The organism is Candidatus Nitrosopumilus sp. bin_32a (genome assembly GCF_054095935.1).
In genome coordinates, this window is record NZ_JBSWSN010000002.1 from 1 (window position 1) to 224024 (window position 224024).

Below are 224024 nucleotides of genomic sequence, written 5' to 3' on the forward strand. Positions count from 1 at the left end.
ACAATAGATTCACAATACACATTCCCAGATACTGACGGTGACGGTATTGAAGATAGATGGGATTCATGTATTGATGAGCCAGAAAATTATAATAATTATTTAGACCATGACGGCTGCCCTGATGTTCCTGGAACATCAGCCGGTGATATGCTTGATGCTGATTTTGATGGTATTGCAGATTATTTAGATCAATGTCCAACTTTAGCTGAAAGATACAATAAATTCCAAGATGAAGATGGCTGTCCAGATAGTATTGATTATAAAAGAATTGGTGATTCTGATGGCGATGGAATTTATGATGATTTAGATCAATGTCCTCTTGCAAAAGAGACTTACAATAAATTCCTAGACCATGACGGCTGTCCTGATTATATTGCAGACAACAAATTCACATCTGATTCTGACGGTGACGGCATTCCGGATATTTTAGATTCATGTCCAAACCAACCGGAAACATATAATGGATTCCAAGATGCTGACGGCTGCCCTGATAGTAATGATTCACAATTGGATTCTGATTATGATGGAATTGTTGATACATTAGATGCATGCCCACTAGAACCTGAAACTTACAACAGATATCTTGATTTAGATGGATGTCCTGACAGTGCTACTACAATAGATTCACAATACACATTCCCAGATACTGACGGTGACGGTATTGAAGATAGATGGGATTCATGTATTGATGAGCCAGAAAATTATAATAATTATTTAGACCATGACGGCTGCCCTGATGTTCTAGGTGCAGACTCCACTACACCTACATATGCTGATTCTGACGGTGATGGATATCCAGATGTTTTAGACTCATGCCCAACAAGCCCTGAAACATGGAACAAATATCTAGATTGGGACGGTTGTCCTGATACTGCCCCAGAGCAACAAAGGTTTGTCCACGATGATGACTTAGATGGTATAATCAACGATGAAGATCTTTGCCCTCTTGATCCTGAGGATTATGACGGTGATAGAGATCTAGACGGTTGTCCTGATCCATAATCTTCCTATTTCACTTTCTAAGAAGAACAACTCCAACGTGAGACTTAATAATTGCTTGATAATAGTCCAGTAATATAGAATGAAAAAACAATATCTTTTAGGATTTTTACTTTTACTAACATCAACAATTGGCATGATGCCAAACAGTGTATTTGCTAATGAGGCAATAGATTCTGACGGTGACGGGGTTCCAAATAACCTTGATTTTTGCCCTCATCTTTTAGAAGACTATGATCCACAATATGGTGACAATATTGACGGTTGTCCAGCTGATTTTGTTCCATGGTATGATGCCGATTATGATGGTATTCAAGATCATATTGATAATTGCCCTACCGTAAAAGAGACTTACAATAAATTCCAAGATACTGATGGCTGTCCAGATTTATCTCCTGTAACTCCTCAAGGTATTTCTGATTCTGACGGAGACGGTTTTCCTGATTTTATGGATTCATGTCCTACCCGACCAGAAACATTCAATGGTATTGATGATACTGATGGCTGTCCTGATGATGCTTTTAGTTTGAGAGATTCTGATAGAGATGGAATTTCTGATAATTTAGATGCATGTATCCTAGAATCTGAGACTTACAATTTTTACTTGGATGAAGACGGCTGTCCTGATAGCGTTGATGCATTAGATTCAAAATATACATTCCCAGATTCTGATGGTGATGGTATTGATGATAGATGGGATCAGTGTTTGAACGAACCTGAAAATTATAATGGATATCTAGATTGGGACGGTTGTACTGATATATTTGGTTCAGCTTCTAATGGGTTAATTGATTCAGATTATGATAGTATTCTTGATTCAGTTGATGCATGTCCCTTAGAGCGTGAAAATTTTAACAAATTCCAAGACGAAGACGGTTGTCCAGATGAAATTGAATTTACAATTTCGGGTGATTCTGACGGTGATGGAATTTTGAATCAATTTGATGCATGTCCATATTATAAAGAAACTTACAATCAATACCTTGACAGTGATGGTTGTCCAGATTTTATTGCAGACAACAAATACACATCTGATTCTGACGGTGACGGCATTCCAGATATTTTGGATTCATGTCCAAACCAACCGGAAACATATAATGGATTCCAAGATGCTGACGGCTGCCCTGATAGTAATGATTCAACATTGGATTCTGATATGGATGGAATTCTAAACATCAATGATGCATGTCCATTAGAACCTGAAACTTACAACTTTTTTAAAGACGGTGACGGTTGCCCAGATTCAAATGACTCCATTATACCTTCATATCTTTTTCCAGACATTGACGGTGATGGAATAGATGATAGATGGGATGCATGTGTTGATGAACCTGAAAATTATAACGGGTATCTAGATTCAGACGGTTGCCCAGATATTCCTGGATTCTCAAAATCTGCATTATCTGATCTTGATTATGATGATATACCTGACATTTATGATGAATGTCCAACAATTGCTGAAAGATACAACGGCTTCCAAGATGAAGACGGTTGTCCCGATACAATAGCATATGATTCATTTGGGGATTCTGACTTTGATGGAATTACTGATAATGTAGATCAATGTCCTAATTCTAGAGAAACTTACAATAGATATCTTGATTCAGACGGCTGTCCAGATCAAATTCCTGATAATCGACGTACTGCTGATTCTGACGGTGATGGAATTCCCGATTACTTAGATTCATGTCCTGCTCAACCTGAAACGTTTAATCAATTCCAAGATTCAGACGGCTGTCCTGACAAATTTACATTTACACTTGATTCTGACCAAGATGGTATTGTAGATGTATCTGATGCATGTCCACTAGAACCTGAAACTTATAATTTCTATCAAGATGAAGACGGCTGCCCTGATTCAGCTGGTTCTGTAGTTCCATCATATAGTTTTGCTGATTCTGACGGTGATGGCATTGATGACAGATGGGATTCATGTCTTGATCAACAAGAGAACTTTAATGGTTATCTTGACTGGGATGGCTGTCCAGATATTCTAGCTGCAGAGTCTACAACACCAACTAGACCAGATTCTGACGGTGATGGATATTATGATGCAATTGATTCCTGTCCAACAAGCCCAGAAACTTGGAACAAGTATAATGATCATGACGGTTGTCCTGATACTGCCCCAGAGCAACAAAGGTTTGTCCACGATGATGACTTAGATGGTATAATCAACGATGAAGATCTTTGCCCTCTTGATCCTGAGGATTATGACGGCGATAGGGATCTAGACGGTTGCCCAGATAATTAAAAGAATTCATCTGCGTAAATATTTGAATGATAAATATATTCAGTTTGTAAAGTTTGAATATGCTTCCAAAATTTTCAAGTAGGGCCTTTTTAGCACCCATGGCCGGAGTGAGTGATCCTGCACTTCGTTTACAATGTAAAAAAATGGGTGCTGGATTAGTAGTTACAGAATTTACAAATATTCATAGTATTATTGCAAAAGAAAGTCAACTTAAAGAAAAAATGAAAACCATTCAGGAATTCATTGAATATTCTGATGAAGAGCGCCCTCTCTCAATTCAATTATTCGGATCTGATCTTTCTGCTTTAGAAAAAGCTGCAAAAATTGTAGAACCTTATTTTGATATGATTGATTATAACATGGGTTGCCCTGCACCCCATATTACACAACAAATGGCAGGAGGTGCATTGCTACAAGAAGTTAATCTTACTCAGCAAATTTTTAGCACACTTGTAAACGCTGTAAAAAAACCGGTCACATTAAAAATTCGCTCAGGAGTTACTAATGCTAGTAAATTTCTTTTTCGAGATATTGCAGAAATTGCCGAAGATGAAGGTATTCAAATGATTACACTTCATCCAAGAACTGTTAGTCAAGGATATTCTGGAACTGCTGATTGGGATTTAATTAAAGAACTAAAAGAAATTTCTAGTATTCCAATTGTTGGGAATGGTGATATTACTACTCCTGAGGATGCTAAAACTATGATGGATAATACTGATTGCGATTATGTGATGATTGGTAGAGGTGCAATGGGCAATCCATTCTTGTTTGAACAAATTAACGATTATTTAAAAACAAATTCTTACAAGGAATACTCATTCAAAGATAGGTTAGATTCTTTTTTTGAATATCTCCATCTCACAAATAAATATAAAATAAAATTTGCAAATATCAAGGGCCAAGCCATGAGATTTACTAAGGGCATGAAAGGTGGATCTAAATTGCGTTCTAAAATTACTATTTCAAAAAATATTGAAGAACTTGAAAAAATTATGAATGATGCATATTTTTAACTTGGAAGTCTTTTAAATTATCTAGAAATTCCTTAACATTTGTTTACAATATTGCCCAATTTAATATTAAATTTTAATACAAATTGGATTATTCTTATATAATTCAATAATACATTTTATGTATGAAAATAGGAGTTGAATCATAATTGGCAACAGCTTATGTTCTCATAAACTGTGAGCTAGGTTCTGAAGAATCTGTTATTTCAGAACTAAAATCTATTGAAGGTGTTGTTGAAGTACATGGCACCTTTGGTGCATATGATATTTTGGCTAAAGTGGAATCAAGTCAAGTGGAGGCCTTGAGAGAGACAATCACCTGGAAAATTAGGAAAATTCCAAAAATTAGATCAACACTAACTTTAATGGGAATTGAAGGTCAACAATAAGATTCAAATTTTTTTGCTTTTATACTCAAACTGCAATACTAAACCATCCCTTCAAAAACATGTCCCCCAAAGGGATGCCGCCCTGAGAGGAGTTGTTATCCTCTCAGCAGTTTAATTATTACTAATTCATGTATTGTATAACTTTGATAAAAGAAAATGATTAGAGGGCTTCAGAACCACTCTTTTTAGATGCAATATTTAGAACACTTTCAACATTAGTTGTGGTAATAATTCCATCTCCACCTTTTCCTGTAAAAGCTGCATCTGCAATTGCTGAAGATACTTTTTCCACGTCAGAATCATTTACAACTGTACTAACAGTTGCAACTTGATTGAATTCTGCAGTAATTGTACCTGTTCCTCTTCCAGATCTCATTTCTTGTCTGGCTCCAGAACCCCTACCTTTACCTTCAAGAATGGTGTATCCTCCAACAATATCATTTATTGCTTCAGTCACTGCCCCGATTTTAGTTGCTTGAACTGTTGCCTCAATTCGTTTCATTTGAATTCTTTTTTTTGTATTGTTTAAAAAAGATCATATGTTTTTATTCAAATTTTATGATACTATGGACTCTAGTGGGTTATGTCATAATCCTCTGACCTTTTTAGTATCTGAAAAAAATAAAATTATGAAAAGTGATGAAAAAAGGTCTCATAGACTCAATTATCTTTTGAAGTGCTATTTGCTAAATCCTAAAGAAGTTGATCTTTATCAAAGAGCAAAGCAAATGGGGGTTACTGATTCGACTGCTAAGGATTACATTAGAACAGTCATAATACAAGCCCAAAAAGTCTATGCAAAATAGCTATCTGACATATATTCATAAATAATCAATTTGAGAGAAAATACACATGACAGATCTACTGTTAGATGATGTAAAAGCTCTTTTGGATAAGGATTTTGGGGATGATAGAATTCTAAAGCAAATTTGCAGAGCATGTGAAAATAACGAAGTTATCAGTAATTATGAAAGAAATTATGTTAGGCAATTAGCTGAAAAACATTTAGGAAAAAAACCTCAGTTTACTCAACCAACTGTAGAAAAACCATCAATTCCTGACGTACATATTCCTGAAATTCAACCTTATCAACAAACTCAATCATTACAAACCCAGGTACCACGAATATCATATTCAAAATCTAAAAATAAAAAAATTATGTTTGGTATTGGTGGATTATCTCTAGTCATAATTATTGCAATGGCTGTTTCTTTTAGTGGTTTTACAACTGGAACTACTAAAATTGATACATCTAACAATGTTGCAATTTCATTATCTATTCAAACTGATTTAGAATCATATAGCAAAAAGGATTTAATTTCAATCAGTGGTATGTCTACTTCTGTAGGAACTGTTAATCTTTCAATAGAGAATCAAAATAATGAACTAGTATGGGCAGAACAAATATCGTTGAAAAGTGATGGAAGATTTTCAACTTTAGCTATTGCAGGAGGTCCAGGATGGGAAAAATCTGGTATCTATACAATTATAGTAGATGATGGTAAAGAAACAAAATCTAATACATTTTCATTTACTGCATAATTTATTCAAATTCTTTCCAATGCGAATCTACTAAATTTCTTAATTTTTCTACACTAATCTCATTCATGTATTCACGATAAACAATGAATTTATTTTGTTTACCTGTATCGTCACCATAAATGTCTGTGGTATTTTTTGGTATTGCACCTGATTTCCATTGTTTCATTTCAAAAATCCATATCGTTGAATCTGGATTAGAAAAATCAATATCATCACATCCAACAACATACAGATAACATTTTGTTGCCATGTTTAATTTTTCATGTAATTTTTCATATGCTATCATCTGACCTTTTGCTATGTTGATTTTATCATTATGAAATCCCTTGAATTCTAAAATAATGAATCCTCCTTTGTGTTCAATTAACCAGTCAATATCAGTACCACCCGAGGCTATCATGCCATGTACAATAAGATCACCTAATACTTCTCTTCCACGTGTAAACTCTGTTTCATCAAAAATCTGATATTTTGCCTTTGGACTTTTACGAATAATTTGTTTAGATATTTGTTGAGATTGTACTGGGTTTTCTTTTTCATATAATGTGTCGATTAAATCACTTGTTTCATCAGGCATCATTTTTTGACTTTTAAACCAAATGATAAGATATGGTGTAAAATTTAGTAAAGTTCTATGATTTTTCTAATCTATCTGCAAAAATATTCATTTCCTGTTCCTTTGTAAAGTATAAAATATTCGTCTTGATTCTTTCGATCCTTTTTTGCATTTAGAGCATCTTGATACATTTCAAAATGCTCTACTAGATACAATTGATTTTCAGGTTCTGCAAAATAATCTATGCCAACTAAATCAAAACCATTTTCAGGAGTTAATTTGTTCTTTTGCTCTTCAAAAATATCTTTAGTCAATTTAATATAATTAAATATTATTCATCATAAATCATTAGAGATTTTTCTTCTAACAATGCGTGTACATTATGAACAGAACGATATACATCTGATTCTTTCTTTGCTCCAGTACATACTAATTTTCCTGATGCAAATAACAATAACACCGTTTTTGGATCTAGCATTCTATGAATAAGTCCTGGAAATTGTTCTGGTTCATACATACTTCTAGGTAGTGTTCTGGCAGCTTTTTCTAAATGGATTTTCCCGCCCAGATTAATTGCTGCTACTATATTTTGGACTGTAATCACTGCATCTTTTTTTATTTTTATTTTACTTTTTCTTAGTTTTTGAACAACAGTATTAACAGCTTTAATTGCCATCTCTTCAGATTTTGCTCCAGTACATACCATCTTCCCAGTTCTAAAAACTAATGTTGCAGTTCTAGGATTTGTTAATCTAAATACAAGTCCTGGAAATTGTTCTGGATGATATTCAGTATCTGGAAATTTTTTAGTAATTTCAACAAGATCTATTTTTTGATCAACTGATGCTGATGCAACAACATTTTCAACACTAACAATAGGCTTTGTTTGAGGCATGACGTGGGACTTTGTATATGCCCTGTATATATACTAGTCAAATTTTTTTTAAGTTTTCAATTTTCTAATGATGTCCAATCCATTGATAGCGATACTCTTCATCTATGATGTCCGAAACAATTTCTTTGTTTTTGATTTTAGTTTTTGGAAAATTTACATCAAAGATTCCTAATTGGCCTTTCCATGGAATTGGAATTCGTAACGGTTTTGCATTTTTCAATAAAAATCCAAAAGTTTTAGTTTGAAATTTTTTTGTTGAGAAATGAAATTTTTGATCTAATTTAATTTCTTTATTTGAATTATATTTTTTGACATCATATAATTGGACTTTACCAATAATTGCACCTGTTACGAATTTTTTATTAATTTTTAATCTTTTAGCATCATCTATTCTTATTTTTACTGGAGCATGAACTAAAAATTCTCCTCGAAAATTGGTATCCCAGTTTCTTAATTCTATACTTTTTTTTCCTGAAATAATTAAATCAGCAAATGGTTGAGAAACTGAAAGACATTTCAAGACTTATTCTGTAGCTGCTTTGATAAATTCGCCTGGATTTTTACCTAACCCTTCAGGCAAATTCGTTATACCTCCATTCAAGCTTTCAGTTACTATGCCTTTACTTGCAAGTACTTGAGCAGTCATTAATGACGTGTTTCCAGCCATGCAAATTAACAGTGATTTACCTTTAGATCCATCTAGATTTTTGCTAAACTCTTCAGGAATTTGCTGTGTTGATAATAATTGATTGATACTACTTGCTTTTGATATTATGATTTTTTCTTTATCTATACCTAAAGATTTGGCAATAATTTCAATTCCTTCCTCTTTTGGAGTATATTGAGGATGTACCCATATTATTTTATCATACTCTTGAACACTAGATACTGCTTCTTCCAAAGAAACTTGAATGCGCTTATTGGCTGACATTGCTTCTAGATTTTTTCTATATTTTTCTATACCATCGGCAACTACAACCACAAATTTCCCCTTATCACCATCACTTATCATTTCTAAAACTGCATACAATGCAAGTGCTGTACTTTCACCAATATTGTGACCTTTATCGACAAAAAATTTTAGCAAATGTTTTGCCTGACCAAAATCAACTTCGTGTTGAGCCGCATATGCATCTGGATTGTATAGCTTTAGACCATCTGCTTTTGCTTTAGTTCTAATTCCTGCGACATCTTGACCTGGCACAGGAAATACTACGTGCACTGCCTTTTTCTTATATTTTTGATTCATGTATCTACTTAATCCACCAGATGTGCCACCTGTTCCAAAAGAGCAGATTATTCTATAGTTTTCTAATGAATCATTATTTTCATGTAATTGCTGATCTATTTCTACAGCTGTAATTGTTTTATGAGCGTCAATGTTTAGTTCATTATCATATTGTTCTGGACAAAAACAACCATATATCTTTGAAAGTAGTTTTGCCAAATTGATTATATCTTGTGCCGCTAATAGTGTTTCAACTTCAGAAATTGATTTATCATAAATTGTAGGATCAAAACCTAATTCTGCTAATTGAGAACGAATGTTTGCTGCAGTAGCTTTTGCAACTAATGCATCAGCATCACTATCTTTCATCCCAGGAGCAGGACAAATATCCATATCTAAATCCATTATGCGAATATTTTCATTTCTTAATTCTTTAAAGACTCCTTCTTGTAATTTTCTTGAAACCAATGAAACAACAGTCAATCCTAATTTTGACATTTGCCCAAGTGCTATTCCAAAATTTCCTGATGTTGCTTCAATTATTGTTTGATTACCTTTCAGTTTCCCAGTTTTAATTGCATCATGCATAATGTGAATTGCAGGTCTAATCTTTATTGAGCCTGACACTAAATTGGAATCAAATTTTCCATATATTTTCAAGTCTAAATCTGAAATATCTAGTTTGTAGAGGTTTTTTGCACATTCCTTGAAATCCCTTGTAAGATCAATTAACGGTGTTGCATTAACTACTTTATCTTCTTCTAGATGAGGAATTTTACCCCAAATTTCTTGTTCAAATTTCTCAAGTAGATGTTTATCAAAATCGTTTTCTGACATAATTTCCTCTAGATGCAGTAAATTTTTTACTCATATAAAATATCTGATAAAATGTGAAATTATTTCATTTTTGATTTACCAGTCTAAAATACTGATGACCTTATTTGGAATATCCTTCAGCCTGCTAACTGCCATGGTTTTTTCATATGCTAAATGTTTAAGATTATTTGCTATGGTGATGGCTCTTACAGTATTTGACCCTAATCCTAAAGCAACCATGCTAATTCCTAAATTTTTGAAAGATTTTACCATGTTTCTCACTGCATCCGGATCTGATGGTTCTCCATCAGTTAATGTCAAAAAAATGTCTGGTCTCTTTGCCTGTAAAATTGGAAACATTTTGTCATAAACTTCAGCTAATGGTGTTGAACCGTTAGCAACAATTTGTGCTAATCTTTTTGCAGTTATATTATTCCATTTTACATTTTCTGGTTTAATTGACCAGCAAACCATTGATCTATTTTCAGTACTAAATGCGTAGACTGCGAATTTTACTTTGAGAAAAGCCAATACTTCACACAATGCTAAAGTTGCTTTTTTGTATTCGATTGCATCTGATGCAATACTAGATGAATGATCTAGTAGGATTACAATTTTTGTTTTAATTGATTTTTTAATATCTGTGAAAAATGGCTCGTTACCTTCTATGTAGCTCTCTTCATCAAACTCATCTCCTGAACTAAGATGTTGTTCTTTCCACCCTGTTTTCCATTCTTTAAATTTTGTTTTTAATCCGTTAATCAGACTCATGTCATAGATTACTGTTTCATCTATGTTTCTTGTTGATGGAATTTGAATTCCTATTGTTTCAGTTGACAATCCTTTGTTTTCAATTTTTTTATTTTCATCTAGCAATACTTTGTATTCGTCATAAACCTCATCACCTCTAATTACAGAGGCAGGATCAATGGTGCCTATGTCGCCTTCTTTATTTTTAGAAATTACTTTAAGCACTTTTAGTAATTCCTCTTCTGATAATGCCATTCCTGCTTTCATAAATGGCAAAGATATTGGAATTGTTAGAAGAGAATCAATGTCTAATATTTTTATAATTTCAGTAACCTTTTTTTCAACCCAATCGGTATCTTGTTTTTCTTCTATCGCTTGGTTAACAATTGATTTTGCAAATATTGATGCTTTTTTTATTTTTTCAAAGTTACTTGATTGAATCTCACCTTTCAGTGCACCAAACATAAAATATTGGTAAAATGCCTCTACAATCCTTGCTTTCCCATAAACTGTGTGTAGTTGTGGTCTTGCCACAAGCATGTAGGTATAATTAAAAATAATTTCTTCATCCATACCTTTCCAAATTTTTCTTCCCAACCTCTCAATTCTTTGAGTTTCCATTGTGTTGAGAATAAATCCAAATGCATGATCATTACTAAGAATTTTTTTGCAATATTTTATTCTCATAGCCTCATACCATAATGATGTTCTAAATTGACGATATTTTTGGAAATCATTTCCAATTCTTTTTTCTAATGGAGTTAAGATCACCTTGTTTTCTTTTAGACGTGTTTTTGTTTCAGCTCTATCTGAAATTTCTACTATTATGTTGTCTTTTTCAGACCATCTTCTAATGAGAAAAGTTGCTATTTCTACTAAAGAATCGTTTTGAAGTTGAATTGCTTGCATTTAATTTCCAAACATTGAAGTTATGATGTCACTTACTTTTTGGTACTCTATATCTCCCCATTGTGTATAGACATTTCCAAAAACAATTGTAGCTACTTCCTTTGGTGACATTCCTTTATCTAATAATTTAGCAAAAGCAATTGTTTCCCTTAAGCTAGGCGAATAAAATAATTCTTCAACTGCTGCAGCCTGTCTTAATGTATTTGCTAGTTTGATGGCTTGAATTATTTCTGATTCATAATTTCCTGAAACATATTTTTTGACAATTTCTAACTCTATATTCTCTGGAGGATATTCCAATCTAATTCGTACTGGAAATCTGCTTAGTAATTGCGGTGGCAATTCTTTTGTTCCACTATGTGTTAATGGATTAATTGTAGCGACTACAAACCATTCTTCTTTTGCTTTGATAACTTCACCCGTTGATTCTTTCAATACAATTTGGCGTCTGTCATCTAATGCTTCATCTAATCTAAGTAAAACATCTGCTTCTGCAGAATTTATTTCATCCAAGTAGAGCATGTCTCCACTTTTCATTGATTTGATTAACAGACCTTCATCAAAACTGACTGTTCCATCTGTTAGCGTTTTAGTTCCAATCAAATGACTTTCTCTGGTTCTTAAACTGAAATTAATGGATTTTAGATTGACATTTTTATTTTTGGCAAAATCTCTAACTAGGGATGTTTTTCCAGTTCCTTTTGGACCTATTATGAGCACAAAAAGACCTGCTTCATATGCCTTGTTTAGAATTTCAGTTGAATTATTCCAATCCAGATATTTTGCTTCTTCCAAAGTATGTTTTCAATGATTTAAACAATATTTATTATTAGTTCTTAGAATCAAATGCTTCTATTTTTGTAAATGCCTCTTCAAGTCTCTGATGCAATGTTTTATTCCAATTTTCAAATCCTGAAGGATCTTTTGGATAGTTATTGTAATGGTCAACTAACCATTGATTTTCTTTAGTTGTGTATCTTAGTCCATCTGCAACTGTTTTATTCATTGCACCTCTGATAATCATTCCAATCTTTCCTAATCCTGAAAAGTCAGGATGCTCGCCTTTACTGATTGATTCGACATCCATATTTCCCAAAAAGTGTTTCATTCCATAACTGATTTGCTCATTAGACATTTGTTGTATTAATCGTCTAAAGAGTTCAAGACCTGCAGTTTTGTATCCATATTCTTTGATATAATCTAAATTGTATTGCCATAGACCTGCCTCAGAAACATCATTTGCTTCTAATGCTTGTGCAACATTGTTTCCAAGAATCGTACCTGCAATCAAAGCTGGACCAATTCCACCGGCATCAATTGGTTTTGGCATCCATGCAGAATCTCCGACCATCATGTATCCTCCTGATACCATACAATCGTTTTGTCTTCTAACTGAAACTTGGAATATTCCTGAATTATTATTGATGTCTTGAGGTTCTTCTGATAACTTTGCATTTTTGATTGCAGTATTTCTGTAAAGGTATTCTTTCATTAATGATTCAACATTATCTTTTTTGCCTAATCTTTTGTTTCTTTTATCTAAAAGAGTTTTTTCAACTCCTAAACCGATATTTACTTTGGTGTCTCCTTTTGGAAATACCCATCCATATCCACCAGGTGCAATATCTTGATCTAAATGAATTATACAATAATCTGGATCAAATTCTGTAAGATCCTTTTGTCCTTTTTCAAAATGCATGATGTATCTTCCAGTTGATTCTAAATCTCTTCTATCGATTCTTTTTTCAACTTTGGTAGAGTTTTGAAGTCCATTTCTAAGCATGGATGTAACCCCTGTTGCATCAATTACAATTTTTGATGTTTTTTTGAATGGTTGTTTTGTTTTGTTATCTATACCTTGAATTCCAACTACCTGTTGTCCTTCATAAATTAAACCTGTAAGATTAATTTCAAATTTAAACTCAATTCCCATTTTTCTACATCTTTCATTTTGAATTTCTGGTAATCTTTGACGATTTAACATAAATCCTGCACCATCAAATGGAATTGCAGTTTCTTTATCTGGTGAAAATGCCATCACACCTTTCACATCATGCTCAATTTCAGGTCTAGTCCATTCAACTTTAATTCTCTCGGTCATAAAATCAACTGCTTCTTTGGAGCATGCATCTCCACATACCCATCCGGCAAGTGATTTTCGACCTGGTAGAAATTCGGTATTTCTATCAACAACTAAAATTTTTAAATTTTGATTTGAGTAAAATGATATTGCTTGTGCGGTAATAGTTCCAGCCAGACCTCCTCCTGCAATTATAACATCATAATCTGACACGATATTGGGGTTTGTCTATCCGTATTTAAAATAATACCATGAATTAGTCTACAAAATCACCCGTTCAAAACTATTGATCGATAAAAGGGGTCGGTTCGTCGCGGCGTCTTCAAAGCTTTCGCTCAGACTGGAGCGGCTAATATTTCCTCATTCCCAAATTGTATAGTTCTTTTATTCCTATTTAATCTAGTTGGCAATTTGAAAAATCTCTGTAAATGTTTTGACTGTGTCTTTTTTGTTGTAAATCGGTGAGTGAATTTTTAATTTTATGGTTTCTTTTTCTTTAATTGCAAGATTTCCTCTGATTAATTCCTGTTTGTCTAATCTCATATGAAATCTTGAATCTACTGTCCTTTCCTCAATTTCCTCAATTAATTTTTTGATTTGTTCAACTGGTAAAAGTTCAAGTATTTTACTCATTAAATTTTGAGCCTGTTTTTTCACTATTTTTGCTTTTAACATAATTATAGGATTTTCATAATGCCCTTCGACTTCTTCAATGACGAAATCGTCTTCTTTAAGATTTAAAACATCTTCAAAAGATTGAAAAATTTTTAAAATATCTTCTGTTGCATGAACAATTACATCAATTGTAATTTCAATCTTAGGTGCCATAATTATAAAGAATGACTCGTTGATTATGCAACTAACAATTTTGTTTCTTTGTCTGCAGTTCTGATGAGTTTTACTTTCTCTAGACCTACATGTCTTACTCTGATTACTTTCTTGAATGCTGCCATAACATCTGAATTAATTTTACTGTAACATGTTGCTTGAACAAATTGATCAATTGTCATTTCTGGAATTGTTTTTCTAATCACGTCTTGAGCAATTAATCTAAGTGCATGCTGTCTTGATGTGTTTAGTTGTCTATGTGTTAGAGCAAGTAATTTAATTCTAAAGATGTAGCCATCTTTTGTTTTAATATCTATGCTGAAATTAATTTTTGATGAACCTCTTCTTACTAAACTACGTAAAAATTCTTTTGAATATTCATATCTCTTGAAAATTGTCATTGCCTTGTCTCCTTCAATTTTATTAATTTGGAAATAAATTTTGTATTGGTGCTGTGATGGATCCCCTTTTAGAATATCGTATAGTGTGACTTCTAAAACTCTACCTACGGCATTTTCATCATCTGTAATTGGTACATATGCAATTGGGACGTTATTGAATGAATCTGGTGCATATACTGTAACCCAGCGTTTTTCTCGCCACTTGTCCTTTACTCGACCTTTTCTACGTGCCAATTATTAACGAACTTTGAACCCAAAATATAAGGGTATATCACTAGATCTCTTTTTGATTTCCCATATAGCTCTGTAAAACACTAGGAATTCTTATGTGGCCATCCTTGGTTTGGAAATTCTCCATAATTGATACGAGAACTCTAGTTGTGGCTACCAGTGTACTGTTTAGTGTATGTACATACTGTGTATCTTCATTTGTCTTATCTCTAAATCTGATTTTTAATCGTCTTGCCTGATATTCTAAACAATTTGAGCATGAAACAATTTCTCTGTATGCGTTTTGTCCTGCCATCCAGGCTTCAATATCATATGTCTTTGCAGAAACCTTTCCCATGTCTCCAGATGATAGTAACATCACTCTGTGAGGAATTTCCAACTCTTGATAAAATTCCTCAGCTATTGCTAACATTTTTTCATGCTCTTTCCACGAGTCTTCAGGTCTTGAAAATACAAATTGTTCAATTTTATCAAACTGATGAACTCTGAAAATTCCTTTCTGATCTCTTCCATGTGCCCCAGCTTCTTTTCTAAAACATGGACTAACACCTGCATATCTTAAAGGCAAATCTTTTCCTTCTAGGATTTCTTTTGCTCTCATTGCTGCCATGGCGTGCTCTGATGTTCCAATCATGTAAAGATCTTCATCTTCTATTTTATAGATCACCTCTTCAAAATCATCTGCAATCACGGCTCCTTCCATTGATTCTCGATTAATCATGTATGGCGGTTGAATTAACGAATATTCTTTTTTTGCAAGAAAATCCAAACCAAAGTGGATTAATGAATGATTTAACCTTACAAGATCATTTTTTAAATAATAAAATCTAGCTCCTGCTACTTTTGCAGCTCTTTCTAGATCTACCAAATCTAGGTTCTCTGAGATATCGATATGATCGTTTATCTTGAATTCAAAATTTGGAATTTTCCCCCATTTTTTGATTTCCATATTTGCATTTTCATCTGCACCAACAGGAACAGATTCATGAACAAGGTTTGGAATGGTTAGTGCTAATTTAGAATATGTGTTTTCAACTATTTCTTGTTCTGATTCTAATTTTGTAAGTTGTGCTGAAATATCTTTCATTTCTGATAAAATTGATGAGGCATCTTCCCCTGCTTTCTTTTTTTGAGAAATCTCTAATGCTACTTGATTTTTCTTTTTTCGTAATTCATCTGTTTTAATTATTAATTCACGTCTTTTTTGATCAGATTCAATTAATGTGTCCAAATCAAAATCAACAGATCTATCTTTGAGCATATTGCGAATTATCTGTGGCTTTTCTTTGATTAATTTTGGATCTAGCATTATTCTATCACCTTTAACGCAACTTGGATATGTTCCATCACTTCATCAACTGTACTAGTTAGCTGTTTGATATTCTTTTTACTTTTAAAATTAAAAACTAGTTTGTTGTCCATATTTTCAACATTAAGACTCAATCCCTCTGGGAAATCTACATTGTCTGGTTCTAAGGCTTTTTTTACGGTTTCAGCTTTTTCTTTTGATATGTTATTGAGAATTACCTGAACTTGACACGTTAATGACATTTACTTCTAAATAGTTAAGAAACTCATCTAATTTGTCTTTAGTTATTTTTGCTCCTGCAGCTGCATTATGACCTCCACCAATACCGTTGAATTTCTCAGCACCTGTTCTCATTATTTCACTAAGATTGATATCTGACGTACAACCAAAAGACTTTCTTGATGAGAACTTGATTGTGTTCTCATCACCCTTTGTTCTCAAAATTACAATTTTTCCAGAATTTTTTGGTGATCCTGCAATTAATGATGAAATGGTACCTGTCATTGTTTCTGGAACTATGTCTTCACCGTTTACCATGATGCATGTCTTACTTTCAGAAATTCTCCATCTTTCATTTGATAAAATATTCATATATTCTCGGATCATTTTTCTATAATCTGTTAGAATGGTTTCTGCTTCTCTTAGAATTTTGTTTCTATCTCCCATACATACTGCCATTCCTACTCCCGAACGATTGATTCTTCCACATGAGTTTAACATAGTTGAAAATTCTCTTCCGTCTCTCAAGAAACTTCTGTTGTCTTCTCTTGGGAATGTATAGGTATATCCAATCAGTTCTGACATTATTTCTGTGGCGTTTTGCCCTGAAGCGAATTTGGTAATTGATTCAATGACTTGTCTTTTTTCTTCTTCATTTAGTTCAGCTGGAACTCTCCACCTTCCTTCTTCTTTGAGATTAATTCCCGATGAATTTAGTAGTGAAAAACATGTGTCTCTATTCCAAGTTAATCCCTCAATAAATGGCTGTGATGTAAAGGCCAAGGCATCTGCAAGCGGTCTTGTTTCTCTTCCAACTAACAATAAATCCAAATCAATATCCACCAAACCCAGTTCTTTGGCAGTGTTTGCAATCTCAAAGTTTTTACCTGTAAATGATTTTCGTTCTCCCTGATCTTGTCTATCTCCTAAAGCTGAAACAACTGCAATTGCAGATAAATCTGAATTTCTTTCATCAAGGGCTACTGATGCAAGATATGCCATTCCTCCAGCACATATGTCGACGCCTCCATCAATTCCATATCTCCATGAATTTATGACATTTTGATTATCCATCTCTTCATTTGGAATTTGGTGATGATCTAAAACAATCCAGTTATCTCCCAATGTTTTATCTAATTCATTTGCAAAACCTCCTCCTAGATCAGTTACTATGTGAAAATCTCTAGAATCTGTTTTGAATGATTCTAGAACATTTTTACTAAATTCTTTTGATGTTCTAACTGTACAATTGGCACCTGCTCTGATTAGGGCTTTAGTAATAATGCTGCCTGATGTTAATCCATCACAATCAATATGAGTTGTAACTGAAATTGATTTTTTTGATTTTATACAATCTAAAATTTTGTCCTTGAAAAATGAAAGTGATTCGTCAAGCGATTTTGTCATTACTCTAGTTGAGCAACCACGGATTTATACTTCCATGTTTTATCAATTCTTCCAATTCTTTTGTAGTAGACTGATAGTCTGTGAACTTTGGCTTCAATTAATTCCAAAGATCTAACATTTCTATTGTCTCCTTTGTTTGATTTAAGATGTTTTTGAAGATTCACTGCTTTTCTAACAATGTTTTCTAGGTCTTCAGGCATTTCAGCTTTCAAATCATGTTCTTCTAAAATTTGACCCATTTTTTTATTGGTTATTGCTTTCACTAGGGGAATGGAATGTTGATCTCTTAATTTAATTCCTGTTTGACTAGGGGTTAATCCATCTTTGGCATATTTTATAATTAATTCTTCAATTTCTGCAGGGCTCTGTGTAATCCAAGAAGGTGCACGAAGTGTAGCTGGTCTAATTGAATGTGATTTTCCATGTCTATGTGTGTGCATTCGTCCCATGATTTGGCTCATTATAGAGCAGAATTAAACGTTACTTATACTGATCTCGTACATTATATCAAAATTTGGTGTTCAGAATAAAAGTTAAATAACTCTCGTCCACCAAAACGAGCAGGTAAACAGTATGAATACAAAAATACTATTAGCAGCATCTCTAATCGCTGTATTCACTATAGGACTCTATGCAGAAAGTGCAGTAGCATTTGCACAATACATGGGTAATGTCGGTAGTGAAGGACAAACCGGATCTTATACATTAGAAGAAGCACTTGAGATTCAAACAAGAAGAATCGCAGCAGCACAAGCTAATCCATCATCTGGTTCAGGAACTCCATATCTTGATGCAAGTGGTGTAGTTGGTGCAGCAGTAATTGCTGGTGCAGTATTCGGTGGTATTGCAGGGGCTTTCTTCATTAGAGGAAGATCTGGCAAATACGCAGCAATGGGTAGAGGATAATCAAACCTCACATTTCTCTTATTTTATTATCTCTTCTTAGTGTAAACTGATTTTATTCATTTTCTTTTCTTGAAGAATCCTGATCTCGTACTTTCTGATAATAAAAGAAATGTATATATCGCAGAAATAGAGCCAAATTATTATGATTCCTATCGTAGGTACTTTCCTCAGCATCCTGTCTTCAATAACAGGACAACTGGGACCAAACTACGACCCATTATTCTACGATGTAATGATTTACATCTTCGGAACCATCATGTTCACAATATTCCTTCTTGGAGTAATCTCATTTTGGTTACGTGTACACGGCTGGGCTTACAAAGACAACCGTGAGAGATGGGTTGATGAATTAGACAGACACTTTGAAAGAGAAGGTATCGGTCTTATTCCAGACAACGGTAAATACTGGTAAATCACTTTCTTCTTTTCATTATTTTTAAAATCTCTTAGTGAAAACTATGGTCTTTTTTCAAAGTTCTAGTAATCACAATTTTTTACAAAGTCAACAATGCTAGTTTTCAGGTAATTACGAATCTGCTATATCCTTAATTTTCTAGTTCTGGAAGGAAGTCTTTGTCTTTAGATGAATCATAATCTTTTGAAGTAAACACTGCTTTGTAGTGATATTTGTCCTGTATTGGAGTTTTCAGACCTTGATCTGACAATCTATCATTTACATAAATTTCCGTTTTTGACTCTTCAACATCTCTAATTTGAAACTTGGAAATGTATAAGAAATGACCTATCTCGAAATTCGGATTTTCTGTCCATTCGGCATGTACTGTACCATCATTAGATAGTGTGTATATAGCTCTTTGACAATCTTCTGTGATTCCAATATTTGGCTGAACTTCAGCTTTCTGACCATCCATAATCATTTCAAATGTAAATGATATTTTCCAATCTGTATCAATGTCGTCAATACAAGCATTATGTGGTTGCTGACCTATCATGGGGTTTACTATCAAACTAGTAAGCAATACTGCGATGCCACCTATGATTGCACTTAGTACAAGAAATTTTATTGTCTTGCTTCTTTTGTACGGATCCCCCATTCCAGGATATTTCATCGTGATGACTTTGACCAGATTCCTTAAAGTCCTTTCTCTTATTCATACATAATTTCAATTGTGTCACATTGGTCTTGATGGTCTGCCAAAAAGTAGGTTATTTCATCAGAATCAATTTCTAACCATTCTGATTCTCCTTTGTAGGGAAGATAATCTTCCATGAATACATTCCCTTCTCCTGATATTCTAACTATAATTTTTTCATTTTTTGGTTTTATTGGAAAAGGTAATTTTAGAACTTTTCCTCTTCTTTGATTTTGAATGTTTACTTTGTATTTGTCAGAACGGAATTCTGTTTCTCCAAAAAAATAACTCTGAAAAATATCTAATTTTGTTATTTTAAAACTTAGCATATTTTCATTAATATTTTCTAGAAGATAAACTTGGTTTGTTTTCTTACGGAAACCGTAAAGAAGAATCTAATAAATGAAAAGGAAAAATTGGGTTGTTTAGATTACTTGCCAGGGTCGTGTTGCAAACGTAATAACATAACCAACACCGATAATGATTGATTGATATGCGATGTTTGTATATGGAATTGGTTTGATAATTGGATCTCCTTCAACTACTACTGTTTGACCTGGACCTAGTCCTGGACCAACTTGTGCTACGTTGAGTTGGGTGTGTACGTGGTATACACCTGCTTCAAGTGCTTTGGCAGATAGTGAGTAATCGACGACAGCATTACCTGGAATGTCAAAGACGTTTCCTGGTGGGTCTCTTGCCAACATCTCCCATCTGTTACCTGCGTTGGTTGACTCTGTGAAAATGGATAGCCATCCTCTTAGGTCTCTTTCTACTAAACTAACTAAAGTTCCTTGAAGTGTCAAGGTTTCGCCAGTTTGTAGGGATTGTCTGTTGAAGGTTTCATCCTCAATTCTGATGAAACGACTCTGGAGTTGTGCTTGGACACCGTGTGCATCTGCAGTTGGAAGTACGGATTCAACCCAGTTGAAACCTAAAGTTCCTAGTGCAAGTACTACAGCAAGTCCAAATACGAAAATTCTTTTTTCGACCATAGTTATCCCTAAAGTACGGAAATAAAACACAACGTTATATGTTTTACCTTCATAACGAGGATCGACACTTTATTCATTGTTAAGCATTGATGTATAACATCAAAATTGATAAAAAAATGGACTAAATTATAATGTTTTAAATGCAAAAATATATAATATTTATATTTATTTTTTAATTAATTATAATATATTAGAATAAATCAGCATTGTTTGAAACTCTTACTTTATATTCCGAATTAACATGATGGTATGCATGGCACAGATGCCCGCATTAATCCCAAAAGAAGTTGAGATCCAGAGACTAAAGAAAGTCTGGCTCATCGTTATTGCTATGGGTTCTACTGCAGCATCAGTCGAAGTAGACAACTTCGTTGATGGATCTTTACATCAAACCTCTATCAGAGATAGTGCTTTCACACCAGCACACTGGTGGCTATACTCCCACTTCATCACATTACCACTTGGATGGGGAGCAGCAGCAATCTATGATAGAAAAATTCCAGTTCTTAGAGGCCCAAATAATTCAATGAACACTGGATTGAAGATGACCATTCTTGGTTACCTTGCAACCATGTTTACAATTGGTGTCAATGAGATGTGGCATTTCTGGTTTGTAGAAGAAATCTTTGCAGTTCCAAACCATTGGATGTTTAACATGGGAGTCGTAGTGGCTTTCATGGGTGCACTAGCATACGTAGTTAGAGTATATGCTCGACTCGTAGAACTTGGTGCAGAAACTCCTGGAGAGAACCCATACGTTGCTGAGATGTACAAGATGGCCTTAGAAGGCAAATTGTACAGCAGAGCAATTCCTTAGAAAAAGTGCATTAGCACATTTTTTATTTTTCTTATTTTTCAAAACGACGTAGATCGTACCTGTATGCCCTTTTAAGAAAGACTTAAAAGAATATGGATTAGAATAATTCCATAATGACTCTTCCAAAAGGATTCGGTTCTGGCGGCGCTGGTGGATCATCAAGTGCTGATGTAGAACGAATGATTGGTAGACGCGTTGAAAATATGACTGGTATGATCACAGTATCATTCTGGGCAGCAATATTGGCAACTTTTGGTGGTACTGCAGCTGGATACTTCTATTATCCATGGGCATATCCAACAGCAAGTGGCCACTTCGCTTTCATCGTACTTACAATCATTATCACAATAGGTTACATCTTCTGTGTTAAAGTCATGGAAGAAGGTTCCAACAAAAACAGTAACGGTATCGTTGCTGCTAGTGTTGCTGGTGCAACAGTATTTTGCTTGTTTGTATCACTATACGTTGGTTGGTAACTAGAAGGAAACCCCTTCAGCAATTTTCTTTTTCATTTTAATTTAGAACTACTTGTGATGAATATTTCTCCATTTTATCTCAAGTCGGAAATGACGATCTTCATCTCACTCTAAAATTTTATATACTGACCGTTTCTTTGACTTCTTATGGTCTGGTTAAGACGATGTACACACTACTTATTCATAGTAGTAGTTGCAGTTAACTCAACACTGTTAACAATTAATGCAGGAGACTACATCTTCTACACTGACTGGGCTTGGACTTCGTACACGGTATTTTCAATATCGCAAACGTTGATGCTTATTGTAGGTGCTACATACTATCTTACATTTACAGGCGTTCCAGGCACAGCAACGTACTACGCTCTAATTATGACAGTATACACATGGGTCGCAAAAGCCGCATGGTTTTCGTTAGGATACCCATATGACTTCATTGTCACTCCAATTTGGCTACCATCAGCAATGCTGTTGGACTTAGTTTATTGGGCAACAAAGAAGAACAAGCACAGCTTGATACTGTTTGGCGGAGTACTAGTAGGAATGTCATTACCATTGTTCAATATGGTAAACCTGATAACGGTAGCAGACCCACTAGAAACGGCATTCAAATATCCAAGACCAACATTGCCACCATACATGACACCGATAGAACCGCAAGTAGGTAAATTCTATAACAGCCCAGTTGCGCTCGGTGCAGGTGCAGGTGCAGTATTGGCATGTACGTTTGCAGCATTAGGTTGTAAACTTAACACTTGGACATACAGATGGATGGCCGCTTGGTCAAAGTGGGACTAAAAACTCCAACCTTTTCCTTTTCATTTTATTATCTATCCCTTAGAGGATTCTCTACACTTCCAAAAATTTGATTAAAAAATACCACACAGCTTGTGATCTTTTATTGTCTATTTTGACAATATGTAATCTTGTGATTATGATATGTGAAGCAGCAATACGGTCAGATTCTAACTATTCCAAAACCCTTTGTAAAATGGGCTGGCGGAAAACGTCAACTAATTCCTATACTAAATGAAAATTTACCTAAATCCTTTGGAACTTATTTTGAACCTTTCTTGGGAGGTGGTGCATTACTTTTCCATATGTTGACAGAACGTAATGGTCAGAAATGTAGTATTTCTGATCTTAATTCTGATCTTGTTTTATCCTATACTACAATTCGAGATAGAACAGACGCATTAATTGCTTCACTAAAAAATCATGAAAAAAACTATCAAAAAGATTCTAAATCATACTATTACTCTATTAGGGAAAGTACTCCTAGAAGCCAAATTGAAAAAACTTCTCGATTAATTTTCTTGAATAGAACTTGTTTCAATGGATTATACAGAGTTAACAGTAAGGGAAAATTCAATGTCCCGTTGGGTAAATACACAAATCCAAATATTGTAAATGAAGACAATCTTCGTTCTGTGAGTAATATCTTACAATCAAGCAAAGTCCATATACAATGTAGGGATTTTGAGGCAGTCCTCAGAGATGCTAAAAAAGGTGATCTAGTATACTTTGATCCTCCATATCAACCAGTTAGTGATACAGCTAATTTTACCAGTTACACAAACAAGGATTTCACTTTTGACGATCTTAGCAGGTTGGCAGAACTCTGTATGGATTTAGATTCTAAAGGATGCAATGTACTTTTGTCAAATTCCAATTCTAAAGAAGTTGAAGATATGTTTTCGACAAAACCTTGGAAAGTATCTAAAATCAGGGCAAATCGCTCAATTAATTCCAACTCTAAAAAGAGAACTGGTCACTTTGAATTATTGATTAAAAATTATTAGGAGCTTCGAACGGGATCTGAACCCGTGACCTTTACATTACCAATGTAACGCTCTACCAGACTGAGCTACCGAAGCACAAATTCACCCTGTAGAAAATCCTTATAATTCTTGATTCTGGGTAAATTCACTCTAAACTGTTAAATTTCACTCAGATTTTTATCCTTTTGGAGGAGTAATCAAGCCTGGCCAAAGTAAGCACTATGTGCTTTTGGACATGCAGGACTTAAGATCAAATATGGGTGATCCTGTCTCTCAGGAGTTCGTGGGTTCAAATCCCACCTCCTCCACTTATCTTGGATTTTTAATTCCTCTAGCGTTTAGAACTTCATACACATCTGGCAATGAGAATACAAATCCAACATGGACACAAGTTTTTTCATCACAGAGCTGACAAAATAATTCTCCTTTTTGAATTGCAACTTCTGCAATTCTATTTTTAATATTGTCTTTAAGAATAACACGATCATCATCAACTGAAATTTTTTCTATCTTTGGAGCATACCTTGCAAATGTTTTGTCCTTTTGCATCATCTCCTCTAACATGTAAGTTACATAACCGGCAAAACTGTTTACCCCTTTCATTGTTAGATCGTCTTTACTCTTTTGATAAACTTCGTGGAATTTATCATAAACAGTTTCTGAAACAGTGATTGATTTGAATCCGGCTTTTGGCAATTTACTTTTCCTTACCGTACAATAAAGTACCCAAGTATATAATGTTTTATTTTAAAGGTACTGTTAATCCTGTGGGACATATTCTTCTTGTAAACTAGCGGGACATGGATTGAATGTTGTTCTAAATGATTATATAATTATGGTTAAGGGCAGACTCAATGCGAAAATCCCTCAAATTATTCTTAATAGGTTTGACATTATCTTTTGTTATTTCAATATCAGAGGTTTTCGAATTAGAACAATTACCAGATGACCCCCTAGAATTTCTTCAATATACAATATCTTTCTCAGGTGGATACGTTCGATTATTGTATTATTCTCTTTTAGTAGTCGTCATACCATTTATAGCAATTCCGCAATTAGATGCAAAGGTTAGCAAGAAAGTGCATTACATCTACATATTCTTATCGGGAATCACTTTTGGGTTTTCGATTATCGGAGTATACACAGTACTGACCCAAAGAATACTGATCTAATTTTTACTAGCATTTTGAATTAGGGTTTTTTACTTATCTTTTCCTTTTATTTTTATTCCACAAACCTCAGCAGGTGTCTTACCATCAAGACCCATGTGTGGTCTAACATAATTATGATAAATCTGAGAACCATCAAAATGCTAGTAAAAATTAGTCTTTATAGAATACTATAGTCCAAGAGCATTATGGGAAAAGGCTATTCTACTGAAGAGATAAGAGAAAATTTAATTTTAATTTTAGATGATGCTGTTTCTGGAATGTCTGGAGTTGAGATTTCTGAAAAAATGGGCGTCAATAGAATTACCATGTCAAAATATCTCAAGGTTTTTGCAGCAGAAGGCTTGCTCCGACAAAAAAATATTGGAAATGTTACTTTGTGGTTTTTAGAACCTGGACAAGAATCATTCAACTTTCCTGATGATTATTTCAAAGTGACTCCGCAATATCTTGATTATTTGATTAAGGGTACGGAGGATCAAGTGTACTCACTAATTCGTAATTGTTTACATTCTGGAGGGACAGTGAATCGTTTGGTATTGGAAGTGGTTTTTCCATCTATTGATCATGTTAAGAAATTATATGATGATGGAAAAATTGGAACTTCAGAACAAAACCTCTTGATGAATATTATTTCCAAATCACTTCAAATTTTTAATCAAATTCAAGTTGTCTCTGATCCCAAAAAAAATGTAGTTGTTATGGCAGATGATGCCCATAGCCGATTATATTCTGAAGCTGCCTCGGCAATTTATCATTCTGATGGATGGAATGTTTCTGACTTGGGTGATATGTCATCTGCAATCAATGTGTTATTTGATCTTGATTTTCAAAAATTAATAGGAAAAATCTGGAAACAAAAACCTGGCATTCTGATAATAGTGGTGTTTTCTAAAACTGATGAGGGACTAAACTTTTTTGCTGATTCTATTAATCCCATAAAACAAAAATCTGGAAAACAGATGAAATTGGCACTTTGTGGAAAAGTATCTAAAAAAACTAAAATCACTTCTGATTTAACATCTGATAAAATTGGAGATATTTTACAATGGTCTCAAACGGTATCTCAGAATTTGAAATAATGAAAAATGGGCCCGATGTGATTCGAACACATGACCTTTCGATTATCAGTCGAACGCTCCAGCCAAGCTGAGCTACGAGCCCACGAAGAAATCTCTAGGCTAGACTCATTTAAGTTTAATTTGCCTTCGAGTTTGGGACCAAAATCATTTCATGTTTGAGATATTTCAGGTATGATTTTGTACCCAAAATGAGAGGATAAGTTTAATTTTCTTTCCATTTGATTGAACAGCCAATCGAGGGGTCAAAATCTTTTTCAATTTTATCCCCTGATATCAATTTCTCTATATTGAGAATCATTGTTTTCTCAGTTACCTCGTCATCTGGTTTCATAGCATTATCTATTTTTCCATGAAAAACTAACTGTTTTTGTGCATTAAACAAGAAAGGATCTGGGGTACACATGGCACCATATTTTTTAGCAATCTCTTGTGATTCATCTACCAAATAATCAAATTCAAATCCTTTCTCTTTTGCTGTCTGTTTCATAGCATCAAAACTATCTTCAGGATAATCCGTAGAATCATTACTGTTAATTCCAATCATTGCTATGTCTTTTCCACATTTTTTGTATAATTCATTGAGGGCATCTACTTTTGCTTTAACGTATGGACAATGATTACACATGAAAATTATCAAAATTCCTTTGTAACTGCTATAGTCTTTTAATGAATGCATTTTGTCATCAATGCCCATTAATTCAAAATCTGGTGCAATATCTCCTGTTTTTAGTTTGATTTGTGATTCTAAAAGCACCATATTGGAACAATCGTGTTTTCAAATAAAATTCTTGCCAAGAAGACAACAATTAAAATCCACACTTTACTCATTCATCTTGTGGGCCGGTAGTATAGCCTGGTAGTATACCCGCCTTGCACGCGGGGGGTCACGGATTCAAATTCCGTCCGGTCCACTTTCTAACCTCTCCGATCTACGCTGAAATTCAGATTCCAAGATGGATTTAAATAGGATTAGTTTCCGTTTTTCATTATGACAAGTGCAACAGACGCATGGCCGGTATTCATACCACTTATTGTTGGTTTAGCTCCAGGTTTAATTTACTGGTTAGCAATTACCGCAAAGAGAAAATAAATTTTATACCTATTTTTAATTTCTTTTTATTCTTCTAACTCAGTGTAAACTGGGTTTAACGTTGTTACCTTTCTTGTTCACTATTTGATATGTTACACGAAATTAATCTCTAATCTTAAGGAAAATTATGATAAAGGTTGTTCTATGCACTTTTTTGATATTACTTTTAATTCCGTTTAATCAGGGTTTTTCTCAAGTAACAGATAATGCTCCTACACTTAATGTGTCTCTAAGCAATCAATCTCCGTTTGTATATCAAGATTCAGAAGGCCATACTGTAGTAGTTGGATTAGTTGAAAATAACAATTCTTTGACTCCTATATCTAATGTCAAAATTCAAGTGACTTTCTATGATGATACTGATCCTACTCCTTTAGAAGTTGTACAAGGTTCAACTACTCTTGAAGTAATCGCCCCTAATGGCAAGTCAACTTATTCTATACGTTCTCAATCTCCAAATCCAACAATATCTGAGGCTTCTGTTTCTCTATTGGGATTTGATTCCTCTGTAGAAAAACAAAAAGGACTCACAGTGTATTCTACTGATGTATTTTTAGATACTTCATTTAGATTCTCAGGAGTTTTACAAAACGGAGGTGCCCCAAGTTCTAATACTAACGTCTATCTTGCATTTTATGATGGCTTTGAGCCTCCCCGAATTCTTAGTGTATCTACAATAGAACTGGGTAATGTAGATCTAAACACTGATGTCTCTTTTGAGTTGGATGAATTAATTGATTCTAAATCTGTAGGATTCTTCTTATTTGCAGAATCCAATGTTTTTATTTCTGACTTGGTAGATATTCAAATTCCTATTTCACAAATTCCTGATAAATTGATAACCATTTCTGGAGTGTCAGTAGAGGATTCTAACGGAGAGAAACTCTCTGAACTCAAAGTTGGTTCTACAGCTTTCATTAAAAGTGAAACATGGATTGAATTTGCTAGAGATCAAGAATCTGATGAAACCGCCTATACCTATTATGTACAGATAAAAAAATCTCCTGAAATTCGTGATAATTCTCCAACTGTAGAATTTATTGGAAAATTTGATGGGCGATTTATTGGAACTGGACAAGAAACTCAAATGATAGATTGGATTCCAGAACAATCTGGGTTGTTTTTCATTGAAACATTTGTCTGGGATCGAAATAATATCCCGCTTGCTGAACAAGGTCCATTCGTTCTAATACTAGTAAACTAAAACTCTAATCTTTTACTCCCTTTTCTTCTCACCGTTTAAATGCAGAAAGGAATGTACAATCTTAATTATGAATAAGAAAATTTTTACTATTTCAATAATTTCTTTAATTCTGATATCTTCTTCTGGACAGTCAGTTTTGGGTTATGGTGGACCACCTGAACAAAGTAGTGCTAATAATTACACTGTAAAGATAATTTCTGATAATGAATCTTATTCTATTGGAGAATCTGTAACATTTTCTGGTAATGTAAACAAATATGATGCAGAAAGAAGTTTACGAATTTCAATTTTTAGTGGTAGTAATCTAGCTGTTACTCAAAAAGTACCTGTAGATCTTGATGGTACCTTTTCATATGTTGTACCTTTGAATGAGAAATTCAGTGAAGGTAAATTCACAGTAAAGGCTCAATATGGAAATACAAAAACAACAATTGCAATCATTTCATTTGTAGTGAATTCCAATGACACTATGCCGTCTCAAAATAATAAAATTCCTGATTGGATTAAGAACAACGCAGGATGGTGGGCAGATGGGCAAATTGATGATAATTCATTTGTAGAAGGCATTCAATTCTTAATCAAAGAAGGATTCATGAATATTCCAATCACTGAGCAAGGTTTAGCATCTCAAAATAATAAAATTCCTGATTGGATTAAGAACAACGCAGGATGGTGGGCAGATGGGCAAATTGATGATAATTCATTTGTAGAAGGCATTCAATTCTTAATCAAAGAAGGATTCATGAAATTATCAAAATAAAGCAAAATTTCTAAATAATTTAGGCCTCAAAGATATAAAAAAACTAGTAGATTTATTTTCAAAGAATACTGTTACTTTACATGTCTAAATTTTCTCTTACAGCAATGGGTGGAACATTTGATATTCTCCATAAAGGCCATCTTACTTTATTATCTAATGCATTTGATGTCTCTGATAAAGTAATCATAGGAATTACAAGTGATGAATTTGCTATTAAAAAAGGTAAAATTCTTACAAACAAATATGACCAACGTTTTAAAAATTTGATATATGTTATTTCAAAAGAATTCCCTGATGCCTCTTTTGAAATTAGTAAATTGGAAAATGATTTTGGACCTGCCGTTCTAGAAAGCGGAGTTGAGGCATTAATTGTTAGTGATGAAACAAGCAATCAAGGAATCATCCTTAATGAATTAAGAGCAAAAAAGAATCTTCCACCGGTTCAAATTGTTACGGTTCCAATGTTTTTGGCACAAGACGGAACAAGAATATCCACGACTAGAATTAAAAACTCTGAAATTGATGTTGACGGAAACTTGTTATCAATTGACAAGTAGCTTATCGAACTTTGAGTAATTGGAATAAAACAAAATTTTTGGATTGAGCCTCATGGCGATCATTAATCATATGATGAAAAAAATTGATACTGATGTGGCCAATCTCAAACAGGGATTGCACCCTCAAAATCTTTCATACTGGTATGATAAAATTATCAAAGAAACTATTGAAATGGCTCCGCCGTGGCTTCAGGATAAAATCAAAGTTCACCAAGACCCTGTGCTCACAATGAAATTTAATTTAGATATTTCAAAACGTGCTGTTAGATATTTTATGATTGCAGTTGATAATAATTTGGATGATATGCCATATTCCACCAAACTATATTTTCTTAAAGTGCAAGAAATAATGTCAACTGAAATGGATAAATCATTGGTTTAGGTGATTTTTTTAATTCTAGGCATAGATTTTAGCTCTAAGTATCTATAACCTATAGTTCTAATTTTCTATAATATGGATCTCTACAAATCAAAATATTCTGATGGAAAAACAGATGGAAGAAATTCAAGACGAGAAAATAATGCATCTCGCTCTTTTAGAAATTCTGGAGATACTAGAGGTTCACGAGATGATAGTAGAAATGAATCTACAACTGTAACTTGTTCTGATTGTGGTACTGAATGCACAGTTCCATTTGTTCCAAGAACTAACAAACCTGTTTACTGCAGTGATTGTTTCAGACAAAACAAACCAGAAGATTCAGGAAATGATAGATATTCCAGAGATAGAGGTTCACGAGATGATAGAGGTTCACGAGATGATAGAGGTTCACGAGATGATAGAGGTTCACGATATTCCAGAGATAGAGGTTCACGAGATGATAGTAGAAATGAATCTACAACTGTAACTTGTTCTGATTGTGGTACTGAATGCACAGTTCCATTTGTTCCAAGATTTAACAAACCTGTTTACTGCAGTGATTGTTTCAGACAAAACAAACCAGAAGATTCAGGAAATGATAGATATTCCAGAGATGATAGAGGTTCACGATCATCTTCTAGACCCGAATCCAGCAGAGATAATTCTAGATCTAAAAAACCACGAAATGATAAATTTTTAAGAAAACAAGAGAGATTCTATTCTAATGGTTCAGATAAATTTTATGAAACCATCAAAGAAAAATTATATGAAATCTTAGGTGGAAAAATTTGTTCTAATTGTGGTTTTAATGATGAAAGAGCCTTGGGAATTAGTCCGATATCTGAAAATGTAACTTCTGATAATTCTGGACGTGGAGGTGACGCTGCATCTTGGGGAAAATATATCTCAGCACCAGATCTTGCTAGAGAAGAATTAAAGGTATTTTGTTTAAATTGTAATGAAATTCGAGAACCTGTTACACCAAAACGAGATGAATCCAGATCAAGTTCAAAAAAGAGCAAACATTTCCCTAGATGATTAATAGAATCATCTTTGAGAATTTGTTAACACTTTAATTATAATTATTTTAAAATTAATTCATGAATGGGGATTTCAAAGCATTAGGGGTTTCTCTAATTGTTATTGTCGGAATTATTACCGCATATGCTGTATTTGGTCTATAAATTATTCTTTGACTATTTCTACAACATGTTCGATAATTCTAGTTGAAATTAACGTATGTTCTTTATCTAACACTGATTGTATAAAATCTGCAAAACTCTCTACATTTTCTTCGTCTTTGAGTAAAACACTGTGAGCAGATTTATCTTTTAATGAAATTACTAATTCATTTTTGACAATATTTAGAATCCTTGTAATGTATGTCTCTTTACTATCTTTTATGAAAATAAAACTAGCTAGTTTTTGAGCCTCGTATTTGTCATCACATGTTATGGTTATTTTCATTTGTTCTCAAAAAGAAATTGCTCTATCTGGTTTTTTGCTTTTTCTCTATTTCCTTGATGAATTGCAAGAAACTTGTTAATTTTTTCAATTAAAATTGCTTTTAATTCACCTGAAAGTAATTTGCCCGATTTATAATCTTCATAAATTGTTTTTAATTTAACATCATCTGGTTCAAAAAATATTCTTAGATACTGATAAGATACATCGATATCTGGATTTCCGCCAAGTTTCCTATGTTGTTCAATATCTGGTTGTCCTCCCGAAAATGCATGTTTGTTTATTTTCTTTTTTACTTCATTTGGAGAATCTGTTGTGTAAATTGTACCTTTTTCATCCGATGCTGACATTTTTCCTCCTGGTCCTTCTAAACCTGGAATCATGATGTTGTGAATTAAAGCTGGTTTTTGTTTTCCAATTTTTGGTGCAATATCTCTTGTTAATCTAAAGTGAGGATCTTGATCAACTCCTAATGGAATCAACACCGGTTTGTCTTCAATAAAACATGGAGCTGATTGTAACGATGTATAGAATATCATTCCGATATTTGTTTCATTTGTAAAACCAAACGTTGCTTTTGTATTGGAAAAATTAATTTTTTTTGCTACTTGAGCTGCAATTGGATACAGTGTTTGAATATTTTTTGTATTGATGATGATTTTCGTTTTTTCTGGGTTGAAACCTAATGCGATAAAATCCAATGCATTCTCATACGCAAATTTTTTTGTTTCTTCTAAAGTCAGATTAGGTTTTGAATAAAATTTTTCATCATCAGTAAGTTGAAAATACATGTTAACATCAAATTTGTCTTGTAACCATTTTGCAAACATCCATGGTACTAAATGTCCAATATGTGTATGACCTGAAGGACCTCTTCCCGTATATAGAAAAAATTTGTTGCCTTTCTCATATTCGTCAAGTATCCTAGTTAGTTCTCTATGTGAGAAGAAAATACCTCGTCTGAGCATAAAATGGTCCTCACCTGTGATTTTCTTGATTCTCTCGAGTAATTCTGATGAAATTTTTTCAGTTCCAAATTGCTTGATTAATTTATCATAGTCAATGTCACCCTCTACATGCCAAGGAGTTACAATAAAGTCATCAGCTGACATTCATCTTGACTTAGGTTAAGGTTTAAAAAGTCTTTTTCGAATTCTTTGCTGTTGTCGCAAGTTTTTCATGAAATTGAAAAAAAAATTATTACCTCTTTAAGAGATAATCCAAAACAATCTCCTGAATCACTCGAGAAATCTACACAACTTTCACCTGATCAAATTAGACGAGGCATTGAATGGCTTAAATTAAAAAATCTAGCAATTGTCACTGAATCCAAATCTAGTATTGTAAGTTTAGGGAAAAACGGTCTTGACTCTTTTGCAAAAGGATTGCCTGAAAGAAGATTATTGGATTTACTAAAAAATGGGCCTAGGAAATTATCTGATTTACAAAAAGAATTAGGTTTTGTATTTGGGCCTTCTATGGGTCTAGCTAGAAAAAATAATTGGATTAAAGTTGAACTTGATGAAATTTCTATACAGAATCCTCCTTCAGAACTTCCAGGAGAAAAAACTCTCAAACTTATTGGAAATGAAAAATTATCTAAAGATAAAATTGATGGTGATGATTTATCTGGACTTTTAAAAAAACCTGATTTCATTATTGAGGATATTATTAAAGCAAAAGAAATTTCATTATCTGATTTAGCAAAATCGATTAAAATTTCAGATTCTATTGGTAGTATTGATGTTGAAGCTGATGTTCCAGAAGTTTTTGTTGCAAGAACTCATCCTTTAAAAGACACTATTGATGAAATTCGTGAAATATTTGTCACACTTGGTTTTTCAGAGATTCTTGGTAATATGACTCAATCAAGCTTTTGGAATTTTGATGCTTTGTTTACTCCACAAGATCATCCTGCAAGAGAATTGCAAGATACATTTTATCTAGATGGAATAAATGCTAAAAAAATTGGAACATCTGAACAAATTAGAAAAGTTTCTGAATCTCATAAAAAAAATTGGCGATACCAGTGGGATATTAATGAAGCAAGAAAAATGGTTCTTAGAACCCACACCACTTGTGTAACAATCAAGCATTTAGCAGAAAACAAACCTGATGAGGCACGAATATTCTCTTTAGGTCGTGTATTTCGAAATGAAAAAGTCAGTTACAAACATTTGGTCGAATTTAATCAAATTGAAGGTATCGTTGTTGGGAAAGACGCTTCATTGAGAAATTTAATGGGAATTCAACGCGAATTTTACAAACGAATTGGAATTACTAAAATAAAATTCTGGCCCACATTTTTCCCCTACACTGAACCTTCTCTTCAAACTATGGTTTACAATGAAAAATTAGGAAAATGGATTGAATTATTTGGAATGGGTATTTTTAGACCCGAAGTAACTAAACCTCTTGGTATTACTCAACCTGTTTTAGCTTGGGGTGGAGGTATTGAACGAATTGCTATGTTAAAGTATGATCTGGGTGATGTAAGAGAATTTTATAACAATGATCTTGGTTGGTTAAGGAGTGCAACAAAATGCCAGTAATTGAATTATCTTATTCTCGTCTTCAAAAATTAATTGGAAAAGTAACAAAAAAACAAATTTCTGATTCATTACCTTATCTTGGATTGGATATTGAATCAGAAGATAAAGATCTTGTAAGGGTTGAATATAGTCCAAACAGACCTGATTACTCTACTGATTATGGAATTGCACTTGGTATGCAAGGATTACTTGGGATTAAAACTGGCATAGTGAAACTCAATATAAAAAAATCTAACAATTACCCAATCACAGTTAATTCTTCGGTAACAAAGATCAGACCTTTTGTAACCGGAATTATTGCAAAAAATGGAAAAATTGATGATAAAACAATTAAACAATTAATGACCATGCAGGAAGACCTTCATTTTGGAATAGGAAGAAAAAGAAAAAAATCGTCAATTGGAATACATGATTTAGATAAAATTTTGTTTCCACTAGTTTATACTACAACATCTAGAAATCATAAATTCATTCCATTAAGCTCTGAAAAAGAGACAACTATTTTGGAAATATTGGAAAACACTGATGTCGGAAAAGATTACGGTTATTTACTTGGACAATCTTCTCAAGTGCCTATAATTTTAGATAAAAATCAAAATACTGTGTCTTTTCCTCCTATAATTAACGCTGCAGTGACCACAGTTACTGCAAAAACCAAAAATCTCTTTGTTGAGGTAACTGGAATTAACAAAGAAGATGCTGAAGATATGCTTGCAGTTGTAGCAACCATTTTACAAAGTTCTGGTTTTATTTTAGAATCAGTAAAAATAACCGGTGCAAAAAATTCTTCACCTAAATTAGAACAAAGAAAAATGTCTGTCAGTACTTCATTAATCAATCAGATTTTGGGTCTAAATCTTAATTCTTCTAAAATCGTTTCATCTCTAAAAAAATCTCGCTTAGATGCAATATCTAAGGGAACTAATATCATTTGCACAATACCTGCATATAGATTTGATATTTTTGGACCTTTAGATTTAGTTGAAGAAGTTGCTTTGGGATACGGAATCCAAAATCTTGAACCTGTATTGTCCCCTTCCCAAACTATAGGAAAAACAAATTCTGTTTCATTAAAACTAAAATCTCTGGATCAAACGATGATTGGATTAGGATTTCTTGAAGCTTTGAATTCTAGTTTAACCAGTAAACGAGTATTATATGATATGACAAACAGAGATTCATCAAAGATTATTTCTGTACTTGATTCAAAAAGCAGAGAGCATACTATTTTACGCGATTCTATTCTTCCAGGTTTATTGGAAAATCTTTCAAAAAATATTCATGAATCGTATCCTCAAAAAATGTTTGAAACTGGAACTGTTTTTGCTACAGAAAACCCTATATCTGAAAAAATTAATTTTTCATGTATCAGTGCACATAAAGATGCAAATTTTACTGAAATAAAATCCATTATTCAATCTGCATTAAATATTGGATTTGGAATTAAAGTAGAAACAAAAACAGCAACTAATTCTACATTTGAAGATGGTCATTGTGCATTAATTATTCTAAACAATATCCCCATTGGAATTATTGGAAAAATTGATACAAAGATTATTGAAAATTATAAGATTCGTGTTCCTGTAGTGGGATTTGAGATCTCTTTGTCTGATTCTATTCTTAAAAATTAAAACTAATTTATTCAAAAACTATTTTTCGTAATTATTCCTTCAATGGTTTTTAGTAGGAGTAATTCTATTACAAATCGCCCAAGAGCAAGCATGCAGACGGATTAGGATGAGTCGATCGTAATGATACCAGTGATTTCTAATTCACCCAGGCGTGCTACATTATGGGCAACCCCGGTTTCAGAACGCGAGGAGGCGTATGGCTATGACCAATGATTTGGTGCGAGTCAGAACCGGGGAACATCTCTTTTTTCAAAAACCATTAAACACCGATAAAAATATGAAAAAATGAAATGGTGAATTATTGGTTAGCAAAACAAGAGCCCAGCGGGCCGCGAGGATATAATTTTGAACATCTAAAAAAAGAAAAAACAACTGTCTGGGATGGCGTTCATAATAATTTAGCATTAAAACATATGCGAGAAATGAAACCTGGCGATCTTGTATTTTTTTATCATACGGGAGATGAAAGACAAGCTGTAGGAATTATGCAAGTAACTTCAAAACCTTATTCCAATCCTAAAGAAGATGTAGAGCGATTTATTGTTGTTGATGTAAAATACAAAAAAACATTGAAACGTCCTGTGACTCTTGATGAAATGAAAAAAGAGAAAAAATTCAAAGATTGGGAATTAATAAGAATTTCAAGGTTATCTGTAATGCCTGTGCCAAAGCCAATTTGGGATGATATTGTAAAGATGTCTCAAAACTAACAATAATCGGTTTATTGATATAGTCGATTTATCTAATTTCTGTATGGCAACAGCTTATGTTTTAATAAACTGTGAATTGGGTTCTGAGGAAGCTATTATACAGCAACTAAAGGGCTTAGAAGGTGTAAAAGAAGTTCATGGAACTTTTGGTGCATATGATATTTTGGCCAAGATCGAATCTGACACTGTTGAAAAACTTAGAGAAACAATAACCTGGAAAATCAGGAAAATTGAAAAGATTCGCTCAACTCTTACCTTGATGGGTATTGAAGGTCAAACATAAACACCTTTTTTTCTTATTATGATTCTACATTTTATTTTTGTAGTACCTGAAGAGGATCGAGAGAAACGACAATTTGAATTTGAATATGTAAAAAAAATGGGCAAATTTTATCAGGTTTGGCTAAAACAAAAATTTGGCAAAGATTATGAAATTCAATGTGATGAAATGATAACAACTCCTAGAAGCATTCTTCAACGTCTTGACACACATACATTAGTACGAGATCATAATCAACGAGGAAAAGACATTTACCATTTCTATCTAACTCATTTCAAACCTTGGTGGACTGATTGTACTTGCGATGGGTATCATGCAGAAAATTTTGGAATGATACATTGGCAATCTCCAAAAGAATCTGATGATTCTCTGTTTCTTGCAGAAAAAAATTGTACCACTGTCTCACATGAAATACTTCATGAAATGTTAAGAATTGCAGGACATAAAAAATTCATTCAAGATGTACATGACGTATGGACCAAACATCTCTTTGAACAGTTAGAATTTGAACAATACGATGAAGATTTTCAAAAAACTGATGGTAAGCCCATGTTTTTAACGATGGATGTTTCGCAATTTAATTTACAATAAAATATTTACAATTAACATTTGGAAACTGAATAAATATTATTTTCAAAATTTGCAGTTTTGAAATCCAATTTATTTTCAGGATCGTTGGTTCGTGACTTACTTAATGTTTCAAGTTCTATGAGAGCATCGCCTCTAAAACCTACAGAAGAGCCGTAAATTCCATCAGTTAACATGGTTCCATGGTCTCCTTTTTTAATATCATCTACCATTTCATAAAATCTTGCTGTTTCTTTTTTATTTACTGGATTTCCTGTTGCTTTGTTATATGCAATTGCTATGTACATTCCATTGTTTTTTACTGCAACAGGAATTTTATAATTTTTACCTGATGCACCTGGAATTGTATCATTAACTATAACTTCACATTTATGATACATGCTTGATACATATGCATAGAATCTATACTGTGCATATTTTCCTGCAGAATCTTCTGCACATCCAACAAAAACTTTGTGTAATAATTCTAAAGCATCATCATTCATACTTTGTAATCTGTCATCTATTCTTCCTCTCTCAAGTAGCTCTGACTTGCATTCTTTTGCAACTAAAACTAAAATGAAATCAGGTAAATTATAATTTTTAAGTGCTGCAACAAATGCGCCTGCTTGTGACATCCCAAACTTTGGAAATCCTTTATTGACCATAATTATGTCTCCATTTAGAAAATTTACTGCTACCTAACACTGTATTAAAAAGCACTATTTGGCTTATAATTGTTGAGGATTTACATGCCTATTAAAACAATTTATTGAATTTTTCAATTGCAAATATTAAATTCGGGATTAATTTATCAAATTTTATGGAAATTGATACTACTGCCGAACTTGTTTCTGGCGTTTATTTAAAATTAAACGACAATATTATGAAATATAGAAATCTGGTTGGAAGACCATTAACCCTTTCTGAAAAAATCTTATCTGGACATTTAAATAAAATTGATGATACGGTTTTTACTGGCGGAAAAGATTACGTTTTTTTGAAACCTGACAGAGTTGCATTACAAGATGTTACAGGCCAAATGGTTATGCTCCAATTTATGCAAGCGGGATTAAAACAAACATCTTTGCCTACAACCGTACATTGTGATCATCTCATTCGAGCAGAAGTTCAAGGTGATATTGACATGAAAGTTTCGCTTGATGAAAATAGTGAAGTTTTTAAATTTTTACAATCAGCATGTGCAAAACATGGATGTGGTTTTTGGAAACCTGGTGCCGGAATCATTCATCAAGTTGTACTTGAAAACTATGCATTCCCAGGTGGATTGATGATTGGCACTGATTCCCATACTCCAAACGCGGGAGGCCTTGGAATGATTGCCATTGGTGTAGGGGGATTAGATGCAGCTGAAACAATGGCAGGTCTCCCATGGGAATTACTTTATCCTAAAAAAATTGGTGTAAAGTTAACCGGAGAACTAAGTGGATGGACTGCTCCTAAAGATATCATATTGAAAGTTGCTGATGAATTAACAGTGTCTGGCGGTACAAATGCAATCGTGGAATATTTTGGACCTGGAACAAAATCTATCAGTTGTACAGGTAAGGCTACTATTGCTAACATGGGAGCTGAAATAGGAGCGACTTGTTCAATATTCCCATATGATGAAAGAATGGAAACTTATCTAAAATATACAAATAGAGAAGCAATTGCTCAATTAGCAAATCAAAATAAAGAATCACTTGTTGCAGATGTTGAGATAGAAGCAAATCCTGAAAAGTTTTTTGATAGGGTAATTGAAATTAATCTTTCAACCTTAGAACCTCATATTGTTGGACCGCATACTCCTGATTTAGCAAGAACCATAACGGAATTATCGAATGATGTAAAATCTAAAGACTACACTGATCCAATTTCTGTTGCATTGATTGGTAGTTGCACAAATTCTTCTTACGAGGACATGTCAAGAGCCGCAAGTTTGGCCGAGCAAGCAATATCTAAAGGAATTAAATCTAAGATTCCTCTTTTGGTGACTCCTGGTTCAGAACAAATTCGTGGTACTATCGAACGTGATGGACAAATGGCTTCTCTAAAAGACATAGGTGCAACTGTTTTAGCAAATGCATGTGGTCCCTGTATTGGTCAATGGAATAGACCTGAACTAGAAAAGGATCAACAAAATACTATTGTTACTACATTTAACAGAAATTTTCCAGGTAGAAATGATGGACGTAGAAATACTCTTAATTTTATTGGTAGCCCTGAAATGATTATTGCTTTAGCATTGGGCGGTAGACTTTCTTTTAATCCATTAAAGGATGATCTAATTGCATCTGATGGAACTAAGTTTAAACTTGAAGCTCCCAAACCTGCACCCGAAGTTCCCAAAGAAGGTTTTATGCGACCTGAAGGAATTTTTATTGCACCTCCTGAAAATTCTGATGATGTTAAAGTTCTAATTGATTCCAACAGTAAAAGACTACAACTTTTAGAACCATTTTCTAAATGGGATGGTAAAGATTTTGAAAGTATTCCAATTATGGTAAAGGCTAAAGGTAAATGCACCACTGATCATATTTCCCCTGCAGGAGCATGGCTTTCTTTACGGGGACACTTGGATAATCTCAGTGATAACATGCTTTTGGGTGCAGTCAATGCATTTAATGATCAAGTTGGTCAGGGCAAGAATATTCTAAATAACAAACAAGAATCTTTTTCACAAATTGCCAGACAATACAAAGAAAATCAAATGAGATGGGTGATTATTGGTGATAATAATTATGGTGAAGGAAGTAGCAGAGAACATGCGGCAATGACTCCTCGATTTTTGGGGTGTGCAGCAGTTATCACAAAAAGTTTAGCAAGAATTCATGAAACAAATTTGAAAAAGCAAGGTATCTTGGCATTGACATTTAGTAATCCTGATGATTATGAAAAAATCCTTGAAGATGATAGGATTAGCTTAATTGAATTAAATGATTTAGCACCAGACAAACAAGTTAAATGTATAATTTCTCATTCTGATGGAAGCAAAGATGAAATTTTACTAAACCATTCATACAATAAATCCCAAATTGAATGGTTCAAGTCCGGATCTGCACTAAATGTTTTGAGAAACAATCAATAGAGTTTTTTAAAGTGGGCCCGATCGGATTTGAACCGACGATCGATGGTTTTGGAGACCATCGCCCTACCAGGCTAGGCTACGAACCCACAAGAATCAAAATATTTTGCTTGAATTTTAACTATTACTAAGATTTATTTGCAAATTGACAGTATCAGCAGTGAAATGGTAAAACCAATTTACATTATATTGGGTGCTATTCCAGTTATTGCAGCTCTTTTACTTTCTACGCCATTATTGTTAAAAAATGAAATTCCTACATCGGCTGCTAATTACACCGATAATATTGAAATTGAATATACTAAACATCAGTTAAAAAAAATTTCTAATGGTGTAACTGAACGAATTGGAGCACAAAAAACTGAAATTCTTTATATCAAAAATAACGGTGAAATAAAGTATTCTGTAACTGATCAAGGCTATCTTAAACCAGATGTTCGCTCAAAACTAGATGAAAACAAACTTAACAAAATTAAAGCTCTGATTAAAGAGACTGGTTTTATTGCAATTCCATCCGAGTCTTTTAAAATTATGGATGATGTAACTGAATATCAAAAATCAAATGTTAAAGTTACACTCAACGGACGTGTTAATCAAATTCATTGGCCCCAACAAAATGTTACTGAGGATTTTATTCCGCCAATAATTACTATGGTTGAATCTGAGTTAGATTTGATTATGTCTAAATTTAGTGAATAGATACAAATAGTGATAAGGAAAAATTAACACATGCTTCCCTTATCTGGTGAACGACTTGATGCTAAAGGAATAGTTTCAGATAAAATAAATTCAATTGATACTTTGCGTGGATCATCCACTGTTAAACGTGGATTTGCTCATATGCTTAAAAATGGAGTTGTAATGGATGTTACAACTGTAGAACAAGCTCAAATTGCTGAAGAAGCTGGGGCCGTTTCTGTAATGGTATTAGATAAACTTCCTTCAGAAGTCAGAAAAGCTGGTGGTGTTGCACGAACTGCAAGTATTAGAATTATTGAAGAAATTATGGACTCTGTAACAATTCCTGTTATGGCTAAGTGTAGAATTGGACATGTCAATGAAGCATTGGTTTTACAAGAAACAGATGTTGATATGATTGATGAATCTGAAGTTTTGACACCAGCTGATGAACTTCGCCATATTTGGAAATGGGATTTTACTACTCCAGTAGTTAATGGTGCACGATCTTTGGCTGAAGCATTAAGGAGAATTGAAGAAGGTGCATCTATGATTAGAACAAAAGGAGAACCTGGAACAGGAAATGTTGCAGAAGCTATCAAACATATTAAAAAAGTAAACGATGAGTTGCGAACTATCAAATCTATTTATGATTCTGGAGATAATCAAGATTTAGTTAGAATGGCAAGGGAATTCAAAGTATCATATGATATTGTTGAACAAACAGCAAAACTTGGAAGATTGCCTGTTGTAAATTTTGCTGCAGGTGGCATTGCAACTCCTGCTGATGCAGCATATTTGATGTCTCTTGGTTGTGATGGTATTTTTGTTGGTTCTGGAATTTTTAATTCTGATGATGCAAAAGAAAGGGCAAGAGCAATAGTTTTAGCTACAACTTTTTGGAATGAACCTGATAAAGTCAAAGAGGCACAAAAAATGATTGATGAAAGACAATCTATGATTGGATTGGATGTTAACACTTTGGAATTACGTATGCAAGATCGTGGTGGCTTAGCATGAGTCTTAACGTTGGTGTACTATCAATACAAGGAGATGTTCAAGAAAACATCTTGTCAGCTAAAACTGCATTAGATGAATTAGGGATTGATGGAAAAGTAACTGACGTAAAAACCCCTGAAGAAATTTCACAATTAGATGGTTTGATTATCCCAGGTGGCGAAAGCACTACCATTGGCCAATTATCTCTAGTAAACGGTTCTTTGAAGACTGTAAAAGACAAAATACAAAATGGAATGCCTGTTCTTGGAATTTGTGCTGGTATGATAATGCTATCTAATACGGCAAATGATCGTATTATTGGTAAAACTGACCAACCTCTGTTAGATATTTTAGATATCAAGTTGGAGAGAAATTCATTTGGAAGACAGAAACAATCTTTTGAATCTGAAATTTCTATGGATTCTATTGACATTCCAAAATTTAATGGCGTATTCATCAGAGCACCATCTGTCTCTGATGTAGGTTCTGATGTGGAAGTTTTATGCAAATTTAATGATCGTATAGTGGCAGTCAAAAAAGGAAATGTAATTGGTACTGCATTTCATCCTGAACTTACTGAAGATACTTCGCTACACAAATATTTTCTAGGCCTAATTCAAAACTCAAAAAACTAATCTTAATTGGAATATAACAAAATAACATGAAAACCATTTTGAAGTTGACAAATCATGAGCAATTCTTTTTAAGCATCATGGACAGGATTTTTTAAATTGCAATTAAAGTTGGGAACATTTGGTATACTTCTATCTCTGTTATTGTTAGGATCTGTATCGTTAATTTCATTTGACTCTGCATTTGCTCAGAATTCTGATGCAAGTAAACAAGATTCAGAGGCATACAAGAAACAAAAAGAGAGAGCAGAAGAAGCAAAGAAAAAATCTGAAGAAAATAGAGAACAATCTGAGGAAAAAAGATCTAAAAGTCAAAGTGAATTAGAAGAAAAACAAAAAGATATTGAAGAAAAGAGAAAAGAATTTGATGAAAAAAGATTAGAGGATAAACAGAGATTTGAAGAGAAAAGAAAAGATCTAGAAGAAAAAAGAGTTGAAAATGAAAAGAAAATAGAAGAAAAAAGAAGGGATGTTGAAAAAAAGCGTGAAGATCTAGAATCAGACCGAGAAAAATTAAATGAAAAACTAAGTAAGCAAACTAGCAAATATGAAGAAAAATTAAAAGAACTAAAAGAAAAATATCAAAAAAAGATTGATGAACTATCTGAAAAAAATTTACAAACATTAAAAAAATCTGAAGAAAGAAAAGAACAAAAATCTGAAAAAATACAAGAGAGACTAAAGGCAAAATCTGAAAATCTAGATTCTAGAACACAAAACATTCTGGAAAAAATTGATAATGGAGATTATATGGGTAAAAAAATTGGTTCTTCTAAAACTGTAAACACGTATGAATTAGTGTTTGATTCCGTTTCAGCATCTACAATTAGTGATAAATCTGAAACAACATCCTTGAGTGGTAAGATGACATTTACAACATATGATAGTAGTAAGTCAAATCTTAAATTAGAATTAGAGTCCTGTTCTATTTCTGTTGGTACTATTCCTTATGCATGCGGATATGGAAAAGCAAGAACTACTTCATCAGGAGATTCTGGGGAAAAGGACTCACTTGTAATTATTGCATTTTTAGAAGATGATTTTACTAAAGAATTCCATTCCACGCTCAAAATTTTCTTAGCTGCTGATATTCCTATTGATCAAATTGAAAAATCCGAAGTCTCCATATTGGGACCTCAAAGCAAACTATCTCCTTTGTGGTTTCTAGACGGTACTGGCACATTAACAAAAACTGTTTCCATTCCGGATGACACCACAGATGACACCGACGGGAATGAAATTTCTGTTGAGTTATCTGAAGATATTGGTTTAAGTGGGAATTAACATTGTTCCAAAAAAACTCATTTAATTTTTTGAGTTTGTTATTACCTTTCCTTCTTTTTACATCATTCCCATTTTCATATGGTGATGTTGGAACAGTTACTGTTGATTCCTTTGATATTGATTATAATATTGAAAATGGTGTTCTTGATACAATTTTCTTAGATCCTGATTTTGTTGAATTAATTCTTACAATGGATACTTTATCTGATGGAACAGTTGAAATTACAATACCAAGATCACTGTTGGATGCAAAATTTGACACATTTGATGATGAGTTTTTTATTTTGGTTGATGGATTTGAAACAGATTATGCAGAAATAGATTCCACATCTGAATACAGAACTCTTGTAATTCCGTTTTTTGGTGGTGATTCTGTTATTGATATTATTGGAACTGATGCACTCAATCCTTTTTCTCCAGAATCTGAAATTCCATCTTGGATTAAAAATAATGCTGGTTGGTGGGCAGATGGACAAATAGATGATACTGCATTCATTCAAGGAATCCAGTATTTGATCACTGAGGGAATAATGGATATTCCTCAAACAACATCTGGTGAATCATCTGGAAATGAAATTCCATCTTGGATTAAAAATAATGCTGGTTGGTGGGCAGATGGACAAATAGATGATACTGCATTCATTCAAGGAATCCAATATTTGATTACAAATGGTATTTTACAGGTATAATTAGGCTCAATCTAACAAGTTATGCATAGATTTCAAATCTTTTTTGAATGGGTCTAGGGATTTGGGGATTTCTATTTTGATTGAATCTTTTAATGAAAGATTTTGAGATTTTTTCTCATTCCATACTCTTGAGTTAAATTCTGAAATTTCCTTTGTAAAATCACTTTGTTCTTCAATATTTTCAGATTCAACTTGTTTTTCTTTATGAATACTATCTTTTGAATACAATTCTTTCCAAAGATATTCTGTGATAAATGGAGTAATTGGTGCTAATAGTTTTAAAATTGTTGATAATGTTTTATGCAGTGTAAAAATTGCCCCGTCTCGTTCCTCATCTGAGAAATCAATTCCATAGGCTCTTCCTTTTACCATTTCAATATAATGAGCAGCAAACACATTCCATGTAAATTCTCTAATTGCAATTGCTGGAATGAAAAAATTATATTCTTTATACCCTCTTTTACATTCTTTGACTAACTTGTCTAGCTCTGATAAAATCCATTTATCTGATGCTGAAAGTTTTCCTGATTCAATCACTGGAAAACTAGACAAAAATCTTGACACATTCCATAATTTACTGAGAAATTTCTTTGTTGATTCAATTTTTTGTTCATTACATCTAAAATCATATCCATGATTAATCTCACTTGCACTCCAAAATCTAAAAGTATCTGCACCTAATTTCTCAATTACGGGTAGAGGATCTATTGCATTTCCTTTACTCTTACTCATTTTCATTCCATTTTCATCTAAACCATAACCCATAATCCAAGCTTCAGACCATGGTTTTTCTCCTGTTAGCTGTTCACATCTAAGAAGTGTATAGTATAACCATGTTCTAACAATATCTTTTGCTTGAGGTCTGATTGATGCAGGATATACTTTTTTGAAAAATTCATCATCTCTGTTAAATTTACTAATGAAAAGTGGGGATACACTAGAATCCATCCATGTGTCAAAGGTTCGTTCTTCCCCAACAAATTCTGTGGAATCACATTTAGTACAATTACCAATAGGGCATTTTTCATTCCAAGGTTTATAGTATTTTCCAGGCTCAGGAACATGTGGTTCTGAGCATTTTTTACAATACCATATTGGGATTTCAGTACCATAATATCTTCTTCTTGAAATTGGCCAGTCAATATTGATAGATTCTAGCCAATTCATTAGAATTTGCTTATGCATTGGTGGATGAAATGTAATTTCTTGTCCTAAACTTTTGATTTTTGGTACTGCCTCTTTTTGTTTTAGATAATATTCCTCCATTGGAATAATTTCGATTGGAGTTTTGCTTCTTTCTGAAACTGGCGTTCTGTGAACAATATCTTCAGTTTTTTCTAAAAATCCCTTAGTTTCCAAGTCTTCTATGATTTTTGTTCTTGCCTGTTTCGGTTTTAGTCCTGCATATTCACCTGCAACTTTAGTCATCCTTCCATCTAATCCTATTGCAACAATTTCTTCTAATTCCAATTCTCTAAATAATGCAACATCGTTTTGATCACCATAACTACACACCATTACAGCTCCTGAACCAAATTCTTGTTGAGCAGAATGATGTGTTCTTAATTCTACTTCTGCATTAGTAATTGGAACTATCACCTTTTTTCCAATATCTTGTGTATATCTTTCATCTTCAGGATTTACGATGATGGTTTTACATGCACAAAGTAGTTCAGGTCTTGTACTTGCAATAATTATTTCCTTGTCTGTATCTTTAATTTTAAATTTCATGTAAACTAGTTTTGTGGATAAATCTTCATAGATTATTTCAGCATCTGCTATAGTTGTACCTGATACCCAATCATAATTATTTGGTCTGTTTGCAAGATACACTTGTCCTTTTTTCCATAAATTAATGAATGTTGATTGAGTAAGTGTCCTATATTCCTCTGAATCTGTTCTGTAATAATTTGCAAAATCTCCGCTGAGACCTAGATTTTTCATAATGAGAATCATTTCAGCTTCCAAATCATCTAGTGCTTCTCTACATAGATTTAGAAATTCACCTCTTTCTGTTTCTCTCATTCTGATTTTGTGTTTTTTCTCGGTGTAGAGTTCTACTGGAAGTCCATTTCTATCAATTCCTATTGGGAAATAGACATTTTTGCCTGCCATTCTTGCCGTTCTTGCAATCATGTCGATTTGTGAATAATGTGCTGCGGCACCAATATGCCAAGGTCTTCCTGATGGATATGGTGGAGGTGTATCTATTGTGTAGTTGTCTTCTTGTGGTATAAAATCATAAATTTTTTCTTCATCCCATTGTTTTAGAATTTCTTTTTCTAATTCTGGGTTCCATGCTTTCTCTGATATTTTAGGTTCCATTTTTCACTATCTTGAAATATTTGAAATAATATGAGATCCTTTATTGTAACCTTCATAGATGTAAACTCCTACTGCTTCTACATTTGATGGCATTTTTGGCACCAATAGTTTGATTATTTCACTTGAAAGATTCTCTACAGTAGCTTCACCTTCTAATAGATATGTTGTATTTTTTGGAACTTGCAATTCAAACATTCCTTTTGGGCCTTCAAATTGAATTTGATAATGTGAATCATCTTCTTTCTTTAGATATTTTCTATTGATGAAAAATTTATGATCAAATACATTTACAACTTCTTTGATTATTTTTTTTGCTTCTCCGAAATCTAAAAGAAGATTGTCTTTCATTTGTCCAACAAGTTCAACCATTACAGAAGACGTATGTCCATGCAAAATTGAACATTTTTCAACTAGTGGAAGTATGTGTGCATAATCATATGAGAATGATGCATCCTCTAAAAATATAGAACCTGTTTGTGGGGTTTTATCATAAAATACAACATCTTGTAATTCTTTAATCTGTGCGACATATTTTGCATGTCCTATTGCCATCACTTTGTCTTGAGGAAAATCTTCTTTGATTTGCTTGTACTTTTCAATATCTTCATCTGTATCAATAACTTCAATCAATCCTTTCTCTGTTTTAAAATCCACTAAAACCTCATTTCCGCTCTTTAATGTTATTTTGTGATTGTATTCGTATTCTTGCTCAAGAAAAGTAAGCATCTGTGCCACTGTCAATTCAGTTCTAGTTTTTAACAAGTTTCCTTTCTTGTCGATATATCTGAAATCTGAATCTAAAATTGTAGGACTTGAAGCCATGTGAAGTCAACTGACTTTGGATATAATATAAATTCTGTAATGATTATACCTAAAATTCTTCATCTTGAACTATGTCAGGGAATTTAGAATTTTAGCCAGATTGACATCATTTTTCGTAATGCCTCCTGCATCATGAGTTGTTAATTCAATGCTGATTCTATTGTATACGTTAAACCACTCTGGATGATGATTCATTTTTTCAATTTCCATAGCCGCCCTAGTCATAAAACCAAAGGCTTGGTTGAAGCTCTCAAATTGAAATTCTTTGTGAAGTTTTTCGTTTACAACACTCCAGCCTGGTAAATTCTTTAGATGCTCATCAATATCTATTTGTGATAATCGTATCATGATGTATTAGAAATAAAGTTAAATTAAAAGATTGATTCATTACCCTTTTGAAGAATCTAAGATGTGAGAGATGATGGATGAGATAAACCAAACATTATTTGAGAATATTAAGAATTCTATTTTTGAAACTGTTAAAGAAAAAAAAATTGGAATTGCTTTTTCTGGCGGTGTTGACAGTACATTAATTTCAAAAATCTGCTCAGACATGAATTATGATATTACATTATTAACAATTGGATTTCAAGAATCTCATGATATCTTATTTGCTAAAGAAGTTAATGAATATCTAAAATATCCACATCATGTTCTGGAAATTGATTCTGATACATTTCCTGCACTTTCTTCAAAAATTAACCAAACGATACAGACTGAAAATCTTTCTTGGAATGAAAATTGTATTGCATTTTACTACGTTTCCAAACTGGCAAACAGCTTAGGTCTTAACACTGTAGTTACTGCAAATGGAATTGATGAATTATTTTGTGGTTATAATGCATATCGAGAAGCATTTTCTGGAGGGGAATCACAAATCAATGAAGTGATGGCTGCTAAATTAGATAACGAACTAAAAATGATGAAGGCTGTAAATTTAGTTGCATCTGAATTTGGAGTAAAAATACTTCAACCACTGCTATCACCAAAATTTATTGAATATGCAAAAACTATCCCTATGTCTGAAAAAATTCATAATTCTGAAGACTTGTATCGTAAGCACATTATTCGTAAATTAGCAAGTGAAGTTAATGTTCCTGAATTATCCTGCACAAAAAGAAAAAAGGCATTGCAGTATGGGACCAAAATCCACAAGTCTTTGTTAAAAACCCGATGAGTGTTCTATTTTTATCCCCAAAAAGATTCCAACCTTTGTGAGTTTAGAGTTTGTCACTAAACCTTGCTCTGAATCTATCTACTCTGTTTTGAGTCTTATATTCATCAGGATATGATTTCCTGTTGGATCTCTCTCTCATTTCTTCTTCGTGTTCTTTTCTTGCATGATGCAATCTGTCTTTTTCATGTATGAATTCTCTTCCGCATTTCTGACATTTCACTATGGTTTTGTGATGCTCGTGCCTTACGTGAACAACTAAATCTTCGTGATTTGAAAATTTTGCTTCACATTGAATACAATTATTTTTTTTACTGAATGGATTTTTCATTTCTTCTACAGGTAATCATAATATCCATTTCATAGATAATATTAGATGATCAACTCCTGTATTGAGAATCAATTCCAATCTTAATATTAGCTGATTAATGATTTTCATTATGGATCTTAATAGAATTCTAGTACCAGTTGATGGTTCAAAAAAATCTTTTCAAGCATTAGATAGGGCAATAACCCTTGCTGGATTTACACACGGACAAGTAACATGTCTACATGTAATTCCACATGTTTTAGAAGGTGGTCCAAGAACAAAGGCATTTGATAAACAAATTAAAGAAGATGGGGAGATTGTTCTAAAAAAAGCATCTAAACGTGCAGGAAACAAGAATGTAAAATTTTTTCCAAAGCTATTAAGAGGTTCTCCTAGTCATGTTACATTACATTTGGCAAAATCTGGAAAATTTGATCACATTGTTATGAGTTCAACTGGCTCTGGTTCAGCCTCAGGTGACATGATTGGAAGTGTTTCAAATTATGTCCTTCAAAAATCAAAGATTCCTGTATATCTAATCAAATGATTTGGTGATATTATTGCCAGAATTAAATTCCATATTAAAAAAACCTATCAGTACTGACAAAAATTTATCTTTGTCACATGTAATTTCTGAATTTTTAAAACATAATATTAGTAGATTAATTGTTACTGATGAAAATTCACCTATTGGAATAATCACTGAAAAAGACATTGGCTTGTTTTTATTAAATGATGAAACTGAAAAGAATCTTGATGATATCCCTGCATCTCAAATAATGAATCCGATTATATCTGTACTTGATTCTGTAGATCTCAAAACCTGTGTGGAGATAATGTTGGACAAACAAATTGGTTCACTAGGTGTCACTTCAAACAAAGATGAACTAATTGGAATTATAACAAAAACGGATATTGTCAAACATTATGCTCAAACTCATGCTGGAAAGCACAAAGTTGGTGATGTTATGACTATTTCTTATCTTTCTATGAATACTGATCATTTCCTTAGTGATGTAGTGTCTAAAATGATTAATGAAAAGATTTCTAGGGTTTTCTTAAAAAATGAAAATAATGATCCTGAAGGAATTATGACATTTCGTGATTTATTTCATATTGCATTAGAACAAGGTAACTCTGATGCTGTATTGGATAATTCTGATCAGTCAATATCTATAGTTTTTACAAGAAAGGGTTTTCTTTCAGATTCTGGTTTTGGGAATACAATAAAGGCCAAAGATGTAATGACTAAAAATTTTAAATCTGTAGACTTTGAAGATGATCTTATTGTTGCATGTGATACAATGGTTCAAAATAGAATCAATGGAGTTGGGGTTAGAATTAATGGTAAATTAGGTGGGGTTGTCAGTAAAACTGACATCTTAAAAGCAATTTACATTGATAATAATTCGGAATAAATTCATTAATTAGAGAAATTTTTGAACTGTTTTTTTTACTGATTTCTCTACGTTACTAATAATTGCAGGTGATGCACCCAAATGTTTCTCTGGTGAGAAAATTCCATCAATTTCTTTGTCTGTTAACTTTGAGGAAAATGCTTTGTCGTTTTTGATTGCATCCTTGTATAACATTCCCTTGTCATTTGCCTCAAATGCAACTCTTTGAACATCTCTGTATGCGACAAATCTTGGAATACCTTTTTTGATTAGGGCCTCTAAAACAAACTCTGCAAAGATTTGTCCTTTTGTAATGTATAGATTATCTACAATTCTTTTTTCATTTACCATCAAATTTGAAATAATTCTGGTCATAGTCTCTAACATCTCATCAACTAGGATGGATACAGTTGGAAGAATAAATCGCTCATTTGCAGAATTTGAAAGATCTCGCTCATGCCATAATGGAATATTTTCAAATGCAACTGCAACTTGACTTCTAACTAATTTTGATAATGATGATACACGTTCACTTTTAATTGGATTTCTTTTTACTGGAACTGCACTGCTTCCCATCTGTCCTTTCTTGAACTGCTCTGCAACTTCTCCAATTTCGGTTCTTTGTAAATTTCTAATCTCTATTGCAATTTTTTCTAGTGTTGCACCAATTAATGCCAACTCAAATACATATTCAGCGTATCTCTCTCTGGGGACAACTTGCGTTGTAACTTCTGCTGGGAATAACTTTAATCGCTTTGCAGCTCTTCTTTGCACTTCAAGTGATTTTGCACCCATTAGTGAGCCTGTACCGACAACTCCTAGTGTCTTACAAATCAAAATTCTTTTCTTAATCTCCTCAATTCGTTCTACATGTTTTGCCATCTCTGCTGCCCAATTTGCAAATTTTAATCCAAATGAAATGATACTTGCATGCTGACCATGGGTTCTACCAACTGCTGGAATCTTTGAATGTTTTACTGCTTTTTTTGCAAGAATTGATGCCATCTTTGCAACTTTTGGTTCGATAATTTGTAATGCATCTCTCATCTGCATCGAATTACTCGTATCAACTAAATCATTACTTGTAAGACCATAGTGAATCCAAGGCCTTGCATTTTTACTACATTTCTCACTAAGTGACTCTACTAGAGCTGCTGTATCGTGATCACTTTTTGCTTCTAACTGTTTGATTCTTTTTGCAGTTATTTTTCCAGACATTGCAGCTCTGTGAATTTCTATGCCTATGCTTTTTGAGATCATTCCTATCTCGCTTTGGGAAATGGCAGCTGCTCCCTCGATTTCCAATTGATAGTCTACTTTTTTTTGCTCACTAAAAATATCCATCATTTCTTTGGTGCCATAACGACCATTATCGATAGGTAGGATTGCCAATACTCCTAATCGTTATACATGGAAAATAAATCTACTTATGAATTCTAAACTTAATTCATTCTATCTCTTAATTGATGACAATCACAAAGACAACCTTTTTGACAATTCATTCTTTTACAATCTGAACAAACGTTTTTTTTCCAGTATGGGGCTGTATTCATACTAATATCTCTGATTTACCTTGAAAGTTCCTTTTTTTACTTGAAGGAGAATTTTGATTAAATACAATGTCCAAATTCCCATCAAAATATAATATAGTAAACTTACATCTGGCTCTTCTGTAATATTTTCTGGTTTTTCTTCTGCAGGTAGATCAAAAGGAGGCATGTATACAATTCCAAGTAAAATTGGAATTCCTAATAATACAATTATTGGCACTACCATGATATTTTCTAATTATATGGGCTGTAATTAGTGTAAATTTTTGCTACTGAATGAAAATACATGTCTCTCATATCCTCCTCTACACAAACAGATAACAAATTGACAATATCTGTCGATGTAATTATTCCAACTACCTTATCATCATCGATAACTGGTAATTTTCTTATTCCTCTTGCATGCATTAAATCTGCTGCACTTCTCACTGTTTCATCTGAATTAATTGAAAATAGAGGTGATGACATTATTTGTTTTATTGGTGTGGTTATTTGATATGCATGAGCTGCAATTTTAATTGCAAAATCTCTATCTGTAACAATTCCTACTGGTGAGTTATATTCCATTACGATAACTGCTCCAACCTTGGCATCCTCCATCATTTTTGCAGTTTCATTTACTGTTAGTGTTGCATCCACAGATATCACTGATTTGGTCATTATGTCTGAGATAGTCATTGATTTGGCATCTGTCATCTTTTGAATTTGTATTTGATTCCATATTTTATAGTCTCCTAGAAAATCAAAGATGAAAATCATCTTAGATAATTTCAATTGGATTTAAATCAAAAAATTAGATTGTTTTACTATGGGATTTCAAATAAAGAAAATTCTTGTTCCTTTAGATGGTTCTTCAAATTCATTTAGAGGACTAGGTGTTGCTATTCACATGGCACGAGAATCTCATGCAACTATTACTGGTCTTTATGTGGCAGGCATTGTAAAGCCTAGAACTAATGATCCTATCACTCCCTTGGAAAAAATTTTACTAAGTCATGCCCAAAAAATTATGAAAAAAGCTAAATTGCTAGCTGCAAAAAAGGGAATTTTATTTTTTGACAGGGTATCATATGGTGATGATGGAAAAAGAATTGTCGAAGTTGCTGAAAAACAAAACTTTGATCTTATTGTAATTGGTTCAAGAGGAATGGGTGCAGCAAAAGAGATTTTTTTGGGAAGTACCTCAAATTATGTCCTTCACAAATCTAACAAGCCTGTCTTAGTAGTGAAATAAATGATGGACTTGGAAACAAAATCAATAGCATATTTGGGGAAATTACTTGAAAAAACTCAAGAATCTTTTGATGGATTATCTTCTAGATGGGATGAATTACAACCCAAAAAAGAATTTAATGTAAAAATATCTGAAGATTTTCATCTTGGATTTGTTTTTGGAAAATTAGAGGATGATTTTGTTGGTTGGTTCTATTCAGAATATGGTAGATCAATGACTGATCATGAATATCTACAATTTTGGATAAAATGTCGTAAACTTGTCAGATCGTTACATGAAAAATACGATGTCTTTTATTTTCAAGAATAATCCAATACTGCTAATCTAACTTCTAGTTCGTTTCTTAACAGCTGCAACCTTTTTTGATGATCTAGCTTCATTTGTCTTTGCACTTGATTTACTGACTTTACCTTCAGTTTTCATACTTTTGCCGCTTCTTCTTGCTGCTCTGGAGGCCTTTGCTCTCAATGACTGCTCTTCTTTTTGTTTTTCAATTTCTTTTTCTGTTAATTGTTTTCTTACCACAAATAATGAAATAATTTAATCATAGATAAATTAGATCATTAATTTCATGTTTGATTGATTATTTTAAAATCATTTTACAAATCTCCTGATGATTTAAATTGGATTAAAGGGAATTTTTACCAATACTCATGTCTTCTAGTGTACCGAGAAAAATTGGAGAAAATCAATATCAGATTGATGCTGATTCCAATCTTGGAATGAGGGTTCCTGTAAGAATCTATGCTGATGAACCGCTAATGCAAAAAATGCTCTCTGATAGAACAATAATGCAGGCAAAAAATGTAGCCTCTATTCCTGGTATAGTTGGCCACAGTGTGGTTTTACCTGATGGACATGAAGGTTATGGTTTCCCAGTTGGTGGAGTTGCTGCTATGGATGCAGAAGAAGGAATGATTAGTCCTGGCGGTGTTGGGTATGACATTAATTGTGGAGTGCGTTTACTTCGTTCAAATTTATCTGAAGACACAGTTCGTTCAAAACTAAAAGAACTAGTTACAGATCTTTTTAGCTCTATTCCTTCTGGTGTGGGTTCTAAAGGATCTGTTAAACTTACTCCTTCTGAACTTGATGAAGTTTTAGTAAATGGAGTAAATTGGGCAATTGATCATGGTTATGGTTCATCAGATGACTCTGATGTTTGTGAAGAAAATGGTAAAATTCAAAATGCTGATCCAAACAAAGTTTCTGATAAAGCAAGAAAAAGAGGAGCACCTCAACTTGGCAGTTTGGGTTCTGGAAATCATTTTCTTGAAGTACAAAAAGTTGCAGAAATACATGATGAAGAAGCAGCTAAGAGAATGGGAATAGAGGAAGGGACAATTACAGTTTTGATTCATTGTGGATCTAGAGGCTTTGGCCATCAGGTATGCAGTGATTATCTTAGAGTATCAGAACAAGCTATGGAAAAATATGATATTCATTTACCTGATAGAGAACTTGCATGTGTTCCAAATAATTCTGAAGAAGGTGAATCTTATAGAAAAGCTATGTTTTCAGCATTGAATTTTGCTTGGAGTAATAGGCAAATGCTAACTCATTGGACGCGCAATTCTTTTCAGCGTGTTTTTAATCAATCAGAATCTGATCTTGATATGAAATTGGTTTATGATGTAGCTCATAATATTGCTAAAGTAGAAAAGCACAAAGTTGATGGTAAAGAACGTAATTTGGTTGTTCATAGAAAAGGTGCAACAAGAGCATTCCCTGCAAATCGAAATGAAATTCCACTAAAATATCGTGATTTAGGACAACCTGTTTTAGTTCCAGGCTCAATGGGAACTTCAAGTTGGATTTTACTTGGACAACCAAATTCAATGAATTTGAGTTTTGGTTCTACTGCACATGGTGCTGGCAGAACAATGTCTCGTTCTAAGGCTAGAAGAAATTTTACTGAAGAGGATGTAAAAAAATCTCTAAATGACAAAGGCATATTCATCAAAGCATTAACTAGAGACGGGGTTGTTGAAGAAACTCCTCAGGCATACAAAGATGTTGATTCTGTAGTTAATGTGTCTCATAATTTGGGAATTGCCACAAAAGTTGCAAAATTAGTACCTATTGGTGTGATAAAGGGTTGAGCGAAGAAGATTCTGAATTAGAAAGATTAAAGGCAAAACGACTAGCTGAAATGCAGAAAAATATTTCTACAAAACAAAAAGTTGAATCCGATACAAATTCTAAAAAAGAAATAATTTCTGAAAATCCACGTGACTCTCTTATCAAAATACTTGGATTTAGAGGATTAGAAGTTTTACAAAATGCTGAATCACAATTTCCCAATGAAACTAAAATGATTATTGAAAAACTATGCGAATTAATTAAAACTGGTGAAATTAATGAAAGTCTTGATGGGGGAAAATTGTTGACATTATTTAGATCAGTTGGTATGAATGTAAGAATGGCAACAAAAATCAATGTTGAACAAGATGGAAAATTTGTGTCTCTAAGTGATAAACTCAGCAATCAATCATCTGATGACGGTGATGAGTAATGAATATTGTTTTAGAAATTGGAACAAAAAATTACGCAGATGATTTATTGACAATCAAAAAAGCATTATCTCATATGGAAAGTCTTGTATCTGGTTATAACGGATATGCCCTAAGTGAACCTTCATCTAAATTTGGATGGACATTTTTTAAATTAGCCTTTAAACCAAATTTACAAAACGGAATAGAAGAAAAATTCTCTGATATGATTATGAAATATCCTGCAAATGATCAACATGGAAAATTTGCAAAATTTATGTCCGATTATTTTATTTCTAAAGGCTGTGATATTAAAATAAAAATATCTGACTAGACTCTTCTTCCTCTTTTTCCACCTTTCTTTCTGGTGGTGTCATGAGGAATTGGTGTTACATCATCAATTCGTCCAATTTTAAATCCGCCTCTTGCTAATGCTCTAATTGCAGCTTGTGCACCTGGGCCAGGAACTCTGGAACCTACTCCACCAACAGCGCGAACTCTGATGTGAAATCCTGTAAATCCTTTAGTTCTTGCAACATCTACAACTGCATTTGCAGCTTTCATTGCAGCAAATGGTGATGACTCGTATCTATCTGCATTAACATGTACACCACCAGAACTGATAGATACAGTTTCTGCTCCTGTAAGGTCGGTCATGTGAATAATTGTATTATTATAACTACTGTAAATATGAGCAATTCCCCATTTATCGGGACCCTCTTTTTTTGTCTCTGGTTGATTCTTTGATTTTACTTCGACTACAGATTCAGTCTCTTCGACTACAGATTCAGTCTCTTCAGCAACTTCTTCTTTAATCTGAGCTTCAATTTCTGACAATGTTTAATCAGGCCTCAAGGGGTTTAAAAAACATTGATTTTCTAAACTTGCCTTAATTTGGGCAAAAATTCATGATCAATGACTATTCATATACTATCTCTATTTGGATGCATTAATTGGCATCTATTCTATTTTTAGCCATTGGAGTGGCAGTTGCAGTGACATTGATGGCTTCATTAGCAATTCATTTTTTGACACCGATCAGTGATTCTGGTCTCTCTCCTCAAGAACAAACCTGTCAACAGATTGCTAATGAAGGATATAGAATTCATTCAATTTATCCTGATACTGATCTAGATTATCTACCTGATGATGATTTTAAACGTTTGATGTATCTGGATGAATTATGGATTACTGAATGTGTTAATGTTTTACCAGCTGAATCAATTTTTAGTATTGTAAATAATGTTGAACGAAATTTTTCTTATGGTGAATGATTATCCAAAATGCTTCCAACCGCTGTCTTTTAACTGAATCAAACCTTTATCGTTTTTAATGTATACTCCTTTACCTGACGTGACAAAACCTATTTCTATGATTGGGATTTTCAATAATTTTGCATTCTTTATAATTATTTTTTTGTCGTTTGGAGATACTGTAAAAACAAATTCATATTCTTCTCCACCATTGAATACTAGATTATTTAAATTTAATTTATAATATTTTACAAAATTTTCTAAATCTTTTAGGGCTGGAATTTTAGTTATGATAAATTTATTTTTACTTTGCTTTGCCATTTCATTTAATGTCGTAGATAATCCATCACTGGAATCCATTGATGATGAAAAATATTTTTTGTTTTTTATGCCAAAATTTAGTCTAGGTTTTGGTTTGATGACTGAATTAATTGCTTTTTTTACAAATATTTTTTCTCCTTTTTTCTTATCAAGAAGCATATTCAATCCTGCTGATGTATATCCAAATGGACCTGTAACAAATACCAAATCTCCTTTTTTCGAATCTCTTCTTGTAATTATTTTATCTGTAATTCCAAAGAGACATACATTGAATACGATTTCTTTTCCTCCATTCGTATCTCCTCCTAGCATTGAAATATTGAATTCTTTACAGGCTTTTCTAAATCCTAAAACGATTTGGTTAACTTTTGAGCGTGAAATTGTTTTTGGAAGATTAATTGAAATCATTCCATATGTTGGTTTGACACCTTTAGATGCAAAATCGCTTACACATGCTACAACACTTTTCCTTGCTGCGTCGGATAATTTCATTTTAGATGGAATATCTGTACTTTCTACTAATGTGTCTGTTTTTGCTACAATTTTGTTTTTACCTAAATTAAAAACTTCAACATCTTCTGAATCAAATTTCTTTTTACCTAATCCTTTCTGAAAAATTTCAATTATTGAAGTTTCATCTAATTTTTTCATAACTTTGATTTACCATTTTTATTGCATCCTTGACTATCTCTTTACATTTCTCTTCGTTATTTGATTCTGCTGAAACTCTAATGATATCTTCTGTATTTGATTTTCTAATTAATACCCAACTGTCTTCATCGATAATTCCTTTAATCCCATCCAATGTAATTATTTCAGAATAATTTTTAGAAAATTTGGATTTTACTTCTTCAATTGTTTTGTCATGAAAATCTGAATCAATTTTTGTTTTATCTCTTATTTGATTATAACTTTCCATGTAATTTAGAACTTCATTAAATTCTGCACTACCTAACATGGATGCAATAAGACCACTTGTAAGAATTCCTTCTCTACAATAATTGAATTCTGGTAAAATAAAACCCCCACTGCTTCCTTCGCCCCCAGCTTGAGCATTATTTTTTAACATGAGATCTATCACATTTGCTTCTCCTACTTTGGATCTTTGTACAGTTCCACCCTTTTCTTTGATGAACTTTTCAACTGAAACACTAGTATCTATACTAAGAACAAATTTCTTATATCCTAACTCTAATGATTTTGCTACGCCTAATCCAAGTGTGACATCTGGCGTTTGTTTTTTTCCATCATTGACTACCACTAATCGATCTCCATCTAGATCAAATGCAAATCCAATATCTTTTTTATTGGTTGTAGTTATTAATTCTGATAAGTTATCTGATGTGGGGTCAGGCCCTCTTGAACATGCAGAAATATTTTCATTAATTACTTTAACACTGCATCCAATTTCTCTTAATAATTCTGGAGCAAAGCCTTTGGCTGCACCTCCTCCAATATCCACTATAATTTCTGGCCTGTTTTCTAATTTTCCTATGATTTTTTTTGCATCTTCTATGTATGATGTTGATATTTTACTCTCAATACCGATTTTTGTTTTTAAAATTTTTTGATGCTGGATAATTTGAGGAAGTTCATGCTCATTTATCCCTCGTCCATCAATGATGAATTTCATTCCATTCCATTCTAATGGATTATGGGATGAAGAAATTACCAATCCTGCACCATAATTTCTTGCTTCTCTAAAAACCACTGGGGTTGGAACTGTTTCTAAATTAAAAACATTAATTCCATTTTTCATTAATGCCGCACTTGCTGTATCTTTTATCATTGATCCTGAAGGCCTGGTATCTTTTCCTATAACACATTTTTTTGATTTAATTAATGATGAAAAATTATTACAAAATTCAAGTACATCTTTTAGGTTTAAATCATCTCCAAATATCCCTCTAATCCCTGAAATTGTTTTTTTCATTTAGTCCATTTCGGAAAGGCTTTTTATTAACTCTGATGGATTTATCCAAACGTGCCTTGGTAGCTCAGCCTGGTAGAGCGAACGCCTCGTAAGCGTTAGGTCGCGGGTTCGTACCCCGTTCAAGGCTCTGTTAAATTTTTAAAATTTTAGATAATTGTTAATTTGATTCAATAACTGTTTCTATGTCTGTTTCTAGTTCTTTTCCTAAACCTTCCCACCATTGTTTTGTTTGATCTGTCAAATAATTCGCCTTGTAATTTACTTGAAATTGTCCTTTATAGATCTGTCGGTTCATTAACTATTGATCAATCCTTAACGATATCTAAAAATATTCTAACTTTCTTTTTCCTCTTTCTTATTTTTCATCTTCCTATAGATTATTATCATGAGGGTGGCACCTGCACAACCCCAAAACAATGGTGATAATCCTGGATCAATGGTTGGTTGTAATATTCCCATAAAACCTAGCGACATTATTGCCACAAGAATTAATCCGATCATTTCAAGTAATTTTGCCATTTCGCTATTGATTTTCTTAAATCAAAAAGATATATGGTTTTGTAAATCCAGTGATTTATGGATAAATATCTATTAGTAATTTTAATTTTTATGGTTGTAACTATTCCAATTGCATTTGTTGAACCATCATCAGGAGAAATTCGTGATCGTCCTTATTTTGAATTAATGTGGATTGCTATAGCCGGAATAATTATCATTGTTCTTTACAGTTCTTTCAAAGAAAGAAAAGAACGACAAGCATTTAATGCAAAAAGAAGATCTAGAAAATAAATTTTAAAGTTCTAATCCAAATGACCCTGCAATACTTGAGAAGTTTATGTAAGAGTCCAAATATTGTCTGCCCTTTGAAGTAATTACAAAAGTATTCTTACCGTCAAATTCTATTTTGTTGATTAGACCAGCTCCTGTCAAATTTTCCAAGAATTTTGATAATCTTGAATGTGATAGATTTGCCTTTGTAAGAAGTGATGTCGTTTTGATGCCTTCTTGACCAGACTGTTGAGTTGCATCTAGTAAATCTGCAACAATTTGCATACTGGTTCTATAGGAAGCCATATGTAACTAATTTTAAAACTATGATATAAGGGTATTACCACTAATTCAGATCAGATAAATAAGCTCTGGCTTGATTTTCGTGCAATGCCTTCACAATCACCAATTCCTTGGTTTGATGACTTTGTAGGTATTGCGTATAGATATTATGATCTGAGGATGAATGTTGTTCCATTATTTACTGATAGGAAAGAAGCAGCTTCACTCTGGCATGACACAATACATTCTTGGGTAGATCCATCAATTAAAATTAGATTTTTAGAGATCGGTGACAAATATTGGTTTATCATGGGTTCAGATTCACAAAAACCTGACACGAATCTATCTTTTTTTAAGGAATTACCAAAATCTGAAAATTATGAACGATTCAAAAAAGGTCATGATGGTGAAGCATATCTTAGATTGGGGATATATGTTGAAAAATTACTTGGTGATGTAAAGAAAGATGCAATGTGCAATTGCAGTCATGAAGCCCAAGATCATGATGAGGGTGACGGGGATGTCTGTCTATTTAACAAATGCAATTGTAAGAAATTTTCAAGTTTTCAAGTTAATTTACTAAAAAAGAAAAAAATAATTACTGACATTAAATTTTTAGAAGAAACTGATGTAAAAAGTGATCCACTTGTTTGGAATTGTATTAACATAAACAAACTTTCAAAATTAGAATAGAATTAATCTAGATGTTTGTTCACTCTAACGTGTTCACCTGGATAATATTCGCTAAGTTTTTTTGAATAACATTTACCACATAATGTGCCATCAATTTTCCATTCTTCCATGGCCTTGAAATGAAGTTCTATTAGATCACTGCAAATTATGCATTTTTCTTTTTTACCCAAGTAACACTGCTCTTTTCACTCGATATAAAAAACATTCTGGAATAAACCATGTTTAAAAAAATTATGTTAAATATTACTGGTTTATACTCAATTTAGGTAGGCAGTCTGACCAATGTAAACCTCCTGCAAGATTTTTACTTGGTTGGACTACTACCTTTGAAATTAAAATAAACTAGATGTGAGTTTTTTCAATGCTAAAATTTCATCTTCTTCTTGTCTGATTTTTTTATCAATTACTCGAAGCATTGAATCATTCCAAACATGTTGAGAAAAGAAATTGTGTTTGGTATTTGCCAATTCAATCTCATCATCCACCACTGTATCTTCAAGAAATTTCGTCACAACTACATCTGCAATCTTTAAAATTCTAGAATTAAGTTTAAAACTACGAAAAATTGGTTCCAATTTTCTCACATCCCCTTTAAAATCTCCTTTTGACTCGAGAATTTTTTTATGAAGTATTCTAAAATATACTGCAACATAAAATAATGTTGCATACCTTTTTGTTTTATGACCTCCTTGTTTTCCATATTTCAATGATTTTTTTGCAAATTCTTTCACAAGATACGGATATAGTAAAATTCTATAATCATCTTTAAGATTCTCATTAAATATGTCATCATACTTACTTCCTCTTGGAAGAAATTGAGCTGGTGAACTATATGCTTCTGTAGGCCTCTGTTCAATTCCTGCAACTAGTGATTGTATTGCATCTTTTGCAACAATGACTTTTTTATGATTGTCTGGAAGATAGTTGTTGTATATTACATCTCCGTCATACTCACATTGTTTTGATTTAGTTTTTGTATCAAAAGAACCTGCTTGAATCTCATAAAAATAACCACAATTTTTCAGCTGTGCTTTCACTGATTTGTGAAAATCCATTAATGAAACTAGATCTTTTCCTCTCACTGAATTTTGAGAATTTCTATATTTTGTAATGTTGTTTTGTTCTTGTTCATCATCTGCTTTGATAATTGTAACCGTCATTGAACCATCCATGTTTTTTGTTCTCTTTGAATGATCAAGAATTGAGTTTGATGTTTGTGCTCCGTTAACAATTTGAGGTGCATGAAGTTCAATCATGTTTTCACCTAACTCCGAAAAATCACTAACTACAATAGTTATTCCATTGTTGTAAAAGAAAAATTTGCCTGGGTTACTTTGTAAGGTTTCTCTTAACCCTTTGTTAACTGTAGTTTTAAACTGCATCCATTGTCTAATGTTGGATTCAAAGACATAATCTTTATTCTTACTTACAAATTCAGTTAATTCACGTAACTTCAAAATCCCTAGAATGGTGTTTTCATGTCTTAACATTCTTTCTAATTTGATAGATGATTTTTTACCAGCTGCTGGTTTTTTTATTCTATCCCATAGTTTTTGAATTATTACTTTTTGGTCTATGATTTCTACTATATCATCAGTATAGTCTACGTCTTGATCTGTTACATAACAACATTTTATCTTTAGATTTTTTTCTTTAATTTTTGTGACAAGTTGAGCAAGTTCGGGTCTCATTTTCACCACGTCTTTTGCAAGTAATCTTTGTGCGTCTTCTTTGAATTTTGCAATAGCTTCTAAAGAATGCGATGTTCCGTATTTTGATTGAAATAATCTAATAGTATTATCTGAGAAATCTACGGGAAGATAGGCATCAATTCCTAGATCATTTGCTCCGTCTACAATTGCATCAGCAGCATCATCTTCGGTGGCCTCAAAAACTCTTGTTAAAATCCATTGAAGGAAATTATTTCCTTTCTCTACTTCATTTTTTGAATTTTCCGCATACTCGTGAATACTTTCTTGTATATTTTCTGCAAATCCTTCTAGTGGGGGACTGGAATTCTTTTGAACTAACAATGTGTGTGAGCCCGGTATGTATTCTAACAATCCATTTCCGTTTTGAGACAATTATGTCTTCTAATGTGTTATATATTTAGAGAATTAGGTAATTATGTAATAACTTTGAAAAGGAAATGATGTGATTTGCTAAAAAAAATAATGATAATTGGAATTATTGCAGTTATTGTAATTATGATAATCGCTTTAATGATTTCAGATTTTTCCACTGAGGAAAATTCTGAAGAATCTGAGGTTGTTGTTACAGGTGACATTATAATGCCTACAAAATCTTCCAGACCTGGATGTGAGAAGATTGATAGATGTTACATTCCCTCTCGTATTGTTATTGATTCTGGAGAACAAGTTACATGGATAAATGAAGATTCTGCATTTCACAGTGTAACTTCAGGATTTTATGATGAACCTTCTGAACTATTTGACAGTGGACATCTAGATCCATATCAATCGTTTACTGTTGATTTTGATAAAAAAGGCACATATGATTATTTTTGTACTCTTCATCCTTGGATGAGTGGACAGGTTATAGTAGAATAAGGTACCCGAGGGAGTCGAACCCCCTTGTATAAGCTTTGCAGGCTCACGCATAACCGTTCTGCCAGAGTACCGTTTTAAAAAACACAAAATGAATAATTAAACTCTTTAGATCAGAATTTGTTAAATGGTTTTGAAGCCAACTTCACATCTTCCCCTTTTATCGTTTTTCTACTAGCGTGAGAAGCCATATCGACTGCACTTTTAGCAATGCCGTCTGCAATCTCTTCAATTATTCTCCTCAATTCCTCTGCTGATTCGTCACTTACTCTTTCTGCACCTGCTTTCTTTAGAATTCTATACATTGCAGATAATCCTAATTCCGATGATTTCATGAATTTAGTTTTAATTTTTTCCGAAAAAAGATAACGAGTGAAAAAATGTCACCAAGGAATCGATTTATACAGACTATTTGGTTGATTGATAAAGAATGACTTGGTATTTTGATTCTCACATACATTTGTCTGATTCTGAGTATGTTTCAGATATGGAATTTCTTTTAAAGCAAATGGAATATTTGAAAATTAAGGCATGCTGTGTTTCAATGGATTATAATAATTCATTACAGACATTAGAACTTGCTAAAAAAAGTAATTTGATTTTACCTTTCATAGGCATTCATCCTGAATGTGCTAATGATGAAATTGAAAATATTTCTAAATTGATTGAAGAAAATCACGATAATGTTGCTGGAATAGGAGAAATTGGATTAGATCCAACTTATGTTGATAAAAATGAAGATGCAGAAAAACAAATCCAGGTATTTGAAACATTACTGTCATTTGCTGAAAAATTTGACAAGCCGGTATCAATTCATTCAAGAAAAAGTCTCGATGATATTTTTGAAATTATGACTTCGTATAATACAAAACACGCCTTATTGCATTGGTTTGATGGAAGTAAAAAACAACTTCAAAAAGCTATGGATATGGGATTTTTTGTATCCTACGGGCCTGTGATGATCTATGCAAATGATAAGCAAACTTTATTGTCAAAAACTAATGAATCTCAAATTCTTGTTGAAACTGATGGTCCTGTGAGATTTTCAAGATGTTTTGAAATGAAATCTGGGCAAATTAGCTTTATCCCCAGTGTGATTTTCTGTGCTTCAAAAATTTTAGGTAAATCTTTTGATGAGATGGCCTCTTTGTTAGAAATAAATTCAAATTCATTTCTTGGAATATAGGTATAAAATACCCCCTTTCTTTAGATGCCTAGTGGATAGAATAAAGCGAATTTCATATGAAGTTCTAGTAGATCACAAATCTAAATTTGGTGAAGATTTTGCTGATAACAAAAAGGCATTAGATCAAGTCTCCATAGTACGTTCTAAAGGACTGAAAAATGAAATTGCAGGATATATTACAAAATTTATCAAAAAAGAAATCCGTGAAGAAAAAGCAAAACAGGCTAGAATCACAGCATCAAAATCTGAACAGCAAGTTGATGAACCATCTGAAATAGAATTAACTGAAGATATTGTTGCCGAAGAAATAACTGAATCTGTTGTAGATGATGAGATCGTTATGGATAATGAATCTGTTGTAGGGGATGAAACTATCATAGAAATGCCTGCTGAAGTGGAATCTTCTGATAATGTGGAAGAAAAAACTGAATAATAAATTAAATATTATTTATCAATTTTAAATTAGATATCGGTATGTTCATTGTAAAATTCGTAGGTGGCGCAAAAAAGTCTTTTCCGATGGAACAGCTGAAAATTGATAAATCCAATCTAACCATCCGAGAAATGATCAATTTACTTTTAGAATTAAAACCTGTAGATACCCCTAAACTTGACACTGATAATGTTTTAATTGCAATTAATGGGGCTGACTCTTCTGCAATGGATGGAAAATCTACAATAATAAAAGAAAATGATCTTGTAAGTATAATTCCTGTTATTCATGGGGGCTCATCAAAAAAATTTAGTTTTGAATTTTCTAAAAAAACAATCCAAGTTATCGGAATAAAGGGCCAAAAATCAATTGACGTAAAATTCATAGACGACTTAAGAAAAAAATATCCTAAAATTCTTCTTCAAGCTGTTTCTAGTAATTTTATTTTAAATAACTATCATTTAAAAAAAATTATTTCACTATCCATTGAATCTGAAAATAATTCTATTTTACTTTCAAATAAACTTGAAACTGATATTATAATGCGATTTGCTTTAACTACACAAATTTCTGATGCAATTAAAAATGCTGGAATAAAGCCAAATATGGATTTCACAATTATTGCAATAGGAAATAAAAAAACTCTGAATTCTTTATATCTGGAATTGATGCCAATCTCCACAACAATATTTTCAAAAAATAATGAATCTTTTCTAAAAAAACATTTCAAAATAACTACAAAACATACTAATTCAATACATTCAAAAAATCCTTTAGCTGATATTCTGGTTGAAAAGGCTGCTGTATTATTCTGACATACTTCGTTTAGTCTTTTCAGTACTAAGTATATCTGATTTTTTTAGAATAGACACTCCTGTTTTATTGCCTAAAATCTCAATTAATAGAATCTTATCTGGAAATTCAAGAGAAACTTTATTTTTTATTTTATTTGCTATTCTTGTGATTATCTCTTTACTTGATAAATCTGAATTTCTTTTTTCAATTGATATTCTATATGTCTCCTCATCTAAAATTTGATCAGACAGTTCTACTACACTTTCTTCAATTTCTTCAATTTTAGATTCAATAACTCTCTGTATTGGTATGATTCTTTTACAATATCTTACACTCCATGGCTCATCAAGAAGCATTTCTTTGATTCTTCTTACAATTTCAATAGGATCAAGTTTTGTTTCGGCAGTCAAAATTCCTGACATGTTAGTAATTGTAATTTTAACATCCGAATCCCCAAACTCTCCTAAAATATCTATTAATTCATCTTCAGTTTCTGGTTCTAAGTGCCTAGGACAAGTAATTATAAGATTCATAATTGTAAAATTTCTTCTTTAGTTAAAGAACCTTCCCGGATAATATTGATTTCTTCATTTTCTATCTCGATAATAGTTGATTCACCACTACTAGTAATTATTCCACCATCAACAAAAACGTCATAATTTTGTAAACTCTTTAAACATTCTTCTGGATTTGTATATGATAAATTTCCAGAAATATTTGCACTAGTTCCAACAAGATAATTACATTTTTTTAACAACTCTAATGTGCATTTATGATCAGGCACTCTAATGGCAATTTTATTTTTCAAATTCATTGATTCTTTTATTTTTTTATCTGTCACTTTCAAAATTATTGTTAGTGGGCCTGGCCAAAATTTTTTAACAATTTTCTTAGTAAATTGATCAAATTGAGCTATTCTTTCAGCTGTTTCTATGGAATATGTTAAAACCGGAACTGATTTTGTAGTGTCTCTGGATTTTATTTTATATATTTTTTCTATTGATGCTTTATTGTATGGATCACATCCTATCCCGTAAACTGTATCTGTTGGAAAAATTACGATTCCACCTTGACTGATTATTTGAGAAGCTTTCTCAATTCCCTCTTTGTCACAACTTACTTTCAATGATCATTCTTATTTTTTTTCTTTAATTATCATTTACATTTGAATGCATTTTTAACATCTTATGCTATAATTTGGAAAATATGTAAACTGCAGATTATGTATATGGTGGTTCTGAAGATGATTTTGATGATAATTTAGACGAATTTGATAAATTACTATATGCTTAATCCAAAATTATCTGCAAAGTTTGTGAATCTATAATATGCTTGTAAAAACTCTCTTCCTGGCTGGCTAATTTTATATTTGTTTGAACCTTGATTCTCTACTTTCTCTAAGAGTCCTTGTGATACTAGAGTTTTCAAAATGATTGAAATCCTTGAATGTGAAATATTGGCTTTTCTAATTAGATAAGTAACTGATGCTCCATCTTCGTCTTGCAAGTCATCCCTTGTTGTTGCTAGGATGTCTCCAATAATTTTCATATGTGTTCTATATTCGGCCATTTACTTATTGATAATTATCTTAATTTCTATGATAGGACACTGATATTTTCCAATATACTAAAAAGATAAAAGAATTTGACAAATTTTTAATTCTTTGAAATTTTGAGCCTGACAGTAATTATTCTAAATCATCAAATTTTATCTTTGTTAATGGCACTTTGCTTACTGGAATGAATAATGCTATCAATCCACCAATTTTGATAATCATTGATGCTGAGTATAAAATTGATTCAGGAAATACAAATGAATACCACCCCACAAATTCCCCCAATGCTAAAAGCCCCAATCCTACAGAAACTGAAATTGCCCCTTTATTCTTATTATCAAAATACGATAACATTGTTTCAATTGCACCATATGCTAAGAGGATAAATGATAACGATCTAAAAATATGCTCCAATTGAACAGATGAAACTAGGAATAGTGGAATTATTCCTACTGATCTAAAGTAACTAGATTTTGGAAAGAATGATTTTATGCTATGTGAAAATGCAATAAAAAAATATCCAACTGTTTGAATTGCAATTCCTAGAGTTTGAATCCATCTTTCCACACTTCCTGTTTTTGTTACAAAGTCTTCCACCATGTATCCTGTCCATATGACGAAAAATCCTAAACTAATTGAAGAAAATGCAATTGTTAATCTAAATAATGTTGGACTTCCTGTATTTCTAAATCCAATATATGACATTATGCCGATTGCAAGTCCTACCAAAAACCCTACCAAGTTAAGAATATTTTCTAATAAAAATTCCAATGATGAATAGAAATGAGTTTAACTAATTATTTTAATCTGATGAATCATTACACTATTTTGTTAATCCCATTCATCCAAAGAACCTGAAGTATGGCCTTCTGTACTGCTTGCATAATCTCCTAAAATATCTGAATATTTTGGTTCATTATGAGCTACAAATTTTACATATTCTCCATAACTCATATCCAGATCACAAGAACCACATTTAACAACTGAATAATCCATTGCCAATTCAGCATCTTTTTTGCATTTTGGGCATTTTATCTTCATGCCCACACAGTTCTTTGATAATTATTATTGTTTTACATTCAAAAAAAGATAAAAGGAGTTCTCTATTCTCAATTTTCATGAGTCAAACTTGTACCAAATGTAAGAATTCTATTCCTGATAGTGAAGAACTTGGAGTTGTAGCTGCAAAATATCCCACATGTAACAAATGTTGGGCTGAATGGAAAGAATATCAAATTATGGTTATGAATGAAATGAAATTAGACATGTCTATGCTGGATCACAGAAAATTATTGAAAAAGCATGAGAAAATCTTTGTAGGTGTATTATCTCCGGAAGGAGAAGTAATTGATTATTCCAACGAAGATAATAGAAAACCTGATGAGCCTGCAAATGTCTAAAAATTCAAATGTTTTTTAGCATTTTCAGGAATAACTATCATTATTCGTCTTTTTGAATCTTCATCCAAACCACTGATTATTTTTTTAATTGTTTTTGCAAGAATTTCTCTCTCATTTTCATCCAATGTCAAAAATATCTCTAAAATTCCATCAATATTGAAAGTGATTAGTTTTTGTGGTGATCTAGCAACCTCTGCAATATATGCTGAAAATAGTCCCTCTCTTTGTTCTTCAGATAATGTTGTTAAAATTTTGAGCCATGTTTTAAAAAGTTTTGAAAAGTTAGGAAATGGAATTGTAGGACCAGCTTCTAATGCATTGTTAATCACTTCCATTTTTTCATCATCAGACAATGAAAAAAATTCAATCATTCTTTTTTTTAAAATTGGACTTCTTAGAAAATCTGGTAAATTTGCCAAGTTGATAATAATATTTCCTGCGAAATTTTCACCAACCATCGATCTAAACTCGTCAGTGTTGAATATAAAATCATGTAAAATACTTTAGCTTAAATAAACGAAATAGGCGTTTAACAACATGACATCAACTGTGGTTGTTGGCGGATTTTTTGGAGATGAAGGAAAAGGAAAGATCATCTCATATTTGGCAATTAAAGATAATCCAAAAATAATCGTTCGTGGTGGTGCTGGTCCAAATGCTGGTCATACAATTAGAGATGGAGATAAAGTGTATAAGGTAAGAATGTTGCCCAGTGGATTTCTAAATAAAAATGCCAAAGTAATGATTGGACCTGGAGTTGTAATTAATCCTGATGTTCTCAACAAAGAAATTCAAGATTTTGATGTTACAGGGCGTGCATTTATTGATAAACACTGTGGAATCATTGAAGAAACACATCTAACTCGAGATTCAAAAGGGGATTTGAAAGAAAAAATTGGAAGTACTGGTTCAGGAACTGGTCCTGCAAATGCTGACCGCGCAATGAGAGTTTTAAAACTAGCAAAAGATTTTGATTCTTTATCATCATTAATCGTGGATGTTCCTTTAGAGGTGAATTCTGCACTTGATGCCAATGAGAATGTCTTGGTAGAAGGCACGCAAGGAACCTTTCTTTCATTATGGCATGGAACCTATCCTTTTGTTACCTCCAAAGATGTCACTGCTTCTGGGATTTGTGCTGATGTTGGTCTTGGACCTACTAAGGTTGATGAAGTGATTGTCGTTTTCAAATCCTATGTTACACGCGTTGGAACTGGACCTCTTGACAAAGAACTTTCACTTGAAGATGCAGAAAAAAAAGGTTGGTCTGAATTTGGCACAGTTACAGGTCGTCAAAGACGTGCTGCAGATTTTGATTTTGATTTAGCTAGGCGCGCAATCATGCTTAATGGTGCAACACAAATTTCTATAACAAAATTAGATGTGCTCTTTACTGATTGTGCAGGTGAAACTTCTTATGATAACTTGTCTGCAGATGCAAAAGCATTCATTACAAATATTGAAAAAGAATTAAACACGCCTGTTACAATTATTGGAACTGGTCCTGAAGTCAAAGATGTGATTGATAGAAGAATCTAGGCTCCTTTGTTTTGGATAAGTTTAATTTGATAACCGACATCTAATTCCTGTGGACAAGTTACAGACTACTGATAAATTACCACGTTACATTCAAGTTCATTCAACTTTAGAATTCACTAGGCTCGTTTGTGCATTAGAACGTGCTCCACGTGTTTCATTTTTGCATGATTATAATGGAAAAAAAATTTTATCTGTACAGATGGATGTTTTAAAAGAAAAACCAATTGTATATTACACACCTCTAGAAAATAATGGTCATTATCTTTGTTATGGATTAAAGGGTGGAAAGGAAGAATCTGAAATTGTCGATACAACTTCTGATGCCAGTAAACTTTATTCTCCAATTGTTAGAATAAAATCATTACCTAAAACATTGCAACCTGGAAATGGTACGCTTGACAGGTATCAGCCTATTGAGTTAGAAGATATGTCAAGTCTAGCAAAACTTACTTGGGGCATAGAGGAAATTCCCTTTCCATTGTTCTTGTTTCCTCATGGTGATAAATGGCTAATTGGGGTTTTCATGAATTTTAATGATGAAGGAACATCCTATTTTTGTCATGTCGTATTGGATTCGGATCCACAAAACCCATTTTTAAAATTCTCTACAGTAAATGGCACTCAACCTGCATTTGTAGCAAATCCTTCTGAACATGGTTACTCTTATATCAAAATAATAAAATTGAAAGACACTCATCCACTAGTAGATTATGGCCACCTTCAAAACTAGACTTTCTCAGATCTCAAAAACTAATGGCAAAGTAATTCTTGCCAATGATTATGATCTGTCTGTTAAAAATTTAGAATCAAAAACAATTCAAAACATAAAGCAACTACATCCATTTTTGTGTGGAATTAAACTAAATTTCCATCTACTTCTTCCATTGGGAGGTAAAGAAATTCTAAAAATTAACAAAACAGCACATAGATATGGATTACAAACCATTGCTGATATCAAATTAAATGATATTGGAAATACAAATAGGGTGACTGCTGAACATTTATGGAATTTAGGATTTGATGCAGTAATTGCAAATCCGATTATGGGTCTTGACAGTTTAAAAAATTTAGTAAAATCTGCTCATAAAAATGGGAAAGGCGTGATCACATTATGTCATATGAGTGCACCTGAAGCTAAATTATCATATGATATGGAAATTAAAATGGGACAAAAACAACAATTATACCAACTATTCTTGAATTGGGCTCTAACTGCAAAAGTTGATGGAATTGTGGTAGGTGCTACATTTCCAAAGATCATTCAATTCTGTTCTAAAAAAGCAGGAAAAAACTTGAGTATCTTTTCTCCCGGTGTTGGTACACAAGGTGGCAATGCAAATGAAGTAATCTTATCTGGAACTAATTATCTAATTGTAGGTAGATCTATTCTAAATTCTAAAAATCCTGTAAAAGTTGCGAAAGAATTACAGTTACAGAGTTTTGGAAAGTAACATCTGTGCTTTTGTTAAAACTGTTTTTGCATTATCAAAAGTAGTTTTTTCCATTGCAGTGTTATAATCCATCCATGTGTAATCTGTATGTTCATGAGATATTTTTACATCTTTAGAATTTGTTTCAGCCAGGAAAAATACTACTTTCTTATGTACTAATTCACCTTGATATTGAAAATTATATTCAATCCATTCCTCAAAATTTTCCACAAATGTTACATCTGTAATTCCTGTCTCTTCTTTTGTTTCTCTTATGGCTGTTTCATGAATTAATTCCCCTTTTTCCATTTTACCTTTTACAAAGTCCCAATGACCTGAAGGATAATGTAAAAGTAAAAATAAATTCTTAGATTCTTCTTTTCTAAATAATACAATTCCCGCAGACGTTTCTTCAATCATTTTCCCAATCTCCTCTTCCTCACTTGATATGTTCTAATTGCTCTCATTAAATCTATTTTTCTAAATTCAGGCCAAAAAATATCCATAAATATTAATTCACTATAGGCACTTTGCCACATTAGAAATCCACTCAATCTCTTCTCTCCTGAAGTCCTTAATACCATATCTGGTGATGATTGTGGTAAATGTGATGTGTAAAGATTCAATTCAATTTCTTTTTTGTTGATATCTTCTACATTAAGAGAACCGTCTTTTATCTTACTTCCAATTTTCTTTACTGCATCTACTAATTCATTTTGTCCTCCATATGCAAGCGCAATATTTAGAAAATGACTGTCATAATCTTTTGTTGCATCATCTAATTGTTGTAAAATTCCTTTAATGGATTCTGGGAGAAGCTCTATTCTTCCAATTCCTTTTACTCTCATTTTACTTCTGTGAATTCTTGGATCATTCAATAATTTCTCTAATCTCATTTGAATTAATTCATAGAGATATTTCAATTCATCATCTTCTCTTTCAAGATTTTCTACTGAAAGTGCATACAAAGTGACAATTTTAATATCAAATTCTTCGCACCAGTCAAGAAGATTTTCTACTGCATCAGCTCCCTTCCAATGACCTTTTTTTGGCATTGCTAGGTGTCTTTTTGCCCATCTCCTATTACCATCTAAAATTAAGGCAATGTGATTTGGAATATCTCCATTTTGAATTTCTTTTTCTAATCTTTTACCATATATCTTATAGAGGCCTGATAGCTGAAAAACTAAATCCTTAATCTTACTAATGTTTGATCACCATTTGATAATTCGTACTTGATAGAAGATATCAGTGTTTTTCAGAAATTGGATTTATTGATCCATTTCAGAATTAAGCCTTTCGCATTTTCACGCACAGATTATGACAAAAGGTGTCAGATAGAGTGTCAGATTGCACAAATCTCTACATTCCACAATGGTATGGGTCTCCAATATCTACACATTACAAATTTCACAATTTTCTCCAAATTTTCACAATTCCCAAAGCGGATGCTTTTCTTGATCAGCATTTTGACCACAATTTCTAATCCTATTTATCACAAAGATCTAAAATTTGTCTTTTTTTGATATGTGATCTATGTATTTTCCTTAAAATTTGCTAAATTTGTGATTAATGGTGGTCAGACACGTATTAGATAGATTTCATCTACAAGTGAGATTTTTCTTGATTAAAATTCTTCATTATCGGATTTGTATTTTTCAGATTAAACTATATTCATGATAATTAAGTAAGATTCATGCCTATAATTACAATAAATATGATAAACAATTAGATTTTTGATTTCTTTTTTAATTTATTTTGATCTAGTAGAAAATTAATTTTTTTTTCTAATTTCTCAATGGCGTTCTTTTGTTGTTTTAGATCTTTTTTCATTTTTTTGATATTCTCGCTTTGTTGTTTATCTGTTAATTCTGACAATGAATTTTTAAATTAAATCTACCATCTAACTGTTTCGAGATATTCATGAGTTAAAATTTGGTTTGTTATCTATCTGGAAAATAATTTTGTAAAAAATGATTTCTTTTTTCTTATAGGTATGGATGTTTTTACCGTCTTTGATCTTTGTTTATCGAGGATGTCATCAAGATCTTTATCCGAAATTAATGTATTTGAATTATTCTTCTTTAATTTCGTTGTTTTAACCACACTTCCTTGTAGTTTTTGTATCTTATCTTCTAATTGCTCGTTCATGGATTCTAAATATGCCTTGTCTGTTTTGTAAATTGGTTTGTTCTTTTCTATACATTCTATAATGAATCTTAATCTGCCCTGATCCCACATTCCTGTGTTTAGAAGATCTGTTGCCATTTTTTTATAATCTGGGTTCAATTTTTTACCTGATTCAAAATTACTAATACTCTTTTCATTTTTATTTGTCATAATTAATTACCTGAAATCAAATCCCATAAAAATCCTAAAAATTCTTTTATCATACTTTACATTACAAAAAAATAGTTAATCACAATACTAAAAAATCATTGACCTTGATCGAACCAAAATTCAGTCTAGATTTTAAATCATTTTCCATAATATTTAAAAAAGTCATTCAGATTGAACTAGGCATAACAATCAGATTTGAAAGTATGAATTTTATACATTTTAACACAACATAATGGAATTATTTCATTATCAAGTAGGATTTCTTTGATCTATATTCTTGTGCTATTCCAAACTCTGTACGTTCTGTAATTTGATGTATCATTAAATATAAGAAACGAGTAAAAATATTCTTCAAGAAACCTGTGTAAGGAATACTTTGCAGGCTTGGACATCTTTCAGAATGAATTCAGTCTGAAATCATTTCTTGATCTTTATGTTTTCTGTATTTTTTAAAGAGGATTGTGGCTGAGATCAACGTTGCTGCCAACCCTCCTAATAATGGTGGAATCAAAGTAAGAGAGGGCTCATTATTAATCATAATGTTGGTAAATTGTAATATGGTTGGATAAAGCGCACCCAATACAATTATTCTCAAAGTATCGCTAATTTGTCTTGGAATTCCTCCTATCCAATTACTTAGCAATGTTCCTGCAAATATTGAACCCATCCCAATCCATAAAATTGGTATTATTCCTGATACAAATTGACCTACAATTACTTTGTCTGTGATTATTGAAATCAATTGTTTATCTGCTTCAACTAATTCTGGATCTACAGCACTAATACCAGCTGGTATTGATGAAAGAATTAGTAGTACTCCTGCAACCATTGTAAACATTCTGATAAAACCCATCGGTGTTGGTTTTGACCAATGTGATAACACTCTATCAATATCAAATGCTCTAATTAAAAACGCAGCACCCAAAATACTTACAAGTACTGCAAATATTTCTGCAGTATAACCCAATACAGTTGCCACTCCTCCAATTAACAAAAGAATTCCTGGAACTCCTAAAAAGAATTTAGAATATTTTGAATCATATGCAAGCATTTTAAGATATTTTCCAAAAACCGCATAAGAGTATTCGACACTTCTACTAACTTTCATTACTACACGTTGCACTGATACCACTGGAAGTACATTTTGAATTACTGGTATGACACTTTCATCATCTTCGCCATCAGAAACAATAACTGCACCGTTTGCAGGAAATTTTTCTAAAACCTTTCTTGTTTCTAGTAAAATTTTCTCATCTGCTTGAACTCCTCTGCTTTTGACTCCTGCAACAGTTACAACCTCAACTTGGTATCCTTTACTGATTAAATCTTCATATGTTTTAATTGCTGCAAACATTGAATTTGAATCTGCATCTTCGGGATCTTCCAAAGCTAATCTCTGAGCTGCCTCAATACACGCATCTCTGCCTATTACAGGCGTTATGATTCCAGCCTTATCTCCTATGTCGTTATCTCTGTCAATACATATTACTAGTAATTTATTTGCAGTCGATTGATTCACATCTTTTTCAATTTTCCCTGTTCTTTGAGACATTCTAATTTCTCTTACAGAATTCCCTTTTAACAATTTCCAACTATTATGAATAGTAAAATTTGGTTTTGAGGCTAGCCTGGTCTTGATTGATCAGAGATTTTAACAAATTCTTTAGATTCTAATTTTAACCTGTCTATTTTTTCCAAAGTTTCACTCATTTCATCTTCTGTACTGTCATTTTCAATCATTTTGGCTAAAACCTTGGTTTCTAAAATATGGGAATTAAATGATTTTAGAGCATCCATGTAGCTGATGTAGCTTGTTTGCCATTCTTCAGACGGTTTTGATGTAACAAATTCACTTATCTGCGTAGTTACTTGAGATGATGTCACTTCAGTCACTCTGATATATTCTTGTGGGGAAATCTTTCCTGTTCGTAGATTATCATATTCAATCTCAACTGATTCTTCTAAAACTTCATGAATATTTTTTACCCCATCTAAATAATTCTCATAATCAGACACAACAAAAGTTGTCTCGATATCTTGAGGAATTATCCATAACAAAAAACTTGCACCTGTAATTGCAGCTAAAATTATAGCTGTAGTTGCAATTCCTTTTTTTGATGCCATTTTGTAATTTTACTAATAAGGAGCTTATAATTGGTAATAATTGATGAAATCTTCATTTTTCAAATAAATAGTGAAAAAAATATGATTTTTTAAAATATTATTAATTTTTTTTTAAAAATACTGATTTTTTTTGTAAATATTTAAAAAATATTTATTTTGATGCCTAAAAAAATTTACGTACATCTAGTCTATAGTGAAATAATTTTCACAGCCTCTGCCTAAATACCACAAAGTTTGAGAAATTTCATAATGGTTCAAGCATATTGCGTAAAATGCAGAGCAAAAAGGGATATCAAAGATCCCAAAGAAACTACACTAAAGAATGGACGTCCTGCTGTAAAAGGTACGTGTCCAACATGTGGTACAAACGTCTTCCGTATCGGAAAGATGGAATAACCTCACACAAGGTCCACACGATTTCTCTTTTTCAAAACCCATATAGGGTCAACCATGCATTATTTTTTAGTGGCTAAATCTGACTATGAACACCTGCTTGATCGTATTAAGGATAATCTGGGTGGGACTGACAAGGAATCTCAAACTAGATTTGAGCTTCCTGTGGTTGATGTAATGTGGGAAGGACAAAAGACATTTTTGAGAAATTTTTCAGAATTTCCAAAGATTCTACGTAGAGATCCTGACAAAGTTTTGCAATATCTTTCAAAAGAATTTGCAGTTCCAGCAGAAAGATTGGGTGATAAGGCAATGTTTGTTGGGAGAAGAGCTCCTGATGATTTTACAAGATTATTTCAAATTTACGTAAAAGACTATCTTGAATGTCCAACATGTAAAAGTCCTGACACAAAAATTCTAAAAGAAAACCGAATATCATTTTTAATCTGTGAAGCATGTGGGGCAAAATCTACTTTGAAAGGTAAATATGCGTAATGCAATTCTCAGTACGAACTAATAACTATCAACAACAATCAATGCTCAATATTTGCGATGCTGATCTACTTGGAAAAAAAATAATTGAAAATGATTTGACTATGCACATTAGTGAAAATTATTACGGAGAAAGATTTGTTGAAAAAGACGAAGCTGAGTCTTTGTTAAAAAATTCATCAATAATTAACATGGCTGGAAAAGAAACTGTTTCATTATCTTTAAAACTTGGAATTGGTTCTGAGAATGCTGTGAAGATAATTTCCGATGTTCCATTTTTAATTATTTTTAACATGTAAAGTTGTTTGATTTGGTTTTTACTTTACAAATTTTTTTAGTTTCTAACAGCAATCCCTTTTATCTAGTAGGAGCATATCTTTTTAATGACTGATACCATTAGTAAAAAATTAGAATCTAAACTAGATGATAAGTTAAGATCAAAGCGGAAACGATCTCCTTTATCAGATGGCTTCAAAAAAGGTAAAGTTGTCAATGAAGTTTTAGATAAACCCACTGTCATGACTCTTTACAAAATGATCACTGATCACATAATAGCATACGTTAATGGTTCGGTAAGTGCTGGCAAAGAATCTGTTCTTTTTTGGGGAGTTGATGATGATGGTGCTAATGTTGCTTTAAAAATTTATTTGGTAAGTACTTCAAATTTTAAAAAACGTGAGCCATACATTATTGGAGATCCTCGATTTGCTCATCTCAAAAAGGGAACAAAAAATCTTGTTTATCTATGGGCAAGAAAAGAGCATAGAAATCTGACTCAATGCTATCAGGCAGGAATTCCAGTCCCTAGACCTTATTATGTTACAAATAACGTTCTTGCTATGGAATTCATAGGTAATGATGGCGTTCCTGCTAAGCAGTTACTAACTTCAGATGTTGACGCAAATGATTATGCGCAAGCAATTTCTATTCTTGGAGATCTTTACAATAAAGCAAAATTGGTCCATGGGGATTTTTCAGAATATAATATTTTTAAAACAGAAAAAGGTCTAGTTGTTTTTGATTTGGGTTCTGGGGTTGATCTTAGACATCCTAACGCCCAAGAATTTCTTAAACGCGATATTAATAACATTGGCAGATTCTTCAATAAACGAGGAATTCCTATTGAAGATGCAAATAAAATATTTGAGGATATTGTAAAATGAGCTTTGAAAAATTAATTCGCATTCCAAATGATCGAGTTGGGGTTTTAATTGGAAAGGCTGGAAATGTAAAATCAAAAATCGAAGAATCTTGTTATGTTTCATTAGATATTGATGGTGTCAACGGTGAAGTTTTTATAAGAACTCAAGGAGATGTTGAGAAAATCAAACCATTCAAAGCTATGGAGATTGTTACCGCGATTGGAAGAGGGTTTTCACCTGAAAATGCAATGACTTTGCTAAACGGTGAAAATACATTACATGTAATCGATCTTAGAGAATTTGCTGGAAAATCTAGTGCAAATGTTGAAAGGATAAAAGGGAGGATTATTGGAGAGGGTGGTAGAGCAAGACGAAATATGGAAAATCTTAGTGGTACTCATATCTCAGTTTATGGAAGAACTGTTTCAATTATTGGTGATTCAAGCAAATTACGTGTAGTTGTTGATGCAATATCCGCTATTTCAAGTGGAAGTATGCATGGGGCTGTTTATACAAAGTTAGAAGCTGTTAACCGAAAAGAAAAAATAGAAAAAATGCAATTATGGGAAGATCAAGATGTCTTCTATTAAAGAACAATTTAATCAAATTTCTCCCAGTGAATTCTTTTACAGTAATCGTGATTTGGCTGGATTTAGTAATCCTACAAGATCTCTTTATACTGCTGTTAGGGAATTTGTTGAAAACGCATTAGATGCGTGTGACCAAAAAGGGATTCTTCCTGATGTCCATTTGAGTATCAAGGCTGTTGAACCTGATAAGCCAGATCCTAAACCATACATATTGACTGTAAAGGATAATGGTCCTGGAATAGATGCAGATCATATTCCACTTGCTTTTGGAACTGTACTTTATGGTTCTAAATTTGGACTCAAACAAGCAAGGGGAATGTTTGGTCTTGGGGCAACCATGGCAATTCTTTATGGACAAATTACAACTAACAAACCTGTAACTGTAAAAAGTTCTGTGGATGGTGTTACTCAAGATATATTTGAATTGCTACTTGATATTCAAAAAAATAAACCTGTAATAGTAAAACACACAACTAAAGAAGTTTCAAAAAAAGGACTTTCTGTGAGTATTTGTTTAGAAGGTGACTATTCAAAAGCAGGAACTAAAATTAGAGATTATGTTTATGAAACTTCTTTAATCACTCCGTATGCTTCAATAACTTTTGATGATCCAAAGGAACAAAAATTCAGTCATCCTAGATTCGTAAAAGAAATTCCTCCACCTCCAACTATTATTCGCCCTCATCCACATGGAATAGATGTGGAGAGAATTCGAAGGATGATTGTTGAATCTCAATTTGACATTCCTACGATTGATGATGCAATGATGGAAAAAGTTAGAAAAGATTTAGGATTGTCTGTGAAAAACCTTAGCTTTACAGCGATTATGGACAAAGCAAAGAAAAAATGGAAAACACTTCCGCGTCAAGTTAGAGTGGTAATTTCTTTAATGTCGTTTTTAAAAATGGATTTTGAAAAACTAAACAAAATTAGAATTGAAGACATTGACATGCCAAACAAAAAATTACATTATTGGGATTTTGGAGATTCACAATCAAAATCCATTGATATGGATCCTGAAAGTCCATATTACAAACAATTAACCAATACTGTACAAGGCGAACCTCTTACAACATTTCTTACAAAACGATTTCAAAGAATAGGGCCTACTACTGCTGTTAAATTTGCAGAATATGCTGGATTCAAGCCTGAAAAACGAATGGGTACTTTGTCAAACCAAGAATTAGTAAATCTCAGTGATTCACTTCAAAAATTTGAAGATTTCATGGCTCCTGATTCTACTTGTCTAGCACCTCTTGGTGCAGATCCGTTGGAAAAAGGAATTAAAAAATTCTTTAATCCTGATTTTGCTGCTGTTGTACAACGTCCTGCATCTGCATATTCTGGATTTCCGTTTATTATTGAAATGGGTATTGCTTATGGCGGCGATATAAAATCAGGCGGACCGCATGTATATCGATATGCCAATAGAATCCCTTTGCTATATGATGAAGGCAGTGACGTAGTTCTCAAAGTTGTTAATGAAACTGATTGGGGTAGATACAAGGTAAAGGGAGATCCTCCATTCATTATAGTTTCTCACATTTGTTCTACTAGAATTCCGTATAAAACTGCCGGAAAAGAAAATGTAGCCGATAGACCTGAAATCGAACGAGAATTAAGATTAGCTTTGCAATTGTTGTCTAGAAAATTGGCAGCATACATGTCTAAACGGGGTCAAGCTGATATGGCAAAAAAGAGAGCAAATCTTTATGCAAAATATATTCCATTGATAGCAGAATTTTGTACGGAACTTGCTGGAAAAAAGAAAGAACCTAATTATAAGAAAATTCTAGAAGAAAATACGATTGAATCTAAACAAACAGTAGAGGAGGAAAATGAAATTGGCAACAACTAAAAAAGAACAAGCTAAGATTAACGCACGTAGCAACAAAGCTGATGAAAAACAGAAAAATATTCTTGAGATGCTCAAAAGTCACGGTGCAAAAATATATGATGACTTGGATAATGGCCAGTTTCCAAAATTCTCTATTCCTAGCAGATCTGTGAGTAACATTGTTTATGATAAAAAGCTTCGACAGTATATTTTAGGAAGTAATGCTGCAGTTAGAAGCTCAAGAAATTCTGCACAACTAAGATCTTTTACACAATTGATGTGGTTGGCATTTTTTGCAAATAGATTGACTAAGGAAAAAAAATCATCTACATTAAGAGATGTCTATTATTCGTCACAAGCATTCGCTATAGAATTTGAGGATCAATCTGAATCTGATAATATTATTGTCGATTTGGAGGCTGTAACTTCTAAACCTAGAGAAGATTTTCATATTTTCCCAGAAGAGAGAAGCTCTATCTTTGGAGATTTGACTATCGAATATACCATTCCTGGGTATGAAGGAAAAACCATGAATTTGTCTAATCATCCTGATGGGTATTCAATAGGTCCTAGTTTGACCACTGCTGAATTGGTAGATACTAGTGCGGAAATTGTTATTGCAATTGAAAAGGGTGGTCTTTTTACAAGATTTGTTGAAGAACAGGTTGATAAAAAATTCAAATCAATTATTATCAATACTGGTGGACAAGCACCTCGTTCAACTAGAACATTATTAAAAAGACTACATGAGGAAATGAAGCTACCTGTAATTGTTTTAACTGACGGAGATGTGTATGGAGAACATATTGCAATGGTTATAAAATCCGGCTCTGCCAATGCTGCTCATCTTAGAGAACTTACAGTCCCTGATGCAAAATGGGTAGGTGTGTGGGCTACTGATATTGAAAAATACAAGTTACCGACAATCCCTATGACTGAATCTGATATTAAACGATGTTATGATTTGCAAAAAGATCCTAGATATCAAGATGGAGTATGGAAAAAAGAATTAGATGTATTTCTAAGATTAAAAAGAAAAGCAGAACTGGAAGCTTTCTCAAAATATGGTCTAACAAACATTACAGACAAGTATTTACCACAAAAATTAGAATTGGCAAAAAGTCTCTAATTATTTTATTCTTAGTGTTAGTACACCATTTCTATATTTGAAATCAAATATTTGCATTTCTTTAACTCCTTCTATTGGAATTTCTTTTGAAAATCCTGATGTTCCTCGTATGTATAAAATTCCATCCACCAATCTCACTGCAATTTTGTCTTCAGGGCCTGGCACTTCTGCAACAAAAACAAATTCTTCTTCACCTTTAATCAAATCATATACCCAATTCTTTGATTCTTGTTCCCTAGCTTGAGTGTATGCTGGTTTTTGGTTTTTTGCCATTTTCTTTAGAACTTTAACCCAATAAAACATCGTAAGCGCTGCTCCGCCAATTAGAATAAAACTAACAAATCCTGAATCTGCTCGCTGTGTCATTATGTAGATGATTCCTAAAAATAAAATGACAATTATGGGAATTACAAAATTTAATGATTGATCATTTGAATATGCTCCCTTATAACTAGCCAAACAGTAAAAATTAATGTCTACCAAATATAAAGTATCTTTGGTATTGTAACTATTTCAAATTCAAAACTAAGACATTACTGTATAACGTATTAGCCGTTGTCAGATTAATGACTTAACTTGTAAATCTCTCTCAAGGAACTAACATTTAATTCAAAAATAGTTCAATTTTTAACAAATTATTCTTTAAAATGGAAAATTTGTTAAATCTGATGTTGTCTTACTAACAATATGGAAGATAATTCCGATACAAAATCTGTAAAACAAGAAGAGAAATTATCCGTATGTGACATATTAAAATCAGATACTTCGGAAATTATCAAAAAATTGGAATCCCAAACACCCTCGATATTTCAAAATTCATCTAATCTGTATACTGAATACCTTCACATGTGGGATGATCTTTTTGGAACTTGCTATATTTCAGAAAAAGAGTTTTTTGATAAACTAAACGTTGATCCTAAGATTCTAAAACAAATTAAGACCAACTCTGAATCAATGAAGAAAAGTTATCTGGAATTTTTAGACATGAATGCAAAGTATTGGGATGAATATTTTAAAATGAGAATTTCAGCAGTAAAATCATATGATAACTTTCTTCATACGATGATGGAATCTTATGCTAAGATGTTTTCACAATTCAACAAATCACAAAAAGAAAAAAAGAAAAACTTGCAAAAAAACGATTAATATATTTCCAAAATATATGATTAAATTACAATGACAAAACCAAAGATTCTTGCATTTGCAGGTAGCACTCGAACAGATTCATTTAACAAAAAACTAGTCAAGATAGCAGCTGATGGAGCAAAAGAAGCAGGTGCAGATGTAACAATAATTGATCTTCGTGATTATCCAATGCCCCTCTACGATGAAGATTTAGAAAAAAAAGAAGGATTGCCATCCACTACACAAAAACTGAAAGAATTGATGTTGTCTCATCAGGGATTTCTAATATCATCTCCAGAATACAACAGTTCAATTTCTGGTGTTCTCAAAAACACAATTGATTGGACATCGAGACAGGGAGATGATGAATCACCAATGTCTTGTTTTAAAGATAAAGTATCTGGAATAATGAGTGCATCTCCTGGTGGATTGGGGGGATTGCGAGGATTAGTTCATGTTCGTGCAATTCTTGAAAATATTGGAGTACTTGTAATTCCAACTCAAATAGCAATATCAAAAGCTCATGAGGCCTTCAATCCAGATGGAATGCTAACGGATCAAAAACAAGAACAGCAAGTAAAAAACATAGGTTCTAGTCTATCTCAAATGTTATTGAAACTAAATAATTAAAATTCATGCCTATTTGTGTTCCATTTCTAACCTCAAAATGGTAGTTCTAAATGAATCAGCAACATCTAAACAAAAATTCAGCACAAATTCTTTCCATTTAGGATTTTCTTTTAATTTTTCTTTTCCTAGAAATACGGCTATGACCTGAAATTCGTTTTGTCTGCAGTATATAGTAATTTGAGTGATTCCTGAATTTTCTCTTCAGTAAATTCTGGAGTGTTTAACATATACATTTCTTTGAGTTCCATAATTACAAATTTGATGATTTACAATTAAACTCATCTGAAATTCTCATATTTGAAAATACTTTAATCTTGATTAGATCTATTTAGTTCGATCAAATATTTTCAATGTCGATTAAAGTTACGGGGCAATTTACATTCTCTACTACTTTTCTAGAAACACTTCCTAAAGAAAGCAATTTTTTGACTCCTTTGAGCTTCTTTCGTTTTGCCATTACAATAAGTTCTATCTTTTCTTTTTCAACTATGTCTAAAATAATTTCAGCTGCATCACCAATAGTTACTTTAACTTCAGATTGGATTCCTTTTTCTTTGCATTCTTGAGCATGTTTTTCCATTTTTTGTTCCATATCTTTTCTAATTTCCTCATTTGCATTATCAATGCTTTTTAGCAAACCTTCCCGTTCAGATGAGGATAATGCAAATGATGGAGGAGCTTGAATTGCTTCTACAACATGTAAAATAATTATTTTAGATGAATCTCTTGCAGCAAAAATTGCATGTTTGAGTGCCTTATCCCCTGCAGGAGTGCCTGCATGAGGAACTAGAATTTTTTTATACATAACTTATCGATTAACTGTTGAACATATTTACAACACGTTAATTCTCAAACTTGATTTTGTATAGTATACTGTGTTACTTTAAAAATTCATGTTGTACTACATTGTGTTGCTACCATCTTATTAGTTCATGACTACAAGTAATACCAACATGAATACAAAATCAAATAATAAAATGCATTTACTACCAAATAAAATAAAATATTATACAATAATAGGTATTTGCACTTTAGCAGTAATTTTTCTTCCATTGCTATTTTGAATCTGTGTATAATTGTGATGTAAATCTCTATGAATTAAACTTCGAACAATGTTGAATTGTAATTATCATAATTGAAAAAGGTGATTTATAATTATATTTTATTTTGTCCCACATATAACATGATTAACGTACTACAAAAAATCCTGAGAATTGACGTATTTGTTTTGGGTACGCTAACTGCATTGTTTTTGACACTTACAGTGATTTTGTATTTTGTAACAAAAGAAGTTCCATAATTATATTAAAAATATCAATGTCTATCTACCATTTTCTATCTAATCCTTGCTGGTCTCTCCATTCTGTATTGTACTGTTCTTTACAGGATATGTGACATCTTTTTCCACTCATTTCAGTTAGACCTTCAGAAATATCCATTGGATTACTACAGATACTGCACTTCATTTCGGATTCCCAATAACTAAAATTGGACATGAAACATATTCTAGAATTTTTCGAGTATTGCTTCCCAAATTAAGAAATACCTTATCATCTGAATCCCTCTTTTTACCCATAACAATCAAATCCACAGGATTATTATTGTAAAATCTCAATATCTCTTCATCTGGATTTCCATGTGTAATTCTAGTGACTGCCTCAATTTTTTCACGTTTACATCGTAATACATGCCTCTCCATTTTTTTGTAAATTATTTTTTTAAAACTACGAGGAGCATATTGTAATTCATTAACCATTTGATTTTGTTCTGAATCTGATACGAGATCTAATGGTATAGACATTGGTTCTACAACTCTTAAAATTGTAATTTTACCCTCAGTCACTTTTGCAATATCTATTGCTTTTTCCAGTGCCTCATCCCCTGTCTTTGTGCCTGCATGGGGAACTAGGATATTTTTGTATTCGAGTATGCTCAAACATCTCCTATGGAATGTTTGAAGGCGATACGTGATTTTTTAATATTTGATTCAAAGAATTTTTTCATTATGATTACAAATAGAAGTAAAAAATTGTCAAACGCACATGATTGAAAACCAAAACCAATCTCTTCTTGTTTTCCACTCCTATTTGATATCACGTAAATCTATGAATAAAAAATTAATAAAAAGCAGTAGCAATACAATGTAATACAACGTAAAATTAGTCTATTTTTTATTCAAGTCAAATTACTAAATAATGTGAAAGAAGTTGAATCCGTAGATAAAACAAAAACTGTATCCTTTAGATTGTCTTCTTCTCTAATTGAAGAATTAAAACAAGAAGCTGAAACTGAAAAGATCAACTTTAACGCTTTGATTTCAAAAATATTGGGAAATCATGTTCTATGGGAAAAGTATGAGAGAAAAGTTGGATTATTACCTATGACTAAACCTTTTGTAAAATACGCTGTTGAAAAACTTGATGATAAGGAAATTATCTATTTGGCAGAAGTTATTGAAAAAGACACTTTTTCAGACATACTAAATTTCATGAAAGGGGAATATACAGTTGATGATTTTATAGAAATTCTTCGTACTTGGCTTAATGTTGCTTGGATGCAACATGATATAGAGAAGAAAAAAAATACTGTGATCTTTAAAATTCAACATGATTTGGGAAACAGTTGGTCACTATATGTGAAAACTTTGGCAACTGAATTATTCTACGATATTTTAGGGAAGAAATTGGATGTAACCCTGACTAAATCTACCATCAAACTTGTCTTTCCTACAGAATAATTATCTCAAGATACCATAGTTGATAATCCTAAAAGTTATTTTTTCTTTATCCAATCCCATTCAGCTCTTTCCTCTTCTTCACTCATTTCTCTTAAACTATTTTCTTGTTTTGTATTGATAACCTTGTAGCAATACAATGTAACATAATGTGCCCAAATTCATATACATTCATGTTGGATTATTATTAATCAAAATTGTTCAAAAATATTGCAGTTGCCATAATAGCACCTCACATACAAAAAGATCTTTTGATATGGGACGAATTAGCAAAGAAATTTGATAGTACATTATCCATCATTGAATGTGTTTACAAATTCCTCCAAAGTTTTATTTTTTTGAAACAAAATCTGACAAAAAATCCCCAAGAACAAACCTCGAGACTCAAAAAAGAACTGAAAAAATGAAAAGAAATTGCACAAAAAGATGGCGTTAAAATAAATACCAAGTTTGCTCTAACTGACTCAATTGCTCATTGGGTAATTGATTATGTTCAAGAACACAAGGTAGATCTGTTAATCGTAGATTATCCTAAACTTTCATTGATCGAAGAAAATCCCTATGATGATATCATAAACATGATTCATCATAGAGCCCACTGCCATATTCTTACCACAAAAATCGATTAGATTTGCTGTATTACACTGTCTTGCTACCACTATAACTATCACAGAAAGATATTCTAGTTATGAGTCAAGATGATTTTAACCATAATTCAATTCTAGTCAAAGATATTATGAATAAAGCTCTGATATCTGTAAATCCTGTTATCTCGGCTTTACAAATAGCAAAAATGATGGCACAAGGAGGCGTAGGTGCAATCATTGTCAAAGAAAATAAGATTCCTGTGGGTATAATTACAGATAGAGATTTTGCAGTCAAAATTGCTGCACATAGTCTTCCATTAGATACTCCTGTAGAAAAAATAATGTCTTCTCCAGTAATCACAATCAATCATAATGATTCTATTTCTCATGCAGCAAAAGTCATGAATAATAAAAAAATCAGAAAACTTGCAGTAATGGATAACGGAAAAATTACTGGAATAATTACATCTACTAATTTAGTTGATCAATTGGCAAAAGAATCCATCAATTTTTCACGAGTAAATAATGATAAACTTAGAAAAATTTCCTCATAGAGAAAAATCATGGACAAATTACCATTTTGCACAAGATGAAAAAAGTGAGAACCTCAAATCAAGTCTTAATCTGTTTAGATTGTTTGGAAAAATAAGGATTAGATTCTAAAATTCCAATTAATGCATATTTTACACTGTACTACATTGTCTTGCTACCACTATAATTATCACAAAAATATAATGCTAGTATGAAGACCAAGGAGGCTACAAAAAAAGTATAATTTACAAATCAGAATCTTCCCCAACCTTTCCATTTTTTTCTGATTCGTAATTTACTTCTAGATCATGTCAAATCAACTAATTTCTAAAATGAATTTAAAATCAACACTGGATATTCACAAATATTTACGTCTAGAAAACAAATGCTATTCTCTTCTAAATGATAAAGAAATTAGATTTGTAGGCATAATAAATAACATGGGAAATCTAATTGCTGGCGGGATAAGTAAGAATGTTGATTATCTAGAAACCGATGACGAAAGAAGAAAACTCTACATGCAAATCGCACTTGAAACTTCAATGCGTAGAGACTTTGATGATACTCTCGGCAAGATAAATTATGTAACAACAAACCGAGATAATATTTTGATGATTATTGTGCCTATGAATGGCTATATCGTATTGATTTCTGCTAAACCTACCTCTATTGCTGAACAAATTATTTCCAAAGTCCACTCTTTAGGATTTTTTCAATCTGGGATTTAGATATGGTGCAAGTATGTATTGGATTATGTGAACGCTTAAAATCGTCTTCAATGAAAAATCATCTGCGTTACCAAGCAGGACACAAACGTTGTTCATTATGTGCTCATTATTTTCATACTGAAGATCCTAGGTGTCCATGTTGTAAAACAAGATTAAGATCTAAAGCTCGCAGTCGCAAGAGCAAATTGAAAAATTTAGAATTGAGAGCAGTAATGGATAGAAATGAAATAATTTCTGCTGATTTGGATGATCAAACCACTTAGTTGCTCATAATTTAGTTGAGGTCAAATAACATTAGTCAATCTATGAAATCTGTACTTTTTGTTTTAGGGCAAAACGAGTAAAAATTAACCCTACACTTGTTGCAAACCATATTGTTGAAAGTCTTGTGAATATAACAATTGATGATGCTACTGAAATAATAAGACCTTGTTTTACTAAAAGATATTCTGCAATACCTTCTGTAACTCCAATGCCTCCTGGAATAAGTGATAAAATTCCATAACCTAACGATGTGAGATAAATTTGTGATGTTAGAACATATCCTAAATTAATACCAAATGCCAAAAATCCCGCATACACTGCCAATGCATCTAGACTCCAACCTGCAACACTAATTGCCCAACTTTTTGCCATGGCTGTAGGTCTGGTTAAATTAAAAAATGATTCATTTGGACTAAACTCTGGTAATTTCTCTGCAACAAATTTTATTTTTGATGATTTTTTTTGTACAAAAGAAAACACATTCAAATTACTAATTAACAAATACACTCCTAGTATTAGAAACGATGAAATCATCACTAGAGTTGCAGATAGCCAATTAAACGAAATCAATAAACTGACAAAAATAATTGTTGTTGCTCCTGTGAGATCATGAAATCTTTCTAGAAAAATAACTGGAAATGATTTGTCATTTTCAATATTGAGTTTTTGTTTTAAAAAATGTGCTTTTATGAATGTCCCAACCCCTCCTGGAGTGAAAATCAATGATAGTCCTGCTAAATAGACAACAAAATTCTGCTTTAATGTGATTTTTTCGTTTACTATTCTAAGTAGTTCTTTTTGACGGAACATCTTGACAATATGTGATAACACTACAATACCAAATACCAAAAAAACTAGTTCAATTCTAAGATGAAGAAACTGCTCTGAAATTCCATTTACATCTGAGAATACAATTAATGCAACATACAAAATTATGCTACTCAAAATTATCCAAATAATGCTTTTTTTCATTAATTCAAAAACTTCCATTTCTTATACGCTATCTATGTAATTTGACTAAAAAAACACATATAATTGAAAAAATCTAAATATTCGAATCAAAACAGTTGTCGTTTTCAATTACTATGTACTACATTGTGTTGCTACCTAAATTGAGAAATGGTTTATCTTTGATGTGAATCTTGAAAATCACTTCTATACATTCATCTGGATTTAGAATTTAAATTTCTGATTAAATAAATTTTATTGCACCATATCCTACAACTGATTCTGTATTTCCAGATATATCTCCACTTGTCGCATAGCTGAGTAATTTACCTTTTGTTGCACCTAGATTTTTACATGCAATGAAACAGACTATTGTGTTCTATCAAGTGTGTTGGATGCTATTCATTTGGGATATTATGTGGTTGTGGTAATGGATGCATGTGCAAGTAGTAAAAAGCAAGGGCAAAAACATGCAAAAGGAATATTCGAAAGGTTCCCAGAACAACTTTGGATAACATCTACCGATGATCTGATAAATCATTTTCAAAAGTACACTTAATCATACATGATTATCCTTAATTTCATTCAAGATACACTGCAAACCCCAATCGCTTCACACAGAATCAAAAAAGACCATGAGGTTATTATATAATTTAGAAAAAAGAATGCCTATTAGTCAGATAATGCATAGTAATGTATCGTAGTGGTGTGAGTTTGCATATCTGTAAAGAAGGACTGAATTAACTACTCAGCTACGAAAAAGAGATTGAGTTAGGTATTTTCAAATTCTTTGAGTAATTCTTTAAATTCTTCTGGATATTCTTTTTTAATTTCATTTTCATTAAATCTGTCACTTTTTAGATACAACTTATCATAATTACTATTTTTTTGTGCTTTAAACAAATCCTTATTCATTAACGAATTTTCTATGTCACACTATGAAAAAAGAGTTTAAAATCTAAGGATTAAAAATATTCAATACTAAAAGAGCACCAAAAATAATTCCTGCTACTATGATTACGCCTTTGAATAACGTTTTCAATATTTTTGGGTAAATGGCACGAACTTAAGCGTATTGTAAAAAAACTACCAACACTTTCTAGAAATAAAGTAAAAACAAAAGTTCCCAGTACGAAACTTTCTACTCATAAGAAAACTCATTCCAAAACACCTATGGGAACATGTTATCTTGAAAAAAATTGCAAGGGTGTGCTAGCAAGAAAACTAACTAAAATTCAATGTCGAGATCAAGGTGGAAAAAGTTGGAAAAAGGCAGGTGGATTGTGTGAGAAATTATAAAATCAGATTTTGATAAAAATAAAGTTCCAAAAGTCAGGTAAGAATTGGACAATATTTTCTGACTAATCTTTGGTTTTTATTACCATTTTTGAAATTTTCCTTGTTGTCTGATGACAAAGAATCTAAACTTTCAATTACTCAAATTGCATTGAGAGGAACTATAATTGCTGTAATAATTACAGTTCCATCAATCATAGCATTTGTAATTACCTGGAAAATTTCAGACAATCTAATTTATGCTGCAATTTTAGGGGCAATTATCCATTTTATTGCTATGGGTTTTTCTTTAAAAATTTCTAAAAAGATTCTAGCCCGTAGATAACTGCATAGATCATGTTTTATGTTGTTATAATTTATTTCAAGAATGATGATTTATTCAGCAATTGAAAATGATCTTATATCTGAAATTCATTTAGATTCTATTCAGGCACAGGTTTTTTTGCTAGTGACATGCTATGGCAAAATGTCGTCTGAAACCATTGCTGAAAAATTAAATATTTCTACTGATGATGCAAAAAAAACATCGAAAGATCTAATGGCTCTTGGTGCTTTTATTGATATTACTCCTACCGAATTTGAGGCCATGCATCCTAGATTTACCGCAGTAAACATGTATAGAAAGATGTGCGAGCGAGAAAATATCGAATTTAAACGAAACAAAATTGTTGATAATATTGGCGTAATATTGGAAAAACCATATGATGATGCAAGAACTAAATAATGCCAAAACTTTGTGAACAACATTGAGTATTGATACTGAAACCTGCAAGCATCAGCCGGTCTATTTCGGTGTGATAAACATCAACATTGATGAAAGAACCATAGGATCTGTCGATGTTTGGAGATGTGGAGTTTGTAAGAAAAAATTCTGTGAAGAAAAACAACTTGGAATTGAAGAACTTGCTGACTTGGTAGGGATGCCAAAAATTGATCCTGATGCAAAATGGGGAGTTAATGTATGTAAATTGCAACAGGGAAAATACAAATGGAAATTAGTAAAACTAAAAGAAAACGGAGAAATAAAACATGAATGTCTAGATGAGCAAATAATTTCTCTTAAAGTTAATAATTTTAAAGTAGAAGATGACAAACATTGGAGTTTTCTAATTGATGATAATGTTAACAAAGCTGTAGAAATTTAATTTCTGAGATGGATCTCAAAGTTCACATTAATAATATTCATGGAAGCCAGATGGCTGCAAAGATTACTGGTAAATTCACAATAGATGAAAATGAATTTCGTTTTACAGCTATTGCTTTTGGTAGGATAGGTGGACAAAATATTGGAGCAAAACTTTCCCAAATCACTGAGAAAGAATTAGAAAAATTAGGTTATGATGTTGATGAAGTAATAGATTTACTTCAGAGAAATCTGCTTCAAGGTGATTTGACGCTTCCAGAAGGACTCACAAAAGAGTCATTTGTTGATGATTAGAATTCTGCTTCTTCTAATGCCTTTGCGCAAGAGCAGCTTCTTGTTTTAGGAATTTTATCTATCAATTCTGTTAGTATTTTTTTTGTTTTCTCTACGTTCTTTGAAAGTGTCTCAATTACTTCTTTAGCTGTAACTGGTTTGTCTGCCCATACATCATAATCTGTAACAGTTGAAATTGAAGCATAACACATTTGTGCTTCTCTTGCAAGTTGACATTCTGGAACCAAAGTCATTCCAATGATGTCTGCACCTGTAGTCCTATAGAATCTTGATTCGGCTTTAGTTGAAAATCGTGGCCCTTCTATACAGACATAGGTGCAATCTTTGTGCATATTCACATCTTCATTATCTGTAACTTGAAGAATTGATGATTGCAGTTCTGGACAAAATGGATCAGCTACTGAAATATGTATGACCCTGCCGTTTTCAGAAAATGATCCATCCCTAGATTTTGTAAAGTCTATGAATTGTGTGGGTAATGCAAAGTGACCGGGTGCCAATTCTTCTTTTAAACTTCCAACTGCTGATGGTGCAATGATTCTTGTGACTCCTAATTCTTTAAATGCCCAAATATTTGCTTTGAAATTTATTTTATGTGGTGGAATGGTGTGTTTTTTTCCATGTCTTGGAAGAAATGCAATTTTTCTTCCTTTAAAAACTCCAACAGTAATTGTATCTGAAGGTTTTCCATAAGGTGTATCTATGTCAACTTCTTGTGCATTCTCAAGTAGACCTGAATCATAAATTCCAGTTCCACCAAAAATTCCTATTTCAACATCTTTTTCCATTAATATTTCACCAGTGATTTACAATTGTATTTGCTAATTCCTTTGATTCCATTTAGATCAACTAATTCTATTATGAATGCAAATCCAATAATTTTCCCTCCTACTTTTTCTATTAATTTTGCAGATGCTTTAGCTGTTCCGCCTGTTGCCAGCAAATCATCACAGATGAGTACCTTTTCCCCTTCTTTGATGATGTCTTTTTGAATCTCTATGGTGTCTTTTCCATATTCTATTGTATATGCTAATTTTGTAGTTTTTCCAGGAAGTTTTCCTGCTTTTCTAATCATTATCATGCCTTTGTTGTACCTTGAGGCCAAAATTGATGCTAGAATGAATCCTCTTGATTCAATTCCTGCAAAAATATCGATATCTTTTGGATGGAATGTTTTTGAAAACTCGTCTGCAATGTACGATAATGCTGATGGATCTTTTAAAATTGGGCTAAAGTCTCTAAATAAAATTCCTTTTTTAGGAAAATTTGGGTAATCGGCTATTCTGTCTTTAAGATTCATAATTTCATGCAAATAAGGTGAAATAAAATTGTTTGAACTCTAATCTACAACAAAAGTTGTTACAGCTGTATCTACAGAGTCCTTCACTAAAACAGTATATGTGCCTGCCACTAGGTCTTTGGAAATCGTCCAAGGTATTTCACAAGTAGAGCCTGCGGTAGCATTACATTTTAAAGAATCATCAATAATATCTCCATTCGCACTAGTGATTGTTATGAAAACCGTTGATTTTGGTGTAGCCCCGTCAACTTTAATTTTTACAGTTGTTCCAAATCCTGGAATCTCTTGACCCTCTACAACGTTCACAACCAATCCTTCTGTCTGAACAGCTGTCACTACAATGTCTATGATGTCAAAGTTTGAACCACTAACAACTTTGATAGTCCATGTGCCTGCAATTCCATTTGAAGGTATTCTTAATCTATTCTCTGTGAATACCCCTTCACTATCTGAAGGCAATTGTATACTTTTAGTCTCTTTTCCATTAGGATCGATTAAAGTTGCAGTCAATAATACATTGGAGTTTGTTTTACCAAGGAATAGGATGGATTCACCTTGTTCGTATTCTAATTTTGTAGAGTTTGCTTCTATTTCTCCCGCTCCTACTTGTAATCCTACTGTAAACCTTTCACTGCTTTGTGTATTGCCTTTTTTAATTACTGCACTGTAAACACCTGAACTAAAACCTGATAATTTTAATTCATATTTTCCTCTACCGTCTGGTTGTAATTCAATGGGGATGCTTTCTCCCTCTATATTTCCTGAGGGATCAATTATGATCATTGTTAGTTTATCTGATGCCACTCCAGTGAGAGTAATCTGTGCAGTTTCTGTGGATTTATAATTTAGTTTATCAAATTCTAAATTTACTGGAATTGATGGTGGTTCATCATATCCTACGTATACCAATTCTTTATGCTGTCCTTGTGTTGCAATTAATGTCCATGTTCCCTCTTTATCCACATTCTCTGTAGTTTGATATTCAAAATTTACAATTCCTGAATCGCCTATGTCTAGAATGTCTGAAATTCTTTCATTTCCATGAGAATCTTCTAAAATTAATTCTAACGGAAGATTTGGAAGGGCTGTTCCATTAAATACAATTATTTCTCCTGCAGGAACCATCAATTTTGTTGGAGTAATTACAATTACTTTATCTGATTCTAAGATCCAACTAACCTGTTTCTCTTCCTTTCCATCTGAAATAGTTCCAGTGTATTTGCCAAAGGGTCTATCTAATGGAACTAGAAGTGGTTCTAATTTCCAATTTCCTTTACTGTTACTTTCTGATGTTCTAGTTCTAATTATTTCTCCATCCGGTGCAGTGATTTCTATTGTAATTCCGCTACCTGGTTCTCCAGTTCCAAAAATCTCTAAAAAGTCGCCTCTATGAATTGTATTTGGAATTCCTTGTATTGTAAGTGGTATGTTTTCTGATATTGGAATTCTATTTTCTATATTGTCAATTCTGATACTCAAATTCTTTTCATCTCCATTTTTGTTTTTGACTTTGAAATCTATTCTATCTGCTTTCTGATCATCTGGAATTTTCATTGTAGTCATAAAATGACCTTTTTCATCCGTGTCAAAAGATCCAATTTTTTTAGTATCTATGTAAAAATCATATTCTTCTAATGCTCCAAAATTATCTCCAGTCACTCTAATTGTTGAACCTACATTTGGTTTCTCTGGAATTATTCTAAATACTGATTCATCTGAAATACTTTCTTTAGAATTATTTGTATTTTGAGTTGGTTCTGAATTTTTAACCACCTCTGGCAATCCTTTTGCTATAGTAATTCCAGTACTAACTTGAGTGTCTTTACTATCAAGAACTTTCCAATTGATTCCTGGATTTGGTTTATCTGTTTTCACTCCGAATTTTACAGATTCTCCTGGTTTGATGGATTCTGATGATGTAAAAATAATAACTCCCTGAGCATTTTTCTCGCCTACCCATCCTTTTTCAGTTTTGAATGATTTAAAACTAAAATCACTTCCCAACCAAATTCTTAAAGTTTTGATGTCTTTTGTTGAATCATTTGTTAATTCTAGTAGGGATGTTTCCTCTAATGCGATGCTTGTAACTGAAATTTCTTCGCCATACACATTTGATGGCAATGTCATTAACATAATTGAAAATAACAACACAACTGAAAGGAAAATTCCTCTAGTAGAGGATCTATGCATGTAATTCAAACTCCATATCTCTCACTTAAACCTTAAAGAATTTTTCCCGTTTTTCTATTTCTTAATTTAGTGTTTATCATGAGCAAACTTCTTAAATCTTAAGCCTTTGCCTTTTGAAATTTGTTTAAATCTGATTTTGTAACTACGTTCTGATATTGTCTGATTCGTTCAGCAATTAGTCGATATAATGATCTAAATTGATCCTTTGTTTTGTCTGATAAGAAATCTGTCTCTTCAAGTGTAATTTTCTCACAGATGTATCTGGTAATGTCTTCGTTGTTAAATTCGTTCCAATCATCTTCACTATGTTCTTGCCATATTTTTCTTAATTTTTCTAAAACTCCCTTGCCTTCTTTAGATGTAACTTCTTGAGGGGTGAGATTGGAAAAACCTTCATGCCTAAGCTTGATTTCATACGTTTGATTTACTGGGTACAAATAATCTTCTAGTACTATGTAATCTTCAATTGATTCTAACTTTTTTCCTTCGTGCTCAAAAAAGATAGTTTGAACTGATGAAAATTCATTTGAAACTAACTGGGCTGAAATTTGTTTAGATTCTTCAGAATTATCCAATAAAACAAATGTTCTATACCCATGATTTCTGTAAAATATTGCTAGTGGTAAAACTGAATTTTTATTATACGCTGCAATTACATTCAGTGGATTCATAGAGATATTTGGATCCTGTAAAAATTTATCAAATGCATTCAAATACATTGCATCTGACATTGTTTCAACTATGATTATTGGTCTGGAATTTGTTCCTATTTCTCTGTCTACAATAGATTCAACTTGACCTCTACAAAGTCCATACAAAATAGGTGTTAGAGTTTTATCATCTGCATTCCAATAGTCATAAAAGATTCTACTGAGATGTTTTCTCTTATCTAATTCGACAACAAGTAAGTTGCCTGGTGTATAATCAAATATCATAAATGGTGAGTGAGTTGCATACAAAACTTGGTTTGATCCTGCCAAATTTTTCAATAAATCTGAAATTCCCATTTGTTGTGTCGGGTGGAGATTTCTTGCAGGTTCATCTAAAAGTAATATTGCTTCTTTTAATTCTGCTCTTTGTGTTTCAGCTGCAAAATTCACAATAAATGAAAATGTCCATTTGAAACCTTCTGCTCTTCTGTTTAACAACCCTGTGTTTGTAATGGTTCCATCTCTATGTACGTCAGAAATTACAACACTCATAATATTTCCAGGACTATATCTCAAATCAACATGAATGGGGTCGCCTTTCCATGCTGGATTTAATTTTTTAGTCAATCGGTTGCTTGCTGCATTAAGAAGTTTGATGCATTTTGATGGGCTTTCTTTTACCTCGTCTAGTTCTTTCATGTCTAATTCTGCCAAATAGAAGAGATTTCTTACTGTTTCAGCCTTGTCAAACTCCTCGACAAATTCTATTGAATCTGCTCGTTCTCCTCTTTCTTCTCTTAGGTATTCGTTGAGATTGATATTTCCGTAGATTTTTTTATAATCTGAAAAGTAAACGAACCTTGGATGTAGTTCTGCTGCAATAAAATTTTGCAATGCAGTTTTTTCACTTTCCCCACTTAGAAGATTAGAGAATTGGTTTTCTGGACTTTCATAGATTTTTTCCCACTCTTCGATTACTTTAGGTTCCTGTATGGATATTACGTGAAATTGATTACTGAATTCTGCCATTCCACTATCGAAGATTTCTTGGTTTTTTGGAACATCTTCTTCAAAGAATTTTGTATCTATTTGTATTCTTAGATGATTTGGAATGGTATCTAGAAATCCAAATATCTGTCTTGAGAAATTTTCCCACGAATTGAGTCCTTTATTGCTATCTTCGCTAAGCTCAATATCTTCAAACTCATACTGAACTCTGGGATTTTTATTCGTTCTAAATAATTTAATTTTTTTAATTTCTGGCAATCCTGGAAATTTTTCTTTAATGATGCTAATTTCATGTTGATTTAGATCAAATACACCTTCTGCCAGTTTCATCTCTTCTTTTAATTCTTCATTCATTTCATCACAGAGATCTAATTCTGAAACTTGCTCGTCTCTATTTAACAAAGTCAATGCTTGAAGAATCGTAGTTTTTCCACTTTCGTTTCTTCCTACAAAAGCTGCTAAATCCCCAACTGTAATTTCTCCAGAATCATGAATGCAACGATATGCTCTGACTCTGAATTTTCTAAGTCGCATCTAGCGATATTTAGTTGGCTACGATTTAACTCATTCGTCAAAATGATCTTAATCTTTATAATTTTGCTAAATAGATATAAGGGAATTATAGATTTTAAAACAAAATGGCTACTAAGCGAGTTTTTGTTGTATTTGTTTTACCTATAATTTTCTCAATAGTAATTGGTTCAGCCGTATTATCTGATGTTCTCCAAAAACCTGGCAGAGAATTAAACATGTGGCCCATGTCTTATTCTGAAGGTCTACCTTCACACAGTTCACCTATTGAAATTATTGGACTATCTAAACAATATACTACTGCTGAACCTGTTGAAATCCAAGTAAAAATTGGCGATTCTTCATTTAGTTGTGGAGATCTATACATTACGATTTATTCTTCTGGAAAAAATGATGTAATCACACAAGGAGGATTCTTTGAACAATGTTTTGAATCTAATGGTCTTATTCCTGCTGGGGACAAATTTTCTAAGGTGATTGACACACCTGGTTCTTATGAGATAGTCACAGAAATGGTCTCAAAACAACTAAAAAATATCTCTACAAAAGGAACATTTACTGTTAAATAGGAATGAAATCTTGTTGATAAATAAGAAATTGGATTTAAAAAATAAGGTGGTTTAATGGCAAAGAAAAAAGATACTCTAATTGAAGCAGAAAAAATTAAGGCTGATCCTGATGTGTTAAAAAAGAAAGCTGATGCAAAACCTGCAAAGAAAACCGCAAAGAAAGCTGATGCAAAACCTGCAAAGAAAACCGCAAAGAAAGCTGATGCAAAACCTGCAAAGAAAACCGCAAAGAAAGCTGATGCAAAACCTGCAAAGAAAGAAGAAAAGCCTGTTAAAGTAAAAAAATTAACTAAAAAAGAATTAGAAGAAGCTAAAAGAATAGAAGAACTAACTCTTGAAGAGGAATTAGAAGAACAACTTTCTGATGAAGAAATTGAAAATTTCCAAATCGAAAAAGTTGACATGGAAAGATTGACAAACAAAGTATGTGATATCTTAGCTGAGAAAGAATCTGATGGAATGTTCCAAGGTGAATTATGGAAAAAACTTAAACTTACAAATCAGGTTGGTTCTAGATTGGCATTAAAACTTGAAAGAATGGGTACTATTACTAGAGAAAAACTTCTTGAGAATGATCGTTGGACTTACAAATTAATTTTAAAGAAGACTCCAATTAGTACACAATCCATTGAAAATGCACCATGTTTAGTTTGTCCTGTGGAGCAGAAATGTTCACTTGAAGGTGAGATTAGTCCTACAAATTGCCAATTCATTGAAGACTGGGTGATTGCTGAATTGAAAAAACCTGTGAAGGCCAAATGAAACTAGCAGATGCACGCAAAGATCACTACCGTAGATTAGCTCATGAACAAGGATTTCGAAGTAGAGCTGCATTCAAACTGCAGGAACTGAATAAATCTTATCGGCTCATAGGCCCTGGTTTTAACGTATTGGACCTTGGATGTGCACCTGGCGGCTGGACTCAGATGGCTGTAAAATTAGTTGGAAATCAAGGAAAAGTTATGGGTGTTGATTTGTCTTATGTTGAAGAAATTCCTGGTGCGCATATTATTCGAGAGAATATTGAAGATGAACATGTGGTGGATGAAGTACTGTCTTATTTTGGACGTAAAGTTAATGCTGTAATTTGTGATCTTTCTCCTCAAGTAAGTGGAAATTGGACCGTTGATCATGCAAAGCAAATTTCATTAAATTATGATTGTACAAAAATATTGGAAAAAGTTTTGGCAAATAAAGGAAACGCTGTCTTTAAAATCTTTGATGGTGAGTTCTCAATGGAATTTAGAGATTATATCAAGAAAAAATTTATTAGAACTAATCTTACAAAACCTGACGCTAGTAGGAAACAAAGTAGTGAATTATATCTTGTTTGTTTAGGTTTTATTGGATAGTTTCAAAAATTTTAATTATTTCTTTAATATTTGCATTAGTTCTAAATCCTGTTGGATCGAATACTGTGACACTAGATAAAAAATTGTTTTCTATTAAACTTGAAATTGCTTTTTCTAGTTTTGGTGGCGATGATTTCATTATTGATGCAACTTCATCTATTGTATAATATGTTCCAGGCATTTCTGATTCAGATAAACATTTGCCAAGAATTTTTTCACAGTTCTTGCCTGTTTCTAATTTAGAATTCTCTGTTATCATATCTTGAACAAACTCTTTGTCAAAAATCTTACCTATCCATAACGGCCCTGCCATGCTAATTTTTGAGTTACACAGTTCACATTCTTGTTCTTGCTCTAATGACATTTTTCTATTTCCACAATTTTTACAATGTAAAATGTATCCTAAATTCTCTTTTTGATCCGGTCTATTGAGAACCTTGACATATGTTCTATAGTAGTGCATCTCACTTTCTACAAACATGGGAACAACTGTTACGCCTAGTCTTGCTGCTACTGCTCTAAGAGATCCCAAAACCAATCTGATTGCAATCTCATTTCCGTATTCTGTCCTAACTGGAACTCCCCCATACTTTCTTTTGCATGCAGATTGAAAGAGACCATTTAGCACTTGAAGATCTGTGGCTGCAGTTGATAATATCCCCCCATGCATAGTTGCTCTAATCCCACAGTCAAAAAATGCTGCAGGTGATCCGAAAGGATCGATGTCTACAATCGATCCTCTTTCTCCTTTTTTTGAATAATCACTAAAAAATCGGCATACTTCTTTTTCAGAAAATTCTATATTTTTTATTCCGTTTAGGTTAGCTGAATATTCTGCCATTTTGAGTGCAGAAGGATTGAGATCATTAATTACAACTTTTTCAACGTCCAATTCATTTGCAACTCGTAATCCTCTAGCTCCTAATCCTGAAAGACCTTCTAAGAAAATTCTTGGACCTTGAAATTTATTAAGAAAAGCAGAATATGCAATTATTGAAAAATCTCTGTTTAGTTTTGCTTTTGGATTGAAAAATGCTGGTTTCATTGGAGGAACTTTATCTGTAATTGATTTTTTTGGGACTAGTAGTTTTGTTTTACCTTCAATTATTTCTTGAAAAGTTTCATCTGGAAATTCCAACTGTGTTTCAATTTTTCTAAACGTATAACGGTTTAATACTTGTGCCCATCACATGATTTTGAGTACTTAATTTTTACATCACTATTGTCCATCGGGTTTTGTCAGATCAGTTAAGCACTCTCTACTTTTGTTTATATACAAAATCATTTTTTTGCAAAAATTTCAAAGCTCAAATTTAATTTTATATCTAAATGATAAAAGAATCTCTCAGAGGAAGTATCTTTTTGATTCTAATCTATGAGGATTAGTACTTTGAAGATGTGCATTATAATAGGTTAATATTATCTAAACTTGCATTCATACATATATTTTCGTAAAAATCGTTTTCTGATTTACCGCATTCATTTTTTCTATCGTTATGATCTTGGTGTATCATTAAAGACCATTTACCTAATGCATCATAGCAATCTTTCTTGTAATCATTATCTGTGATGTTACAAAATTCAAATCCTTTACTCATATCTGAATTCCTATTGATCAATGTCATTACCATTCCTCGAAGACACATTGATGTATTTTCTTTTGTTTGCTCGTCTGCTTGACATAATATTTGTGCTCTTGCAACACTCCCTCTCATTTGATCACTTAATTGTCTACCAATTCCATGAATACAATACGCTGAAATTTCTTCAGGAATGATTCTTTTGCAATCCTCAAAACTTTTTTCTACATCAAATTCATTTATCAGTAAAATCATCGAAGACTGATAATGATAACATGATGGAGCAAATTTTATTTCAGTCTTGTTGCACGGATAGTAAATGTCACTTTCATCAAAATTACCTTGTTTGTACTCAAAAAATTGTCCAACATTTTCCATAAACACTCCCTTTGAACAGCTTATCTGCTCAAATCCTGTCGTGAATTCGTCACATCTTCCAACTGCAGACACAACATCATAATCATAGAGAACTGTCAATCCATGACCAATTCCATGTAAGCATTGCCATCTAAAAATTGAATATGGATTTTCATCTTTAGGACATAAATCAATGTCAATTTGTTCTGGAGTTTGATTATGAAAATTCTCTAATGCTAGATAATTTTGAAATATTCCGTGAAATATTCCTCCTCCGCACATTTGCTTTGCTATTTCTAATGATTTTTCTAAACTTGCATGTCCAACTAACCACATTCCTAGATGGTGTGATGTTTCATGACATGGATACTCACTTTGATCATATTTTTTGATTAGTTCTGAAAAAACAATTAGACCTTGTTCATTGTTGACTTTGTGTAACTTATTGAGCGAGTCAACAGCACAATGCATATCTGTTTTACATTCATCAAGAATATTTTGGGCATATGTTGATAGAACAAATTCTGTTTGATTATTGTAGTTTATTGTTAAAATTAATGCAGCAAAACCAAACACAATAAAACAAAAACCGATAATTGTAGTTTTTTTAGATCGCAAAGCATTCATAATTTCAAACTTTCACTTTTATCTCTATCCAGAATTTCTGATCTATGTAATTTTGTAAAATAAAATGATCTACTTAAATACCAAATCTCAAGTTAGAAAATACTCTTGAATAACAAAAAAATATCTCATGTTGTATTTCTATTTAGCATACTCTTTTCATCCGGAATTCTTGTAAATTCATCTATTCCAGATGCATTTTCTCAATCCGTGACATCTGTTGAGGGAATAAAGTGGGATGATCAAAATGCTGATGGCATTAGAAATGCTGGAGAACCGGGAGTTGAAGGAATCCAAATTTGTGCATTTGATGTTAATTTTAATGAAGGAGCAATTCCTGAAGGTGATCTTCTTAGACCTGAATATGCCCAAGCATGTACATTTACAGACGCTTTAGGATTTTACTCCTTAGTCTTGTCTGAAAGCAATTGGTTTATTCATGAATTTTCTCCATCTGGATTTGCTCAAACATATCCTCCAATTGACAATCCTCACATGTTTGAACTTCAAGAGGGTGAGACAAAAACGGGTATTGATTTTGGAAATGTGTTGGGAGGGATTCTTCGTGGATTAAAATGGAATGATCAAAATGCAAACGGCATAAGAGATGCAGGAGAAGAAGGAATTCCATATGTGTATATTGCTTTATACAAATTAACTCCGCCTGATACAGAAGGATTATTTGTTCAGGATACTGAAACTATAGAATTTGATCCAGTATTTGAAATTGGAACTTATGAATTCACCGTACCTCCTGGATTTTATAAAATTCAAGAGTTCTCAGGTGGAACACAAACATTTCCACTTAATGGTGCACCTCACTTTGTTTCTGTAAGCGGTGGTGATGTAATAACTAATTTAGATTTTGGAAATAGTGGTGTTCCAGGTGGAACTATAATTGGATTAAAATGGAATGATTTTGATTTTGATGGCGGGCATACTCCTGATGAACCCGGCGCACCTGGGGTTACAATTTGTCTATCTCCAATTGGAATCTGTACTGTATCCAATGCATTAGGAGAATATCAATTTACTAATATTCCACCTGGAACTTATAGTATAACTGAAATTATCCCCATTGATGAATACATTGTATCAAATGAAATACCACTTGCACTTCCAACTACTCCTATAACACAATCCGTTATTGTAACTCCTGGAGGCACTACAACTGCAGTACCATTTGGTAATCGAGTACACGATGTTCCTCCTGACGAAGTAACTATAAGAAGTCACAGACATGGAGAGGCGCTAAATGGAGTTCCATATCATTCACCACGGGTTCCAATTACTATTGAAAAAATTGTTGGACCCGAAGGATTTGATCATTGTGGTATAGACAAACCTGTTGGAATTAAACTGGTGATCACTTCTGGAGGGCAAAAAATTATGCAAACTGACATGATTGAAATTAACCCTCAATTGGAACTTTGGACTGGTACCACACAGTCATTCCATGATTCTCCTGGAATAGGCGGTATCTTTAGTGCAAGAGGTGTGGGAGACATTACGTTTTATGTTGATTGCCCTCCAGATACTCCAAATTATCCTGGAGAGTATCCTGATGATATCTTGAATAATTTTGGTCCCGAAGATGAAATTCAAAATGGTGGAAACTTGATCTTTATTGATCCAAGTGGTATCATCACTGACGCATGTACTGATGATCCTATTGAGGATGCAACAATTACATTGATGGTTGAATCTCCTCCTACGACTGGAAACTTTGTAGTTCCACCAATTGCATACCATTTACCATCTAACAATCCTTTACAGACGGATGTTAATGGTCATTATGCATGGGATGTAATTGCAGGAAATTATAAAATTCTAGTTGAAAAACCAGGTTATGTTTCACAAGAAAGTATTGTGGTTACAATTCCTCCAGAAGTTACTGATTTGGATTTGTCTTTAGTTCGAATTGATGAATGTCCAATAGTTGACACTACTCCACCAACACTTACTATTCCAATTGATGTAACACTAGAAGCACCAGCAGATACCACTCCTGCTAATACTGGAACAACTACTGCAACTGACGATGTAGATCCTAATCCAACTATAACATTCAGTGATGTATCGATACCTGGAACAGGTCAAACAATTGAAACTATTACTAGAACCTGGACTGCAACTGATGCTTCTGAAAACTCTGCAAGTGCCGACCAAACTATTACGTTAGTTGATACAACCGCACCCTTATTTGATCCAAATTACATTCCCTTTGATGAAACATTCCAAGTAACAGATTCATCAGGTGTAGCATTTAGTTATGATATTCCATCTGCTGATGATGCAGTAGACGGTACAGTTCCAGTAGTTTGTATTCCTGCAACGGATTCTATATTTCCTATTGGTGTTACCATAGTAAACTGTACTGCTGAAGATTCTCACGGAAACACTTCGAGTTTTGCTGCGGGAACCGTTACAGTTGAGCTTGTAGTTTCAGAGGAATCACAAACCATATCAAGCAAATTTGTTGGAAAACACAATGATAATGCATTCAAAACCATTGGTCACTTTAGCGTAGAAGATGAAAAATTCAAGCGAGTTCAATCAACTGGTACATTTGAAATAACAGAAACAAGTGACAAATGTGATGTACTGACTGGTAATGGTACATTTGATTTTAGAGATGGGAATACAATAGACTTTGAAATGAATGGTGAGATATGCAATAACCGATTCCTTTCCAAGGGTAACATTTCATTTGATATTACAGGCGGAACTGGTGATTATGAAGGTGCAACTGGAGATGGTTCCATTTCACTCATTACTGGTAAGAAGCATTTTGCTGGAAAGTTATCTGGTGACATGATTCTCAAAGGTAAAAAAATTCTTCAAAATTAACTGACTAGAAACTAATGTTTTGTTAGATTAACTAAATTTTGGATTTAGATTGTGTTCTTAAGGAGAATTATCTGTTGGTTAAATTCCACTCAAAATACGTAACGTTGTATAAAATTGACAATGTAAAATATGTTTAATACTTGTGGTTTAAGAAACAATTAGTGCAAATTTGTGGAATTGATGATGCTGGACGTGGCCCTATGTTGGGACCTTTGGTGATTGCTGGAATATCGATAGATAAAAAAAACATTAAAAAATTAACTGCATTAGGTGTAAAAGATTCAAAAAAACTCACTCCTAAACTACGTGAACATTTATACAAAAAAATTATTGAAATTGTAGATGACTATCACATTGCAAAAATTTCTCCTAAATCCATTGATGCTAGTGTAAAGAAACACTGTCTAAACGGTTTAGAGGCAAAATATATGGCAAAAGTTGTTTCAAAATTAAATCCAGATGTTTCATATGTTGATTCATGTGATGTAAATCCTACTAGATTTGGAAAAGAAATTTCTAAACAATCTGATAATCATAAAATCAAATCATATCATCGTGCGGATAGTAGATTTGTTGTGGTATCTGCTGCATCTATTCTTGCAAAAGTTTCTAGAGATAGAGCGATAATGAAATTAAGAAAAATTCATGATTTAGGTAGTGGATATCCATCTGATGCGGTAACTGTAAAATTTGTAACAAAATATTATAAAAAAAATAAAATAATGCCTAATTTTGTGCGTAAAAGTTGGAAACCTGTTCAGAAAATCATGAAAAATAACTAGTGGTTAAATCTTGCAATTACCATTGCATGATCTTTGTCATAGGGATGAAGATCTATGGTTTGCAATACCTCGAATCTTGGTTTTAATCTCTCTATTTCTTCTTCAACTATTCTTTTTGGTGCTTTTGTTACGTCGATACTTCTTGTTTTGATAACTAAAAAGAAATATCCTCCTTTTTTTAAATACATTTCACAATTATCTATTGCAATTTGGGTCTGATCTGGTTGTGCAATATCTACATACACAACATCTACTTTTCCAAATACTGAAAAATATTCTTTTGGTTTTCTTGCATCTTGTAAAATCGGAATAACATTTGATCTATGTGTTGCAACTCTATCTAAGAAATCTCTTGCAACTCTACTTGCATGTTCAACACTAAAAACAATTCCACTAGGTCCTACAATATCTGAAATGTGACTAACAGTAGTTCCAGTAGATGCTCCTAAATACAAAACTATGCTTTTATTTTCAAAAGGAAAATAATCTAGTCTATTCATTATTGATGCTGCTAATTTACTTCGAAATGGATCCCATAGCCTGTATTCAATTCCTCTTTTAATAATTAATTTTTCTTTGTAAACCTGATTTCCAGGAACCATATTTTCTGTAGCTAATTTTTCTTGTCCTTCTGATTTGATCCAACAAAACGATTTATTATCTTCTTCCAAACTTCTTTCTCTTTTTATTTGAATCTGTTCTTTCATCGTTTCTTCCACTGTCCCTTCTTGGAGTATCTCTAAAGCTTCCACCTTCTCTTCTTCTATCTCCACTGTCCCTTCTTGGAGTATCTCTAAAGCTTCCGCCTTCTCTTCTTCTATCTCCACTGTCTCTTCTTGGAGTATCTCTAAAGCTTCCGCCTTCTCTTCTTCTATCTCCACTGTCCCTTCTTGGAGTATCTCTAAAGCTTCCGCCTTCTCTTCTTCTATCTCCACTGTCCCTTCTTGGAGTATCTCTAAAGCTTCCGCCTTCTCTTCTTGGAGTATCTCTAAAGCTTCCGCCTTCTCTTCTTCTATCTCCGCCTTCTCTTCTTCTATCTCCGCCTTCTCTTCTTCTATCTCCGCCTTCTCTTCTTCTATCTCCACTGTCTCTTCTTGGAGTATCTCTAAAGCTTCCGCCTTCTCTTCTAAATGATGGGGGTGGTCTCATATCTTTTTCAGTAGGATTTTCATATTTTTTACCGATTTCATCAACTCTGATGTTTAATTTTTCAAGTAAGGTTTGGTTTAGTCCTTCACCGTAAACATCAACTCTTGCAGCGATTACGGCTTTTGCCGCAACTGCACGGGCAATTTTTCCTCTTTGCCATCTTGGAGCAGCATGAACCATTGCATGTTGGAATAATAGTCCGTGTTTAGGTGGTTGTGAACCTGTCTTTAATGCTCTGAATAATGCTTTTTCAGCTCCTAAAACTTGTATTGTACTAGCAGGTAATGATGCCATTTTTTTGAGACTTCCAGCTCTTCCTAAAATTCTTGCACCAACTGCTGTACCTAGAATTGCTGAAATATTTGGTGCAATCTCCTGCATTTCATTTTCTACATGTTCTTCAAGTTTTTTACGTAATTCATGAAATTCTAAAACTTGTTTTGCAATTGATTGTACAATTGCTAGATTAATATCTGAAATATCCCCACCTCTGCTTTTTGATGAAATTAAAGATAACATCTCCACTTTTGATTCTGGAAAACCTGCCTCTTCAAAGACTTGTTTAGTTAGCGATTCTCTTTTTCCTGCAATTACTATTTGTGCATATCCGTTAATACTATCAATTATGTTATCTAGTTCTGGAAAATGTAATCCGTACCATTCTCTAAGTCTTGAACTTAATCCATTTGCAATTTTGTCAATTTCATCTAGAGAATTAATTGCTTGTATGATGTGAAGATCTGGACTTTGTGAGACTTCGGTAACTTTTGAAGATGATAGTCCAAGTGCGAATTCTCTTAATTTTCCAAGTGTATCTTGTAGGTTTGAGGCAAAACCTGAATCGACAATGATTTGAGGTTTTGTTGCTTGAATTACATCTAATTCGGACTCATCCATCAAATGGCAATCAATCGAATATTTTTTCAAAATTGCAAGTAATGATTCATCACTTACAGAAAATCCTCTCTGAGTTGATGCTAGATAATTTACAAGTTCATTTAATTTTGATTCTTTATTTTTAACTAAGAGATATTCTTTTACTGGATTAGAGAAAGAGAATGCCTTGTCTAGTTTTCCATCATTGAAAACTGAGATTCCTAACTCTGTTAAAACTACAGAATACATGACTAGTTGATTCTAAATCACCTTTAAAAAAGGTACCAGAATCCAGAATCAACTGTTATATTCAAAACTAAGTTAATTAATCAAAGTGGAGCCTAGCATTGCAACTTCCATAGGTAAAATTCAATTAGATACACCTGTAATGCTAGCATCTGGAATTTTAGGCATATCTCTAGATGTGTTTAATCGCCTTTATGCATCTGGTGCGGGTGCAGTTGTTACAAAGTCACTTAGTACTGCTCCTTGGGAGGGGTATCCAAATCCAACTATCTTTAGTGTTAAAGGCGGTGGGTGGATTAACGCGGTGGGTCTTTCTAATCCTGGGGCATCAAATTTTGCAAAAATGATTGAATCAAATCAGGATGTTCCTATAGTGGTGAGTTTGGTGGGTTCTGTACCTGAAGATTTTGAAACTATGATTAATGAATTTAAAAACTGTAAAGTCAAAGCATATGAACTAAATTTATCCTGTCCTCATGTTGCCAAAGTTGGGTTGGAAGTGGGCGATGATCCTGGATTAGTCAAAGCAATTGTATCTTCTGTGAAAAATGCTACAACTGTTCCTGTAATTGCCAAAGTTGGTTTGGGAACTAGCAATTATCTTAATACTGTTAGTACTGCAATAGATTCTGGCATTGATGCAATTACTGCTATTAACACAGTTCGTGCAATGGCAATCGACGTTGAAACTCAAAGACCTATTCTTAGCAACAAATTTGGAGGATTATCTGGAACTCCGATTAAACCCATTGCATTAAGATGTGTTTATGAAATTTCTTCACAATATGATATTCCAATCATTGGTTGTGGCGGAGTTTCAACGTGGGAAGATGCAATTGAATTTTTCTTAGCAGGTGCTTCCGCTGTTCAACTTGGAAGTGCAATCGGTGATAACTGGATTGGAGTTTTTGATGACATTAACAAAGGTATCTTACAATACATGGAGAGAAAAGGGTTCACTACAATAAAGGAGATGGCAGGTCTTGCAAAGAAATTTTAATCATCCTACAATTGTTACAATTGAAAAAGTAATAGATGAAACTCCAACTGTAAGAACATTGGTTTTTTCTGATGATGTAATGCCAAATGTCCTACCTGGGCAATTTGCTATGGTTTGGATTCCAGGTGTTAATGAATTACCGATGAGTGTAATGATTTCTAAAGAAACTGGAAAGGCTGCATTTACTGTTAGAAAACATGGGCCTTCATCTACTGGTCTATTCAATGTTCCAGTAGGGGGACAAATTGGAATTCGAGGTCCGTATGGAAATTCCTTTGATGTTAAAGAAGGAAAATTATTGTTAGTTGGAGGAGGGACTGGTCTTGTTCCTATGATGCGATTACTTACTTTTGTAAAACCTTCGGATGATGTAACTGTCTTAATTGGTGCAAAATCAAAAGATGAAGTTTTCTTTGAAGATTTGGCAAACAATCTTTTGACAAATAATCCTCACCGTGTAATTGTGTCCACTGATGATGGCAGTTATGGTGAAAAAGGATTTGTTACTGATTTAGTTGAAAAATTAGTCTGTGAAACTCATTATGATGCTGTGTACGTTTGCGGTCCTGAAATTATGATGTACAAAACTGTACAATCTGCTCATTCAAGAAATATCTTTGTTCAGGCAAGTCTTGAGAGGATGATGAAATGTGGTGTTGGAATATGTGGTAGTTGCTGTGTAGGTGAAGATCTTGCATGTAGGGATGGAACTGTATTTGACGGAGACCATTTGTCTAAAAATAAAGAATTTGGCTATTTACATAGAAACAAGGCTGGAATTTTAGAAAATTACCAAGTTTGACTCGCAAGGTTTAAAATCAATCACAAAATTATTTTCATGAAGGCATGGGTACTCCAAAAATAGTTTTAACAGCTGATAGAACTTTGATGTCTCCTTATAGGGGACTGTCTCTTGCAACCTTCTTCGGATGTGCTCCTGCAGTAGATCCTAATAGAGATAAAAACAGCTTTTGGTATAAAATTCTTGGAAATCAAGTAACTCCAAAAATTCTATTTGATTTTATTTGTAATTGGTCACCTGATATTGATGGTGCAGCAAAATATGCTCCATATGGATTAAGAAAATTAGAAGCTGGTTTGTTACGTGATGGCTTTGCAAGAAAAGATGTAGTTGTTGCTCATCCAAATCACATTGAAAAATTTATTGGTCCTGAAACTGAAGTTATTGGAACTTATGAAATGGATCCACTTGGAATGGGTCCAGTTACTATGACGTTCACTTATGGACGAAAACAAACATCATATGATGAATTTTACAATGCTGAATTACATCATAGAATTAAAGCTGCCAAAGCAAAAACTGGAAGTAAAGCTAAAGTAATTTCTGGTGCATCTGGGACATGGCAATACAACTATGATCCTGCAAAAATTGAAGAATTTGGAATCTATGCAATTTTAGAAGGAGAGCTTGGCGGTATTGCCCCTGAAATTGATGGAAATGCTGGTAGATTCTTTAATTATTTAATTAATGGCGATTTTGAAAATATGGATCCTTTTAGAAAGAGAAGTGACTTTAAAGTTAACATTAAAGAATTTGAAAGAGACGGAAAGAAAATTCATGGAAGATTTGTAAACTTTTGGGATAGACCTGATTTAGAAGATATTCCTAACATTGTAGAACCAAGTATGCATGGGATGGTTGAAGTAATGCGTGGATGTGGTAGAGGTTGTAAATTCTGTGATGTCACCTTAAGATCTTTACGATATTATTCACCAGAAAAAGTGAAACAAGAAATTGAAGTTAACATCAAGAAAGGCGGTTCCAAATCTGCATGGATTCACAGTGACGATATTTTCGTTTATGGAATGGATCCTAGAACTGCAAAAGGTATGGAGCCAAACAGAGAAGCTTTAGAAGAACTATTCACTGCAATCATGTCTACTGGTGTAGAGCATACAAATCCAACACATGGTACATTGGCAGGAGCAATAGCTGATGAAAAACTTCTTCCAAATCTCTCAAAAATAATGAAAGCTGGTCCTGATAACATGATTGGTGTTCAAGCCGGACTTGAAACTGGTAGTCTTAGATTAATCGGTAAATATGCTGATAGAAAACTTGCTCCATATGATCCATCTGAATGGCATTGGGTTGTAAAAGAAGGTGTCAAGTCAATGAATGAAAATTATTGGATTCCAGCATTTACTTTGATTATGGGTCTTGATAATGATGAAACCCCTGAAGATTCCTGGGAAACTATTCAATTAATTAGCGAATTGGAACATGAACAACCTGATTCAATGTTTACTGCTACTGCACTTACATTTGTCCCAATTGGATTATTAGAACAATCTCAGTTCTTTAACATTGGAAATGAAATGACTCCTGCACAATTGGGTGTTCTTTACAAAACATGGCAACACAATTTCAAATATGGTATTCAAAAATTCATGACTAAGACTGGTTCAAAAGGTCCACAAAGATATGCCTTCAACGCACTTGCAAGATCTCTTGGAGGTATCCCACTTGGTGCAATGGAGAAATATGCCCGCAGAAAGAGTAAGGAACATGAAAAAGTTATTGAGACTGTCAAGGCCAAGTACTGGTAGTCATCCAAATACATAAATTCACTAATTCGTATTCTAAATTATGGCAACACACGGTTCACTTACCAAAGCAGGTAAAGTACGAGGACAAACTCCTAAAGTCGAAGGCAGAAAGATTGTAGGTACTAGTTCTAGTGTTGGAAACAAAAGTAACTTCAACAAACGATTTGTTTTAGGTAGATATCCTGGTCAAAACAAACCTGGACAAAGAAGAAAGAGACGTTAGTCTGTTTTAGAATGTTTTTATTATTTCGCGATCATTTTCTCAAACAATAACCTTATAAAGTACTGGTACCGTACTATACGGTATGGTAGAAGATTTAAGATTAGATAGTTTAGAGGGCGTAGGTCCTGTAACTACAAGAAAATTATCCGATGCAGGTGTCCACAACGTCATGGATCTCATCGTCCGAGGCCCTGTTGAAATTGCAGCTATTACTGGAATGGAAAAAGAAACTGCTGAAAAAATTGTCAATAAAGCCAGACAACATCTTGTTGATGGTGGATTAATTGCCAATCATTTTACAAGTGCAACTGAAATTTATAAACATCGACAAAGTATTGGTAAAATTACAACTGGTACAAATTGTCTCGATACTCTGTTTGATGGTGGTATCGAAACTCAAGCATTAACCGAAGTTTATGGTGAGTTTGGTTGTGGTAAAACACAATTTGCACATACCATGTCTGTGATGGTCCAAAAAAGCAAAGAAGAAGGTGGCCTTGACGGCTCTGTCTTGTATATTGATACTGAAAACACTTTCAGACCTGAAAGAATTGTATCTATTGCTAAAGCACATGATATGGACCCTGAAAAAGTTTTAGATCGTATTATAGTAGCTCGTGCATATAACAGCTCACATCAAATATTAATTTTAGAAGAAGCTGGCCCTGTAATTGAAGAAAACAATATTAAATTAATTGTTGCAGATTCTGCAGTTGGTCTGTTCCGTGCTGAATATCTTGGACGAGGAACATTATCTGTAAGACAACAAAAACTAAATCATTTTGTTCATTTGTTGTCTAGAATTGCAGAAACATACAATTGTGCTGCAATTGCAACCAACCAAGTTATGGCATCCCCTGATGTCTTCTTTGGAGATCCAACACGTCCAATTGGTGGAAATGTAGTTGCACATACAAGTACCTACAGAATCTACTTTAAGAAATCAGGTAAGAAAAGAATTGCTAGAATGGTAGATAGCCCTCACCATCCTGAAGAGGAAGTAATTTTTGCTCTAGGCGAAGCAGGTGTTATTGATCCTGAAGATGCTGACAAAAAAACTACCAAAAAGGCAACTGCCAAAAAATCTACTAAAAAAACAAAAGATCTTGAGGTAGAGGCTACAGTAGAAACACCTGAGGTAGAGGCTACAGTAGAAACACCTGAGGTAGAGGCTACAGTAGAAACACCTGAGGTAGAGGCTACAGTAGAAGTCGAATCTGATGATTTCGAACCTATAGAAGAGTAATCACTCTTTTTCTTATTTTTTCATTCTTTTTGATTTTTTAGTAAAATCAACAAATTATAAAATATCCTACTGTGAATCTGTTAATACATCATGACAGATCTTTATAGATTATTTCCAGAAGAAATGGAACAACTTGTAATTGATATGGGTTATCCTAGATATCGAGCAGATCAGATATTGCTACCACTTTATTATAAATTTCCAAAAGACATCAATGACATACCACAACTTCCCAAAAAATTAAGGGAGGACTTGACTGCAGCAGGATATACAATTGGTTCTGCAAAAGAAATTCATCGCATTGTAAGTGAAGATGGAGATACAACAAAACTATTGCTTAATCTAACAGATAATAATTCTGTAGAGACTGTTTTAATGCAATATGACCCATCTAAAATCGGAGGCCACCCACGTTCAACCATTTGCGTTTCTACTCAAATAGGATGTGCAATGGGATGTGTATTTTGTGCAACAGGTCAAATGGGATTTGAAACAAATCTAAAAGCAGAACACATTATATCCCAGGTAATTCATTTTGCAGAAATATTGCAGCAAAGAGGAGAACATGTAACAAATTTAGTTTTTATGGGTATGGGTGAACCTATGGCAAATTATGATGAAATGATTCGAGCTGTAAAAATTTTAACACATGATAGGGGATTCGGATTAGGTCAGAGGCATATTACTATCTCCACTATTGGAATTAAATCTGGAATTGAAAAACTATCTGAAGAAAATCTACAGATAGGTCTTGCAATTTCTCTCCACGCCCCAAACAATGAATTAAGAAAAAAATTAGTTCCTACTGCTACTCCTAATTCAGTAGAGGAAATAATTGAAATGGGTAGAAATTATTTTAAAAAAACTGGACGTCGTGTGACATTTGAATATGCACTTATGGCCGGAGTTAATGATTCTCCTGAAATTGCAACTGAATTGGCTAGGCTTTTAGAAGGAAACGGCTCCCATGTTAATTTGATCCCAATTAATCCAACTGCTGGTGATTTTCAGCGTCCATCAGAAAAAAATGTCCAGGAATTTGAACGAATTTTATCCAAGGCAGGAGTAAATTGTACAATTAGAATTGAAAAGGGCACTGAAATTTCAGCTGCGTGTGGTCAGCTTAGGACTGACCTCGTTGGTTAGACTAGCCCACTTTTCTAAGTCTTAAAATAGGGCTTTCGGAGATTTTACACACATGGCAACTAAGAAATCATCTGGTCGTTCACATGGATTTAAGCATAAATCAAGATCCATTATGACAAAAAAGGCCCCTAGAGGAGTGTCATTTTTGTTACGTGAATACAAAGAAGGTCAACAAGCACTTGTCATTATTGATCCAAGACAGCACAAAGGATTACCACACAGAAGATACCACGGAAAAGTAGGTGTAGTTACAAATGTTGGTAGACGTGCAGTTACACTTGATGTGAAATTAGGTGATAAAACAAAAACCTTAATCACTAGATTGGATCACATTAAACCATTCGGTGTATAATATGGAAGAAGTAAAAAAGAAACAAGCTATTTCTCTTGCAGAAGTCAAAGAAATTTTAGGTAAAGTTGATGTTGAAGAAATGGATCAAATTCAACGTTGGACATATGATTATGTTTCAAAATTTGTAACAACTGAACCGAAAGAGGCAAAAGAAATGAAAAAACGACTTGTCAAAGAATGTGAATTAACTGAAGATGAAGCTGTCGAAATCGTTAACATTAGACCTACAAGTTTAGCTGAATTACGTTCCTTTACATTTGGTTGGAAGAAATTAATTCTTGCTGAAACCCTAGAAAAAATGCTCAAAATAATCAAGGAGCTTTCGTAACTTTTTAGGAGCATTTTATTTTGTATCGGGCACAACCCCCAGCTAGAAAGTATGAGGAGTATGCATATGTATTGGATTTCAATTCTAGAGGTAAGTCATCCACTGTAAGAGGAAGGGATGGTATTATCATCACTGCTATCGGAGAGGATCGATTGACTCTTTTAGAAGTTCTTGGAATTCCAAATTCTACATTTGAGATTGGTGAGAAAATCTATATCGGAAAAGAAGGACGAACTAAAGTTCTATCTGTTTTGGGAAAGATGGAGTATGATAAAATTTCATCATCTGCTCAGAGTGAATTAGAATCAGTAGTTGAAACTATTGTAACTGCAAATGAGCAAAAATTTGTTTCATATCTAAACAATGCACAACCACTGACACCTAGAATTCATGCACTGGAATTAATTCCTGGAATTGGAAAAACCTACATGAAAACTATGCTTGAGGAAAGAGAAAAGAAAAAGTTTGAAAGTTATCAGGATTTACAAGATCGTGTTGGATTTAAAGAACCAATTAAACATATTTCAGAGAGAATATTGGATGAAATTACAGGCGAAAGTAGAATGAATCTCTTTGTAAAGAGATGATAAAACGAAAACGTCTTGGCCAACACTTTCTAACCTCAAATTCTATAGCAAACTCCATAGTTTCTGAGGCTAACATTACAAAAAATGATGTTGTCTTTGAAATAGGAACCGGTCAGGGAATCCTAACTTCTCTTTTATGTCAAAAAGCTAAAAATGTAATTTCAGTTGATTTGGATGAAGAATTAATTAGAAATGCCAAATCAAAATTTTCAGGTATAGATAACTTGGTCTTAAAATCTGGTGATGGCTTGGAAAAAAAAGAAGATTTCACCATTTTTGTTTCAAATCTTCCCTATTCTAGGAGTAAGGATGCAATTGAATGGCTGGCACAGACTTCGTTTTCACATGGGGTAATAATGGTTCAAAAAGAATTTGCTGACAAATTACTTGCAATATCTTCCAAACAACGAAAAGCTGTAAGCATTATTGCCACGTCTGCATTTGAAATAACAACTCTATCAAAAGTAGGCAAAAATAATTTTTCTCCTCCGCCAAAAATTGATTCTACAATTCTAAAAATAGTTAAAAAAAATAATTTATCTAAAGATCTTATACAAACAATCAATAAAATATTTTCATATAGGAGAAAAACAGTTAAAAATATTTTAAAACAATTTGGTAAGGTGTCTACAATAGATAAACGAGTGGATGATCTTTCTGGAGATGAAATAATTAATCTTGCAAACCAAATCCTTGAAAAATGATGAGTATCCTCCTTCTGAGGATACTTTTTTCATCGCAAATAACATTGAACATGAAAAAGGAAAGTTTGCTTTAGATGTTGGAAGTGGTTCAGGATATCTTACAAAATTATTATCTAAAAATTTTTCATTAGTTGTTGGAACTGATATTAATTGTGATGTGCTACAACGCCAAACTTCTTACAAAACAAAGAATTTGATTTGTTGTAATGGTTCAGATGCTTTAAAGATAAAATTTGATTTTATCGTATGTAATCTGCCTTATCTTGCAACTGATGATATAATAGATATTGCAACAGACGGTGGGGAAGAAGGATTTGAAATTCCTAAAAAAATATTTGATTCAATTATTTCTAATATGACTGAAAACGGTAAATTTATTTTTGTTACATCATCATTGTCAAACTATCAAAAGTTGATTGATTATGCTCAAAAATTAGGCTTGAAAACAAGAATAATGGCAAAAAAGAAACTTTTCTTTGAAGAATTAATTCTTGTAGAATCTATTAGGTAATTATTTTCTTAAATTTTCTTTGGCATATGTGATAATTGCATCAGTCATTTGTGTAGTGGATGCGTCACCACCAATATCCCATGTCACTGCCTTTCCTTCATTGATTACTTTGTCAGTTGCATCAAATATGGCGTCTCTGATTTCTCTTTCACCCATATAATCTGCCATCCAAGCTCCTGATAGAACAGTTGCAGTTGGATTTACTTTGTTTTGCCCTGCAAATTGTGGAGCACTTCCATGTGCTGCTTCAAACATTGCATAGTTGTCTCCAATATTGGCAGAATAAATTAATCCAATTGAGCCTACAAGTGCTGATGCTAGCTCAGAAATAATATCCATAAATAAATTGGTACTGACTAGTACTGCGCCGTTAAACTGCTCCGTTGCAATCACCATCTGTTGTGCCATGTTGTCTATGTAAATTTCAGATAACTCAATTCCCGTTCCTTCTACTGCTTTTTGTGTTTCTTCCCAAAATATTCCGTCAGTTTGTTTTAGGATATTTCTTTTTGTTATTGCAACCATTTTTTTCATGTTGAATTTGTTTGCCCAATCTACTGCAGAGTTAACCAGTCTTCTACTTCCTTGTCTTGTAATCTTTCTGATTGCTATTGCCGCATCATCTGTAATTTTTGCTTCTACACCTGTATAGAGTCCTTCAGTTGCTTCTCTAAAACATACACAATCAAGTTTTCTATTTGGTGTCAATCTGTCGTAAGTTTTAGTTGGTCTGATGTTTGCATAAAGATCAAATTTCTGTCTTAATGTGACTGCAACACTTCTGGGTGCCCCTGGAACTGGAATTGTTGTAGTTGGGCCTTTGAAACAGCAGTCTGATTCCTCTAAAATTTTCATGGTTGCATCTGGAATGTATGATTTGTCTTTTCTACCGTTTTTCTCCCATTGCTCTGAACCTACCTCACAAAGAATTAACTCTGATTGAAAATTGCATTCCTTTAAGACTTTTAACATTGAATCTACAACTTCGGGTCCAATTCCGTCTCCTTTCATAACTGCTGCTTTTTTACTCAAAACTGCAAGATTTCGAAGTGTTTATTATTTAATTCTACCTTGTATTTTGAACTATTTTCTATATTTTTCTATGGAGATGATTTAATACCTAATTTGATAAATAATATTCAAATGCTGATAGTTCAAATCTCTGATCTTCATGTGGGCTCTCAATTTTTACAAGAAAAATTTGATATCCTGGTAAACGAAGTGAATGAACTAAACCCTGATGTGATTGTAGTTACGGGCGATTTGACAAATGAGGGATTGATGAGTGAATATGAAAAATGTAAATCACTATTGACAAAATTTAACACAAAAAAAATTATCACTATTAGTGGAAATCATGATTATAGAAACACTGGTTATTTATTATTCAAAAAATTCTTTCCTTTTGAAACTGTTAATGAGTTAAGCGATGATGTTGTACTAGTTACAGTTGGAACTGCTAGGCCTGATAGAAATAATGGAGAGGTTGGATATCGACAAAACTTGTGGTTGGAGAGAACCATGAAAAAATACAAAGACAAAGTAAAAATTGTAGCAATGCATCATCACTTAATTTCAATTCCTGATACTGGCTCTGATCAACTCACTGTTGTTGACGCAGGTGATGTTCTAAGAGCCGTGTTGGATTCTAAAGTTGATGTGGTATTGTGTGGACACAAACACAGACCATGGGCTTGGAATTTTGGAAAACTAACAGTTGTCAATGCTGGAACTGCTACATCTGAACGAGTTCGTGGATTGTTTGAAAATACTTACAATATTCTTACCATATCTGGCAAAAAAGTACAAGTTGATCTCAAAATTGTAGGTGGAAAAAGACTCCCAATTGAAGAAATTGTTGATAATTACAGCCAATTTGGCGACGAATGAATTTATTTACAGATAACTTCTAGGCATCCTTATGCGGGGGTCGCCTAGCCTGGTAGGGCGTAGGATTGCTAATCCTATGTCCGCAAGGACACGGGGGTTCAAATCCCCCTCCCCGCGCCATTAAAACTTAATAGACCGATTCAAGAAGTTTTTTCATGGGACGAAGAAAATCACAAAAAATCATTCGCACTGGTCCAAAAAATGCCACTACTGGTATGTGCCCTCTTTGTAAAACCATTGGTAAAATTTTCATTCTTGGTTCTCCTGGTGAAGAGAGAGCAAAATGTGAAAAATGTCGTCAAGAATTTGAATTATAGTTCAAAAAGCTTACCTGTCCATCAAAACATTTACCCATAACTTTTTAAGACAATTTTTTACAGATAGATAATCATGAGTTCAGAAGCTGAAACAATCTATGAGAGAGTTGCAAAACTTGAAGATGAAATTGCATTACTAAGAAGCGAAGTTGATATTCTCAAACAAGCATTAAGAAACAAAATTGCTCGTCATGAAATATCAATGATCAAGAAAGGCACTGATGTAGATTCAATTATTGATTAATTTTTTGTCTTTATAGTTCTAATCAATTCTAAAATAAAATCTACATCCTCTGCGTTTGGATTTATTTCTAAATATTTATTCAAATATTTTAAAGCACTTTCATAATTTTTTAATCTATCTTCCAAAATTCCTTTGTCCCTTATGTCCTCAGGAGATTCTGGCTCAATAGATAATACCATGTTTACACATCGCAATGCTTTTTCATAAACAAAAGATTGAACATAGGAATTTTTTAGATTTCTCGCTAGCCTGACAAGAATTTGCTCTGGTTTTACTTCATCAAGAAATTCTGGTTCAAATTCCAATTGACCTCCATAATTTGCATCAAGAATGTCTTGCAAATCATCCACATCTAGTAAACGTCCATCATAAAATGGATCCAAGATCATCTCTTCATTGTATTTTACCAATATGTGACTGGGGAATCCTACGATTTTTAGATCTAATCCAATAAATTTTGCAATTTCTGCATATAGAATTGAGATGGTGATGGGCAATCCCATTTTCTTGTCAATTACTTCATTTAGAAAATTATTTTTTGGGTTATAGTAATCATCATCATCCCCACTAAAGCCTAAATTTTCAAAGAGATGCTCGTTTAACATTGATATCAAATATGTTGGATTTTTAACATCACTGATTGATTCTTTTAGGGATTTGCCGATTTTGTTAATCTTTTGAATATATTCATCTACATTGAGATCTGGATATTCTAAAATCTGTGCAAACTTGAGACATTTTTCAACTAGGTTGAAATTTGGATTGTTTACAAATGCAAGCCATTCTGCAACCAATGGATCAAATTTTTCTTCCAATTGTTACAAACTCAGTTTCTTTAGATATAACTGGGGATCTTTGAGTTCTCTAGTGTTTGGTGGGACTTCGATCATTTTTTTGAATGTATCCTTGCCTAGTTTTTCATGAATTATTTTTGTAAAGTCCTTCCCCATGCTCTTTCTTACTTGATATGATGAAAAGTCTGTTCCCATAAACGTGGTAAGATAATTTTGAAAATCCTGGTCATCTTTTAGGATGTTCTCAATGGCAAAAGCGGCCATTCCTTCCATTGCTGTAAATGCGGCATGGTGTTGTTGTATTGGAACTAGCCATTTTTTATAAATTTCTAATAGTTCTGGAATTGACTCACCTATTTTGGGATCAATCTCTACATGAGTAAACGTCATCACATCTGGTCCTATTTGTTCAATTAAGAAATGATCTGGATTCAAAAAGAAAAACAAATTTGCTTTTTTTGCAAATGGGAAATCATCTGGAACTGTTTGTAATTGGCAATATTCTGATAACTTGTTAACAGTTTCAGCATCTAATGATAAGATAATTTTTGCCAATTCTTCATTAATTCTGTTTACTTCCATTGCTGCATTTTTGTTAATTTGTTGTAGATTTTCTTGTGCTGAATGGATCAATTCTTCAAGAACTGTCATCTTTACAGCACCTAGATATCCTGAATTAACGTTTTCAAATCTTGATTCATAGGGTTCGCCTTGTTTGTGTAGGATTATCTGTGGGTATCTTGACAAAATGAATTTGTTTAAATAAATTTCTGAATCCAGATAATCTCCATAAGTTGTTGTAATTTTTGAAATGTATTGAATCGCGTATGTTGAATATACTAAATATTTTGCAGTGTCTTGTTGCATCAATTCTGCAATTTTTTTTAGATTTTCTTTTGCAACTGCATTAAATAATTCTGTAACAAATTCCCTAGATTCTTTATCTGCAAATACTTTGTTCCCTTTCACTGTCTTTAATTCTTCTAATTCTGGAAATTTTAATGTGATATTTTCAGGAACTTTGATTCCTAGGAATTCTTCTACCTTATTTTTAAAATCTGGCAATATTTCATTTGCTATTTTATCTAATTCTTTGAATTGTACCTTGTTTGCAATGTCTTCTCTGGCTTTAACTGCCAACTCTGTAATCTCTTTTTCTTCATTGATTTCAACTGCTAATTGCCCAAATAGAGCCTCTGCAAATTCTTGAAATTCTCCCAATTTGCATAAAATCCAGAAATACTCCATTTAAGATTATCTTGATTTTAACCATCAAAGAAATTATTAATTCAAAAACTGTTGATTTGCTATCGGAATATGTTGGAATCTACTCTTGATTTTTTAAAATGTGTAAATTGTGGTTCAAAACTAGAGTTAAACTCATTCAAAGAAGACAAAGAAATCATAGAAGGAATTTTGGAATGTAAAAAATGCGGTGGACAATTTCCCATCATTGAGAAAATCCCTATTCTATGGGATACCTTTTCTAATTATCTTTCATCCCGTAAAAAATTGGGCGGTAAACTATACCAATTGATAGAAAATCCTAATTTAAAGAAATTTTGTAAAACTTCATTATCTGATGTAACTCAAATAAATGAAGATAGAACTACTCTTGAAGAACGTTGGTCAACTATCTATCAAAAAAGCAAATCCTCAAAATTCTATTCTGATATACAAAAAAGTATTAGCTTATTACAAAAATCAAACTTTGTTCTTGAGTATGGGTGCTCCATTGGTATTATGACTTCATTTCTGGCCAAATCTAGCAAAATGGTATTTGGAATTGATAGATCATTTGATGCTTTAAGAATTGCAAAAAAATCATACAAAAGTAATCTTGATTATATTGTTGCTGATTTCTTATCTCCTGTATTTGGAAAATTATCTTTTGATCTTATTCTCGCTCTGAATGTTTTAGAACTCATAGAGCCTAAGGAATTTCTTGATCATGTTTCAAAACAAATCTCTGGTGGATATTTTGTTATTAGTGATCCATATGATTTTGATCGTGGAATTAATTCTGTCAAAAAACCTCTTGATGAAAAATCACTGCGTGTGAGCTTGGAGAATTTAAAATTTAAAATTACACCTCAAACAAAAACCTCTTCCAATATACCATGGATCTTGAAACTTAATTCCCGTGCAACCTTAAACTATGATGTGGATTTAGTCATTGCTCAAAAATAGTTTTTAATCATTTAAAAGATCACATCTCCACTCTGGTGTTTTTTGACTGTTCCTTTAGTTTTTCAAACCATGATTTTGTTTTTATATTGATTTCATCCATCAATTCCACCATTTCTTTTTGATAGAGTTCATTTGGATTCGTCATAATTTATGATATGATTTTTTTATTAATAAAGACGTGTATGTGATAAATAAGATTTATTTTTTAATTTGATATTTTACTATTTGATTTTAACCACATGAATTACATTCAAATTTCTTTTTAGATTTATGGGCTTTTTCCATATGGCGTAATGTTCTTTGCGAATCTGAAAACTCCATGTCACATTTTGGGCAAATATTGCCTACGACGATTTCTTTTTTACGTGAAAACAGACCCATAATTTTTTGGAAATTATTTACACATAAAACTCTTTTATCAATTTTAATATCCTGCTTAATCACTCATCTAGAAGAATAATACATCAAAATGAAAACCAATTAATTTAAGAATCACCATATGTTACTTTTTTTATCTTGGTTAATTATTTCATTAATAAAATAAAACGTGTATCTGATAGACCTTCTAAATGTGTGAATTGTAATGGATTTGATCTTAAAGATGATGCAGTTTTAGCTACGATTGGTCCTTCAGAAGCAAATGCAGACTATGTATCCTCAATTCTATGTCTTTCTTGTGAAACTTTGATGATAATTACAACTCATTCAGAATTAGTTGTTGGAATTCATCATTCAGTTGGAAATCAGGTTACAATGCGTAATTCTTGAATATGTAAAATCTAATAAAAAAGAACAACAATGAAATACTAAAACTGCGTACCGTTGTACATGGCTGCTATTTTTATCATCCCAATCCTTGTAGTTACAATTATTGGTTTATCGAGTTATCTAGCTTATCGATTTTTAATTTATGATTTGTATTGTAAAAGATCTGTTAACCAATCACTGAGAAAATACAATATCCAAAAAACGCCTTCTCAAATTATCAAAGAGTACTTTGAAAATAAAGGAGAGAAAATATCTCATCAAGAAATTCAAAACCTAGAAAAAAATTATAGGCAGAACGAACCTGAACAATTCCTTGTAATGTATGATGCAATCAGAGATTATCAAAAAGACAAAGAAAACAACTAAGTTTTTTAAATATCTAAGGTTTTACTGGGATTTGAATAAATGGTGTTCCGCCTTCACCTACAACTAGAGGTAGTTTACCATCCCATGCTTGTGTTTTTAGCCAATCTAGATAGTTTGGATTCTCAGCTAGTGCTTTATTGATTATGGCAATTGCCTCTGCCTCACCTTTTGCTTCTGCGATGTTTGCATTTGCTAAACCTATGGCATTTGCCTCTGCTTGTCTGGCTTCAACTTCAATTCTTTTCAAGTCATTTTCTGCTCTAAGTGCATTTTGTTCTGCTTCTACTTTGGATTCGATTGCAGATGCAAATAATGCGGAAAACTCAAAGTCTGTAATTGAAATTACTTCTGTTACGACATTAAATTGATTTAATCTCTCTCTTATGGAAAACTCGATATCTTGTTTAACAAGAGGTCTTTTTGTAATTAATTCTTCAGCATTATAATTTGCAGTTACTTGTTTTACAGTTTCTTCTATGGCTGGTTGAATTACTCTGTTTTCATAATCAAGTCCTAAATTTTTGTATAGCTTGTGGACTTGTTCTTTATCTGGATGATAGTTGACGGTGACAGTTGTTTCTACCGTTTGTAAATCTCTTGATGCACTTCTAGCTTCACTTGCATATTTGAGCGTACGAACCTCGATGTTGACTACTTCATCTTGGAAAGGAACAACAAAATGTATTCCTTCATCAAGTGGTGGTTTTGAAAGATCAACTGCATTCCAATGCAATAATACTCCTCTGTGACCTGAATCAACTATTTTCACAGAAGCTGATGCTACTACACCAATTATGATGAGAAGGATAATTGCAACTAAAACTACTTTTGCTCCATTCATGTTGACATTAACTTTAGGAGATTGATATTTTGACAATATATCCAGTATATGGCTACTACTATTATACCAATCTAATTCATATTTATAGAAATTAAATTTATTTCTCAACAAATTTATGCTATCTATATGCACGAGAATTAATGGCAGAGCCTAATTTTTCTTGGATATACATCGTAATTTTCTTGGCAATCCCATTAGCTAGAATTATTCCGCGTCTTTTGGCAAAAAAAGGTATAGGAAAAAATTTCTTTCCACAACAACCAAATTCACCATCCAATCTGCAATCAAATCAACCTGAATCACGTTTTGGTGAATATCCACAAAAACCTCCAATGGAAACTACACAACCTAAATCAAAAAATGATCTTGTTTTAGGTGCACTTAACAGAGGTTCAAAATCCTTTGAAAGTATTCAAAAAAATACTGGATTAGATAGTAAAGATCTTGATACTATTTTGGAAGATTTAGAAAAAAATGGATTGCTAAAAGTAGTTCATAAACAAGGGCTGTTTGGTCCGAAAACTGAACTTTATCCTACCGATAAAGGGTTCAAAGAATATTATTCTTAGATATTAGAATATTTTTCCTATATTTGCATTATTTTTTTTTCGTGTTTGGTACAAAATTATGATCTCTAGTGTAGTTGAATTGAAAATTATATCTAAAATATGCCTGATTCAGACTGTGAGCATTATTGGCCTTCTAACGGTTCTTACTTTTGTGTTCATTGCGGAACTGATATTCATAAAAACTAGTCAAACCCTAAAAATAACTCATACGGCATCATATCTTTAGTTCTGTAGACGGTGTGTGCCGGGGGCGAGTTTTGTGAAATTAGTTTGATGTCGTACTACATTATGCAAAAAAGTTTCACTGTTCTAGGGGTTCATTGCTGCTGTTCTTTCAAGTGTGTTGGATGCAATTCATTTAGGATATTACGTGATAGTAGTAATGGATGCATGTGCAAGCAGTAAAAAACAAGGTCAGAAACATGCCAAAGGAATCTTTGATAGATTTCCAGAACATCTTTGGATTACCTCTACAAATGGTTTATCTTTGATGTGAATCTTGAAAATCACTTCTATACATTCATCTGGATTTAGAATTTAAATTTCTGATTAAATAAATTTTATTGCACCATATCCTACAACTGATTCTGTATTTCCAGATATGTCTCCACTTGTCGCATAGCTGAGTAATTTACCTTTTGTTGCACCTAGATTTTTACATGCAATCATTGCTGATGCCATAGCACCATACCCACATGCCGTAACTCTTCTTTCATTTAACACATGATAGAATTTTTCCATATTCATCTCTAAGATTGGTTCTAGCAATGCCTTGTCTTGTTGATGTGCAAAAGAATTTTCTTCATAATGTGTAAAATCAGACGAGGCAACAATGACTGCGTTTTTCTTTTTTGCAATTTCAGATACTGCATTTCCAACATCTATTGCAGTTTCAATATCTTGTGCACGCAAGATGATTGGAAGAATGCTAAATTCATTTGAAAGGATTTCTTGCAGCATTGGAATTTGTACTTCTAAACTATGATCTTGCGAATGAGAATATTCGTCAATTTCAATGTATTTTGATATTTCAGCTACTTGTTTTGCAGATTCTGAATCTACTTGAACCCTTCCCAAAGGGGTCTGCCACTGCGCATCAATCATAGTGGCTGCATCTCTTCCTATGCCAAAATGATTTGGCCCAATTATGATTACAAGTTCTGGATTCTGAAGGGATATTGCCTTGTAAGCATGACATGCAGTCGGACCTGAATAGACATAGCCTGCATGAGGACAAATAACCCCAAATATTTTTTCATTTGATATTGAAAGATTGTTGCCTGGTCCATACTTGTGTTCAATACAATAATTGATCATATTTCTCAAATCACCTTCATTGTCTGGATAAAACTGCCCTGCTACAACTGGGTCTCTTATCATCAAATTATTTTATCTATCATTTTATAAAAAACCATTAGATGATTCTCTGATTACATTTCCTTTAGGTCTCTCTTCTTTGAATATTACTCCTTGAAATTTAGAAATTTTGGTCGTATTGTCTTTCCATGCGTCTTTTTTCAATCCTGCTTTTTGGCATGTGTGTTCGAGAAATTCTTTTACATTCCAACCGTATTCTGTAGGAACTTGTGGTAATAACAGACCTGATGCGTAAGAGTTTTCTACAATTAATCCATCTCTACCAATTTTAATCTCTGTGAGGTATTCTGAGTAGTGATTCACTTTTATCTCAAGAGGTGGCGTGAGAACTGTAATCTCAAAAACTATTTCATCTAATTCGTCCACAGTTACAGGACTAAATCTAGTATCTTGAGTTGCAGCTGAGATTGCAGCATCAATTAGTCCTTCTGACAGCTTCTTTACGGGAAGGGCAAATCCAATACATCCTCGCAATGAATCTTTTTTGTTCAATGTTACAAATACTCCTGAACTAAAATCAAATTTAGAATCAAATGTAATGTCGTTAATCTTTGAATTATTTCTTAGAATTTCGGTTACAGCACTTCTTGCCATCTTTACTAACTCAATTCCATCAGAATCAGAAAATGTATTGAATTTCTTCATACTTGTTAAATATGTAAAAACAACATAAAAAACATTGACGACTCTACTTGGCAAAGAAGCAGAACTATATGAGGCCCTCCCTGATGATAAGGTAAAGTGTACAGCTTGTGCACGTTACTGTGAACTGGGCAAGGGTCAAACCGGTTTGTGTGGGATTCGAGGAAATGAAAATGGCAAATTACAATTGTATGCATATGGTAAGGTAATTTCAGGTCATGTTGATCCAATTGAGAAAAAACCATTAATTCACTATAACCCTGGAAGCAAAGTATACTCTATTGCAACAACAGGGTGTAACTGGCTCTGTAGATATTGTCAGAATTCTGATATCAGTCAACGCCGAACTGTTGAAGGCATTGATATGACTCCTGATGATGTTGCAAATACTGCACTAAAATATGGTGCTCATGGAATTGCATATACTTACAACGAACCCTCTATTTTCATTGAATTTGCACGTGATTGTGGTATTGCTGCAAGAAAAAAAGGTCTATTCAATGTTTTTGTCTCAAATGGATATGATACCCCTGATTCAGTTTCAATGATGAATGAGTTTCTTGATGGTATTACTATCGACTTTAAAGGAAATGCAGAAAAAGAATTTACTAGAAAATTTATCGGAGTTCCTGATCCGCAACCCGTCTTTGACACTCTCTTAGAAATTAGAGACAAAACAAAAATTCATGTTGAAATTACTGATTTGATTGTTCCCAAAGTGGGAGATGATTTAGAACATGCAAAGAAACTCTCAAAATTTGTTTATGATGAATTTGGACCTGAAATGCCCATTCATTTTTTGAGATTTCATCCTGATTACAAAATGATGGAATACCCTAGTACTCCAGTTGAGACTTTGGAAAAACATTATCAAGTTGCAAAAGATGTAGGTTTAAAATATGTGTATTTGGGAAATGTTCCCGGTCACAAATTAGAGCATACATATTGTTCTGAATGTAACAAAATAGTCGTAAATCGTTATGGATTTAGTATACGAGAGTGGCATCTTGATAAAAATAATTGTTGTGATTTTTGTGGAAATAATATCCCTATAGAGGGCAAACTACGAGAAGGATACAAACAAGATCGTTTTCAGTTTGTATCTTAATCATTTGATATTATTCTGATAAGTTTTGTAATTATTGGTATTTCTATTCACGAATCAGATTTTTTGCCATGATATCCATAACAAGGATTTTTGCAATTGCTTTCACACTAAACACTGAAATGCTTCTTGCGATATCTTTCTCAGTGATGATGCCTACAGGTTTTTTATTAAATTCAATTACCAGTCTTCCAATTTGATGTCGAATCAAAATGTCCCTTGCATCTAATATGCTGGTGTTAGGAGGGATCGAGATGGGTCGCTTGATAATTGATTTTAAATCTACAGGTTTGTCTACTAGAATTTTTGGTTGTCTCTTACGTTTCATTAACTGAACATAATTTTTTTGTTATATCCATATCTCATAGAATACCAATTATGAGAATGTCTAGATATTGTAAACACATGTATGAAATTAGAAAAATAAAAAAAGTTTTGAACTTATTGATGTCCCATTTGATTCATTGAGGAATCACTAGAAGCAAGAAGATGAGCATGCATAGATTCAAAGTCATACACAATCCCCATACCGCTAAGTGGTACACTGACTGTGGTTTTACCATTCCAACCACCTGGAACATTTACACTTCCAAACAAGAAATCATTTCCAACAAAGAGGGTTACATCTTGATGAATACCATTTTTTGCTGAACTAATTTCTGTTAGTGTAACTTCAAGTGTAGTATTGTCTATTGGATCGATGTTTGTTATTCTTACACCTGGAATGGAACTCATTACATGATAGTATGGCTCACAGTAAGCTGGAGACATTGTTGAGTCCTGATGACATAATTGATGAATAGAACCTGGTACGAAAAAGTTACCATGACGACTCATGCCAGACATTCCGCTCATGCCACCCATGCCAGACATTCCGCTCATGCCACCCATGCCAGACATTCCGCTCATGCCACCCATGCCAGACATTCCGCTCATGCCACCCATGCCAGACATTCCGCTCATGCCACCCATGCCAGACATTCCGCTCATGCCACCTGACATCATTCTCTCCATGTGATTCACATGTGCCAAATGACCTCCAAAAGCACCAGTCATAATGCCTACAGCAAAAACTCCTACAATTATTGCAATCAATATGTATTGCTTCATTATTGTAATTTTTTTTAAAATTTATTGTATATGTTCATAGGTAGATTCTCAAAAATGAATTCAAGTCAAAAATTAAGAATGTAATTAGAATGAATCAAACTTTATGTTATTTCTGAATTTTTTCGAGTCGTTTATGTTCAAATCTTTCCCAAGGAACTGACAATTCTCTAAAAACGGCTCAAGCCTTTACGGATTCAAAACCACTACTCGCAAAACGGTTGTTGGTCTTTGAACCATGTCATTCTACAATGTTGGAGAAGTTTTGTCAGATCAATTCATTCTTCTTCATATTCTTCTTCATATTCTTCTTCATACTCTTCTTCATATTCTTCTTCATACTCTTCTTCATATTCTTCTTCATACTCTTCATTAGATTCCTTTTCATGTTCTGAATCCTGTTCTTCTAATGGTTTTTTCTGTTCTGGAATTATATCTGGAATTATATCTGGAATCAAATTTGTTAGTCCTTCTTGGTGTTCAGTGGGAATGAGGGTTAGAGTGGAGTTAACATCATCCAGTTTTCTAATCTGGTCTGAAATTATGTTGTCGAGTTGAGATTGATTCCCTTCATAATTGACTCATAATCATGAACTCCTCGCTTTTTGATCGTCTTTAATTTCACGATCAAATGCACGCAGGGGTGGGCTTTAAGGAATTTGTGTGTGCCGGGGGCGAGTTTTGTGAAATTAGTTAGATGCCGGAACCTTTTGTTTATAAAGAAAATTTGATTTTTCCAGTTTTTTGTATTTTTTTTAAAAATTAGAGTTAAACAATATTTTCTAGAGTATTCTTAGATGTTATGGTACACAATATTGTAACAAAACACATCGGACCTTTAACGTGTGTGCTGGAGATGAATTTTATAGAATTAGTTTGATTATATTGAATGGTATGATGTATGTTGGAATTCCGATTGCTGGAATTGTTGTAATTAGAAAGAAAATCTAATTTTTAGAAAATGATTTGTTAAAATTATGTCTCTATTGTTTTATAGGAAATGTCAAATACACGACCTTTGCATTTTGGACATCTTTCTCCTCTGCCTCTTACTGCCCAATACACTATGCCTCCAACTACTGTAAGTACTGTAATCCAAAACTGTACTCCTACAGATGCATGATATCCTGTTACAAATATCTCTCCACAACTCTTACACGTCTTTACTGGAGTGTTTATCTGAACCATGCCACCATCCTTTATCCTCATTATATTAAGTAATTCATAAATTCGTAAATACGTCTGCCATTAACAAATAGCATGGGCTTTTTTGATGCTTTCAAAAAACACTCTGGTAATATCTCTAATAAAGAAAGAATGAGAAAAATTCGTCAATCTGGAAAGGACGGTGAAGAACAATTTAGGCGTGACAAAATGTTTTCCAATATTGAAAGAAGACATCATGGCAAAGATTTTGTTGAAAAGAAAACTGACTGGACAGGAAAAACTCATGAAACTCCTTGGGAAGTCAAACGAAATAATTCTCCTTTGTCTCCAAAACAAAAAAGAACTCGTAACCTGCATGTGCGTAGATACGTTGATACTCCATATGGCGTAGAGTCAAGAACTGAGGATAAACATGGAAATAAATTAGAACATAATATGCTTAGTGGAAAATATGAAAAAGTAAAAAAAAGTAATACTTTTTCTTGGTTTGGTTCAGACTCTTCCACAAAAAAACAAAAATCTACACGCTCTAGCTATGATAGTCTGTTTGGTTCTAGCTCATCAGGTAAAAAGAAATCAAAACGAAAATCTAGCGGTATTTGGTGATTTTAAGGAGACATGATGAACATCATCCTACTTATTTTAATTGTAGGAATCATTTCAGCTGGAATACTTTTTCCAAATAATTCATTTGCTCAAAGTCCAATTGGTACATTAAACATTGAAAAAAAGACCTATGAAATCCCTTTCAATGAACAAGTGTCTGTGAAAATTTCAGGAAACATAAAATCTTATGCTGGAACAAACATGGTAACTATTTCAATAGTTGATCCAGATAATTTTTCAGATGGAACTAAGATAGTTCCTTTCCCAAATGGCAATTTTGAATTTGTAATTGATTTTAATCGAGACGATCTAAAGGGAACTTATATTGTAATTGCTTCGTTTAATGGACAAATTTTTGAAAAAACTTCATTTGAAATCAAAGATAAAACTCCATCCATAGAAGATATCCTAAGGGAACGAGGAGAAAAAATTACAAAGCAAGAAGAGACTCCCATAGAACCTGAACCCGTAAAGGAAATTCCTAAAGATATACCCCAAGTAGACAATCAAAAACCTGTTCCGAATTTTGCAGATCCTGCAGTGGATCCTCAATATTATTTAGATAGATACTATAATGAAGACAATTACAAAGCATGGTTTGATAAAAATTATCCAGATTACACTATTGAGCAAGCAGTAGGATTTATGCCTAAAAATTAGTTCCTGAGTGGGTAAAAAATATCAGTTTGTGGTTTGGCGAAGGAAAAATTGCAGAAACTGAATTTCTAGACGCAGTTTCATTTCTAATTAAAAATAACCTCATGCAAAGTCAAGAAAAATTGCAAGATAAAGGAAATTTCAAAGTAGTTTATTCTGATACAAATAATTCTGACTTTAAGAAAATTCAAAATAATTTAAAACAAACTCAATTTTTTGAGAAAAAATCTAAAGAACTAAACTCTAAACTAAATTTGCCAAGTAATATCATAATTGATGTGACACAATGCGATGAAATAAATGCATTTTATGACAAAAGGTTAGACACCATTCTCATTTGTTATGAGATGTATCAATATCTAACAGAATTATATTCATCAATTTATGACGATGAACACACTATTCGTGGTAGCATAGATGGCGCAATGGAGTTTTTCTTTTTACATGAAGTGGGGCATGCATTAATTGATGTGTATGGTATGCCAATAACCGGAATGGAAGAAGATGCAGTAGACCAACTAGCTACAATCATACTTTTACAAAAAGGAAATGATGGTGTCTCAGCTATTGCTGCTACTGCAGGATTTTTTGGAATACATGGGTTGGCAGTTACAAATGTGGATCAATTAGCATTTCATGATGAACATTCGCTTGATTTGCAAAGATTTTACAATGTACTGTGTTTTGCATATGGCAGTAACGTAAACGGATATGGAGTTCTAATTGATTTGAAACTTTTACCTGCAGAAAGATCAATTCAATGTAATGATGAATATTCAAAAATTTCAAAGAGTTGGAATGTTCTTTTAACACCATATGAAAAAAATTCTGGATTACTTGATGGGTGATTTTTAAAGAATTCAGGCATGGCATTCAGAAGCACGTGCTATCTGAACTGAAATTTTCTCTATCGTGCATCTTATCGTACACTTTTTGTACGATTACAGGAATTAAACATTCGATATACTGTATTTTAAAATTGAATTTTTATGCCTAATTTGTTATTATTGAGTTACATATTTTCAATAACTTTAAGTAAAATTCAAAATTTTAGGAACCATTGAAAATAATTTTAGTCTCATTTTTGATATTCGTTTTACTTTTTCAGGTTGTAACATTTGGTAATTTCCAAGAAGCAGATGCACACAGAGTTGGAAATATGGCTGAATGTAAAACAGTCAAAGTCAAAGCTGAAATTTTGAGTATTACAATTGATGAATGGAAAGGTAAGACCAAAAATTACTTTGATCCTCCTAGATTACTTCTATATGATGATTATGGGGAAGTTGAAATTGCCTATTCTATGTGGGAGCCATCTCATAAGAGTAAAGGACAAGGAGGAAAAGTAGACGGTGTTATTGACCTAAGTAAATGGTCTTTATCTAAAAGTAAAACAATTCCATATGGCACATCAAATTCTAAAGATTCGTATCAATTTCCAAAACACAATATTCTGTTACACGATACCTGTTGGGCCGATGTAAAAAATTTAGTTGTTACAATGTCTGTACAAGAAGTTGATGATGGGGAATCATACAAAAAAGTTTGGTATACTGAACCATTTACAAAATGGACATCTGGAACTCTACTGGAGAATGCTGTGACAACAGTGATAGATAAAGTTGTAAAAGGACCAGTTGGTACAGTTTTAACATTACCAAAATCTATCTATGATGCAGCACATATTACAAAAAATGATTTTCTTGGAGCTAATTCAATAATTTATGATTTAGAATCAAATGAATTAAAAAAATACTATTACTATGATTTTAAAACAAAGGGTGATTCTGGAGATACAACTATCAAATTACGTGTAATTATTTTAGATGATCCTCAAAAACAAGCAGGCCTTGGTTTACCTTTAGATGATAACTATGCTTCATCAGATATCCCTGATTGGATAAAACAAAACGCTGATTGGTGGGAACAAGGACTAATCAGCGACAAAGACTTTGCATCAGGTTTAGGTTTTATGGTAAAGGAACGATTAATTCATGTTGATAATATTGATTTTGATCCTAATGGCGATATAGAAATTTCAGATGATATTGAAATTCCTGAATGGATAAAAAATAATGCAAGATGGTGGGCAGATGGAATAATTTCTGATAATGATTTCAAATCTGGTATTCAGCACATGGTAAAAGAAAATGTAATTTCATTTAAAGAAAAACGACAGATTTTAACTCAAAGAACACTTGAAATGAATTATGATAACATCAAGAATCTCTATGAACTAAACAAATGGAATGAACTGACTGCAAAATGGCTTTTAGAAGTTAAAAATACAGAATCTAAATTATCGGATGATCTTGCTAAATCTGCTTGGAATGAATATTCTGAAGACAAAACTCAAGAACTAATGACAATGGCATCTGAATTAGATGGGATTCAAAAAGAGGTGTCTGATGATGCAAATAAACTAGTCGGAGTTTTAGCTGGTATCAAAAACATTGAAGATGCACTAAAAGAGAACGCAAAAAAGTTAGGAATATCTCAAAAAGATCTTGATTCTTCTTCAAAAAATGCAATTAAGGGTTTTGATGAAGTAAAAAAATTACAGAATTTACAAGGTACTAAGGATGGTTACAAACAGGCAGACAAGGCACAAAAACAGGCAGATAGTAAAAAAACTCAGATAGATTCTGCAGTAGATGATTCTGATAACGGAATAAAATTACAGAAAAATACTTTCATACTTGATAAAAATGACTATCCTAATTCAGGTTCATCTTTCACTCCAGATAAAACTATGGAAATTTCTAAAGCTAGTGCCGCATTAGTTGGTGATCCATGTATTCCTGGTTCCACTTTTATTGTTCTTCACTTTGAGTTTAAAAATTCCTCAAATAAAATCATCACATATCCAATCATTCTTGATGTGAGACAGGAGCATAATGGTGAATTTGTACAGAATTTGGATTTAAGAAACTATGATCCTTACTTGAAAATTAGTCCATATTCTGAAGAAATTAGTGATTCTGTACGTCATCCTCCTCCTGGCACTCATAGTTTCAAAATTGATGGTTTTGCAATTGCTGATACAAGCACTAACACCGCTTTTAGATATGAAAAGAGTTCACCACTAATTCTTGTAGTAATTGTTCCTGACTGTGTTAAAAAAACTCAAAATGGTGATTCATCTGTGGGGGATCCATCTGTTGGTGATTCAGCAGTAGATGATAGTGAAGGTTATGTTGTTTTAGATAATTACTCTGATCAATCGTTAGTTGGAATATTGGATAAAATTAAAGATGATTCAAAAAAATTATCATCTGTTATTGATAAGGGTAAAAAAATTACATCTAAACTTCAAGATTCTATAGATGATGATTCTCTACCTGGGCTTGATTATGATTTAACAGAAAAAGAGCTAACTAAACTTGAAAACACTGGATCTTCAAGTATTGGATTGTTGATAGAGTCAGAAGAATATGCTCCTAATTGTAAAGATAAGATCAAAATCAATGTACATATTGGTAATGATGATTTAGTTAATAGAAATATTGGTTGGCCAATAGATGTAACTCTAATTGAAAACGGCCCCAGAGGAACTATCACACATGTAGTTCAAACATGGGTTGGAGAAGGCCAGTTAACTATTAACAATCCTCCACCAGGAACTTATTCGTTTGATGTAAAATCTGCAATTTTACAAGATGATTCCAAGGCAGATATTTTCTCAGGAGAATACATCTCAATTAGTACTCCAAGAACCGTTAATGTTGCAGCATGTAATGATAGTACAGACAAAATAGATTCATCAGTAACTTCTGATTCTCAATGTACTGATGACTATGCCAAATATGGTGAAATCAAAGTAATTGACAGATGGGGAAGTTACGATAAAGAAGATTCCTATTATTTCTTTAATGTTGGTTGGTCATTTGAGCATTCAAATCCCTATTTCAAAAACAATGTAAACTCTATGACTGTAGATGTTGACATCACAGGTCCATTTGATAATGGACCACCCACAAAAACAGTACGAACTGATTACAATGGAAAAATTAGAATTGGTTGGCAAATTGAAAATTTCGGAACGTATACTTTTAAAATTATAAATTTTCAAAATATGGGGTCTTATTGTGGTAATGGTGATACAATCACTGTAACAGTTCCTTAATCAAAAAATCTAACTTTACACCTATCTGCGTCCAAATTTATTCCCCAAAAAGGTGGTAGAGTCCCTGTGGAGTTGAACCCAATTGCGATATCAAACTAAATGTGTGATGCCATGCTTAATACAATATATAATCCTATGAAAATAATTGGAACCATTGATAGAAACTTTGCACAACAAGCAATAGATGATGCACAAGCATTTGCAGGAGATAAAAAATCTGATAAAGAAATCAAAAAAGCCCTAGAAGAGATGGCAAAAGGTGATGATAAAGTAAATGATGGTGAATTTGACAAAGGAATTCATCATTATGAGAAAGCATGGAAGCATGCACAAAAGGCAATGAAGCATCAGATGGATGATGAAGAATATGGAGAAGATGATGATGAAGATGATGATGATAAAGACGGAAAAGATGACCACGATGGAAAAGACGGTAAAAAAGACAAAGATGATAAAAAGAAAGACAAAGATGACTAGTATTATCTAGATTAGACCCAATTGCGGTATCGTACTTTTAGTTTGATGCCGTAAAAAACTGCCTAGTTTTGTATAGTTATGTACTCTGATGGGGTTTCAAACTAGTAATTTTTCAAAAATGGTCTAATTTTGCATAGTTTTGAACCTGTAATTTGAGATCTTGAATTTAATGATGTAGAATAATGTGTGCCGGGGGCGAGTTTCGAACTCGCGACCTCCAGATTATGAGTATTGCCTTAGTTGGAGAACCGTTAGAGTTTACCAATTGAACTGGCACTCTAACCAGGCTGAGCTACCCCGGCATGATATATGGTCAAAAATTTGGGAAATTAAATGATTCTAATTTTATTTTAAATCCTTCCAGGCGACATTTTCATTTTTGACCCAGAGGAATTTCTTTTGTAATGCAGAGGTGTAGAGTTTTTCCCATTCTGCACCGACTTCATCAGTCCATGCTTTGAAAACACGTGGATCTATGTAATTTCTCAAAGACGTTCCAATGTTGTAATCTTTAGTTCTTTCAGATAGATCAATTTGCAATCCTAGTTTTTCTAGTCTTTCTTTGTGTTTTGATTTTTGCTTTTTAATTTGTTCATTTAATGTCTTGATTCTTTTGACTTTACTTTTCTTTTGAGCGTCTGTTTTAGGTTCACTTGCTTCTACTTTTTTGAGAGTTTCTTGAGTTTTTTTCCATGTCTGTTCTTTTTCTACCTTTTTCAAAGAATCTCGTTTCTTTTGTAATGATTCTTCAAATGTTTTAGGAATGGTTCTTTTGTGGTTACACATCATGGCAGCCTCTAGATTTGCCAATTTTGCATGGTATACCTTCTCAGTTGCACTCTTTCCTTTCATATCGTCATGTTCTACAAGATATTTTTTCACTACTGCTGTTGCAAGATACGTTCTGAACACTTTTGCAGTTAATCCCTTTACAATACTGGAATAATACTGATTAACATGCCTTGAAGTAATGTTATCAAAAATCTCATCTTTTGGCTTTTTCTTTTCTATCAATTTTTTGAGATTCTCATGAAATTGTTCATCGTGACCTTCTGCAACAACTGTCTCTTGCCATCTGACACTGTCTTTACCTAGAAAATCAAATTCTATTGAATTTGAAGTAATTTTGATGTGCTCTTTTCTTAAAGTTGTAGCACCTACGGTATCTGCTTCATCTGGATCTTTTTCGTCCCCTACTCTCATAGCAGTTCTATAAATCAAATAACAAGCAGTAGCAATTCTACTCTCGTTAGGGTTCTTACTTTTCATGTCTTTGACAATCCTGTCTTTTATCTTCTCAATTTCTTTTGCAAGCTTTACTGCTTTTTCATATTTTTCTTTGTCTCTATCCTGTTTTAGTCCTGCACTATCTGCAAGCCAAACATATTTTCTTTTTTGTGTTAGAAAATCCATCCAACTTGCTAGCCACATTGAATCTTTATCATGAATTATTTTCCCCCATTTCCCTTCAGGAACTTTGGCTTCTTTTCCAAGATTTAGTGTAACGTCCTTTGGAGTAACTGGCGGCTTCCATTTGCCTCTAAGTGGATGTTCACCTCTCCCAATGAATATGCCTGGTGGCTCTGCCATGTAATTTCCAACTTCTACTTTTTCTCCGTCCATGATGGCGATTCCATATTTTTCCTTTAATTTTTCTCGTAACTCCTTTCTTTTTACGGCAAGGGCTTTCTTGTCTTCTTTACTCATCATTTCTTTGAGGTCTTTTTCCTTGTCAACTATTTTGTAAGCATTTGAAAAATCAATATCCTCATATGATATTTTTTTAAATTTAGAATCTAGAGTTTTAGCAAAATCTGCTGTAAAATTTTTCTGAAAAACTTTGTCCTGAGCATATGGTGTGTCTTTCTTTTTGGCCCACTGATACACCATTTCTTCTTGATTCAAATCAAGATTTACCGTCTCTCCTTTGATCTTTATTTTAATTCCTTGGGCCTCATATGCGGGAGGAAACAAGATTCCGTTGTGTTGTAGTGTTTTCCATTTCATTTCATTTCACCTTAAAATTGTGGACTTTGATAAAATTCAATTCTTTCTGTATATCAATTTAGCGTAGAAGTATGATCTCAACTGGGAAATAGCTCTTTACTCATGTATTTCTCAAATTCTAGATCTGTTTTCATCTTTTTTGCCTCCAAAAACATGGCAGCATCAGTTCCAACGATATATCGTGGCAGCATTTCATCATCGTGAATTGCCTTCATTACGGTATCTGCAACTTGAGATGGTGCAGTTCCCATATGTGCCATCATTTTAAGACCTGCCAAAATATGCTCAGTTAATGCCTTGTATTTCGGGTCTGTTTTTGATTCTGGAACTTTCATGGAATTAAAAAAATTAGTCTTGATAACTCCTGGCTCAATCATTGTGGTCTTAATTCCAAACTGACCAAGCTCGTATCTTAGGCATTCTCCAAATCCTTCTAATGCAAATTTTGAACTGATGTAAGCTGGAGATCCTGGCAGTCCCATTCGTCCTACAACTGAACTGATATTGATAATACTTCCTGAATTTTGTTTTCTCATAATTGGAGCCACTTCTTGAATTATCCTAACAATGCTGAAAAAATTTGTTTCAAATTGTTTTCTGAAATCATCTAATGTTATGTCTTCGGTACATCCAAACTGCCCATATCCTGCATTGTTAACTAGAACATCTAATCTTCCACAATCTTTGACAATTTTTTTAATTGCAGAAACAATTGATTCTTCTTTATCTACATCTAATTCAATTACTTGAATTGAAAGATTCTCTTTTTTTGCAGCATGTTCTAACTCTGCTGCTTTTTCAAGATTTCTCATACTGGCAAATGTGTGGTATCCGTCTCTAGCTAATGATAATGATGTCTCTAATCCAATCCCTGATGAGCTACCTGTTACAAGGGCAACTTTTTCCATGTTGATTCTATATTCTTGTTATATTTATCCCATTTTGATTAATCATACTAGGGGCTTGTCCCCTTCGATAGGATCTATCAATTCTGTTTTTTCACCCGAATTAATTCTCTCCAAAATTTCTAATGCTGAATATTTGTGCAGATATTCATTATTGTTCCCACATCTGTATGAGAATGTACATCTTGGACATCCTGATTCATTTTTGCAAGGACATTCCTTTACGATAAACATACTTCGTTCAAGTGCTTTTTCAAATCTGTCATAGAGGGCTTTACTTGCACCGCTGCCCCCGATAGCCCCATCATAGATGAAAATCAAGCCTGAAGTACCTAGTGATATGCCTCCTAAATCTTGAGATACACCGCCTGTTATCATGTTGCTTCCTTCAATTACTACGTGCTCTGTTGCATGATATCCACTAGCTTCTGCATATTCTTTATCTTCAGAATCCTCAATTACTTTGAGGGGTCTTGGTGCATGAAACACAATCCCTTTGGTTACAAAATCATATTCTAGCGGATTATCTAATTGGACTTTTTCTCCTTGTGTGATTTCTTGTCCTAATTCAATATTGACATAGCCGTATACTTTTTTCTCAATATGTAATTTACAAAATGCAACCTCTACTCCATTTGCATTTCTTTTCTCAAAGACTGTTTCAATGGTTGGCCATTCTTCTGTTAATGATTTTGTATAGTATGGATAATCTCTTGGAATTCTTTCTAGTTTTGCATAGTTTTTTTCTGGATAATCAAATTCTTTTACTTTGTAACGCATTCCGGCTAAAAAATAGATTGCATCTTTGTGTAATTCCTCTAATGCGATTGGCAGTACTCTATCCCCTACTTTTTTTCCATCCAAGAAAATATCTATTGATTTTCCAATTCCTCTTATGCTGTATTCATTTAGCAAGGAATTGATTTTATCAAAATTTGGAATAATTCTATTGTTGAACTCTTTAAGATTTTCCTTAATTATGTGATGTTCAATAATTTCTTGATGTTCTTTTAATTCATGTCTTGATATTGGTCTATCGCATGCCATGGCCAACACTTGAAATTCCTCAACAAAGGGGTTCTTTGGGTCGATGTATGTTTTTTCGATATCTTCAAAATAATCATCTGGATGATTTTTGTAATATTGTGAGATTGGATCATTTCCTAATGCCAAAAATGCATATCCTCGCTGACCTTTTCTAGCGGCTCTGCCTATTCTTTGAATTAACCTATTCACTGGAATGGTGGATGATATCACACAATCAACATTGCCCACATCTATGCCTAATTCGAGCGTAGGAGTGCATGAAATTGCTTGCAATTTGTCTTCTTTGAATTGCCTCTCGACTGAAGTTCTATAGTTTGCCATTAATCCAGCTCTGTGAACTTTGATGTTGACTTTTTGTTTTTTTGCCTGCATTGCTAAAAGTTCTGAATTTAGATGTGAATTGTTAAAAACCATTGTCTTGTGATTTCTTTGAGTTAACTTTTTTGTCAACTCTACCATCAAAGCTCTCTGTGTTCGAAGTGATGGAAAAAGCATTATGAAATCTGTCTTGCCTTTTTTACCTGAACCTTGAATTCTTTGCATCTTTTCCCCAAACAGTTTTTGGCAGAATTCTTTAGCATCGTCAAGAGTAGCTGATGCTGCTACAAACTGTAACTTGTTGGTACAAATTCTTTTTAATCTTTTTATGATATAGTGCACATTTGATCCAAAAATTCCAGAATAAACGTGAGCCTCATCGGTAATGAGAATTCTGGTTGATGCTAAGAGTGACGAAAATTTTGTCTGATGCCACATGTGATAATGCAATACGTCAAAATTTGTAATCAGAATTTGTGGAGGATGATCAATTATCTCTCTTCTCTCTTCTTGCTTTGTATCTCCATCAAAAACTTTAACCTTGACCCCTATTTTTTCTGCAAATTTCAAAATTTTTGGATACTGATCACGTGCAAGTGCTTTTGTAGGGTAAACAAAAATTGCAAAAACACTTTCATCTGCTGCATCTTTTTTTATCCTTTGAATTACTGGAATCAAAAATGCTTCAGTCTTTCCAGATGCTGTGGGTGCCTCAATGACAACATTTTCTCCAAATGCAATTTCTTGAATTGCTTCCTCTTGAAATTTGTAAAATTGCTCTATTTTTAGCTCCTTAAGATGCTCCGTAATTGATTCATCTAGTCCTAATTCTTCGACTTTGCAGCCCATTTTGGGCTCAGGATTGCTCAAAACCTTGTATTGTGAAATATAGTCTTTTTTTGAATATAGTATCTCTTCAGTAATTTTATCTGGATTGTTTTTTCCTATCATCTCTTTGATTTCATTTTCGCCTCTGACAATCCCCTCATCTTTGAGACCTTCAGATAATCCTCCCTCAGTCACCAATCCTTTGTCAAATCTTGAAAGAAATTCTAAAAATACCTCGTCTGCATTTTTTGAGAATTCTAACAGATCTTCAATACCGCACTTTTCACAAGAAACATGCATTTTTTTGTTGAAGGTTTTTTGGATTTCTATCTTTGATTTACATTTTGGACAAGAGAATTTCAAGATCTATTTGATGAGGAATTACTGATGATTTATTGTTTAATCTATTATTATTAATTTTTGGTGTTATCTATGATGTTTTCTGTATTTTTTTCTATTTTTGTCAAATCTAATAACACTTTTTTGCGACGAGGATTTCCATTTGCATTTCTAAAATTTTCTTGAAATGTCCCACATTCTACAAGTAATTTGTCATCAATTCTAATCAAGTCTATTTTTGAAATCCTCATCTGTGTTTTACGTTTCCTCGAAGAAGCGTTTCGAGCAATTCTTTTAATTTCATAATTGGATGTTCCTCCTTTTAAAACATCATGCCATTTTTTAAAATCTGCTGATTGATTATCATATGTTGCTGAACCTGTTGCAAGAATTAATCCTACACATCCAAAATCTTTAATCGCTTTTGCTATGGCTTCACTATCATTTACTATGATTTTATTTCCTGATTCTTCTGTATGGGATTTAAAATCCCAAGGTATTTCTAGAAATCCATCAAATGAAACATTTCCATATTTTTTACTACATGGCATTTCCATTATCTTATTGAGATTATTTTGACACCAATATTCGAAATACCATCCAATCCATTCCATTTGCTTCCAATTTCTTGCATTGTTTTCTTTCATTTCTAAAATACATTTCATCCCGTCCCAATTCATAGGGGCTTCACTAACTAAAGGACTAAGAATTTTACAAATTTCTTTAAAATTCAGACCCACATATCTAATGAGTCATCTGTATCTTTTGAACTTTTTATGTGATATGAGTTTGTTTTCAATCTTTTTGAAATGAAATCATGATATTCTTTTACCACTTCAAATCCTAAGAATTTTCTTTTTTCCATTTTACTGACAACCGCAGTTTGTCCAGAGCCCATGAATGGATCAAAAACTAAATCTCCTTTTTCACTCGAATATTCTAGAATTTTTTTAATTATTTCTGCTGGAAGCTTGGTTGGGGTCTTTTCTGAACCATTCCAATATTCTCTTTTAATTTCCCATACGTCTTCTTTATCTCTATAGTGCAAACTTCTTCCTTGTTCGTTTTTTTCATCTTTACCAAATCTTTCATATGGAAAAAACTTACGTTTTTTGTCATTTTTACAAATAAGCAAACAGTGGTAATGTGATGTAACGTATTTTCTATTTGTTACAACGCCAAATTGGTATTTCCAAATTATGTGGTTAACTACTGTAAAACCAATTTCCTCAATTGCATTTAAAATATCTCTGAGATTATTCCATCCTGAAAAAACATACATGCTTCCACTTTCTTTTAAGATTCTAAAACATTGACTCATCCAATTATGTGTAAATTCATAATAATCTTTTTGAGGGATTTCTTTATATCCTTCTAAAACCCTAGATGCTGTTCGATTATAATTTGCTTTTTTTGCTTTGAAATCAATAGCAAAAGGTGGATCTGTAATTACTAAATCAATAGTTTCATCTGGAATGATTTTCATTCCTTCTATACAATCTTGATTTATGACTTGATTATATTTGAGTTTGATTATTTCAGATACCATTCAACAAACCCTCTGGTTATTTTTTAACAATACTGTTCATAAACTTATTCTGGGATCTAAATCTTCTCCGATCAATTAATTGACTTCTGGTTAACTAAAAATTAATTAATAATAGTCAAAATCCGATCATAATTCATTTTATACTGTATTCTCTTTAGAAATTAAAATGAACTATTCTTTTTTTCCAGGCTCATCTGTTCTTTTTTGGCCAATTTTTGCAGCAATCCCTTCTCTTAATTCATCATCTGTTTTATCTTCGATTTTTACTCCAGCTGATTTTGCAATCATCTCTAATTTTTCTCGTTCTGTTTCAACAGGCCCTGAAATTTTAGGTGATTCTTCTGTAACTTCTTTCATTTGCTCTTGAATTTCATTTTTGGCTTTGTTGTATTCGCTGACTATTCTTCCCATTTTTCTAGCAGTTCCTGGAAGCTTACCTGTGCCCAGAATCAAAACCAATGCCACAAAAATAATTATCATCCATTCACTTCCACCAATGTTTAGTGAATAATCAAACATGTCTTGATGTTGTATAATTTGAAATTAAACGTAATGTCTGCATTTGTGCCTAAATTGGTGATTTATTCTTAATTTCATTTGTGAGAAGTACTTATTGATTTAAATAAATTCAGAATTAATAATTTTTATGAAAAAAATAGAGGCAATCGTTCAAGCCGGAACAAAAGATGCAGTGATTGCTGCAATCAAAAAAGTCGGTGTTGGCGGTGTAACTGTTCATCAGGTCCAAGGACAAGGTGCACAAGATCCTCCTTTGGTTGGGCAATATTTCAGTAGGGATATGATCATTTGCGTTGTAGAAGATCCTAAACTAGATGATGTGCTAAATGCAATTGCAAATGTTGCTTGTACTGGAACTAAAGGTGATGGCAAAGTCTTCGTAACACATATTGAAGATGCACTAGATCTCTGCACTAAAAAACGTGGAACAATGGATATCTAACTTAAGATTCTCTGTGGTTCTAATTTCTTTCTAACATTTATTGCAAATAATGTTACTCCGATTCCTATTATGCAAAATACCAGATACGGTGTCTCATTTCCAAATGTCTGTGTAATGGGGCCTCCGATGGTTGGTCCTATTGCCCAACCCATGCCAAAAACTGTTTCATATGCCCCGATAATTTTCCCTGAAATATTTTTTCGAGTTTTACTTAAAATAATCTCCAAAGTTAATGGAAAAAATATGCTAAATCCAAAGCCCATCAGAACTAAGGCTATTCCAAAAGCGAATATTGAATCTGCGACAACTGATATGGCCAATCCTACTGAGACCGCAAAAGTTCCAGCAATCAAAGTTTGACTGGTTCTTCTGGCAAACTTTCCCGCTAATGCAAGAGAGATGACACGTGATATCCCAAAAACAAAATACAACAACAAAATGTCTGATGCAGACATTCCATTATCATTAAGAAATGCTGGATATATTGTCAGGATTATTCCAAATGATGAGGTACAGAAAACTAACAACACTATCACTTCTGGAAACCTCTTCATTTCCTTAATTGATGAAAATGAAAATTTTTCGTGATGTTTTTTTACACTTTTTCTTGAGGCTAAAAGTGCTGTAATTATTGCAGCTGCGAGAACAAATGCTGCAATTTGGAATAATATTCTATATGTGACATCAATGCCTTCTAAAAGTACAGTGCCCAGTAATGGTCCCACCATGAATCCTCCAACGAAAAACATTGTGAACCATGAGATGTTCTTTACTCTGTTTTTCTCAGAACTTTCATTTGAAATGATTGCTTCACAAGGTGGCCAGAAAAATGCATGAGCTATCCCTGTCATTATTCTGAATCCCATAATCTCTGGAACTGATTGTGCAATGGATAGAAGATAAATCGATGCGGAATTTATTGCAGCGCCAACTGCAAGCAAATACCCGTTGTTAATTCTATCAAGAAGAATTCCTACAAAAAGTGGAATGAACATGTAAGGGATGAAATTCGTTAATCCAATTAATCCCAGTTCAGAATATGTTGCACCGATAATATTTTTTGCAAATACTGGCAGAATTGGACCGTGTAATCCATATGAAATTCCGATAATTAAACCGGTGATGTTGACTAGTACAAGAACTCTATTCATTTGTATGCGGCAACCATTATCGCCCCGCCCATAAGATCTTTCTCAAACTCCACTCTTGAGAATTTCTCTAGAATCAATCCTTCTAGTTTTTTGTTTTGTGGCCATCGCTTGTATGTTCCATACAATGTGCCAAACTTTAGTCCTAGTCTTCCTCCTGCAGCAAATGCAAGAATTGGTAGAATGCATCTTAGATAAAATGAAACGCCAGCTCTGAAAAATGCTTCATCTGGTTTTCCCAAATCAACTATTACAAATCGCCCATCTTTTTTTAGCACTCTGTGAATTTCAGAAATTGCAATTCTCAAATTAATTGCATCCCTCAAAGAATACCCGCATAGCACTGCATCAAATTCCTCGTCTTTGAATGGGATGTGCTCAAAAACACCATTTGCCATGTCTGGTGATTTCTCAAAAAATGTACCTGTATTTTTTAACATTGGTACAAGTGGATCATACAGTGTAATTGAGATTTTACCGTCAGTTAATTTCATTGCTGTTTTTGACATGTTTCCAAAACCTGAACCTGCATCTAGAATTTTATTTCCTGGGAATACTCTATTTGTAATTCCTCTAATGCGATGTTCTTTATCTTTCCCTAATGAAATAATGGAATTGACTTTGTCATAAATTGGAATTATCTCTCGAAGTACTTCCATTACTTCTCCCCAATAACTTCCTAAACCCATAATCTATCTTCTCAGTACACTTGTTTAAGTTTCAAATTGAAGATTTTATTATGGTGCAAACTTTGATGCATTTTTAGAATAATTCTGTAAATCTGACTCTGAAACTTTCTCAAATATTTTTGCTTTAGTTGTAATTTTTGCCATTTTTATGTTGTTGACTCCATCTTTTGATTCTGCTTTTAGATTGATTGCTGCAATTGCTAAAGCTGCTGCATCATCCAAACTCAAATCTTCTTTGTAATGTTTTTCTAAAAATGCATTCACATCATCAGCACCTGCGCCAATTGCAATTGCTGAAAATTGGATGTATGTTCCACTAGGATCTGTCACATAGATCGATTCTCCTTTTTGATCAATTCCTGCAATAATCATGGAGACTCCATTTGGACGTACTCCTCCATATTGTGTAAATTGGTGAGCTTGATCTGCTAAATGTTTTGCAACTGTTGAAACTTCGACTGATTCATCATATGTCATTCTGTTTCCTTGTGAGAAGAATCGTGCACCGTCTACTTGAACACGTGCATCTGGAATGTATCCTGCTGCTGCAACTCCTATATGATAATCTACTTGGAATATTTTTTGAGTAACATTACTAGTTTGTAAAGTTCGAGGTTTTTCTTCAACTGCCATGATAACTCCTTCTTTACTACTAACACCAATAGCTAGAGTGCCTCTTTTTACTGTCTCAATGGCGTATTCGACTTGGTATATTCTACCATCTGGTGAATACATAGTTGGTGTCATATCGTAACCACGTGATGCCATCATGTCATCACGAGTTCATTCTCAGTCAATTTAAGGGTAATTGTCTTGCCTGAATATGGATGAGATCTGGAAATAGGGTTTTAAGCAAAATTGACTTGATCAATTCAAGTATGGCTAATCAACTCCTAGAGTTCAAAGAAATTATTAAATCAAAACAAGTTTCAGAACCTCGAAAAACCGACAAACAAACAAGAAAACTCTTGCTATACTTGTTTACAAGTACAAGGGGTGGATTTACTCGATTACGAATAATTATTCATCTTTTAGAACAACCATGCAATACACATCAGTTAGCCAAGGAACTTGATCTTGATTACAAAGCAATCCAGCATCATATGAAAGTATTAGAGAAAAATAACATGGTTTCAAAGATTGGAGAAAAATACGGTGCCATATTTCATTTATCAAACTTTCTAGAACTAAACATTGGTGCACTATGTGAGGCAATTGACAAATTAGATAGAAAGATGAATCATACCAAAATCTATCTGTAATCTTATTTCTAAATCTTCGATCTGAAATTTTGAACTAAACTTAATATAATATGCCTAGTTTGACAAAACATCTTGGTCAAAAATGATCCTTTTGATAATGCAACAAAGCAAGTTAATGATGCTTGTGATATAATCGGAATCAAAGACAAAGGGATTCGTGAATATTTGGCAATGCCAAATAAAGTTTTGAGAGTCAAAATTCCAGTAAAAATGGATAATGGTAAAATTAGAATTTTCACAGGATTTAGAAGTCAACACAACAATGACCGCGGTCCATACAAAGGCGGTATCCGTTACTTTAATCCTGAAGGTGGCGTCGAATACATGGAACGTGAAGTCATGGCACTTTCTTCATGGATGACTTGGAAATGTGCAATTGTTGATATTCCACTTGGCGGTGGTAAGGGTGGTATCTACGTTAATCCAAAAACTGAAAAAATTAGTGATGATGAACTAGAGAGAATCACTAGAGGATTTGCATTTAAAATTAATGAAATTATTGGCCCTGGAAAAGATATTCCAGCTCCTGATGTATACACGACAGGAAAAGAAATGACGCAAATTATGGATACCTTTAACAAATTAAACGGCAACATATCTACACCTGGTGTAATTACTGGAAAACCAATCTCAATGGGCGGTTCACTTGCAAGAAATGTCGCAACTGGATTGGGTGCAGCATATTGTGTAAGAGAGGCTGCCAAAGTACTAAAAATTAATCTTAAAACTGCCAAAGTAGTTTTACAAGGATTTGGAAATGCATCTACCTTTGCAGGTATCTATTTGGAAAAGATGGGTGCCAAAATAATTGGTGCAAGTGATTCAAAGGGTTCAATTTTGTTTGAAAAAGGAGCTCCGATGAGTAAACTAATGGAGTACAAAGAAAAAACTGGCTCTGTAGTTGGATTTCCTGGAAGTAAAAAAGTATCAACTGAAGAATTACTTACTGCTAAATGTGATGTACTAGTTCCTGGTGCACTAGAGAATCAAATCAATGCAAAGATAGCAAAGAATCTCAAATGTAAAATTATTGCAGAAGCTGCAAATGGCCCAACATTACCTGAGGCTGATCCAATAATAGAACAAAAGAAAATTTTAGTAATTCCTGATATTTTGGCAAACTCTGGTGGTGTATGTATTTCCTACTTGGAATGGGTACAAAATAACATGGGTTACTATTGGACTTTTGATGAAGTTGCAAATAAAATGGAAGCAAACATCACTAAAGGTTTCAAAGATGCATATGCATCAAGTAAAAAATACAAAGTTGATATGAGAAAAGCAACTATGGTTTTGGCAGTTGAGCGTGTCTTAGAGGCATTCAATCAGAAAGGCATTTGGCCATAATCTTAGGCCAAGTGAGACTCGTAACTTACTAATTGTTCGATACACATTATTTTCCCTTTTGTAATTATACGTAATTTTCTTTTGAAAGTAAGATCCACCTTTGTTCTTCTTTGTAATAGTTGGATTGTTTTCCCTGTGAGCGTTCTACCTTTTTTGTCTCTGTCAAAAAGAATTACCAATCTTTCATATTTTGCTACAGAGTCTGCAAAGTTGTTCATACCTGCAAACTTATGAAATTCTAAAACTTTACCTGCGTATCCTAGTGTCCTTAATGCATTAGAATCTCTTTTTCCTTCAACTACTACAACACTATTTTCTAAAGTGTTTAATTGAAAAATAAAATCTTTCAATTCAAGAATCTCTTGCTCTGAAACTAACACACACTATGATTCATCTTAACATATTAAAACAGAGCATATTTTTACTTCTGAAGAATTTACAAAGTATGATGAAAACAGAATTGGAAATTGCTGAATATCGAAAAGTAATAGAAGAAAGATTAGTAAAAGCAGAATCTATGGATGCCATGAAATACTATCAAGGGGTACTAAGATGTCTCGAGTGGGTAGTTACGGGACTAGATGTTTAAAAAATGTCAGATGTATTGCTTGTACAGAATACACGAGTGGAGGGTTCTGGATACTTGGGTGAACTGTTACAACATGACGGATTTGAAATCACATCAGTAAATGCAAAACATGAAAAACTTCCAGACCGAGATTTTTCCCTGGTTGTAATTTTAGGTGCGCCTGAAAGTGCAAATGATGATTTAGAATATTTAAACGCTGAACGGCAACTGATTAAAAATTCTGTGGAAAAAAATATTCCTGTACTTGGAATCTGTTTAGGTTCTCAATTAATTGCTAAAACATTTGGTGCCAAAGTGTATGCCGGGCCAAAAAAGGAAATTGGCTTTTATCATGATTTAAAAATTAGTAGCGAATCTCCTCTTTTCAATGGGTTCAAAAACCCATTCACTGTGTTTCATTGGCATGGTGATACCTTTGATTTACCTGAAGGTTCTATTCGATTAGCCTCCTCCGAGCACTATGAAAATCAGGCATTTCAATACAAGAGTGCGATAGGTCTGCAATTTCATTTGGAGGTAAATGAGGAGATGGTGAATTTGTGGCTTGATAACGCTGAAGAAAAATTACAAAAAATACCTTACATCGATCCACAAAAAATTCGCTTAGAAATAATTGAAAATATCTCAACTGTGAAATCAAATATGAATAATTTTTACAATAATTTCAAATTTTCATTTAACCTTTGACCAAAGTTTAATATACTTAATTCTAATTTTATCGATCGAACGATGACTGCTGTGAAGAAAATTTTTGAAGATACAATTCAAACAAATCACAAAGTTATCACTGAAGAATTATCAAAATCTATTCTCAAAACTTATGGCGTTAAAGTTCCACCTTATGCATTAGTAACATCTGCTGAAGAAGCAGCAAAACAAGCAAAGAAGATTGGCTTTCCACTTGTAATGAAAGTAGTGTCACCACAAATTTTGCACAAGACTGATGTTGGTGGAGTTAAAGTTGGATTAGACAATGTAGCTGATGTCAAAAAAACATTTACTGACATGTATGGTCGTTTATCTAAGAAAAAAGGCGTCGATGTAAAAGGAATTCTTTTGGAAAAGATGGTTCCAAAAGGTGGAGTCGAACTCATAGTTGGTATACAAAATGATCCACAATTTGGCCCAATGATTATGGCTGGATTGGGAGGAATCATGACTGAAGTCTTTAAAGATGTTGCATTCAGAATGCTTCCAATTACGACATCTGATGCTAAATCAATGTTAAATGAACTAAAAGGTTCAAAACTTCTAAAAGGATTCCGTGGCAGTGCACCAATTGACATAAACATGGTTGCAAATGCACTTGTCCAAATTGGAAAGATGGGAGTTGATAATGCAGATTATGTTAACAGTATTGATTTCAATCCGGTAATTGTATATCCAAAATCTTACTTTGTAGTGGATGCAAAAATTATTCTAAATAATGAATTAAAAAAGAATTCAATTTCAAAAGCAAAACCAAACATTGAATCCATGGAGTCATTCTTTACTCCAAAGTCAGTTGCACTAGTTGGCGCATCTGCAACTCCTGGTAAAATTGGTAATTCTGTTTTAGATGCACTTGGAAAACAAGATTACAAAGGTAAAGTATACCCAATTAATCCTAAACAAGAATCAATTCTTGGAATCAAATGTTATCCATCATTAGAGGCAATTCCTGAAAAAGTTGATCTGGTTGTTGTCTGTATTGATCTTTCAGCATGTGGACCTATAATGAAAACATGTGCTGAGAAAGGAATTCATAATGTTGTAATTGTTTCAGGTGGTGGTAAGGAGCTTGGTGGTGATAGAGCCGCCATGGAAGCTGAAGTAAAAGAATTATCTATAAAACACAAAATTCGTGTAATTGGTCCTAATTGTATTGGAATGTTTAATGCAGCAAATAGACTTGATTGTGCATTTCAAGGACAAGAAAGAATGGTTCGTTCAAAATTGGGTCCTGTTGCATTTTTCTCACAAAGTGGAACTATGGGAATCAGTATGTTGGAAAGTGCTGACTTGTTTGGATTATCAAAAATGATCAGTTTTGGAAACCGTTCTGATGTTGATGAAGCAGATATGATATGGTATGCCGCAAATGATCCTCAAACCAAAGTAATTGGATTATACGTTGAAGGATTTGGTGATGGTAGAAAATTCATCAATACTGCCAAACGTGTAATGAAAGAGGCCAAGAAACCTATAGTTATTTGGAAGAGTGGAAGAACTGCTGCAGGTGCAAAACAAGCTGCATCCCATACAGGCTCACTTGGAGGTTCAAATGCCATGATTATGGGTGCATTCAAACAAGCAGGAATTATTTCAGTTGATAGTTATCAAGAACTAGTTGGAGCATTAAAGGCACTAGCCTGGCAACCCCCTGCAAAGGGTAATCGTGTCGCTATGACTAGTAATGGTGCCGGTCCAATGATTGGAGGAATTGATCAATTAGAAAGATTAGGTCTTACAATTGGAAAACTCTCTCCACAAATTACCAAAAAAATAAAGGATCACTTCCCACCTACCGTCCCTATTCATAACGGAAATCCTGCAGATGTAGGTGGCGGTGCAACTGCAGATGATTATAGATTTGTCATTGAACAATTTTTAGATGAAAATAATGTCGATATTGCTATGCCTTGGTTTGTCTTCCAAGATGATCCACTTGAAGAAACAATTGTTGGCTATTTGGCTGAGCTCTCAAAGAAAAAGAAGAAACCAATTCTTGCTGGTGGTAATGGTGGCCCATATACTGAAAAAATGATAAAATTGATTGAGGAACACAATGTTCCAGTTTATCAAGATCTTCGAACTTGGGTTGCAGCAGCATCAGCATTAGCCCAATGGGGCAAAGTACTCGGAAAATAGAGAACATTTAATTCCTATATTACTTCGAAAATTAACATGTCACTAGTTACTACATCTACTTCTGATGGCATTTGTACTGTCAAAATTAACAGACCTGACAAACTCAATGCTATGAATACTGATGTTGCAAAAGAACTAATCAAAACTTTTGAAGAACTAAACCATAATGATGATGTCAAAGTTATCATTTTGACTGGTGAAGGCGAAAAGGCATTTTCTGCTGGTGCAGATATTGAATACATGTCAAAAATTTCCGCAGATGAATCAGTTGAATATGCAAAGACAGGTCAGCTTGTCACTGCAACTGTTGAATTGGTTAGACAACCAACCATTGCAGCAGTTAATGGTTTTGCTTTAGGGGGAGGTTGTGAACTTGCAATGTCTTGTGATATTAGAATAGCAGCAGATACTGCTAGACTAGGTCAACCAGAAGTTACAATCGGTATCCCTCCAGGTTGGGGTGGTACTCAAAGATTGATGAGAATAGTAGGAATAGCAAAGGCAAAAGAACTTGTTTACACCGGTAAAATGGTCAAAGCAGATGAGGCTAAAGAAATTGGTCTTGTAAATCAAGTAGTTCCTCTTGCATCATTACAAGAAGAAGCTTTGAAAATGGCCCAACAAATTGCTGGAAACTCTGTAATGGGCGTCCAAATGTCTAAGGTTGCAATTAACAAGGGAAGAAATGCAGATCTTGATACTGGTCTTGCAATTGAACTTTTAGCTTGGAGAAATTGTTTCACTCATCCTGATAGGGAAGAGCGAATGACAGCATTTGTTAACAAGTCAAAGAAATAGCTATTTCTAATTTCTTTCTTATTTTATTTAATTTAAAAAATAATGGTAGAGTTTTGACTCTACTTTACAGTTACTAGTCCTACTCTCCATGGGTGGAATGAACAATAGTAGTTGTAGACTCCTGGTTCTTCAAATATGAATTCGAACCTATCTCCAGTGTTTAATGGAGGACTATTAAAAAAGTCAATCACATGCCCACGTTCATCCTGACTTTGGATGTTGTGTGGTACAGAATCATCATTTACCCATGTCACTTTGGTATTTGTGTTGATCTCCAGATTCAATGGCAAGTAAAACCCCTTACCTGACACGTCAAAATTTCCATTAGGAATTATTATCTGAGCTTCCATAATTTTTGAAACAGTCTTTTCAGCAGAATCTATTATGATGATTCTGCTTTCCACCAAAAATTTTATTGCATTAAGAAATTCTGCCTCTGAGATGATCCCTTGACCATACCATAATGCATTGTTTTTTACCCATTCTGGAAGTGAATCTGCATTTGCAAAATTTACTGAACCTGAAACTAGTAAGATTGAAAACACCACCATTGGAATACTTGTTTTCAATGACATGCGTCCCATTGATGATAATTGTTTTCAAAGATTTTAAATGATTTGTTAATTTTTAGATGTGATTTTTACTTTTTGGCATTAAAACACCATAATTTTGATTATTTTTAATAAAAAAATAAAAAAAGTGAAGACTATTCTTCAACTATGAACAGGCCTATCATTCCTGCATCTGCATGACTAACAACATGACAATGGAATAGCCAAACTGCTGGTTTGTCTGGTTTGATAATGAATGATTCAAGTGTTCCTTGAACTAGTGGGAATGTTTGAGAGGTTATTGTAGAGCCTCTCTCATTTGTACTTGAAATCATTTTATTTCCATGTAAGTGGAATGAATGGATTTGGTCTCCTAGATTTGTAACGCTAAATTCAACTGTTTCTCCAACCTTTGCCTTGTACACAGGTAATGTGTAATTGAATTGTGCAACAACTCCGTCCAATCCTTGCTCTGCAAAAATTTCTTCAAGAGCTTTCTCTCCGCCGGGCATACCTTTACCATTCATGAGATAGTATGGTATGGGGCCTTTTTCCGTTTTTTCAATATTGTAGCCTAATTCTGACATTATGATTGGAATTTGTCTGTCAATGTATGGTCTTGGAGGATTTCTTTCAATTATGATATTGCCATAAAGACCTTGCAAAATATGATCTTTTATTCCAAGACCTTCAGATGCTGCGTGATCATGGAAAAATGTTGTTCCCCAAGTGTTTACATTGTATTCATATGTCCATTCACCACCTGGTGGAATCATTGAACCAGCCCCTACTCCTGTGATTACATTGACTGGGGATCCATCATGTTTAGGATCATAGTCACTCATATGAGCATGAAAACTATGGGTCAAATCATGATTGTTGATTACTTTGACTCGTAATAGATCACCTTGATTTACCATTAGAGTTGGTGCCGGTACTGTTCCGTTGTATGTCCAAGCATGCCATACTGCAGTATCTGATATTTGAATGTCTGTTTGCTCAATTATCAACGTGTATTCTTTTACAGGTTGCTCCTCGGCTTCAGCAATCTGTGGTTGTAATTCCGATGCACTTTGAGATTGAACATCTAAGATAGTTTTTGTTTCTGTATTTAGATCTGGCAAAAATTGAATATCTCCTGCTGTCATTCCAATTAATAATGCAAGCAAGATTGGTATTCCTACCAGACCGAATTTTTTCTGCATGACTGCATTGTCAAGATCATTCAATTAAATCAAAAGTGGTTTTTCATATGTAGGAATATGAGTATGGATTCTTATGTGATCTAATGATATAACTATACAGACAAATTTTTCAAATTTATGATCTGTTGAGATTCTAGAAAATAATTCTATTATGATCGGTTATAATGTGAATGCATTGTCTTGCAGTGCAGTCTTATCTATTATATCTAATTTTGAAGCTGTTTTTTTATGCAAGAATTAGTTCAATCTGTAAAAATAATGGACGATGAAAGAAAACAAGTCATTTTGGAAATCCTTGCTGACAAATATTGCAAATTAATTCTCCATAATACTTTAGAAAAACCAAAATCTGCAATGGAAATTTCTGGTGAAAAGAACATTCCTATCAGTACTGTATATAGAAGATTGCAGACTTTGTATGATGCAAAATTACTTGCTATTTCTGGTTCAATTAACCAAGATGGAAAAAAGTACTTTTTATACAAAAGTAAGGTAAAATCTATCTCTCTCAAATGTGATCTAGAAATAACATCTGTTGAGCTTGTGCCCAATACACGCATAAATTAATTATTAGTAATCCCTCTTTGAGTTAAAAATGATGGAAAAAGATTTAGCTACTACAAAACGACAAACTCATTTAGCAAAAAAGGAATCTACTAGGAGCATTACGTATAGACTTCCTGAAAAACTTGTCACTGAATTAGAGACGGAATCTACTCAGAAAGGTATTTCACAAAATGTTCTAGTCCGACAAATTCTAGAAAAATATGTTCAATGGGATAGATTCTCAAGTAAAATTGGAATGATTCCTGTTCCAAAAGGAATTCTTGAAGCATTGGGGGGGGAATTAGATGGAAAAGATATTGATGAAATAATCACTTTGATGTTTCCTATGATCAAGGATACTGTTTTGTTTATCAAAGGTGGATATGATTTGAAACGTTGTATTGAAACATTAGAAGATTACATGCGCGCATCTGGGATGAACTCTGATCATCGAGTGGAAGGTGATATGCACATATTTTTAATTCAACATGAATTAGGATTAAAATGGTCTGTCTTTACCGAACAATTACTAACTCAAGTATTTCGTAGTTTCTTACCTGATAAAGAACTAAAATTTCAAACTACTGATACTACGGTTATTTTATCAGTATCTTTGGGTTCTGATTTTAATGAGCATGATTATCATAATTGAAATTCAATTTACCCTTTGAAATATTCCTTTAGATAAAACGAATCGATGAATTACTCTGATCCTATTCGACAAAAAACTTTGGTAAAACAGATTATGAGCAATTCTGTTGTCTCTGTTGATTCATCTGTAACTGCAACTAATGCTGCAAAAATGATGGAAGATGCTGGGGTCGGCTCTGTTGTAGTTTTAGAAAATAATTTACCTGTTGGAATTATTACCGATAGGGATTTTGCAATAAAAATTACTGCTCACTCTTATCCGATTGATACTCCGGTCAGAAGAATAATGTCTTCTCCTTTAATCTCAATTGATCCTAATTCTGATTTATGGATCGCATCTGATTTGATGTCTACTCGAAATGTTAGGAAATTACCTGTCATTGAAGATGACAAAGTTGTGGGAATTTTAACTTCGAGCGATTTAGTTAAACATATTGCAGATCACTGAAAATTCTTGTAAAATATCCATTATTTCTTGAATTACTAGTATGTCAGGTGGGAAAAGCTTCTTATAATTTGAAACATCTTTTTTCTTCATAATGGCAACTGAGCAAACACAAAAGATGGTTACAGTTACAGCAAAAGCAGCTGAAAAGATCCATGAATTTATGAAAGAAGAAGCAGAATCTCCTGAATACCTTAGAGTATATGTTCAAGGTGGTGGTTGTTCTGGCCTTTCTTACGGAATGGGTTTTGAAAAAGCACCAGAAGAAGATGACATTGTCTTAGAAGAGAATGGAGTCAAACTTCTTGTTGACAGCTACAGCGTTGATCATCTGCAAGGTGCAAACGTAGACTATATTGAAAGCCTAATGGGCTCTGGATTCAAAATTAACAATCCAAATGTTACAAAATCCTGTTCATGCGGTCACTCATTTAGCACTGAATAAACAAAATCATTATTTTTCATTTTTAGATTTTTTCATAGCTTTTGCTATAATGGATATATTTTTGAAAATTTTATATTTTTCAGACCTTTTTTTGCGATACCCTCATATATCGCAGGCAGAAACCCAAATTATGATAATAAAGGAGATGAATAGTTTATGCCTCAATCAGGAATTGTCAAATATCACGTTAAACTTTCCTATGAAGTCGATGGACTCGTTGAAAGAGCAGATATAATCGGAGCCATCTTTGGCCAAACAGAAGGACTGTTAGGCCCAGAGATGAATTTGAATGAACTGCAACGAGTTTCCAAGGTAGGTCGCATTGAAGTCAATGCGAAATCTACATCTAACACCACCACTGGTGATGCATTAATTCCGATGAGTACTGATATTGATACTTGCGCATTAATCGCTGCTGGAATTGAAAGCATCGACAAAGTGGGTCCATTTGATTCTCAATTTAGATTAGAAACCATTGATGATGTACGAGCTGCAAAGAAAGATGATATTGTAAAACGTGCAAAAGAAATTAAACAAAAATGGGCAACTAAAACTGTCAGTGAAGGTGAAAGCATGTTAAATGATGTTCATCAAGGTGATACTGGAAAACTAGCCACATATGGGCCATCAAAACTAACATGCAGTTCTGGCGTTTTTGATTCTACTTGGGTAATTCTAGTTGAAGGAAGAGCAGATGTAATCAATCTTCTAAGAGCTGGATATGACAATGTACTTGCAATTGAAGGTGCAAAAATTGATGAATCAATTAAAGAGTTATGTAACAAAAAAGACACTGTTGTTGCATTCCTTGACGGTGATAGATCTGGTGGATTCATTCTCAAAGAACTCAAATCTGTTGTTACATTAGATTATGAACTTCAAGCAGATTCTGGTGTTGAAGTTGAGGAATTAACTCCAGCAAGAATCGATGAAATTCTAAGACCTATTGCTAATGAAATTAGAGATGGAAAACCTGCACCTGAGCTAAAAAGTAAGGATGATGGACCTGTTGCAGAAGTAGCAGCCAAAATATTTCCAAATCTCAATGAAACACTTGAAGCAGTTGCATTAGATGGTGATCAAAATGAAGTTTTCAAAGTCCCAATCAGCGAAGTTGTAAGCAAACTATCTTCACAATCTGGAATCAAATATCTTCTACTGGATGGAATCATCACTCAGAGACTTTTAGAAGGTGCCAAAAATGCTGGTGTTGAATGTGTAATAGGACACAGAGTTGCAAAATTATCAAACTCTGATGGAATGACACTAAAAACATTCGGTGACTTGGGTGTATCTTAGAATAGATGACTGAACTGAAAATTCAGCACATCCTAACTCTTTCATATCTACTTTCAAAAGGTGCAAAATACAACTATGTCTCAATCACTACGTCTTCACTAGGGAAAAACATTCAGAAATCTCAACAGGCTGCTTCAAAACACCTTCTTGAATTAGAACAAAATCAGTTCATTGAGAGAATAATTAATGGACGAAATATTTCTGTAAAAATTACTCCAAAAGGATATTCTGAAATGGTAAAACTTTCATCCATATTGCAAAAAAGTCTTGATTCTTCACCTTCGCATGTTGAACTAAAAGGCACACTAGTTTCTGGAATGGGTGAAGGTGCATACTATATGGGATTGAAGGGCTACACAAAACAATTTCAATCCAAAATTGGATATGTTCCATACCCTGGGACTCTAAATGTTAGATTAGATCAAAAAATTCATCAAGAATCTATTAAACAATTTGAAACTTTGGAGGGTGTGAAAATTAAGAGTTTTTCGGATGGAAAGAGAACTTATGGTTGGGTAAAATGTTTCACTGCAAAACTTAACAATTCTACAAATTGCGAATTAATCATACTAGAGCGTACACATCATGATGATTCTATAATAGAATTGATTTCAAAATCTTGTTTAAGAAAAACTGCAAAATTAAAAGACGGTTCTAAGGTTTTAATTAAAATTCCAATAAATTCCTAAATCCCGTGAATGGATTCCCCATACTCTTTCTGAATTTTTGAACTAGAGCTCTCAGGCATTGGTGATTGCAATCTTGCAACTTTTGCATCCAGTTTTATTTTTTTACATCCCTCAGTGATGAATTTTTCTTGATGAATTTGATCATATCCTAATGCAATGATTTGTGGTTTTACGTGATTTACCGTTTTGAATATGTCGTCTTCTTGCCCAATTAAACAAAGATCCACCATTGATAATGAATTTACCAATTCCTGTCTTTGTTCTTGTGCATGAAGTGGCCTTCTTTTCTTCATTCTTACTGCTGTATTGTCTGTTGCAACGACAACAACTAAAACATCTCCCAATTCTTTTGCTGCATTTAATGTGTGAATATGTCCAGGATGAATAATGTCGAAAACTCCTCCTGCCAATACAACGCCTAGTGAGTTTCTTCCCTTTTCAGTAAGGGTACTTCTATCTTCATTTACAAATTGATTTTTAATCAAATCGTTAATTTTTGAATTAATAATGTCTTCAGAAAGCATACTTTTTTTCTTGATAATTTCAAATGGTTTTTTTTCTTCAATTTGAGATACATACATGATTGACAGTATGGATTTTTCAATTGGCTCCAATGTTTTTTCTATTTTTGACCCTCTCTTTAATTCATCGCTAGAAATTACATCTTTGGATCAAGGCCTTTTGCCAATCTTAATGCATCTACAAGCCCATCTGCATACCCTATACTCAATATTGCCACTTCATCTTGACCGTCTTCTAGAAACTTCTCTGCATCTTTGACATACAATTCAGCATTTTCTAAAATTCCTTGAAACTCTTTTTGACCTTTGTATAATGGCCCAACCTCTTCTAATGCTTCTCGAACCATTGGAACATATTTTTTCATCATTTGAATGGAGATTTTCTTTGTTTTTTCTGTATTGTCAAATGGCTCATCGATACACTCTCCAAATAACTTTAGTGCATCCGATTCAGTAAAGTGTAATCTGCCTGGAATGATCACTGTATGTGGCGGCTTGCCAAAGTCAATTTTTTTCAAACTTGATATTTTACCTGAAATGATTTTCTGATCTTTGAACCCTATTCTTGATGCAACAATTACATATGTTGATGGACTAATGACATTTCTTATTTGCCCTTTTTCAGTTTCTAAGAGACCGCCTAACGCATCTTTAGGATCTAAGAAAAAATCTTTGTCTTGATTATATTCTAAGAGTAGCACTGTATGATTACCTTCGATAATATTTTTGTATATTACATAATATGGTGTTGTTAATGATTTCATTTCACTCATTATTGTTGCAATTCTCCCTACTTTGTAAAAATGCAAACCACATTCCCCTATCATCGAAGTAAGCGATGATGCTGCATGAATAGAATATGTTTTGATTTTATCCTCAGTTGCTCTTGTTCTTAATTCGATATGGGTTGTTGCAATGTAAGGATCCCCGTATGCTAATAACACTACCTTCTTTTTCTTTGCATTTTTTAAAATTTCATTGCCGTCTTCCACAAGCCATCTCTTTGCAAGTTTAAATTCACCATTTGTTGCTTTTCTGATTTTTGTTAAATCTGATTTTCCTATTGGGCTGGTAAATTGCTCCAAATACACGATATCTGCTTTTGATAAAACATCCAATGCCTCACTGGGAATGGATTTGAAGCCAGAAATTCCTAAACCGATAAACCACAGCATTATTGAATATTTTTGTCATGAAGTCTTTTTAAATGCTGTAGTGTTTTCTTGAGAATTTCTATTCCTCTAAGATATTCATCAATTGAAACCTTTTCATCAATCGTATGAGCTTCATGAGGATCTCCTGGCCCATAAGTTACAACCGGAATTTTCCATTGATTTCCAAGCACATTCATGTCTCCAGTCCCTGTTTTTCTAATTAAAGTGGGTCTTGAATGCTCAGTTTCCATGATTCCTAGAGTAAAAGCTCTAACTAGTGCTGAATTATGAGGAGCTTCAAACGGTTCAGTTTCATCTAAAATTGAATAAAATGCTTCAACGTCTCTTTCTTGAGATATTTCTTTGACAAGTGTTGAAATTTTTTGTTCAATTGTTTTACAATTCATATCTACTGGAATTCTAATGTCGAAAGTTGTTTCACATTCTTTTGGAGTGACATTGTGGCTAGTACCTCCCTTCACTTCAGTCATTGTAGCTGTCAATAACATTCCTTTTGTTTTCCCTTCTTGGTTTGCTTCTAGCTTTTCTTTTAGTTCTCTTGCAAAAATCATAGATTCCAAAATTGCATTCTTTGATAACCATGGTGCACTTGCATGAGAACTATCTTCAACACTAATTTTGAGACTTATTGCTAACCTTCCTTTGTATGCAATTGTTACTTGTTTAATTCCACTTGGCTCTCCAAAAATGGCGTAATCAATATTCATCTTTTTCTTAACTAAATTTTTAATTCCTGTGGCGTTACCTTCTTCATCTACTGCTCCGACAAAAAATACGGTTCCATTATTATTTTGAACTGATGCTGCTGCAAATAGCATTGCCATTAACGGTGCTTTTGCATCTGATGCCCCTCTGCCATAAAGCGAATCGCCTTCTTTTCTGACTTTGACTTTGCCTGGCACCACATCCATATGTCCACACAACATAATTTTTGGAGAACCTGATCCCTTTTTTGCAATCACATTGCCTACCTCATCTATCTGAATATCTTCAAATCCTAAATCGTCACATTTATCGGCTAAAAATTCAGCCAGTGGTTTTTCACTTAGAGATGGTGTGTATAGCCTGAGTGCTTTCTCTAGCATCTTCACTGCAAATCTTGGTGTTACTGTAAAGTTTGTGTCCAATTCTTACTTGCCTATCTCAAGTGCATAGTCTAGCATTAGGGAAGGAATATCTACTTCACACACTCTTACTGTGTTTTTGTATTCAGTTGTATTGTTTACTTCGTGTACAACCAGTCCTTTATCGTCACTTTCCATCAAATCCACACCTACGATGTCTCCCTCAATTGCATGTTTTGCTTTAATGCACATTTCCTCCATCTCTTGTGTGACTTTGCATGGTTCAGCTACGCCGCCAAGTGCCATGTTTGTTTTCCAATGTTTAGAAGTTCTGTAAATTGCTGCAACTATCTTATCCCCTACCATTATTGCTCGAATGTCTCTTGGTGGTCTTTGTACAAATTCTTCTAGATAATGAACTTGATAAATCGGATACATATTTTCCCTACTTTCAATAATTCCCTCAGCTGCGTCTCTGTCATTTAATTTTGAAATTAATCTTCCCCAACTACCGACTGTTGGCTTGATTACTCTTGGATATCCTTGCGAATCAAGTGTATCCAATGCTGCATCTTTTGAAAAAGCTACAGTTGCATCTGGTGTTGGCACTCCGAATTTTTTTAATAACATGTGTGTGAATAATTTATTTCCAGCATAAACTCCGGTGTTGAGACAATTGATTACTTTGACACCTAACCCTTCAAGAGCTGCTGTTGAATGTAAATTTCTATAGTAACTTACACACCTTTGTATGACTACGCCATAATCTTCTGGTTTTTTTTCTAAATTTATTGCCAATTTTTTACAATCGACCATCTGGATGTTGATATTCTTTTTCTTACCTGCTTCTAGTAGAGCTTTTTCTTCCCAACGGATGGTATCGTAAAGAATAGTAACGTCAGTATTCACTGTCCCCAATCCTCGCCAACCGTTTGGGCTGGCTTTAGATCGAAGCCGTTTGAACCTTGAGATAATTCAAAACTTGCGCCACATTCCGGACATGTTACGATTTCTCCTTCAAGTGCATCACTTGGTACGGAAATATCTGCATCACATTCTTCACATTTTGACATATTCTCTCTTCGTTACTCCTCTAATTTATCATTAATTATCTTTTTTTCAAGTCTGTCTTCTAGAGGGATCTCTATAAGATCACCCATTCTTAGACCCTTTAATCCTGCAGCGACAGCTTTTGCACCTTCATCGTTCTTTTCCAATCCTAAAAGGGACATCAAATATGCTGCACCTGTTTTTCCTGCCAATTCTCCGAACACTATCTTTCGTCTATTTCCAACTGCTCTAGGAGGAATTGGTTCATAGGCTGCCGGATTTCGAAGAATTGCTGCAAGATGTGTACCTGCTTTGTGTTTGTAAGCTGATGAACCTACAATGGGTTTGGAATCGTATGGTGTAATCGATGTATACTCTTCAATTAACCTGGACAGGTCAAGTAACATGTCTAACCTGAAATCGTTTGGTGATTTGTAAAGATAAGTCAATGCCACTGCAACCTCTGCAAGGGGGGGAATTCCTGTTCTTTCTCCAATCCCATCAATTGTAGTGTGAATTTGATCAACCCCTGCATCACATGCTGAAAATGCATTTGCTACTGCAAAACCAATGTCATTATGCACATGTGCATCTAATGGCACATCTACAACCTCTCTTACTTTTTTAACAAAATTATACATTCCAATTGGACGTAGAATTCCTACAGTGTCTGGGAGACTAATCCTGTCAACTCCTGCTTCTTCGATAGCTTTGCAAATTTTTAATAGAAATTCTGGCTCTGCTCTACTTCCATCTTCAACTGTGAATCTAATTTTTAGTCCATGTGATTTTGCATATTCCACAGTTTCCACCGCTCTCTCAAGTGCTTCCTCTCTTGAAATTCGCAATTTATCTTTTAGATGTATGTCTGAAATTCCTAAATATGCTGCACACCATTTGGCATCGCAATCTAATGAGATGTCTATATCCTCTTTGAGTGCACGTCCGTGAGAAACAATATCTGCTTTTAGTCCTTGCTTGATAATTGTTTTAGTTGCTTCTTTATGGTCATTAGATACAACCGGTGAAATCTCAATTTGATCAACACCAAAATAATCTAACATCCATGCAATTTGGATTCTCTGTTTGTTTGTAAATGAAACACCTGGATGTTGTTCTCCCTCTCTTAGAGTGCTGTCTAAAATCCTAATTCTCTTTGGATTTTTTTCATATGCGTTGTATAGATTTGCATAGTGATTCGGATCTTTCATTACTGATATCGTTGACATAAATTGATGATATAAACATATTCGTACTAAGTTCGTTGGAAAAAAGTAAAAATGATCCTAAATTAGTTTTGAAATTAAATTTTGAAACGAAAGTCGCAATTAGATTATTTTTCTCAAAATAATGACCGTGTTAGTATCTACCACTCCTGGAATTTTTCTTAGAGCGTCAATCGTGGTGTTGATTTCTGCAATGTTTGTTGCGCTCATTATTGTTGTGATGTCATATTGGCCAGTAATCTCATAAACTGTTTTCACTCCTTCCAATTTTGCAAGTTTTAGTGATACCTTGGATGTGTCTGTTGCAGAATCTACCGAAACTAAAACGATTGCACTTGTTGAATTTTCTTCCCCAATTTCTAGAGTGAATTTTTTGATTGTTCCACTGTCCACTAGATTTTTTACACGTCTTCTAACTGCTGATTCTGAAAGTTTTAGTTTTTTACCAATGTCTACAAATGATTCCCTAGAATCCTCTTTCAAATACCCGATAATTTTTTCGTCTACTTTATCCTTGTACATTTCTTTTTTCTTCCTCTTCAGTTAGTACGGAATCTAGAGCATGTAAAACTTTTGTTACGTCATCTTCAGATATTACTAATGGGGGAAGGATTCTGAGGATGTTTCTTCCAGAGTAAAGCATTAGGACTCCTTTTTCGATCAATCCCATCAGAATATCTTTGACCTCAAATTTCATTTCAATTCCTATCATGAGGCCCTTTCCTCTGACCTCTCTGATTATGGGGTGTTTTTCTTTTAATTTTTCTAAACCTTCTCTGAATATTTTCCCCATGTTCTCTGAGTTTTCAATCAAACCATCTTCTGTGATTGCCTTGAGAGCTGCAGTTCCTGCTGCACAGGAAATTGGATTTCCTCCAAATGTTGATGAATGCTCGCCCTTACTTATTGAAGCTAAGATATCTGGTCTTACAAGAGTTGCACCCATTGGAACGCCTCCTGCAATTCCTTTTGCGAGACACAAAATGTCTGGTGCAGTATTCCAATGATCACAAGCCCACAATCGTCCAGTTCTACCTAGACCAGCTTGAATTTCGTCAAAAATTAACACAATTCCTTTTTCATCGCACAGTTTTCTGACTTCCTGCAAAAACCCTTCTGGTGCAACTATGATTCCACTTTCTCCTTGTATTGGTTCCAAAATTACAAACGCAGTATCATCATCAATTACTGAACGCAATGATTCAATGTCTCCATATGTTGCAAAGGAAACTTTCTCTACTAGTGGTGCAAATGGCGTTCGATATTTTGGATTAAATGTTAGTGATAAAGCTCCAAATGATTTTCCATGGTATGATCCTTTCATTGCAACCATCCCTTTCTTTCCAGTAAATTTTCTTGCAAACTTCATAGCAGCTTCTATTGCTTCGGCACCACTGTTGTTTAGATGAACTTGTGTTAGGCCTTTTGGCGCTAACCCAATCAGTGTTTTCAAAAATTCTTCTCTTGTTTTATTATACAATGAACTATGAACAGTAATTATTTTATCAATTTGTTCTCTTATTGCATCATTGACTCTTTGATTTTTATGACCTACTAGAGCTACTCCGTATCCTCCCATGCAATCGATGTATTCTTTTCCGTCTACATCCCATACGTGTGATCCTACTCCTCTTTCAATTGTTACTGGGAATCTCTGATAGAGATTTCCCATAAATTGGTCTTCACTCATGTTCAATCACCGTACAATTATCATGTGCAATTGCAGAAGAGATTGGATTTTCTCTTTGTCCATTTCCAATCAATGCTTCTTTTACTCCCATATCTAATGCTTCTGTGGATGCCAGAATTTTCTTTTCCATTCCTGGTCCTATTTTCGGTCTAATTTCTTTTGCTTCTGCCAATGTGAGTTTTGTAACAAGTTTGTCATCCATTAATAATCCATCAACATTTGTGATGAATAATACTTTATCACAACCGACTTTGCCTGCAACATATGCTGCAGCCCTGTCTCCGTCAATGTTCAGAAATTCTGACTCTTCGCTCATTGCTATGGGTGAAATGACTGGTGTTAGGCCTTGTTCTAAGAGGGATTTGATGAATTTTGAATTCACTTCTCTAATCTTCCCTGTATATCCGCCGTCAATCGCTTGTTTTCTGCCTTTTTCATTTACTATGAGTAATTTCTTTTTTCTGTCAGCTTGGATCAATCTGGCATCTATTCCTGAAAGTCCGATCGCATTAATGCCGTTTTTCTGAAGCATTTGTACAATTGCCTTGTTTATTCTGCCAGACATCACCATGGTGAAAATTTCTGCGGTTTCTTTATCGGTATATCTGCTTTTAATGCCACTTGGCGATGTTACAAATTTTGGTTCTTTTCCAAGCTGTTCGCATACTTTGGTGACTTCTTTTCCGCCACCGTGAACGATGATTACCCCTTCAGTTTCTGCTACTTTTTTAATGTCTGCAATTGTTGATGGATGTAAATCGTCTACTACACTTCCGCCAATTTTAATTGTGATCATTTCTAAACTGGAGTTAATGGAGTGTATCTTAGTCCATCCATTTCATCAAAACCACACATTACATTCATGTTTTGAATGGCAGAACCGGCTGCACCCTTCATCAAGTTATCTGATGCAGAAAGTGCAATCAATCTATTGTTGTCTTCATCTAGGTCAAATCCGATATCACAAAAGTTTGAACCCACCAAGAATTTTGGATCTGGGAATTTGTACAATCCTTTTTTATCTCTAATTAATCTGATGAACCTTTCATCACCATATGCTTGACGATATATTTTCCATAGTTCTTTTTCATCAATATCTTTTTTCAAGAATGTGTGATTTGTACACAAAATACCTCTAACTACATCTACTGCATGTGGACTCATTGAAACACGAATTTTATGTCCTGCAATTTCACTGAGCTCTTGTTCGATTTCACCCGTGTGTCTGTGCTTTGCTGGTTTGTATGGTCTGATGACACCTGCCCTCATTGCATGAGCAGTTCCAGAACCAGACCCTGCACCTGATGAGCCTATTTTTGAATCGACAACTATGTGTTCTTCATCGATAATGTTATTTCTGATTAATGGTGCAAGTGCAAGCATTGATGTTACAGCCATGCATCCTGGACAAGAAACTAGTTGTGCATTTTTAATTTTCTCTCTATGTAATTCTGGTACTCCGAAAACTGATTTTTCTAAATAATCTGGATGTGGATGTTCCCAACCATACCATTTGTCATATGCGTCTTGATTATGTAATCTATAATCTGCACTCAAATCAATTACTTTGACTCCTCTATCGTAGAGTGCTTTTACAATTTCAGTTGCAGTTCCATGAGGCACTGCTGTGAAAACAACATCACACTTGTCTGTCAATTTATCATAATCTAGTTCTGAGAAAGTAAGATCGGTAAATCCTTTCAAACTTGGTTGGATTCTGTGGAGATACTCTCCAACATGTTGTCTTGATGTGACCATTGCGATCTCTACATCTGGATGGTTTACTAAAAGACGAAGTGTCTCTCCACCTACATATCCTGATGCTCCAACAACACCTACTTTCATGATAAGTCACCTCCTAAAGGAGTATAATTATTTTCTTACGTAGTTTAAAGCAAATTCTACCATTTCTTTTGGTATATTTCGTTGTGCCACTCTAGATAACCCTTTGAATTCCACAGTATTGTTTACTTCGTGAACTACCAAACCTCTTTCGTCATCCTCCATCATGTCGATTCCTAGAATTCCGCCACCCATGGCCTTTGATGCTTTTACGGCCATATCTTCCATTTCCTTTGTGATCTCACAAAGTTCTGGATCTGCCCCCAAAGCGATATTTGTTTTGAATCCTCCTGAAGATTTTCTATACATGGCTGCAATAGGCTCATCACCAACTGTGATTATTCTGATATCTCTTGGTGGTCTTTGGATTAATTCTTGCAAGTAGTAAATTCTATCGTGAGGACTATCTGTAATGTCTCTGATTTCAAAAACTGCTTCCATGGTATCTTTATCTTTGAGTGGCATTACTCCTCTTCCCCAACTTCCAATTACTGGTTTTATCACTAATGGGAATCCTACCTTTTCTAAATTCTCTGCTGCACTTTCACTTGAAAATGAAAAATATGTTTTAGGTGTTGGAACATTATTTTTTTTCAAAAGTAATGTCATGAACATCTTGTTTCCGCAAACATTTGCAACTTCAAACTTGTTTAGTACCGGAATATCCATGAATTCTAGGCTGGCAGTAAAATGAAGTCCTCTAAAATAACTGACACATCTTTCTAAAACAATATCGCCTAAATCAAAATCTTCTTTTTTACTATCTGTATTAATTTGAGTAATTTTTGCATCTAGCATCAATGCCTCGTGTCCTAATTCAGATGCTTCTTTCTGCAACATCTTTTCTTCCGCTCTTAAGCGGTCAAAGACGATACAGACTTTGGACATTACTCTCCCCAGTCTTCGCCTACGGTTTCTGCTTGTTTAAGCTCGACATTTGATCCGTCTTTTTTAGCGATTTCAAAGTCAGCACCACAATCAGGGCAGGAGACAATTTCTCCCACTGAGGCATCGTCTGGGATGTTTAATGTTGCATCACATTCTGGGCAGTTCATGTTTTTGTAGACCTTTTCTTTTGTAATTTATTAGCTTCTGTTGACTGCATTCCCCACAATTCGACAAATCCTTTGGCTAATCTTTGATCAAATGTCGATTCTGCCCCATAAGTTGCAATATCGTGACTGTACAGGGAGTTACTTGACTTTCTTCCGACCACTCTGATGCTTCCTTTGTACAACTTTAGTTTTACAGTTCCAGACACTGTCTTTTGTGATGCTTCGATAAATCCATCAAGGTCTGTTTTTAGAGGATCCTGCCAAAGTCCTGAGTATGCCAAATATGCCCATTCATCGTCAATCATTGACTTGAACTTGTTTTCGTGTTTAGTGTGTACCATTTTTTCTAAATCTGAATGAGCTTCAATTAGACAAGTTGCTGCAGGGGTTTCATACACTTCTCGCGATTTGATTCCTACAACTCTGTCTTCAATATGATCAACTATTCCGACACCTGCGTCTCCTGCTTTTTTGTTAATGTATTCAATTAGTTTTATTGGCTCCATTGCTTTGCCATCAACTTGGACTGGAATTCCTTTGTTGAATTTAATTTCCAAGTATGTCGGTTTATCTGGCAAGTTTTTTGTTTTGACCCAAATGAAAGCATCATCAGGTGGCTCATTGTACGGATCCTCTAGCACTCCTCCTTCTATTGCACGACCCCACAAGTTTTGATCAATGCTGAATCTTTTTGCTACAGTGTCAATTTCAATTCCGTGTTTTTTTGCAAACTTTAATTCTGTATCTCTGTCCAAATTTTTATCTCTGATTGGAGCGATGATTGGGAGATCAGAACCTGAACGTAATGTTATGTCAAATCTCACTTGATCATTTCCTTTTCCAGAACATCCATGAGCAAGTGATGTTACTTTTTCTTTCTTTGCAATTTCTAAAACTTTTTCTGCAATTAATGGTCTTGCAAGTGCTGTTGCAAGACAATATTTTTTTTGATAAAGGGCATTGGCTTTAATTGATGGAAAAATATAGTCTGTGACAAATTCTTTTCTTGCATCGATATTGTAGTGTTTTTTTACACCCAGTTTTTTTGCCTTTGCTGCAATTTTTTTCCAATCCTCCCCTTGTCCAACATCCACTGTTACTGTAATGACATCCATGTCATGTTCATCTTGTAGATACTTTACAACCACTGATGTATCTAGTCCACCAGAAAATGCAAGGATTCCTTTTTGAGTCATAAAACATCTTTTCCGTCGTATTTTGGAATTTATCTTTTGTGATGGGCTCAAATTAAATTATTTTTGAAAAATTTCTGACTAGCTTGAGCTAAAATTCGATGATTATTTAACCGCCAAATATAACGCTGTTTTATGAAAACTCGATCAGTAGTTTCTGCAAGCATTGTGGGCGTTGTATTGCTGTCTATGTTGGGAATTACTCTTAATTCTAGTGATGTCCCATCTGATCCTAAACTTCGAATTGCATATTTTCCAAATATCGGACATGCAATTCCAATTGTAGGGATGGAGAATGGGTTTTTTCAAAATAGTCTTGGAGATCAAGTAAAAATTGAAACCAGAGTCTTTGACAGTGGTCCTCAAGCCATCGAGTCTTTGTTTGCCAATTCGATTGATTTAGCATATGTGGGACCTGGCCCTGCAATTAATGGATTTTTAAATTCTGAAAACCATAATGTAAGGATTCTTGCTGGTGCTGCTAGTGGTGGTGCTAGCTTTATTGTTCATCCTGACTCTGAGATAAACTCTGCATCTGATTTTGTTGGAAAAAAAATCGCTGCCCCCCAAATCGGTAACACCCAGGATGTCTCCTTGCGTCATTATCTTTCTGAACACGGATTAAAACCCGCTGAAAAAGGCGGCTCTGTAATAATTTACAATATCCCAAATCCTGATATTTACACATTATTTGCAAAGGGGGATATTGATGGTGCATGGATTCCAGAACCGTGGGCTACAATTTTAGAAACCGAACTAAATGGAAAACGATTGTTTTATGAAGAAGAACTTTGGCCAAATCAGGAATTTGCATCTGTTCTTTTAATTGCAAATGCTAATTTTGTAGAAAAAAATCCTGAACTGGTTTCCAATTTTTTAGACTCTCATCATGAAACTGTCAATTGGATTGATCAAAATCCTATTGAGACCAGAATTATTTTTAACAATTTTTTAAATTCTCATCTAGGTCAACCATTATCTGATGATGTTGTAGATACTGCTCTGTCAAATCTGGTAATTACTGCAGACCCTATACCTGATTCAATCCATTCATTTGCAGAAAAAGCAAATGCACTTGGATATCTTGGAAGAAATGGATATGATTTGTCTGGTATTTTTTACTACTTTGATACAAATTCTATTGAGGAGGACAATACCTGATGACCAAACTTGAAGCAAAAAATATTGTTAAATATTTCAGCCATGATTCTCACAAGCTCAAGGCTCTTGGTGGGATCAATCTCAGGGTTGAGGCTGGGGACTTTGTCTGTTTGGTTGGTCCTTCAGGATGTGGAAAATCTACATTTTTACGCATAGTTGCAGGCTTGGAGAAACCTGATGAAGGCCAAATTCTGTTTGATGGGAGAAATGTTACTGAAACCGGGCCTGAAAGAATTATGGTGTTTCAAGAGGGTGCCTTGTTCCCCTGGCTTAAGGTTCAGGATAATGTGGAATTCGGATTAAAGATGGCCGGCATCCCAAAAGATGAGCGGGCAAAGATATCTCATAGATATTTGGATATGATGCAATTGACCAAATTTGCAGATTCTTATGTTTATCAACTTTCAACAGGAATGAAGCAGCGTGTAGCTATTGCCAGAGCTCTCGTAATGGATCCTGATGTGTTGCTGATGGATGAACCGTTTGCTGCACTTGATGCACAAACTCGTGATTTACTGTTGGTTGAAATGCAATTGATATGGGAGAAAACAAAAAAGACTATTTTGTTTGTAACTCACAGTGTTTCAGAAGCTGCAGTACTTGGAACTAAAGTTGCAATTTTCAGTAATCGACCGTCTGTAATCAAAAAAGAAGTTGACAATAATTTCCCAAGACCTAGAATAACTGAAGATGAGTCATTACTCAAATTTCAACAAGACATCTTGGCTGAATTAAGGCCTGAGGTAAAGAAGAGTAAATAGTGATAATTATGGCAAAGAATTACGCGCTTCATAGAATTGCATTTTACATTGGAATCGTTGTAGTTTGGCAAATAATTGCAATGTCCGGTATTTGGCCAGATAATATTTTCCCATCTCCATACGATGTGGCTGAAGATTTAGCATATGGCGCAGCAGATGGCAGCTTGTTTTATGGAATAGCAACTAGCATGTGGCGATTATCCATTGGACTTGCAATTGCAATTGCTGGAGGTGTTGTACTGGGAATTTTCATGGCAAGAATCGAAGTAATCAATCAGACAGTTGGTTCTCTGGTTTTAGGATTACAGTCAATTCCGTCAATTGCCTGGGTCCCTTTGGCTATTCTTTGGTTTGGATTGACTGATGGTGGAATAATTTTTGTCACTGCGATTGGAGCTGTCTTTGCAGTTACCATAAACACCTACACTGGAGTCAAAAATATCGATCCTCACTTTATAGAGGCCGCTCGAAATATGGGTGCAAAGGGAAGTCAACTAATTACTGCAGTGTTGATTCCTGCAGCATTCCCATACATGATTTCAGGCTTCAAACAGGGCTGGGCATTTGCTTGGAGGGGAGTAATTGGTGCAGAAATTCTATTTTCATTCCTAGGATTGGGATTTTTGCTTAATGCTGGCCGTTCACTCAATGATGTGTCTCAAGTAATCGGAATTATGGTGGTAATCATGGGAATAGGACTGGTAATTGATGGTGTCATTTTCAAAAGACTAGAAAACAAAGTAATGTCCCGTTGGGGCCTGAGATAGATTTCTTATTTTTTGATTTTCAGCGATACTGCAAATGCGCATATGATGATTGCAATTGCAAAATACATTACTGCAACATAGTCAAACATAAACGCAATACTTCCTGCAATGACTGGGCCCACCACTGTGGCAATAGATAGAGTGGAACTAAATATTCCAGTTGATGTTGAACGTGGATTATTTTCCATGAGATGGAAATTTCCGCCAATGAACAAAAATGCCCATGTGGCGCCAACAAGTGACATAAACGGCATTGCCATCCACCAGTCTGTGACTACTGACAATCCAACAAACACAAACGTCGTAAACCCTATGCCGATTTGAAATTTGGCTACGTTTGATAGATGAATTTTACTTGCCATGACATTCATCAAAATAAAAGCAGTCAGTGTGTTTGCAACATATACAATTGATACTTGATAAAGTTCAGCCCCCCACCTCTCCATCAATATTATGGGGAGAACAGTCCACACTGCTGCTGCCCCGATATGTCTTAGTAATAATGATAAGAATAGAAACTTGTTTTTCAAAATAACTTTTTTTGTAGTTCCTGGCTTTAGCTCTCTTACTTGCTGTGGGTTTGGCAATTTGATTGTAAATAATAGTCCGATTAAAAATGAGGCCGCACTTAGCAAGAAAATTAATCTAAGATCATTTGCAATTCCTGCTGCTGCAATTCCTGCAAGCCACCCTAGTGCATGAAATGATATTACTGTTGCTGCTCTTTTTTTGTCTATGTTTGCCTCATAGGTATATGCAATCATTGCAGGAATCATGATTCCGCTTGCAATTCCTGCTGCAATTCTCACCAGGAAAAACATGCCAAGATCATCTGCAAAATAATGTAATCCAAATGCAATGGCGCATCCTATGAAGCCAATTCTGATGAATTTGAGCCTGGTTCCCTTCTTGTCTGAATGTCTTCCAAAATAGATTTCAGATAAAATCTGGGCAAAGCTAAATGATGCAACTAACAACCCAATTTCAAAAATTGATTCTGTTACTCCTTTTGCAATTATGGGCATGAACACAAAGATTATGGAGATTCCAGCATGTTGAAAAAAAGTAGCGGTACGAACTAGATTGTTAACTGGTAACTTTTGCATAAATGTATAAAAAATTCACTTTCACCTAATTTCAACATACGTATCAATCCTGCAGCTCTTTGATATTTTTTGAAAAGAGTTAAACTGAGTTGAAATACTTTGAAATTAGTTGACAGAAAAAGAGCCGTTCCTTGATGCAATGAAAAATCGCGTATTGTTATTTGATGGTGCAATGGGTACTGAAATCCAAAGACATGATCCCCAACCCGGAGACTTTCCCAATAATCAAGACGGCTTTAATGATGGACTGGTAATCACACATCCTGAATGGATTAAACAAATTCACAGAAATTATTTAGATGCTGGGTCTGATTGCATCGAAACAAATTCTTTCGGTTCAAATAAAATCAAACTTGCTGAATATGGTTTTGGAGATCAGACAATTGAATTTAATAAAAAAATTGCGCTACTTGCATCTGAAGTTTGCGCAGAATATTCTGATAAACCGCGATATGTAATTGGGTCGATGGGTCCAACTGGCTATCTTCCAAGTTCCAATGATCCTGATCTTGGCCAAATGCCCCTGGATGAAATACGTGAGGCCTTTGAGTTACAAGCTGAAGGATTAATTCTTGGTGGTGTGGATGCATTGCTAATTGAAACAAGCCAAGATCTTTTAGAAATCAAACTTGTCATTGAGGCATGTCATAATGCGATAAAAAAAACTGGTAAAAAAGTTCCAATTATTGCAAATACTACATTGGATCAATACGGCAAAATGCTACTTGGCACAAATGTCCAAGCTGCATACACGACTGTTTCTGATATGGGAATTGATGTTTTTGGATTAAATTGTTCTACTGGTCCTATTGAGATGAATCCTAGCGTTCAGTGGCTAGATGAACAGGACGAACATAACATCTTGGTTGTTCCAAATGCAGGTATGCCTGAAAACGATGGAGGACAAGCAGTCTACAAAATGACTCCTGAAAAAATGGGCAAGGCCTTGGGGGATTTTATTGACCAATACAAAAAAGTTCGAATTATCGGTGGTTGTTGTGGAACCAATCCTGAACACATCAAGGCATTGAGGAAAGTAATTGACGAAAAAGCCAAATCTATAGAGGGTTAAGTATTTACAAAAACAGGTGTGATTTTACAATATTGACAGTTCCAAGAGTAAGTTCGGCATTAAAAGCAGTTGATCTAAAACAAGTTCCTCCTCCTTTGATTATTGGTGAGAGAATCAATACCCAAGGTTCTCGCAAAGCAAAGAAGATGGTTCTTGAAGATGATTATGAGGGCTTGGTTGATCTGGGGAGAATGCAAGTTGAGGATGGCGCACACTGTCTTGATGTTTGTGTTGCAACTACGGAACGTGCAGATGAACGCGAGTTTATGCTAAATTTAGTAAAACGGTTAAGCTCAGAAATCGATGCACCGCTAGTTATTGATTCTACAGATCCTGAAGTGATTGAAGCATCTGTAACACAGATACCTGGAAGACCAATAATCAATTCAATAAATCTAGAAGGTGATGGAAGTAGATTTGAAAAATTAGCTCCCGTCATGGCAAAGTATGGCTTGCCTGCGATTGCTTTGTGTATTGGACCTGAAGGAATGGCTAAAACTCCTCAACAAAAAGTCGATACTGCAGAATTACTTTATGAAACAGGAAAAAAATATGGATTAAAAATCGAACAGTTCATTTTCGATGTTCTTACATTTACTTTGGCAACAGGAGAGGATGAATTTCTTGATGCAGGAAAAAACACTCTGGAAGGAATTAGACTAGTTAAAGAAAAATTCCCTGATTCTTTTACAACTTTGGGTCTCAGTAACATCAGCTTTGGTCTTGCACCCTATGCTAGAAAAGTTCTAAATTCTGCATTCCTGTACCACGCAGTCAAAGCTGGTCTTGATTCTGCTATAGTTAATGCAAAAGAGATTATTCCTTATGGTGAGATTGATGAGAAGGAGAAAAAACTCGTAGATGATCTAATCTTTAACACGCATCCTGATGCATTATCTGATTTGATTGCCTATTTTGAGAATATGGGATCTCAAGTTGGCACCGCTTCAAAGAAAGTTGATGTTGATCCTTCCTGGCCTGCAGGGAAACGTGCGAATTTTAGAATTGTAAATAGACTCAAAGATGGAATTCAAAACGATGTTGTATCTGCAATAGCAGAGAAACTTGGGAAAAATGATATTATCAAAGATACTGACGGGGTCCTTTCACTTGATGCTCCCAAAGAAGTTACACATGATGGTGCCATTAGAACTCTCAATGAAGATTTGCTTCCTGCAATGAAAGAGGTCGGTGATAAATTTGGTTCAGGGGAACTGATCTTACCTTTTGTTCTCAAATCTGCCGAATGCATGAAAGCTTCAGTTGGCGAACTGGAAAAATATCTGGTACGAGAGGAGGGAACAAGCAAAGGTGTACTTGTTTTGGGTACTGTTTATGGGGATGTTCATGATATTGGCAAAAATCTTGTAAAGACAATTTTTCAAAATAACGGATACACAGTACATGATCTGGGAAAACAAGTTCCATTACAAAAATTCATTGAAAAAATTGATGAAACAAAACCTGATGCAGTTGGATTGTCTGCATTATTGGTATCTACTTCAAAACAAATGAAATTCTTTGTGGAGCATGCTAGGAAAAACAATATGAATATTCCAATTCTTTGTGGCGGTGCTGCAATTAACACCAACTACATTAACAGAATAGCAAAAGAAGATGGGCTTTACGAACCTGGAGTATTTTACTGCAATACTATGTTTGAGGGTCTCAAAACGATGGATGCTTTAGTTTCTGATGAAAAACCAAAACTCTTAGCTGATTGGAAAGACAAGTTAGAGAACTGGAAAGAAAAATCTAATGTCATTGTAGATCCTGACACCATTCCAAAAAGTGATATCAAACCCGTTCAACCCCCTACTCCAAAAGTAGTCGGTGAGCCAATCCGTTTAAAATTAGATCAAATCAATATGGCTGAAGTTTGGACTATGATTGATAAAAAATCCCTCTTCAAACTATCTTGGGGTTTGAGAGGAAAAGCAGGCTCTGAATCTGAAGAAGAACATGAACAACTGCTAACTGAATGGAAAATGAGGATAATTCGAGATAAACTCATTGAACCTGAAATTGTTTATGGGTATTTCAAATGTCATAACAAAGATAGAAAATTACTAGTTGAGAATCCTCACGGCGATGATGTTGAATTGGAATTTCCCCGTTCAACAAAACCAGAACATCTATGTCTGACTGATTATTTTGGTGATGAAGATGTTGTTGCATTTCAATCTGTCACTGTAGGAAACAAGGTGGCAGATATTATTGAACAATGGAATAAAGAGGACAAATACACTGATGCATATTATCTTCATGGGTTGGCAGTTGAAATTGCAGAAGCTTTAGCTGAATGGGCGAATCGACGAATCAAAACTGAATTGAATTTAGAAAAAGGTGGGTTGAGGTATAGTTGGGGATTCCCTAGCTGTCCTGATGTTTCACAACATCATCTGGTGTGGAAATTATTAGAACCTGAAAAATCTGGAATGACTCTAACTGAATCTGGTCAAATTATTCCTGAACAATCAACTGCCGCAATTGTGATTCATCATCCTGATGCAAAATATTTTGTATTGTAACTTTATCTTTGCTAGATTAACTAAACTCTAGAAGGCGTTTTTCCTAAAAATTCATTCAATCCATTAAAGTCGTTAGGCGATGTGAGCAAAACATCTCCTGTAATTCCAAGTGTCTTCTTTAGCAATTCTTCAAATTCTTTACTGTATGATGATAAATCCAAATTCAGAAACTTTGCAGATTTTTCATTTTTAAGAGATGGGTATAATAGAATTGGAATTATTGGAAACCCTTCAAGATTATCAGATAAATTTTGAACTTGTTCTATGCTTTGAATAACTTGAGTCATGAATCCTTTTGGCTTTGCATCTAATTTCTTTCCAATTTTTGAAAAATTAGGCTTGTTTGATATTGAAAGATACAAATCAATTTTCAAATCCACTCCTTGCTCTCTTAATCTCTTGACTGTCAAACTTGGAATCTGACCTGAATCCTCTTTTCCTGTTTGTGAAGGATCCCCCATTAGTATTAAAATTCCTGAAAATCCTATGGAGATACATTTCTCTACAAATTCTAAAATTTCATTTTCATTCTTGTCTCTGACTCTAAGACTAACTGTAATTGGTAAACCTGGAATCTCTTGCTTGATAATTTTACCCACTTCAATTGGCGAGACTCTCTGAAATCCTAACACATTTTCAGTCAAGTGGATGGCATCACATTTTTTTGAAATGATTTTTATTTTATCTATAAATTTCTTAATTGATTCATTTGTATCTACATCAGGTAGGATCTTTGGCGGATTAGCTTCATACCTGATTGTCATATTTTCAATTCTTCCATCCTTGGTTAAAACCTTTGAATACCAATACCCATTTGGAATAGTAGGAAAGAATTACAATGCTCTTTGATGATTTAAAATCCAATCTTTCAACTCCAATTAATTCTAAAATCAAAACTGATGGAAAATATCGTCTGGCATCGGTTCTTGTAGTAATTTATGGTAAAGAGCCAATTATTGTAATGACTGAAAAACCAAAACACATGAAATTCCATGCAGGCGAAATTTCATTCCCTGGTGGAAAATTGGATTCTGATGATTCAGATCTTTTGGAAACTGCTTTGCGCGAAACTAGTGAGGAGATAGGACTGACCATTTCTAAAGAACAAGTGATTGGACAACTAGATCCTGTAATAACATTGAACTCAGGTTTTTTGATTTTGCCATTCATTTCTTTGGTGGATGAAATTCCTCCACTTTCAGCCAACGCTGAAGTGGAAAAGATTTTTCATATTCCTTTAGAACCATTTTTAAAAACTAAAGCAAAAGATCCTGATCCATCACACAATCTAATTCAAGAAATGTATACTTTTGAATATCAAAATCAAATTGTATGGGGAGCTTCTGCAAGAATATTGAAACAGATTCGAGATTGCCTAAAATCCTGAGATTCATTTAAAAAGAGCTCTTCGTGCCTGAAAATCTATGGCTGCACGTAAGTCCTCTCCAAGGAAAATCCGTCTACTCAAAAAGACTAGACAGACATCAGCAGTACCTGCATGGATTATTCTCAAAACTAAGAGAAATGTTAGAACTAATCCAAAGCGCAGAGCTTGGAGATCAACTGATGTGGAGGTAGGATAGATGTCTCAAGAATTAGAACGAGTTTATACAATTCCACTTGGTAAAGTAAAAATTTCACAATCACAGCACAGAGCCGTTAGAGCAATTAACATGATTAGAGAATTTGCTCGACATCACATGAAAGTTGAGACAATCAAAATAGATGAAGAATTAGCTCGTGACATGTGGGCAAGAGGTGTTAGAAATCCTCCAAGAAAGGTTAGAGTTAGAATGAGTAAAACGGACGAAGGCTATATTCTTGTCACAAAGTATACTGAGGATGTAGAATCTAAAGTAACTCCTGAAAAAGGAACCAAAAAAGTTTCTGACAAAGTAGAACCAGCTAAAGAAGCACCAAAGAAAGAAGAACCAGCTAAAGAAGCACCAAAGAAAGAAGAACCAGCTAAAGAAGCACCAAAGAAAGAAGAACCAGCTAAAGAAGCACCAAAGAAAGAAGAACCAGCTAAAGAAGCACCAAAGAAAGATTAATTCTTTTCAAAAAATTATAATTTTAAAAAATCAGTTTATTCTAATTGATACAAGTCTAATTCACAATCAATACTGCAATCTGGTGTTGACCAGTCTAGTGTATTTTCTTGTGGAATCATTCCTAAAGGATCATAATTATCAAACTTTGTCATTCCTTGAATTGATGATAGCATTATGACTTTGGATTCTTCTGAGGATGAAGACATGTCAATGTGTGAATTACTTTCATTAACAATTCCTGCTGTGAGATTAGTAATTGAATTGATGACTCCTACAGGGATGTTGCTTCCTCCAACGACATACAACATTGAGCGTTTAACTGAATTTGGTGGTGCGTTTCCATATAGCATTTTGAGTGAGTCCCTTAGTGAATCTTCAATGTGCTGACCGTCCTTGCTAGTGGATAGAATACTTGTTTCATTGGATATTTCTGATGTACCAAGTGAATTTACAACATGCATCATGGCAGAATTTGCAATCTCATAGCATGCTTTTGGACTCAAATCTGGATTGCTTTCCAGTAGTGAATCATTGTCAAGCACTATGGTGCATTTGGAATTCTCTCTTACTCTTTTTAGCGATATTCCTGAATTGAAAATTCTATCTTTTTCATATTTGAAAGGCATAATTGCAAAAGATACCAATCCCGCATCTTTGCACATCTCTGATATTACAGGTGCCATTGCTGAGCCTGCTTTACCTGCTAAATTACTCATTAAGATGACTGTGGAATAGCCTGAAATTTTTGATTTTATCTCATCTGCAACTTTGTAAGTCGAACCTCTGATTAATTGGACAGATGGATTAACTACTGCATCAGTTGAAACATGAACTGATGGAATATCTGATGATAAATCCTTCTTATCGTTACTAATTACTAGGCAATCTGAATTTAGTGAGTTTTTTGCCTCTATTGCCAATTTTGAGCCTACGCCGCCAAGGCCTATGACTAAAACTGGTTCTTTAACTTGAAAACTCATTTCTAATCCTATTTCCTGATTTAGATAAAAAACCTTCTTACGTTTTTTTAATCAAATTTTAGATCGAAAAAAATTAGCTTGCGATCTTACCGATCAATCTCTTTACAGTAGCTTTTGTGATTTCAACTGTGTGTAGTTGCCCTAGTTCTACTTCCTCTTCGACTGCTATGGGCTTGTATGCAAAGTTTCTGCCCTTTATTCCCTCATCTGTCATTTCATCAAATAGGACTTTGCCTTTCCATCCGATCCATTTTTGATTACTCTCCATTGACAATTTACTGATCTGCTCAAAAACTATCTTGCTTCTTCGTTTCATCTCTGCTGCATCAATTTGTTTCATCTCTGCTGCGTCTGTTCCTGGCCTTGCACTGTACTTTGATAGATTGACAACATCTGGTTTTGTTTCGTCTAGCAATGCTATTGTTTTTTGGAATTCTTCTTCTGTTTCTGTTGGAAAGCCTACAATGATGTCTGTGGAAATAGTAAAGTCTCCAAATCTCTCTTTTACTTTATTCACAATTTCTCTAAACGTTCCAGACGTGTGTCCCCGTTTCATATCGTTTAGTACTTTATCACTTCCACTCTGAACTGGGATGTGTAAAAATTTGAAAACTTTTTCATTATCGAAAGACTCTATCAAATTTTCTTTGATTCTTGGCATATACATTGGGTTCATCATTCCAACTCGTATCATGAAATCTTCTGGAATTTCTGTAACTGCATTTACCAGTTCTGGTAAATCTGTACCGATATCAAATCCATAGCATCCATTATCTGTAGATGTTAACCACACTTCTTTACATCCCTCTTTAATTTCAGTTCGAACTTGTCTCACAATGTCTCCTAATCTGTAACTTGAAAGATCTCCTTTGGATAATTTGGTTTGGCAAAATGTGCATTCACTCATACAACCACTTGCAATCTCTACAATTCCAACTGTTGGATTTAGCCTTACTTTGGGAAGTCCTACTTTGGACAAATCAGTGTCTTCTAAAGCAACTTGCTTTCTCCCAGCCAATGCTGAATCTATAATCTGAAGTGTTTTCCCTAGTGAGTTGGGTCCCATCAGACTGGCATTTCCTGAGAATTTCTCAACGTTCTCTTTTTCGGCCTTTGGGAGACATCCTGCAATGATGAGTGGTTTTGTTTTTAGTGAGTTTATTCTGTACATCATTTTGTTTGCAGTTGAATCTTTGACTGAACATGTAACTACAATGTTCAGATCAGATTCTGAAGAATTGTTTGTTAGTGTATGTCCGCCATTTTGAATCAATCCTGAAATCATTTCTGAATCTGCAAAACTTGCAGAACATCCGTAAGCCTCTACGAAAATCTTTGCCATGACCTATCCGAATAGAGAATCAATCTCTTTGTCACTCATCAGTTTCTTTGAAACTACAAGTTCTCTGATAGTTTTTCCAGTTTTTAGTGATTCTTTGAAAAGTTCTGCAGACTTTAGGTATCCAATTTTTGGAGTTAGCAACGTGACAATCACAGGACTGTTTTCAATGTCTTCGCGTAGTTTGTCTTTGTTGGCAGTTAGCCCGTCAATTAGATTTGCAGAAAATATTGGCAGGAAGTTTTTGAGCATGTCAGTTGATTCCAACATACACTTTAGCATTCCAGGTAACATGACATTTAGCTCAAACTGTCCGCCTTGAGCTGCACAAGAAACTGCTGTATCGTTTCCAATTATGTTGAAACAGATCATGTTCATACATTCAGCTAAGGACGGATTTACTTTTCCAGGCATAATGGATGAACCTGCATGAACTGCAGGAATTCCCAATTCTGCCAATCCTGCAATTGGACCTGATGCCATTAATCTAATGTCGTTTGCAATTTTGCCAATCTCTATTGCCAAGTTTCGTAATGCACTTGAGAGATTTGCTACTGCAAACTTACTTTGTAAACTGTGCTGCATGTCTTTTTCTGGCTTTAGTGATAACTTTGAAATTTTTCCAAGTTCTGCTATTGCAATTTTTCTATATCCTTTTGGGGTGTTGGCGCCAGAACCCACTGCGGTACCACCAAGTGCAACGTTTTGTAATTCTTTTTGTGCATCAATGATTTCTTTTCTTGCTTTAGAAATTGAAGTCGCGTATGCTGCAAACTCACTACCTAATGTTACTGGCAATGCATCCATGAGATGAGTTCTTCCGATTTTCTTAAATGATGAAAATTGTTTTGCTTTTTTAGATAATGATTTTATTAAAATGTCAATTGCAGGAATAGTTTCTTTTAGATTCATCAAAATTGCAACATGCATCGCGGTTGGATATGTGTCATTACTTGACTGTGACATGTTGACGTGGTCATTTGGATGTAGGAATTCATACTGGCCTTTTTTCTTATGCAGTACTTCTAGTGCAACATTTGAAATTACTTCATTAGAATTCATGTTGAATGCAGTTCCTGCACCAGAATTTATCATATCCACTACAAACTGATCAACATATTTTCCAGCTAAAATTTTATCACATGCTGCAATGATGGCTTTTCCACGTTTTGAGTCAATTGCTCTAGTTTTCATATTTGCAACTGCTGCAGACCGTTTTATCATGACAAATGACTTTATCAAATTCTCATGACTTTTGTTACCCGTCACATGATATTGCTTGATTGCTCTTCCTGTGAATGCTCCATAATATGCGTCATCTGGGATTTTGACCTTTCCCAGAGAATCTTCATCTAATCTGAATTTCATACTGACTTTACTCATTTTCCCCCATTATTCATTCTTTTTCAGATTTTTTTTAAAAATCATGTCTCAATAATGGGAATTATTATATAGGAATTGCTAGTGCGTTGCTTTATGAATAAGCGTACTAGTATGCTCTTTACTATTGCAGCAGTAGCTGTAATGGGAGCAACCTTATTCGGAAGCACATACACACAAACCCAGATTGCTGGACAATCACTTGACATCAACAAAATGGATGTCAATGTAATTGAACAAATCCACCAAATGGGCGGTTTACAACTTGTAATGCCTCAAGCATTCGCAGAAACTGATTGTGGTGCATTATCACAAACTGGACGAGACGTAGTCGAGTTCAATTTGACTGGTGAAAGTGTCGAACTTCCAATTATGGGAGGAAAAACTTACAACGCCATGACCTTTAGTGGACAAGTCCCAGGACCAACACTAAGAGTTACACAAGGCGATGTTGTAAAAATGACATTAACAATTCCATCAGATGAAGTTACTGGACACGGTAACGACATGCACGCATCTCAAATGTCAGCAGGAAACTTTGAATCCGTTAATCCGGGTGAAACAAGTCAGTACTGCTACATTGCTGAATCTGCTGGTGTTTTCAAATACCACTGTTCTGGTGTCAAACTAATTGGTATGGACCAACACGTTCTTTCCGGCATGTACGGAATTGCAATCGTTGATCCTGTCAATGGATACAAGAAACTAATGGTAGAGAAGACAAAAGTTAGTGGAAGCGAAGTTTCATTAGATCGAAAGATCTACGATGCAGACGCACTAGAGTTCCAACTCCAATACAATCAATTGTACCTAACACCTGAAGGTAACTATGATGCAGGAGCAATGTTCCAACATCATAATACTGCAACAGTTGTTAACGGGATGCAATTTGGTTATGTACCAAACATGGCTCATAACTTACTCGTCAATGGCGATGTAAAGAAGAACATTTTTGTCGCACAACCATGGAATGGACTTGAACACAAGCAATACCAATCACAACTCTTGTTTGTTGAAAATGATCAACACGTGAGACTCTTTATCGAAAACCACGGTAACGAACCACTATTCTTCCACATCGTTGGGGAAATCTTGGACAGAGTTACCCAAGGTAACAGAGTACAATCCGCAGCAACTGAAACATGGTTACTCGGTGGATCACAGAACATGATTGTTGACTTGGTCTTTGATGAACCAGGTGCATATGCAGCAGTAAACCATGATTATGCAGCAATTTACACTGGCGCAGCTACAGTATTTGTAGCAGGTGACCCATTCGGCTTGAACCCAGTTCTAGTTGAGAAAGGAGTTATCCCAGCACCAGTAGCATCTTATGCATATGCTTTAGGCAATCCAAGTGATGCTGTCCCACCAATGGGAGCAAACAGTATTGCACATCCTGCACTAAACATCCACGGTTTAATGACTGATGATGTAGCTTCTGAAATGCAAGCAAGCGGCGATTATGTCGCACTATGGGAAGTAATTCCTGTGGTAGCAGAAATGCTTTCTTGATCTTTTAACATCTTTTTTTCTTTTTATTTTCTTAATGAATTATATTCAGTTGATCACTTTGTTTTCTTATGGGATTTGAAGACTCTGTATTGATTTGTGATGTAGTGGATCCCATACTGAATAAAATTTTGATAGATAATGGACTAAAAGTTTCATATGAACCTGAAATTACTCCAGAACAAATCCTTGAGAAGATTTCAACTTTTAATATTGTCATTGTTAGAAGTAGGACTACTATCACCAAAGAAATGATAGAGAAAGCTGACAATTGCAAGATCATTGCAAGAGTTGGAGTCGGATTAGACAACGTTGATCAAGAAGCTGCTAAATCAAAAGACATTCGTGTAATTAACGCCGTTGAAGGCGCAATGAATGCAGTTGCCGAATTAGTTTTGGGTTTAATGTTGTCTCTTGCAAGACAAACTGGAAGGGGTGATAGAGCAATAAGAAATGGAGAATGGCTCAAAAAGGAACTAAAGGGAACAGAGCTTCGAGGAAAATATTTGGGAATTATTGGTTTAGGTAATATTGGAAAAAGATTGGCAAGACTTGCACGAGGATTAAACATGAACATTATCGGATATGATGTCATGCCAATTGATGAGGAATTTGCAAAAGAAGTCGGCTTGATGAAGGCTGACTTGAACACTCTTTTACAAAGTTCTGATTACATCTCCATACATGTCCCACTTTTAGATTCTACATACCATCTTTTAGATGCAGAAAAAATGTCCACCATGAAAAAGACTGCAAAAATTATCAACACTTCGAGAGGTGGGGTTGTTGATGAGGATGCACTTTACAACGCCCTCAAAAACGGCACATTGGGTGGTGCTGCATTAGATGTGTTTGAAAAAGAACCTGCCATTGGAACCAAACTTGCAGAACTAGACAATGTAATCTTGACACCTCACATTGGTGCTCAAACAAGCGAGGCTCAATCATTGGCTGCAAATGTGATTGCTGAAAAGATTATTCAGATTCTTCGTGGCGTAATCTAGTATACTTTCTGCCTGAACTTTAAAAATAAGTAAAAAAGCTTGACTTTTACGTGATTTATTGTCGTCTCTTCGTTTTTAACGTCCATTCAGAGGTGAATATACTATGATGGATAATTTCGCAGTAAAGGAATTGTACTCGGAAAAACATATTCCCTTGCCTAATGTCAATTCTCTACTGAAAATTTCTCTTGGTCTGATGTTGTTCACTCTGATTTCCTTTGCACTTGTTTATGCCGAATCACTTCCTGTTGATGTTGAAGGCACTTCCTTTGATGTTGAATACGATGTAACTGGAATGACTGTTTCTGGAATTGAAGCAGATACTGATTTTATCTCTTTGATATTTACAGTAGATGTAACTGAGTCCAGTGGCACATTAGATATTACATTAGACCGCTCTTTCTTTGATTCTACATTTGAAGGACTAGATGATGACTTTATTATTTTAGCAGATGGTGATGAGCCAACTTTTTCAGAAACTGCAACAACTTCTCAAAGTAGAACTTTGAGTATTGAATTGCCTGCCGGCACTGAAGAAATAGAAATTATTGGTTCTGTGTTTGGTCAATCTGTAGAGGATACGCCAGTTGAAGACACCCCTGTAGAGGATACGCCAGTTGAAGACACCCCTGTAGAGGATACGCCAGTTGAAGACACCCCTGTAGAGGATACACCAGTTGAAGACACACCAATTGAAGATACGCCTGTAGATGATACGCCAAAAACACAATGTGGTCCAGGAACCGTTCTCAAAAACGGTGCTTGTGTATTAGATGAAAGATGTGGTCCAGGAACTATTCTCAAAGATGGAGCATGCGTACTTGATTCAACTCAAACATCTAGTTCCTCCAAAGGGATGGGCAAAGAGACGATAATGGGATTTGCTGTAGCATTCTTAGCTGCTGGAATCATTGCAGTTGTTTTCGGAATAATTGCTAAGGCCAGTAAGAGCAGTTAATCACAAGACAGATTTTCTGAATTCATCATTTTGCTAAAATCAAATCCTGATATCTGAGTTGTAGTTGAATATGGAATCACACCTAAGATTGGAATGTCTGCACGAACAAGTATGATGAATTGATTTGGATCGAGTCTGATGTCTCCTCCATTGAATTCAAAATCCAATGACATGAAAATATGCTGAGCCGCAGATAGTTCTTCTGATGAAAATTTCCCTTCCTGTACAGTTGATGATAGCGGATTCAGTGTAATTGAATTTACTGAAAATGAACCTAGATTATTTGTCTCAAAATATGGGGTGATTTCTAATTTTTCAAAACTAACCCAAAACGGCATTGTATTGCAGAATTCTATCTCTCCGTGATTTGACATTGTAAAAAAACTAAACTGCCCTGGATTGTCCCATCTGTATTCTAACTGCTGCATGCCAATGATACTCAATCCTGAATGCACAAATGGTAAAGTTATGACAATGATTGCAATAATTGCAATGATTGAATGTTTATTCATATTTCCTTTTCCATGTAAATTGGAAACCCGATGATGTTTCTCTCAAGCAAATTATTCATTGCATTGGAAAAACTATCGTCTGATATTGACCCTTCTAACCACCAATAACCGATATTTTTTACCCATTCGGGAATTTCTACATCATATACATTATTTTCATTTATTTCAAATGGGATTTTTACTAATTTGTTGTCGACATATTTTTGAAATGCATCTAGTAGAAATCCATCTGAAATATTACCTGAGAGCCAATTGGCCATTATTGGTTTGATTAGCTCTGGGATGCAAATTGAATCTGATTCTATCAATTCAAATTCTGATGAAGTTGTTGCTCCCGAATATTCCACATCTATGAAATATTTCCCTAGATGAAATATTTCTGCCTCAAATGGAATCAATGAGGGAATTGGATTTTGTAATTCTGATATTGGTATTGGGATTGCACTGCTACCTTTTCCTGATTCATCTCTTATGTGAATTATTGCAGGGTCTCCAGTTATTTCAGAAACTTCAATTGTGTAAAATAATTTTTCACAATAACTGTAAGTGGTTTGCTCCATGATTATGGACACTGATGTATCTGCATGAACTTGGGGCAAAAAAGACACAATTCCAATAACTAGGATTATTGATAATGCCGATGTTTTGAGTTTCATCTTTTCTTAAAGTTAAACTGCTCAATAAAAATCTCAAAGCAATACTGGGAAATCTTTTTTAATAACTTTGGCTCACTTTATTTATCGAGTTTTCTGCGGAAGCAAAATCTTTGGGTGTGTGGCTTGTGAAACCCCACTCAAGGCAATTTTTATTGATTAGCGTTGCTTAGGTATGCTTTTCGATTTACAGTTATTAAAGGGGATTTTTCTAATCTCGATATGCCTAGCTATCAAGACCAAACGTGGATCAGACTATGGAAAGAAAATTCCCCTGAAATACGTGAGCGTGTAATCAAATGGCGTAAAGAATCCGCAGTCACGCGTATTGACAAGCCAAGTAGAATACAGAGGGCTAGAAGATTAGGCTACAAAGCAAAACAGGGTATCATTGTTGTTAGAATGAGGGTCGGTACTGGTGGTATGAGAAAACAAAGACCTACTGGTGGCAGAAGACCAAAACATCTTGGTGTTACAAGAATCAAAGCTGATGATGATATGAAGACTGTTGCAGATAGAAGAGTTGTTCAAAGATACCCAAACATGAAACTATTAGGATCTTATTTTGTCTATAAAGACGGCAAACATTACTGGTTTGAAGTAATTTTAGCAGATCCAGATCATCCTCGAATTGCTCAGGATAAAGAATTAATCAAAAGAATTCCTAAAACTGCATAAATTGAAAACATTATTTCTATTATCGCTTGCATTACTTTTTGTTGTAACGCCTGTCTATGGCGATTTATTATCTGATGCGACTGGACTAGTCAACAGATTGGATGTTCAAACAGGCGGGCACACATTTGAAGTGCAAACTACTGCAAATTTTGATATCCCTAATTTTGAATTTGATAAAGACGAGAAAAAATTAACTCTCCACATTACAAGTGGATTGAAGAATAATTTGGGTGAGGTGATTCTTCCCAAGAATCTTTTGGGAGGAAATCTGACATTCTATCTGAATGACCAGGAATATTTTCCTCAGATAAAAACAAATGATAGAATCTCTTTTGTGACGTTGAATTTCACTGGGTCTGGAGATAACAAACTGGATATTATTGGAACCGCATATCTTTCAGGCTTGACTGAAATAACTCCAACTCCTGCTGCAATACCTGATGTGGTTATTTCAGAGTCTTATGATGAAGTAATCTATGTGTCAATAATTGTGGCGATTTTAATTATTGTTGGTGTGTTTGTCGTCATACTTAAGAAAAGAAAATAAAAATATGAAAAATTTCTATCACTGGTATAGTAATGGATAATGCAAAAATTGCTCTTGCAAGCGGATTTGTGATTGTTACGTTATTGTCTGTTCTACTTTTATTGATTAAATAACTTAATCCTCATTGAGTAATTTCTGAATCATTGAATCTGCATGACCTGTTTGCCCAAATGAGACATCCCTGAGAATTCCTTTTCTATCCACTATTATCATAGATGGCGTCCCTTGCAAGGCAAATTTCTCAAACGTTTCGGCTGAATACTCTTTGGATTTCATATAACTTTTCACTCGCTCAATGATTTGATTTTTGTATTCTTCTGGCTGTGTATCGAATTCTGGAATTTGCGGATAAATAAACTCCATAATTTTTTCCTGGCTAATCTCCCCTGAAGTTTTTGTTAGATTATCCATTGCTAGTGGAAATGGAATTTTAAACGAAAGTTTGTTTCCCTCTTTTAATTGCCCGTATGATGAAAGTGCATCTCTGGTTTCTCCGATTACCTCACCTGTTTCAGCAAGCATCTTCAAATTATCTAATGTATTTTTATCAAAATCCTCAAAAGCAGTGGCCAAACCTATGACTCGAACTCCCTCGTCTTTGTATTTGTTGTAAATTTCAATTGCTTCAGGAATTGCATGCATAAAACATCCCGGACAGTTTACTTGAAAGACTTCTAGCAGTACGACATGATCTTTTTCCTGGTCAAAATTTGTCGGAGCTCCCTGTACCCACTCTGATACTCCGAAATTTGGTGCCTTTTCACCTATTTTTACACTCATGTTCAATTATTGCATTTTTTCCATTAAATAGATATCTCAACTAATTTTTGATCTTTTCCCAAGTAACCTAATATATGACACAATTTTTTTAAAAATAAAATGTCTGTAGTTACTGAAGATAGATTAGCACTTTTTGCAGAAATGGAATCAAAATATGAACAAAAAGATACTGAATATTTTGTTTCTCTTTTGGATCATCCTGATTATGTAGTACGAACAAGGGTTGCTTGCATTTTAGTTGATTTTGGAGGAGAGGATAAAGTTGCACACATTGCCAATGTTTTAAAAAATGATGACAATGAACTGGTTCGCCATGAGGCCGCTTTTGCATTAGGACAAATGTCCTATTCCAGTGCAATTCCGCCATTAACTGATGCAACTCTTCATGACCCTAGCATGTTTGTACGCCATGAAGCTGCCATAGCTTTGGGTGTTGTCGGTTCTAAAGATGCAAAGGAAGCTCTTCAAAAGGCACTAAATGATCCTGAACTGCCAGTCGTTGAATCAGCCATTGTTGCATTATCCAATATTGAATTTATGGAAAAGTTAAGTAAGAACGAAAAGTTTGCAAAGTTGACAGGTGGATGAGATGAATTTTTCTTATGGAATTATTGGCATAGTTGGAGTTCTTGCAGCAATATCTATAGGATTCATAGCTATGGACCCTACTGATATTATTGAGCCAAAAGTGATTGTTATTGACGAGAAACCAACTGCCTGTACATTAGAATGGGATCCGATGTGCGGCGTTGATGGCGAAACTTATGGAAACATGTGCATGCTAAATGCTGCTGATGCCAAATTAGATTATTCAGGAGAATGTATCGTTGAGGAACCAACACCTGAACCCTCGATGACGATGCCTGTTGCAACTGGAATTCATACGGTAAACATTGCTGAAGGCTCTGGAGTTCCAGGATGTGAAGAAACAAACGAATGTTATCTTCCTTATTCAATTACAATTTTTATCGGTGACACTGTACAGTGGAATAATCCTGATAGTGCGGCTCACACTGTAACTAGCGGAAATATCTCCGATGGTGCTGACGGACTCTTTGATTCTAGTCTGTTTATGTCCGGTTCAACTTTTGAATTTACATTTGATGATGCAGGAACTTATGATTATTTCTGCATGGTTCATCCTTGGATGACTGGTAAGGTGATTGTCAATGATGTTGAAGAAATGATAGTCATTGAGGAACCAGAAGCAATGCCAGAAGCAATGCCTGAACCAGAAGCAATGCCTGAACCAGAAGCAATGCCTGAACCAGAAGCAATGCCCGAACCAGCAATGATGACTGCAATTGTTTCAGTTCCAGCCGGTTCTGCTGTTCCAGGGTGTGATGATACTAACGAATGCTATTTGCCTTATGAAACCCGTATAGCTGCTGGCGGAACTGTTTCTTGGATAAATGATGATTCAGCAGCTCACACTGTAACTAGTGGAACTGTGACTGCCGGAGTAACTGGCGTATTTGATTCTGGTATATTCATGTCAGGATCTGTTTACGAATTTACATTTGATGATGCAGGAACTTATGATTATTTCTGCATGGTTCATCCTTGGATGACTGGCAAAGTTATAGTGAATTAGAACTAATTCTCTTTACGTTGATATTAATTCCCAATCATTTTGACCACATTTGCATTGTTTTCCATATGCGTTAATGTAATCCATATATTCTAAATCTGTGCAAGGGCCTTGATCTGGAATGTTTATTTTAAATTTACATTTTCGACATCTTGCAATAAAATCATTCAATACTTTTGAAAATAAAATATACATAAAAAACTAAACCATTTTTTATTAAAAGTCAGAGCATTGTGACCTTGCTTCCTTGTTCTGATGATTCAAATTTGTAAATTTGTTCAACTGTCGAGTCTTCAAAAATTTCTGCATCATGAGTAATTATTAGGAATTGCATTCTTGTTTCTGAATTAGAAATATCTGATAATTGTGACAATACGCCTACTAGTGATTTTTTCCTCTCTGCATCAAGGTGGGTTGTGGGCTCATCTAGAATCATTAGGTTGAGATTTGATGCCCCTAGAAGACTTGCCATGCCTAATCGTAATGCTAATGCCACGCTGACTTTTTCACCGCCACTAAGTGATTCTAATTCTAAAACTTCATTTTTTGAATAACATGCAATTGAAATGTCTCTTGTTTTCTCTGATAACAAAATCCTCTGAATCTTCGTATTAAGTAATGTGAGGTATTCGGATGCTTTGGCTGATATTGCATTCAAAGCCCAAGATCTTAGACTTGTGGCAACTGGCCCATCTCTACTAAAAATATTTGTTTGAATTTCATTTAGGTTTGTAACATATTCTTTTACCGTTATTAATTCTACAATCGCTTTTTCAATTATTTTGATTTGCACTTCACCTTTGGAAATTTTCTCTGAGATTGCCCCCAATTGTTGATCAATTTGCGATAAAATTATTTGTTTTTCATTTACCGACATCTTCAGAATGTTGAATTCATGTTCATCAAATCCTTTTATTTCATCTTCTAATTTTAAAATATTTTCAAAGATCATTTTTGCATGATTATCTATTGTTGATATTTCGACTAAACTTCCATTTGTAGTTAAGGGAATTTTTTGTTTCTTTATTTTTACATCTTCTTGAATTTTTATTAATTCTTCTTTATTGTTAATTGAATAAGCTCTAAGAGTAGCTTCTGCATCTCTGGATATTTGTAATTTTGTTGAAAATTCTTTCTTTTTTTGATTATACATGTCTCTCTCTTTTTCTTTTGAAATGATTTGATTTTGGATTTCTGAGATTTCTTGTCTGAGATGTTCTTCTTGAAATAGTGGATTTAATTTTTCTACACTTGAATCACATACGGGACATTTGTCGTCTTTTAAGTGAAGTTTTGATGCGAGCAATAGTTTTTCTTTTAATGATATTGTTTGGTTGGTCATTTCTTGAATTTTCTTAACTGAATCTTCTATTGCCTCTTCAACTTTGAGAATCTTGGACTCTAAATCTGATTTTATCAAAGCATGCTCAAAACATCCTTCACAGTCATGAATTTTACGCTCATTTTCATTGATTTGATGCTGAATTTCATGAATTGCTTCTTTTGCATATGCTAGTATCTCTTTTTTTCTTGATTCTAACTGATTGATTTTATCAATTTTTGGTAAATCCATTTCTACTTTTTTTCTAATATCGTCGACTTCTTTTTTCAATTTTTCTTGTTTTGATTCCAGAGTCCTTTTTTCTGGTTTTGATTCAGTTATTTCTTTTTGGTATCTTTCTAAATCTCGTGATAAAATTTCTATATGTGTATCGTCATATCCAATTGTCTCTCTAATTTTTTCTCGAAAATTTTTATTTACTGTCTTCATTGATTCAGATGCTACATCAAGTTTGTCAATTCCTATAATTGCGTTTAGTAATTCTTTGAATTCTTTTGGTTTTGCATTGATGATTGTATTTAGTTCTCCTTGTTGAACAATTGATGCAATTTTTAATTTTTCAAAATCTAATCCGATGACTTTTTCAACCTCGTGTGTCATTGATTCACCAAATTGTTTTCTTTCACCCGCTGCTATTTCAACACGCTCATTATCTATTATTTCTGCAAATGTTGCTGTCAGTGTTCCTTTGCTGTCTATTTTTCTTACTGCTTCAAATTGTTTCCCATTAATTGAAAAACCGATTTTTGCAAATCCTTGAGTTGATCCACGTTTAATCAACCCTTTATTTGATTTTCTTGTATGTTGACCAAACAATGCAAATGTTATGGCATCTATTATGCTTGATTTTCCTGCACCGTTATCTCCTACAAAAACAGTAACTCCGTTTTCAAAATTTAATTCTGTATTTGAATGAGATAAAAAATCCCCTAATTCAATAGATGTGATCATATTTTTCTCTCTCTTTTGAATTTCTCAAAATCCTCAAAAACTATTTGTGATGCTTCTTTGATTTCACCTGATGCTAAAATTGGTAGTAGTTCTTTTATGGCAAATTTGGCTGTTTCTTCAGATCCTAAAGCATCAATGGATAATCTATACATTTCATCATCAATGATATTTGGTCTATCTAAAAACACTGAAGAATCTGAAACTTGCTTTGTACTTATTCTCCAAAAACATCTCAATACCAATGAATTCAATCTTGCAATTTGTGCCTGAATATGGTCTGTTTCTATGTTTTCTCCTTGGATTTTTACCTCTACAATAGGTTTTTTCCCTTCGGAAATAATTTTCTTAGAAATTTCATCTATTGTTTTTGATAAATCTTGATAATCTGTTTTGAATGAAATTTGTGGGCGTGCGTCTAACTCAATCCAATTTGGATTTGCATCTTTTCCAGAAATATCTACTTCGAAGAATCCTTTTTTTGTTTCTTTAATTCCTTCACTAGTTGTTAATTCTATAGATCCTGGATAAACTACAGGCCCATTTAGATGACTAAATTGCTTTATGTCTTTATCGTGAAGATGTCCCATCGCATAATATGTAAAATTTTTTGGTAAATCTGTTGATTGTAACTCTCCTGCAAATTTGTTAAATTCTGTGATTCCTTGATGTAAAACCAAAATTTTGTGACCTGGATGATCTTTGACACTGTTATCTATTGCTGTAAATTTTTCTTCATATTGTGAAATTTCTGCTTTTCTTATTTTATCAAATCCAGCTAAAATCACCCCTTTGTATTCTATGGGTTTTCCTTGACCAATATATTTTGAAAATTCTAAATTATGATATACGTATGGAATTGGCGTTGTTCTAATTCTACTAATGTCATGTTCTCCTAAAATAAAAAATGAATCAATATTATTTTGTTTTAATCTTTTTAATCCATTTGCCATTTGTATAATTGCAGTTCCATTTGGATTTGGAACATGGAAAATATCTCCTGCAAAAATTACAAAATTTACATGATCTTTAATTGATGTGTCTATTGCTTGATTAAACACATCATACACATCTTGTGCACGTTCCTCTGAACCATATTGTACTAATCCCAAATGCGTATCTGAAATATGTGAAAATAACATTAGTCTAATAACAAATCTTTCTGTACTAATCCTTGAGTTGATTCTATTGCAATTTCATTCATTTTATCTGCCTTTGCCCATGCATTAATTGCACTTTGATCCGCACCCATGATCTTCTCTTTTACTTCTTCAACGTGGACTAATGATGGAAGATTTGTCCATTGTCCAACAAGTACTGCATCTCCGACGTTAAGTGACGTTAATTGAGCAATTAATTCACGACTAGTTGATTCTGTTGCCGAGGCTATTTGCCTCTGATCGTCTTCTTGAATTATTTTCATTATTGCAAATGAGCCCATCTGGCTTAGAACGTTTAGATCTACACTTCGTGGTCGTTGAGAAACTATTCCGAGACCTAAACCAAACTTTCTACCTTCTCTGGCAATTTTTGCAGCCCAATATTTTGCACTAGTATCATGATCTTTTGGAATAAAGACATGTGCCTCCTCAATGATTACAAAAATTGGCGAATTAAATTTGAAATTTCTTTCCCTTTTGGTTTTTCCATGTTGTGCAATACTGGCGTCTTTTCTGTCTTTGAGTAGTTGTTGTAAGTAAAATGCTAAAGCTACATTTGCTTGTTTTTCTGATAACTCTGAAATGTTAAGAATATTTGCACGCCCTTCTTTGATGAAACTAATTGGATCCCCCATATCAGGATCTAAAATTTCCTCAAATCTTTTTTGAGCTTCTTCGATAATATCTTGAACTCTATATGCTGACGATCTAATCTCTTTAAGTTTTTTATCTTCTGAATTTACAATAGCATCTACCTCACTTTCTAATTTACTCCAAAATTCTTTAGATTCTTTAACCTGTTTTGTAAATGCCATTCTCAATACTCTTTGTTGAACCGTGGCACTATCTCTAATCTCTAATACGTCTGAGAGTTGCTCCGCATCTAATAATCTGGGATTTATTTTTGCGTCAATTACATTGATGCGTGGAATGTTTAAACTTGTATAGTCATTATGATAGTCAAAAATTATCACAGTTCCTTTTAATTTTGAAATTTGTTTTGTAATTAATGATACTAAATTACTTTTACCCATTCCAGTCATTGCAAGAATTCCTAAATGTCTTGAAACAATTTTATCCAAATTTACTTTAGCGTCAATTGATTTATTTCGTAAAAGATTTCCAATACTTACCCACCCTTCTTTTTTTGGACTAAAAATTTCTTCTAGATCTTGATTACTTGGTAAAGTGATTTCTGTACCTGGAATTGGAGGAATTGCAGGTATGATTGACTGACCTTTTCTTAGATTTTCTAAAAATCCTAAAATCCCAACATGTGCCGTAAATGTTTTATCTCTTTTATTTAGTTCTGCGATTTCAGTACTTTCTGAGGCCTCATCAAAATTTTTAACATCTGTAAATGCTGCACTGGATACTGAAGATCTTTCTACTAATCCTAGAATTTCCCCTTCATCTGAACTAATTTTGATATACTCTCCTACTGATAATGCTCTTGAAGTAATTGCTGTGACGATAGTTGGTTTTGATTCACCAATTACAAAACCTAGACTCAACCCAATACCTCCCGTGAACCTATTTCATTACTTAATCCTAACAAACTTACCATCTTTGCAAGTTCTTTATCAGATATTTTACAGTTATTATGTGCAAGCTTTAGTGCGTATGGATATCCGCCAACACTTGTTTTGTATAATTTATTCATAATTGATTTAACTTCGTTTTCATCATGTTGTTCTCCCAAAAATTCTAATTTGATTATTGGAGTGGAGTCACTTAATCTTACAAATGTTGAGGAAATTATTTTATCCGCACCGTATCTTTTTTCTACAAAAATTTTACTAAATCCAGGTTTGTTTGTTACGTGATTATAATAGAAAATATCTCCTGCAAGAGAACCTAGATTTTCAAATTGTTTTTTTGTGTTTGATGTCTTTGCAATGAAAATCACATTATCTTTCTTTTTCATTATTCTTACAATCGATGCTCCTAAGTTTGCTTGTCTAGTCATTAATTGAGAATGTAGGGAACCATCCATCAATACCATGTCTACGCTATCAACTGTTTTCTCACATGCTTCAATTTCCATTTTACTTGCAATACTTGAAATATCATCTGCAGAGCCCAATCCTGATTGGTGCAAATCAACTAAAATTTCCCCATCTGATTTTATTGAAACAGATGTAGTTGCCCATAACTCGATACCCTGAAATTTTGTATTGTTAAAACTAGAATCAATCCCTGCAGTAACAACTTCTTCTTTTTTAGGCGTAAAATCCATCCAATTATTTCGTGCTTTTTGTAAAATTTGTTCAAATTTTGGCCCCCTTAGAATTGAGAGCATCTTTTCTCTGTTGATGATTGCATCTTTGTATACTGTATTAAGCACAACAATACTTTGTAGGTTCGAATAAAATCTTTAGGTTATGCTGAACCTTGACAAACATGATCCATCAAACACTTTATCCTATTCTACCTTTGAGAATGATCTTCTCATTTGTGTTTGACGGTGTTGATTTGTCAATGTATCTAATTTCATACTCATCCCCAATGTGGATTGTTTTCCCATCTATCTCTCGTGGGATCTTAATCATCACTTCAAACGTGCTTGTGTTGGGTCCTGTTTCTACAAGATAACTTCTGTTTGCATCAAATTTTGGGTTGGCTAATGTTGTTCTGATCCCGCCATCCCCTCTAAACTCTAATTCTGAAAGTGAAATTTTATCCTCATTTTTTGAATCCCTGTTTGCGTCTGGCTCGTAAATTCTCACAGCAAACTCGTGACCAATCCTTGAACCTCCGCCTGATGATTGCAGATTGGCAAATGTCTTGGCAAGTGGAACCGATTTTACCAGCACTCTTTTTTCACCAGAATAGTCAGAGTCATCCAAATATTTTATCAATACAATATCGTCTTGACTTAGTGGCCTTCCATTGATTGTATCTGGTAGCTCTAGTTTAATGTAAAACTGCCCCGTATCTGGTCCTGTTTCAATCATGTTTTTGGGTCCATTAATTTGAATACCGTTAATTGTAAATTCAAACAATCCTTGAGTGGAAACTACTTCCACACCGCTATGTGCAATATTCAAATCATGATCCGTAATGTAGAAATTTACAATTGACATGCTTGATGCTGGAACTGTTTGCATTTCTGTTTTAGATGCTTGAACTGTTTTGATGTCTTTTTGTAAATCTAAAAATTTTATTGGAATAAACAACATCCCTGCTTTTTCCATTCTATCTGTAGTCTCTGGTCTCACACATGCGGCATTCCCATTTGTTCTGATAACTAATTCTAATCCTTCTCTGCACAAAACGTCTTCGACTAAAACGCCTCTACTCATCTGTTTTTTAGGAGAATCCATCGTGGCATCTGCTGAAAATCCTACTGTAAATATTGAAAGTGACAATAATGCTGTAAAAACCAAATTTTGATACCATTTCATGATTGTTTGTTGATTTTTTTATTAAAAAAGTCTTGAGGATAAATGATTCCTAATGTAACCATCTATGGGAATTTACCTTTTTCTTATATGTGATAAAATCTTCCTTTTTGTAATGATTCGTTATGTCATGTTATTTTCTTTACTCTTGATGATTCCTGCATCTAGCTTGGCATTTGCAGAACACATCTTTAATCCTGATGCATATGCTCAATACCTTGACATTTCCCAATTAGAATCTGAAAAAGTCACTTTTGCTTTTGATGAAAAATCTTATGATATCTATTATGGATATCGTGGTAGTCTAGATTCAATGGGTTCTGATGAACTTTATCCTGTATTGTCTTCAATGAATATCAACGAGGAAAGAAAATCAATTGAAATAATCATGGAAGATGTTCCTGAAAAAACTGATTTCTGGGTTAGGACTCCAGAAGATGTGCTTTATGCTGAGGGTGAACAATTCAAAGTTCTAGTTGATGGAGTTGATACTGGATATGATCTGATGAAATTCCCTAATGATTATGTCATAGGTTTTATCATTTCTGAAGATGCACAAAAAATCGAAATTATTGGAACTAGAATTATCCCTGAATTTGGAACCTACGCAATTTTGATTCTTGGAATTTCTATAATGGGTTTAGTCTATTTTGTACGCAATTCTTTCCTTGGTAGCCCTTGGACTAGAATTAATTAAGTGATATTTTCTAGTATTCTTAATTGACAAGAATAGGATTGTTAGGTTGTGGAGCGATTGGTACTGAAATTGCATTAGCAATTGACTCTGGTAAAATTCCTGCAACTCTTACACACGTGTATGATGATTCTAAAGACGCGTCTCTGGCCTTGGTTGAAAAATTAAAAAATAAGCCTGAGATAGTTGAAAATTCCCATCTCTTATCCTCTCATCCAGTCAATATTGTAGTTGAAGCTGCATCACAAGACGCAGTAAGAGATGTCGCACTAAGTGTTTTGCAAAACAAACGAGACTTGATGATCATGAGTGTTGGTGCGTTGTTAGATGAATCAATTTATGATATTTTATCTGATGCCTGTAAGGATTTCAAAAAAACAATCTTCCTTCCATCTGGCGCAATTGCCGGCTTGGATGGTCTGAAATCTGTCAAGGGTGAATTGGAATCTCTGTCAATAACTACTACCAAACATCCAAAATCTCTAAAGGGTGCAAAGTTTTTTGAGAATTCTGAAATTAATTTGGATTCAATTAGTTTGCCGACAATAATTTTTGAAGGGACTGCAAAAGACGCTGTCACTTTATTTCCTGCAAACATCAACGTTGCTGCACTGCTCTCTTTATCTGGAATTGGTAGTGAAAAGACTAGGGTAAAAATAATTGCAGACCCAAACACTGACAAAAATACTCATCATATTGAAGCTGAAGGAAAATTTGGAAAAATGACTTTTACTATAGAGAATTATCCTGATACAAATAATCCAAAAACTAGCAGACTGGCAATTTTGTCTGCGATTGAAACTTTGAGGAAATATTGCTCTGATGGTATTCAGATTGGTACGTAATATGGCAATTATTGCCACATTTGCTGGTTTTCCTGAGAATTCTGGACTATTCCTCATTCTTTAAATTCATACTCTATTCATTTTCTTTGTATATGCTCGTACAACAATCCTCTGAACTCAAAGAAGAGATTATGAGGTTAAAAAAAGAAAAAGATGTTGTAATTTTAGCTCATAATTATCAAATTCCTGATGTTCAGGATGTTGCTGATTTTACAGGGGATTCATTGGGACTGTCCAGGCAAGCTGCAAAAACTCCACAAAAAACAATTCTATTTTGTGGTGTCCATTTTATGGCTGAAACTGCTGCCATAATTAGCCCTGAAAAAAGAGTCTTAATCCCTGATTTAGAAGCCGGATGTTCATTGTCTGATTCAATTACTGTTGATGAATTAAAAAACTGGAAGAAACAACATCCTGATGCAATAGCAGTCGGGTATGTCAACACTACTGCTGAAATTAAAGCAGAACTTGATTATTGCTGCACTTCAGCTAATGCCGTCAATGTTGTAAAAGCAATTCCTGAAAACAAGGAAATTTTATTTTTACCTGACATGTTTCTAGGATCTTATGTTGCTAAAATGACTGGTAGAAAAAATATGCACATCTGGGCTGGTGAATGCCATGTTCATGCAGGAATCACTCCTGAAGATGTAACTAAAAAATTAGAGTCCATGCAAGATGCAGAATTTCTAATTCATCCTGAATGTAGTTGTACAACTCCAATGATGTACGATGTAGCCGATGGAAGTTATGATAATCAAAAAGTTTCAATTCTTTCTACTGAGGGAATGCTAAATCATGCAAATACATCAAAATCAAAGAATTTTGTAGTTGCTACAGAAACTGGAATTCTCTATAAAATGAGACAACAAAACCCTGGTAAGACTTTCATTCCTGCATCTGAAAAAGCAGAATGCCAATACATGAAAATGATTACGCTTGAAAAAGTATATGATGCATTAATCAATGAAAAAAATGTTGTCACCGTTCCTAAAGAAATTGCAGACAAAGCCCGTTTGGCAATTGATAGAATGCTTGCAATAAGCTGAACTGTGTGACTGTTTTGGTTGGATTGTTTTCACGTGAATCACAAGATCCTCAAAAGAAAAAAAATGCTCAGAAATTAAAAGAAATTAAAAAATTAGTAAAAGAAAAAAAATATGCTGAGGCTTTAAAATTAGGGACAGACTATCTACGCAAAGTGCCACATAATCATGATGTTTTATTCACTGTGGGTGGGATTTACTATTTGCAAAATAGATACAAAACTGCAATTTCTTATTTTGAAAAAGCTCTTGAAATTGGAACTTATGATGTCGATGTTTTGTTGTTAAAGGCCTATTCTCATCAAAAATTAGGTGAAAACAAACGAGCAATTTCTTGCTGTGAAAAGATTCAAGAAATTGATCCTAAAAATAAAGCCGTATCTAACCTGTTAGCAGAATTAAATCTCTAAACTCATGTCAATCCCTTTAACAGAATTTGTAATGCTGCCTACTGAAATAATATCCACTTCAGTTTGACCATACTTTGAAATGTTTTTAGAAGTAATCCCACCTGACGCTTCTAGCATCACTTTGTTTCTCAACTTCATGTTTTTTAGAGTCTGAATTGTTTTCTTGATTTGTGCAGGTGTAAAGTTGTCTAGCATGATTATGGTTGCTCCTTCTTTTGCTGCTAATATTGCATCTGAAGTATTTTCAACTTCGACTTCAAATTTTTTATATTTTTTCTTTGCTTTTTTAATTAAAGATAGTAATGAATTTTCTACTGCAATGTGATTATCTTTAATCATCACCATTTCATCTAGCGTGAGTCTATGCCTTTTACCTCCGCCGATCTCTACTGCCTCTTTATCAAAATATCTTAAACCTGGGGCTGTTTTCCTTGTGGCATACAATTTTGTTTTCTTTGGGATTTTTTTCACCAAGGAATTTGTTTGAGTGGCAATTCCACTCATTCTTGTTAAAAGATTCAGTACTGTTCTCTCGCAAGTTAGTATGTTCCCTGCATTACCTGTGATTATCATGATGGTTTGATTTGGCTTTATTTTGGAGCCGTCTTTTTTGAAAATCCTTGCACTGCAACCTCTTAATTTGAAAATCTCTTTAGCGTATGTAACCCCAGCAAGAATTGCATTTTCTCTAGAAATAATTTTAACTGATATTCTTTTTTTTGGTAAGAGATTACTTGTAATGTCTCCTTTACCAATATCTTCAGCAAGAAATTGTGATAATTGTTTTTTTGAATTAAATGTCAATATACTGATAAAATGTTGATGTGATTTTAAAGATTTTATGTTACTTTGATTGCGTATTTGCCTTTTGTAGTGATGCCTAGGGTTTTTGATATTTCTGAATTTGTTGGATCAACTACTAGTACAACTCCGTTCCAATCTGGTGTCAAGTCTGATGATTTGCAATTTGGACATACTTTTAGAGTTGTCACATGTTTGCATTTGCGGCATGCCATTTCTCGTGCCATTCTAACTTGCCTCTACTTTTTCTTCCTTTGCTGGCTCTTCCTTGCCACCGCCGGCTTTTTTAATTTCTTCTGCAATCCAATCATCTGCGCCAAGGAATGGTTGTCTGCATGTAATTCCAATCTTGCCCATTGCAGCAGCTTTTCCTAATGATACTGCAGTGATTCTTGCACGAAGTGTAGAACCGACTTTTAGTGTTCTACCACTTTGATTGGCCAAGATCATTCCAGATTTTACATCACTCTTGAGATAATCATCCATAACTTGTGATAAGTGAAGTAATGCATCAGTTGGACCAATTCTTACGAATGCTCCAAAGTCTGTAATGTCTACAATTTCACCTTGTACAATTTCTTGTAATTTTGGATAAAATGTTAATGCTTCAAATTCGACTTTGTGAAATGTTCCACCGTCTCCGGCAATCATTTTTCCCATCTCGTCGACTTTGGCATCTAAAATCATAATGATGTATCCTAACTCTGCATTAATCATACTCTCGTATTTTTCTTTGAGAATGTTTAATCCTGCTTTTTTGAGTGTAGTTCCAAACAAACTAGGTGGAATCCTGACGACATCAACTAGAGTAGATATAGAAAACAAATGTACACTTTTTCTCGAATTTCAATTTATGAATGTTTAGGTGTTTTTAGGCTTGAATTTCCAAAATTTTTTCATTTTTTTCAAATAACTGCCAATTTCTTTTGGTCTCTAACTTATGTTTAAATAAAGTAAACTGGTTTTTTGAGCAATGGTTGGTATAGATCAGGTTCTTGAAAAACTCAGTACTGTAATTGACCCTGATTTGAAAAAAGATATTGTTTCAATGGGGATGATTAAGGATTTAGAACTTAATGATGGTAATCTAAAATTTACTTTAGAATTAACAACTCCTGCATGTCCGTTTAATGTCGAAATTGAAGATGATGTTCGAAAGGCAATTGCAGAACTCTCTGATTTGAAAAATTTGGATATGAAAGTAACTGCCAAAGTCATGGAAGGACGCTCCCTTGATGATGACACTGGAATGAAAACTGTCAAGAATATCATTGGTGTTGCAAGTGGAAAAGGCGGTGTTGGAAAGTCAACTGTCTCTTTGAATTTAGCTTTGGCATTATCTGAATCAGGAGCAAAAGTTGGTTTGTTGGATGCTGATATCTATGGTCCTAGCATTCCATTGATGCTTGGATTGAAAGACGGTTCCATGGAAGTTGAGGATAACAAACTTCAACCTGCAGACTCTCATGGATTAAAAGTTGTATCATTTGGTTTCTTTGCAGATCAATCCAATCAAGCAGCAATTTATCGTGGTCCAATCATTTCTGGAATTTTAAAACAATTTTTAGTTGATACTAATTGGTCTGACTTGGATTATCTTATTGTGGATCTTCCTCCTGGCACTGGTGATATTCCATTAACTCTTGCACAAACAATTCCAATCACTGGAATACTTGTTGTTACAACGCCACAAGATGTTGCAAGTCATGTTGCAGTAAAAGCAGTTTCAATGTTTGAAAAATTAAACGTTCCAATTATTGGAGTTGTTGAAAATATGGCTCATTTCATTTGTCCAAACTGTGATGAAAAACATTACATTTTTGGCGAAGGCGGTGCAAAGAAAATTAGCGAACAATTCAACATGCCATTCTTAGGTGAAATCCCATTAAACGCTGGAATTATGGCCGGTTCTGATTTAGGAAAACCAATTATGATTACAAATCCTGACTCTCCAAGTGCAACTGCTTTTAGAAAAAGTGCAAAAAATATTGCAGCACAATGCAGTATCATTGCATCAAAATTGCAAGAAGAGATGGCATCTGAAAGCGCTGGCGAGGAACCTGCACCAGAGGCAAGTACAAGTTAGTCTCGATTCCTGTGAAATTACCTCCTTCTCTAAGAGAACAAATGAAAATCCCTCTGGGGGTACTATTGCCTGAGAGCCAAGCTGACAAAAACAATATTGAAAAATATCTCTCAAAAGACTCGTATGTAATTTCTGTTGGTGATAGAACTACAGAAAAAATGATAAATTTTCATTTGACTCCTTCATTGCAAATCATTGACGGTCAGGAGAAAAGGAAAAAAAAAGAACTTCCAAAATCAGATAATGCAACAGAGCTAACTGTGGATAATCCTGCTGCAGAAATAACATCTCAAAGCATCACCGTAATCAAAAAGGCATTTACATTACAAGCACCTGTCAGAATTCTTGTAAACGGTGAGGAGGATCTTTTGGTATTACCTGTATGCATTCATGCTCCTGAAAATGCTGTTGTTTTGTATGGTCAGCCAAATGAAGGACTAGTTATAGTGAGAATAACTCCCGAAATTAGAAATAAAGTACAAACACTACTTGATTTAATGGAATAATTGGGGTGTGATGAGACGGTGGCTGTATGATATTGATGATTACCCCACTATTACCTCTGACCCTATTAATTCATAAATTACCAAATCAAAATACACCAAATTTTGTACAACAATTGACATTTGAAGATAAACACGGATTTCATTATGTAATCGTGTGAAGCTAGACCCTGAACTTTCGTTACAAATTTTAGAAAAAGTTGGAATTTACTCTAATCGTTTTTCAATTTCAGAACCTAAAATTCTTTTAAGTACCAAAGAAGTATTGGATGCCCCTAAAGAAATGACTGAGGGTAGAAGAACATCAGCTTACAAATATTATGGTGTATCTTATCTTCAACATAATCTAGTGTTCATTAATGTGCGAAAAATTCCTGATGAAAAGACTTTGGAGAATACTATAGTTCACGAATTAATTCACATGCGATTTCCATATCTTGCTCATGGTAAAAGATTCAACAAATTGGTAAGACAAGGACTACGGGGAAAATCATTTCCTCCATATCGAAAAAGAAACAAGATCTCTGCTATTTGATTTATATTTCCCAGAATTTGGCAAATTAAATATATTATGGAAATTCCAGAAATTCTGCCATTTATTGCAGCAATTGCATCATTTTTAGTCGCTGGCGGATTGGTATTTTGGATTACAAAACAACCTGCAGGAACCAAAGAAATGATGGACATATCAAATGCTGTCAAAGAAGGTGCTGCAGCATTTCTAAAAAGAGAGATGAAAATTATTATTCCGGTCGCAATAGCATTAACAGTAATTATCGGCGTATTCCTTAATTTCTCAAATGCACTTGCATTTGCAGTAGGTGCGACATTATCTGCAGTTGCAGGAGTTATCTCATTAAAAATTACAGTCAAAGCAGCAGTTAGAGCTGCAAATCTAAGTGGTTCTGGCCTTGGAAAGACATTTGCTATGGCTTTCAGAGGAGGGGCTACAGTTGGTCTTGCAGTTCCTGCAATGGCTCTGTTGGCAATTACAGGTCTATATCTAATTTATCCAGATCCAATCACCATTGCAGGTGTAGGAATTGGAGCAAGTCTTATTGCATTATTCATCAGAATCGGCGGTGGTATTTTCACAAAGGCAGCAGATATGGGCGCTGACTTGGTAGGTAAAGTTGAAGTAAATATTCCTGAAGATGATCCTAGAAACCCTGCAACTATTGCAGATAATGTAGGGGATAATGTTGGCGATGCAGCCGGAATGGGCTCTGATGTTTATGAATCTTATATTGTAACAATTCTTGCGGCATTGTTAATTGCAGCATTAATTGGTGCACCAAACTTTTTCCTTTACCCAATACTCATTGGTTCTTCAGGAATGATTGCATCAATTATCGGTGTTGTAATTGTCGGCTCAAAAAATGTTACAGATGTTATGAAGCCGCTTAATCGTTCATTTTATGTTTCAGCATCAATTGCTATAGCACTAAACTATGTCTTTATCATGCAATTCATTGGAGATTCTCCAGCATCCTATGCTTTGTTTGGCTCTACTGTTATCGGTGTCATTCTTGTACCTGTAATTCAAAAAATTACTGATTACTACACCAGTTACAAACAAAAACCAGTTCAAGAAATTGCAGACTCTGCAAAATGGGGTTATGCATCATTAACATTAATGGGAATTATCAAAGGCATGCAATCTACTGGACCGTTTATGATTGCCCTAGTAATTGCAATAATCGTATCTTATAGTATTGCATCAAGTGCTGCTCCTGAAGGTGCAGACCCAGTACTCTATGGAATCTTTGGTACTGCAATGACTGCAATGGCAATGTTGAGTTTGGCAGGAATTGTTCTAAGTATTGATGCATTTGGTCCAATTGCAGATAATGCAGGTGGCATTGTTGAGATGACTGGAATGGGTGAAGAAAATCGTAAAGTCACAGATGAAATTGACGCTGTAGGAAATACAACAAAAGCTGTTACCAAAGGCTTTGCAATTGCAAGTGCTGCATTAGCTGCCTTGGCTATGATTCAGGCATTTCAATTTGAAGCAGCACATGTTTTTGCAGGTATACTGGTATTAGATTATAGTTTAACAAATCCATCAATCATAGTTGGATTACTAATCGGTGGTTTGATTCCATTTATCATTACAGGCCAACTCATTAATGGCGTGTCACGTGCTGCAGGAAAAATGGTTGATGAGGTCAGACGTCAATTCAAAGCAGATTCTGGAATTCTTGCAGGAACATCAAAACCTGATTATGCAAAATGTGTGGATATTGCCACTGTTGCATCAATTAAAGAACTATGGAAACCAGCTATCGTTGCAATTACTGCCCCAATCATTTTAGGAGTTTTACTCGGTCCAACTGCAGTTGCAGGATTATTGATGGGTGCAGTTGTAACTGGAATCTTACTGGCATATCACTTGGCAAACACCGGTGGCGCATGGGATAATGCAAAGAAACTAGTTGAAATGAAAGGAGAAAAAGGTTCTGAAATACACAAAGTTGCAGTAGTCGGTGATATTATCGGTGATCCTTACAAGGATACAGCAGGTCCTGCACTTAACACTGTAATCAAATTATTAAACACAATTGCAATTGTATTCGTATCTGCATTTGTTGCAATACTTGCTATCTAATCTTCTATGATTAGTGTCATATCTAATTCATCGATTTGATTTTGAATTGCTTTTCTCAAAGTGTCATCATGAGTGCTACAGAATTTGAAATAGTCATCAGATGTTTGAAAACACCCGCAAATCCATTTTGTTTTTTTGTCTCCTTCAACTGTCCACTTTGAATATTTGTTTTCAGACATGTCAATTCTAAACTGTTTGTTCTAAAAAATATACTGCTAAATAAAAAGGAAAAAAATGTTTAAGGACAGCCTTCCATTTTCTGGATAAAGTAGCCTTTTTCCTTAATTGCCTGCTCAACAGGCTCTGGTGCTCCTTGTGAATGGCAGAATTGACATTCGTTTGTAGTCATTTCTGCGCCTCCTTCACCGACTGATTGCAACCATTCTTTACCATATGTGATGGCTTTATCGTGGTCTTTCTCACCAGTAATTACATCAAAGTGCATGGTGTGACCGTCTGCTGCTTTGACATAAGTGTCGTATACGTGAATTTCCATAAATCTAATAAAAAAAAGGGATATTTAATTCAAAGATCCTGATAAATTATGAAGTATTCTATCATCGTTGAAATTCCACATTCATCAAACATATCTTTAGAATTAGATGATACATATTCTCCAAACACCGTAAATGATTTTGTATCAAAGTTACCTTTTACAGTGGATCTTAATGTTTGGGGCGATGAAATTTACACATCAAAATCTCCTATATCTCAACCTGAAGAAAATGCCCAGTCTCCAGTTCAACTAAATGATGTTGCATATTGGCCTACAGGCAAAGCAATTTGCTTGTTTTATGGTCCTACCCCTATTGGCAAACCTGGAGAAATTACTCCTGCATCACCTGTCAATATAATTGGAAAAATAATTTCTCCAGATAAAAAAATTCTAAATGATGTTCATAGTGAACGTGCTACATTTAGATTGCAATCCTAAATTATTATTCTATTGGGATTTCTACAATATCTGATTCAAGGAAATACGCTCTAAAGTTTTTGTTAATCCCCGAATAGATTATCCATGCAACTGGGTTGCTTTGCATGAATTTCTTATCTGTATTTGACGGATATGCATCTGAGTCTGGGTGTGAGTGAAATATTCCTATTACTTGCATTTTTTTCTCTTCGGCCATTTTGTATCCTTCAATTAATTGCTCATTTGATATTGTAAAAGTCACTGGCGATTTCTCGATGTTTTCTGTCAAAAATAAATCTAAAACTTTATCATTATTTCCAAACAGTATTGCACATGATTCATTGGGCTTTTGATTCTCTGAGTATTCTGATAGAATTTTTTTATCTGTATCTGATAGTATAATTTTCTGCAAGTCTATTCTACGTTAACAGTTCCAATCATCCATGGATGTAAAATACAATAATAATCATAAGTTCCTACGTCTGTAAATGTGAATTCAAACGTATCTCCTGCAGATAAAATGTCTGAATCAAATGCTCCATCAGCTCCACTGTCTGGATTGCCTGATGTTGAAGTATGCATTGTATTATCTACATTTTCCCAAAGGACTGTAGTTCCAACTGAAATGTCTAAAACTTTTGGATCATAGTATATTTTTCCATCTTCAGGAATTGCTGCTCCTTCAGGAATTAAAATTTTAGTTGGTTCTTTTGCAGCTTCAATAACTATTGATGCAACCATCCAAGGATGCACGATGCACAAATATTCGTATTCGCCGACTTCTAAATTGCTTGTATCTAATGTGTAAGTTCCACCTGCGTTGATCAAACTTGAATCGAATGTTTCTCCATAGTCTGCTGCACTTGTAACAGTATGTGCTGCAGTATCTACATTTGTCCATTCAATGACATAACCTTGTGTAACCACTGCTACATCTGGTGAATAATCCGGATTTCCTTCTTGAGCTGAATTTTCAAGAATTTCAATTGCAAATATTGGTCCTGATGGTGTAAGATCTTCTGCCGGTTCGTCAACGCCTACTTGTTGAGGAATCATGTATGTGTCAGGAGCTGAGAAAATTCCAAATGATACCCACATGATAATCCCTGTAGCAGCTGCCATTGAAACAATTGCTCCAATTGGTTTTGCTATCTCTGGGTGTTTCATATACAGATATGAGATTATAATTGCAGGAAATGCAATTGCCATTAAAATTCCGGCTAAAGTAATTGTATAATTTGATGTATTCATTACCATTGAAAACATTCCAAATCCTAACGCAATGGATACGATTACCAAAGTCGTTGCTTTGGCTCTATTACTTGTTGAAACCCCTCCGTCCAAGATGCCTGCTGCAAGGAAAATTAATCCAACAAACATGGTCAGACCAGTCAATGCATGCATACCATCGATGAATGTGTGGGCAATACCGGCATACGACAATGTAAGTCCAGCTAATCCTATAGCTGTTAGTCCCATTCCTGGCATCATGAGGTCCCAATTACTCATTTAAGATAGCTGACAGGACTGAGATACTTATTCCTTGCGCAATCGTATGGATCTAGTCGAAGAAATTAAATGGCTTTGGAATAGGGTAGAGTGAATTGGGATTTAATGAAATATTGGAAATATCCAAACCTAGAATTGTTGTTCTTTTAGTAATCACTGCAGTTACATCCATGTATGCTGCAAGTAAGCTAGTTCCAGGTGTTCCAGATCTTGATTACTGGTCATATTTGCACATTATTGTTGCAGGTGCATTGGCTTCTGCAGGATCAAGTGCACTAAATCACTATTATGATAAAGACATTGATCCTAAAATGACTAGGACTAGCACTAGACCAATTCCTTCTGGACGGATGGCAGCATCAAATGTTTTGATATATGGGTTGGTTGTAAGCTGCATCTCTGTAATCTATGGTTTCTTTGCGTTGAATTCAGTATCTGCATTTTTTATCGCTGTTGGAATTTTCTCGTATGTTATTATTTACACAGTTTGGCTAAAACGAAGAAACGTATCTAACATTGTAATTGGTGGTATTGCTGGTAGTGCCGCAGCTTGGGCAGGATGGGCAGCAGCAACAGGTAGTATGGATTTGTTAGGATTCTTAGTCGGTTTCTTAGTTTTTGTTTGGACTCCTTCTCACTTTTGGTGTCTTGCAATGAAAATGAAAGACGAATATGCACAAGCTGAAGTTCCGATGCTTCCTGTTGTAATTGGAATGCAAAAAACATCAAAGTTCATTTTAGGTAATACGTTGATTTTAATTCCATATTCATTGATACTTTCATTTATTCCAGACGGTATGGGAATTGTCTATACTGTTATTGCACTGGTCTCTGGAGCCTTGATGCTTGTATATCATTACAAATTAACAAAGAATCCTACATCTGAATTTGCATGGAAAGCATACAAAGTAACTGCACCTTATCTTACAATAATTTTTGTAGCTGTTGCATTAGATGCAGCATTTCACTTTCCTTTATTCTAAAATTTATTTATCTACACCTGGGAAGCTAGCTTCATAATCACTTTCCATAGTTTCCTTTACTTGCTCTTGTATTTTATCAACTTCTTGTTCCACAACAACAATTTCAATTCTGCGCTCCTCTTTTGTAATCCATGAGACTGTGATGAGACCGAGAATTTCTAAATCTAAAAGAATTTTGTTGAATCTATCTTCTGCAATGACGTATCCGTCTTTTGCAAGACTCTTGAAAAGTTCAACATCTGTTAAACGATTTACTTCCTTAATCTTATCAAATACTGTATTTCTTATTGGTATTGCCATTTTTATCCGTAGAATGATTTATCCCCTGACTTTGGTACCACGTTAGATATACTTTCCTTTACTGTGTTGTACCATTGGTCCACTTCTTTTGTTATTGATGGTCTTATTTTCTTCAAACTGTTTGCAAAGTCACGATTTGAAATAGTTGATGCGCTCTTTCTCATTGCTTCTACTGCAGCTTCTCTACACAATGCTGCCAAATCTGCCCCTGAATAATTTTGAGTGGCCACTGATATTTCTTGTAATTTTACGTCGTTTGCTAATGGCATCTTTCGTGTTAAAATTTTGATAATCTCTAATCTTCCTTTCTCATCTGGTGGTCCTGCATAAAGTACTAAATCCAATCTTCCTGTTCTAAGCAAAGAATTGTCTAAAATATCTGGGCGATTTGTAATTCCAATTACTACTACTCTTGATGAAATACCTTCTTCTATTTCTGTAAGTAATTGACTTAGAATTGTCTCGCCTGTTCCACCTTCTCCTGATTTAGAACGTGCAATTGAATCTAATTCGTCAAAAATTACCACACATGGTGATGCTGCTTTTGCTTTTCTAAAAATTTCTCTTACTGCTTTTTCAGATTCCCCTAACCATTTAGAAAGTATTTCTGGGCCTCTAACTAAAATCATATTTGCACCTGTTTCAGTAGCTAAAGCTCGTGCAAGCAGAGTTTTACCGCAGCCTGGCGGTCCATAGATTAAAGCTCCCTTTGGAGGTTTTATCCCCATCTTTGTAAACTTGGCAGGCTCTTTCATAGACATGATAAGGTTATCTGAAAGTGACTTTTTGAGATCATCTAGTCCTCCGACATCTTGCCACCATACTTTTGATCTCTCAACATAGAATTCTCTCATAGCTGTAGGGACGACATCTTGCATTGCATCGTAAAAATCGACTAGTTTGATCTGCATTGATTGTAATACTTCAGAAGGGATTTTTTCTGCTTCAAGATCAATTTCTGGAAGATACCTTCTAATTGATTTTAGTGCAGCTTCTCTACAAAGTGATTTGATATCTGCACCAGTATATCCGTGTAATTCTGATGACAAATCTTTAAGATCAATATCGTCACTAAGTGGCATTCCTCTGGTATGAATTTCAAGAATCTCTAGTCTTCCATCTTCGTTAGGAACTGAAATCTCAAATTCTCTATCAAACCTTCCTGGTCTTCTAAGGGCAGGATCTATGCTGTCTGGTCTGTTTGTTGCACCAAGAACAATCACGTTTCCTCTGTCATTAAGACCATCCATCAATGCTAATAATTGAGCAACAACTCTTTTTTCTACATCTCCATAAGCCTCTTCTCTTTTTGGTGCAATGGCATCAATTTCATCAATGAAGATTATGCTTGGAGAATTGTCTTTTGCCTCTTTGAAAATATCCCTTAGCTTGGCTTCTGTTTCACCATAATACTTGTTCATTATTTCTGGACCATTAATTGGAAACATGTTGGCTTCTGATTCACTTGCCATGACTTTTGCAAGTAGAGTCTTTCCACAACCTGGTGGACCATAAAGTAGAATTCCGCTATGTGGTTCAATTCCCAATCTTACAAATAATTCTGGATGTTTTAATGGAAGTTCAACAATCTCTCTCATTGCTTTGATTTCTCTTCTTAGGCCTCCCACTTCTTCATATGTCACTCTGACTTTTCTGTCAACTGATGTTTCTTTTGAAATATTCAGATTTGTTGTACGATCAATTTTGACTACTCCTTTTGGTAATGTTTTTGTAATTTTAAAATCCATGGAATTTCCTAAAATCATAACTGAAATTTCATCCCCATGTGTAATTGGCAATCCTTTCAATCTGTTTTTAACAAAATCTGTGAATTCCTTGTCAACTGTAACTGAATCATTTACTGGTGTTAATGAAACTGTTTTTGCAAACTTTGATGTAACTTTTCGAATCTTTACAAAATCATTTAATGATGCACCTACATTTTTCCTTGTCTGTCCATCTACTCTGATGATGTCTGGCAATTTTTCATCTTCATCCACTGGCCAAACAACTGCACAACTGGATCTTGAACCCATTACTTCTATAATGTCGCCTGGTGTAACTTTTAGAAAATCCATGGCCTCAGGACCAATTCGAGCACGTTTCTTTCCTACGTCTCTTTGTTTTGCTTCACCAATTCTCATTTGCAAAGGTTCTTCTTTGCGTGCCAAAAAATCACCTATTTCATGTCAACTGACATTCTACTCATGTTGAGAACTTCAAACTCACTTACACCGTCAGTTGATCTTATTGCATTCTCCAGAGCATCACTTTGACCTTCTTTATCCTCTAAAATAAATTCAGCCTTGATACATTCTAAACCAAATGCTAGTGGTTCTTTTGCATGTCTTTTCATTGACATTCCTTCTGGTAATGAAGTTTTAATGGTCTCAGCCAATTTATCTAAATCTACCTCCATTCCTTGAGGGAGTATTTTTGTTACAAATAATAACTGAGTCATTTTTCTATGGTCCCTGAAAGTTACATGCGGAACAAGTATAGTTTCTTGCTGATTCTCTGCAACTTTGACATCTCCAAATTAAATCTCCGCCACAATCAGGGCAATTGAATTTTACACATTTATCATTAGGCATAATTGGTCTATGACAGCAACTACATGTTGGTAATGATATTGTAGATGACGACATACCCCAATTTTCTGTAAACATCATTTATACCTTGCTTAGAAATTATACGTATTCTAACCAAGTAATTTTTTAATTTCTCCGCCGATTAGAACTTGAGCAGTTTTAATCGAACCTCTCAATCCTAATAATTTGACAATTGCCCCAGTATGAAAATCAAAATCATCTTTTTCTGAAATCTCTTTTATAATCTCTGGTGTGATTGTTTCAAATAATTTGTTGATTGTGTTATTATCAATTCTTTCCAAAATTTTTCTAGCTAACAATTGTTTTTCAAATTCTTTTCCAAATCGTTCCATCCATTTTTTTTGGTATTGATCAAGTTCATCTCTGTTATTGGTTTTAAGAAATTCTGATATTGCTTGTCCTGCATACACTCCCCCCATGCCGCTGGTAAATATCCCGCCAGCTGTTGTTGGTTTTGCTTGTCCTGCAGCATCGCCGATAATCACAGTTTTACCTTCTACAAATTTTTTGATAGGTCCTTTAATCCAAATTGGCGCAAAAATTTTTCTAATCGTGGAATATTTTCCTTTCTCTTTGAGAATACTCTCTAATGTTTCAGATACTTTGATTCCTCTTCCTGCAACTCCTACTTTTCCTTTGCCGTCTCCAGATGGAATAATCCATGCAAAGAATCCTGGGTACTTTTCTTGATCAAAAATTACTTTTACTTTGCCTTTTTTTATCCAGTCTGCGTAGATTTCATACTGAGCTGATGATAGAATCCCTGTTCTATCTTTATGAATTAAAGATGACACTCCTCGTGCATCTACAAAAACTTTGCAGTCTATTTTCTCTTCATTGGTTCTGATTCCAGTATCTGTGATTTCTTGAAAACTAGTTCTAACTTTAATTTCTGCACCATTTTTTTGAGCTTGAAATGCTATTTGCTTGTCTAACTCTCTTCTGCTAATCTCAACAACTTTTTGCTTTTTTGAATTAATTGTAAAACTATTCCCATTAGGCGATGTAATCTCAGCTGATTCTATAATATGATCAAAAGTTTTTCTAAATGGTATCACTCCAAGCTCTGCCAATCCTGCAATACTTACTAGGCCTCCACAATGTTCAGGAGTTCCTATCTCATAGTCTTCCTCAATTACTAAAACAGAAAAACCCTTTGAGGCAATTTCTCTGGCACATAGTAATCCTGCGACACTACCCCCTGCGATTATTGCGTCATAGCTCACAGATTTTGTTTCTTTGTCAATTATTTAATTCAAAAGTTTTTCATTAAGCCTACTTTTGATAATGGTATGGGTGATATCAAACAGGTGATAGTTGTAAGAACTGATCTTGATATGGGAAAAGGAAAGATTGCAGCTCAAGTTGGCCATGCTTGTGTTCTTGGTGCAGAACATGTTAGAAAATCACATCCCGAATGGTATCAAAAATGGTGGGGTGGACAAGAAAAGGTAGTAGTCAAAGTATCTGGAATTAAAGAATTGCAAGAAGTAAAACGACATGCAATAGATTTGAATCTTCCTTGGTCTGAAGTCTCAGATGCGGGCCATACTCAATTAGCACCTGGAACTACAACGTGCATATCAATTGGACCTGCTCCTGAGAACTTGATTGACAAAATAACTGGAGATCTCAAATTACTATAGATTTCATTTTCTTGGAATGAGATATAACAAGGCTCATTATTTTTTATGATATGAAGAAAAAAGGGATTATAGTAACTGTTTTTTTTGGATTTATTTTACTTTCATCAACTGTAATGCTAACTTTACCTGGCATTGATCCTGGTACTGGTTCTCCCGAAGTTTCAATTACTGGTACTCCTGCAGATAACTTTCCAGATGAACAGCGTGCTCAGTTTTGTGGTTCAAGTGATGCAAAGTCTACAAAATATGTTCAAGAGTTTTCAATTCCAACATTATGTACAAACCCACTTGCAATTGTAACTGACTATGATGGCAATGTGTGGTTTGCTCAAACTAATACTGGCAAAATAGCTAAATTTGATCCTAATTTAGAAACATTCACTGAATATGAAAATTCATTGTGGCCTCCAGGCGGTCGTTCAATGATGTGGGGAATTGATTACGCTCCAGACGGTTCCATATGGTATACTGATGAATCTTACGATTCAATATGGTCATTCTCAACTATTGATGAGACATATGATAGATTATCCTATCCCTCAGAAGGAGATTCATTACCTCAAAAAATTCGCGTTGATGGTTCTCAAATTATCATAAATGATTTTACTGGAAACAAACTCACATTTCTAGATCCAAATCAATCTGGAGAGAATGTAAATTATCTTAGTATTCCATCTCCTGTTGATGACTCTGTAACTGCAGACTTTGCAGTAGATGCAAATGATAATGTCTGGTATACTAATTGGTTGTATCAACAAGGTGGAGTTTTAGTCAAATTTGATCAAAATGGGTATCTTAACTCTGTTGCAAACTCTGATGAAAAATTCCTTCCACTACTTGACTTTATTGAAATCTATCAATTACCTGTAACACTTCTTACGCCAAATGGTATTGTTGTTGCAGATGATGGAACTATTTGGTTGGCCGATACTACTTCCTCATCCTTCTTCAGTTTTGATCCTACGACTGAAAATTTTGTTCAATATGTGACTGCTGATCCTCTACTGAGCACATATGGTAATCAGACCGGGGTTGTAAAAACTCCAATATCTAGACCATATTGGATTGAATCTGATGATCAAGGCAGACTTGTTTTCAATGAACAAACTGCAAATAATATTTCTGTAATGGATCCTGTATTACAATCTCTTGTTGAATATCACGTTCCCTCAAAGAATCCAAATTGGGGTGATTGTGATCCTGGAACTGGCATGAAGTTGGCAGACTGCGGTGTCGCACAAATCTTTGATTTCACTATTGATGGTGAAAAAATTTGGTTTACTGAATGGGCAGAAAATAATATCGGAGTTGTTGACACGACCATTCCACTACCTTTGGAAATACAGTTAGAATCAAATTCTTTAACAATCGCACCTGGAGATTCAAAACCAATTGACTTTGTTGTGTCTTCACTATCTCAAAAAGATCTACTTGGTGTTTCATTAATTTTATCTTCAACTCATGATTTCCTAAATATTGAATTAATCCACACCCCTGAAACATTTCAGCTAGATTCCGACGCACCACGTCCAATTTCAATTATTGTCCATGCTTCTGAAGATGCTATGTCTGGTACATACAAAATTTTACTTGGTGCACAATTACCTGATGTAGCAGTTAGCAAATACGTAACAGTGACAATAGAGTGATACCTGATTTAGATTCTCAAATTGGAATTTTAGTTTACAGTACAAAATTTTCTGGCATAGGGGGAAAAATTAGAGTTGAACCTGAAGATTTTCAAGTTAGTGAATTGATCTCTGATAAATCTAAAAAATCCATCAATGACGAAAATGGGTATGCTGTGTATAAGTTAAAAAAGAAAAAAATTGATACTAATCATGCACTATCTGGAATTTTTAGAAAGAAAGGTATCCGATTAAAATCTCTTGGATTAAAAGACGCATCAGCCGTTACAGAACAATTTGTATGTGCTGGAAATAAAGGACGAGCAATAGAGAATTTTTCAAGCGATAAATATTCTTTAGAGCATCTGGGTTTTGTAAAAAAACCTCTTTCAAAAAAAGATATGATTGGAAATCATTTTAAATTAAAAATTTCTGATTGCCAAAATAATTTAGAATCTTTTACCGAATATGACAAAATTCTCAATTTCTATGGATATCAGAGATTTGGTTCACAAAGACCAGTCACACATCTTATCGGTAAGGCCCTTTTACAACAAGATTTTGACAAAACCATTGATTTGATTTTATCATTTACATCTCCTTACGACTCTGAAGAAAATACTGAAATTCGTCAAAAACTATCTGATAAGGCAAATTACCGGCAATATTTCGACAAAGTTCCGACTCAGATGGATATTGAAAGAATTGTTTTAAAAGAAATGATTGAACATGGAGAACCAATCCGTGCAATTCGTGCAATTCCTGTTTCGTTAAGACGATTTTATGTTCAAGCGTATCAATCTTTTATTTTTAATCAATCATTGAGTGCTGCATTTTTAGACGGTGAGAATCTTTTTGAAGCTCAATCAGGAGATGTCTGCTTTGATTATCATGGTATAATTGGAAAATATGTAAAGGGCATGGATCAGAATTTGGCCATGCCTTTTGTTGGTTATTCGTATTACAAAAAAACACGATTTGATTTTCAAATTTCAAAAATTCTAGAACAAGAAGAAGTTACACCGAAAGATTTCTTCATTAAAGAAATGCAAGAAGTAAGTAGTGAAGGTGGTTTTAGACAAGCAGCAATACACTGTTCTGATTATTCTGCACATGATAATATTGTAGAGTTTTCATTATCTCGAGGATCTTTTGCAACAATTTTGTTAAGAGAAATAATGAAACCACAAGATCCAATGATTGCTGGTTTTTAAGATCTGTTTTAGAAAATAATTTCTTAGATGTCTTTAAGTTAGTGCATTTTTAACAAAACATGGTTTAGATGGAAAAAGCATACATGTTGATTAGTTGTGAAATTGGGGAAGAACAATCTCTTTATTCTCAATTGAAAGAAATTCCTGAAATCAAAAGTTGTTTGATCACATATGGCAGTTATGATATTGTGGCTGAATTTGTTACTGAATCTGCTTCTCAAATCAATGCAATAATCACATCCAAAATTAGAAAATTACCTCACATTAAAAGTACAATCACTCTTAGTGTTACAAATTAATTTTTCTTGAGAGTTACAAATCCTATACCTAAAATGATGAATCCTATAATTATTATTTCCAAGCCATAGTTGACCCATTCTGGATTTGAATACATGAATGATGATTCTGGTCCTACAATGGATTTGCCTTGCAAGTGAAAAACCAAGCCAAATATTCCGACAATAATACCTGCAATTATTAGAGTTCTTCCCACTTTCATGCTCTTTTTTCTTGGTTCTACTAAAAAAGGGTAAACAGAATTGATAGTTTGACCAAATGATTTTTGGATTTGGTTTTTAATTATTTTCTTTTGAATAGATAAAATGTCTAATTGGAATGATTACCAAGAATCCGGTTCTCACAGTCATATGGGTCTGATCCTATTTGCAGCCTCAGCTTCTCTTGCTATCCTATTATTTCTAATCTTTCATCCTCAAATTGAGACAATTAACAAAGAGTCTCCAATCCTTATCAATATCATGTTTTTTCCTGCTATGGCTGTAGGATTTCTTTATGGAATTAGAATTACTGAGAGAGCTGTAAAACCATCTGAAATCCGTAGCCCTATCAAAAGATCAATTGTCAAGATATTCTTGTTCTTTTTTGTCATTGGTGGTATGTTCAGCTCTGTAAATTTTGCAATTAATGGTGGTAGTATAATGCCTGATGTTGATCTACTGGAAGATGGGTTATTGCCTTGGATGAATAACTTCATTACTGCCAACGGAGGTGCAACTTTTTTGATTATCACTAGTATTGGTTTGATGGCATCCGCAACTAAAAGAATTGTTGGAATGAATACTGGTGTTGTAAATAGAATAGTTACATTTGTTGGAACATTTGTATTCTTTACAATGCTTGTTTTGAGTTTTACAAAATCTGATCCGACTTCTTCTGGAGTTTTCTTGTATACATTTTATCAAGCTGGAATTGTTGGCGGTGCATTTTTTGCAATGAATCGTCTTACTAAAAATCAAAACATGCTGGAAGATTTTACAAACGGATACTAGATTATTTCCACTTTGACGGATCTACATAAATTCCTGATGCTTCGTTATTGATCCTCTCTCTGTATTTCACACAATCTTCTGCTACAAAATCATTTGATTTACATTCGTTAAAATGCGCAGTATTGTCTCTTGCAATGTTATCTGAAAATAATACGTCATCTGCTGTAAATAATGCAATTAGACCTATTGCTGCTAAACTACCTGCCACTAAAATCATTGAATATCCAACTTTGGCATAGTTGTGAGGATCTTTCATTTACGAGAAATCTATAACTCTTGAATTTAATCTTTTCAAGTTGAGATTTTGCGATCTAATCCATGACACTAGGGATTTTTTTGGGAAAAGAAGAAAAGAAAGTACTCAAAAATACCTTCATTGAGCATCCAAATTCTTCAATATGAGTTTCTTGGACCTATTCCTCTTGAAGAATGGGGACCTCCGATGGAAAAACTAGTCTATCTGATTCTCTCAAAAGAGAAGGACAAATTCAATATTGTCTATGTGGGTGACTGTGAAAAGACTGATGATGAGTCATTTTTTGTCCAACATTCTCAATACAAATGCTGGATTGAAAATTCAGGCTCTGAAAAATCACTATATCTGGCAATCTTGCCCCTTTTCGAATCTAGTCCAGAGCGTAGAAAAAATATCTTCGCCAAGATAATTGCTAATTACAAACCATTTTGTAATTCTGCAGATATCCCGCAATCAAAACCTGATTACGTGGTACGGAAATCTGAGGCTCCAAAACCTGAATCAGAAAAAGTTCTCTGTCTTTGTTGCGGCGCTGAAATGAAACCTGAAAAAACTCTTGAAAAATCTACGCTTTTTAGATGCACAGGCTGTGGATTGAGTGACACTAGGATGAATTGTTGACTTTGTTTTGAACATCAAACAATTGCAGAGTTAACAAATCTATGGCCTTTTTCAAATGCTGAAATTCATTTATGGAATGCATTTGACCTTCTATCAACGCTCTTTGGACCTTGATTGAATTTTTTTGAAAATCATCTGATGCAACAATTTCCATGGCGTTAAGTTTTGACAATAAGTTATCTAAATCTTTAATCATTTCATCTGATGGCTTGTGCTTGTCCATGTTTTTATGAAATTATTTTGATATATGAATCGTTACAAAAGATCCTCATCAATTTCTTGAATGGGATCTAAATAATCTTGGCAGGTGCATGTGGGAATCTGGCATTTTCCCATTTTCATAAGCGAACTACTATTTTCATTTCTACTATGTGCCTCATCTGTATGGTGGCATCTCTTGCAATTCATATCAAAAACAATATCTTCCAATATTTAAGCCAAGGATTATGGAATTAAAACAGCTCTTGCTTCTATTTCAGAATCTTTTAATTTTTTGAGTACTTCATTTGCTTTTTCTAACGGAAAAATCTGAGATATGACTTCGATATTTTCTTCATCACATATTTTGATTACTTGCTCCATGTCTTTAGTTGAACCAATCAAAGTTCCACGAATTGTTTTTTCCTCAAATGGCATAAATGCTGGATTTTTACCCACTGTTGCTATTACGACCAGTCCTCCTTTCTTTACTGATTTTATTGCAGTATCTGTTACTATGTCTGCTGGCGCAAATACGATTGCAGCATCTAATAGTCCGTGCTTTTCTTTTAGTGCGTCTAGAAATTCTTGCTGATTTTCAGAAAACACCATTGCATCTGCAGCCCCTAATCTTTTTGCAACATCTAGATGTTTTTGTGTCCTTGAAAATGCAATTACCTTACAATTCTCTACTTTGGCAAACTGTACTGCCATATGTCCCACTCCACCGATTCCAAAAATTCCAATTTTTTTATTCTGTTTTGGCTCTGCAGCTTTTACTGCCTTGTATGCAGTAATTCCTGCACAAAATAGCGGTGCGGCATATTCTGCCTTCATGTTCTCTGGAACTTTGGTTGCAAAATCTTCTACAACTGTAATGTATTCTGTGTATCCTCCTTTGAAAGATTCACCAGTAATGACTGATGATTCACAGAGGTATTCTTTTCCCTCTTTACAATATTGACATACCTTGCATGCTTCTAAAAGTGGGGTTATTCCCGCTCTGTCCCCGATTTCAAATTTAGTAACTTTATCCCCTATCTGCACAACTTTTCCAACCACTTCGTGACCTGGAACTGTAGGCAATGACGGCGGAATTCCAATATCTCTCCAATCTCCTTCTATGCCGTGAAGCTGAGAGTGACAAACTCCACAAGCTTCTATTTTTAATAAAATCTCATTTGGTCTTTTAATTTCATGTTTATCAATTTGAGTAAGTTTCAATGGGCTTGTTTCAATTTTTGCACATTCAGAAAGTACCATGGCCCGCATTTTTTCCATAATTCTAAAGATTAAAGACGAAATTTTAACATTCGTTAATTTCTTTTTGATTTCTATTCGTATTTGATCTTTAATGATGGATTTGTAGACTCATATGGGATTTAATTTTATGGGAAAATATCCAGCGGATGTTGAAATTATCATCAATCTGATAAATCCAATGGTCAGAGATTGGTCTATCCTAAGCAATAGGCCAATCTTGCTTTTACGCTAAGATTTATTTGCAAAATTAACAAAACAGTGGATATGAGTGAAATTTCTGATGAAGATAGAGAGAGGGTGAAATTATTGCAACTCGTCACTAGTTCTAAACATGAATTCAAAAAACTCACTTTGGAACAATTAAGCCGATTACAAGAATTAGTTGAAAAAAAAGATTACAGCCATGATAAAAAAGCACATAAATCTAAAGTAAAATTATTGGGAAAAATCAATGTCAGAATTTACGAATTGACAGAAGGAAAAGGAATCTGGAATTAGCGTTCCAATTAGGTACAAATATTCAAACAAATCTGATAAACTGTGGTAGAAAATAATCTCATTCATGAAAGTAGTCCCTATTTACTTCAACATGCACATAATCCTGTCAATTGGTATGGATGGAATGATGAGGCATTAAAAAAAGCAAAAGATGAAAACAAACCAATTTTCCTAAGTATTGGATACAGTGCTTGCCATTGGTGCCATGTGATGGCTCATGAGTCATTTGAAAATGAAGATGTCGCTGAATTTATGAATGAAAATTTCATTAACATCAAAGTTGACAGAGAAGAAAGACCTGACATTGATGATATCTATCAAAAAGTTTGCCAGATGGCAACAGGCCAAGGGGGATGGCCTTTGAGTATTTTCCTTACTCCTGATCAAAAACCATTCTATGTCGGAACTTATTTTCCCGTTTTGGATTCATACGGCCGTCCTGGATTTGGAAGTATCTGTAGACAACTCTCGCAAGCATGGCGAGAAAAACCTAAAGATATTGAGGCCTCTGCTGAAAAATTTATCGGTGCATTACACAAAACTGAAAAAGTTCAAACTCCTTCTAAATTAGAACGAATAATTCTCGATGAGGCAGCTATGAACTTGTTTCAATTAGGTGATGCAACCTATGGCGGATTTGGTTCTGCACCAAAATTTCCCAATGCTGCTAATGTGTCATTTTTGTTTAGATATGCAAAATTATCTGGATTGGGCAAATTCAATGAATTTGCGCTCAAAACTCTCAAAAAAATGGCTAATGGGGGGATATTTGATCAAATAGGTGGCGGGTTTTCTAGATATTCCACAGATGCCAAATGGCTGGTTCCTCATTTTGAGAAAATGCTTTACGACAATGCTTTGATTCCAGTAAATTATGCTGAAGCATATCAAATCACAAAAGATCCGTTTTACCTAGATGTTTTAAAAAAAACCCTTGATTTTGTTTTACGTGAAATGACTTCTCCTGAAGGGGGATTTTATTCTGCATATGACGCTGATTCTGAAGGTGTAGAGGGAAAATACTATGTGTGGAAGAAAAGTGAAATTAAAGAAATCCTTGGAAGTGATGCTGATCTGTTTTGTTTGTACTATGATGTGACTGATGGGGGAAATTGGGAAGGCAATAATATCTTGTGCAACAATCTCAACATTTCCACCGTATCTTTCAATTTTGGAATATCTGAATCTGATGTTGGTAAAACTTTAAAATCTTGCTCAGAAAAATTATTAAAAGTTCGTTCAGCTAGAATTCCTCCTGGATTGGATGACAAGGTTTTGGTTTCATGGAATTCTTTGATGGTTACAGCATTTGCAAAAGGATACCGTGTTACAGGGGATGTTAGATATCTTAATGCTGCAAAAGACTGCATTTCATTTATTGAGCAGAAACTTTTTGTAAATGAAAAATTGTTACGAACTTACAAGAATGGAATTGCAAAAATTGATGGATATCTGGAAGACTATTCTTATTTTGTCAATGCGTTACTTGATGTCTTTGAAATTGAATCTGACCCAAAATATCTTGAATTATCTATAAAATTAGGTCATCATTTAGTAAATCATTTCTGGGATTCTGAAAACAATAGTTTCTTTATGACTTCTGATGATCATGAAAAATTAATAATTCGCCCCAAGAGCAATTATGATTTATCTTTGCCTTCTGGAAATTCTGTTTCTGCTCTTGTAATGCTTAGATTGTTCCATCTATCTCAAGAACAAACTTTTCTTAAAATAACCACCAAAATAATGGAATCTCAGGCACAAACAGCTGCTGAAAACCCTTTCGGATTTGGATATTTACTAAACACCATTTCCATGTATATTCAAAAACCTCAGGAAATTACTGTCATTAACACTGAAAATTCTGAAATAGTCCAGTCACTTCTTTTAGATTATTTGCCAAATTCAATTATGGCAATAATTGAGAATCCGTCCCATCTGGAAAGTCTCTCAAAATATCCTTTCTTTGCAGGAAAATCATTCGAAGATAAAACTAGTGTGTTTGTTTGTAAAAACTTTGCATGTTCACTACCTCTTCATACTTTGGATGAAATAAAATCCAATCTTTAGATTTTTTTCAAATCAACATTGATGATACTTTCAACTTGAGGTCTTCCCATGTT

273 protein-coding genes, 8 tRNA genes and 2 pseudogenes (1 of these 283 running past the window's edge) are annotated in these 224024 nt (G+C 33.9%); 146 read left to right on the forward strand and 137 right to left on the reverse strand.

The window, feature by feature from the left end; all coding sequences use genetic code 11:
• From ACW9XH_RS00955 to ACW9XH_RS00970, 4 genes are all read left to right on the forward strand, one after another.
• Positions 1 to 1002, forward strand: a 1002-nt coding sequence (locus tag ACW9XH_RS00955; protein ID WP_457758780.1) for a thrombospondin type 3 repeat-containing protein, incomplete at its 5' end; no start/stop codon positions are given.
• Between the two features lie 79 nt (positions 1003 to 1081).
• On the forward strand, positions 1082 to 3253 hold the full coding sequence (locus ACW9XH_RS00960; protein ID WP_457758781.1) for a thrombospondin type 3 repeat-containing protein: 2172 nt from the start codon (positions 1082 to 1084) through the stop codon (positions 3251 to 3253).
• 59 nt (positions 3254 to 3312) lie between these two features.
• A complete protein-coding gene (gene dusB / locus ACW9XH_RS00965; RefSeq protein WP_457758782.1) occupies positions 3313 to 4269 on the forward strand; it encodes a tRNA dihydrouridine synthase DusB in 957 nt (318 codons plus the stop codon).
• Between the two features lie 146 nt (positions 4270 to 4415).
• Positions 4416 to 4655, forward strand: coding sequence for an Lrp/AsnC family transcriptional regulator (locus ACW9XH_RS00970; protein ID WP_179362489.1), 240 nt, complete (start codon positions 4416 to 4418; stop codon positions 4653 to 4655).
• Between the two features lie 160 nt (positions 4656 to 4815).
• Here ACW9XH_RS00970 and ACW9XH_RS00975 read toward each other — a convergent pair whose 3' ends face one another.
• Positions 4816 to 5157: a P-II family nitrogen regulator gene (locus tag ACW9XH_RS00975; protein WP_457758783.1), complete on the reverse strand. Its 342-nt coding sequence runs from the start codon at positions 5155 to 5157 to the stop codon at positions 4816 to 4818.
• A 181-nt stretch (positions 5158 to 5338) separates the two neighbouring features.
• Between ACW9XH_RS00975 and ACW9XH_RS00980 the strand changes: the two genes are divergently transcribed.
• Both ACW9XH_RS00980 and ACW9XH_RS00985 read left to right on the forward strand, forming a co-directional pair.
• Positions 5339 to 5461, forward strand: coding sequence for a hypothetical protein (locus ACW9XH_RS00980; protein WP_457758784.1), 123 nt, complete (start codon positions 5339 to 5341; stop codon positions 5459 to 5461).
• A 46-nt stretch (positions 5462 to 5507) separates the two neighbouring features.
• Positions 5508 to 6197 (forward strand): hypothetical protein, encoded by a 690-nt coding sequence (locus tag ACW9XH_RS00985; RefSeq protein WP_457758785.1) that lies wholly within the window; start codon positions 5508 to 5510, stop codon positions 6195 to 6197.
• Between the two features lies 1 nt (position 6198).
• Here ACW9XH_RS00985 and ACW9XH_RS00990 read toward each other — a convergent pair whose 3' ends face one another.
• From ACW9XH_RS00990 to ACW9XH_RS01055, 14 genes are all read right to left on the reverse strand, one after another.
• Positions 6199 to 6774, reverse strand: coding sequence for a hypothetical protein (locus ACW9XH_RS00990; RefSeq protein WP_457759084.1), 576 nt, complete (start codon positions 6772 to 6774; stop codon positions 6199 to 6201).
• A gap of 71 nt (positions 6775 to 6845) precedes the next feature.
• Positions 6846 to 7067, reverse strand: coding sequence for a hypothetical protein (locus ACW9XH_RS00995; RefSeq protein WP_457758786.1), 222 nt, complete (start codon positions 7065 to 7067; stop codon positions 6846 to 6848).
• Positions 7068 to 7084: 17 nt separating this feature from the next.
• The gene (locus ACW9XH_RS01000) at positions 7085 to 7648 is read right to left on the reverse strand and encodes a TATA-box-binding protein (protein WP_457758787.1); all 564 of its coding nucleotides are present in this window, start codon (positions 7646 to 7648) and stop codon (positions 7085 to 7087) included.
• A 64-nt stretch (positions 7649 to 7712) separates the two neighbouring features.
• A complete protein-coding gene (locus tag ACW9XH_RS01005) occupies positions 7713 to 8168 on the reverse strand; it encodes an ASCH domain-containing protein (RefSeq protein ID WP_457758788.1) in 456 nt (151 codons plus the stop codon).
• A gap of 3 nt (positions 8169 to 8171) precedes the next feature.
• Positions 8172 to 9713 (reverse strand): pyridoxal-phosphate dependent enzyme, encoded by a 1542-nt coding sequence (locus ACW9XH_RS01010; RefSeq protein ID WP_457758789.1) that lies wholly within the window; start codon positions 9711 to 9713, stop codon positions 8172 to 8174.
• 75 nt (positions 9714 to 9788) lie between these two features.
• Positions 9789 to 11351 (reverse strand): VWA domain-containing protein, encoded by a 1563-nt coding sequence (locus tag ACW9XH_RS01015; protein ID WP_457758790.1) that lies wholly within the window; start codon positions 11349 to 11351, stop codon positions 9789 to 9791.
• Positions 11352 to 12146: an AAA family ATPase gene (locus ACW9XH_RS01020; protein WP_457758791.1), complete on the reverse strand. Its 795-nt coding sequence runs from the start codon at positions 12144 to 12146 to the stop codon at positions 11352 to 11354.
• A gap of 34 nt (positions 12147 to 12180) precedes the next feature.
• On the reverse strand, positions 12181 to 13644 hold the full coding sequence (locus tag ACW9XH_RS01025) for an NAD(P)/FAD-dependent oxidoreductase (RefSeq protein ID WP_457758792.1): 1464 nt from the start codon (positions 13642 to 13644) through the stop codon (positions 12181 to 12183).
• A gap of 186 nt (positions 13645 to 13830) precedes the next feature.
• Positions 13831 to 14259 (reverse strand): RNA-binding domain-containing protein, encoded by a 429-nt coding sequence (locus ACW9XH_RS01030; protein ID WP_457758793.1) that lies wholly within the window; start codon positions 14257 to 14259, stop codon positions 13831 to 13833.
• 23 nt (positions 14260 to 14282) lie between these two features.
• On the reverse strand, positions 14283 to 14894 hold the full coding sequence (locus ACW9XH_RS01035; protein WP_457758794.1) for a 30S ribosomal protein S3ae: 612 nt from the start codon (positions 14892 to 14894) through the stop codon (positions 14283 to 14285).
• Between the two features lie 40 nt (positions 14895 to 14934).
• Positions 14935 to 16200: a serine--tRNA ligase gene (serS, locus tag ACW9XH_RS01040; protein WP_457758795.1), complete on the reverse strand. Its 1266-nt coding sequence runs from the start codon at positions 16198 to 16200 to the stop codon at positions 14935 to 14937.
• Positions 16200 to 16442 carry a KEOPS complex subunit Pcc1 gene (locus ACW9XH_RS01045; RefSeq protein WP_457758796.1) on the reverse strand — a complete coding sequence of 81 codons (243 nt, stop codon included), beginning with the start codon at positions 16440 to 16442 and terminating at the stop codon, positions 16200 to 16202. Before ACW9XH_RS01045 ends, serS begins: the two co-directional genes overlap by 1 nt.
• Complete coding sequence (locus ACW9XH_RS01050; protein WP_457758797.1) at positions 16405 to 17826, reverse strand: DHHA1 domain-containing protein; 1422 nt, start codon at positions 17824 to 17826, stop codon at positions 16405 to 16407. The genes ACW9XH_RS01045 and ACW9XH_RS01050 overlap by 38 nt, the downstream gene beginning before the upstream one ends.
• On the reverse strand, positions 17826 to 18275 hold the full coding sequence (locus ACW9XH_RS01055; RefSeq protein ID WP_457758798.1) for a 30S ribosomal protein S15: 450 nt from the start codon (positions 18273 to 18275) through the stop codon (positions 17826 to 17828). The genes ACW9XH_RS01050 and ACW9XH_RS01055 overlap by 1 nt, the downstream gene beginning before the upstream one ends.
• 124 nt (positions 18276 to 18399) lie before the next feature.
• On the opposite strand from ACW9XH_RS01055, the gene ACW9XH_RS01060 reads away from it, so the two are divergent.
• Both ACW9XH_RS01060 and ACW9XH_RS01065 read left to right on the forward strand, forming a co-directional pair.
• A complete protein-coding gene (locus ACW9XH_RS01060) occupies positions 18400 to 18732 on the forward strand; it encodes a hypothetical protein (protein ID WP_457758799.1) in 333 nt (110 codons plus the stop codon).
• A 142-nt stretch (positions 18733 to 18874) separates the two neighbouring features.
• Positions 18875 to 19144 carry a hypothetical protein gene (locus tag ACW9XH_RS01065; protein WP_457758800.1) on the forward strand — a complete coding sequence of 90 codons (270 nt, stop codon included), beginning with the start codon at positions 18875 to 18877 and terminating at the stop codon, positions 19142 to 19144.
• A 133-nt stretch (positions 19145 to 19277) separates the two neighbouring features.
• Here ACW9XH_RS01065 and ACW9XH_RS01070 read toward each other — a convergent pair whose 3' ends face one another.
• The 3 genes from ACW9XH_RS01070 to ACW9XH_RS01080 all read right to left on the reverse strand — a co-directional run bounded on the left by ACW9XH_RS01070 (position 19278) and on the right by ACW9XH_RS01080 (position 20821).
• Positions 19278 to 19802, reverse strand: coding sequence for a hypothetical protein (locus ACW9XH_RS01070; protein WP_457758801.1), 525 nt, complete (start codon positions 19800 to 19802; stop codon positions 19278 to 19280).
• Between the two features lie 38 nt (positions 19803 to 19840).
• A complete protein-coding gene (locus ACW9XH_RS01075; RefSeq protein ID WP_457758802.1) occupies positions 19841 to 20155 on the reverse strand; it encodes a hypothetical protein in 315 nt (104 codons plus the stop codon).
• Positions 20156 to 20251: 96 nt separating this feature from the next.
• Entirely contained in the window at positions 20252 to 20821 is a 570-nt protein-coding gene (locus ACW9XH_RS01080; RefSeq protein WP_457758803.1) for a methane monooxygenase/ammonia monooxygenase subunit B, read from the reverse strand.
• A 253-nt stretch (positions 20822 to 21074) separates the two neighbouring features.
• Here ACW9XH_RS01080 and ACW9XH_RS01085 point away from each other — a divergent pair, with 253 nt between their 5' ends.
• The 4 genes from ACW9XH_RS01085 to ACW9XH_RS01100 all read left to right on the forward strand — a co-directional run bounded on the left by ACW9XH_RS01085 (position 21075) and on the right by ACW9XH_RS01100 (position 23916).
• On the forward strand, positions 21075 to 21638 hold the full coding sequence (locus ACW9XH_RS01085; RefSeq protein WP_014965814.1) for a methane monooxygenase/ammonia monooxygenase subunit C: 564 nt from the start codon (positions 21075 to 21077) through the stop codon (positions 21636 to 21638).
• Positions 21639 to 21751: 113 nt separating this feature from the next.
• Positions 21752 to 22114: a hypothetical protein gene (locus ACW9XH_RS01090; protein ID WP_457758804.1), complete on the forward strand. Its 363-nt coding sequence runs from the start codon at positions 21752 to 21754 to the stop codon at positions 22112 to 22114.
• Positions 22115 to 22261: 147 nt separating this feature from the next.
• Entirely contained in the window at positions 22262 to 22912 is a 651-nt protein-coding gene (locus ACW9XH_RS01095) for an ammonia monooxygenase (protein ID WP_457758805.1), read from the forward strand.
• Between the two features lie 143 nt (positions 22913 to 23055).
• A complete protein-coding gene (locus ACW9XH_RS01100) occupies positions 23056 to 23916 on the forward strand; it encodes a DNA adenine methylase (RefSeq protein WP_457758806.1) in 861 nt (286 codons plus the stop codon).
• 1 nt (position 23917) lies between these two features.
• Here ACW9XH_RS01100 and ACW9XH_RS01105 read toward each other — a convergent pair.
• Positions 23918 to 23991, reverse strand: a tRNA-Thr gene (locus ACW9XH_RS01105).
• A gap of 91 nt (positions 23992 to 24082) precedes the next feature.
• Between ACW9XH_RS01105 and ACW9XH_RS01110 the strand changes: the two genes are divergently transcribed.
• Positions 24083 to 24203, forward strand: a tRNA-Leu gene (locus ACW9XH_RS01110).
• Between the two features lies 1 nt (position 24204).
• On the opposite strand, the gene ACW9XH_RS01115 is transcribed toward ACW9XH_RS01110, so the two are convergent.
• Positions 24205 to 24591, reverse strand: a complete 387-nt coding sequence (locus ACW9XH_RS01115) for a hypothetical protein (RefSeq protein ID WP_457758807.1) — start codon at positions 24589 to 24591, stop codon at positions 24205 to 24207.
• Between the two features lie 661 nt (positions 24592 to 25252).
• Between ACW9XH_RS01115 and ACW9XH_RS01120 the strand changes: the two genes are divergently transcribed.
• The gene (locus ACW9XH_RS01120) at positions 25253 to 26146 is read left to right on the forward strand and encodes an ArsR family transcriptional regulator (protein WP_457758808.1); all 894 of its coding nucleotides are present in this window, start codon (positions 25253 to 25255) and stop codon (positions 26144 to 26146) included.
• 7 nt (positions 26147 to 26153) lie between these two features.
• Here ACW9XH_RS01120 and ACW9XH_RS01125 read toward each other — a convergent pair.
• Positions 26154 to 26228: transfer RNA gene (locus tag ACW9XH_RS01125), tRNA-Ile, on the reverse strand.
• A gap of 120 nt (positions 26229 to 26348) precedes the next feature.
• The gene (locus tag ACW9XH_RS01130) at positions 26349 to 26903 is read right to left on the reverse strand and encodes a thioredoxin family protein (RefSeq protein WP_457758809.1); all 555 of its coding nucleotides are present in this window, start codon (positions 26901 to 26903) and stop codon (positions 26349 to 26351) included.
• 80 nt (positions 26904 to 26983) lie between these two features.
• On the opposite strand from ACW9XH_RS01130, the gene ACW9XH_RS01135 reads away from it, so the two are divergent.
• The 6 genes and pseudogenes from ACW9XH_RS01135 (at position 26984) to ACW9XH_RS01160 (ending at position 31156) form a co-directional block, all read left to right on the forward strand.
• A tRNA-Ala gene (locus ACW9XH_RS01135) sits at positions 26984 to 27057 on the forward strand.
• 306 nt (positions 27058 to 27363) lie between these two features.
• Positions 27364 to 28440: a hypothetical protein gene (locus ACW9XH_RS01140; protein ID WP_457758810.1), complete on the forward strand. Its 1077-nt coding sequence runs from the start codon at positions 27364 to 27366 to the stop codon at positions 28438 to 28440.
• 490 nt (positions 28441 to 28930) lie between these two features.
• Positions 28931 to 29200: pseudogene (locus ACW9XH_RS01145) on the forward strand (hypothetical protein); the annotation flags it as partial.
• A gap of 80 nt (positions 29201 to 29280) precedes the next feature.
• Positions 29281 to 29757: a phosphopantetheine adenylyltransferase gene (locus ACW9XH_RS01150; protein WP_457758811.1), complete on the forward strand. Its 477-nt coding sequence runs from the start codon at positions 29281 to 29283 to the stop codon at positions 29755 to 29757.
• 52 nt (positions 29758 to 29809) lie between these two features.
• Positions 29810 to 30139 carry a hypothetical protein gene (locus tag ACW9XH_RS01155; RefSeq protein ID WP_457758812.1) on the forward strand — a complete coding sequence of 110 codons (330 nt, stop codon included), beginning with the start codon at positions 29810 to 29812 and terminating at the stop codon, positions 30137 to 30139.
• A 72-nt stretch (positions 30140 to 30211) separates the two neighbouring features.
• Entirely contained in the window at positions 30212 to 31156 is a 945-nt protein-coding gene (locus ACW9XH_RS01160) for a CxxC-x17-CxxC domain-containing protein (protein WP_457758813.1), read from the forward strand.
• 147 nt (positions 31157 to 31303) lie between these two features.
• Here the strand turns inward: ACW9XH_RS01160 and ACW9XH_RS01165 are convergent, their stop codons facing one another.
• Both ACW9XH_RS01165 and ACW9XH_RS01170 read right to left on the reverse strand, forming a co-directional pair.
• On the reverse strand, positions 31304 to 31585 hold the full coding sequence (locus ACW9XH_RS01165) for a hypothetical protein (protein WP_457758814.1): 282 nt from the start codon (positions 31583 to 31585) through the stop codon (positions 31304 to 31306).
• A complete protein-coding gene (locus ACW9XH_RS01170; RefSeq protein ID WP_457758815.1) occupies positions 31582 to 32694 on the reverse strand; it encodes a tryptophan--tRNA ligase in 1113 nt (370 codons plus the stop codon). The genes ACW9XH_RS01165 and ACW9XH_RS01170 overlap by 4 nt, the downstream gene beginning before the upstream one ends.
• Before the next feature lie 51 nt (positions 32695 to 32745).
• On the opposite strand from ACW9XH_RS01170, the gene pheS reads away from it, so the two are divergent.
• From pheS to ACW9XH_RS01195, 5 genes are all read left to right on the forward strand, one after another.
• Positions 32746 to 34134: a phenylalanine--tRNA ligase subunit alpha gene (pheS, locus tag ACW9XH_RS01175; protein WP_457758816.1), complete on the forward strand. Its 1389-nt coding sequence runs from the start codon at positions 32746 to 32748 to the stop codon at positions 34132 to 34134.
• Positions 34125 to 35765: a phenylalanine--tRNA ligase subunit beta gene (gene pheT / locus ACW9XH_RS01180; protein ID WP_457758817.1), complete on the forward strand. Its 1641-nt coding sequence runs from the start codon at positions 34125 to 34127 to the stop codon at positions 35763 to 35765. Before pheS ends, pheT begins: the two co-directional genes overlap by 10 nt.
• 290 nt (positions 35766 to 36055) lie before the next feature.
• Positions 36056 to 36475, forward strand: coding sequence for an EVE domain-containing protein (locus ACW9XH_RS01185; RefSeq protein ID WP_457758818.1), 420 nt, complete (start codon positions 36056 to 36058; stop codon positions 36473 to 36475).
• A gap of 43 nt (positions 36476 to 36518) precedes the next feature.
• Positions 36519 to 36758 carry an Lrp/AsnC ligand binding domain-containing protein gene (locus tag ACW9XH_RS01190; protein WP_014963852.1) on the forward strand — a complete coding sequence of 80 codons (240 nt, stop codon included), beginning with the start codon at positions 36519 to 36521 and terminating at the stop codon, positions 36756 to 36758.
• A gap of 18 nt (positions 36759 to 36776) precedes the next feature.
• Positions 36777 to 37346, forward strand: a complete 570-nt coding sequence (locus ACW9XH_RS01195; RefSeq protein WP_457758819.1) for a hypothetical protein — start codon at positions 36777 to 36779, stop codon at positions 37344 to 37346.
• 11 nt (positions 37347 to 37357) lie between these two features.
• Here ACW9XH_RS01195 and ACW9XH_RS01200 read toward each other — a convergent pair whose 3' ends face one another.
• On the reverse strand, positions 37358 to 37990 hold the full coding sequence (locus ACW9XH_RS01200) for a hypothetical protein (protein ID WP_457758820.1): 633 nt from the start codon (positions 37988 to 37990) through the stop codon (positions 37358 to 37360).
• 155 nt (positions 37991 to 38145) lie between these two features.
• Here ACW9XH_RS01200 and ACW9XH_RS01205 point away from each other — a divergent pair, with 155 nt between their 5' ends.
• Positions 38146 to 40413, forward strand: a complete 2268-nt coding sequence (locus ACW9XH_RS01205; RefSeq protein ID WP_457758821.1) for an aconitate hydratase — start codon at positions 38146 to 38148, stop codon at positions 40411 to 40413.
• A 12-nt stretch (positions 40414 to 40425) separates the two neighbouring features.
• On the opposite strand, the gene ACW9XH_RS01210 is transcribed toward ACW9XH_RS01205, so the two are convergent.
• Positions 40426 to 40499, reverse strand: a tRNA-Trp gene (locus ACW9XH_RS01210).
• 76 nt (positions 40500 to 40575) lie between these two features.
• On the opposite strand from ACW9XH_RS01210, the gene ACW9XH_RS01215 reads away from it, so the two are divergent.
• The 5 genes and pseudogenes from ACW9XH_RS01215 to ACW9XH_RS01235 form a co-directional block, all read left to right on the forward strand.
• On the forward strand, positions 40576 to 41109 hold the full coding sequence (locus tag ACW9XH_RS01215; protein WP_457758822.1) for a hypothetical protein: 534 nt from the start codon (positions 40576 to 40578) through the stop codon (positions 41107 to 41109).
• A gap of 30 nt (positions 41110 to 41139) precedes the next feature.
• A complete protein-coding gene (pdxS, locus tag ACW9XH_RS01220) occupies positions 41140 to 42108 on the forward strand; it encodes a pyridoxal 5'-phosphate synthase lyase subunit PdxS (RefSeq protein WP_457758823.1) in 969 nt (322 codons plus the stop codon).
• A complete protein-coding gene (gene pdxT, locus ACW9XH_RS01225; RefSeq protein ID WP_457758824.1) occupies positions 42105 to 42722 on the forward strand; it encodes a pyridoxal 5'-phosphate synthase glutaminase subunit PdxT in 618 nt (205 codons plus the stop codon). The genes pdxS and pdxT overlap by 4 nt, the downstream gene beginning before the upstream one ends.
• Before the next feature lie 96 nt (positions 42723 to 42818).
• Positions 42819 to 44003, forward strand: a complete 1185-nt coding sequence (locus tag ACW9XH_RS01230) for a hypothetical protein (RefSeq protein ID WP_457758825.1) — start codon at positions 42819 to 42821, stop codon at positions 44001 to 44003.
• 422 nt (positions 44004 to 44425) lie between these two features.
• Positions 44426 to 44692 (forward strand): annotated as a pseudogene (locus ACW9XH_RS01235) (peptidase); the annotation flags it as partial.
• A 6-nt stretch (positions 44693 to 44698) separates the two neighbouring features.
• On the opposite strand, the gene ACW9XH_RS01240 reads toward ACW9XH_RS01235, so the two are convergent.
• The 3 genes from ACW9XH_RS01240 to ACW9XH_RS01250 form a co-directional block, all read right to left on the reverse strand.
• Complete coding sequence (locus ACW9XH_RS01240; RefSeq protein WP_457758826.1) at positions 44699 to 47017, reverse strand: valine--tRNA ligase; 2319 nt, start codon at positions 47015 to 47017, stop codon at positions 44699 to 44701.
• 6 nt (positions 47018 to 47023) lie between these two features.
• On the reverse strand, positions 47024 to 47839 hold the full coding sequence (locus ACW9XH_RS01245) for a 6-pyruvoyl trahydropterin synthase family protein (protein ID WP_457758827.1): 816 nt from the start codon (positions 47837 to 47839) through the stop codon (positions 47024 to 47026).
• Between the two features lie 69 nt (positions 47840 to 47908).
• Entirely contained in the window at positions 47909 to 48187 is a 279-nt protein-coding gene (locus ACW9XH_RS01250; protein WP_457758828.1) for a 4a-hydroxytetrahydrobiopterin dehydratase, read from the reverse strand.
• A gap of 73 nt (positions 48188 to 48260) precedes the next feature.
• On the opposite strand from ACW9XH_RS01250, the gene ACW9XH_RS01255 reads away from it, so the two are divergent.
• Positions 48261 to 49016, forward strand: a complete 756-nt coding sequence (locus ACW9XH_RS01255; RefSeq protein WP_457759085.1) for an asparagine synthase C-terminal domain-containing protein — start codon at positions 48261 to 48263, stop codon at positions 49014 to 49016.
• 43 nt (positions 49017 to 49059) lie between these two features.
• On the opposite strand, the gene ACW9XH_RS01260 is transcribed toward ACW9XH_RS01255, so the two are convergent.
• A complete protein-coding gene (locus ACW9XH_RS01260) occupies positions 49060 to 49344 on the reverse strand; it encodes a hypothetical protein (RefSeq protein ID WP_457758829.1) in 285 nt (94 codons plus the stop codon).
• A 109-nt stretch (positions 49345 to 49453) separates the two neighbouring features.
• Here ACW9XH_RS01260 and ACW9XH_RS01265 point away from each other — a divergent pair, with 109 nt between their 5' ends.
• Positions 49454 to 49870 (forward strand): universal stress protein, encoded by a 417-nt coding sequence (locus tag ACW9XH_RS01265; RefSeq protein ID WP_457758830.1) that lies wholly within the window; start codon positions 49454 to 49456, stop codon positions 49868 to 49870.
• 4 nt (positions 49871 to 49874) lie between these two features.
• Positions 49875 to 50741 (forward strand): CBS domain-containing protein, encoded by an 867-nt coding sequence (locus ACW9XH_RS01270; protein WP_457759086.1) that lies wholly within the window; start codon positions 49875 to 49877, stop codon positions 50739 to 50741.
• 9 nt (positions 50742 to 50750) lie between these two features.
• Here ACW9XH_RS01270 and purB read toward each other — a convergent pair whose 3' ends face one another.
• The 3 genes from purB to ACW9XH_RS01285 all read right to left on the reverse strand — a co-directional run bounded on the left by purB (position 50751) and on the right by ACW9XH_RS01285 (position 52966).
• Positions 50751 to 52112, reverse strand: a complete 1362-nt coding sequence (purB, locus tag ACW9XH_RS01275; protein ID WP_457758831.1) for an adenylosuccinate lyase — start codon at positions 52110 to 52112, stop codon at positions 50751 to 50753.
• Between the two features lie 162 nt (positions 52113 to 52274).
• Positions 52275 to 52496 carry a hypothetical protein gene (locus ACW9XH_RS01280; protein ID WP_457758832.1) on the reverse strand — a complete coding sequence of 74 codons (222 nt, stop codon included), beginning with the start codon at positions 52494 to 52496 and terminating at the stop codon, positions 52275 to 52277.
• Positions 52497 to 52504: 8 nt separating this feature from the next.
• Positions 52505 to 52966, reverse strand: coding sequence for a CBS domain-containing protein (locus ACW9XH_RS01285; protein WP_457758833.1), 462 nt, complete (start codon positions 52964 to 52966; stop codon positions 52505 to 52507).
• Positions 52967 to 53078: 112 nt separating this feature from the next.
• On the opposite strand from ACW9XH_RS01285, the gene ACW9XH_RS01290 reads away from it, so the two are divergent.
• Both ACW9XH_RS01290 and ACW9XH_RS01295 read left to right on the forward strand, forming a co-directional pair.
• Positions 53079 to 53504 (forward strand): universal stress protein, encoded by a 426-nt coding sequence (locus ACW9XH_RS01290; protein ID WP_457758834.1) that lies wholly within the window; start codon positions 53079 to 53081, stop codon positions 53502 to 53504.
• Positions 53505 to 53813, forward strand: coding sequence for a hypothetical protein (locus ACW9XH_RS01295; RefSeq protein WP_457758835.1), 309 nt, complete (start codon positions 53505 to 53507; stop codon positions 53811 to 53813).
• Positions 53814 to 53828: 15 nt separating this feature from the next.
• Here ACW9XH_RS01295 and ACW9XH_RS01300 read toward each other — a convergent pair whose 3' ends face one another.
• The gene (locus ACW9XH_RS01300; protein WP_457758836.1) at positions 53829 to 54029 is read right to left on the reverse strand and encodes a hypothetical protein; all 201 of its coding nucleotides are present in this window, start codon (positions 54027 to 54029) and stop codon (positions 53829 to 53831) included.
• A 128-nt stretch (positions 54030 to 54157) separates the two neighbouring features.
• Here ACW9XH_RS01300 and ACW9XH_RS01305 point away from each other — a divergent pair, with 128 nt between their 5' ends.
• From ACW9XH_RS01305 to ACW9XH_RS01315, 3 genes are read left to right on the forward strand one after another with little or no spacing between them, the layout of a single operon-like run.
• Positions 54158 to 55606, forward strand: a complete 1449-nt coding sequence (locus ACW9XH_RS01305) for an RtcB family protein (RefSeq protein ID WP_457758837.1) — start codon at positions 54158 to 54160, stop codon at positions 55604 to 55606.
• A complete protein-coding gene (locus tag ACW9XH_RS01310; protein ID WP_457758838.1) occupies positions 55603 to 56019 on the forward strand; it encodes a DNA-binding protein in 417 nt (138 codons plus the stop codon). Before ACW9XH_RS01305 ends, ACW9XH_RS01310 begins: the two co-directional genes overlap by 4 nt.
• Positions 56019 to 56330, forward strand: coding sequence for a hypothetical protein (locus tag ACW9XH_RS01315; RefSeq protein WP_457758839.1), 312 nt, complete (start codon positions 56019 to 56021; stop codon positions 56328 to 56330). Before ACW9XH_RS01310 ends, ACW9XH_RS01315 begins: the two co-directional genes overlap by 1 nt.
• Here the strand turns inward: ACW9XH_RS01315 and ACW9XH_RS01320 are convergent.
• Positions 56327 to 56833: a 30S ribosomal protein S11 gene (locus ACW9XH_RS01320; protein WP_457758840.1), complete on the reverse strand. Its 507-nt coding sequence runs from the start codon at positions 56831 to 56833 to the stop codon at positions 56327 to 56329. The genes ACW9XH_RS01315 and ACW9XH_RS01320 overlap by 4 nt on opposite strands.
• 116 nt (positions 56834 to 56949) lie before the next feature.
• Between ACW9XH_RS01320 and ACW9XH_RS01325 the strand changes: the two genes are divergently transcribed.
• On the forward strand, positions 56950 to 57270 hold the full coding sequence (locus tag ACW9XH_RS01325; RefSeq protein WP_457758841.1) for a hypothetical protein: 321 nt from the start codon (positions 56950 to 56952) through the stop codon (positions 57268 to 57270).
• Here ACW9XH_RS01325 and thiL read toward each other — a convergent pair whose 3' ends face one another.
• Both thiL and ACW9XH_RS01335 read right to left on the reverse strand, forming a co-directional pair.
• On the reverse strand, positions 57271 to 58221 hold the full coding sequence (gene thiL, locus ACW9XH_RS01330; RefSeq protein WP_457758842.1) for a thiamine-phosphate kinase: 951 nt from the start codon (positions 58219 to 58221) through the stop codon (positions 57271 to 57273).
• Positions 58205 to 59503 (reverse strand): phosphomannomutase, encoded by a 1299-nt coding sequence (locus ACW9XH_RS01335; protein ID WP_457758843.1) that lies wholly within the window; start codon positions 59501 to 59503, stop codon positions 58205 to 58207. The genes thiL and ACW9XH_RS01335 overlap by 17 nt, the downstream gene beginning before the upstream one ends.
• 53 nt (positions 59504 to 59556) lie before the next feature.
• On the opposite strand from ACW9XH_RS01335, the gene ACW9XH_RS01340 reads away from it, so the two are divergent.
• Positions 59557 to 59630 (forward strand) — tRNA-Thr (locus tag ACW9XH_RS01340).
• A gap of 30 nt (positions 59631 to 59660) precedes the next feature.
• Here the strand turns inward: ACW9XH_RS01340 and ACW9XH_RS01345 are convergent.
• The gene (locus ACW9XH_RS01345; protein ID WP_457758844.1) at positions 59661 to 59798 is read right to left on the reverse strand and encodes a hypothetical protein; all 138 of its coding nucleotides are present in this window, start codon (positions 59796 to 59798) and stop codon (positions 59661 to 59663) included.
• Positions 59799 to 59836: 38 nt separating this feature from the next.
• Positions 59837 to 60022 (reverse strand): hypothetical protein, encoded by a 186-nt coding sequence (locus tag ACW9XH_RS01350; RefSeq protein ID WP_457758845.1) that lies wholly within the window; start codon positions 60020 to 60022, stop codon positions 59837 to 59839.
• A 57-nt stretch (positions 60023 to 60079) separates the two neighbouring features.
• On the opposite strand from ACW9XH_RS01350, the gene ACW9XH_RS01355 reads away from it, so the two are divergent.
• A complete protein-coding gene (locus ACW9XH_RS01355; protein ID WP_457758846.1) occupies positions 60080 to 60292 on the forward strand; it encodes a hypothetical protein in 213 nt (70 codons plus the stop codon).
• 3 nt (positions 60293 to 60295) lie between these two features.
• On the opposite strand, the gene ACW9XH_RS01360 is transcribed toward ACW9XH_RS01355, so the two are convergent.
• The gene (locus tag ACW9XH_RS01360; protein ID WP_457759087.1) at positions 60296 to 60556 is read right to left on the reverse strand and encodes a winged helix-turn-helix domain-containing protein; all 261 of its coding nucleotides are present in this window, start codon (positions 60554 to 60556) and stop codon (positions 60296 to 60298) included.
• A 105-nt stretch (positions 60557 to 60661) separates the two neighbouring features.
• Here ACW9XH_RS01360 and ACW9XH_RS01365 point away from each other — a divergent pair, with 105 nt between their 5' ends.
• Positions 60662 to 61246: a hypothetical protein gene (locus ACW9XH_RS01365; protein ID WP_457758847.1), complete on the forward strand. Its 585-nt coding sequence runs from the start codon at positions 60662 to 60664 to the stop codon at positions 61244 to 61246.
• 2 nt (positions 61247 to 61248) lie between these two features.
• On the opposite strand, the gene ACW9XH_RS01370 is transcribed toward ACW9XH_RS01365, so the two are convergent.
• Together ACW9XH_RS01370 and ACW9XH_RS01375 are read right to left on the reverse strand one after the other, a co-directional pair.
• Positions 61249 to 61416: a hypothetical protein gene (locus tag ACW9XH_RS01370; RefSeq protein ID WP_457758848.1), complete on the reverse strand. Its 168-nt coding sequence runs from the start codon at positions 61414 to 61416 to the stop codon at positions 61249 to 61251.
• A 162-nt stretch (positions 61417 to 61578) separates the two neighbouring features.
• On the reverse strand, positions 61579 to 63330 hold the full coding sequence (locus ACW9XH_RS01375) for an AIPR family protein (RefSeq protein WP_457758849.1): 1752 nt from the start codon (positions 63328 to 63330) through the stop codon (positions 61579 to 61581).
• Between the two features lie 75 nt (positions 63331 to 63405).
• Between ACW9XH_RS01375 and ACW9XH_RS01380 the strand changes: the two genes are divergently transcribed.
• Positions 63406 to 63816: a cupredoxin domain-containing protein gene (locus tag ACW9XH_RS01380; protein WP_457758850.1), complete on the forward strand. Its 411-nt coding sequence runs from the start codon at positions 63406 to 63408 to the stop codon at positions 63814 to 63816.
• A 110-nt stretch (positions 63817 to 63926) separates the two neighbouring features.
• Here ACW9XH_RS01380 and ACW9XH_RS01385 read toward each other — a convergent pair whose 3' ends face one another.
• Entirely contained in the window at positions 63927 to 64148 is a 222-nt protein-coding gene (locus tag ACW9XH_RS01385) for a histone family protein (RefSeq protein ID WP_457758851.1), read from the reverse strand.
• A gap of 95 nt (positions 64149 to 64243) precedes the next feature.
• On the opposite strand from ACW9XH_RS01385, the gene ACW9XH_RS01390 reads away from it, so the two are divergent.
• The 3 genes from ACW9XH_RS01390 to cgi121 are packed head-to-tail and all read left to right on the forward strand — an operon-like array spanning position 64244 to position 66247.
• The gene (locus tag ACW9XH_RS01390; protein ID WP_457758852.1) at positions 64244 to 64999 is read left to right on the forward strand and encodes a TatD family hydrolase; all 756 of its coding nucleotides are present in this window, start codon (positions 64244 to 64246) and stop codon (positions 64997 to 64999) included.
• A 31-nt stretch (positions 65000 to 65030) separates the two neighbouring features.
• Positions 65031 to 65432 (forward strand): hypothetical protein, encoded by a 402-nt coding sequence (locus ACW9XH_RS01395; protein ID WP_457758853.1) that lies wholly within the window; start codon positions 65031 to 65033, stop codon positions 65430 to 65432.
• Between the two features lie 41 nt (positions 65433 to 65473).
• Positions 65474 to 66247, forward strand: a complete 774-nt coding sequence (cgi121, locus tag ACW9XH_RS01400; RefSeq protein WP_457758854.1) for a KEOPS complex subunit Cgi121 — start codon at positions 65474 to 65476, stop codon at positions 66245 to 66247.
• Here cgi121 and ACW9XH_RS01405 read toward each other — a convergent pair.
• The 5 genes from ACW9XH_RS01405 to ACW9XH_RS01425 all read right to left on the reverse strand — a co-directional run bounded on the left by ACW9XH_RS01405 (position 66239) and on the right by ACW9XH_RS01425 (position 68823).
• Positions 66239 to 66760 carry a THUMP domain-containing protein gene (locus ACW9XH_RS01405; RefSeq protein ID WP_457758855.1) on the reverse strand — a complete coding sequence of 174 codons (522 nt, stop codon included), beginning with the start codon at positions 66758 to 66760 and terminating at the stop codon, positions 66239 to 66241. The genes cgi121 and ACW9XH_RS01405 overlap by 9 nt on opposite strands.
• Positions 66757 to 67353 (reverse strand): L-threonylcarbamoyladenylate synthase, encoded by a 597-nt coding sequence (locus ACW9XH_RS01410; RefSeq protein WP_457758856.1) that lies wholly within the window; start codon positions 67351 to 67353, stop codon positions 66757 to 66759. The genes ACW9XH_RS01405 and ACW9XH_RS01410 overlap by 4 nt, the downstream gene beginning before the upstream one ends.
• Before the next feature lie 155 nt (positions 67354 to 67508).
• Positions 67509 to 67796 carry a winged helix-turn-helix domain-containing protein gene (locus ACW9XH_RS01415; RefSeq protein ID WP_457758857.1) on the reverse strand — a complete coding sequence of 96 codons (288 nt, stop codon included), beginning with the start codon at positions 67794 to 67796 and terminating at the stop codon, positions 67509 to 67511.
• A gap of 118 nt (positions 67797 to 67914) precedes the next feature.
• Positions 67915 to 68553 carry a hypothetical protein gene (locus tag ACW9XH_RS01420; RefSeq protein ID WP_457758858.1) on the reverse strand — a complete coding sequence of 213 codons (639 nt, stop codon included), beginning with the start codon at positions 68551 to 68553 and terminating at the stop codon, positions 67915 to 67917.
• Positions 68554 to 68613: 60 nt separating this feature from the next.
• Positions 68614 to 68823, reverse strand: coding sequence for a hypothetical protein (locus tag ACW9XH_RS01425; protein WP_457758859.1), 210 nt, complete (start codon positions 68821 to 68823; stop codon positions 68614 to 68616).
• Between the two features lie 77 nt (positions 68824 to 68900).
• On the opposite strand from ACW9XH_RS01425, the gene ACW9XH_RS01430 reads away from it, so the two are divergent.
• Positions 68901 to 69182, forward strand: coding sequence for a Fe(2+)-trafficking protein (locus tag ACW9XH_RS01430; protein ID WP_457758860.1), 282 nt, complete (start codon positions 68901 to 68903; stop codon positions 69180 to 69182).
• Here the strand turns inward: ACW9XH_RS01430 and ACW9XH_RS01435 are convergent.
• The gene (locus ACW9XH_RS01435; RefSeq protein ID WP_457758861.1) at positions 69179 to 69640 is read right to left on the reverse strand and encodes a hypothetical protein; all 462 of its coding nucleotides are present in this window, start codon (positions 69638 to 69640) and stop codon (positions 69179 to 69181) included. The two genes, ACW9XH_RS01430 and ACW9XH_RS01435, sit on opposite strands and share 4 nt — an antisense overlap.
• Before the next feature lie 79 nt (positions 69641 to 69719).
• On the opposite strand from ACW9XH_RS01435, the gene ACW9XH_RS01440 reads away from it, so the two are divergent.
• The 3 genes from ACW9XH_RS01440 to ACW9XH_RS01450 are packed head-to-tail and all read left to right on the forward strand — an operon-like array spanning position 69720 to position 72172.
• Positions 69720 to 70721: an adenylosuccinate synthetase gene (locus ACW9XH_RS01440; protein ID WP_457758862.1), complete on the forward strand. Its 1002-nt coding sequence runs from the start codon at positions 69720 to 69722 to the stop codon at positions 70719 to 70721.
• 49 nt (positions 70722 to 70770) lie between these two features.
• A complete protein-coding gene (locus ACW9XH_RS01445) occupies positions 70771 to 71451 on the forward strand; it encodes a hypothetical protein (RefSeq protein WP_457758863.1) in 681 nt (226 codons plus the stop codon).
• Positions 71432 to 72172, forward strand: coding sequence for an orotidine 5'-phosphate decarboxylase (locus tag ACW9XH_RS01450; RefSeq protein ID WP_457758864.1), 741 nt, complete (start codon positions 71432 to 71434; stop codon positions 72170 to 72172). Before ACW9XH_RS01445 ends, ACW9XH_RS01450 begins: the two co-directional genes overlap by 20 nt.
• Here ACW9XH_RS01450 and ACW9XH_RS01455 read toward each other — a convergent pair.
• The 6 genes from ACW9XH_RS01455 to ACW9XH_RS01480 form a co-directional block, all read right to left on the reverse strand.
• Complete coding sequence (locus ACW9XH_RS01455) at positions 72152 to 72571, reverse strand: bis(5'-nucleosyl)-tetraphosphatase (RefSeq protein WP_457758865.1); 420 nt, start codon at positions 72569 to 72571, stop codon at positions 72152 to 72154. The genes ACW9XH_RS01450 and ACW9XH_RS01455 overlap by 21 nt on opposite strands.
• Positions 72568 to 73359: a polyprenyl diphosphate synthase gene (gene uppS / locus ACW9XH_RS01460; protein WP_457759088.1), complete on the reverse strand. Its 792-nt coding sequence runs from the start codon at positions 73357 to 73359 to the stop codon at positions 72568 to 72570. Before uppS ends, ACW9XH_RS01455 begins: the two co-directional genes overlap by 4 nt.
• A gap of 520 nt (positions 73360 to 73879) precedes the next feature.
• Entirely contained in the window at positions 73880 to 74029 is a 150-nt protein-coding gene (locus ACW9XH_RS01465) for a hypothetical protein (protein WP_457758866.1), read from the reverse strand.
• Between the two features lie 69 nt (positions 74030 to 74098).
• A complete protein-coding gene (locus ACW9XH_RS01470) occupies positions 74099 to 74491 on the reverse strand; it encodes a hypothetical protein (RefSeq protein ID WP_457758867.1) in 393 nt (130 codons plus the stop codon).
• Positions 74492 to 74897: 406 nt separating this feature from the next.
• The gene (locus ACW9XH_RS01475) at positions 74898 to 76043 is read right to left on the reverse strand and encodes a DUF373 family protein (RefSeq protein ID WP_457758868.1); all 1146 of its coding nucleotides are present in this window, start codon (positions 76041 to 76043) and stop codon (positions 74898 to 74900) included.
• A gap of 71 nt (positions 76044 to 76114) precedes the next feature.
• Positions 76115 to 76615, reverse strand: coding sequence for a hypothetical protein (locus ACW9XH_RS01480; protein WP_457758869.1), 501 nt, complete (start codon positions 76613 to 76615; stop codon positions 76115 to 76117).
• A 249-nt stretch (positions 76616 to 76864) separates the two neighbouring features.
• Here ACW9XH_RS01480 and ACW9XH_RS01485 point away from each other — a divergent pair, with 249 nt between their 5' ends.
• From ACW9XH_RS01485 to ACW9XH_RS01515, 7 genes are all read left to right on the forward strand, one after another.
• Positions 76865 to 77011: a DUF5679 domain-containing protein gene (locus tag ACW9XH_RS01485; RefSeq protein WP_014965714.1), complete on the forward strand. Its 147-nt coding sequence runs from the start codon at positions 76865 to 76867 to the stop codon at positions 77009 to 77011.
• 69 nt (positions 77012 to 77080) lie between these two features.
• Complete coding sequence (locus tag ACW9XH_RS01490) at positions 77081 to 77503, forward strand: translation initiation factor IF-2 (RefSeq protein ID WP_457758870.1); 423 nt, start codon at positions 77081 to 77083, stop codon at positions 77501 to 77503.
• Positions 77503 to 77799 (forward strand): DUF424 domain-containing protein, encoded by a 297-nt coding sequence (locus tag ACW9XH_RS01495; protein WP_457758871.1) that lies wholly within the window; start codon positions 77503 to 77505, stop codon positions 77797 to 77799. The genes ACW9XH_RS01490 and ACW9XH_RS01495 overlap by 1 nt, the downstream gene beginning before the upstream one ends.
• 84 nt (positions 77800 to 77883) lie before the next feature.
• On the forward strand, positions 77884 to 78663 hold the full coding sequence (locus ACW9XH_RS01500; protein ID WP_457758872.1) for a serine protein kinase RIO: 780 nt from the start codon (positions 77884 to 77886) through the stop codon (positions 78661 to 78663).
• Positions 78660 to 79232, forward strand: a complete 573-nt coding sequence (locus ACW9XH_RS01505; protein ID WP_457758873.1) for a KH domain-containing protein — start codon at positions 78660 to 78662, stop codon at positions 79230 to 79232. Before ACW9XH_RS01500 ends, ACW9XH_RS01505 begins: the two co-directional genes overlap by 4 nt.
• Positions 79219 to 81090, forward strand: a complete 1872-nt coding sequence (locus ACW9XH_RS01510; RefSeq protein WP_457758874.1) for a DNA topoisomerase VI subunit B — start codon at positions 79219 to 79221, stop codon at positions 81088 to 81090. Before ACW9XH_RS01505 ends, ACW9XH_RS01510 begins: the two co-directional genes overlap by 14 nt.
• Positions 81071 to 82198, forward strand: a complete 1128-nt coding sequence (locus ACW9XH_RS01515; protein WP_457758875.1) for a DNA topoisomerase IV subunit A — start codon at positions 81071 to 81073, stop codon at positions 82196 to 82198. Before ACW9XH_RS01510 ends, ACW9XH_RS01515 begins: the two co-directional genes overlap by 20 nt.
• Here the strand turns inward: ACW9XH_RS01515 and ACW9XH_RS01520 are convergent, their stop codons facing one another.
• The gene (locus ACW9XH_RS01520; protein ID WP_457758876.1) at positions 82199 to 82657 is read right to left on the reverse strand and encodes an Hsp20/alpha crystallin family protein; all 459 of its coding nucleotides are present in this window, start codon (positions 82655 to 82657) and stop codon (positions 82199 to 82201) included. It abuts the gene before it with no gap.
• 228 nt (positions 82658 to 82885) lie between these two features.
• On the opposite strand from ACW9XH_RS01520, the gene ACW9XH_RS01525 reads away from it, so the two are divergent.
• Both ACW9XH_RS01525 and ACW9XH_RS01530 read left to right on the forward strand, forming a co-directional pair.
• The gene (locus tag ACW9XH_RS01525; RefSeq protein ID WP_457758877.1) at positions 82886 to 83344 is read left to right on the forward strand and encodes a hypothetical protein; all 459 of its coding nucleotides are present in this window, start codon (positions 82886 to 82888) and stop codon (positions 83342 to 83344) included.
• A 30-nt stretch (positions 83345 to 83374) separates the two neighbouring features.
• Positions 83375 to 83953 (forward strand): NADPH-dependent FMN reductase, encoded by a 579-nt coding sequence (locus ACW9XH_RS01530; RefSeq protein WP_457758878.1) that lies wholly within the window; start codon positions 83375 to 83377, stop codon positions 83951 to 83953.
• A gap of 337 nt (positions 83954 to 84290) precedes the next feature.
• On the opposite strand, the gene ACW9XH_RS01535 is transcribed toward ACW9XH_RS01530, so the two are convergent.
• Positions 84291 to 84758 carry a universal stress protein gene (locus ACW9XH_RS01535; protein ID WP_457758879.1) on the reverse strand — a complete coding sequence of 156 codons (468 nt, stop codon included), beginning with the start codon at positions 84756 to 84758 and terminating at the stop codon, positions 84291 to 84293.
• Between the two features lie 657 nt (positions 84759 to 85415).
• A complete protein-coding gene (locus ACW9XH_RS01540) occupies positions 85416 to 85889 on the reverse strand; it encodes a universal stress protein (protein WP_457758880.1) in 474 nt (157 codons plus the stop codon).
• A gap of 261 nt (positions 85890 to 86150) precedes the next feature.
• On the opposite strand from ACW9XH_RS01540, the gene ACW9XH_RS01545 reads away from it, so the two are divergent.
• From ACW9XH_RS01545 to ACW9XH_RS01555, 3 genes are all read left to right on the forward strand, one after another.
• Positions 86151 to 86690: a hypothetical protein gene (locus ACW9XH_RS01545; protein ID WP_457758881.1), complete on the forward strand. Its 540-nt coding sequence runs from the start codon at positions 86151 to 86153 to the stop codon at positions 86688 to 86690.
• A gap of 685 nt (positions 86691 to 87375) precedes the next feature.
• On the forward strand, positions 87376 to 87828 hold the full coding sequence (locus ACW9XH_RS01550; protein ID WP_457758882.1) for a CBS domain-containing protein: 453 nt from the start codon (positions 87376 to 87378) through the stop codon (positions 87826 to 87828).
• 285 nt (positions 87829 to 88113) lie between these two features.
• Entirely contained in the window at positions 88114 to 88533 is a 420-nt protein-coding gene (locus ACW9XH_RS01555) for a DUF6659 family protein (RefSeq protein ID WP_457758883.1), read from the forward strand.
• A gap of 303 nt (positions 88534 to 88836) precedes the next feature.
• On the opposite strand, the gene ACW9XH_RS01560 is transcribed toward ACW9XH_RS01555, so the two are convergent.
• Positions 88837 to 89769, reverse strand: coding sequence for a lysylphosphatidylglycerol synthase transmembrane domain-containing protein (locus ACW9XH_RS01560; RefSeq protein WP_457758884.1), 933 nt, complete (start codon positions 89767 to 89769; stop codon positions 88837 to 88839).
• Between the two features lie 220 nt (positions 89770 to 89989).
• Positions 89990 to 90118, reverse strand: coding sequence for an AmmeMemoRadiSam system protein B (amrB, locus tag ACW9XH_RS01565; RefSeq protein ID WP_457759089.1), 129 nt, complete (start codon positions 90116 to 90118; stop codon positions 89990 to 89992).
• Between amrB and ACW9XH_RS01570 the strand changes: the two genes are divergently transcribed.
• Positions 90092 to 90304 (forward strand): cysteine hydrolase family protein, encoded by a 213-nt coding sequence (locus ACW9XH_RS01570; protein ID WP_457759090.1) that lies wholly within the window; start codon positions 90092 to 90094, stop codon positions 90302 to 90304. The two genes, amrB and ACW9XH_RS01570, sit on opposite strands and share 27 nt — an antisense overlap.
• Positions 90305 to 90516: 212 nt before the next feature.
• Here ACW9XH_RS01570 and ACW9XH_RS01575 read toward each other — a convergent pair whose 3' ends face one another.
• Entirely contained in the window at positions 90517 to 90660 is a 144-nt protein-coding gene (locus ACW9XH_RS01575; RefSeq protein WP_457758885.1) for a hypothetical protein, read from the reverse strand.
• Positions 90661 to 90792: 132 nt separating this feature from the next.
• Between ACW9XH_RS01575 and ACW9XH_RS01580 the strand changes: the two genes are divergently transcribed.
• The 5 genes from ACW9XH_RS01580 (at position 90793) to ACW9XH_RS01600 (ending at position 92479) form a co-directional block, all read left to right on the forward strand.
• Positions 90793 to 91044 (forward strand): hypothetical protein, encoded by a 252-nt coding sequence (locus ACW9XH_RS01580; RefSeq protein WP_457758886.1) that lies wholly within the window; start codon positions 90793 to 90795, stop codon positions 91042 to 91044.
• 103 nt (positions 91045 to 91147) lie between these two features.
• Complete coding sequence (locus ACW9XH_RS01585) at positions 91148 to 91366, forward strand: hypothetical protein (RefSeq protein ID WP_457758887.1); 219 nt, start codon at positions 91148 to 91150, stop codon at positions 91364 to 91366.
• A 45-nt stretch (positions 91367 to 91411) separates the two neighbouring features.
• On the forward strand, positions 91412 to 91765 hold the full coding sequence (locus ACW9XH_RS01590) for a hypothetical protein (protein WP_457759091.1): 354 nt from the start codon (positions 91412 to 91414) through the stop codon (positions 91763 to 91765).
• Positions 91766 to 91787: 22 nt separating this feature from the next.
• Positions 91788 to 92186 carry a hypothetical protein gene (locus ACW9XH_RS01595; protein ID WP_457758888.1) on the forward strand — a complete coding sequence of 133 codons (399 nt, stop codon included), beginning with the start codon at positions 91788 to 91790 and terminating at the stop codon, positions 92184 to 92186.
• A gap of 8 nt (positions 92187 to 92194) precedes the next feature.
• Entirely contained in the window at positions 92195 to 92479 is a 285-nt protein-coding gene (locus ACW9XH_RS01600) for a hypothetical protein (protein WP_457758889.1), read from the forward strand.
• Here ACW9XH_RS01600 and ACW9XH_RS01605 read toward each other — a convergent pair.
• The 4 genes from ACW9XH_RS01605 to ACW9XH_RS01620 form a co-directional block, all read right to left on the reverse strand.
• On the reverse strand, positions 92476 to 93267 hold the full coding sequence (locus tag ACW9XH_RS01605) for an S-methyl-5'-thioadenosine phosphorylase (protein ID WP_457758890.1): 792 nt from the start codon (positions 93265 to 93267) through the stop codon (positions 92476 to 92478). The genes ACW9XH_RS01600 and ACW9XH_RS01605 overlap by 4 nt on opposite strands.
• Entirely contained in the window at positions 93267 to 93779 is a 513-nt protein-coding gene (locus ACW9XH_RS01610) for an adenine phosphoribosyltransferase (RefSeq protein WP_457758891.1), read from the reverse strand. The genes ACW9XH_RS01605 and ACW9XH_RS01610 overlap by 1 nt, the downstream gene beginning before the upstream one ends.
• Positions 93780 to 93818: 39 nt before the next feature.
• Positions 93819 to 95969, reverse strand: a complete 2151-nt coding sequence (locus ACW9XH_RS01615; protein WP_457758892.1) for a biofilm-associated protein — start codon at positions 95967 to 95969, stop codon at positions 93819 to 93821.
• A 98-nt stretch (positions 95970 to 96067) separates the two neighbouring features.
• Entirely contained in the window at positions 96068 to 98161 is a 2094-nt protein-coding gene (locus ACW9XH_RS01620) for an AAA family ATPase (RefSeq protein ID WP_457758893.1), read from the reverse strand.
• A 104-nt stretch (positions 98162 to 98265) separates the two neighbouring features.
• Between ACW9XH_RS01620 and ACW9XH_RS01625 the strand changes: the two genes are divergently transcribed.
• From ACW9XH_RS01625 to ACW9XH_RS01635, 3 genes are read left to right on the forward strand one after another with little or no spacing between them, the layout of a single operon-like run.
• Entirely contained in the window at positions 98266 to 98727 is a 462-nt protein-coding gene (locus tag ACW9XH_RS01625; protein WP_457758894.1) for a hypothetical protein, read from the forward strand.
• A gap of 54 nt (positions 98728 to 98781) precedes the next feature.
• Positions 98782 to 99489, forward strand: a complete 708-nt coding sequence (locus ACW9XH_RS01630) for a transcriptional regulator (RefSeq protein WP_457758895.1) — start codon at positions 98782 to 98784, stop codon at positions 99487 to 99489.
• On the forward strand, positions 99486 to 100079 hold the full coding sequence (locus tag ACW9XH_RS01635) for an RlmE family RNA methyltransferase (protein WP_457758896.1): 594 nt from the start codon (positions 99486 to 99488) through the stop codon (positions 100077 to 100079). The genes ACW9XH_RS01630 and ACW9XH_RS01635 overlap by 4 nt, the downstream gene beginning before the upstream one ends.
• Here the strand turns inward: ACW9XH_RS01635 and ACW9XH_RS01640 are convergent.
• Positions 100069 to 101217 (reverse strand): tRNA (guanine-N1)-methyltransferase, encoded by a 1149-nt coding sequence (locus ACW9XH_RS01640; RefSeq protein ID WP_457758897.1) that lies wholly within the window; start codon positions 101215 to 101217, stop codon positions 100069 to 100071. The genes ACW9XH_RS01635 and ACW9XH_RS01640 overlap by 11 nt on opposite strands.
• Before the next feature lie 265 nt (positions 101218 to 101482).
• Positions 101483 to 102643, reverse strand: a complete 1161-nt coding sequence (locus tag ACW9XH_RS01645; protein ID WP_457758898.1) for a hypothetical protein — start codon at positions 102641 to 102643, stop codon at positions 101483 to 101485.
• Between the two features lie 105 nt (positions 102644 to 102748).
• Between ACW9XH_RS01645 and ACW9XH_RS01650 the strand changes: the two genes are divergently transcribed.
• Positions 102749 to 105490: an HYR domain-containing protein gene (locus ACW9XH_RS01650; RefSeq protein WP_457758899.1), complete on the forward strand. Its 2742-nt coding sequence runs from the start codon at positions 102749 to 102751 to the stop codon at positions 105488 to 105490.
• A gap of 161 nt (positions 105491 to 105651) precedes the next feature.
• Positions 105652 to 106272, forward strand: coding sequence for a ribonuclease HII (gene rnhB, locus ACW9XH_RS01655; protein ID WP_457758900.1), 621 nt, complete (start codon positions 105652 to 105654; stop codon positions 106270 to 106272).
• On the opposite strand, the gene ACW9XH_RS01660 is transcribed toward rnhB, so the two are convergent.
• Together ACW9XH_RS01660 and ACW9XH_RS01665 are read right to left on the reverse strand one after the other, a co-directional pair.
• Positions 106269 to 106943 carry a fibrillarin-like rRNA/tRNA 2'-O-methyltransferase gene (locus tag ACW9XH_RS01660; protein ID WP_457758901.1) on the reverse strand — a complete coding sequence of 225 codons (675 nt, stop codon included), beginning with the start codon at positions 106941 to 106943 and terminating at the stop codon, positions 106269 to 106271. The two genes, rnhB and ACW9XH_RS01660, sit on opposite strands and share 4 nt — an antisense overlap.
• Positions 106930 to 108546, reverse strand: coding sequence for an NOP5/NOP56 family protein (locus tag ACW9XH_RS01665; protein WP_457758902.1), 1617 nt, complete (start codon positions 108544 to 108546; stop codon positions 106930 to 106932). The genes ACW9XH_RS01660 and ACW9XH_RS01665 overlap by 14 nt, the downstream gene beginning before the upstream one ends.
• Positions 108547 to 108631: 85 nt before the next feature.
• Between ACW9XH_RS01665 and ACW9XH_RS01670 the strand changes: the two genes are divergently transcribed.
• From ACW9XH_RS01670 to ACW9XH_RS01720, 11 genes are all read left to right on the forward strand, one after another.
• Entirely contained in the window at positions 108632 to 109543 is a 912-nt protein-coding gene (locus tag ACW9XH_RS01670; RefSeq protein WP_457758903.1) for a dihydroorotate dehydrogenase, read from the forward strand.
• Positions 109527 to 110345 (forward strand): dihydroorotate dehydrogenase electron transfer subunit, encoded by an 819-nt coding sequence (locus tag ACW9XH_RS01675; protein WP_457758904.1) that lies wholly within the window; start codon positions 109527 to 109529, stop codon positions 110343 to 110345. Before ACW9XH_RS01670 ends, ACW9XH_RS01675 begins: the two co-directional genes overlap by 17 nt.
• 44 nt (positions 110346 to 110389) lie before the next feature.
• Complete coding sequence (locus tag ACW9XH_RS01680) at positions 110390 to 112114, forward strand: B12-binding domain-containing radical SAM protein (protein ID WP_457758905.1); 1725 nt, start codon at positions 110390 to 110392, stop codon at positions 112112 to 112114.
• Positions 112115 to 112154: 40 nt separating this feature from the next.
• A complete protein-coding gene (locus ACW9XH_RS01685) occupies positions 112155 to 112337 on the forward strand; it encodes a 30S ribosomal protein S30e (RefSeq protein WP_457758906.1) in 183 nt (60 codons plus the stop codon).
• Positions 112338 to 112419: 82 nt separating this feature from the next.
• Positions 112420 to 113583 carry a DNA repair and recombination protein RadA gene (gene radA / locus ACW9XH_RS01690; protein WP_457758907.1) on the forward strand — a complete coding sequence of 388 codons (1164 nt, stop codon included), beginning with the start codon at positions 112420 to 112422 and terminating at the stop codon, positions 113581 to 113583.
• Between the two features lie 90 nt (positions 113584 to 113673).
• On the forward strand, positions 113674 to 114729 hold the full coding sequence (rlmN, locus tag ACW9XH_RS01695) for a 23S rRNA (adenine(2503)-C(2))-methyltransferase RlmN (protein ID WP_457758908.1): 1056 nt from the start codon (positions 113674 to 113676) through the stop codon (positions 114727 to 114729).
• A 52-nt stretch (positions 114730 to 114781) separates the two neighbouring features.
• Positions 114782 to 115081, forward strand: coding sequence for a 50S ribosomal protein L21 (locus tag ACW9XH_RS01700; protein WP_457758909.1), 300 nt, complete (start codon positions 114782 to 114784; stop codon positions 115079 to 115081).
• A gap of 1 nt (position 115082) precedes the next feature.
• Complete coding sequence (locus ACW9XH_RS01705) at positions 115083 to 115409, forward strand: RNA polymerase Rpb4 (protein ID WP_457758910.1); 327 nt, start codon at positions 115083 to 115085, stop codon at positions 115407 to 115409.
• Positions 115410 to 115429: 20 nt separating this feature from the next.
• Positions 115430 to 115996 (forward strand): DUF655 domain-containing protein, encoded by a 567-nt coding sequence (locus ACW9XH_RS01710; protein WP_457758911.1) that lies wholly within the window; start codon positions 115430 to 115432, stop codon positions 115994 to 115996.
• On the forward strand, positions 115993 to 116700 hold the full coding sequence (locus ACW9XH_RS01715) for a ribosomal RNA small subunit methyltransferase A (RefSeq protein WP_457758912.1): 708 nt from the start codon (positions 115993 to 115995) through the stop codon (positions 116698 to 116700). Before ACW9XH_RS01710 ends, ACW9XH_RS01715 begins: the two co-directional genes overlap by 4 nt.
• Positions 116675 to 117211, forward strand: a complete 537-nt coding sequence (locus ACW9XH_RS01720) for a HemK2/MTQ2 family protein methyltransferase (protein WP_457758913.1) — start codon at positions 116675 to 116677, stop codon at positions 117209 to 117211. Before ACW9XH_RS01715 ends, ACW9XH_RS01720 begins: the two co-directional genes overlap by 26 nt.
• On the opposite strand, the gene ACW9XH_RS01725 is transcribed toward ACW9XH_RS01720, so the two are convergent.
• A complete protein-coding gene (locus ACW9XH_RS01725; protein ID WP_457758914.1) occupies positions 117212 to 118243 on the reverse strand; it encodes an isocitrate/isopropylmalate dehydrogenase family protein in 1032 nt (343 codons plus the stop codon).
• A gap of 111 nt (positions 118244 to 118354) precedes the next feature.
• Here ACW9XH_RS01725 and ACW9XH_RS01730 point away from each other — a divergent pair, with 111 nt between their 5' ends.
• From ACW9XH_RS01730 to ACW9XH_RS01745, 4 genes are all read left to right on the forward strand, one after another.
• Complete coding sequence (locus ACW9XH_RS01730; RefSeq protein WP_457758915.1) at positions 118355 to 119101, forward strand: metallophosphoesterase family protein; 747 nt, start codon at positions 118355 to 118357, stop codon at positions 119099 to 119101.
• 33 nt (positions 119102 to 119134) lie between these two features.
• A tRNA-Ser gene (locus ACW9XH_RS01735) sits at positions 119135 to 119221 on the forward strand.
• Between the two features lie 35 nt (positions 119222 to 119256).
• Complete coding sequence (locus ACW9XH_RS01740) at positions 119257 to 119418, forward strand: hypothetical protein (protein ID WP_457758916.1); 162 nt, start codon at positions 119257 to 119259, stop codon at positions 119416 to 119418.
• Positions 119419 to 119491: 73 nt separating this feature from the next.
• Positions 119492 to 119662, forward strand: coding sequence for a hypothetical protein (locus tag ACW9XH_RS01745; RefSeq protein ID WP_179360484.1), 171 nt, complete (start codon positions 119492 to 119494; stop codon positions 119660 to 119662).
• Here the strand turns inward: ACW9XH_RS01745 and ACW9XH_RS01750 are convergent.
• Both ACW9XH_RS01750 and ACW9XH_RS01755 read right to left on the reverse strand, forming a co-directional pair.
• Entirely contained in the window at positions 119659 to 120477 is an 819-nt protein-coding gene (locus ACW9XH_RS01750) for a SirB1 family protein (RefSeq protein WP_457758917.1), read from the reverse strand. The genes ACW9XH_RS01745 and ACW9XH_RS01750 overlap by 4 nt on opposite strands.
• Before the next feature lie 3 nt (positions 120478 to 120480).
• The gene (locus ACW9XH_RS01755; RefSeq protein ID WP_457758918.1) at positions 120481 to 121677 is read right to left on the reverse strand and encodes a hypothetical protein; all 1197 of its coding nucleotides are present in this window, start codon (positions 121675 to 121677) and stop codon (positions 120481 to 120483) included.
• Between the two features lie 96 nt (positions 121678 to 121773).
• Between ACW9XH_RS01755 and ACW9XH_RS01760 the strand changes: the two genes are divergently transcribed.
• Positions 121774 to 122646, forward strand: coding sequence for a methyltransferase domain-containing protein (locus ACW9XH_RS01760; protein WP_457758919.1), 873 nt, complete (start codon positions 121774 to 121776; stop codon positions 122644 to 122646).
• 19 nt (positions 122647 to 122665) lie between these two features.
• Here ACW9XH_RS01760 and ACW9XH_RS01765 read toward each other — a convergent pair whose 3' ends face one another.
• Together ACW9XH_RS01765 and ACW9XH_RS01770 are read right to left on the reverse strand one after the other, a co-directional pair.
• Positions 122666 to 122791 (reverse strand): hypothetical protein, encoded by a 126-nt coding sequence (locus ACW9XH_RS01765; RefSeq protein WP_457758920.1) that lies wholly within the window; start codon positions 122789 to 122791, stop codon positions 122666 to 122668.
• A gap of 86 nt (positions 122792 to 122877) precedes the next feature.
• Positions 122878 to 123027 (reverse strand): hypothetical protein, encoded by a 150-nt coding sequence (locus ACW9XH_RS01770; RefSeq protein ID WP_457758921.1) that lies wholly within the window; start codon positions 123025 to 123027, stop codon positions 122878 to 122880.
• 135 nt (positions 123028 to 123162) lie between these two features.
• Here ACW9XH_RS01770 and ACW9XH_RS01775 point away from each other — a divergent pair, with 135 nt between their 5' ends.
• Positions 123163 to 123414 carry a hypothetical protein gene (locus tag ACW9XH_RS01775; protein ID WP_457758922.1) on the forward strand — a complete coding sequence of 84 codons (252 nt, stop codon included), beginning with the start codon at positions 123163 to 123165 and terminating at the stop codon, positions 123412 to 123414.
• Positions 123415 to 123474: 60 nt separating this feature from the next.
• Positions 123475 to 123780: a hypothetical protein gene (locus ACW9XH_RS01780; RefSeq protein WP_457758923.1), complete on the forward strand. Its 306-nt coding sequence runs from the start codon at positions 123475 to 123477 to the stop codon at positions 123778 to 123780.
• A 13-nt stretch (positions 123781 to 123793) separates the two neighbouring features.
• Here ACW9XH_RS01780 and ACW9XH_RS01785 read toward each other — a convergent pair whose 3' ends face one another.
• Positions 123794 to 124657: a prohibitin family protein gene (locus ACW9XH_RS01785; RefSeq protein WP_457758924.1), complete on the reverse strand. Its 864-nt coding sequence runs from the start codon at positions 124655 to 124657 to the stop codon at positions 123794 to 123796.
• A gap of 104 nt (positions 124658 to 124761) precedes the next feature.
• Between ACW9XH_RS01785 and ACW9XH_RS01790 the strand changes: the two genes are divergently transcribed.
• Positions 124762 to 125190, forward strand: coding sequence for a hypothetical protein (locus ACW9XH_RS01790; protein WP_457758925.1), 429 nt, complete (start codon positions 124762 to 124764; stop codon positions 125188 to 125190).
• A 319-nt stretch (positions 125191 to 125509) separates the two neighbouring features.
• A complete protein-coding gene (locus ACW9XH_RS01795; RefSeq protein WP_457759092.1) occupies positions 125510 to 125686 on the forward strand; it encodes an isochorismatase family protein in 177 nt (58 codons plus the stop codon).
• A 53-nt stretch (positions 125687 to 125739) separates the two neighbouring features.
• Here the strand turns inward: ACW9XH_RS01795 and ACW9XH_RS01800 are convergent, their stop codons facing one another.
• Both ACW9XH_RS01800 and ACW9XH_RS01805 read right to left on the reverse strand, forming a co-directional pair.
• Positions 125740 to 126570, reverse strand: a complete 831-nt coding sequence (locus ACW9XH_RS01800) for an MEMO1 family protein (RefSeq protein WP_457758926.1) — start codon at positions 126568 to 126570, stop codon at positions 125740 to 125742.
• A gap of 21 nt (positions 126571 to 126591) precedes the next feature.
• Entirely contained in the window at positions 126592 to 127212 is a 621-nt protein-coding gene (locus ACW9XH_RS01805) for a TIGR00296 family protein (protein WP_457758927.1), read from the reverse strand.
• Positions 127213 to 127246: 34 nt separating this feature from the next.
• On the opposite strand from ACW9XH_RS01805, the gene amrS reads away from it, so the two are divergent.
• On the forward strand, positions 127247 to 128317 hold the full coding sequence (gene amrS, locus ACW9XH_RS01810) for an AmmeMemoRadiSam system radical SAM enzyme (protein ID WP_457758928.1): 1071 nt from the start codon (positions 127247 to 127249) through the stop codon (positions 128315 to 128317).
• A gap of 43 nt (positions 128318 to 128360) precedes the next feature.
• Here amrS and ACW9XH_RS01815 read toward each other — a convergent pair whose 3' ends face one another.
• The 4 genes from ACW9XH_RS01815 to ACW9XH_RS01830 form a co-directional block, all read right to left on the reverse strand.
• On the reverse strand, positions 128361 to 128642 hold the full coding sequence (locus ACW9XH_RS01815) for a CBS domain-containing protein (protein WP_457758929.1): 282 nt from the start codon (positions 128640 to 128642) through the stop codon (positions 128361 to 128363).
• A gap of 113 nt (positions 128643 to 128755) precedes the next feature.
• Positions 128756 to 129424 carry a hypothetical protein gene (locus ACW9XH_RS01820; protein WP_457758930.1) on the reverse strand — a complete coding sequence of 223 codons (669 nt, stop codon included), beginning with the start codon at positions 129422 to 129424 and terminating at the stop codon, positions 128756 to 128758.
• Positions 129425 to 129699: 275 nt separating this feature from the next.
• Positions 129700 to 129879, reverse strand: coding sequence for a hypothetical protein (locus ACW9XH_RS01825; RefSeq protein ID WP_457758931.1), 180 nt, complete (start codon positions 129877 to 129879; stop codon positions 129700 to 129702).
• 517 nt (positions 129880 to 130396) lie between these two features.
• Entirely contained in the window at positions 130397 to 130609 is a 213-nt protein-coding gene (locus tag ACW9XH_RS01830) for a hypothetical protein (protein ID WP_457758932.1), read from the reverse strand.
• Between the two features lie 72 nt (positions 130610 to 130681).
• Here ACW9XH_RS01830 and ACW9XH_RS01835 point away from each other — a divergent pair, with 72 nt between their 5' ends.
• The 5 genes from ACW9XH_RS01835 to ACW9XH_RS01855 all read left to right on the forward strand — a co-directional run bounded on the left by ACW9XH_RS01835 (position 130682) and on the right by ACW9XH_RS01855 (position 136454).
• Complete coding sequence (locus tag ACW9XH_RS01835; RefSeq protein WP_457758933.1) at positions 130682 to 131194, forward strand: hypothetical protein; 513 nt, start codon at positions 130682 to 130684, stop codon at positions 131192 to 131194.
• Between the two features lie 15 nt (positions 131195 to 131209).
• The gene (locus tag ACW9XH_RS01840) at positions 131210 to 131854 is read left to right on the forward strand and encodes a hypothetical protein (RefSeq protein WP_457758934.1); all 645 of its coding nucleotides are present in this window, start codon (positions 131210 to 131212) and stop codon (positions 131852 to 131854) included.
• 26 nt (positions 131855 to 131880) lie between these two features.
• Positions 131881 to 132699, forward strand: coding sequence for a DUF4344 domain-containing metallopeptidase (locus tag ACW9XH_RS01845; protein ID WP_457758935.1), 819 nt, complete (start codon positions 131881 to 131883; stop codon positions 132697 to 132699).
• A 212-nt stretch (positions 132700 to 132911) separates the two neighbouring features.
• Positions 132912 to 135977 (forward strand): hypothetical protein, encoded by a 3066-nt coding sequence (locus ACW9XH_RS01850; RefSeq protein WP_457758936.1) that lies wholly within the window; start codon positions 132912 to 132914, stop codon positions 135975 to 135977.
• Positions 135978 to 136088: 111 nt separating this feature from the next.
• On the forward strand, positions 136089 to 136454 hold the full coding sequence (locus tag ACW9XH_RS01855) for a hypothetical protein (protein WP_457758937.1): 366 nt from the start codon (positions 136089 to 136091) through the stop codon (positions 136452 to 136454).
• Positions 136455 to 136641: 187 nt separating this feature from the next.
• Here ACW9XH_RS01855 and ACW9XH_RS01860 read toward each other — a convergent pair.
• From ACW9XH_RS01860 to ACW9XH_RS01890, 7 genes are all read right to left on the reverse strand, one after another.
• A tRNA-Met gene (locus ACW9XH_RS01860) sits at positions 136642 to 136756 on the reverse strand.
• Positions 136757 to 136799: 43 nt separating this feature from the next.
• On the reverse strand, positions 136800 to 138461 hold the full coding sequence (locus tag ACW9XH_RS01865; RefSeq protein ID WP_457758938.1) for a DNA topoisomerase I: 1662 nt from the start codon (positions 138459 to 138461) through the stop codon (positions 136800 to 136802).
• Positions 138462 to 138538: 77 nt separating this feature from the next.
• Positions 138539 to 139369, reverse strand: coding sequence for an SDR family oxidoreductase (locus tag ACW9XH_RS01870; RefSeq protein ID WP_457758939.1), 831 nt, complete (start codon positions 139367 to 139369; stop codon positions 138539 to 138541).
• A 42-nt stretch (positions 139370 to 139411) separates the two neighbouring features.
• On the reverse strand, positions 139412 to 141922 hold the full coding sequence (locus ACW9XH_RS01875; protein WP_457758940.1) for a DEAD/DEAH box helicase: 2511 nt from the start codon (positions 141920 to 141922) through the stop codon (positions 139412 to 139414).
• A 50-nt stretch (positions 141923 to 141972) separates the two neighbouring features.
• Positions 141973 to 142638, reverse strand: a complete 666-nt coding sequence (locus ACW9XH_RS01880; RefSeq protein WP_457758941.1) for a hypothetical protein — start codon at positions 142636 to 142638, stop codon at positions 141973 to 141975.
• Positions 142629 to 143447 (reverse strand): DNA-methyltransferase, encoded by an 819-nt coding sequence (locus ACW9XH_RS01885; protein WP_457758942.1) that lies wholly within the window; start codon positions 143445 to 143447, stop codon positions 142629 to 142631. The genes ACW9XH_RS01880 and ACW9XH_RS01885 overlap by 10 nt, the downstream gene beginning before the upstream one ends.
• Before the next feature lie 171 nt (positions 143448 to 143618).
• Positions 143619 to 143966, reverse strand: coding sequence for a Sec-independent protein translocase subunit TatA/TatB (locus ACW9XH_RS01890; RefSeq protein ID WP_457758943.1), 348 nt, complete (start codon positions 143964 to 143966; stop codon positions 143619 to 143621).
• Positions 143967 to 144093: 127 nt separating this feature from the next.
• On the opposite strand from ACW9XH_RS01890, the gene ACW9XH_RS01895 reads away from it, so the two are divergent.
• A complete protein-coding gene (locus ACW9XH_RS01895; protein WP_457758944.1) occupies positions 144094 to 144408 on the forward strand; it encodes a P-II family nitrogen regulator in 315 nt (104 codons plus the stop codon).
• Here the strand turns inward: ACW9XH_RS01895 and ACW9XH_RS01900 are convergent.
• The 3 genes from ACW9XH_RS01900 to ACW9XH_RS01910 are packed head-to-tail and all read right to left on the reverse strand — an operon-like array spanning position 144405 to position 147016.
• Positions 144405 to 145559, reverse strand: coding sequence for an MFS transporter (locus ACW9XH_RS01900; protein ID WP_457758945.1), 1155 nt, complete (start codon positions 145557 to 145559; stop codon positions 144405 to 144407). The genes ACW9XH_RS01895 and ACW9XH_RS01900 overlap by 4 nt on opposite strands.
• The gene (locus tag ACW9XH_RS01905; protein ID WP_457758946.1) at positions 145556 to 146245 is read right to left on the reverse strand and encodes a class I SAM-dependent methyltransferase; all 690 of its coding nucleotides are present in this window, start codon (positions 146243 to 146245) and stop codon (positions 145556 to 145558) included. Before ACW9XH_RS01905 ends, ACW9XH_RS01900 begins: the two co-directional genes overlap by 4 nt.
• 48 nt (positions 146246 to 146293) lie before the next feature.
• Positions 146294 to 147016, reverse strand: a complete 723-nt coding sequence (locus ACW9XH_RS01910; RefSeq protein WP_457758947.1) for an archaeal proteasome endopeptidase complex subunit alpha — start codon at positions 147014 to 147016, stop codon at positions 146294 to 146296.
• A gap of 107 nt (positions 147017 to 147123) precedes the next feature.
• On the opposite strand from ACW9XH_RS01910, the gene ACW9XH_RS01915 reads away from it, so the two are divergent.
• The gene (locus tag ACW9XH_RS01915; RefSeq protein ID WP_457758948.1) at positions 147124 to 147507 is read left to right on the forward strand and encodes an ArsR/SmtB family transcription factor; all 384 of its coding nucleotides are present in this window, start codon (positions 147124 to 147126) and stop codon (positions 147505 to 147507) included.
• Positions 147508 to 147579: 72 nt separating this feature from the next.
• Positions 147580 to 148854, forward strand: coding sequence for a Glu/Leu/Phe/Val family dehydrogenase (locus ACW9XH_RS01920; protein WP_457758949.1), 1275 nt, complete (start codon positions 147580 to 147582; stop codon positions 148852 to 148854).
• A gap of 2 nt (positions 148855 to 148856) precedes the next feature.
• Here the strand turns inward: ACW9XH_RS01920 and ACW9XH_RS01925 are convergent, their stop codons facing one another.
• Complete coding sequence (locus tag ACW9XH_RS01925; RefSeq protein ID WP_457758950.1) at positions 148857 to 149234, reverse strand: toprim domain-containing protein; 378 nt, start codon at positions 149232 to 149234, stop codon at positions 148857 to 148859.
• Between the two features lie 65 nt (positions 149235 to 149299).
• Between ACW9XH_RS01925 and ACW9XH_RS01930 the strand changes: the two genes are divergently transcribed.
• The 4 genes from ACW9XH_RS01930 to ACW9XH_RS01945 are packed head-to-tail and all read left to right on the forward strand — an operon-like array spanning position 149300 to position 153091.
• Positions 149300 to 149443, forward strand: coding sequence for a hypothetical protein (locus ACW9XH_RS01930; RefSeq protein WP_457758951.1), 144 nt, complete (start codon positions 149300 to 149302; stop codon positions 149441 to 149443).
• A 3-nt stretch (positions 149444 to 149446) separates the two neighbouring features.
• A complete protein-coding gene (locus ACW9XH_RS01935; protein WP_457758952.1) occupies positions 149447 to 150130 on the forward strand; it encodes a type 1 glutamine amidotransferase in 684 nt (227 codons plus the stop codon).
• A 42-nt stretch (positions 150131 to 150172) separates the two neighbouring features.
• Positions 150173 to 152293 (forward strand): 3-hydroxypropionate--CoA ligase, encoded by a 2121-nt coding sequence (locus ACW9XH_RS01940; RefSeq protein ID WP_457758953.1) that lies wholly within the window; start codon positions 150173 to 150175, stop codon positions 152291 to 152293.
• Between the two features lie 36 nt (positions 152294 to 152329).
• Positions 152330 to 153091: an enoyl-CoA hydratase/isomerase family protein gene (locus tag ACW9XH_RS01945; RefSeq protein WP_457758954.1), complete on the forward strand. Its 762-nt coding sequence runs from the start codon at positions 152330 to 152332 to the stop codon at positions 153089 to 153091.
• Between the two features lie 59 nt (positions 153092 to 153150).
• On the opposite strand, the gene ACW9XH_RS01950 is transcribed toward ACW9XH_RS01945, so the two are convergent.
• Positions 153151 to 153666, reverse strand: coding sequence for a cupredoxin domain-containing protein (locus tag ACW9XH_RS01950; protein WP_457758955.1), 516 nt, complete (start codon positions 153664 to 153666; stop codon positions 153151 to 153153).
• Between the two features lie 131 nt (positions 153667 to 153797).
• Positions 153798 to 154847, reverse strand: coding sequence for a multicopper oxidase domain-containing protein (locus ACW9XH_RS01955; RefSeq protein ID WP_457758956.1), 1050 nt, complete (start codon positions 154845 to 154847; stop codon positions 153798 to 153800).
• 228 nt (positions 154848 to 155075) lie between these two features.
• Here ACW9XH_RS01955 and ACW9XH_RS01960 point away from each other — a divergent pair, with 228 nt between their 5' ends.
• From ACW9XH_RS01960 to ACW9XH_RS01985, 6 genes are all read left to right on the forward strand, one after another.
• Complete coding sequence (locus ACW9XH_RS01960; RefSeq protein WP_457758957.1) at positions 155076 to 155414, forward strand: ArsR family transcriptional regulator; 339 nt, start codon at positions 155076 to 155078, stop codon at positions 155412 to 155414.
• 28 nt (positions 155415 to 155442) lie between these two features.
• Complete coding sequence (locus ACW9XH_RS01965; protein WP_457758958.1) at positions 155443 to 156045, forward strand: hypothetical protein; 603 nt, start codon at positions 155443 to 155445, stop codon at positions 156043 to 156045.
• A 45-nt stretch (positions 156046 to 156090) separates the two neighbouring features.
• Complete coding sequence (locus tag ACW9XH_RS01970) at positions 156091 to 156492, forward strand: CBS domain-containing protein (RefSeq protein ID WP_457758959.1); 402 nt, start codon at positions 156091 to 156093, stop codon at positions 156490 to 156492.
• A gap of 91 nt (positions 156493 to 156583) precedes the next feature.
• A complete protein-coding gene (gene erpA, locus ACW9XH_RS01975; protein ID WP_457758960.1) occupies positions 156584 to 156934 on the forward strand; it encodes an iron-sulfur cluster insertion protein ErpA in 351 nt (116 codons plus the stop codon).
• Positions 156935 to 157090: 156 nt separating this feature from the next.
• Entirely contained in the window at positions 157091 to 158233 is a 1143-nt protein-coding gene (gene dnaG / locus ACW9XH_RS01980) for a DNA primase DnaG (RefSeq protein ID WP_457758961.1), read from the forward strand.
• 5 nt (positions 158234 to 158238) lie between these two features.
• Positions 158239 to 158922: a DUF120 domain-containing protein gene (locus ACW9XH_RS01985; protein WP_457758962.1), complete on the forward strand. Its 684-nt coding sequence runs from the start codon at positions 158239 to 158241 to the stop codon at positions 158920 to 158922.
• On the opposite strand, the gene ACW9XH_RS01990 is transcribed toward ACW9XH_RS01985, so the two are convergent.
• The 13 genes from ACW9XH_RS01990 to ACW9XH_RS02050 form a co-directional block, all read right to left on the reverse strand.
• Positions 158919 to 159503: an adenylyltransferase/cytidyltransferase family protein gene (locus ACW9XH_RS01990; RefSeq protein WP_457759093.1), complete on the reverse strand. Its 585-nt coding sequence runs from the start codon at positions 159501 to 159503 to the stop codon at positions 158919 to 158921. The genes ACW9XH_RS01985 and ACW9XH_RS01990 overlap by 4 nt on opposite strands.
• A gap of 77 nt (positions 159504 to 159580) precedes the next feature.
• Positions 159581 to 160618, reverse strand: a complete 1038-nt coding sequence (dph5, locus tag ACW9XH_RS01995) for a diphthine synthase (RefSeq protein WP_457758963.1) — start codon at positions 160616 to 160618, stop codon at positions 159581 to 159583.
• The gene (locus ACW9XH_RS02000) at positions 160618 to 161745 is read right to left on the reverse strand and encodes a M20/M25/M40 family metallo-hydrolase (RefSeq protein WP_457758964.1); all 1128 of its coding nucleotides are present in this window, start codon (positions 161743 to 161745) and stop codon (positions 160618 to 160620) included. Before ACW9XH_RS02000 ends, dph5 begins: the two co-directional genes overlap by 1 nt.
• Positions 161746 to 161748: 3 nt before the next feature.
• A complete protein-coding gene (gene lysX / locus ACW9XH_RS02005) occupies positions 161749 to 162591 on the reverse strand; it encodes a lysine biosynthesis protein LysX (protein ID WP_457758965.1) in 843 nt (280 codons plus the stop codon).
• Positions 162588 to 162755 carry an alpha-aminoadipate/glutamate carrier protein LysW/ArgW gene (lysW/argW, locus tag ACW9XH_RS02010; protein ID WP_457758966.1) on the reverse strand — a complete coding sequence of 56 codons (168 nt, stop codon included), beginning with the start codon at positions 162753 to 162755 and terminating at the stop codon, positions 162588 to 162590. Before lysW/argW (ACW9XH_RS02010) ends, lysX (ACW9XH_RS02005) begins: the two co-directional genes overlap by 4 nt.
• A gap of 12 nt (positions 162756 to 162767) precedes the next feature.
• On the reverse strand, positions 162768 to 163943 hold the full coding sequence (locus ACW9XH_RS02015) for a LeuA family protein (protein WP_457758967.1): 1176 nt from the start codon (positions 163941 to 163943) through the stop codon (positions 162768 to 162770).
• Positions 163944 to 164060: 117 nt separating this feature from the next.
• Positions 164061 to 164480, reverse strand: coding sequence for an HTH-type transcriptional regulator LysM (gene lysM / locus ACW9XH_RS02020; protein ID WP_457758968.1), 420 nt, complete (start codon positions 164478 to 164480; stop codon positions 164061 to 164063).
• Positions 164467 to 165648, reverse strand: a complete 1182-nt coding sequence (locus ACW9XH_RS02025) for an aspartate aminotransferase family protein (protein WP_457758969.1) — start codon at positions 165646 to 165648, stop codon at positions 164467 to 164469. The genes lysM and ACW9XH_RS02025 overlap by 14 nt, the downstream gene beginning before the upstream one ends.
• The gene (locus tag ACW9XH_RS02030; protein WP_457758970.1) at positions 165641 to 166444 is read right to left on the reverse strand and encodes a [LysW]-aminoadipate/[LysW]-glutamate kinase; all 804 of its coding nucleotides are present in this window, start codon (positions 166442 to 166444) and stop codon (positions 165641 to 165643) included. The genes ACW9XH_RS02025 and ACW9XH_RS02030 overlap by 8 nt, the downstream gene beginning before the upstream one ends.
• Before the next feature lie 2 nt (positions 166445 to 166446).
• Positions 166447 to 167493 carry an N-acetyl-gamma-glutamyl-phosphate reductase gene (gene argC, locus ACW9XH_RS02035; RefSeq protein ID WP_457758971.1) on the reverse strand — a complete coding sequence of 349 codons (1047 nt, stop codon included), beginning with the start codon at positions 167491 to 167493 and terminating at the stop codon, positions 166447 to 166449.
• A 27-nt stretch (positions 167494 to 167520) separates the two neighbouring features.
• Positions 167521 to 168378: a lysine biosynthesis protein LysX gene (lysX, locus tag ACW9XH_RS02040; protein ID WP_457758972.1), complete on the reverse strand. Its 858-nt coding sequence runs from the start codon at positions 168376 to 168378 to the stop codon at positions 167521 to 167523.
• Positions 168378 to 168545 (reverse strand): alpha-aminoadipate/glutamate carrier protein LysW, encoded by a 168-nt coding sequence (gene lysW/argW, locus ACW9XH_RS02045; protein ID WP_297441934.1) that lies wholly within the window; start codon positions 168543 to 168545, stop codon positions 168378 to 168380. Before lysW/argW (ACW9XH_RS02045) ends, lysX (ACW9XH_RS02040) begins: the two co-directional genes overlap by 1 nt.
• Complete coding sequence (locus ACW9XH_RS02050; RefSeq protein WP_457758973.1) at positions 168542 to 169741, reverse strand: argininosuccinate synthase; 1200 nt, start codon at positions 169739 to 169741, stop codon at positions 168542 to 168544. The genes lysW/argW (ACW9XH_RS02045) and ACW9XH_RS02050 overlap by 4 nt, the downstream gene beginning before the upstream one ends.
• Positions 169742 to 169873: 132 nt before the next feature.
• Between ACW9XH_RS02050 and ACW9XH_RS02055 the strand changes: the two genes are divergently transcribed.
• Genes ACW9XH_RS02055 through ACW9XH_RS02065 form a run of 3 tightly spaced genes read left to right on the forward strand, consistent with a single transcriptional unit; the run spans position 169874 to position 172427 of the window.
• Positions 169874 to 170899, forward strand: coding sequence for an ABC transporter substrate-binding protein (locus ACW9XH_RS02055; RefSeq protein WP_457758974.1), 1026 nt, complete (start codon positions 169874 to 169876; stop codon positions 170897 to 170899).
• Positions 170899 to 171660, forward strand: coding sequence for an ABC transporter ATP-binding protein (locus ACW9XH_RS02060; protein WP_457758975.1), 762 nt, complete (start codon positions 170899 to 170901; stop codon positions 171658 to 171660). The genes ACW9XH_RS02055 and ACW9XH_RS02060 overlap by 1 nt, the downstream gene beginning before the upstream one ends.
• A gap of 8 nt (positions 171661 to 171668) precedes the next feature.
• Positions 171669 to 172427, forward strand: a complete 759-nt coding sequence (locus ACW9XH_RS02065) for an ABC transporter permease (RefSeq protein WP_457758976.1) — start codon at positions 171669 to 171671, stop codon at positions 172425 to 172427.
• Positions 172428 to 172432: 5 nt separating this feature from the next.
• Here the strand turns inward: ACW9XH_RS02065 and ACW9XH_RS02070 are convergent, their stop codons facing one another.
• Positions 172433 to 173533 carry an MFS transporter gene (locus tag ACW9XH_RS02070; RefSeq protein ID WP_457758977.1) on the reverse strand — a complete coding sequence of 367 codons (1101 nt, stop codon included), beginning with the start codon at positions 173531 to 173533 and terminating at the stop codon, positions 172433 to 172435.
• Between the two features lie 109 nt (positions 173534 to 173642).
• Between ACW9XH_RS02070 and ACW9XH_RS02075 the strand changes: the two genes are divergently transcribed.
• Positions 173643 to 174605, forward strand: a complete 963-nt coding sequence (locus ACW9XH_RS02075) for a homocysteine S-methyltransferase family protein (protein ID WP_457758978.1) — start codon at positions 173643 to 173645, stop codon at positions 174603 to 174605.
• Positions 174606 to 174637: 32 nt separating this feature from the next.
• Positions 174638 to 177136, forward strand: a complete 2499-nt coding sequence (locus ACW9XH_RS02080) for a dihydropteroate synthase (RefSeq protein ID WP_457758979.1) — start codon at positions 174638 to 174640, stop codon at positions 177134 to 177136.
• A 20-nt stretch (positions 177137 to 177156) separates the two neighbouring features.
• Here ACW9XH_RS02080 and ACW9XH_RS02085 read toward each other — a convergent pair whose 3' ends face one another.
• Complete coding sequence (locus ACW9XH_RS02085) at positions 177157 to 177900, reverse strand: 5,10-methenyltetrahydrofolate synthetase (protein WP_457758980.1); 744 nt, start codon at positions 177898 to 177900, stop codon at positions 177157 to 177159.
• Between the two features lie 74 nt (positions 177901 to 177974).
• Between ACW9XH_RS02085 and ACW9XH_RS02090 the strand changes: the two genes are divergently transcribed.
• From ACW9XH_RS02090 to ACW9XH_RS02100, 3 genes are read left to right on the forward strand one after another with little or no spacing between them, the layout of a single operon-like run.
• Positions 177975 to 178523 carry an NUDIX hydrolase gene (locus tag ACW9XH_RS02090; protein WP_457758981.1) on the forward strand — a complete coding sequence of 183 codons (549 nt, stop codon included), beginning with the start codon at positions 177975 to 177977 and terminating at the stop codon, positions 178521 to 178523.
• Positions 178524 to 178560: 37 nt separating this feature from the next.
• Entirely contained in the window at positions 178561 to 178719 is a 159-nt protein-coding gene (locus tag ACW9XH_RS02095; RefSeq protein ID WP_008301622.1) for a hypothetical protein, read from the forward strand.
• Positions 178720 to 179187 carry a 50S ribosomal protein L31e gene (locus tag ACW9XH_RS02100; RefSeq protein WP_457758982.1) on the forward strand — a complete coding sequence of 156 codons (468 nt, stop codon included), beginning with the start codon at positions 178720 to 178722 and terminating at the stop codon, positions 179185 to 179187.
• A gap of 35 nt (positions 179188 to 179222) precedes the next feature.
• Here ACW9XH_RS02100 and ACW9XH_RS02105 read toward each other — a convergent pair whose 3' ends face one another.
• From ACW9XH_RS02105 to ACW9XH_RS02115, 3 genes are all read right to left on the reverse strand, one after another.
• Positions 179223 to 180167 (reverse strand): cell division protein FtsZ, encoded by a 945-nt coding sequence (locus tag ACW9XH_RS02105; protein WP_457758983.1) that lies wholly within the window; start codon positions 180165 to 180167, stop codon positions 179223 to 179225.
• 73 nt (positions 180168 to 180240) lie between these two features.
• Entirely contained in the window at positions 180241 to 181509 is a 1269-nt protein-coding gene (locus tag ACW9XH_RS02110; RefSeq protein ID WP_457758984.1) for a tRNA (N(6)-L-threonylcarbamoyladenosine(37)-C(2))-methylthiotransferase, read from the reverse strand.
• A gap of 3 nt (positions 181510 to 181512) precedes the next feature.
• Positions 181513 to 182874 carry an aspartate ammonia-lyase gene (locus ACW9XH_RS02115; protein WP_457759094.1) on the reverse strand — a complete coding sequence of 454 codons (1362 nt, stop codon included), beginning with the start codon at positions 182872 to 182874 and terminating at the stop codon, positions 181513 to 181515.
• Between the two features lie 126 nt (positions 182875 to 183000).
• Between ACW9XH_RS02115 and ACW9XH_RS02120 the strand changes: the two genes are divergently transcribed.
• The 3 genes from ACW9XH_RS02120 (at position 183001) to ACW9XH_RS02130 (ending at position 186360) form a co-directional block, all read left to right on the forward strand.
• Positions 183001 to 184401 carry a multicopper oxidase domain-containing protein gene (locus tag ACW9XH_RS02120; RefSeq protein WP_457759095.1) on the forward strand — a complete coding sequence of 467 codons (1401 nt, stop codon included), beginning with the start codon at positions 183001 to 183003 and terminating at the stop codon, positions 184399 to 184401.
• Between the two features lie 68 nt (positions 184402 to 184469).
• On the forward strand, positions 184470 to 185402 hold the full coding sequence (locus ACW9XH_RS02125) for a D-2-hydroxyacid dehydrogenase (protein WP_457758985.1): 933 nt from the start codon (positions 184470 to 184472) through the stop codon (positions 185400 to 185402).
• A gap of 103 nt (positions 185403 to 185505) precedes the next feature.
• A complete protein-coding gene (locus ACW9XH_RS02130) occupies positions 185506 to 186360 on the forward strand; it encodes a hypothetical protein (RefSeq protein ID WP_457758986.1) in 855 nt (284 codons plus the stop codon).
• Here ACW9XH_RS02130 and ACW9XH_RS02135 read toward each other — a convergent pair.
• Both ACW9XH_RS02135 and ACW9XH_RS02140 read right to left on the reverse strand, forming a co-directional pair.
• A complete protein-coding gene (locus ACW9XH_RS02135; protein ID WP_457758987.1) occupies positions 186357 to 186872 on the reverse strand; it encodes a thr operon leader peptide in 516 nt (171 codons plus the stop codon). The two genes, ACW9XH_RS02130 and ACW9XH_RS02135, sit on opposite strands and share 4 nt — an antisense overlap.
• Positions 186869 to 187528, reverse strand: a complete 660-nt coding sequence (locus tag ACW9XH_RS02140) for a hypothetical protein (RefSeq protein WP_457758988.1) — start codon at positions 187526 to 187528, stop codon at positions 186869 to 186871. The genes ACW9XH_RS02135 and ACW9XH_RS02140 overlap by 4 nt, the downstream gene beginning before the upstream one ends.
• 219 nt (positions 187529 to 187747) lie before the next feature.
• On the opposite strand from ACW9XH_RS02140, the gene ACW9XH_RS02145 reads away from it, so the two are divergent.
• A complete protein-coding gene (locus tag ACW9XH_RS02145) occupies positions 187748 to 188203 on the forward strand; it encodes a 50S ribosomal protein L15e (protein ID WP_457758989.1) in 456 nt (151 codons plus the stop codon).
• A gap of 1 nt (position 188204) precedes the next feature.
• A complete protein-coding gene (locus tag ACW9XH_RS02150) occupies positions 188205 to 188750 on the forward strand; it encodes a hypothetical protein (protein WP_457758990.1) in 546 nt (181 codons plus the stop codon).
• Between the two features lie 114 nt (positions 188751 to 188864).
• On the opposite strand, the gene ACW9XH_RS02155 is transcribed toward ACW9XH_RS02150, so the two are convergent.
• Positions 188865 to 189530: a TlpA family protein disulfide reductase gene (locus ACW9XH_RS02155; protein ID WP_457758991.1), complete on the reverse strand. Its 666-nt coding sequence runs from the start codon at positions 189528 to 189530 to the stop codon at positions 188865 to 188867.
• 99 nt (positions 189531 to 189629) lie between these two features.
• Between ACW9XH_RS02155 and ACW9XH_RS02160 the strand changes: the two genes are divergently transcribed.
• Both ACW9XH_RS02160 and ACW9XH_RS02165 read left to right on the forward strand, forming a co-directional pair.
• Positions 189630 to 190118 (forward strand): HEAT repeat domain-containing protein, encoded by a 489-nt coding sequence (locus ACW9XH_RS02160; protein WP_457758992.1) that lies wholly within the window; start codon positions 189630 to 189632, stop codon positions 190116 to 190118.
• 1 nt (position 190119) lies between these two features.
• A complete protein-coding gene (locus ACW9XH_RS02165; protein ID WP_457758993.1) occupies positions 190120 to 191124 on the forward strand; it encodes a plastocyanin/azurin family copper-binding protein in 1005 nt (334 codons plus the stop codon).
• Positions 191125 to 191344: 220 nt separating this feature from the next.
• Here the strand turns inward: ACW9XH_RS02165 and ACW9XH_RS02170 are convergent, their stop codons facing one another.
• The 5 genes from ACW9XH_RS02170 to ACW9XH_RS02190 all read right to left on the reverse strand — a co-directional run bounded on the left by ACW9XH_RS02170 (position 191345) and on the right by ACW9XH_RS02190 (position 197978).
• Positions 191345 to 193414, reverse strand: a complete 2070-nt coding sequence (locus ACW9XH_RS02170) for an AAA family ATPase (RefSeq protein WP_457758994.1) — start codon at positions 193412 to 193414, stop codon at positions 191345 to 191347.
• Positions 193411 to 194553: a metallophosphoesterase gene (locus ACW9XH_RS02175; protein ID WP_457758995.1), complete on the reverse strand. Its 1143-nt coding sequence runs from the start codon at positions 194551 to 194553 to the stop codon at positions 193411 to 193413. Before ACW9XH_RS02175 ends, ACW9XH_RS02170 begins: the two co-directional genes overlap by 4 nt.
• Positions 194553 to 196085 (reverse strand): helicase HerA domain-containing protein, encoded by a 1533-nt coding sequence (locus tag ACW9XH_RS02180; protein WP_457758996.1) that lies wholly within the window; start codon positions 196083 to 196085, stop codon positions 194553 to 194555. The genes ACW9XH_RS02175 and ACW9XH_RS02180 overlap by 1 nt, the downstream gene beginning before the upstream one ends.
• Positions 196082 to 196873, reverse strand: coding sequence for a DNA double-strand break repair nuclease NurA (locus tag ACW9XH_RS02185; protein WP_457759096.1), 792 nt, complete (start codon positions 196871 to 196873; stop codon positions 196082 to 196084). Before ACW9XH_RS02185 ends, ACW9XH_RS02180 begins: the two co-directional genes overlap by 4 nt.
• 118 nt (positions 196874 to 196991) lie before the next feature.
• On the reverse strand, positions 196992 to 197978 hold the full coding sequence (locus tag ACW9XH_RS02190; protein WP_457758997.1) for a hypothetical protein: 987 nt from the start codon (positions 197976 to 197978) through the stop codon (positions 196992 to 196994).
• A 112-nt stretch (positions 197979 to 198090) separates the two neighbouring features.
• Between ACW9XH_RS02190 and ACW9XH_RS02195 the strand changes: the two genes are divergently transcribed.
• The 4 genes from ACW9XH_RS02195 to ACW9XH_RS02210 all read left to right on the forward strand — a co-directional run bounded on the left by ACW9XH_RS02195 (position 198091) and on the right by ACW9XH_RS02210 (position 200970).
• Positions 198091 to 198672 (forward strand): PEFG-CTERM sorting domain-containing protein, encoded by a 582-nt coding sequence (locus ACW9XH_RS02195; protein ID WP_457758998.1) that lies wholly within the window; start codon positions 198091 to 198093, stop codon positions 198670 to 198672.
• A gap of 23 nt (positions 198673 to 198695) precedes the next feature.
• Entirely contained in the window at positions 198696 to 199514 is an 819-nt protein-coding gene (locus ACW9XH_RS02200) for an aspartate dehydrogenase (RefSeq protein ID WP_457758999.1), read from the forward strand.
• Positions 199515 to 199606: 92 nt separating this feature from the next.
• Positions 199607 to 200563: a quinolinate synthase NadA gene (gene nadA / locus ACW9XH_RS02205; protein WP_457759000.1), complete on the forward strand. Its 957-nt coding sequence runs from the start codon at positions 199607 to 199609 to the stop codon at positions 200561 to 200563.
• A gap of 5 nt (positions 200564 to 200568) precedes the next feature.
• The gene (locus ACW9XH_RS02210; protein ID WP_457759001.1) at positions 200569 to 200970 is read left to right on the forward strand and encodes a tetratricopeptide repeat protein; all 402 of its coding nucleotides are present in this window, start codon (positions 200569 to 200571) and stop codon (positions 200968 to 200970) included.
• On the opposite strand, the gene nadC is transcribed toward ACW9XH_RS02210, so the two are convergent.
• From nadC to ACW9XH_RS02225, 3 genes are read right to left on the reverse strand one after another with little or no spacing between them, the layout of a single operon-like run.
• A complete protein-coding gene (gene nadC, locus ACW9XH_RS02215; RefSeq protein WP_457759097.1) occupies positions 200959 to 201777 on the reverse strand; it encodes a carboxylating nicotinate-nucleotide diphosphorylase in 819 nt (272 codons plus the stop codon). The two genes, ACW9XH_RS02210 and nadC, sit on opposite strands and share 12 nt — an antisense overlap.
• Before the next feature lie 32 nt (positions 201778 to 201809).
• Positions 201810 to 201998 carry a transcription elongation factor subunit Spt4 gene (gene spt4 / locus ACW9XH_RS02220; RefSeq protein WP_014965554.1) on the reverse strand — a complete coding sequence of 63 codons (189 nt, stop codon included), beginning with the start codon at positions 201996 to 201998 and terminating at the stop codon, positions 201810 to 201812.
• A gap of 1 nt (position 201999) precedes the next feature.
• Positions 202000 to 202596: a DNA-directed RNA polymerase gene (locus ACW9XH_RS02225; protein WP_457759002.1), complete on the reverse strand. Its 597-nt coding sequence runs from the start codon at positions 202594 to 202596 to the stop codon at positions 202000 to 202002.
• Between the two features lie 148 nt (positions 202597 to 202744).
• On the opposite strand from ACW9XH_RS02225, the gene ACW9XH_RS02230 reads away from it, so the two are divergent.
• The 4 genes from ACW9XH_RS02230 to ACW9XH_RS02245 all read left to right on the forward strand — a co-directional run bounded on the left by ACW9XH_RS02230 (position 202745) and on the right by ACW9XH_RS02245 (position 206971).
• On the forward strand, positions 202745 to 203857 hold the full coding sequence (locus tag ACW9XH_RS02230; protein WP_457759003.1) for an Mrp/NBP35 family ATP-binding protein: 1113 nt from the start codon (positions 202745 to 202747) through the stop codon (positions 203855 to 203857).
• 41 nt (positions 203858 to 203898) lie between these two features.
• Positions 203899 to 204363 carry a GTP-dependent dephospho-CoA kinase family protein gene (locus ACW9XH_RS02235; protein ID WP_457759004.1) on the forward strand — a complete coding sequence of 155 codons (465 nt, stop codon included), beginning with the start codon at positions 203899 to 203901 and terminating at the stop codon, positions 204361 to 204363.
• 154 nt (positions 204364 to 204517) lie between these two features.
• The gene (locus ACW9XH_RS02240; RefSeq protein ID WP_457759005.1) at positions 204518 to 204895 is read left to right on the forward strand and encodes a hypothetical protein; all 378 of its coding nucleotides are present in this window, start codon (positions 204518 to 204520) and stop codon (positions 204893 to 204895) included.
• 36 nt (positions 204896 to 204931) lie between these two features.
• Positions 204932 to 206971 (forward strand): sodium-translocating pyrophosphatase, encoded by a 2040-nt coding sequence (locus tag ACW9XH_RS02245; RefSeq protein ID WP_457759006.1) that lies wholly within the window; start codon positions 204932 to 204934, stop codon positions 206969 to 206971.
• Here the strand turns inward: ACW9XH_RS02245 and ACW9XH_RS02250 are convergent.
• Together ACW9XH_RS02250 and ACW9XH_RS02255 are read right to left on the reverse strand one after the other, a co-directional pair.
• Positions 206968 to 207150 (reverse strand): hypothetical protein, encoded by a 183-nt coding sequence (locus ACW9XH_RS02250; RefSeq protein ID WP_457759007.1) that lies wholly within the window; start codon positions 207148 to 207150, stop codon positions 206968 to 206970. The two genes, ACW9XH_RS02245 and ACW9XH_RS02250, sit on opposite strands and share 4 nt — an antisense overlap.
• 59 nt (positions 207151 to 207209) lie before the next feature.
• Positions 207210 to 207467, reverse strand: coding sequence for a DUF2024 family protein (locus ACW9XH_RS02255; protein ID WP_457759008.1), 258 nt, complete (start codon positions 207465 to 207467; stop codon positions 207210 to 207212).
• Positions 207468 to 207515: 48 nt separating this feature from the next.
• Between ACW9XH_RS02255 and ACW9XH_RS02260 the strand changes: the two genes are divergently transcribed.
• Positions 207516 to 207905, forward strand: coding sequence for a cyclophilin-like fold protein (locus ACW9XH_RS02260; RefSeq protein WP_457759009.1), 390 nt, complete (start codon positions 207516 to 207518; stop codon positions 207903 to 207905).
• Positions 207906 to 207909: 4 nt separating this feature from the next.
• Here the strand turns inward: ACW9XH_RS02260 and ACW9XH_RS02265 are convergent, their stop codons facing one another.
• Together ACW9XH_RS02265 and ACW9XH_RS02270 are read right to left on the reverse strand one after the other, a co-directional pair.
• Entirely contained in the window at positions 207910 to 208296 is a 387-nt protein-coding gene (locus ACW9XH_RS02265) for a Mov34/MPN/PAD-1 family protein (protein WP_457759010.1), read from the reverse strand.
• Positions 208297 to 208298: 2 nt separating this feature from the next.
• Positions 208299 to 209393 carry a cupredoxin domain-containing protein gene (locus ACW9XH_RS02270; RefSeq protein WP_457759011.1) on the reverse strand — a complete coding sequence of 365 codons (1095 nt, stop codon included), beginning with the start codon at positions 209391 to 209393 and terminating at the stop codon, positions 208299 to 208301.
• Positions 209394 to 209488: 95 nt separating this feature from the next.
• On the opposite strand from ACW9XH_RS02270, the gene ACW9XH_RS02275 reads away from it, so the two are divergent.
• The gene (locus ACW9XH_RS02275; RefSeq protein ID WP_457759012.1) at positions 209489 to 210376 is read left to right on the forward strand and encodes a heme o synthase; all 888 of its coding nucleotides are present in this window, start codon (positions 209489 to 209491) and stop codon (positions 210374 to 210376) included.
• Between the two features lie 3 nt (positions 210377 to 210379).
• Here ACW9XH_RS02275 and ACW9XH_RS02280 read toward each other — a convergent pair whose 3' ends face one another.
• The 5 genes from ACW9XH_RS02280 to ACW9XH_RS02300 are packed head-to-tail and all read right to left on the reverse strand — an operon-like array spanning position 210380 to position 214514.
• Positions 210380 to 210676, reverse strand: coding sequence for a hypothetical protein (locus ACW9XH_RS02280; protein WP_457759013.1), 297 nt, complete (start codon positions 210674 to 210676; stop codon positions 210380 to 210382).
• Positions 210677 to 210678: 2 nt separating this feature from the next.
• The gene (locus ACW9XH_RS02285; RefSeq protein WP_457759014.1) at positions 210679 to 212847 is read right to left on the reverse strand and encodes a CDC48 family AAA ATPase; all 2169 of its coding nucleotides are present in this window, start codon (positions 212845 to 212847) and stop codon (positions 210679 to 210681) included.
• A gap of 8 nt (positions 212848 to 212855) precedes the next feature.
• Entirely contained in the window at positions 212856 to 213137 is a 282-nt protein-coding gene (locus ACW9XH_RS02290) for an elongation factor 1-beta (RefSeq protein WP_457759015.1), read from the reverse strand.
• A 4-nt stretch (positions 213138 to 213141) separates the two neighbouring features.
• The gene (locus tag ACW9XH_RS02295) at positions 213142 to 213324 is read right to left on the reverse strand and encodes a zinc finger domain-containing protein (protein ID WP_457759016.1); all 183 of its coding nucleotides are present in this window, start codon (positions 213322 to 213324) and stop codon (positions 213142 to 213144) included.
• A 53-nt stretch (positions 213325 to 213377) separates the two neighbouring features.
• Positions 213378 to 214514: an NAD(P)/FAD-dependent oxidoreductase gene (locus tag ACW9XH_RS02300; protein WP_457759017.1), complete on the reverse strand. Its 1137-nt coding sequence runs from the start codon at positions 214512 to 214514 to the stop codon at positions 213378 to 213380.
• A gap of 66 nt (positions 214515 to 214580) precedes the next feature.
• Here ACW9XH_RS02300 and pth2 point away from each other — a divergent pair, with 66 nt between their 5' ends.
• The 4 genes from pth2 to ACW9XH_RS02320 all read left to right on the forward strand — a co-directional run bounded on the left by pth2 (position 214581) and on the right by ACW9XH_RS02320 (position 218075).
• Positions 214581 to 214934, forward strand: coding sequence for a peptidyl-tRNA hydrolase Pth2 (pth2, locus tag ACW9XH_RS02305; RefSeq protein ID WP_179362254.1), 354 nt, complete (start codon positions 214581 to 214583; stop codon positions 214932 to 214934).
• Positions 214935 to 214984: 50 nt separating this feature from the next.
• Entirely contained in the window at positions 214985 to 216583 is a 1599-nt protein-coding gene (locus ACW9XH_RS02310) for a lyase (protein ID WP_457759018.1), read from the forward strand.
• Positions 216580 to 217776, forward strand: a complete 1197-nt coding sequence (gene truD, locus ACW9XH_RS02315; RefSeq protein ID WP_457759019.1) for a tRNA pseudouridine(13) synthase TruD — start codon at positions 216580 to 216582, stop codon at positions 217774 to 217776. Before ACW9XH_RS02310 ends, truD begins: the two co-directional genes overlap by 4 nt.
• A gap of 68 nt (positions 217777 to 217844) precedes the next feature.
• The gene (locus tag ACW9XH_RS02320; protein WP_457759020.1) at positions 217845 to 218075 is read left to right on the forward strand and encodes an Lrp/AsnC ligand binding domain-containing protein; all 231 of its coding nucleotides are present in this window, start codon (positions 217845 to 217847) and stop codon (positions 218073 to 218075) included.
• Here ACW9XH_RS02320 and ACW9XH_RS02325 read toward each other — a convergent pair.
• Entirely contained in the window at positions 218072 to 218275 is a 204-nt protein-coding gene (locus tag ACW9XH_RS02325) for a hypothetical protein (RefSeq protein WP_457759021.1), read from the reverse strand. The two genes, ACW9XH_RS02320 and ACW9XH_RS02325, sit on opposite strands and share 4 nt — an antisense overlap.
• Before the next feature lie 103 nt (positions 218276 to 218378).
• Between ACW9XH_RS02325 and ACW9XH_RS02330 the strand changes: the two genes are divergently transcribed.
• Complete coding sequence (locus tag ACW9XH_RS02330; protein WP_457759022.1) at positions 218379 to 219065, forward strand: hypothetical protein; 687 nt, start codon at positions 218379 to 218381, stop codon at positions 219063 to 219065.
• A 1-nt stretch (position 219066) separates the two neighbouring features.
• On the opposite strand, the gene ACW9XH_RS02335 is transcribed toward ACW9XH_RS02330, so the two are convergent.
• Positions 219067 to 219321: a hypothetical protein gene (locus ACW9XH_RS02335; protein ID WP_457759023.1), complete on the reverse strand. Its 255-nt coding sequence runs from the start codon at positions 219319 to 219321 to the stop codon at positions 219067 to 219069.
• 120 nt (positions 219322 to 219441) lie between these two features.
• On the opposite strand from ACW9XH_RS02335, the gene ACW9XH_RS02340 reads away from it, so the two are divergent.
• A complete protein-coding gene (locus ACW9XH_RS02340; RefSeq protein WP_457759024.1) occupies positions 219442 to 219942 on the forward strand; it encodes a hypothetical protein in 501 nt (166 codons plus the stop codon).
• On the opposite strand, the gene ACW9XH_RS02345 is transcribed toward ACW9XH_RS02340, so the two are convergent.
• Both ACW9XH_RS02345 and ACW9XH_RS02350 read right to left on the reverse strand, forming a co-directional pair.
• Positions 219926 to 220165 carry a hypothetical protein gene (locus tag ACW9XH_RS02345; protein ID WP_457759025.1) on the reverse strand — a complete coding sequence of 80 codons (240 nt, stop codon included), beginning with the start codon at positions 220163 to 220165 and terminating at the stop codon, positions 219926 to 219928. The genes ACW9XH_RS02340 and ACW9XH_RS02345 overlap by 17 nt on opposite strands.
• 221 nt (positions 220166 to 220386) lie before the next feature.
• Positions 220387 to 221421, reverse strand: coding sequence for an alcohol dehydrogenase catalytic domain-containing protein (locus ACW9XH_RS02350; RefSeq protein WP_457759026.1), 1035 nt, complete (start codon positions 221419 to 221421; stop codon positions 220387 to 220389).
• A 246-nt stretch (positions 221422 to 221667) separates the two neighbouring features.
• Between ACW9XH_RS02350 and ACW9XH_RS02355 the strand changes: the two genes are divergently transcribed.
• Together ACW9XH_RS02355 and ACW9XH_RS02360 are read left to right on the forward strand one after the other, a co-directional pair.
• Positions 221668 to 221901: a hypothetical protein gene (locus tag ACW9XH_RS02355; RefSeq protein WP_457759027.1), complete on the forward strand. Its 234-nt coding sequence runs from the start codon at positions 221668 to 221670 to the stop codon at positions 221899 to 221901.
• Between the two features lie 42 nt (positions 221902 to 221943).
• Positions 221944 to 223971 (forward strand): thioredoxin domain-containing protein, encoded by a 2028-nt coding sequence (locus ACW9XH_RS02360; protein WP_457759028.1) that lies wholly within the window; start codon positions 221944 to 221946, stop codon positions 223969 to 223971.
• On the opposite strand, the gene ACW9XH_RS02365 is transcribed toward ACW9XH_RS02360, so the two are convergent.
• Positions 223968 to 224024, reverse strand: partial view of a hypothetical protein gene (locus tag ACW9XH_RS02365; RefSeq protein WP_457759029.1) — the 3' end only. 264 nt of this gene lie beyond the right edge of the window; 57 of the gene's 321 nt are visible here — the last part of the coding sequence; its start codon lies off the right edge, out of view; the stop codon is at positions 223968 to 223970. The genes ACW9XH_RS02360 and ACW9XH_RS02365 overlap by 4 nt on opposite strands.

Excerpts from the sequence above, each read along its gene's own strand:
- ACW9XH_RS00960 (WP_457758781.1), top strand. The coding sequence starts at position 1,082 with ATGAAAAAACAATATCTTTTAGGATTTTTACTTTTACTAACATCAACA.
- dusB (WP_457758782.1), top strand. The coding sequence starts at position 3,313 with ATGCTTCCAAAATTTTCAAGTAGGGCCTTTTTAGCACCCATGGCCGGA.
- ACW9XH_RS00975 (WP_457758783.1), bottom strand. The coding sequence starts at position 5,157 with ATGAAACGAATTGAGGCAACAGTTCAAGCAACTAAAATCGGGGCAGTG.
- ACW9XH_RS00985 (WP_457758785.1), top strand. The coding sequence starts at position 5,508 with ATGACAGATCTACTGTTAGATGATGTAAAAGCTCTTTTGGATAAGGAT.
- ACW9XH_RS00990 (WP_457759084.1), bottom strand. The coding sequence starts at position 6,774 with ATGCCTGATGAAACAAGTGATTTAATCGACACATTATATGAAAAAGAA.
- ACW9XH_RS01000 (WP_457758787.1), bottom strand. The coding sequence starts at position 7,648 with ATGCCTCAAACAAAGCCTATTGTTAGTGTTGAAAATGTTGTTGCATCA.
- ACW9XH_RS01010 (WP_457758789.1), bottom strand. The coding sequence starts at position 9,713 with ATGTCAGAAAACGATTTTGATAAACATCTACTTGAGAAATTTGAACAA.
- ACW9XH_RS01015 (WP_457758790.1), bottom strand. The coding sequence starts at position 11,351 with ATGCAAGCAATTCAACTTCAAAACGATTCTTTAGTAGAAATAGCAACT.
- ACW9XH_RS01030 (WP_457758793.1), bottom strand. The coding sequence starts at position 14,259 with ATGGCACCTAAGATTGAAATTACAATTGATGTAATTGTTCATGCAACA.
- serS (WP_457758795.1), bottom strand. The coding sequence starts at position 16,200 with ATGCTAGATCCAAAATTAATCAAAGAAAAGCCACAGATAATTCGCAAT.
- ACW9XH_RS01045 (WP_457758796.1), bottom strand. The coding sequence starts at position 16,442 with ATGTCATTAACGTGTCAAGTTCAGGTAATTCTCAATAACATATCAAAA.
- ACW9XH_RS01050 (WP_457758797.1), bottom strand. The coding sequence starts at position 17,826 with ATGACAAAATCGCTTGACGAATCACTTTCATTTTTCAAGGACAAAATT.
- ACW9XH_RS01055 (WP_457758798.1), bottom strand. The coding sequence starts at position 18,275 with ATGGGACGAATGCACACACATAGACATGGAAAATCACATTCAATTAGA.
- ACW9XH_RS01060 (WP_457758799.1), top strand. The coding sequence starts at position 18,400 with ATGAATACAAAAATACTATTAGCAGCATCTCTAATCGCTGTATTCACT.
- ACW9XH_RS01065 (WP_457758800.1), top strand. The coding sequence starts at position 18,875 with ATGATTCCTATCGTAGGTACTTTCCTCAGCATCCTGTCTTCAATAACA.
- ACW9XH_RS01070 (WP_457758801.1), bottom strand. The coding sequence starts at position 19,802 with ATGAAATATCCTGGAATGGGGGATCCGTACAAAAGAAGCAAGACAATA.
- ACW9XH_RS01075 (WP_457758802.1), bottom strand. The coding sequence starts at position 20,155 with ATGCTAAGTTTTAAAATAACAAAATTAGATATTTTTCAGAGTTATTTT.
- ACW9XH_RS01080 (WP_457758803.1), bottom strand. The coding sequence starts at position 20,821 with ATGGTCGAAAAAAGAATTTTCGTATTTGGACTTGCTGTAGTACTTGCA.
- ACW9XH_RS01085 (WP_014965814.1), top strand. The coding sequence starts at position 21,075 with ATGGCACAGATGCCCGCATTAATCCCAAAAGAAGTTGAGATCCAGAGA.
- ACW9XH_RS01090 (WP_457758804.1), top strand. The coding sequence starts at position 21,752 with ATGACTCTTCCAAAAGGATTCGGTTCTGGCGGCGCTGGTGGATCATCA.
- ACW9XH_RS01095 (WP_457758805.1), top strand. The coding sequence starts at position 22,262 with ATGGTCTGGTTAAGACGATGTACACACTACTTATTCATAGTAGTAGTT.
- ACW9XH_RS01120 (WP_457758808.1), top strand. The coding sequence starts at position 25,253 with ATGGGAAAAGGCTATTCTACTGAAGAGATAAGAGAAAATTTAATTTTA.
- ACW9XH_RS01130 (WP_457758809.1), bottom strand. The coding sequence starts at position 26,903 with ATGGTGCTTTTAGAATCACAAATCAAACTAAAAACAGGAGATATTGCA.
- ACW9XH_RS01140 (WP_457758810.1), top strand. The coding sequence starts at position 27,364 with ATGATAAAGGTTGTTCTATGCACTTTTTTGATATTACTTTTAATTCCG.
- ACW9XH_RS01150 (WP_457758811.1), top strand. The coding sequence starts at position 29,281 with ATGTCTAAATTTTCTCTTACAGCAATGGGTGGAACATTTGATATTCTC.
- ACW9XH_RS01155 (WP_457758812.1), top strand. The coding sequence starts at position 29,810 with ATGGCGATCATTAATCATATGATGAAAAAAATTGATACTGATGTGGCC.
- ACW9XH_RS01160 (WP_457758813.1), top strand. The coding sequence starts at position 30,212 with ATGGATCTCTACAAATCAAAATATTCTGATGGAAAAACAGATGGAAGA.
- ACW9XH_RS01165 (WP_457758814.1), bottom strand. The coding sequence starts at position 31,585 with ATGAAAATAACCATAACATGTGATGACAAATACGAGGCTCAAAAACTA.
- ACW9XH_RS01170 (WP_457758815.1), bottom strand. The coding sequence starts at position 32,694 with ATGTCAGCTGATGACTTTATTGTAACTCCTTGGCATGTAGAGGGTGAC.
- pheT (WP_457758817.1), top strand. The coding sequence starts at position 34,125 with ATGCCAGTAATTGAATTATCTTATTCTCGTCTTCAAAAATTAATTGGA.
- ACW9XH_RS01185 (WP_457758818.1), top strand. The coding sequence starts at position 36,056 with ATGGTGAATTATTGGTTAGCAAAACAAGAGCCCAGCGGGCCGCGAGGA.
- ACW9XH_RS01190 (WP_014963852.1), top strand. The coding sequence starts at position 36,519 with ATGGCAACAGCTTATGTTTTAATAAACTGTGAATTGGGTTCTGAGGAA.
- ACW9XH_RS01195 (WP_457758819.1), top strand. The coding sequence starts at position 36,777 with ATGATTCTACATTTTATTTTTGTAGTACCTGAAGAGGATCGAGAGAAA.
- ACW9XH_RS01200 (WP_457758820.1), bottom strand. The coding sequence starts at position 37,990 with ATGGTCAATAAAGGATTTCCAAAGTTTGGGATGTCACAAGCAGGCGCA.
- ACW9XH_RS01205 (WP_457758821.1), top strand. The coding sequence starts at position 38,146 with ATGGAAATTGATACTACTGCCGAACTTGTTTCTGGCGTTTATTTAAAA.
- ACW9XH_RS01215 (WP_457758822.1), top strand. The coding sequence starts at position 40,576 with ATGGTAAAACCAATTTACATTATATTGGGTGCTATTCCAGTTATTGCA.
- pdxS (WP_457758823.1), top strand. The coding sequence starts at position 41,140 with ATGCTTCCCTTATCTGGTGAACGACTTGATGCTAAAGGAATAGTTTCA.
- pdxT (WP_457758824.1), top strand. The coding sequence starts at position 42,105 with ATGAGTCTTAACGTTGGTGTACTATCAATACAAGGAGATGTTCAAGAA.
- ACW9XH_RS01240 (WP_457758826.1), bottom strand. The coding sequence starts at position 47,017 with ATGGAACCTAAAATATCAGAGAAAGCATGGAACCCAGAATTAGAAAAA.
- ACW9XH_RS01245 (WP_457758827.1), bottom strand. The coding sequence starts at position 47,839 with ATGGCTTCAAGTCCTACAATTTTAGATTCAGATTTCAGATATATCGAC.
- ACW9XH_RS01250 (WP_457758828.1), bottom strand. The coding sequence starts at position 48,187 with ATGATACGATTATCACAAATAGATATTGATGAGCATCTAAAGAATTTA.
- ACW9XH_RS01255 (WP_457759085.1), top strand. The coding sequence starts at position 48,261 with ATGGATGAGATAAACCAAACATTATTTGAGAATATTAAGAATTCTATT.
- ACW9XH_RS01260 (WP_457758829.1), bottom strand. The coding sequence starts at position 49,344 with ATGAAAAATCCATTCAGTAAAAAAAATAATTGTATTCAATGTGAAGCA.
- ACW9XH_RS01265 (WP_457758830.1), top strand. The coding sequence starts at position 49,454 with ATGGATCTTAATAGAATTCTAGTACCAGTTGATGGTTCAAAAAAATCT.
- ACW9XH_RS01280 (WP_457758832.1), bottom strand. The coding sequence starts at position 52,496 with ATGGTAGTGCCAATAATTGTATTATTAGGAATTCCAATTTTACTTGGA.
- ACW9XH_RS01285 (WP_457758833.1), bottom strand. The coding sequence starts at position 52,966 with ATGACAGATGCCAAATCAATGACTATCTCAGACATAATGACCAAATCA.
- ACW9XH_RS01290 (WP_457758834.1), top strand. The coding sequence starts at position 53,079 with ATGGGATTTCAAATAAAGAAAATTCTTGTTCCTTTAGATGGTTCTTCA.
- ACW9XH_RS01295 (WP_457758835.1), top strand. The coding sequence starts at position 53,505 with ATGATGGACTTGGAAACAAAATCAATAGCATATTTGGGGAAATTACTT.
- ACW9XH_RS01305 (WP_457758837.1), top strand. The coding sequence starts at position 54,158 with ATGTCTTCTAGTGTACCGAGAAAAATTGGAGAAAATCAATATCAGATT.
- ACW9XH_RS01315 (WP_457758839.1), top strand. The coding sequence starts at position 56,019 with ATGAATATTGTTTTAGAAATTGGAACAAAAAATTACGCAGATGATTTA.
- thiL (WP_457758842.1), bottom strand. The coding sequence starts at position 58,221 with ATGAAAAAATTAGATGAAACTTCAATAATTGAAATTTTTCAGAAAGGA.
- ACW9XH_RS01335 (WP_457758843.1), bottom strand. The coding sequence starts at position 59,503 with ATGAAAAAAACAATTTCAGGGATTAGAGGGATATTTGGAGATGATTTA.
- ACW9XH_RS01345 (WP_457758844.1), bottom strand. The coding sequence starts at position 59,798 with ATGAACCGACAGATCTATAAAGGACAATTTCAAGTAAATTACAAGGCG.
- ACW9XH_RS01350 (WP_457758845.1), bottom strand. The coding sequence starts at position 60,022 with ATGGCAAAATTACTTGAAATGATCGGATTAATTCTTGTGGCAATAATG.
- ACW9XH_RS01355 (WP_457758846.1), top strand. The coding sequence starts at position 60,080 with ATGGATAAATATCTATTAGTAATTTTAATTTTTATGGTTGTAACTATT.
- ACW9XH_RS01360 (WP_457759087.1), bottom strand. The coding sequence starts at position 60,556 with ATGCAAATTGTTGCAGATTTACTAGATGCAACTCAACAGTCTGGTCAA.
- ACW9XH_RS01365 (WP_457758847.1), top strand. The coding sequence starts at position 60,662 with ATGCCTTCACAATCACCAATTCCTTGGTTTGATGACTTTGTAGGTATT.
- ACW9XH_RS01385 (WP_457758851.1), bottom strand. The coding sequence starts at position 64,148 with ATGAAATCATCGGAATTAGGATTATCTGCAATGTATAGAATTCTAAAG.
- ACW9XH_RS01390 (WP_457758852.1), top strand. The coding sequence starts at position 64,244 with ATGACTTGGTATTTTGATTCTCACATACATTTGTCTGATTCTGAGTAT.
- cgi121 (WP_457758854.1), top strand. The coding sequence starts at position 65,474 with ATGTTCATTGTAAAATTCGTAGGTGGCGCAAAAAAGTCTTTTCCGATG.
- ACW9XH_RS01405 (WP_457758855.1), bottom strand. The coding sequence starts at position 66,760 with ATGAATCTTATAATTACTTGTCCTAGGCACTTAGAACCAGAAACTGAA.
- ACW9XH_RS01415 (WP_457758857.1), bottom strand. The coding sequence starts at position 67,796 with ATGGCCGAATATAGAACACATATGAAAATTATTGGAGACATCCTAGCA.
- ACW9XH_RS01425 (WP_457758859.1), bottom strand. The coding sequence starts at position 68,823 with ATGAAGATAAAATGCCCAAAATGCAAAAAAGATGCTGAATTGGCAATG.
- ACW9XH_RS01430 (WP_457758860.1), top strand. The coding sequence starts at position 68,901 with ATGAGTCAAACTTGTACCAAATGTAAGAATTCTATTCCTGATAGTGAA.
- ACW9XH_RS01435 (WP_457758861.1), bottom strand. The coding sequence starts at position 69,640 with ATGGTTGGTGAAAATTTCGCAGGAAATATTATTATCAACTTGGCAAAT.
- ACW9XH_RS01440 (WP_457758862.1), top strand. The coding sequence starts at position 69,720 with ATGACATCAACTGTGGTTGTTGGCGGATTTTTTGGAGATGAAGGAAAA.
- ACW9XH_RS01450 (WP_457758864.1), top strand. The coding sequence starts at position 71,432 with ATGGCCACCTTCAAAACTAGACTTTCTCAGATCTCAAAAACTAATGGC.
- ACW9XH_RS01455 (WP_457758865.1), bottom strand. The coding sequence starts at position 72,571 with ATGATTGAAGAAACGTCTGCGGGAATTGTATTATTTAGAAAAGAAGAA.
- ACW9XH_RS01470 (WP_457758867.1), bottom strand. The coding sequence starts at position 74,491 with ATGACAAATAAAAATGAAAAGAGTATTAGTAATTTTGAATCAGGTAAA.
- ACW9XH_RS01475 (WP_457758868.1), bottom strand. The coding sequence starts at position 76,043 with ATGTCTCAAAGAACAGGGAAAATTGAAAAAGATGTGAATCAATCGACT.
- ACW9XH_RS01480 (WP_457758869.1), bottom strand. The coding sequence starts at position 76,615 with ATGGCATCAAAAAAAGGAATTGCAACTACAGCTATAATTTTAGCTGCA.
- ACW9XH_RS01485 (WP_014965714.1), top strand. The coding sequence starts at position 76,865 with ATGGTTCAAGCATATTGCGTAAAATGCAGAGCAAAAAGGGATATCAAA.
- ACW9XH_RS01495 (WP_457758871.1), top strand. The coding sequence starts at position 77,503 with ATGCAATTCTCAGTACGAACTAATAACTATCAACAACAATCAATGCTC.
- ACW9XH_RS01500 (WP_457758872.1), top strand. The coding sequence starts at position 77,884 with ATGACTGATACCATTAGTAAAAAATTAGAATCTAAACTAGATGATAAG.
- ACW9XH_RS01505 (WP_457758873.1), top strand. The coding sequence starts at position 78,660 with ATGAGCTTTGAAAAATTAATTCGCATTCCAAATGATCGAGTTGGGGTT.
- ACW9XH_RS01510 (WP_457758874.1), top strand. The coding sequence starts at position 79,219 with ATGTCTTCTATTAAAGAACAATTTAATCAAATTTCTCCCAGTGAATTC.
- ACW9XH_RS01515 (WP_457758875.1), top strand. The coding sequence starts at position 81,071 with ATGAAATTGGCAACAACTAAAAAAGAACAAGCTAAGATTAACGCACGT.
- ACW9XH_RS01525 (WP_457758877.1), top strand. The coding sequence starts at position 82,886 with ATGGAAGATAATTCCGATACAAAATCTGTAAAACAAGAAGAGAAATTA.
- ACW9XH_RS01530 (WP_457758878.1), top strand. The coding sequence starts at position 83,375 with ATGACAAAACCAAAGATTCTTGCATTTGCAGGTAGCACTCGAACAGAT.
- ACW9XH_RS01535 (WP_457758879.1), bottom strand. The coding sequence starts at position 84,758 with ATGTATAAAAAAATTCTAGTTCCTCATGCAGGCACTCCTGCAGGGGAT.
- ACW9XH_RS01550 (WP_457758882.1), top strand. The coding sequence starts at position 87,376 with ATGAGTCAAGATGATTTTAACCATAATTCAATTCTAGTCAAAGATATT.
- ACW9XH_RS01555 (WP_457758883.1), top strand. The coding sequence starts at position 88,114 with ATGTCAAATCAACTAATTTCTAAAATGAATTTAAAATCAACACTGGAT.
- ACW9XH_RS01560 (WP_457758884.1), bottom strand. The coding sequence starts at position 89,769 with ATGAAAAAAAGCATTATTTGGATAATTTTGAGTAGCATAATTTTGTAT.
- ACW9XH_RS01575 (WP_457758885.1), bottom strand. The coding sequence starts at position 90,660 with ATGAATAAGGATTTGTTTAAAGCACAAAAAAATAGTAATTATGATAAG.
- ACW9XH_RS01590 (WP_457759091.1), top strand. The coding sequence starts at position 91,412 with ATGATTTATTCAGCAATTGAAAATGATCTTATATCTGAAATTCATTTA.
- ACW9XH_RS01600 (WP_457758889.1), top strand. The coding sequence starts at position 92,195 with ATGGATCTCAAAGTTCACATTAATAATATTCATGGAAGCCAGATGGCT.
- ACW9XH_RS01605 (WP_457758890.1), bottom strand. The coding sequence starts at position 93,267 with ATGGAAAAAGATGTTGAAATAGGAATTTTTGGTGGAACTGGAATTTAT.
- ACW9XH_RS01610 (WP_457758891.1), bottom strand. The coding sequence starts at position 93,779 with ATGAATCTTAAAGACAGAATAGCCGATTACCCAAATTTTCCTAAAAAA.
- ACW9XH_RS01615 (WP_457758892.1), bottom strand. The coding sequence starts at position 95,969 with ATGCATAGATCCTCTACTAGAGGAATTTTCCTTTCAGTTGTGTTGTTA.
- ACW9XH_RS01620 (WP_457758893.1), bottom strand. The coding sequence starts at position 98,161 with ATGCGACTTAGAAAATTCAGAGTCAGAGCATATCGTTGCATTCATGAT.
- ACW9XH_RS01625 (WP_457758894.1), top strand. The coding sequence starts at position 98,266 with ATGGCTACTAAGCGAGTTTTTGTTGTATTTGTTTTACCTATAATTTTC.
- ACW9XH_RS01630 (WP_457758895.1), top strand. The coding sequence starts at position 98,782 with ATGGCAAAGAAAAAAGATACTCTAATTGAAGCAGAAAAAATTAAGGCT.
- ACW9XH_RS01635 (WP_457758896.1), top strand. The coding sequence starts at position 99,486 with ATGAAACTAGCAGATGCACGCAAAGATCACTACCGTAGATTAGCTCAT.
- ACW9XH_RS01645 (WP_457758898.1), bottom strand. The coding sequence starts at position 102,643 with ATGAATGCTTTGCGATCTAAAAAAACTACAATTATCGGTTTTTGTTTT.
- ACW9XH_RS01665 (WP_457758902.1), bottom strand. The coding sequence starts at position 108,546 with ATGTATTCTGTAGTTTTAACAGAGTTAGGAATCTCAGTTTTCAATGAT.
- ACW9XH_RS01680 (WP_457758905.1), top strand. The coding sequence starts at position 110,390 with ATGGGTACTCCAAAAATAGTTTTAACAGCTGATAGAACTTTGATGTCT.
- ACW9XH_RS01685 (WP_457758906.1), top strand. The coding sequence starts at position 112,155 with ATGGCAACACACGGTTCACTTACCAAAGCAGGTAAAGTACGAGGACAA.
- radA (WP_457758907.1), top strand. The coding sequence starts at position 112,420 with ATGGTAGAAGATTTAAGATTAGATAGTTTAGAGGGCGTAGGTCCTGTA.
- rlmN (WP_457758908.1), top strand. The coding sequence starts at position 113,674 with ATGACAGATCTTTATAGATTATTTCCAGAAGAAATGGAACAACTTGTA.
- ACW9XH_RS01700 (WP_457758909.1), top strand. The coding sequence starts at position 114,782 with ATGGCAACTAAGAAATCATCTGGTCGTTCACATGGATTTAAGCATAAA.
- ACW9XH_RS01705 (WP_457758910.1), top strand. The coding sequence starts at position 115,083 with ATGGAAGAAGTAAAAAAGAAACAAGCTATTTCTCTTGCAGAAGTCAAA.
- ACW9XH_RS01715 (WP_457758912.1), top strand. The coding sequence starts at position 115,993 with ATGATAAAACGAAAACGTCTTGGCCAACACTTTCTAACCTCAAATTCT.
- ACW9XH_RS01730 (WP_457758915.1), top strand. The coding sequence starts at position 118,355 with ATGCTGATAGTTCAAATCTCTGATCTTCATGTGGGCTCTCAATTTTTA.
- ACW9XH_RS01740 (WP_457758916.1), top strand. The coding sequence starts at position 119,257 with ATGGGACGAAGAAAATCACAAAAAATCATTCGCACTGGTCCAAAAAAT.
- ACW9XH_RS01745 (WP_179360484.1), top strand. The coding sequence starts at position 119,492 with ATGAGTTCAGAAGCTGAAACAATCTATGAGAGAGTTGCAAAACTTGAA.
- ACW9XH_RS01760 (WP_457758919.1), top strand. The coding sequence starts at position 121,774 with ATGTTGGAATCTACTCTTGATTTTTTAAAATGTGTAAATTGTGGTTCA.
- ACW9XH_RS01765 (WP_457758920.1), bottom strand. The coding sequence starts at position 122,791 with ATGACGAATCCAAATGAACTCTATCAAAAAGAAATGGTGGAATTGATG.
- ACW9XH_RS01770 (WP_457758921.1), bottom strand. The coding sequence starts at position 123,027 with ATGGGTCTGTTTTCACGTAAAAAAGAAATCGTCGTAGGCAATATTTGC.
- ACW9XH_RS01780 (WP_457758923.1), top strand. The coding sequence starts at position 123,475 with ATGGCTGCTATTTTTATCATCCCAATCCTTGTAGTTACAATTATTGGT.
- ACW9XH_RS01790 (WP_457758925.1), top strand. The coding sequence starts at position 124,762 with ATGGCAGAGCCTAATTTTTCTTGGATATACATCGTAATTTTCTTGGCA.
- ACW9XH_RS01800 (WP_457758926.1), bottom strand. The coding sequence starts at position 126,570 with ATGATAAGAGACCCAGTTGTAGCAGGGCAGTTTTATCCAGACAATGAA.
- ACW9XH_RS01805 (WP_457758927.1), bottom strand. The coding sequence starts at position 127,212 with ATGAAGAAATTCAATACATTTTCTGATTCTGATGGAATTGAGTTAGTA.
- ACW9XH_RS01815 (WP_457758929.1), bottom strand. The coding sequence starts at position 128,642 with ATGAAACGTAAGAGACAACCAAAAATTCTAGTAGACAAACCTGTAGAT.
- ACW9XH_RS01820 (WP_457758930.1), bottom strand. The coding sequence starts at position 129,424 with ATGAAGCAATACATATTGATTGCAATAATTGTAGGAGTTTTTGCTGTA.
- ACW9XH_RS01830 (WP_457758932.1), bottom strand. The coding sequence starts at position 130,609 with ATGGTTCAGATAAACACTCCAGTAAAGACGTGTAAGAGTTGTGGAGAG.
- ACW9XH_RS01835 (WP_457758933.1), top strand. The coding sequence starts at position 130,682 with ATGGGCTTTTTTGATGCTTTCAAAAAACACTCTGGTAATATCTCTAAT.
- ACW9XH_RS01840 (WP_457758934.1), top strand. The coding sequence starts at position 131,210 with ATGAACATCATCCTACTTATTTTAATTGTAGGAATCATTTCAGCTGGA.
- ACW9XH_RS01855 (WP_457758937.1), top strand. The coding sequence starts at position 136,089 with ATGCTTAATACAATATATAATCCTATGAAAATAATTGGAACCATTGAT.
- ACW9XH_RS01865 (WP_457758938.1), bottom strand. The coding sequence starts at position 138,461 with ATGAAATGGAAAACACTACAACACAACGGAATCTTGTTTCCTCCCGCA.
- ACW9XH_RS01870 (WP_457758939.1), bottom strand. The coding sequence starts at position 139,369 with ATGGAAAAAGTTGCCCTTGTAACAGGTAGCTCATCAGGGATTGGATTA.
- ACW9XH_RS01885 (WP_457758942.1), bottom strand. The coding sequence starts at position 143,447 with ATGGTATCTGAAATAATCAAACTCAAATATAATCAAGTCATAAATCAA.
- ACW9XH_RS01890 (WP_457758943.1), bottom strand. The coding sequence starts at position 143,966 with ATGTTTGATTATTCACTAAACATTGGTGGAAGTGAATGGATGATAATT.
- ACW9XH_RS01895 (WP_457758944.1), top strand. The coding sequence starts at position 144,094 with ATGAAAAAAATAGAGGCAATCGTTCAAGCCGGAACAAAAGATGCAGTG.
- ACW9XH_RS01900 (WP_457758945.1), bottom strand. The coding sequence starts at position 145,559 with ATGAATAGAGTTCTTGTACTAGTCAACATCACCGGTTTAATTATCGGA.
- ACW9XH_RS01905 (WP_457758946.1), bottom strand. The coding sequence starts at position 146,245 with ATGGGTTTAGGAAGTTATTGGGGAGAAGTAATGGAAGTACTTCGAGAG.
- ACW9XH_RS01910 (WP_457758947.1), bottom strand. The coding sequence starts at position 147,016 with ATGATGGCATCACGTGGTTACGATATGACACCAACTATGTATTCACCA.
- ACW9XH_RS01915 (WP_457758948.1), top strand. The coding sequence starts at position 147,124 with ATGGCTAATCAACTCCTAGAGTTCAAAGAAATTATTAAATCAAAACAA.
- ACW9XH_RS01930 (WP_457758951.1), top strand. The coding sequence starts at position 149,300 with ATGATGAAAACAGAATTGGAAATTGCTGAATATCGAAAAGTAATAGAA.
- ACW9XH_RS01935 (WP_457758952.1), top strand. The coding sequence starts at position 149,447 with ATGTCAGATGTATTGCTTGTACAGAATACACGAGTGGAGGGTTCTGGA.
- ACW9XH_RS01940 (WP_457758953.1), top strand. The coding sequence starts at position 150,173 with ATGACTGCTGTGAAGAAAATTTTTGAAGATACAATTCAAACAAATCAC.
- ACW9XH_RS01945 (WP_457758954.1), top strand. The coding sequence starts at position 152,330 with ATGTCACTAGTTACTACATCTACTTCTGATGGCATTTGTACTGTCAAA.
- ACW9XH_RS01950 (WP_457758955.1), bottom strand. The coding sequence starts at position 153,666 with ATGTCATTGAAAACAAGTATTCCAATGGTGGTGTTTTCAATCTTACTA.
- ACW9XH_RS01955 (WP_457758956.1), bottom strand. The coding sequence starts at position 154,847 with ATGCAGAAAAAATTCGGTCTGGTAGGAATACCAATCTTGCTTGCATTA.
- ACW9XH_RS01960 (WP_457758957.1), top strand. The coding sequence starts at position 155,076 with ATGCAAGAATTAGTTCAATCTGTAAAAATAATGGACGATGAAAGAAAA.
- ACW9XH_RS01965 (WP_457758958.1), top strand. The coding sequence starts at position 155,443 with ATGATGGAAAAAGATTTAGCTACTACAAAACGACAAACTCATTTAGCA.
- ACW9XH_RS01970 (WP_457758959.1), top strand. The coding sequence starts at position 156,091 with ATGAATTACTCTGATCCTATTCGACAAAAAACTTTGGTAAAACAGATT.
- erpA (WP_457758960.1), top strand. The coding sequence starts at position 156,584 with ATGGCAACTGAGCAAACACAAAAGATGGTTACAGTTACAGCAAAAGCA.
- dnaG (WP_457758961.1), top strand. The coding sequence starts at position 157,091 with ATGCCTCAATCAGGAATTGTCAAATATCACGTTAAACTTTCCTATGAA.
- ACW9XH_RS01985 (WP_457758962.1), top strand. The coding sequence starts at position 158,239 with ATGACTGAACTGAAAATTCAGCACATCCTAACTCTTTCATATCTACTT.
- ACW9XH_RS01990 (WP_457759093.1), bottom strand. The coding sequence starts at position 159,503 with ATGTATGTATCTCAAATTGAAGAAAAAAAACCATTTGAAATTATCAAG.
- dph5 (WP_457758963.1), bottom strand. The coding sequence starts at position 160,618 with ATGCTGTGGTTTATCGGTTTAGGAATTTCTGGCTTCAAATCCATTCCC.
- lysW/argW (WP_457758966.1), bottom strand. The coding sequence starts at position 162,755 with ATGTCAAAATGTGAAGAATGTGATGCAGATATTTCCGTACCAAGTGAT.
- ACW9XH_RS02015 (WP_457758967.1), bottom strand. The coding sequence starts at position 163,943 with ATGAAAGATCCGAATCACTATGCAAATCTATACAACGCATATGAAAAA.
- lysM (WP_457758968.1), bottom strand. The coding sequence starts at position 164,480 with ATGTACAAGGATAAAGTAGACGAAAAAATTATCGGGTATTTGAAAGAG.
- ACW9XH_RS02025 (WP_457758969.1), bottom strand. The coding sequence starts at position 165,648 with ATGAGTGAAGACCAATTTATGGGAAATCTCTATCAGAGATTCCCAGTA.
- ACW9XH_RS02030 (WP_457758970.1), bottom strand. The coding sequence starts at position 166,444 with ATGATCACAATTAAAATTGGCGGAAGTGTAGTAGACGATTTACATCCA.
- argC (WP_457758971.1), bottom strand. The coding sequence starts at position 167,493 with ATGAAAGTAGGTGTTGTTGGAGCATCAGGATATGTAGGTGGAGAGACA.
- lysX (WP_457758972.1), bottom strand. The coding sequence starts at position 168,378 with ATGTCCAAAGTCTGTATCGTCTTTGACCGCTTAAGAGCGGAAGAAAAG.
- lysW/argW (WP_297441934.1), bottom strand. The coding sequence starts at position 168,545 with ATGAACTGCCCAGAATGTGATGCAACATTAAACATCCCAGACGATGCC.
- ACW9XH_RS02050 (WP_457758973.1), bottom strand. The coding sequence starts at position 169,741 with ATGACTCAAAAAGGAATCCTTGCATTTTCTGGTGGACTAGATACATCA.
- ACW9XH_RS02055 (WP_457758974.1), top strand. The coding sequence starts at position 169,874 with ATGAAAACTCGATCAGTAGTTTCTGCAAGCATTGTGGGCGTTGTATTG.
- ACW9XH_RS02060 (WP_457758975.1), top strand. The coding sequence starts at position 170,899 with ATGACCAAACTTGAAGCAAAAAATATTGTTAAATATTTCAGCCATGAT.
- ACW9XH_RS02065 (WP_457758976.1), top strand. The coding sequence starts at position 171,669 with ATGGCAAAGAATTACGCGCTTCATAGAATTGCATTTTACATTGGAATC.
- ACW9XH_RS02070 (WP_457758977.1), bottom strand. The coding sequence starts at position 173,533 with ATGCAAAAGTTACCAGTTAACAATCTAGTTCGTACCGCTACTTTTTTT.
- ACW9XH_RS02085 (WP_457758980.1), bottom strand. The coding sequence starts at position 177,900 with ATGACAATCAGGTATGAAGCTAATCCGCCAAAGATCCTACCTGATGTA.
- ACW9XH_RS02090 (WP_457758981.1), top strand. The coding sequence starts at position 177,975 with ATGCTCTTTGATGATTTAAAATCCAATCTTTCAACTCCAATTAATTCT.
- ACW9XH_RS02095 (WP_008301622.1), top strand. The coding sequence starts at position 178,561 with ATGGCTGCACGTAAGTCCTCTCCAAGGAAAATCCGTCTACTCAAAAAG.
- ACW9XH_RS02100 (WP_457758982.1), top strand. The coding sequence starts at position 178,720 with ATGTCTCAAGAATTAGAACGAGTTTATACAATTCCACTTGGTAAAGTA.
- ACW9XH_RS02105 (WP_457758983.1), bottom strand. The coding sequence starts at position 180,167 with ATGAGTTTTCAAGTTAAAGAACCAGTTTTAGTCATAGGCCTTGGCGGC.
- ACW9XH_RS02110 (WP_457758984.1), bottom strand. The coding sequence starts at position 181,509 with ATGGCAAAGATTTTCGTAGAGGCTTACGGATGTTCTGCAAGTTTTGCA.
- ACW9XH_RS02115 (WP_457759094.1), bottom strand. The coding sequence starts at position 182,874 with ATGAAATTCAGATTAGATGAAGATTCTCTGGGAAAGGTCAAAATCCCA.
- ACW9XH_RS02120 (WP_457759095.1), top strand. The coding sequence starts at position 183,001 with ATGCTCTTTACTATTGCAGCAGTAGCTGTAATGGGAGCAACCTTATTC.
- ACW9XH_RS02125 (WP_457758985.1), top strand. The coding sequence starts at position 184,470 with ATGGGATTTGAAGACTCTGTATTGATTTGTGATGTAGTGGATCCCATA.
- ACW9XH_RS02130 (WP_457758986.1), top strand. The coding sequence starts at position 185,506 with ATGATGGATAATTTCGCAGTAAAGGAATTGTACTCGGAAAAACATATT.
- ACW9XH_RS02135 (WP_457758987.1), bottom strand. The coding sequence starts at position 186,872 with ATGAATAAACATTCAATCATTGCAATTATTGCAATCATTGTCATAACT.
- ACW9XH_RS02140 (WP_457758988.1), bottom strand. The coding sequence starts at position 187,528 with ATGAAACTCAAAACATCGGCATTATCAATAATCCTAGTTATTGGAATT.
- ACW9XH_RS02145 (WP_457758989.1), top strand. The coding sequence starts at position 187,748 with ATGCCTAGCTATCAAGACCAAACGTGGATCAGACTATGGAAAGAAAAT.
- ACW9XH_RS02155 (WP_457758991.1), bottom strand. The coding sequence starts at position 189,530 with ATGAGTGTAAAAATAGGTGAAAAGGCACCAAATTTCGGAGTATCAGAG.
- ACW9XH_RS02160 (WP_457758992.1), top strand. The coding sequence starts at position 189,630 with ATGTCTGTAGTTACTGAAGATAGATTAGCACTTTTTGCAGAAATGGAA.
- ACW9XH_RS02165 (WP_457758993.1), top strand. The coding sequence starts at position 190,120 with ATGAATTTTTCTTATGGAATTATTGGCATAGTTGGAGTTCTTGCAGCA.
- ACW9XH_RS02170 (WP_457758994.1), bottom strand. The coding sequence starts at position 193,414 with ATGATCACATCTATTGAATTAGGGGATTTTTTATCTCATTCAAATACA.
- ACW9XH_RS02175 (WP_457758995.1), bottom strand. The coding sequence starts at position 194,553 with ATGTTATTTTCACATATTTCAGATACGCATTTGGGATTAGTACAATAT.
- ACW9XH_RS02185 (WP_457759096.1), bottom strand. The coding sequence starts at position 196,873 with ATGCTCTCAATTCTAAGGGGGCCAAAATTTGAACAAATTTTACAAAAA.
- ACW9XH_RS02190 (WP_457758997.1), bottom strand. The coding sequence starts at position 197,978 with ATGAAATGGTATCAAAATTTGGTTTTTACAGCATTATTGTCACTTTCA.
- ACW9XH_RS02195 (WP_457758998.1), top strand. The coding sequence starts at position 198,091 with ATGATTCGTTATGTCATGTTATTTTCTTTACTCTTGATGATTCCTGCA.
- nadA (WP_457759000.1), top strand. The coding sequence starts at position 199,607 with ATGCTCGTACAACAATCCTCTGAACTCAAAGAAGAGATTATGAGGTTA.
- spt4 (WP_014965554.1), bottom strand. The coding sequence starts at position 201,998 with ATGGCACGAGAAATGGCATGCCGCAAATGCAAACATGTGACAACTCTA.
- ACW9XH_RS02230 (WP_457759003.1), top strand. The coding sequence starts at position 202,745 with ATGGTTGGTATAGATCAGGTTCTTGAAAAACTCAGTACTGTAATTGAC.
- ACW9XH_RS02235 (WP_457759004.1), top strand. The coding sequence starts at position 203,899 with ATGAAAATCCCTCTGGGGGTACTATTGCCTGAGAGCCAAGCTGACAAA.
- ACW9XH_RS02245 (WP_457759006.1), top strand. The coding sequence starts at position 204,932 with ATGGAAATTCCAGAAATTCTGCCATTTATTGCAGCAATTGCATCATTT.
- ACW9XH_RS02250 (WP_457759007.1), bottom strand. The coding sequence starts at position 207,150 with ATGTCTGAAAACAAATATTCAAAGTGGACAGTTGAAGGAGACAAAAAA.
- ACW9XH_RS02255 (WP_457759008.1), bottom strand. The coding sequence starts at position 207,467 with ATGGAAATTCACGTATACGACACTTATGTCAAAGCAGCAGACGGTCAC.
- ACW9XH_RS02260 (WP_457759009.1), top strand. The coding sequence starts at position 207,516 with ATGAAGTATTCTATCATCGTTGAAATTCCACATTCATCAAACATATCT.
- ACW9XH_RS02270 (WP_457759011.1), bottom strand. The coding sequence starts at position 209,393 with ATGAGTAATTGGGACCTCATGATGCCAGGAATGGGACTAACAGCTATA.
- ACW9XH_RS02280 (WP_457759013.1), bottom strand. The coding sequence starts at position 210,676 with ATGGCAATACCAATAAGAAATACAGTATTTGATAAGATTAAGGAAGTA.
- ACW9XH_RS02290 (WP_457759015.1), bottom strand. The coding sequence starts at position 213,137 with ATGACTCAGTTATTATTTGTAACAAAAATACTCCCTCAAGGAATGGAG.
- ACW9XH_RS02295 (WP_457759016.1), bottom strand. The coding sequence starts at position 213,324 with ATGTCGTCATCTACAATATCATTACCAACATGTAGTTGCTGTCATAGA.
- pth2 (WP_179362254.1), top strand. The coding sequence starts at position 214,581 with ATGGGTGATATCAAACAGGTGATAGTTGTAAGAACTGATCTTGATATG.
- ACW9XH_RS02310 (WP_457759018.1), top strand. The coding sequence starts at position 214,985 with ATGAAGAAAAAAGGGATTATAGTAACTGTTTTTTTTGGATTTATTTTA.
- ACW9XH_RS02320 (WP_457759020.1), top strand. The coding sequence starts at position 217,845 with ATGGAAAAAGCATACATGTTGATTAGTTGTGAAATTGGGGAAGAACAA.
- ACW9XH_RS02325 (WP_457759021.1), bottom strand. The coding sequence starts at position 218,275 with ATGAAAGTGGGAAGAACTCTAATAATTGCAGGTATTATTGTCGGAATA.
- ACW9XH_RS02330 (WP_457759022.1), top strand. The coding sequence starts at position 218,379 with ATGTCTAATTGGAATGATTACCAAGAATCCGGTTCTCACAGTCATATG.
- ACW9XH_RS02335 (WP_457759023.1), bottom strand. The coding sequence starts at position 219,321 with ATGAAAGATCCTCACAACTATGCCAAAGTTGGATATTCAATGATTTTA.
- ACW9XH_RS02345 (WP_457759025.1), bottom strand. The coding sequence starts at position 220,165 with ATGGACAAGCACAAGCCATCAGATGAAATGATTAAAGATTTAGATAAC.
- ACW9XH_RS02350 (WP_457759026.1), bottom strand. The coding sequence starts at position 221,421 with ATGGAAAAAATGCGGGCCATGGTACTTTCTGAATGTGCAAAAATTGAA.
- ACW9XH_RS02355 (WP_457759027.1), top strand. The coding sequence starts at position 221,668 with ATGAGTGAAATTTCTGATGAAGATAGAGAGAGGGTGAAATTATTGCAA.